General features: G+C 38.6%; 207 protein-coding genes, 1 tRNA gene and 1 pseudogene (1 of these 209 cut by a window edge). 131 read left to right on the top strand and 78 right to left on the bottom strand.

From position 1 onward, the window contains the following. The 3 genes from L0668_RS09350 to L0668_RS09340 all read right to left on the bottom strand — a co-directional run. A protein-coding gene (locus L0668_RS09350) for a sensor histidine kinase (protein ID WP_235312017.1) crosses the window boundary here: on the bottom strand, positions 1-325 show its beginning. Its footprint begins 1,109 nt before the window's first position; only the first 325 of its 1,434 coding nucleotides appear in the window; the start codon lies at positions 323-325; its stop codon lies beyond the left edge, outside the window. A gap of 189 nt (positions 326-514) precedes the next feature. Then, positions 515-1,243, bottom strand: a complete 729-nt coding sequence (locus tag L0668_RS09345) for a 16S rRNA (uracil(1498)-N(3))-methyltransferase (RefSeq protein ID WP_235312016.1) — start codon at positions 1,241-1,243, stop codon at positions 515-517. A gap of 106 nt (positions 1,244-1,349) precedes the next feature. After that, positions 1,350-1,523: a hypothetical protein gene (locus L0668_RS09340; RefSeq protein ID WP_235312015.1), complete on the bottom strand. Its 174-nt coding sequence runs from the start codon at positions 1,521-1,523 to the stop codon at positions 1,350-1,352. 389 nt (positions 1,524-1,912) lie between these two features. Between L0668_RS09340 and L0668_RS09335 the strand changes: the two genes are divergently transcribed. Further along, entirely contained in the window at positions 1,913-2,743 is an 831-nt protein-coding gene (locus L0668_RS09335) for a mechanosensitive ion channel family protein (RefSeq protein WP_235312014.1), read from the top strand. 84 nt (positions 2,744-2,827) lie between these two features. Here L0668_RS09335 and L0668_RS09330 read toward each other — a convergent pair whose 3' ends face one another. After that, positions 2,828-3,628, bottom strand: a complete 801-nt coding sequence (locus L0668_RS09330) for a M48 family metallopeptidase (RefSeq protein WP_235312013.1) — start codon at positions 3,626-3,628, stop codon at positions 2,828-2,830. Positions 3,629-3,754: 126 nt separating this feature from the next. Here L0668_RS09330 and L0668_RS09325 point away from each other — a divergent pair, with 126 nt between their 5' ends. After that, positions 3,755-4,231 (top strand): hypothetical protein, encoded by a 477-nt coding sequence (locus tag L0668_RS09325; RefSeq protein ID WP_235312011.1) that lies wholly within the window; start codon positions 3,755-3,757, stop codon positions 4,229-4,231. Between the two features lie 79 nt (positions 4,232-4,310). Here the strand turns inward: L0668_RS09325 and metK are convergent, their stop codons facing one another. Beyond that, positions 4,311-5,456 (bottom strand): methionine adenosyltransferase, encoded by a 1,146-nt coding sequence (metK, locus tag L0668_RS09320; protein ID WP_235312009.1) that lies wholly within the window; start codon positions 5,454-5,456, stop codon positions 4,311-4,313. A 275-nt stretch (positions 5,457-5,731) separates the two neighbouring features. Here metK and tkt point away from each other — a divergent pair, with 275 nt between their 5' ends. The 7 genes from tkt (at position 5,732) to L0668_RS09285 (ending at position 13,518) form a co-directional block, all read left to right on the top strand. Beyond that, the gene (tkt, locus tag L0668_RS09315) at positions 5,732-7,723 is read left to right on the top strand and encodes a transketolase (RefSeq protein ID WP_235312008.1); all 1,992 of its coding nucleotides are present in this window, start codon (positions 5,732-5,734) and stop codon (positions 7,721-7,723) included. Positions 7,724-7,859: 136 nt separating this feature from the next. Next, entirely contained in the window at positions 7,860-8,894 is a 1,035-nt protein-coding gene (gene epd / locus L0668_RS09310; RefSeq protein ID WP_235312006.1) for an erythrose-4-phosphate dehydrogenase, read from the top strand. A 41-nt stretch (positions 8,895-8,935) separates the two neighbouring features. Beyond that, positions 8,936-10,099, top strand: coding sequence for a phosphoglycerate kinase (locus L0668_RS09305; protein ID WP_235312004.1), 1,164 nt, complete (start codon positions 8,936-8,938; stop codon positions 10,097-10,099). 305 nt (positions 10,100-10,404) lie between these two features. After that, on the top strand, positions 10,405-11,304 hold the full coding sequence (locus L0668_RS09300; RefSeq protein ID WP_235312002.1) for a fructose bisphosphate aldolase: 900 nt from the start codon (positions 10,405-10,407) through the stop codon (positions 11,302-11,304). A 137-nt stretch (positions 11,305-11,441) separates the two neighbouring features. Beyond that, positions 11,442-11,780 (top strand): hypothetical protein, encoded by a 339-nt coding sequence (locus tag L0668_RS09295; protein ID WP_235312001.1) that lies wholly within the window; start codon positions 11,442-11,444, stop codon positions 11,778-11,780. Positions 11,781-11,872: 92 nt separating this feature from the next. Further along, positions 11,873-12,367, top strand: coding sequence for a GNAT family N-acetyltransferase (locus tag L0668_RS09290; protein WP_235311999.1), 495 nt, complete (start codon positions 11,873-11,875; stop codon positions 12,365-12,367). A 290-nt stretch (positions 12,368-12,657) separates the two neighbouring features. Beyond that, positions 12,658-13,518 carry a transporter substrate-binding domain-containing protein gene (locus L0668_RS09285; protein WP_235311998.1) on the top strand — a complete coding sequence of 287 codons (861 nt, stop codon included), beginning with the start codon at positions 12,658-12,660 and terminating at the stop codon, positions 13,516-13,518. 71 nt (positions 13,519-13,589) lie between these two features. On the opposite strand, the gene L0668_RS09280 is transcribed toward L0668_RS09285, so the two are convergent. The 4 genes from L0668_RS09280 to L0668_RS09265 form a co-directional block, all read right to left on the bottom strand. After that, complete coding sequence (locus L0668_RS09280) at positions 13,590-14,615, bottom strand: GGDEF domain-containing protein (protein WP_235311997.1); 1,026 nt, start codon at positions 14,613-14,615, stop codon at positions 13,590-13,592. 97 nt (positions 14,616-14,712) lie between these two features. Beyond that, positions 14,713-16,242, bottom strand: coding sequence for an exopolyphosphatase (ppx, locus tag L0668_RS09275; protein ID WP_235311996.1), 1,530 nt, complete (start codon positions 16,240-16,242; stop codon positions 14,713-14,715). Positions 16,243-16,244: 2 nt separating this feature from the next. After that, positions 16,245-18,317 carry a polyphosphate kinase 1 gene (gene ppk1 / locus L0668_RS09270; protein WP_235311995.1) on the bottom strand — a complete coding sequence of 691 codons (2,073 nt, stop codon included), beginning with the start codon at positions 18,315-18,317 and terminating at the stop codon, positions 16,245-16,247. A gap of 268 nt (positions 18,318-18,585) precedes the next feature. After that, positions 18,586-19,089 (bottom strand): glycine cleavage system transcriptional repressor, encoded by a 504-nt coding sequence (locus L0668_RS09265; protein ID WP_235311994.1) that lies wholly within the window; start codon positions 19,087-19,089, stop codon positions 18,586-18,588. Between the two features lie 319 nt (positions 19,090-19,408). Between L0668_RS09265 and L0668_RS09260 the strand changes: the two genes are divergently transcribed. The 4 genes from L0668_RS09260 to L0668_RS09245 all read left to right on the top strand — a co-directional run bounded on the left by L0668_RS09260 (position 19,409) and on the right by L0668_RS09245 (position 26,262). Continuing rightward, complete coding sequence (locus L0668_RS09260) at positions 19,409-20,086, top strand: TIGR00153 family protein (protein WP_235311992.1); 678 nt, start codon at positions 19,409-19,411, stop codon at positions 20,084-20,086. Between the two features lie 12 nt (positions 20,087-20,098). Beyond that, complete coding sequence (locus tag L0668_RS09255) at positions 20,099-21,367, top strand: inorganic phosphate transporter (RefSeq protein WP_235311990.1); 1,269 nt, start codon at positions 20,099-20,101, stop codon at positions 21,365-21,367. Between the two features lie 550 nt (positions 21,368-21,917). Further along, positions 21,918-23,513 (top strand): beta-helix domain-containing protein, encoded by a 1,596-nt coding sequence (locus tag L0668_RS09250; RefSeq protein WP_235311988.1) that lies wholly within the window; start codon positions 21,918-21,920, stop codon positions 23,511-23,513. A gap of 79 nt (positions 23,514-23,592) precedes the next feature. After that, entirely contained in the window at positions 23,593-26,262 is a 2,670-nt protein-coding gene (locus L0668_RS09245; RefSeq protein WP_235311986.1) for a TonB-dependent receptor plug domain-containing protein, read from the top strand. Positions 26,263-26,322: 60 nt separating this feature from the next. On the opposite strand, the gene L0668_RS09240 is transcribed toward L0668_RS09245, so the two are convergent. Continuing rightward, the gene (locus tag L0668_RS09240) at positions 26,323-26,775 is read right to left on the bottom strand and encodes a hypothetical protein (RefSeq protein WP_235311984.1); all 453 of its coding nucleotides are present in this window, start codon (positions 26,773-26,775) and stop codon (positions 26,323-26,325) included. 554 nt (positions 26,776-27,329) lie between these two features. Here L0668_RS09240 and L0668_RS09235 point away from each other — a divergent pair. The 5 genes from L0668_RS09235 (at position 27,330) to L0668_RS09215 (ending at position 29,969) form a co-directional block, all read left to right on the top strand. Next, a complete protein-coding gene (locus L0668_RS09235) occupies positions 27,330-27,845 on the top strand; it encodes a BrnT family toxin (RefSeq protein ID WP_235311982.1) in 516 nt (171 codons plus the stop codon). A gap of 2 nt (positions 27,846-27,847) precedes the next feature. Then, positions 27,848-28,066, top strand: coding sequence for a BrnA antitoxin family protein (locus L0668_RS09230; RefSeq protein ID WP_235311980.1), 219 nt, complete (start codon positions 27,848-27,850; stop codon positions 28,064-28,066). A gap of 687 nt (positions 28,067-28,753) precedes the next feature. Beyond that, complete coding sequence (locus L0668_RS09225; RefSeq protein ID WP_235311979.1) at positions 28,754-29,269, top strand: hypothetical protein; 516 nt, start codon at positions 28,754-28,756, stop codon at positions 29,267-29,269. Between the two features lie 107 nt (positions 29,270-29,376). Next, positions 29,377-29,631, top strand: a complete 255-nt coding sequence (locus L0668_RS09220; RefSeq protein WP_235311978.1) for a type II toxin-antitoxin system HicA family toxin — start codon at positions 29,377-29,379, stop codon at positions 29,629-29,631. Then, a complete protein-coding gene (locus L0668_RS09215) occupies positions 29,628-29,969 on the top strand; it encodes a type II toxin-antitoxin system HicB family antitoxin (protein WP_235311977.1) in 342 nt (113 codons plus the stop codon). Before L0668_RS09220 ends, L0668_RS09215 begins: the two co-directional genes overlap by 4 nt. Before the next feature lie 457 nt (positions 29,970-30,426). Here the strand turns inward: L0668_RS09215 and L0668_RS09210 are convergent, their stop codons facing one another. Continuing rightward, a complete protein-coding gene (locus tag L0668_RS09210; protein WP_235311976.1) occupies positions 30,427-31,818 on the bottom strand; it encodes an IgA Peptidase M64 in 1,392 nt (463 codons plus the stop codon). A gap of 230 nt (positions 31,819-32,048) precedes the next feature. Here L0668_RS09210 and L0668_RS09205 point away from each other — a divergent pair, with 230 nt between their 5' ends. From L0668_RS09205 to L0668_RS09105, 21 genes are all read left to right on the top strand, one after another. Next, positions 32,049-32,504, top strand: a complete 456-nt coding sequence (locus L0668_RS09205; protein WP_235311975.1) for a GNAT family N-acetyltransferase — start codon at positions 32,049-32,051, stop codon at positions 32,502-32,504. 372 nt (positions 32,505-32,876) lie between these two features. Then, complete coding sequence (locus L0668_RS09200; RefSeq protein ID WP_235311974.1) at positions 32,877-33,662, top strand: DUF3450 domain-containing protein; 786 nt, start codon at positions 32,877-32,879, stop codon at positions 33,660-33,662. A 12-nt stretch (positions 33,663-33,674) separates the two neighbouring features. Next, complete coding sequence (locus L0668_RS09195) at positions 33,675-35,060, top strand: MotA/TolQ/ExbB proton channel family protein (protein WP_235311972.1); 1,386 nt, start codon at positions 33,675-33,677, stop codon at positions 35,058-35,060. An 8-nt stretch (positions 35,061-35,068) separates the two neighbouring features. Next, positions 35,069-35,593 carry a MotA/TolQ/ExbB proton channel family protein gene (locus L0668_RS09190; protein WP_235311971.1) on the top strand — a complete coding sequence of 175 codons (525 nt, stop codon included), beginning with the start codon at positions 35,069-35,071 and terminating at the stop codon, positions 35,591-35,593. A 32-nt stretch (positions 35,594-35,625) separates the two neighbouring features. Further along, positions 35,626-36,033 carry an ExbD/TolR family protein gene (locus L0668_RS09185; RefSeq protein ID WP_235311970.1) on the top strand — a complete coding sequence of 136 codons (408 nt, stop codon included), beginning with the start codon at positions 35,626-35,628 and terminating at the stop codon, positions 36,031-36,033. A 32-nt stretch (positions 36,034-36,065) separates the two neighbouring features. Beyond that, on the top strand, positions 36,066-36,674 hold the full coding sequence (locus tag L0668_RS09180) for an energy transducer TonB (protein ID WP_235312320.1): 609 nt from the start codon (positions 36,066-36,068) through the stop codon (positions 36,672-36,674). A 127-nt stretch (positions 36,675-36,801) separates the two neighbouring features. Next, positions 36,802-38,064, top strand: a complete 1,263-nt coding sequence (locus tag L0668_RS09175) for a tetratricopeptide repeat protein (RefSeq protein WP_235312319.1) — start codon at positions 36,802-36,804, stop codon at positions 38,062-38,064. A gap of 588 nt (positions 38,065-38,652) precedes the next feature. Next, positions 38,653-39,564 (top strand): porin, encoded by a 912-nt coding sequence (locus tag L0668_RS09170; RefSeq protein WP_235311969.1) that lies wholly within the window; start codon positions 38,653-38,655, stop codon positions 39,562-39,564. A 148-nt stretch (positions 39,565-39,712) separates the two neighbouring features. Further along, positions 39,713-41,350: a methyl-accepting chemotaxis protein gene (locus L0668_RS09165; RefSeq protein WP_235311968.1), complete on the top strand. Its 1,638-nt coding sequence runs from the start codon at positions 39,713-39,715 to the stop codon at positions 41,348-41,350. Between the two features lie 117 nt (positions 41,351-41,467). Next, positions 41,468-42,379, top strand: a complete 912-nt coding sequence (locus L0668_RS09160; protein ID WP_235311967.1) for a hydrogen peroxide-inducible genes activator — start codon at positions 41,468-41,470, stop codon at positions 42,377-42,379. Positions 42,380-42,481: 102 nt separating this feature from the next. Continuing rightward, positions 42,482-43,024: an RNA polymerase sigma factor gene (locus tag L0668_RS09155; protein ID WP_235311965.1), complete on the top strand. Its 543-nt coding sequence runs from the start codon at positions 42,482-42,484 to the stop codon at positions 43,022-43,024. Beyond that, the gene (locus L0668_RS09150) at positions 43,017-43,739 is read left to right on the top strand and encodes a hypothetical protein (RefSeq protein ID WP_235311963.1); all 723 of its coding nucleotides are present in this window, start codon (positions 43,017-43,019) and stop codon (positions 43,737-43,739) included. The genes L0668_RS09155 and L0668_RS09150 overlap by 8 nt, the downstream gene beginning before the upstream one ends. A gap of 13 nt (positions 43,740-43,752) precedes the next feature. Next, positions 43,753-44,706, top strand: a complete 954-nt coding sequence (locus L0668_RS09145) for a hypothetical protein (RefSeq protein ID WP_235311961.1) — start codon at positions 43,753-43,755, stop codon at positions 44,704-44,706. 154 nt (positions 44,707-44,860) lie between these two features. Then, positions 44,861-45,985 carry a beta-ketoacyl-ACP synthase III gene (locus L0668_RS09140; protein ID WP_235311959.1) on the top strand — a complete coding sequence of 375 codons (1,125 nt, stop codon included), beginning with the start codon at positions 44,861-44,863 and terminating at the stop codon, positions 45,983-45,985. A 39-nt stretch (positions 45,986-46,024) separates the two neighbouring features. Beyond that, positions 46,025-48,043: an XrtA/PEP-CTERM system histidine kinase PrsK gene (gene prsK, locus L0668_RS09135; RefSeq protein ID WP_235311958.1), complete on the top strand. Its 2,019-nt coding sequence runs from the start codon at positions 46,025-46,027 to the stop codon at positions 48,041-48,043. 26 nt (positions 48,044-48,069) lie between these two features. Next, entirely contained in the window at positions 48,070-49,428 is a 1,359-nt protein-coding gene (prsR, locus tag L0668_RS09130; protein ID WP_235311956.1) for a PEP-CTERM-box response regulator transcription factor, read from the top strand. Positions 49,429-49,567: 139 nt separating this feature from the next. Then, entirely contained in the window at positions 49,568-51,361 is a 1,794-nt protein-coding gene (locus L0668_RS09125; RefSeq protein ID WP_349815635.1) for an Lcl C-terminal domain-containing protein, read from the top strand. Then, positions 51,358-51,864 (top strand): Lcl C-terminal domain-containing protein, encoded by a 507-nt coding sequence (locus tag L0668_RS09120; RefSeq protein ID WP_235311954.1) that lies wholly within the window; start codon positions 51,358-51,360, stop codon positions 51,862-51,864. Before L0668_RS09125 ends, L0668_RS09120 begins: the two co-directional genes overlap by 4 nt. Before the next feature lie 99 nt (positions 51,865-51,963). Further along, positions 51,964-52,740: a YggN family protein gene (locus L0668_RS09115; RefSeq protein ID WP_235311952.1), complete on the top strand. Its 777-nt coding sequence runs from the start codon at positions 51,964-51,966 to the stop codon at positions 52,738-52,740. Between the two features lie 180 nt (positions 52,741-52,920). Continuing rightward, positions 52,921-54,006 (top strand): 6-phosphofructokinase, encoded by a 1,086-nt coding sequence (locus L0668_RS09110; protein WP_235311950.1) that lies wholly within the window; start codon positions 52,921-52,923, stop codon positions 54,004-54,006. Between the two features lie 13 nt (positions 54,007-54,019). After that, positions 54,020-54,763: a DNA alkylation repair protein gene (locus L0668_RS09105; RefSeq protein ID WP_235311947.1), complete on the top strand. Its 744-nt coding sequence runs from the start codon at positions 54,020-54,022 to the stop codon at positions 54,761-54,763. A 91-nt stretch (positions 54,764-54,854) separates the two neighbouring features. On the opposite strand, the gene L0668_RS09100 is transcribed toward L0668_RS09105, so the two are convergent. From L0668_RS09100 to srmB, 5 genes are all read right to left on the bottom strand, one after another. Beyond that, positions 54,855-55,988, bottom strand: coding sequence for an SMP-30/gluconolactonase/LRE family protein (locus tag L0668_RS09100; protein ID WP_235311946.1), 1,134 nt, complete (start codon positions 55,986-55,988; stop codon positions 54,855-54,857). A 177-nt stretch (positions 55,989-56,165) separates the two neighbouring features. Next, complete coding sequence (locus tag L0668_RS09095) at positions 56,166-57,320, bottom strand: hypothetical protein (protein ID WP_235311945.1); 1,155 nt, start codon at positions 57,318-57,320, stop codon at positions 56,166-56,168. A gap of 293 nt (positions 57,321-57,613) precedes the next feature. Next, positions 57,614-58,807: a radical SAM family heme chaperone HemW gene (gene hemW, locus L0668_RS09090; RefSeq protein WP_235311944.1), complete on the bottom strand. Its 1,194-nt coding sequence runs from the start codon at positions 58,805-58,807 to the stop codon at positions 57,614-57,616. A 3-nt stretch (positions 58,808-58,810) separates the two neighbouring features. Further along, entirely contained in the window at positions 58,811-59,467 is a 657-nt protein-coding gene (gene rdgB, locus L0668_RS09085) for an RdgB/HAM1 family non-canonical purine NTP pyrophosphatase (RefSeq protein ID WP_235311942.1), read from the bottom strand. Continuing rightward, positions 59,467-60,726 (bottom strand): ATP-dependent RNA helicase SrmB, encoded by a 1,260-nt coding sequence (srmB, locus tag L0668_RS09080; RefSeq protein WP_235311940.1) that lies wholly within the window; start codon positions 60,724-60,726, stop codon positions 59,467-59,469. Before srmB ends, rdgB begins: the two co-directional genes overlap by 1 nt. A 655-nt stretch (positions 60,727-61,381) precedes the next feature. Between srmB and L0668_RS09070 the strand changes: the two are divergent. Beyond that, a pseudogene (locus L0668_RS09070) lies at positions 61,382-61,840 on the top strand (lysoplasmalogenase); the annotation flags it as partial. A 50-nt stretch (positions 61,841-61,890) separates the two neighbouring features. On the opposite strand, the gene L0668_RS09065 reads toward L0668_RS09070, so the two are convergent. Continuing rightward, complete coding sequence (locus L0668_RS09065; RefSeq protein WP_235312315.1) at positions 61,891-62,244, bottom strand: RidA family protein; 354 nt, start codon at positions 62,242-62,244, stop codon at positions 61,891-61,893. A gap of 133 nt (positions 62,245-62,377) precedes the next feature. Between L0668_RS09065 and L0668_RS09060 the strand changes: the two genes are divergently transcribed. Beyond that, positions 62,378-63,745 carry an MATE family efflux transporter gene (locus tag L0668_RS09060; RefSeq protein ID WP_235311935.1) on the top strand — a complete coding sequence of 456 codons (1,368 nt, stop codon included), beginning with the start codon at positions 62,378-62,380 and terminating at the stop codon, positions 63,743-63,745. A gap of 111 nt (positions 63,746-63,856) precedes the next feature. Here the strand turns inward: L0668_RS09060 and L0668_RS09055 are convergent, their stop codons facing one another. Then, a complete protein-coding gene (locus tag L0668_RS09055) occupies positions 63,857-64,879 on the bottom strand; it encodes a LacI family DNA-binding transcriptional regulator (RefSeq protein ID WP_235311934.1) in 1,023 nt (340 codons plus the stop codon). 158 nt (positions 64,880-65,037) lie between these two features. Here L0668_RS09055 and L0668_RS09050 point away from each other — a divergent pair, with 158 nt between their 5' ends. Genes L0668_RS09050 through L0668_RS09040 form a run of 3 tightly spaced genes read left to right on the top strand, consistent with a single transcriptional unit; the run spans position 65,038 to position 66,980 of the window. Continuing rightward, entirely contained in the window at positions 65,038-65,472 is a 435-nt protein-coding gene (locus tag L0668_RS09050; protein WP_235311933.1) for an NIPSNAP family protein, read from the top strand. A 15-nt stretch (positions 65,473-65,487) separates the two neighbouring features. Next, positions 65,488-66,222 carry a substrate-binding periplasmic protein gene (locus tag L0668_RS09045; protein ID WP_235311932.1) on the top strand — a complete coding sequence of 245 codons (735 nt, stop codon included), beginning with the start codon at positions 65,488-65,490 and terminating at the stop codon, positions 66,220-66,222. 17 nt (positions 66,223-66,239) lie between these two features. Continuing rightward, positions 66,240-66,980 carry a substrate-binding periplasmic protein gene (locus tag L0668_RS09040; RefSeq protein ID WP_235311931.1) on the top strand — a complete coding sequence of 247 codons (741 nt, stop codon included), beginning with the start codon at positions 66,240-66,242 and terminating at the stop codon, positions 66,978-66,980. Between the two features lie 21 nt (positions 66,981-67,001). Here L0668_RS09040 and L0668_RS09035 read toward each other — a convergent pair whose 3' ends face one another. The 9 genes from L0668_RS09035 to tsaA all read right to left on the bottom strand — a co-directional run bounded on the left by L0668_RS09035 (position 67,002) and on the right by tsaA (position 78,875). Beyond that, positions 67,002-70,106, bottom strand: coding sequence for an efflux RND transporter permease subunit (locus L0668_RS09035; RefSeq protein WP_235311930.1), 3,105 nt, complete (start codon positions 70,104-70,106; stop codon positions 67,002-67,004). A gap of 13 nt (positions 70,107-70,119) precedes the next feature. Continuing rightward, a complete protein-coding gene (locus L0668_RS09030; RefSeq protein ID WP_235311929.1) occupies positions 70,120-71,226 on the bottom strand; it encodes an efflux RND transporter periplasmic adaptor subunit in 1,107 nt (368 codons plus the stop codon). A 9-nt stretch (positions 71,227-71,235) separates the two neighbouring features. Then, positions 71,236-71,961 (bottom strand): TetR/AcrR family transcriptional regulator, encoded by a 726-nt coding sequence (locus L0668_RS09025; RefSeq protein ID WP_235311928.1) that lies wholly within the window; start codon positions 71,959-71,961, stop codon positions 71,236-71,238. A 160-nt stretch (positions 71,962-72,121) separates the two neighbouring features. Continuing rightward, entirely contained in the window at positions 72,122-72,493 is a 372-nt protein-coding gene (locus L0668_RS09020) for a response regulator (RefSeq protein WP_235311927.1), read from the bottom strand. Between the two features lie 164 nt (positions 72,494-72,657). Beyond that, positions 72,658-74,133 carry a sensor histidine kinase gene (locus L0668_RS09015; RefSeq protein WP_235311926.1) on the bottom strand — a complete coding sequence of 492 codons (1,476 nt, stop codon included), beginning with the start codon at positions 74,131-74,133 and terminating at the stop codon, positions 72,658-72,660. A gap of 77 nt (positions 74,134-74,210) precedes the next feature. Further along, positions 74,211-75,341, bottom strand: a complete 1,131-nt coding sequence (locus tag L0668_RS09010) for a patatin-like phospholipase family protein (RefSeq protein WP_235311924.1) — start codon at positions 75,339-75,341, stop codon at positions 74,211-74,213. 11 nt (positions 75,342-75,352) lie between these two features. Continuing rightward, the gene (locus L0668_RS09005) at positions 75,353-76,192 is read right to left on the bottom strand and encodes an MBL fold metallo-hydrolase (protein WP_235311922.1); all 840 of its coding nucleotides are present in this window, start codon (positions 76,190-76,192) and stop codon (positions 75,353-75,355) included. Positions 76,193-76,367: 175 nt separating this feature from the next. Beyond that, entirely contained in the window at positions 76,368-78,083 is a 1,716-nt protein-coding gene (locus L0668_RS09000) for a proline--tRNA ligase (protein WP_235311920.1), read from the bottom strand. Positions 78,084-78,170: 87 nt separating this feature from the next. After that, complete coding sequence (gene tsaA, locus L0668_RS08995) at positions 78,171-78,875, bottom strand: tRNA (N6-threonylcarbamoyladenosine(37)-N6)-methyltransferase TrmO (protein WP_235311918.1); 705 nt, start codon at positions 78,873-78,875, stop codon at positions 78,171-78,173. A 173-nt stretch (positions 78,876-79,048) separates the two neighbouring features. Here tsaA and serB point away from each other — a divergent pair, with 173 nt between their 5' ends. Then, the gene (gene serB, locus L0668_RS08990) at positions 79,049-80,104 is read left to right on the top strand and encodes a phosphoserine phosphatase SerB (RefSeq protein WP_235311916.1); all 1,056 of its coding nucleotides are present in this window, start codon (positions 79,049-79,051) and stop codon (positions 80,102-80,104) included. A gap of 208 nt (positions 80,105-80,312) precedes the next feature. On the opposite strand, the gene L0668_RS08985 is transcribed toward serB, so the two are convergent. Together L0668_RS08985 and L0668_RS08980 are read right to left on the bottom strand one after the other, a co-directional pair. Further along, positions 80,313-80,909, bottom strand: coding sequence for a chromate transporter (locus L0668_RS08985; RefSeq protein ID WP_235311914.1), 597 nt, complete (start codon positions 80,907-80,909; stop codon positions 80,313-80,315). Between the two features lie 354 nt (positions 80,910-81,263). Next, complete coding sequence (locus tag L0668_RS08980) at positions 81,264-83,783, bottom strand: PilZ domain-containing protein (protein ID WP_235311912.1); 2,520 nt, start codon at positions 83,781-83,783, stop codon at positions 81,264-81,266. 174 nt (positions 83,784-83,957) lie between these two features. On the opposite strand from L0668_RS08980, the gene radA reads away from it, so the two are divergent. Together radA and L0668_RS08970 are read left to right on the top strand one after the other, a co-directional pair. After that, a complete protein-coding gene (gene radA, locus L0668_RS08975) occupies positions 83,958-85,322 on the top strand; it encodes a DNA repair protein RadA (RefSeq protein ID WP_235311910.1) in 1,365 nt (454 codons plus the stop codon). 78 nt (positions 85,323-85,400) lie between these two features. Then, complete coding sequence (locus tag L0668_RS08970; RefSeq protein ID WP_235311908.1) at positions 85,401-86,234, top strand: substrate-binding periplasmic protein; 834 nt, start codon at positions 85,401-85,403, stop codon at positions 86,232-86,234. A 119-nt stretch (positions 86,235-86,353) separates the two neighbouring features. On the opposite strand, the gene ettA is transcribed toward L0668_RS08970, so the two are convergent. After that, a complete protein-coding gene (ettA, locus tag L0668_RS08965) occupies positions 86,354-88,021 on the bottom strand; it encodes an energy-dependent translational throttle protein EttA (RefSeq protein ID WP_235311906.1) in 1,668 nt (555 codons plus the stop codon). Between the two features lie 197 nt (positions 88,022-88,218). Here ettA and L0668_RS08960 point away from each other — a divergent pair, with 197 nt between their 5' ends. The 11 genes from L0668_RS08960 (at position 88,219) to L0668_RS08910 (ending at position 98,402) form a co-directional block, all read left to right on the top strand. After that, positions 88,219-89,214, top strand: a complete 996-nt coding sequence (locus tag L0668_RS08960; RefSeq protein WP_235311904.1) for a Gfo/Idh/MocA family protein — start codon at positions 88,219-88,221, stop codon at positions 89,212-89,214. 142 nt (positions 89,215-89,356) lie between these two features. After that, on the top strand, positions 89,357-90,613 hold the full coding sequence (gene glyA, locus L0668_RS08955) for a serine hydroxymethyltransferase (RefSeq protein ID WP_235311903.1): 1,257 nt from the start codon (positions 89,357-89,359) through the stop codon (positions 90,611-90,613). A 138-nt stretch (positions 90,614-90,751) separates the two neighbouring features. Next, entirely contained in the window at positions 90,752-91,201 is a 450-nt protein-coding gene (nrdR, locus tag L0668_RS08950) for a transcriptional regulator NrdR (RefSeq protein ID WP_235311901.1), read from the top strand. Between the two features lie 34 nt (positions 91,202-91,235). After that, positions 91,236-92,411: a bifunctional diaminohydroxyphosphoribosylaminopyrimidine deaminase/5-amino-6-(5-phosphoribosylamino)uracil reductase RibD gene (gene ribD, locus L0668_RS08945; protein ID WP_235311900.1), complete on the top strand. Its 1,176-nt coding sequence runs from the start codon at positions 91,236-91,238 to the stop codon at positions 92,409-92,411. Between the two features lie 52 nt (positions 92,412-92,463). Further along, positions 92,464-93,135, top strand: coding sequence for a riboflavin synthase (locus L0668_RS08940; RefSeq protein WP_235311899.1), 672 nt, complete (start codon positions 92,464-92,466; stop codon positions 93,133-93,135). Between the two features lie 52 nt (positions 93,136-93,187). Next, positions 93,188-94,288, top strand: a complete 1,101-nt coding sequence (gene ribBA / locus L0668_RS08935) for a bifunctional 3,4-dihydroxy-2-butanone-4-phosphate synthase/GTP cyclohydrolase II (RefSeq protein WP_235311898.1) — start codon at positions 93,188-93,190, stop codon at positions 94,286-94,288. A gap of 108 nt (positions 94,289-94,396) precedes the next feature. Further along, positions 94,397-94,873, top strand: a complete 477-nt coding sequence (ribH, locus tag L0668_RS08930; protein ID WP_235311897.1) for a 6,7-dimethyl-8-ribityllumazine synthase — start codon at positions 94,397-94,399, stop codon at positions 94,871-94,873. Further along, complete coding sequence (nusB, locus tag L0668_RS08925) at positions 94,874-95,299, top strand: transcription antitermination factor NusB (RefSeq protein ID WP_235311896.1); 426 nt, start codon at positions 94,874-94,876, stop codon at positions 95,297-95,299. Between the two features lie 109 nt (positions 95,300-95,408). After that, complete coding sequence (thiL, locus tag L0668_RS08920; RefSeq protein WP_235311895.1) at positions 95,409-96,386, top strand: thiamine-phosphate kinase; 978 nt, start codon at positions 95,409-95,411, stop codon at positions 96,384-96,386. Positions 96,387-96,395: 9 nt separating this feature from the next. Then, positions 96,396-96,878 (top strand): phosphatidylglycerophosphatase A family protein, encoded by a 483-nt coding sequence (locus L0668_RS08915; protein WP_235311894.1) that lies wholly within the window; start codon positions 96,396-96,398, stop codon positions 96,876-96,878. A 216-nt stretch (positions 96,879-97,094) separates the two neighbouring features. After that, the gene (locus L0668_RS08910) at positions 97,095-98,402 is read left to right on the top strand and encodes a gluconate:H+ symporter (RefSeq protein WP_235311892.1); all 1,308 of its coding nucleotides are present in this window, start codon (positions 97,095-97,097) and stop codon (positions 98,400-98,402) included. 70 nt (positions 98,403-98,472) lie between these two features. On the opposite strand, the gene L0668_RS08905 is transcribed toward L0668_RS08910, so the two are convergent. Continuing rightward, positions 98,473-98,940, bottom strand: a complete 468-nt coding sequence (locus tag L0668_RS08905) for an Lrp/AsnC family transcriptional regulator (protein ID WP_235311890.1) — start codon at positions 98,938-98,940, stop codon at positions 98,473-98,475. A gap of 155 nt (positions 98,941-99,095) precedes the next feature. Between L0668_RS08905 and leuA the strand changes: the two genes are divergently transcribed. Both leuA and L0668_RS08895 read left to right on the top strand, forming a co-directional pair. Then, positions 99,096-100,778, top strand: coding sequence for a 2-isopropylmalate synthase (gene leuA / locus L0668_RS08900; RefSeq protein ID WP_235311888.1), 1,683 nt, complete (start codon positions 99,096-99,098; stop codon positions 100,776-100,778). 127 nt (positions 100,779-100,905) lie between these two features. Continuing rightward, entirely contained in the window at positions 100,906-101,271 is a 366-nt protein-coding gene (locus L0668_RS08895; RefSeq protein ID WP_235311886.1) for a hypothetical protein, read from the top strand. Positions 101,272-101,362: 91 nt separating this feature from the next. Here the strand turns inward: L0668_RS08895 and L0668_RS08890 are convergent, their stop codons facing one another. The 5 genes from L0668_RS08890 to L0668_RS08870 all read right to left on the bottom strand — a co-directional run bounded on the left by L0668_RS08890 (position 101,363) and on the right by L0668_RS08870 (position 104,835). Then, positions 101,363-102,088, bottom strand: coding sequence for an SDR family NAD(P)-dependent oxidoreductase (locus tag L0668_RS08890; protein WP_235311884.1), 726 nt, complete (start codon positions 102,086-102,088; stop codon positions 101,363-101,365). After that, positions 102,051-102,476, bottom strand: coding sequence for a thiol-disulfide oxidoreductase DCC family protein (locus L0668_RS08885; protein WP_235311882.1), 426 nt, complete (start codon positions 102,474-102,476; stop codon positions 102,051-102,053). Before L0668_RS08885 ends, L0668_RS08890 begins: the two co-directional genes overlap by 38 nt. A gap of 19 nt (positions 102,477-102,495) precedes the next feature. Continuing rightward, the gene (locus L0668_RS08880; RefSeq protein WP_235311880.1) at positions 102,496-102,918 is read right to left on the bottom strand and encodes a DUF3429 domain-containing protein; all 423 of its coding nucleotides are present in this window, start codon (positions 102,916-102,918) and stop codon (positions 102,496-102,498) included. A 77-nt stretch (positions 102,919-102,995) separates the two neighbouring features. Beyond that, positions 102,996-103,631 (bottom strand): flavin reductase family protein, encoded by a 636-nt coding sequence (locus tag L0668_RS08875; RefSeq protein WP_235312313.1) that lies wholly within the window; start codon positions 103,629-103,631, stop codon positions 102,996-102,998. A 316-nt stretch (positions 103,632-103,947) separates the two neighbouring features. Then, on the bottom strand, positions 103,948-104,835 hold the full coding sequence (locus L0668_RS08870) for a DMT family transporter (RefSeq protein ID WP_235311878.1): 888 nt from the start codon (positions 104,833-104,835) through the stop codon (positions 103,948-103,950). 478 nt (positions 104,836-105,313) lie between these two features. Here L0668_RS08870 and L0668_RS08865 point away from each other — a divergent pair, with 478 nt between their 5' ends. Next, positions 105,314-107,026 carry a sulfatase-like hydrolase/transferase gene (locus L0668_RS08865; protein WP_235311876.1) on the top strand — a complete coding sequence of 571 codons (1,713 nt, stop codon included), beginning with the start codon at positions 105,314-105,316 and terminating at the stop codon, positions 107,024-107,026. A gap of 31 nt (positions 107,027-107,057) precedes the next feature. Here the strand turns inward: L0668_RS08865 and dxs are convergent, their stop codons facing one another. The 3 genes from dxs to xseB all read right to left on the bottom strand — a co-directional run bounded on the left by dxs (position 107,058) and on the right by xseB (position 110,109). Further along, entirely contained in the window at positions 107,058-108,920 is a 1,863-nt protein-coding gene (gene dxs, locus L0668_RS08860) for a 1-deoxy-D-xylulose-5-phosphate synthase (RefSeq protein ID WP_235311874.1), read from the bottom strand. A 62-nt stretch (positions 108,921-108,982) separates the two neighbouring features. Then, complete coding sequence (gene ispA / locus L0668_RS08855; protein ID WP_235311872.1) at positions 108,983-109,867, bottom strand: (2E,6E)-farnesyl diphosphate synthase; 885 nt, start codon at positions 109,865-109,867, stop codon at positions 108,983-108,985. Next, the gene (gene xseB, locus L0668_RS08850) at positions 109,867-110,109 is read right to left on the bottom strand and encodes an exodeoxyribonuclease VII small subunit (protein ID WP_235311871.1); all 243 of its coding nucleotides are present in this window, start codon (positions 110,107-110,109) and stop codon (positions 109,867-109,869) included. Before xseB ends, ispA begins: the two co-directional genes overlap by 1 nt. Before the next feature lie 283 nt (positions 110,110-110,392). On the opposite strand from xseB, the gene gloA2 reads away from it, so the two are divergent. After that, positions 110,393-110,785, top strand: coding sequence for an SMU1112c/YaeR family gloxylase I-like metalloprotein (gene gloA2, locus L0668_RS08845; protein ID WP_235311869.1), 393 nt, complete (start codon positions 110,393-110,395; stop codon positions 110,783-110,785). A 428-nt stretch (positions 110,786-111,213) separates the two neighbouring features. Here gloA2 and L0668_RS08840 read toward each other — a convergent pair whose 3' ends face one another. Then, positions 111,214-111,906 (bottom strand): YceH family protein, encoded by a 693-nt coding sequence (locus L0668_RS08840; RefSeq protein ID WP_235312311.1) that lies wholly within the window; start codon positions 111,904-111,906, stop codon positions 111,214-111,216. A gap of 227 nt (positions 111,907-112,133) precedes the next feature. On the opposite strand from L0668_RS08840, the gene L0668_RS08835 reads away from it, so the two are divergent. The 5 genes from L0668_RS08835 (at position 112,134) to L0668_RS08815 (ending at position 117,408) form a co-directional block, all read left to right on the top strand. Continuing rightward, positions 112,134-113,066: a family 16 glycosylhydrolase gene (locus L0668_RS08835; protein ID WP_235311867.1), complete on the top strand. Its 933-nt coding sequence runs from the start codon at positions 112,134-112,136 to the stop codon at positions 113,064-113,066. 63 nt (positions 113,067-113,129) lie between these two features. Then, a complete protein-coding gene (locus L0668_RS08830) occupies positions 113,130-114,986 on the top strand; it encodes a DUF5060 domain-containing protein (protein ID WP_235311865.1) in 1,857 nt (618 codons plus the stop codon). Positions 114,987-115,201: 215 nt separating this feature from the next. Then, positions 115,202-115,576 carry an MbcA/ParS/Xre antitoxin family protein gene (locus L0668_RS08825; protein WP_235311864.1) on the top strand — a complete coding sequence of 125 codons (375 nt, stop codon included), beginning with the start codon at positions 115,202-115,204 and terminating at the stop codon, positions 115,574-115,576. A gap of 44 nt (positions 115,577-115,620) precedes the next feature. Next, the gene (locus L0668_RS08820; protein WP_235311863.1) at positions 115,621-116,370 is read left to right on the top strand and encodes an RES family NAD+ phosphorylase; all 750 of its coding nucleotides are present in this window, start codon (positions 115,621-115,623) and stop codon (positions 116,368-116,370) included. A 105-nt stretch (positions 116,371-116,475) separates the two neighbouring features. Further along, positions 116,476-117,408 (top strand): WYL domain-containing protein, encoded by a 933-nt coding sequence (locus L0668_RS08815; RefSeq protein ID WP_235311862.1) that lies wholly within the window; start codon positions 116,476-116,478, stop codon positions 117,406-117,408. Here the strand turns inward: L0668_RS08815 and L0668_RS08810 are convergent. Beyond that, the gene (locus L0668_RS08810; protein ID WP_235311861.1) at positions 117,400-117,954 is read right to left on the bottom strand and encodes an AAA family ATPase; all 555 of its coding nucleotides are present in this window, start codon (positions 117,952-117,954) and stop codon (positions 117,400-117,402) included. The two genes, L0668_RS08815 and L0668_RS08810, sit on opposite strands and share 9 nt — an antisense overlap. A gap of 129 nt (positions 117,955-118,083) precedes the next feature. On the opposite strand from L0668_RS08810, the gene L0668_RS08805 reads away from it, so the two are divergent. The 4 genes from L0668_RS08805 (at position 118,084) to L0668_RS08790 (ending at position 122,017) form a co-directional block, all read left to right on the top strand. Beyond that, entirely contained in the window at positions 118,084-120,888 is a 2,805-nt protein-coding gene (locus L0668_RS08805) for a bifunctional aconitate hydratase 2/2-methylisocitrate dehydratase (RefSeq protein WP_235311860.1), read from the top strand. Positions 120,889-121,044: 156 nt separating this feature from the next. Continuing rightward, on the top strand, positions 121,045-121,275 hold the full coding sequence (locus tag L0668_RS08800; protein ID WP_235311859.1) for a hypothetical protein: 231 nt from the start codon (positions 121,045-121,047) through the stop codon (positions 121,273-121,275). Between the two features lie 12 nt (positions 121,276-121,287). After that, complete coding sequence (locus L0668_RS08795) at positions 121,288-121,548, top strand: hypothetical protein (protein WP_235311856.1); 261 nt, start codon at positions 121,288-121,290, stop codon at positions 121,546-121,548. A 19-nt stretch (positions 121,549-121,567) separates the two neighbouring features. Next, positions 121,568-122,017, top strand: a complete 450-nt coding sequence (locus L0668_RS08790; RefSeq protein ID WP_235311855.1) for a DUF192 domain-containing protein — start codon at positions 121,568-121,570, stop codon at positions 122,015-122,017. Positions 122,018-122,188: 171 nt separating this feature from the next. Here L0668_RS08790 and queC read toward each other — a convergent pair whose 3' ends face one another. Next, a complete protein-coding gene (queC, locus tag L0668_RS08785; protein ID WP_235311853.1) occupies positions 122,189-122,848 on the bottom strand; it encodes a 7-cyano-7-deazaguanine synthase QueC in 660 nt (219 codons plus the stop codon). A gap of 117 nt (positions 122,849-122,965) precedes the next feature. Here queC and queE point away from each other — a divergent pair, with 117 nt between their 5' ends. Both queE and L0668_RS08775 read left to right on the top strand, forming a co-directional pair. Then, positions 122,966-123,640 (top strand): 7-carboxy-7-deazaguanine synthase QueE, encoded by a 675-nt coding sequence (gene queE, locus L0668_RS08780; RefSeq protein ID WP_235311851.1) that lies wholly within the window; start codon positions 122,966-122,968, stop codon positions 123,638-123,640. A gap of 34 nt (positions 123,641-123,674) precedes the next feature. Further along, positions 123,675-124,547 (top strand): type 2 periplasmic-binding domain-containing protein, encoded by an 873-nt coding sequence (locus L0668_RS08775; RefSeq protein ID WP_235311850.1) that lies wholly within the window; start codon positions 123,675-123,677, stop codon positions 124,545-124,547. A 23-nt stretch (positions 124,548-124,570) separates the two neighbouring features. On the opposite strand, the gene L0668_RS08770 is transcribed toward L0668_RS08775, so the two are convergent. The 4 genes from L0668_RS08770 to L0668_RS08755 form a co-directional block, all read right to left on the bottom strand. Beyond that, positions 124,571-125,884, bottom strand: coding sequence for a GGDEF domain-containing protein (locus L0668_RS08770; RefSeq protein ID WP_235311849.1), 1,314 nt, complete (start codon positions 125,882-125,884; stop codon positions 124,571-124,573). A 280-nt stretch (positions 125,885-126,164) separates the two neighbouring features. Further along, positions 126,165-129,506: a bifunctional amidotransferase subunit GatB/aspartate--tRNA ligase AspS gene (gene gatB/aspS / locus L0668_RS08765; protein ID WP_235311848.1), complete on the bottom strand. Its 3,342-nt coding sequence runs from the start codon at positions 129,504-129,506 to the stop codon at positions 126,165-126,167. Beyond that, complete coding sequence (locus L0668_RS08760; protein WP_235311847.1) at positions 129,506-130,927, bottom strand: amidase family protein; 1,422 nt, start codon at positions 130,925-130,927, stop codon at positions 129,506-129,508. The genes gatB/aspS and L0668_RS08760 overlap by 1 nt, the downstream gene beginning before the upstream one ends. A gap of 3 nt (positions 130,928-130,930) precedes the next feature. After that, positions 130,931-131,200 carry a hypothetical protein gene (locus L0668_RS08755; RefSeq protein WP_235311846.1) on the bottom strand — a complete coding sequence of 90 codons (270 nt, stop codon included), beginning with the start codon at positions 131,198-131,200 and terminating at the stop codon, positions 130,931-130,933. Positions 131,201-132,118: 918 nt separating this feature from the next. Here L0668_RS08755 and L0668_RS08750 point away from each other — a divergent pair. The 7 genes from L0668_RS08750 (at position 132,119) to L0668_RS08720 (ending at position 139,935) form a co-directional block, all read left to right on the top strand. Next, positions 132,119-133,828, top strand: coding sequence for an ATP-dependent nuclease (locus L0668_RS08750; RefSeq protein WP_235311845.1), 1,710 nt, complete (start codon positions 132,119-132,121; stop codon positions 133,826-133,828). Beyond that, a complete protein-coding gene (locus L0668_RS08745; protein WP_235311843.1) occupies positions 133,825-135,237 on the top strand; it encodes a UvrD-helicase domain-containing protein in 1,413 nt (470 codons plus the stop codon). The genes L0668_RS08750 and L0668_RS08745 overlap by 4 nt, the downstream gene beginning before the upstream one ends. Positions 135,238-135,912: 675 nt before the next feature. Further along, on the top strand, positions 135,913-136,155 hold the full coding sequence (locus tag L0668_RS08740) for a YlcI/YnfO family protein (protein ID WP_235311841.1): 243 nt from the start codon (positions 135,913-135,915) through the stop codon (positions 136,153-136,155). Next, positions 136,155-136,436, top strand: coding sequence for a type II toxin-antitoxin system RelE family toxin (locus L0668_RS08735; RefSeq protein WP_235311839.1), 282 nt, complete (start codon positions 136,155-136,157; stop codon positions 136,434-136,436). The genes L0668_RS08740 and L0668_RS08735 overlap by 1 nt, the downstream gene beginning before the upstream one ends. Before the next feature lie 1,030 nt (positions 136,437-137,466). Continuing rightward, the gene (locus L0668_RS08730) at positions 137,467-138,015 is read left to right on the top strand and encodes a cytochrome b (protein WP_235311838.1); all 549 of its coding nucleotides are present in this window, start codon (positions 137,467-137,469) and stop codon (positions 138,013-138,015) included. Between the two features lie 70 nt (positions 138,016-138,085). Beyond that, positions 138,086-138,652, top strand: a complete 567-nt coding sequence (locus tag L0668_RS08725) for a YceI family protein (RefSeq protein ID WP_235311837.1) — start codon at positions 138,086-138,088, stop codon at positions 138,650-138,652. A 749-nt stretch (positions 138,653-139,401) separates the two neighbouring features. Continuing rightward, positions 139,402-139,935: a prepilin-type N-terminal cleavage/methylation domain-containing protein gene (locus L0668_RS08720; protein WP_235311836.1), complete on the top strand. Its 534-nt coding sequence runs from the start codon at positions 139,402-139,404 to the stop codon at positions 139,933-139,935. Positions 139,936-140,784: 849 nt separating this feature from the next. Here L0668_RS08720 and L0668_RS08715 read toward each other — a convergent pair. Then, positions 140,785-141,027, bottom strand: a complete 243-nt coding sequence (locus tag L0668_RS08715) for a zinc-binding metallopeptidase family protein (protein WP_370659891.1) — start codon at positions 141,025-141,027, stop codon at positions 140,785-140,787. A 699-nt stretch (positions 141,028-141,726) separates the two neighbouring features. Here L0668_RS08715 and L0668_RS08710 point away from each other — a divergent pair. Then, entirely contained in the window at positions 141,727-142,812 is a 1,086-nt protein-coding gene (locus tag L0668_RS08710) for a glycosyltransferase family 2 protein (protein WP_235311835.1), read from the top strand. Positions 142,813-143,232: 420 nt separating this feature from the next. Here the strand turns inward: L0668_RS08710 and L0668_RS08705 are convergent, their stop codons facing one another. After that, positions 143,233-144,288: a hypothetical protein gene (locus L0668_RS08705; RefSeq protein WP_235311834.1), complete on the bottom strand. Its 1,056-nt coding sequence runs from the start codon at positions 144,286-144,288 to the stop codon at positions 143,233-143,235. A gap of 137 nt (positions 144,289-144,425) precedes the next feature. Next, positions 144,426-146,072, bottom strand: coding sequence for a M28 family metallopeptidase (locus L0668_RS08700; protein WP_235311833.1), 1,647 nt, complete (start codon positions 146,070-146,072; stop codon positions 144,426-144,428). Positions 146,073-146,160: 88 nt separating this feature from the next. On the opposite strand from L0668_RS08700, the gene L0668_RS08695 reads away from it, so the two are divergent. After that, positions 146,161-146,994 carry a DUF3025 domain-containing protein gene (locus tag L0668_RS08695; protein WP_235311832.1) on the top strand — a complete coding sequence of 278 codons (834 nt, stop codon included), beginning with the start codon at positions 146,161-146,163 and terminating at the stop codon, positions 146,992-146,994. On the opposite strand, the gene L0668_RS08690 is transcribed toward L0668_RS08695, so the two are convergent. Beyond that, positions 146,987-147,694 (bottom strand): YIP1 family protein, encoded by a 708-nt coding sequence (locus tag L0668_RS08690; RefSeq protein WP_235311830.1) that lies wholly within the window; start codon positions 147,692-147,694, stop codon positions 146,987-146,989. The two genes, L0668_RS08695 and L0668_RS08690, sit on opposite strands and share 8 nt — an antisense overlap. A gap of 179 nt (positions 147,695-147,873) precedes the next feature. On the opposite strand from L0668_RS08690, the gene L0668_RS08685 reads away from it, so the two are divergent. Both L0668_RS08685 and L0668_RS08680 read left to right on the top strand, forming a co-directional pair. Further along, positions 147,874-148,683, top strand: coding sequence for an ABC transporter ATP-binding protein (locus tag L0668_RS08685; RefSeq protein ID WP_235311827.1), 810 nt, complete (start codon positions 147,874-147,876; stop codon positions 148,681-148,683). After that, positions 148,674-149,867 carry an ABC transporter permease gene (locus L0668_RS08680; RefSeq protein ID WP_235311825.1) on the top strand — a complete coding sequence of 398 codons (1,194 nt, stop codon included), beginning with the start codon at positions 148,674-148,676 and terminating at the stop codon, positions 149,865-149,867. Before L0668_RS08685 ends, L0668_RS08680 begins: the two co-directional genes overlap by 10 nt. Positions 149,868-150,106: 239 nt before the next feature. Here L0668_RS08680 and L0668_RS08675 read toward each other — a convergent pair whose 3' ends face one another. Next, entirely contained in the window at positions 150,107-150,997 is an 891-nt protein-coding gene (locus L0668_RS08675; RefSeq protein WP_235311823.1) for a GGDEF domain-containing protein, read from the bottom strand. 120 nt (positions 150,998-151,117) lie between these two features. Here L0668_RS08675 and L0668_RS08670 point away from each other — a divergent pair, with 120 nt between their 5' ends. Beyond that, positions 151,118-153,091, top strand: coding sequence for a monovalent cation:proton antiporter family protein (locus L0668_RS08670; RefSeq protein ID WP_235311821.1), 1,974 nt, complete (start codon positions 151,118-151,120; stop codon positions 153,089-153,091). Positions 153,092-153,247: 156 nt separating this feature from the next. Here the strand turns inward: L0668_RS08670 and L0668_RS08665 are convergent, their stop codons facing one another. From L0668_RS08665 to L0668_RS08645, 5 genes are all read right to left on the bottom strand, one after another. Next, entirely contained in the window at positions 153,248-153,523 is a 276-nt protein-coding gene (locus tag L0668_RS08665) for a VF530 family protein (RefSeq protein WP_235311819.1), read from the bottom strand. A gap of 1 nt (position 153,524) precedes the next feature. Continuing rightward, complete coding sequence (locus tag L0668_RS08660) at positions 153,525-154,454, bottom strand: SAM hydrolase/SAM-dependent halogenase family protein (RefSeq protein ID WP_235311817.1); 930 nt, start codon at positions 154,452-154,454, stop codon at positions 153,525-153,527. A gap of 173 nt (positions 154,455-154,627) precedes the next feature. Further along, a complete protein-coding gene (locus tag L0668_RS08655) occupies positions 154,628-155,461 on the bottom strand; it encodes an ERAP1-like C-terminal domain-containing protein (RefSeq protein WP_235311816.1) in 834 nt (277 codons plus the stop codon). Positions 155,462-155,472: 11 nt separating this feature from the next. Next, positions 155,473-157,233: a M1 family metallopeptidase gene (locus L0668_RS08650; RefSeq protein ID WP_235311815.1), complete on the bottom strand. Its 1,761-nt coding sequence runs from the start codon at positions 157,231-157,233 to the stop codon at positions 155,473-155,475. A gap of 228 nt (positions 157,234-157,461) precedes the next feature. Then, positions 157,462-158,043 (bottom strand): Fe-Mn family superoxide dismutase, encoded by a 582-nt coding sequence (locus L0668_RS08645; RefSeq protein WP_235311814.1) that lies wholly within the window; start codon positions 158,041-158,043, stop codon positions 157,462-157,464. Positions 158,044-158,275: 232 nt separating this feature from the next. On the opposite strand from L0668_RS08645, the gene L0668_RS08640 reads away from it, so the two are divergent. Continuing rightward, on the top strand, positions 158,276-158,614 hold the full coding sequence (locus L0668_RS08640; RefSeq protein ID WP_235311813.1) for a Grx4 family monothiol glutaredoxin: 339 nt from the start codon (positions 158,276-158,278) through the stop codon (positions 158,612-158,614). 114 nt (positions 158,615-158,728) lie between these two features. Here the strand turns inward: L0668_RS08640 and L0668_RS08635 are convergent, their stop codons facing one another. Together L0668_RS08635 and L0668_RS08630 are read right to left on the bottom strand one after the other, a co-directional pair. Then, on the bottom strand, positions 158,729-159,481 hold the full coding sequence (locus L0668_RS08635; RefSeq protein WP_235311812.1) for a hypothetical protein: 753 nt from the start codon (positions 159,479-159,481) through the stop codon (positions 158,729-158,731). 210 nt (positions 159,482-159,691) lie between these two features. Next, positions 159,692-161,677 carry a metallophosphoesterase family protein gene (locus L0668_RS08630; protein WP_235311811.1) on the bottom strand — a complete coding sequence of 662 codons (1,986 nt, stop codon included), beginning with the start codon at positions 161,675-161,677 and terminating at the stop codon, positions 159,692-159,694. Positions 161,678-162,077: 400 nt separating this feature from the next. Between L0668_RS08630 and L0668_RS08625 the strand changes: the two genes are divergently transcribed. Next, the gene (locus L0668_RS08625) at positions 162,078-162,305 is read left to right on the top strand and encodes a class I SAM-dependent methyltransferase (RefSeq protein ID WP_235311810.1); all 228 of its coding nucleotides are present in this window, start codon (positions 162,078-162,080) and stop codon (positions 162,303-162,305) included. A gap of 293 nt (positions 162,306-162,598) precedes the next feature. Next, a complete protein-coding gene (locus tag L0668_RS08620) occupies positions 162,599-163,696 on the top strand; it encodes a metalloprotease (protein ID WP_235311809.1) in 1,098 nt (365 codons plus the stop codon). Positions 163,697-164,147: 451 nt separating this feature from the next. On the opposite strand, the gene L0668_RS08615 is transcribed toward L0668_RS08620, so the two are convergent. Continuing rightward, a tRNA-Arg gene (locus L0668_RS08615) sits at positions 164,148-164,222 on the bottom strand. Between the two features lie 47 nt (positions 164,223-164,269). Beyond that, positions 164,270-165,427, bottom strand: a complete 1,158-nt coding sequence (locus tag L0668_RS08610) for a flagella assembly protein FlgT (RefSeq protein WP_235311808.1) — start codon at positions 165,425-165,427, stop codon at positions 164,270-164,272. A 299-nt stretch (positions 165,428-165,726) separates the two neighbouring features. Here L0668_RS08610 and L0668_RS08605 point away from each other — a divergent pair, with 299 nt between their 5' ends. After that, on the top strand, positions 165,727-166,173 hold the full coding sequence (locus L0668_RS08605) for an LPP20 family lipoprotein (protein WP_235312310.1): 447 nt from the start codon (positions 165,727-165,729) through the stop codon (positions 166,171-166,173). Positions 166,174-166,275: 102 nt separating this feature from the next. Here the strand turns inward: L0668_RS08605 and flgN are convergent, their stop codons facing one another. The 3 genes from flgN to flgA form a co-directional block, all read right to left on the bottom strand. Further along, entirely contained in the window at positions 166,276-166,704 is a 429-nt protein-coding gene (gene flgN / locus L0668_RS08600) for a flagellar export chaperone FlgN (protein WP_235311807.1), read from the bottom strand. Positions 166,705-166,746: 42 nt separating this feature from the next. After that, entirely contained in the window at positions 166,747-167,079 is a 333-nt protein-coding gene (flgM, locus tag L0668_RS08595; RefSeq protein WP_235311806.1) for a flagellar biosynthesis anti-sigma factor FlgM, read from the bottom strand. 113 nt (positions 167,080-167,192) lie between these two features. Then, a complete protein-coding gene (gene flgA, locus L0668_RS08590; protein WP_235311804.1) occupies positions 167,193-167,903 on the bottom strand; it encodes a flagellar basal body P-ring formation chaperone FlgA in 711 nt (236 codons plus the stop codon). A gap of 192 nt (positions 167,904-168,095) precedes the next feature. Here flgA and L0668_RS08585 point away from each other — a divergent pair, with 192 nt between their 5' ends. The 13 genes from L0668_RS08585 (at position 168,096) to flgL (ending at position 181,132) form a co-directional block, all read left to right on the top strand. After that, the gene (locus tag L0668_RS08585; RefSeq protein ID WP_235311801.1) at positions 168,096-169,022 is read left to right on the top strand and encodes a chemotaxis protein CheV; all 927 of its coding nucleotides are present in this window, start codon (positions 168,096-168,098) and stop codon (positions 169,020-169,022) included. An 85-nt stretch (positions 169,023-169,107) separates the two neighbouring features. Then, positions 169,108-169,938 carry a CheR family methyltransferase gene (locus L0668_RS08580; RefSeq protein ID WP_235312308.1) on the top strand — a complete coding sequence of 277 codons (831 nt, stop codon included), beginning with the start codon at positions 169,108-169,110 and terminating at the stop codon, positions 169,936-169,938. A 76-nt stretch (positions 169,939-170,014) separates the two neighbouring features. Further along, the gene (flgB, locus tag L0668_RS08575) at positions 170,015-170,416 is read left to right on the top strand and encodes a flagellar basal body rod protein FlgB (protein WP_235311798.1); all 402 of its coding nucleotides are present in this window, start codon (positions 170,015-170,017) and stop codon (positions 170,414-170,416) included. Beyond that, a complete protein-coding gene (gene flgC, locus L0668_RS08570) occupies positions 170,416-170,838 on the top strand; it encodes a flagellar basal body rod protein FlgC (protein WP_235311796.1) in 423 nt (140 codons plus the stop codon). The genes flgB and flgC overlap by 1 nt, the downstream gene beginning before the upstream one ends. 40 nt (positions 170,839-170,878) lie before the next feature. After that, positions 170,879-171,562 (top strand): flagellar hook assembly protein FlgD, encoded by a 684-nt coding sequence (gene flgD / locus L0668_RS08565; RefSeq protein ID WP_235311795.1) that lies wholly within the window; start codon positions 170,879-170,881, stop codon positions 171,560-171,562. 14 nt (positions 171,563-171,576) lie between these two features. Next, entirely contained in the window at positions 171,577-173,013 is a 1,437-nt protein-coding gene (gene flgE / locus L0668_RS08560; protein WP_235311794.1) for a flagellar hook protein FlgE, read from the top strand. A gap of 249 nt (positions 173,014-173,262) precedes the next feature. Next, positions 173,263-174,006 (top strand): flagellar basal body rod protein FlgF, encoded by a 744-nt coding sequence (locus L0668_RS08555; RefSeq protein ID WP_235311793.1) that lies wholly within the window; start codon positions 173,263-173,265, stop codon positions 174,004-174,006. Positions 174,007-174,052: 46 nt separating this feature from the next. Next, positions 174,053-174,841 carry a flagellar basal-body rod protein FlgG gene (flgG, locus tag L0668_RS08550; protein WP_235311790.1) on the top strand — a complete coding sequence of 263 codons (789 nt, stop codon included), beginning with the start codon at positions 174,053-174,055 and terminating at the stop codon, positions 174,839-174,841. Positions 174,842-174,902: 61 nt separating this feature from the next. Next, positions 174,903-175,583, top strand: a complete 681-nt coding sequence (gene flgH / locus L0668_RS08545) for a flagellar basal body L-ring protein FlgH (protein WP_268820292.1) — start codon at positions 174,903-174,905, stop codon at positions 175,581-175,583. Between the two features lie 9 nt (positions 175,584-175,592). Beyond that, a complete protein-coding gene (locus L0668_RS08540; protein WP_235311784.1) occupies positions 175,593-176,705 on the top strand; it encodes a flagellar basal body P-ring protein FlgI in 1,113 nt (370 codons plus the stop codon). An 8-nt stretch (positions 176,706-176,713) separates the two neighbouring features. Further along, a complete protein-coding gene (flgJ, locus tag L0668_RS08535; RefSeq protein WP_235311780.1) occupies positions 176,714-177,682 on the top strand; it encodes a flagellar assembly peptidoglycan hydrolase FlgJ in 969 nt (322 codons plus the stop codon). A gap of 36 nt (positions 177,683-177,718) precedes the next feature. After that, a complete protein-coding gene (locus tag L0668_RS08530; protein WP_235311778.1) occupies positions 177,719-179,884 on the top strand; it encodes a FlgK family flagellar hook-associated protein in 2,166 nt (721 codons plus the stop codon). Positions 179,885-179,905: 21 nt separating this feature from the next. Beyond that, on the top strand, positions 179,906-181,132 hold the full coding sequence (flgL, locus tag L0668_RS08525; RefSeq protein ID WP_235311776.1) for a flagellar hook-associated protein FlgL: 1,227 nt from the start codon (positions 179,906-179,908) through the stop codon (positions 181,130-181,132). Between the two features lie 15 nt (positions 181,133-181,147). Here the strand turns inward: flgL and L0668_RS08520 are convergent, their stop codons facing one another. Further along, positions 181,148-182,116, bottom strand: coding sequence for a hypothetical protein (locus tag L0668_RS08520; RefSeq protein WP_235311774.1), 969 nt, complete (start codon positions 182,114-182,116; stop codon positions 181,148-181,150). A 257-nt stretch (positions 182,117-182,373) separates the two neighbouring features. Between L0668_RS08520 and L0668_RS08515 the strand changes: the two genes are divergently transcribed. The 27 genes from L0668_RS08515 (at position 182,374) to L0668_RS08385 (ending at position 212,558) form a co-directional block, all read left to right on the top strand. Continuing rightward, a complete protein-coding gene (locus L0668_RS08515) occupies positions 182,374-183,198 on the top strand; it encodes a flagellin N-terminal helical domain-containing protein (RefSeq protein ID WP_235311773.1) in 825 nt (274 codons plus the stop codon). Positions 183,199-183,619: 421 nt separating this feature from the next. Continuing rightward, entirely contained in the window at positions 183,620-184,444 is an 825-nt protein-coding gene (locus L0668_RS08510; protein ID WP_235311771.1) for a flagellin N-terminal helical domain-containing protein, read from the top strand. 530 nt (positions 184,445-184,974) lie between these two features. Then, positions 184,975-185,799, top strand: a complete 825-nt coding sequence (locus tag L0668_RS08505; protein WP_235311769.1) for a flagellin N-terminal helical domain-containing protein — start codon at positions 184,975-184,977, stop codon at positions 185,797-185,799. Between the two features lie 1,215 nt (positions 185,800-187,014). Beyond that, positions 187,015-187,839, top strand: a complete 825-nt coding sequence (locus L0668_RS08500) for a flagellin N-terminal helical domain-containing protein (RefSeq protein WP_235311767.1) — start codon at positions 187,015-187,017, stop codon at positions 187,837-187,839. Between the two features lie 90 nt (positions 187,840-187,929). Beyond that, a complete protein-coding gene (locus tag L0668_RS08495) occupies positions 187,930-188,346 on the top strand; it encodes a flagellar protein FlaG (protein WP_235311766.1) in 417 nt (138 codons plus the stop codon). Positions 188,347-188,419: 73 nt separating this feature from the next. Further along, the gene (gene fliD / locus L0668_RS08490; RefSeq protein WP_235311765.1) at positions 188,420-189,913 is read left to right on the top strand and encodes a flagellar filament capping protein FliD; all 1,494 of its coding nucleotides are present in this window, start codon (positions 188,420-188,422) and stop codon (positions 189,911-189,913) included. Positions 189,914-189,948: 35 nt separating this feature from the next. Beyond that, a complete protein-coding gene (fliS, locus tag L0668_RS08485; protein ID WP_235311764.1) occupies positions 189,949-190,380 on the top strand; it encodes a flagellar export chaperone FliS in 432 nt (143 codons plus the stop codon). Beyond that, complete coding sequence (locus tag L0668_RS08480; protein ID WP_235311763.1) at positions 190,377-190,685, top strand: hypothetical protein; 309 nt, start codon at positions 190,377-190,379, stop codon at positions 190,683-190,685. The genes fliS and L0668_RS08480 overlap by 4 nt, the downstream gene beginning before the upstream one ends. 76 nt (positions 190,686-190,761) lie before the next feature. Further along, positions 190,762-191,760, top strand: coding sequence for a UDP-N-acetylglucosamine 4,6-dehydratase (inverting) (gene pseB / locus L0668_RS08475; RefSeq protein ID WP_235311762.1), 999 nt, complete (start codon positions 190,762-190,764; stop codon positions 191,758-191,760). Positions 191,761-191,786: 26 nt separating this feature from the next. Beyond that, positions 191,787-192,944 (top strand): UDP-4-amino-4,6-dideoxy-N-acetyl-beta-L-altrosamine transaminase, encoded by a 1,158-nt coding sequence (gene pseC, locus L0668_RS08470; RefSeq protein ID WP_235311761.1) that lies wholly within the window; start codon positions 191,787-191,789, stop codon positions 192,942-192,944. Continuing rightward, positions 192,941-193,639 (top strand): pseudaminic acid cytidylyltransferase, encoded by a 699-nt coding sequence (gene pseF, locus L0668_RS08465; protein ID WP_235311759.1) that lies wholly within the window; start codon positions 192,941-192,943, stop codon positions 193,637-193,639. The genes pseC and pseF overlap by 4 nt, the downstream gene beginning before the upstream one ends. Beyond that, positions 193,632-194,708, top strand: coding sequence for a glycosyltransferase family 9 protein (locus L0668_RS08460; protein WP_235311757.1), 1,077 nt, complete (start codon positions 193,632-193,634; stop codon positions 194,706-194,708). Before pseF ends, L0668_RS08460 begins: the two co-directional genes overlap by 8 nt. Beyond that, entirely contained in the window at positions 194,701-195,783 is a 1,083-nt protein-coding gene (gene pseI, locus L0668_RS08455) for a pseudaminic acid synthase (protein WP_235311755.1), read from the top strand. The genes L0668_RS08460 and pseI overlap by 8 nt, the downstream gene beginning before the upstream one ends. Then, positions 195,776-196,870 (top strand): UDP-2,4-diacetamido-2,4,6-trideoxy-beta-L-altropyranose hydrolase, encoded by a 1,095-nt coding sequence (gene pseG, locus L0668_RS08450; RefSeq protein WP_235311753.1) that lies wholly within the window; start codon positions 195,776-195,778, stop codon positions 196,868-196,870. The genes pseI and pseG overlap by 8 nt, the downstream gene beginning before the upstream one ends. Next, positions 196,867-197,472, top strand: a complete 606-nt coding sequence (gene pseH / locus L0668_RS08445; protein ID WP_235311752.1) for a UDP-4-amino-4,6-dideoxy-N-acetyl-beta-L-altrosamine N-acetyltransferase — start codon at positions 196,867-196,869, stop codon at positions 197,470-197,472. The genes pseG and pseH overlap by 4 nt, the downstream gene beginning before the upstream one ends. Positions 197,473-197,480: 8 nt before the next feature. Continuing rightward, positions 197,481-197,735, top strand: a complete 255-nt coding sequence (locus L0668_RS08440; protein ID WP_235311751.1) for an acyl carrier protein — start codon at positions 197,481-197,483, stop codon at positions 197,733-197,735. A gap of 7 nt (positions 197,736-197,742) precedes the next feature. Further along, the gene (locus L0668_RS08435) at positions 197,743-199,092 is read left to right on the top strand and encodes an AMP-binding protein (RefSeq protein WP_235311750.1); all 1,350 of its coding nucleotides are present in this window, start codon (positions 197,743-197,745) and stop codon (positions 199,090-199,092) included. Between the two features lie 19 nt (positions 199,093-199,111). Further along, the gene (locus tag L0668_RS08430) at positions 199,112-199,837 is read left to right on the top strand and encodes an SDR family NAD(P)-dependent oxidoreductase (RefSeq protein WP_235311749.1); all 726 of its coding nucleotides are present in this window, start codon (positions 199,112-199,114) and stop codon (positions 199,835-199,837) included. Between the two features lie 313 nt (positions 199,838-200,150). Further along, on the top strand, positions 200,151-201,452 hold the full coding sequence (gene aepX, locus L0668_RS08425) for a phosphoenolpyruvate mutase (protein WP_235311748.1): 1,302 nt from the start codon (positions 200,151-200,153) through the stop codon (positions 201,450-201,452). After that, positions 201,449-202,594, top strand: a complete 1,146-nt coding sequence (gene aepY, locus L0668_RS08420; protein WP_235311747.1) for a phosphonopyruvate decarboxylase — start codon at positions 201,449-201,451, stop codon at positions 202,592-202,594. The genes aepX and aepY overlap by 4 nt, the downstream gene beginning before the upstream one ends. Then, positions 202,594-203,688: a phosphonoacetaldehyde reductase gene (locus tag L0668_RS08415; protein WP_235311746.1), complete on the top strand. Its 1,095-nt coding sequence runs from the start codon at positions 202,594-202,596 to the stop codon at positions 203,686-203,688. Before aepY ends, L0668_RS08415 begins: the two co-directional genes overlap by 1 nt. Next, on the top strand, positions 203,685-204,599 hold the full coding sequence (locus tag L0668_RS08410) for a nucleoside-diphosphate sugar epimerase/dehydratase (protein ID WP_235311745.1): 915 nt from the start codon (positions 203,685-203,687) through the stop codon (positions 204,597-204,599). Before L0668_RS08415 ends, L0668_RS08410 begins: the two co-directional genes overlap by 4 nt. Then, positions 204,583-205,815: a capsular polysaccharide export protein, LipB/KpsS family gene (locus L0668_RS08405; RefSeq protein ID WP_235311743.1), complete on the top strand. Its 1,233-nt coding sequence runs from the start codon at positions 204,583-204,585 to the stop codon at positions 205,813-205,815. The genes L0668_RS08410 and L0668_RS08405 overlap by 17 nt, the downstream gene beginning before the upstream one ends. Before the next feature lie 4 nt (positions 205,816-205,819). Next, on the top strand, positions 205,820-207,046 hold the full coding sequence (locus L0668_RS08400; protein WP_235311742.1) for a glycosyltransferase: 1,227 nt from the start codon (positions 205,820-205,822) through the stop codon (positions 207,044-207,046). Positions 207,047-207,110: 64 nt separating this feature from the next. After that, complete coding sequence (locus tag L0668_RS08395; protein WP_235311740.1) at positions 207,111-207,890, top strand: class I SAM-dependent methyltransferase; 780 nt, start codon at positions 207,111-207,113, stop codon at positions 207,888-207,890. Positions 207,891-207,982: 92 nt separating this feature from the next. After that, entirely contained in the window at positions 207,983-211,558 is a 3,576-nt protein-coding gene (locus L0668_RS08390; protein ID WP_235311738.1) for a motility associated factor glycosyltransferase family protein, read from the top strand. 49 nt (positions 211,559-211,607) lie between these two features. After that, positions 211,608-212,558 (top strand): glycosyltransferase, encoded by a 951-nt coding sequence (locus L0668_RS08385; protein ID WP_235311737.1) that lies wholly within the window; start codon positions 211,608-211,610, stop codon positions 212,556-212,558. Between the two features lie 65 nt (positions 212,559-212,623). On the opposite strand, the gene L0668_RS08380 is transcribed toward L0668_RS08385, so the two are convergent. The 14 genes from L0668_RS08380 to L0668_RS08315 form a co-directional block, all read right to left on the bottom strand. Continuing rightward, the gene (locus L0668_RS08380) at positions 212,624-213,211 is read right to left on the bottom strand and encodes a class I SAM-dependent methyltransferase (protein WP_235311735.1); all 588 of its coding nucleotides are present in this window, start codon (positions 213,209-213,211) and stop codon (positions 212,624-212,626) included. Between the two features lie 49 nt (positions 213,212-213,260). Beyond that, positions 213,261-215,120, bottom strand: a complete 1,860-nt coding sequence (locus tag L0668_RS08375) for a hypothetical protein (protein WP_235311734.1) — start codon at positions 215,118-215,120, stop codon at positions 213,261-213,263. Continuing rightward, positions 215,117-215,851: a phosphocholine cytidylyltransferase family protein gene (locus L0668_RS08370; RefSeq protein WP_235311733.1), complete on the bottom strand. Its 735-nt coding sequence runs from the start codon at positions 215,849-215,851 to the stop codon at positions 215,117-215,119. Before L0668_RS08370 ends, L0668_RS08375 begins: the two co-directional genes overlap by 4 nt. Next, positions 215,844-216,464 carry a gamma-glutamyl-gamma-aminobutyrate hydrolase family protein gene (locus tag L0668_RS08365; RefSeq protein ID WP_235311732.1) on the bottom strand — a complete coding sequence of 207 codons (621 nt, stop codon included), beginning with the start codon at positions 216,462-216,464 and terminating at the stop codon, positions 215,844-215,846. The genes L0668_RS08370 and L0668_RS08365 overlap by 8 nt, the downstream gene beginning before the upstream one ends. 20 nt (positions 216,465-216,484) lie before the next feature. Beyond that, entirely contained in the window at positions 216,485-218,818 is a 2,334-nt protein-coding gene (locus tag L0668_RS08360; protein ID WP_235311731.1) for a PEP/pyruvate-binding domain-containing protein, read from the bottom strand. A 1-nt stretch (position 218,819) separates the two neighbouring features. Further along, the gene (locus tag L0668_RS08355; RefSeq protein WP_235311730.1) at positions 218,820-219,599 is read right to left on the bottom strand and encodes a class I SAM-dependent methyltransferase; all 780 of its coding nucleotides are present in this window, start codon (positions 219,597-219,599) and stop codon (positions 218,820-218,822) included. A 16-nt stretch (positions 219,600-219,615) separates the two neighbouring features. Then, positions 219,616-220,128, bottom strand: coding sequence for an adenylyl-sulfate kinase (locus L0668_RS08350; protein ID WP_235311729.1), 513 nt, complete (start codon positions 220,126-220,128; stop codon positions 219,616-219,618). Further along, positions 220,118-221,143 (bottom strand): hypothetical protein, encoded by a 1,026-nt coding sequence (locus tag L0668_RS08345; protein ID WP_235311727.1) that lies wholly within the window; start codon positions 221,141-221,143, stop codon positions 220,118-220,120. The genes L0668_RS08350 and L0668_RS08345 overlap by 11 nt, the downstream gene beginning before the upstream one ends. After that, a complete protein-coding gene (locus tag L0668_RS08340; protein WP_235311726.1) occupies positions 221,140-222,378 on the bottom strand; it encodes an aminotransferase class III-fold pyridoxal phosphate-dependent enzyme in 1,239 nt (412 codons plus the stop codon). The genes L0668_RS08345 and L0668_RS08340 overlap by 4 nt, the downstream gene beginning before the upstream one ends. After that, the gene (locus L0668_RS08335; protein WP_235311725.1) at positions 222,378-223,367 is read right to left on the bottom strand and encodes a class I SAM-dependent methyltransferase; all 990 of its coding nucleotides are present in this window, start codon (positions 223,365-223,367) and stop codon (positions 222,378-222,380) included. The genes L0668_RS08340 and L0668_RS08335 overlap by 1 nt, the downstream gene beginning before the upstream one ends. Positions 223,368-223,378: 11 nt before the next feature. Beyond that, on the bottom strand, positions 223,379-224,239 hold the full coding sequence (locus L0668_RS08330; RefSeq protein ID WP_235311724.1) for a radical SAM/SPASM domain-containing protein: 861 nt from the start codon (positions 224,237-224,239) through the stop codon (positions 223,379-223,381). 11 nt (positions 224,240-224,250) lie between these two features. Further along, entirely contained in the window at positions 224,251-224,925 is a 675-nt protein-coding gene (locus L0668_RS08325) for a class I SAM-dependent methyltransferase (RefSeq protein ID WP_235311723.1), read from the bottom strand. Positions 224,926-225,255: 330 nt separating this feature from the next. Further along, entirely contained in the window at positions 225,256-227,121 is a 1,866-nt protein-coding gene (locus L0668_RS08320) for a carbamoyltransferase family protein (RefSeq protein WP_235311722.1), read from the bottom strand. Continuing rightward, a complete protein-coding gene (locus tag L0668_RS08315) occupies positions 227,081-228,148 on the bottom strand; it encodes an SGNH/GDSL hydrolase family protein (RefSeq protein WP_235311721.1) in 1,068 nt (355 codons plus the stop codon). Before L0668_RS08315 ends, L0668_RS08320 begins: the two co-directional genes overlap by 41 nt. 240 nt (positions 228,149-228,388) lie before the next feature. On the opposite strand from L0668_RS08315, the gene L0668_RS08310 reads away from it, so the two are divergent. After that, positions 228,389-229,192 carry a flagellin N-terminal helical domain-containing protein gene (locus L0668_RS08310; protein WP_235311718.1) on the top strand — a complete coding sequence of 268 codons (804 nt, stop codon included), beginning with the start codon at positions 228,389-228,391 and terminating at the stop codon, positions 229,190-229,192. A gap of 192 nt (positions 229,193-229,384) precedes the next feature. Next, entirely contained in the window at positions 229,385-230,614 is a 1,230-nt protein-coding gene (locus tag L0668_RS08305) for a sigma-54 dependent transcriptional regulator (protein ID WP_235311716.1), read from the top strand. Positions 230,615-230,686 lie beyond the last annotated feature (72 nt).

Raw genomic sequence — 230,686 nt, 5'->3', positions numbered from 1 at the left:
TATTGAGTAAATTTTTAGTTATTTCAGTTGTTTTACTGTTCAACATCTTGTGTACAAAGTTGGTCACAAAATTTGTATGTGTGCGATTAGATTTATTAATTACATTAAAGCGACTTTCTGAGGAATTAAACGATAAAACCTGACAATGACAACTGCCTAATACATTTTCTAGGCAATCCGAAATGCTGATTAAACTGGTACTTAAGGAGCCTGAGTTGAGTAGATTTTCCATTGCATTAGCTCGAATATCGTCTAATAAACGTTGCGAGGCTAAGGCCATGTTTCTGTGATTTTTTTCAGTCGAAACTAATTGTAATGATTGCATAGTATTTATAATTATTATTAGAGCGATCTATAAACGCTTAGACTGATAAGAACAGTTAATTTTTAATACAAATCAGTCGCTGCGTATGTTTAAGGTTTTAGTATTAGCAAGTTAAACACTTGTACATCAACACTAAACTAAGGCTCTAAACTACCACATATGAATAAAATGTAAAATATTCACAATTACTTAAAGGTCGCCATGAATCGCTTGCAGAGCTGTTATTGCGCTAATAGCAGCGGTTTCCGTGCGTAACACTCTAGGGCCTAGTTGTACTGTGTAAAAGCCACTTTGTTCGGTTTGGTATATTTCTTGGTCGGTAAATCCACCTTCAGGGCCAATTAATAATCTGGCACCAGTTGGGGGGATTGATACATGCCTAAATGCTTGTTCTGCTCTTGGATGCAAAGTTAAACGAATTTGGTTGGTGGATAAATTAATCCAATCATTGAAAGGAGTAGGGAAGTGTATTTGGGGCAAGACATTACGCCCACATTGCTCACAAGCAGAAATAGCTACCTTTTGCCATTGTTCATGTTTTTTTTGCCACCTTTGTTGATTAAGTTTTATACCGCAGCGTTCGGTTATAAGTGGTGTGATTTCGCTAACCCCCAGTTCAACAGATTTTTGGATCACCCAGTCCATTCTATCACCTCTTGACACGCCTTGGCCTAAGTGAATATTTAAGGGAGACTCAATACTAATGGACAACTTTGCATCTATAGTTGCGACCACTTTACGTTTTGAAACCTCTGATAGATGTGCGCTGTATTCATTACCGTCACCATTAAACAATACTACAGCTTGTTGTTCTTTGACTCTTAATACATTAGCTAAATGATTGGTGGCTTCTGCGGTTAATGTTATTTGACTGTCAACACTAAGCGGTTGGGGGTGGAAGATTCTACTGGTACGCATCAATATCACTCTAAAATTTTTTAGAATAATATCAGCAGATAAACATAAATTATATAAAGAGAGATAAGTAAAACGGTCGTTCCACGACCGTTTTACTTATAAGTTTTTAGCTTGCTTCACTAGGATTAGACATACTAATTTGTTGTGAGGTGCCCACCCGATTCTCGACTAAGGTGTTACCCTGTCTACGAGCATACTTAGTGTTCTTGCCAGTTTCTCTAGAAAGAGAAAAAGCTAAAAGAACCACTACTGCGATAATTAATAAATATACTAATAACATTTTCAATTCCTTTAAAAATATTAGTCAACCTTGGATAGGTTGCACTTATATTAACACTAAAATACTTATACTCAAATTTACAATTGTATAAATATAAATCAATGCGCTGAAATTAACATTAGGTTGTGACATTTATATTACTTTTTATGAGTATTTGATAAAAAAAATGTAGTCACTTTTGACTATTGTCTAATTGATTTAATTTTCAGAAGCTTTAACTTGTACGCAGTTTTTTATGGACTGCTTTTTGACTTTACATAATTGTTAGGCCCTATAAACTGTTCTTGTTTTGTTAAATTGGTTGCTTGAATTGCAGCAGTAAACACTACTCAAGACCCATATAAATAGTAGTAAACTTAATTTGGTTGTTTCATATAATGGAGAAAAAAATGTTTGAATTAGATGCGGAAAAGGTAACTCAATTAGTTGATACCTATGCTATTCCATGGGGTATTAATATCTTAATGGCAGTGGTTATTTATTTTGTGGGTAAAATCATTGTAGGTGTAGTGGTTAATTTATTTGGTAAGTTACTACAACGCTCAAAATATGACGACATGCTGGTAGATTTTTTAAAAGCTATAGTCAATGCACTATTGATGTTATTTGTGATAGTGGCATCTCTAGATCAATTAGGCGTTGATACTACTTCGTTAGTGGCAATTTTAGGTGCGGCAGGTTTAGCCATAGGTTTATCTCTACAAGGCTCATTACAAAATTTTGCTGCAGGCGTAATGCTACTGGTATTTAGACCTTTTAAAGCCGGAGATTTTGTAGAAGCGGGTGGTGCTGCAGGTGTAGTGAAAAGTATTAGTATATTCACTACAATCATGACCACGGGTGACAATAAAGAAGTGATTATACCAAATGGCTCTATATATGGTGGAAACATAACTAATTATTCAGCTAAAGAAACACGCCGTGTGGATATGGTTGTGGGTATTGGTTACGACAGTGACTTGAAAAGGGCTAAAGAAGTACTACAAGAAATTGCAGATGCCGATGAGCGTATCTTGAAAGAGCCTGCTGTGACTATTGCTGTGTCTGAATTAGCTGACAGTAGTGTTAATTTTGTAGTTAGACCTTGGGCCAAAACGGCTGATTTTTGGGCTGTTAAGTTTGCTTTTACTGAAGCGGTTAAATTACGCTTCGATCAAGAAGGTATCGCTATTCCGTTCCCACAAATGGATGTGCATGTGCATAAAGACTCTGAAAAATAATTTTCTGAGTGGTTACTTATTTATGCCAATTGGTTTAAAAAATGCCGTGCTAATTGTTTAGCGCGGCATTTTTTTGTTTGTGTTTTATCGTTTACAACTAGGTCTATCAGTTGAGTTTTTATAGATATTTGTAGCAGATGGCATATTTTCGTTTAAGGTTTTAATTCGAGTGGTGGGTAAAGGGTGTGTAGATAACCATTCTGGTTGACGCTTTCCGCCAGCGGCTTTATCCATGTTTTGCCACAATTTACTTGCTTGTTGCGGCTGAAACCCAGCTTTAGCCATTAATTCTAATCCAATTAAATCCGCTTCAGTTTCGTGAGTTCTGCCGAAGGGTAATTGAAAGCCAACTTGCACCCCTAACCCGAGTCCCGCCATGATCATATTACTACTGGCAATTTGTTTGGCTTCGAGCAACTGGTTGGTGGTTTCCATTCCTATACCTATTAGGGTGTTACTCGACATCCTCTCATTACCATGTTCAGCAATCACATGGCCTACTTCGTGGCCGATTACCGCCGCCAGTTGATGCTGATTTTCAGCTACGTCTAAAAGTCCTGTATAAACCCCTATTTTTCCGCCAGGTAAAGCAAAGGCATTGACTTGTGGCTCATCAAAGACAACTAATTCCCAATTACCACTAAACACAGATTTAGGTACGTGTTTGGTGATTGCATCAGCCACACATTGTACAAAGTTATTCGAGACTCCTTTAGTGGAAACCTTCTGCTGAGCCTTCATACCATCAAAAGCTTGTTCACCCATTCCGGCTAGTTGTGAGCTTGAATAAAGTTTTAATTGATTACGGCCTAAAGGTGACTTAGCACAAGACACTAAAAGAATTAAGCTAGATAGCGCAATAAGGGTTACTTTTTTGTTTAGCATAAATATAACTCTAAGTTCGAATGAATTTGGATCATACCTTGATCTATACTGAGCGTTAAGCTTGGGTTCAGTCAAATTCAGCTATTTTCTTTTTTATAGCAGCATCGATAACTTTTGGACGTTATTATGAACAGATTATTTTCTAAATTACTTATTTTGATTAACGTTTTGGTTTTAGGTGCTTGCGCTAATTCGGCACATGTTGATCATCAAGCCAAAAATCAATTTGTTACTGAGTTTTATGCCTTAGTAGAAGACGTGCATAAAGTTAAATTTAAGTCTTATGCAGGTGAAGCAGCCGCGGTAGGGGCTGTTGATGGTGCACTTAGTAACATACATGGAGATAGTGACGACATGTTAGCAGGGGCTATTATTGGTGGAATATTCGGCGGCTTATTAACGGCCATTTTTGAAGGTGATACAACAGGATATGAATATCAGTTATCCGCTATAGATGGGGATATAGTGAATGTTATTGTAGATGATAAAGAAGCACACCAAGGACAATGTGTAAAAGTGCGGGTGGCTGGGGATGTTCGTTTATCTTTGCGTCCTATGTCGCAGTGTGACAGGGCAGCGCGTGAGTTTGAAGGTTTCGAGTAACTTTTTAAACCGATCAATCTCAATCCAATAAAAAAGCCTCTTGCGAGGCTTTCAAATATTTCAAACATTTAGTTGTAGATTAAATACTGGCTTTTAAACGCTCAGCAACATCTGTTTTTTCCCAAGGAAATTCTTCACGGCCAAAATGACCATAAGCAGCTGTAGGCTGATAGATAGGGCGCTCTAAATCTAACATTTGAATTAAGCCGTGTGGTCTTAGCTCAAAGTGTTCACGAATAAGTTTTATTAATTTTTCTTCCGAAACTTTACTCGTACCAAAGGTGTCAACATTGATGGACGTTGGTTCTGCTACCCCAATGGCATAAGACACTTGAATCTCACATTTGTCAGCCAATCCGGCAGCTACTATGTTTTTAGCTACGTATCGTCCAGCGTAAGCAGCTGATCTATCTACTTTTGATGGATCTTTACCAGAGAAAGCTCCACCACCATGGCGAGCCATACCACCATAAGTATCAACAATAATCTTACGACCGGTCAAACCACAATCACCCACTGGTCCACCGATTACAAATCGACCTGTTGGATTGATAAAGTACTTAGTTTTGGCGGTTAACCACTCTGCTGGTACTACAGGTTTGATAATTTCTTCCATCACCGCTTCGCGCAAATCAGCAGTGCTAATAGAATCACAATGTTGTGTGGATAATACGATTGCATCTATGCCTACAGGTTTACCATCTTCATAAACAAAAGTAACTTGGCTTTTGGCATCAGGACGTAACCAGCTTAATCTGCCATTTTTGCGCACTTCAGCCTGACGTTTGACTAATCTATGAGAATAAGTGATAGGTGCAGGCATTAACACGTCGGTTTCATTACTAGCATAACCAAACATTAAACCTTGGTCACCGGCACCTTGTTCTTCTGGAGAAGAGCGGTCAACACCTTGGTTAATATCGGGAGACTGTTTACCAATTGCATTTAATACTGCACAAGAATCTGCATCAAAACCCATTTCAGAATTAACATAACCAATATCTCTTACGGTTTTACGGGTGATTTCTTCAATATCAACCCAAGCAGAGGTGGTCACTTCGCCGCCCACCAATACCATGCCTGTTTTAACAAATGTTTCGCAAGCCACACGTGCTTTAGGATCTTGCTCAAGTATTGCGTCAAGTACCGCATCTGATATTTGATCGGCTATTTTATCTGGATGTCCTTCAGAAACAGATTCAGAAGTAAAAAGATGTGCTGTCATAGGGCTGCCTTAATTAATGCTGATATAGAGAACTATTATGTCGGCCATTCTAGCAATTTATTGAGAAAATACCAGTCTTTACTTCTAGACGTCTAAATGGCTGTAACTTATTTAGACTAAGTTGTGAATAAAAGTCATATAGAAATAGCCTTTCGTAAGCGTTTTAAGATTGCAGTTAGTCTTCGGCTATAACAGAATAGACGGCTATTTTGGTAAGTGTAGTTATCCTAAGGGTTAAATACCTTGCTTATCCTATGAATTAGTCAGGAGACAACATGCCTTCACGTCGAGACCTCGCCAACGCAATCCGTGCTTTAAGTATGGATGCTGTTCAAAAAGCCAAATCTGGTCACCCAGGTGCACCAATGGGAATGGCTGATATAGCTCAAGTTTTATGGACAGATTTTTTAAATCATAACCCGACCAACCCAGAGTGGGCTAACCGAGATCGTTTTGTATTATCAAATGGTCACGGTTCAATGTTGATTTATTCGTTGTTGCATTTGTCAGGATATGCCTTACCAATTGAGGAATTAGCTCAATTTAGACAACTACATTCTAAAACCCCTGGTCACCCAGAATATGGTTACACAGCAGGTGTTGAAACTACGACTGGTCCTCTAGGCCAAGGTATTTGTAATGCAGTAGGTATGGCCATAGCTGAAAAAACCTTAGCCGCTCAATTTAACAAGCCAGGTCATGAAATAGTTGACCATTACACTTACAGCTTTTTAGGTGACGGTTGTTTGATGGAAGGTGTTTCTCATGAAGCATGTTCTTTAGCCGGCACTTTGGGCTTAGGTAAGCTAGTGGCATTTTGGGATGACAACGGTATTTCTATCGATGGTGAAGTAGAAGGTTGGTTCACTGACGATACTCCAGCTCGTTTTGAAGCTTACGGTTGGCATGTCATTGCTGATGTAGATGGTCATGATGCTGACGCCATTGCTGCTGCAATCGCGCAAGCGAAAGCCGTAACCGACAAACCAACCATGATCTGCTGTAAAACAATCATTGGTTTTGGCTCACCAAATAAATCGGGTAGCCATGATTGTCACGGTGCACCATTAGGTGATGAAGAAATCGCTGCAGCTCGTGAATTCTTAAACTGGCCACATGCACCGTTTGAAATCCCAGCTGATGTATATGCAGGGTGGGATGCTAAAGAAGCTGGTTCGTCTAAAGAACAAGAGTGGAACGCTAAGTTTGATGCGTATGCCGCAGCATTCCCAGCTGAAGCGGCTGAATACAAACGTCGTATAGCGGGTGATTTACCTGCTGATTTCTCAGCTAAAGCTGACGCATTTATTCAAGAATGCCAAGACAAAGCAGAAAACGTAGCAAGTCGTAAAGCGTCACAAAATTCAATTGAAGCTTTTGCTAGTATTTTACCTGAAGTGATTGGTGGCTCTGCTGATTTGGCTGGCTCTAACCTAACATTATGGTCAGGTGCCAAAGGTTTAACCGCTGAAGATGCAAGTGGCAACTATATTTTCTATGGTGTACGTGAATTTGGTATGACTGCCATTATGAATGGTATTGGTTTACACGGTGGATTCCGTCCATACGGCGCAACTTTCTTAATGTTTATGGAATATGCCCGTAACGCACTTAGAATGTCTGCTTTAATGGGTATTCCAAATATTCAAGTTTATACTCATGACTCAATTGGTCAAGGCGAAGATGGTCCAACTCACCAGCCTATCGAACAAGTGGCTAACTTGCGTCTTACTCCAAATATGGATACATGGCGCCCATGTGATGCAGCTGAAACAGCCACTGCATGGAAATTCGCTCTAGAGCGTAAAGATGGTCCTTCATCGTTAGTATTTAGTCGTCAAGGTTTACCTGCACAAGCTCGTGATGCAGCTCAAGTTAAAGCCATTGCTCGTGGTGGTTATATCCTTAAAGACACAGCTGGTACGCCAGATGTGATCATTATTGCCACTGGTTCTGAAGTGGGTATTAGTGTTGAAGCTGCTGAACAGCTTGCTACTCAAGGTATTGCTGCTCGCGTAGTATCTATGCCTTGTACTAGTGTGTTTGATAAGCAAGATGCAGATTATAAAGAATCTGTATTGCCATCAAGCATCACAAAACGTGTTGCAGTAGAAGCGGCTCATGTTGATTACTGGTACAAATATGTTGGCTTTAATGGCGCGATTGTGGGTATGTCTACCTTTGGCGAATCTGCACCAGGTGGCGCATTGCTTAAACATTTCGGCATTACTGCTGATGCCGTGGTTGAAGCGGCTAAAGGCTTATAAAAGCGCATAAAGTTGAGGTTTTGAGAGTGAGATAACTTTCGATTACCACAAACTAAAGATAGAATAGGGCGCTTTTTAGCGCCCTTTGTTTTACAAACAAATAAACGTCCGTTATTTTCAAGTCAATTAGGAAGTTATGATCCGTATCGCAATAAATGGTTTTGGTCGTATTGGCAGAAATGTCCTTCGTGCGCTTTATGAAAGTGGTCAGAATCAATTTATCAAAGTGGTGGCGATTAATGAATTAGCCTCTGCTGAAGGCATTGCCCATCTTTTAAAGTACGATACCGCTCACGGACGCTTTTCTTCCTCGGTAAATTTAAAGCCACTTAATGCGAGTAATCATTACTTAAATGTTGACGAGGATGATATTGCCTTGTTGCATTGCCCTGAGATAAAAGATCTTGATTGGCAGCAATATAATGTAGATATAGTGTTGGAATGTACTGGTAAATTTGGCGAACGTAAGTGGGGGCAAGCGCATTTAGACCAAGGCGCAAAGCAAGTATTATTTGCTGAGCCTGCTAGTCCTGATGTGGATGCCACTATTATTTACGGGATCAACGATCACATTTTGACAGCCGAGCACAAGATTGTATCTAATGGTTCGTGCACAACTAATTGTATCGTACCTATTATTCAAACCTTAGATCAGGCGTTTGGGGTAAATAGCGGGACTATCACTACTATTCATTCGTCCATGCATGACCAACAAGTGATTGATGCTTATCATCCAGATTTAAGACGAACCCGTGCCGCTAGTCAGTCTATTATCCCTGTCGATACCAAACTCGCAGCGGGGATTGAGCGTATTTTACCGCAATTCGCTGGAAAATTTGAAGCCATAGCGGTGCGCGTACCCACTATTAATGTGACGGCTATGGACTTAAGTGTCACCTTAAACTCAGATACTAACGTGGCTGGGGTTAACCAAGCATTAAAAGCCGCTAAGTTGGGAAGCTTAAATGGTTTACTCGATTACACTGAGATACCTTTGGTTTCCTGTGATTTTAATCATGATCCCCATTCTTGTATTGTAGATGGCACACAAACTCGGGTCAGCCATAGACACTTGGTAAAAACTTTAGTTTGGTGTGATAACGAGTGGGGGTTTGCCAATCGAATGTTAGACACCTGCCGCGCAATGTATCGCGGCTATCATGCCGAATAAACAATTGAACAATTTTTATAAATTATTATTAAGGATAAATTATGTCAGTAATTAACATGTCAGAATTGGATTTAGCCGGCAAACGCGTGCTAATCCGCGAAGATTTAAATGTGCCAGTTAAAGATGGCGCGGTCACTTCTGATGCCCGTATTCGTGCTTCTTTACCTACTATTCAGGCTGCTGTTGCAGCGGGTGCTAAAGTGATGGTGATGTCACATTTAGGTCGCCCAATTGAAGGTGAATATGCGGAAGAATTTTCTTTGTTGCCGGTAGTTAAGTACCTACAAGACAATACCGATTTAACTGTACGTTTAGAAAAAGACTACCTTGCTGGCGTTGAAGTCAATGCCGGTGAAGTGGTTGTGTTAGAAAATGTGCGTTTTAATAAAGGTGAAAAGAAAGACGACGAAACCTTAGCCAAACAATATGCGGCATTATGTGATGTTTACGTAATGGATGCATTTGGTACTGCTCATCGTGCCCAAGCGTCAACTCATGGTGTAGGTGTTCATGCGCCTATTGCTTGTGCTGGCCCTCTATTAGCCGGTGAATTAGCCGCTTTGGGTAAAGCTCTTAATAACCCACAAAGACCTTTAGTAGCCATTGTGGGTGGCTCAAAAGTATCGACCAAATTAACTGTGCTAGATGCCTTATCAAAAATTGCAGACCAGTTAGTTGTAGGTGGTGGCATATCCAATACTTTCGTGGCAGCACGTGGAAACAATGTTGGTTTGTCTTTGTATGAAAAAGATTTGATCCCAGAAGCACAGCGTTTAATGGAAGCCTTAGATATTCCAGAAACAGTAGATGTGCGCACCGGCAAAAACTTCTCCGATCAAGAGCCTGCGGTAATTAAAGCGGCTAATGAAGTACAAGACGATGAAGAAATTATGGATTACGGCCCGAAAACAGCTGAAAATGTAGCGGCTATTTTACGCAATGCCAAAACCATTTTATGGAACGGCCCATGCGGTGTATTTGAATTCGATAATTTTTCAAAAGGTACTGAAGTGGTAGCGCGAGCCATTGCCGAGAGTGATGCTTTCTCAATAGCTGGCGGCGGCGATACTTTGGCTGCAATTGATAAGTGGGGATTAGAAGATCAAATTTCTTATATCTCAACAGGTGGTGGTGCCTTTTTAGAATTTGTTGAAGGTAAAGTGTTACCTGCAGTGGCTATGCTTGAAGCTCGCGCTGCGAAGTAAAAGAAAGAATTACGAAAATAACAAATGGTTAAGCGAATATCGCTTAACCAATTAAAATATTCTATGGGTATCAGACGTTAGATCTTAGCCCTGTAAAGAATCAAATAATAAGAAGAGTTTAAGCTCTCAAAATTTGGAACAGTGAACCCTACATGCTGCTTTTTATTAGGTAGGCCTTCGGCTATCTAAACTAAAATATCCTGTCTGATTTTCTGCTCCTTTTTATCTCTATAACCCTACAAAGTCGAAGTAATACCTAAAATGGTATAGCAATCGGCTACAGCACCTTTTAAGGAGTGTTGCTTATGAACTCACAAGCGCAGTTAGATATGCTTGCAAAAATAAAGAACAAAAATGGTTTTATAGCCGCATTAGATCAAAGTGGAGGTAGCACACCTAAAGCCCTTGCGGTATACGGTATAGCAGAATCTGAATATCAAAATAATGAAGAAATGTTTACTAAGGTACACGAAATGCGTACCCGTATTATCACTTCGCCATATTTTGACGGTGACAGAACCTTAGGTGCCATTTTATTTGAAAACACCTTAGACCGGGACATTGCCGGTCAACCGTCGGCTAAATATTTATGGAATGTGAAAAACATCATTCCATTTTTAAAAGTCGACAAAGGGCTAGAGCCTGAAAAAGATGGGGTGCAACTAATGAAACCCATCGCCAATTTAGCTGAATTATTAGCTAAAGCGAATACACAAAATGTATTTGGTACTAAGATGCGATCCGTCATTAAACAGGCAAATGCATTTGGTATTGAAGCCAATATTGCTCAGCAGTTTGCAGTAGGTAAACAAATTTTAGCGGCTGGACTTATGCCGATTTTGGAGCCTGAATTAGATATTCACTGTCCTGAAAAAGCCAAAGCTGAAGTGATGCTCAAGGAATCGATTCTTCAGCATCTTGCAAATTTGGACGAAGGCGTACAAATCATGTTAAAGCTCACTTTACCGGATGAAGCCAATTTCTACGCTGATTTGGTTAAACATCCAAAAGTACTTAAAGTGGTGTCTTTGTCTGGTGGTTATTCACAGGCCGAAGCAAACTTTAAATTAGTCCAAAATAACGGTGTGATCGCCAGTTATTCTCGCGCTTTGTCACAGGGTTTAAACGCTAAACAAGCTGATTCAGAGTTTAATTCAATCTTAAATGTTTCAATTGAAAACATTTACACAGCCTCAAAGAGTTAGCTTGGTTTATTTAACTGTCGGGCCTAATTAATGTCCGACAGTTTTTATTTTGAACTGAACTATTTATTTTTAATGGTTTGTTTTTAATTGGTATATTATTCTAATGGTACTAAGTTGAAGGAGTGAGGTTCGAATAAATGGGATTAAGTTTACCTTTACCGCTTTATAAAAAATTAACCGTTACATTTCGAGTCGAGCCTGGGTGCTTGGGTCCAGATGGAGCTGATCACATTGACGGCTTTTGTAAATATGCGAAAAAAGCGGTGGCTAAATTAGATTCAGATTTTGTTCGTTGGGTGATCACTCCAAGATATGACAAATCATTGCCAGAAACAGAATACAAAACTAATAATAAAAAACTTGATCATGACAAAGCTGAAAAGTACTTACGAGTATTCGATAAAGAGTTAGATGATTTTGAAGAACATTTACAAGACAAGTTATCTGTATTGATCGATGAATACTTAGGTCGATAAATTTAGCTTTAATTGTTTACTGTTTCTCTTTAAAACAATTCAGTTTATTACACAAAAACTTAATAATGTACTCCCTGATTAAGGTCTAATGTATGCAAATACGAGAAGCTCATGAGAGTGACTTTGAGGGAATATGGTGTATTTTTCAAGGTGTTGCCGCTGCGGGTGAAACTTACGCTTATGATCGCAGTACTAACAGGTCACAAGCAATAAAGTTGTGGTGTGAAGCTCCCAGAAAAACTTATGTAGCTGTGCAAGATAATCAAGTATTAGCTACTTATTACTTAAAAAACAATCAAGCAGGCCCTGGTAATCATGTGTGTAACTGCGGGTATATGGTCGCACCTGAGGCTAGAGGTAAGGGCTTAGCTACTTTACTATGTGAACATTCAGAAAAAATTGCGGTTGAATTGGGTTACTCAGCCATGCAGTTTAATTTTGTTGCGGCGTCTAACGTCGGAGCAATTAGATTGTGGCATAAATCAGGTTTTGAAACAGTAGGCCGGCTACCTAAAGCTTTTAATCATCCTAAACTAGGTCTAGTGGACGCATTAGTTATGTATAAATGGTTCGCTGAGGAAAATTAACTTTGTACTATAATTGAACATTCCAAGTGACTAGACGGGATTGCCAGAAAAAGGAGAGCTAAGCAATAAATACGTCAGTTAACTCGGTAAAAACAGACGATTTATGAGCGTACAATGAAAATTTGGTATTTATAGGTGAGTTCCTTAGTATTAGATTGACTAAAGAAGGCTATGGTTGGTGTTTAATAAATTCAACTTTTTTATATTTTTTATTGATACATTAAATTTATGGATCTCTTTCCTTGTAGACAATGGTAATTAAAATTAGATGCACCTTAATTTTGTTGCTAATGCTTGTTTCCAAAGTAGCTACTAGCGCACCTCTTATTGTTAAATTCCATCAACACAGTAGCGATGTCAATCATCCTGTTCGACATTACTATACTGAGCTACTGAATTTAGCTTTAACCAATACAGTCGCAGAATATGGTGAATTTGAACTGAGTCCGCGTATGTTTATCTCTTCTCAGCAGCGTTCGTTAATGCTCTTACAGGAGGGGGATTTTGTCGACGTGCACTGGACAATGACAAGTGCTCAACGTGAAGAACAACTTCAAGCAGTTTATATTCCATTATTGAAAGGTTTAATGGGTTATAGAGTCTTATTAATCAAAAAAGAACAACAAGAAAAAATAAAAAAAGTGAGTAATTTTGACGACCTTAAAAAACTGTCTCTAGGACAAGGTATAGGTTGGCCCGATTCCACTATATTGAAAGCGAATGATTTAAACGTAATCTTAGCTAACTCTCAAAGTTTGCACGAAATGTTGGTTAAAGAACGGTTTGATGCGTTTCCACGGGCAGTTACCGAAGCATGGCGAGAGTTAGATTTTGACGAATCACTAACAGTCGATTGTTGCCTATTATTACAATATATTTCACCTGTGTATTTTTTTGTTAAAAAAGACAATCAATTGCTGGCTGAGCGATTAACTAAAGGCCTTGAACTTGCAATTGATAACGGTAGTTTTGATGAGTTGTTTTTTAAATATCGTGCTCCGCAGGCCATGTTTGACTTGGTAAATTTTGCAAATAGAAAAAGGATTTACCTAAAAAATCCAGCTTTGAGTGCTAATACTAAACGATTACTGCAACAATCTAACCTATGGTTTTTCCCTGAAGATATTAAAAATATTTTGCAAAAACAGTAAACATAGAAAGCCAAAATTTCCCTATGCTTATGGCGTATACGGTCTTAACTGCTATCAGCAGAAGACTAGGGTTATAATATTGCTTCAACCCTGTCTCGCCCAGAGTCTTTGGCTTTGTATAGCGCTTTGTCTGCTCTTTCAATAATGCTGATTAAATTGTCTGTCGGACTTCTTTGGGTGATGCCAAATGAAGCCGTTACAGGGTTGATTTTATCTCCGGTACGTTTATTGGTATAAGGGGTTGAAGATAATTTTAATCGTATTTTTTCTGAAAGTTCTTTCGCTTGGTTTAGACTGAAATTAGGACAAAATAAAGCAAATTCTTCACCGCCCAATCTAATGGCAATGACGGGATCATCACATTCTTTTTCAAGTAGTTGGCCTACAAATTTTAGGATTTGATCACCTAATACATGACCGTGAGTGTCATTGAAATTTTTGAATTTATCGATATCCATGATGATTAATGCCAACTGTTCGCCTTCATCATCAATAAATGAATGGTAAACCGACTCTAAAACGCGTCTATTACATAAACCTGTGAGCGGGTCGGTATTAGCTTCACGCTTGCTTTTTTCAAGTTCATTCTTTAGAGAGTTGATTTCACTTTGTGCAGAAGACAGTTGGCCTTGAAATTCTTGGTTCGCGTTGCATATTGCTGAGGCATTTTCATTAAGGGCATTTAGTACTGCGGATACATCTTCATTTACTTCCAATGTTTCAATGGTGTTCACATTTTCGATTAATGCTTTAGAAAATCCATCGGTTTGTTTGGCCGTTATGTCCAAAGAATCTGACAAATTATCAACAAGCTTTAATATTGCCTTTTGAAAAGTATCTAGCTCTTTTTCATCGTTCTCTTTATCTATTTGGCTGATATGCTGAATAAACAAGGTTTGTGCTATTGCTGGTGGACAGGTTTGGTAACGCTCAATAACTTGTTCTAGTTCTTTATTCAGTTGGGGAAAAGATTTGGAATAATAGCTATACCATAAAGTATAGTTGAGCGGATCGGGCACTATATTGTGCTTCATCATAGTTGGAACAGCTTGACGTAGATAATCTGCAGCTTGGCTAGAGTTTTCAGAAAATATCATTTATGGATTTTTTTCATCCTTGAGTAATGTATGTTTTTTATAACTGAGTCTATTTTGATTCAATTTTTAACTAGATATATGCGAGTTTGTATCGGTTCTATTCGTATTCTAAAGTAAGTTCTATTTCCTGTATGTATTTACTTTCACTTTCTATATCGGCACTAAATATTGGCTTTTTACTTAACCAGTTTTCAGGAAATTGTATATATAATTGACTGTTATTTGCCTTGAGTAGTATGTCTGGCAAAATGTCATCTTGGCGTTTTATGTTCAGTAATACACCTAAGCGTAATAAAGTTACCAATTTATACACATCAGCTTGTTGAAAATTAGTAAACTCGGGTATTTCACTCAACTTTATTTTTTTACGGTGAAATCTAGCTAATACTGCTAACAGATTTTGTTGTTCTTGGCTAAAACCCGGTAAATCAATATTTTGTAAAATATAACATGAATGTCGCTGAATGCCTCGGGTGTTAATTTGCAAACCCACTTCGTGCAATAGGCAAGACCAGCCGAGTAAGTTTTTTAATTCAGAATTTTCAATTCCCCATGACTTTTTGACTTGTTGGTATAACCCCATAGTAGTAGTTAATACTCGTTTAGCATGGGCTACATCTACGTCATATCTAATGGCTAAACTCTCGGCACTGCGCTCCCGAATATCCAGATGTTGTAAATTATCTTCCATTTCATAAAGCACACCTTCACGTAAAGCTGCACTCGATAATTCCATTTCAGTTATTTTTAGACTTTTAAATATGCCAATTAATATAGCAAGTCCGGCAGCAAAAACAGGTTTGCGGTCTTCACTTAAACCGTCTAAAGCTAGATGTTCACTATTACCAGCGGCGCAACATAGCTCCATTAAGGTGTATAAGTCACTGAGTGACACTTTATTTTCGCGGTTATTTCCATCTAAATGGGAAGCAAGTTCAATAATGACCTTGATTGTACCTGAGGTACCAATACACGCTTGCCAGCCAATATTTTTGTATTTTTTATCGATTAGTTCTAAAGCTTGTTGGGCTGCGGTGACGGCTTTTTCAAAGGCTTTGCGTTTGAGTTCCCCTTGTTTAAAAAACTTATTAGTAAAACTCACACAGCCCATTTGCACACTGCGTAAAATATGGGTTTCAAATCCCTCACCGATAATAAATTCGGTTGAGCCACCCCCAATATCGATAACTAACCTATTACCCTCTACATGATTGGTATGAGCGACTCCTTGATATATTAGGCGTGCTTCTTCAACACCGGAAATAATTTCAATTGGAAAGGGGAAAACTTTTTTGGCAGCTTTAATAAATTCTTTAGCGTTAGTCGCTTTGCGTAAAGCGTGGGTGGCAACTACCCGCACATATTCTGGCTCAAAACCTTGTAAACTTTCAGACACCACTTTTAATGCATCTAACCCCCGCTGCATGGCTTCAGGAGAAAGACTGCCGTCTTTATCTAGTCCATCAGCCAGACGTACTTTAGGTTTAAGTCTATGTAATATTTGAACTGAATCAGCAACTATCCTGGCCACCACCAAATGAAAGCTATTTGAGCCAATATCTAACGCAGCTACTTGACTACTTTTTCGCTCTTCAACGCTTTCAAAGGCGGATTTTACACTGGGCATAGTTATCCTTTTTCGTTTGATTTTATATATTTGTACGTTTCTACTTGTGAGCGCAAGTGTTTTCGGTTGCCACGGCGTACATATTTATTCGTTTGTTCTTTGTCTATCACTCTGGCTTTCAAGGTATCTTTAAATTGTAAGTCGATAATGTCCAGAATTTTTTTCTTTAAATCAGCATCATAAATTGGACAACCTACTTCAATTCTAAAGTCCATGTTACGAGTCATCCAGTCAGCTGAGGAAATAAACATTTTTTGTTCGCCAGCACTTTCAAATATCATCACTCTTGGGTGTTCTAAAAACCTATCCACTACACTGATAATACTGATATTTTCACTGAGTCCTTTAACTCCAGGTACTAATGAACACATACCTCGAATAATCGCTTTAATTTTAACTCCGGCTTGACTGGCTTTGTACAGGTCATCAATTAAGGCTTTATCATCCAAGTTGTTGATTTTTATTATAATGCCTGCTTTTAAGCCTTCTTTAGCATTTTGAATTTCTTGTCTAATTAATAACTGTATTTTTGTGCGAGTATTTAATGGTGAAACTTGCAGGTGCTGAAATTTCTGCCTTTTATAGGGTTGTAGAATAAAGCTAAATACGTTTTCGGCTTCTTTAGCAATTTCTTGATTACGGGTGAACAAGCTAAAATCAGTATAAATTTTGGCGGTTTTTTCATTGAAGTTACCCGTGCCCAAATGTGCGTAGCGTACTAATTCACCTTTTTCTTCACGAGTGACTAAACAAAGTTTGCTATGGATTTTTAAGCTAGGCATACCAAATACCACTTTTACACCCGCATCTGTTAGTTTTTTAGCCCATTCAATATTGTTCTCTTCATCAAATCTAGCGCGCAATTCAATGACCACTGTGACTTTTTTACCATTATCAACTGCATCAATTAAAGAACTAATTACTCTTGATTGGCTTGCTACTCGGTAAATATTTAAACGAATATGTTTTACGCTTGGGTCAAAAGCTGCCTGTCGAATGAATTCAGTCACATGTAAAAACTTATGATACGGGTAATACAACAATATGTCTTTGGCTGTAATTGCATCAAACACAGTGTCGTAATCGGTAAAGTCTTTACTGGTCATAGCCGGTAATTTGGGATTCTCTAAGTAACTCCGACCGATATTAGGAAAGCCAATAAAGTCCTTAAAGTTACGATAAGAACCACTTGCAATTAAGCTGTCATAGGAAGATATTTTAAGACGTTTTTTCAGATCTTTTAAGGCGGAGTCTGGCATTCGGCTGTCGTAAACCACTCTGACAGGTTCAGCAATTAATCGTTGTTTCATACTCTCCGACATCTTTTCCATGTAACTTTCATCAATTTCGTCATTAATGGAATATTCGGAATCTCGGGTCATCTTAAAAGAGTAAGCTTCAAGTTTTTCAAACTCAATAAATCCTTTAAAAATACTTTCTAGGTTGAGGCGGATGATATCGTCTAACAATATGATGTATTTTTTCTTACGGCTTTTTTCTGGAGGAATAACCACAAATCGAGAAAGGCTATGGCTGGGTACTTCCACCACAGCGTATGCATCGGCCTTGTCAGTCCGTTGGATCCGAATATAAAGATAGGTTGTGGAGTCATTTAAACGTGATAAAAGTTTGACCTTTTTATTCAACAAAACTGGCGCTATATGGCATAAGATTTTGCTTTTGAAATAATTTTTCAACCAATCAGTGTGATATTGATTGAGATCTTCCTCGCCCAATAAAAATATATTGTACCGTGCTAAACCTTTAATCACCTCTTTATGACTGGTATCAAATTCGTCAGTCATAATTAACACTTTTTGTTGAATTTTCTCCATCAAGAGTTTGGTTTGTTCGGCTAGCTCCGTTTTACCTTCATTTATATAGATATAAATCAGTCGTTTAACGTCTGCTACCCTTACCCGATAAAACTCATCCATATTATTTGAATAAATGCCTAAAAAACGAATACGTTCAATAATTGGATTAGAGGGATCTTTGGCTTCTTGTAAAACTCTATGGTTAAAAGCTAACCAGCTTAGTTCTCGTGGATAATAAATTGTCGGTAGCTCAGGCATTGGGGGCTCTTATAATAACTGCACAAAACGAAGCATGTTCTACTATCAATGTGACAAAATTATGAATCTATATTAGTTCAAATATGTAATCTACGAGCAAAGGTATTCAAGTTTGGTGCCAGTAAACTTTCGACTTCCTTCTAAAGTTATAATCTAGTGAGGAGCTTTTTACAATACTCCCCACTTTGAATGATATCTATACAGTTTAAGTCAAATAGCTCCTAATAAATGTTTAACCAGAGTAATTTTAAGGTGACTATATTGAATTTTATTGTATTTCTATATCAACCATTAAATCGTTGGCCACAGACTCTAAGCTTTCACGTAAGTCTTCTAGGTCGAAGTCATTCGATACAGTAATTATGCTTGTTGCTGTAAATAAGATCCCTCCCCAGTTTGGTGCACTTTGGCAGCTAGAATCAAATTTTAAAATGTTTAAATTAAATTGATTCAGGGTGTTTGTGAGCTCTTGCACTATGCCTTTTCGATCATTGCCGGTTATTTCAATTTTTGCGGTTTGTCGATCTTCATCGTTAGATTCTTCTGCCGCTAACAAATGAATTTTTAAGTGGGGATGCTGAGAAAAAATATTGAGCAAATCAGGATGTTTTTCAACTGGTAAATCTATTTGTACAAAACCCGCAAAATGGCCTGCCATATGAGACAGGTTGCTACCTAGCCAGTTACCCCCTAAATCATAAACGGTTTGTGCTAGGTCATTAATTAAGCCTGGTTTATCTTGTCCTACTAAGGTAAATATCATGGGTTTCATAAAAGTGTCACATTTCTGTAATAAAGTGTTGCGCGTAGTTGTTGTAGCCTAATGTATATTTGCTTAAATGTAAGTGTTAGTTTGCAAGTTACTAACAAACTAGTAAAAAATATGTTGGATGAATTTTAACTAAAAGTTAAGTCATTCATAGAGATTTTAAGGGGGAATCCCCACACATGCCATTAAGTAGTATTGAATATACTCAATGTGGCTCGCACAAACCATGCTTGATTTGTAAAAGTTATTTATAAATTATTTTAAAAATAACCTTTATAAATCGACTATGGTTATTGATGTTTTAACATTGAAGAGAAAAATTATGCCAATGAATTCATTTTTGGGCGTGTTTGCAAAATCACCTCTAAAACCATTAGAAGATCATATCAACTTGGTTCATAAATCAAGCCAAGGTTTATTACCTTTTTTTGAAGCTGTGTATGCGCAAGATTGGAAAGTCGCACAAGAGACGCAACGTAAAATTTCAATGCTTGAAAAAGAAGCAGACGAAATTAAGCGTGAATTACGTCTTAGTTTGCCGGTTGGTATTTTTATGCCAATCCAACGTCAAGACGTTTTAGATTTATTAACTCAGCAAGACAAAATAGCGAATAAAGCTAAAGATATCTCTGGTCGTATATTGGGGCGCCAGTTAGTTATTCCATCTGAGTTACAAGAACCTTTTATGCAATATTTAAAGCGTTGTTTAGATGCCACAAATCAAGCTAAAAAAGTAATTAATGAATTAGATGATTTGTTAGAAACAGGTTTTAGAGGCCGTGAGTTACGAGTAGTTGAAGATATGATCGAACGGTTAGATGAAATTGAAGATGATACAGACGCGCTACAGATAGGCCTGCGTCGTGACTTACTTGCACTTGAAAAGGATCTCAACCCTGTAGATGTTATGTTTTTATATAGCATTATCGAATGGGTCGGCGAATTAGCCGATATTTCTGAAAGAGTCGGTTCACGACTTGAATTAATGTTAGCTAATTAAGAGATCCTAATAATGGAAATTATTAATAATTACGGTTTTGTATTGATCCTAGTCGCTGCTGCGGTAGGTTTTTTAATGGCATGGGGTATTGGTGCCAATGATGTTGCAAATGCTATGGGGACCTCTGTAGGTTCAAAAGCACTGACTATTAAACAAGCTATTTTGATCGCTATGGTATTCGAATTTGCCGGGGCGTATTTAGCCGGTGGTGAGGTAACCTCTACCATTCGTAAAGGTATTATCGATGCTGCATACTTTACTAACACTCCAGAGCTCTTGGTTTACGGTATGATATCTGCGTTATTGGCTGCTGGCTTGTGGTTAGCTTTTGCATCTTACTTAGGTTGGCCAGTATCGACTACTCACTCAATAGTGGGGGCAATTGTAGGTTTTGCTGCTGTAGGTGTGAGTGCTGATGCTGTTGAATGGGGCAAGGTCGGCGGCATTGTAGGAAGTTGGATTATTACTCCTGCTATATCCGGATTTATTGCTTTTTTAATCTTCCAGTCAGCTCAAAAACTGATTTTTGATACTGATAAACCTTTTGCTAACGCAAAACGCTACGTACCTTTTTATATGGGATTAGCTGGTTTTGTGATGGCCTTAGTGACTATCAAAAAAGGTCTAAAACACGTTGGTTTAGATATTCCAGCAGATCAAGGTTATTTCATCGCTATTGCTATCGCCATATTGGTGGGAATTATAGGTCGCTTATTTGTATCGCGTATTAAGCTAGATGAAAATGCTCAAAAAGATATGCAGTTTGCTAACGTTGAAAAAGTATTTGCTGTACTTATGATAGTCACCGCTTGTTGTATGGCCTTTGCTCATGGCTCTAACGATGTGGCAAACGCAATTGGTCCATTAGCCGCAGTTGTGAGTATTGTGGAAAGTGGCGGTGAGATTGGTAAAAAAGCGGCGCTAGTGTGGTGGATATTACCACTAGGTGGTATCGGTATTGTCGCTGGTTTAGCTTTATTTGGCCATCGTGTAATCGCCACAATCGGTAAAGGTATAACTCACTTAACCCCAAGTCGTGGTTTTGCAGCTGAGTTAGCTGCTGCTTGTACGGTTGTAATTGCTTCTGGTACTGGTTTACCTATCTCAACTACACAAACATTAGTTGGTGCTGTGTTAGGTGTAGGCATGGCACGTGGTATTGCTGCACTTAACTTAGGTGTGGTACGTAATATCGTTGTGTCTTGGGTGATAACTTTGCCTGCAGGTGCAGGTTTATCAATCATGTTCTACTTTATGATTAAAGGCATTTTTGCTCCTTAATCGAATGCTAGTTTAATCACTTAGCTCATAATAATTTAAAACCCCACTAGCAATGGCATTGCTAGTGGGGTTTTGTTTTTTAGGACTTTTAAAAGTTGATTTATACCAATCCACCTTAATATGTGATCACTCAGAATGCATCCAGCGGATTTTGATTAAGGCGTCGCTGTGCAGTAATGGTTGTTCCCTTTCAAATAGCGAGAACCAGCTTTTTTAAAAAGATAGGCGCAAAACCCGCTGGGGCATTCCTTTCAGGCGAGTTTTAAAAGAGTTTATTCTGTGTTGCATGACCTCGAAATAGAATTAGGTGATTTTAATAAAAAGCTATCAATCATGCGCCTTGACTAAACGCTTTTAAACTCTCGCTGAGTGACTACCTATTAATGGCGGATTGGTATTGTAAAGCAGGTGAATTTTATAAACTACTGTTTATAAAATCGATTATTAAACTTTTGTGACAATTTTATGATGTAACAAAACTGTCATGCTCCTTAGTTAATCTCTCTCGCGTTTTCATAAATAACAAATTTACTCGCATTTGGAGAGACTGATGGAACTTAAGAACATTTTTAAAGCTAGTGCAATCGTTACGGCATTAACTCTTGCTGGTTGTGGCGGTGATATCAATATCACCCCTACCGTTAATGACACTAGTGTTAACAACAGTAACAACACTACAACTACAAATAATGAAGGTAATAACAATGGCGGTGGTGTAGAGCCAGATGTTAATCCTTGTGCTTCATATGACGCTGATGGCGCAACTGTTCAAGGTGAGTTCACTGGCGGTAACTGTGAATATAGTAAAGACTTCGTTAGTCCAGCATCTCCATTGGCGAGTGATATTGAGTTGGTTAAATTAGATAACGGTGGCGTTCATTACTTTAAAAGTTCTTTAGTTGTTGGTGAAAACTGTAACACTTCAGATAGCTGTACTCTTATTGTAGATGGTCCAACTGTTGAAATTGAAGCTGGTGCTACTTTGGCATTTGACGATGCTTCATCTCGCGTACAAATCAACCGTGGTGCTAACATTGAAGCTGTTGGTACTTACAGTAACCCAATTACTTTCACTTCAGCCAATGCCATTGCAAGTTTAAAAGTATCTGATGCTCAACCTCAAGATTGGGGCGGTATTATGATTGATGGTTTCGGTATCACAGACCAATGTTCAGATGCTGAACGTGATGCGGTTACATGTAACGCTGAGAGTGAAGGCGCTGTGACCTATTATGGTGGTAGTGATAACACTGATAACAGTGGTACATTAAAATTCGTTAAAATTCATTACGCTGGCGGTTTACCAGCTGGTGCAGAAGAAGGTAACGACTTAAACTCTCTTAGTCTTTTTGCTGTTGGCTCAGGAACTACAATTGATTATATCGACATCTATGCAGGTTATGATGACGGTATCGAATTATTTGGTGGTGCTGTAAACCTTAAGCACATAGTAGTGACAGATACCCAAGATGACAGTATTGATATTGATGCTGGTTGGAAAGGTAATGCTCAATTTATTCTTGTTAAGCACGGCTCAGTCGTAAATGCTGCTGGTAACACTGTGCACATGGGGAATGGTGGTTTTGAATCTGACGGAACTAAAGTTAAAGATAACAACGTTGCTCCTTCTGCTCCTCAAATTGCCAACGTAACTGTATTAACCACAGATGAAATTTCAGTACGTGATGGTAAGTCTTCAGTTGCTATTAAGTTAGACGATTTCATTTCAGCGACTTGGTACAACACGCTTTTAGTTAAAACTACGGCTACTCAAAGTTACTGTTTCGAAAACTCATCTGATGCTGAACAAGTTGTTGTTGATGGAGACGTATCTATGATGAACTCAGTTGCGGCATGTGCGGTTTTAGGTAAGTCAGAGACAGTTGGAAGTACAACCTTCACGAACTGGTTAACTGACAATGCTGACGCCAATAACACAGTGTTAGGTGGTGATGCTGACGTATTAGCCGCTAACGGTTTTGCTACTATCGCAGATTTAAAAGTTCCTTATGATGTGACAACAATTGATGCTGGCTTTTTTGAAAGTGTAGACTTTATTGGTGCTGTAAGCCCTACTGATACTTCAAGCGACTGGTACGACTGGGCAAAAGATGCCTATGATAATGCCATTGCAAACGAACAATAAGTCGTTTAGTTGACAGATGTTTAGGCGTACTAGTTGTCTAGTTACGCCTTTTTTGTTCATTTTGAGTGTGGGATAAATCATGAAGACTCAATACAGCGCGAGTAAAATCTCGTTAGCGGTTGCATTAGGCCTTGTTACTGGTTCTCTACAAGCCCAACAACAAGATAATACAATCGATGAGGTGGTTACCACTGGTAGTCGCCTTCAAGGGACTGCAGCTGCGGTTATCGCTGAGCGAAAAAACCAAGCATTCGTGGCGGACATTTTAGGTTCTGATCAGATTGCTAGGACAGGTGATAGCGACGCTGCCTCGGCACTACGCCGTGTAACTGGATTAACTTTAGTTGACGGTAAATTTATATACGTACGTGGTTTAGGTGAGCGTTATTCTAGTGCCCGGCTTAATGGAGCTAGCATTCCTAGCCCAGATTTAACCCGTAACGTTATTCCATTGGATATCTTTCCAACCAATGTAATTGAAAGCCTAGCTGTGCAGAAAGCGTTTTCGCCTAATATGCCCGCAGCATTTGGTGGTGGTAGCGTAGACATACGCACTAAATCACTGCCTTCAGAATTTGTTGCAGGCATTCAACTAGGAATTGAAGGGAATTCGAATAATTCAGGTGGTTTTACATATAGTAAAAATGATAGTGGCCTACCTGATGATTTAGAAAGTGGGATTGTTCATTATCGCGGTGACTTTTCTTTTCGTAATATTATTGAAAAGCATAGTTTAACTGATAACGATAATGCATCAGCATTTCAACAAGCTTTTACAGCAAACCAAGGTTTGTTAAAGAGTTTGCCACGTAATATGGCTTTAACAGATGAATCGTTATCACCTAATATGTCTTTTCAAGGTGGTCTTGGTAATTCGTACGAGGAAGATTGGCTAGGCGGTACATTCGGCTTTTTAGCATCAGTCGCTTATGATAATAAATGGAATTATACAGAGCGTACCAACGCAGTTGTAAGTGCTGATAAAACAGATGATTGTGCAACATCATTTACCACTGCTGAGGATGTAAATAATACTTGTTATGACAGTATTACTGATTCGAAAGTGACCACAGAAAACGAACGGATCAATGGATTACTCACTTTGGGTTATCGCCTTGATACTCATGAGGTTAGCTATAGTAAAATCTACATTCAAGATAATGAAGATGAAACTGAAATTGGTATTAACCAAAACCCTAGTCAAGGAACAACTATCGCCGTCGATAATGAAGCCGATAGACAACATCAATTTACGTTTGAAGAGCGAGAGTTAGAAATAGATCAGTTTAAGGGGCAACACACCTTTTTAGATTGGTGGGGACTAGGCGCAGATTGGCAATATACTGAATCTGAAGTTCATACCGATATCCCATTAGATGTAACCTATAATTTCTCTGATAGTTATCTAAATAATGAGTATCAAGATAGTGTTATTAATGGTGGTAATGGTAACGCAAACTATCAATTTATTGAAATGCGTGACTTCATGAAGTCTTGGGGGGGGAATTTCAATTTACCCTTTAGTACTGGCAAGTTTGATATTGAACTAAAAACGGGTTGGGATTATTCAGATCGAGCGCGTTATTACACCACATCTAGCTTTTTCGTGAATAATAATGGTGCCGGTGTAACAGTGAATGAAGGTATTGACGGCGTATTAGGTTTGAGTGCATTTTTAACCGATGACTTTATTGATAACAATGAAGTATGGGTTTCATTCAATGAACCTGAAGCGCCTGAAGCTGACGATTATTTAGCTGCGCAAAAAGTTCAGGCTGGTTACGGATCATTCGACATTTTTTACGACAATACTTGGCGTATGAGTGGTGGTTTACGTTATGAATCATTTCAGCAAGTAACCTTAGAATCTTCAAGTTTGATTTTTAGTCGTGAAGATATTGAAAACTTCTACAGCCAAGAACGTATTCAAGATCGTACGATTAATGAAGATGACATATATCCAGCATTGAGTCTTACTTATATTGGTGGTGATGATTATCAGGTACGTTTGGGATACGGTGAAACGGTTGTTCGTCCTGATTTAAGGGAAGTTGTGCCTGTTGGTTATTTTGACCCATTAACAGATATTCGTACCACTGGTAGCTTATCATTGGCATCAAGCCAATTGAAAAACTACGATGCTCGTTATGAATTGTATGGAGACAATGGTGATAACTTAGCCTTATCTTTGTTCTATAAGGATATTGCAAACCCCATCGAAACCGTATTAGCTGTTGGTGACTCAAGTTATACTGCAACATTTACCAATGGTACTTCAGCTGAGTTATATGGTGTAGAAGCAGAATGGTTATATGATTTAACTAGTTTTGCAGACGGATTCTTTACCTCAGGTAATTTAACGTTAAGTGACTCGGAAGTAATTATTGAGGCGGCTGACGCGGGTAACTTAACCAATAAAGTTAAACGTATGAATGGGCACTCTAAATACGTAGTCAACTTGCAGTTAAACTATGATTCTGCAAATGGTGAGCATAGTGGTTCATTAGTTTACAACGTATTTGGTGAACGTATACTTGCTTCTGGTATCGGTGGACGTGGTGACGCTTATGAACAGCCATTCCATTCTTTAGATGCTATCTATACTTGGTACCCTGATTTTAATACTAAAGTTAAATTCAAAATGAAAAACTTACTAGGCAAAGACCAAGAAGTACTTCAATCAGGTGTTGCAGTTAGAACACGTGAAATTGGTACAACTTTTGGTGTTAGTTATAGTTACGAGTTTTAATTTTAATATTTGACTCAAAAAAGAGCCGCAATTGCGGCTCTTTTGATCAATACATAAATTTTAAATATTTTCACAAACCCAGCGGGTTCTTGGTTCTAATCTAGTTCCCGACTCTTCAACATAGCCGTTTACATTTTTGCCTTCTCTCCACCAATAATCGCATGCATAACCATTTACGTTAGTAGTACCATTCCAATCGTGAGACATCCACCTTGTGCCACAGGATGGGGCGCTTCCTTCGGCTGTTAAAACCTTGGTGATAGTTTTATCTTTCTCTAAGGAAACTTGCCTTTGATATTGTGCTGGGCATCCGACAGTGCCTGTAGGGTAATTATTATAATTAGGAATACCGAAGTACTCTAAGTTAGCTTCATACTCACATTCAACTACATATACTTCGACTTCGTATGTTTCATAAAAACAATTTTGTTCTGGAGCTGCATTCGCTACAAATACTGTAGCTAAAGCAACTGACACTGACAATAGTGAATTTTTGATTATATTGTAAATCATTAGTAATCCTTGTTTAACCTTAAATTTAAATCCGAAATTTATGCTATCAATATATAGCTAGGTAAATTTAATATCCTAATGTGAACTTTAAATGTCGGTTAGGTTAATTATTTACTCCAATAGCGAGCTCTGATAATTAGAACTGATTCCTAAGTATTACCTTGGACCTAACTTATAAAGTTATGCACTTACTTGATCAACAAAAAGAAATTGAATTTGAAGATGTGTAGTTACGCTCTTCAATTAAAGGCACTAAGTTGAGTTTGTCTGTTAAATACGACTTTTAATTTTTTGTAAGTTTTGTAGATTTTGTAGAGATAAGAATGGAAAGAGTCGCTGAACGCGGCTCTTTTTTGTTTTAAATACTTATTCACTACGTTCACCGCCATCCCTAGCTTTTTTGATACAGCATCCCTGCTGTACCAGTTACTTCTTTTCAAACGACAAAATAAGTAACCAAGAAAGTCTCTGCTCCCACCAAACTCCAGAACCATAAAATAATTGACTTCGATGTTGAGACGGCAATAAGCCGTTCCCAGCTATAAAGGATTGCCTTGTCCGAGCATCCTTGCTCGGACACTCAACAAGCCAATTATTTAATGGGGAATTTGGATTCGCGAAAAAATCAAAAGCATGGCTTCGCCACTAAGAAAAAGCAGAATGTTAGCCTGTCATTCTGGTGGTTCCTGTTAACTACATACAGGAATGACGAGAGCCGGAATCGGTTTGTTTTAGCAAGGCTTGGCGACTTTGACAAATCTTTGTGGTGTACATACAATGTACATATGATTAAGTTCGAATGGAATGCGGCTAAAGCTGCGGCAAACATTAAAAAACATGGAGTTTCTTTTGAAGAAGCCAAATCTGTGTTTTTTGATGAGTTTGCGCTGCAGTTCTTTGATCGAGAGAGTTCCAATACCGAAGATCGTTTTTTGATGCTGGGTATGAGCAATCAAACTAATTTGTTACTGGTTTGTCATTGTGAGCGTGATGATGGAAATGTAATCAGAGTTATATCAGCAAGAAAAGCCACAAAGAACGAGAGTAAAAATTATCAGCGAGGGCATTAATTATGAAAGATGAATATGATTTATCAGTAATGGAGTCGCGTAAAAACCCTTACGCCAGTAAATTGAAAAAATCCGTGACTATGCGTCTTGGTGAAGATGTGATTGCCTACTTTAAAAACATGGCTGAAGAGTCAGGTGTTCCATATCAGAGTCTTATTAATTTATATTTACGTGATTGCGTGGCGACTCATAAAAAAATAGATATTAATTGGCGAACGTAAGGTGTCGTCATCAGACGGGGCTTTAAAGCATGTGCTACGCACACTTCATTCACTTCGTTCAGCCATCTCGGTAACTGCTCCTGCGTTACTCTACCTTCCGCCATCCTTGGCGGTCGCATGCGTTTTTGATACAGCATCCTTGCTGCACCAGTTACTTCTTTTATGTAATACATCCATGTATTTCCCCCTTCGGGCCAGCTAAAGCAGTTCCATTTTAATCCCGTAAAAATTGGTCAACGACAAAATAAGTAACCAAGAAAGTCTCTGCTTCTACCAAATTCCAGAACCATAAAATAATTGACTTCGATGCTGAGAGGGCAATAAGCCGCTCCCAGCTATAAAGGATTGCCTTGTCCGAGCGTCCTTGCTCGGACACTCAACAAGCCAACTATTTTATGGGGAATTTTGAGTCGCGGGGAAATCAAAAGCATGGCTGCGCCACAAAGGCAAAAGAAGGGAAGTATAGAACCTGACGCTGCTGCTTTTTGCCTAGCTTAAACAGGTATGTATTTAATCCGACCCTAGCTTTCCTCAAATGAGATAATAAAAAACTCTTCTTTGCGAATGTGTAAGAGTATGAAAAGATAGAAAAATTAAATATATGGGAATAAAAAGGGGCAGCTCCAATTTCGGAGTTAACCCGACTTCCGACTAATAACTGTTAGGATCACTTGGAGTTATTGCACAATGTCAGCCAATGAAAAAAGGGATGTACTTATTCACTTTGATGAAGATGGGGAAGAGATAATCTTCTACACGGTTGATTCGGCGTCTACTGAAACAATTAGAAAAAGTGAGTTCGACGGTGCCCGAACTGAAATTGAGTGGTTTCAAGATAAAATTCCGGATGAAGCAGAAAAAGATTTGGGATCAATGATTTTTTCCTTAATAGATGCATTTTCCGCCAAGAAAGTAATGATTCGTGATTATAAAGCACTCAGTGATACTGCTCACCAAGAATACATTGCCGATCTTGAGCGTGAATCAGAGAACAATTCAGCCGAAGCAAAATATTATCTTTTTATCGATTTTCACGCTCGTGCACTAAAAGAGTGTGACCTTGGGTGTTTGAATAAAGCAGAGTCATTGTTACGATTATCGGCTGATCTAGGCTACCAGGAAGCTGAAGCTCGATTGAACAGCGACTGGGAGTTGATGAAAGGCGCAGTGCTGAGGAGAATAAAGCGTAGTAATAAATCCTAACAATCACAGCCAAGGCGACGCCAAAGAGCGGCGCGCTTACTGTAGGCGTTATAGCTCATCCATAGCTCTCGCTTGACGGTACTACAATATAGTACTACGATCGCTTCATGAAGAAAAAGCATCAAAAAACACTCGCACTTATTTTTGCTAGGCCTGTAAGTGGAAATGTAAAATGGAAAGACATTGAGTTGTTGTTTATTGAACTAGGTGCGGAAATAGTTGAGGGTGAAGGTTCTCGTATTGGTGTGAGGCTGTTTGGTGAGCGCAGAGTGTTTCATTGTCCGCACCCATCACCTGATACGGATAAAGGTGCTGTGAGTAGTATTCGACGTTGGTTTGAGATGAATGAGGTGAAACCATGAAAAATGTTATGAAAATTGATGGTTATGATGCTGTTATTAATTATGATCCTGAAATTGAAATGTTTCGGGGAGAATTTACTAATTTGAATGGAGGCGCAGATTTTTATGCTTCTGATATTAAGGGGTTGCATAAAGAAGGTCAGCTATCACTAAATATGTTCCTTGAAATGTGCAGTGAAGATGGCGTGAACCCTAGAAAAAATTACTCAGGTAAATTCAATGTTCGCATTAGCCCAGAACTGCATGAAAGCCTAGTTCTCAAAGCTTCAGCAACAGGGAAAAGTATTAATCAGATTGTTGTCGAATCTATATCAAATACCGTTGTGAGTGAGCTATAAAATCAAGGAGTCCTAGTCGCTGAAGGGATTCACTTTCATGGTGTTCGGGACATACTAAAATAAATGGGCAATCCAAATGAATGTTCACTAGTCTGTTAAATTTTTTTTCTAAATGGCAACGCCATGCTTTTGATTTTTTCGCGACTGAAACTTTCCCTAAAAAAAACTGTCCTTGTCGAATGTCCAAATAGGGACATTTGGGCAAGGGCATCTTTTATAGCATGGATGCGACTTATGCCCGTTTCGACTTTGAAGGATAGGGTTTTTTAGGTCAGGAAAGTTTGTGGAGCACGGGCCTTTTTGCATACTTTTTGCGGCTGTTGGTAAAAAGTCTGTCGAGCCTCAGGGATGAGGTTTGAAAATCCGCAATGGATTGCGGTACGCGAAGCGTATATCTTTTAGGTGAGCGTAGCTCATGCCCTGTATGCGAAGCACATATAATGGCGTAGCCATTAAATTATTCACTTGAATACAATTCAATCACATCAACAATGGCTTGTTGGCACACATTGCAAAAATCATCAGTGCGGGTAAACATAATGCAGTTTAACTCACTGCGATAAAAGCCTTTGGCCGAATAGTTTGCCCCTTCAAACGCGCCGATTACATGGTTAAACTCGGCTTTAGAAAACATGCCTTCCACAACCCCCTGATTTTGTTTGAATAATCTTTCCATTTCGCTTTCTGGTTTATTGGCTTTACGCAATTGGCTACGGGTTTGTTGATATTCATGGGTGTGTTTTTCATATGCTTGTTTGGGCCAAGGGGTGGGCAAGGGAGTGTGTGTGTTCACTTTTTCATGCCATTTTAATGTTTCGCCATCTAATAAGGCCGTTACATTTGGCTCATAAGGTTCAATGATATTGGTTGGTTTAGCGTAGGCAACTGAAGCCGCATAGTATTCATCGGCAAGCCCGGCAAAGTGATGGCCAAACTCATGAATAAACAGATAATCTGCCCACTTATTATTGGCAGCTGCGGTTGAAAATAAACCGTAAATACCGCCACCGCCATAGGTGTCATTGTTTACGATAATTTCAACAAAGTCGTAGGGAGCGGATGAGGCAATACGTCGAAAATTGCGGTTGTCATTGGTTAACACATAACGCTCAGAGCCAAAAGCATCATAAGTCACACCTAGTGCGCTATCACGATAAGTTTTCGTTGATGGCCGTGAAACGCCGCTCTTATTAGTAAGCGGGGCTAAAGCCCATACGTTGAAGTTTTTTCTGTTTTCCTTGAATGGGCTGGTGGCAAATAATGCTTCACTAAGCGCTTTTGCTGAGGCTTTAAATTTAGCTAGTTCTGCTGCCGTATAACCATCACCCAAAATAAGCAAATCGACTTTATGTTTTGGATCGCCATTTTGCTCAATGGCAATAAGTTGTTCACTGTATGCTGCTGATTCTCTGTGGTTTAAGTAATGATTTGGATCGATCTCTGTGCTCCATACCTTTTGAAATTGATGATTTGTATCACGTTTTTCAATTTCAATAATGACTTCGTCCTCTGGCATAGGAAATCGCAATGATTCATGGAATGTTCGTTTTATTTTGTTAGCTTCTGCGGTGGTTTCCCATTCTCCATAAATAGAGCTATAACTGCGGGTAAACAACAATTCTTGGGACATTTTGTTTTTCACAATAAAGCGGTACTTACCACGATTTAGATTATCGAAAACTTGTGAGTTTGGACCAGGCCAAGCTAATGGTTCAACTACTACCCTGTCTAATGAGAAAACTTCTTGTTGACTATCGCCGGTGTGATAGTAATCAAGCCGCAAGGTTTGTACCTTGGCAGAAGCGCTGAAAGATAATACTAATGCTAAAAACCTAATGATATTTTTCATTGTTCCCCTAAAAAACAGCAAAGCCTATTAAAAACTTTAACAGAGGCACCTTGCATAAGGAACCTACTGGCTCAGGTTAATTAAGTCTGCATGGCCTTAGCCTTGAAGAGTAATCTTTTTGATAGGATTTTTTGACTACAATGCAGATGAATTATGTTTCAATGCGTCAAGTTTGCTTTAACCTCAACCTGAAAAGGTGTTAAAGCGCAATGTCAGTCTTGAGGCAAAGTATGATAATAAAACTTGAAAATTCTAATGAAATCGTTGCGAATCAAATTTATTCTGTTTTTCAAAACTCGTATAAAGTTGAAGCTCAGCTTATTGATGTTGCTAAGTTCCCACCTCTGTCACGTAGTGCCAACAATATAGCTAATTCAAAAACTGAGTTTTATGGTTTTAGTGATAATTATACTCTTGCAGCAGTTATTGAAATAGAAATAGATAAAAAACAATTAGATATTCATAGTTTAACTGTTGATCCAAAGTACTTTAGACAGGGGATAGCAGACAAGTTGATAAACTATGTTCTTAAAACCTTCGACATCTCAATTGCGATTGTAGAAACCGCTACGGTAAATAAACCTGCAATTAATTTGTATGAGAAGCATGGTTTTCTCGAATTTAAAAGGTGGACTCCGTCCCATGGTATTGAAAAGCTAGCTATGTTGGTTGAATTGGTGGCCTAACCAGTTAATTTGTGACCTTGACCTTTCAAGTTTTGTATTTCCCCTATTCTGAGTTCAGCTGTTGTAAAAAACAAATCAGTGAACCTAATCCCAGTGACATAGTTATGTCTTAATAGCTTAGTTTGAATAATAGCCCCATCAAATATCATATTTTTGTCATATAACTGCAATCTTATTGGTGTTTAATTGTTCTTTTAGGTATGTCAATTCAATATCTCTAAATGACTGGCAAACATAGTGTTTTTAAATAATTGTAGTCGCGTCATTTTACTGTCACATACTTGTAATATTTCTGTCACACAAAGTGCTTATCCTGCTCGCAGTTTTGAATTATCAGTAAACCACTGATGGACAATATTTAGGGTTTGAAGCATGAAACAACTAACAAAGTTTCCTGATACATTAAAGAAAGTATCAGCTGCATTAATAACAATATTTGCAGCGACAAACAGTCTAGCTCAGGAAGGAAAGTTCCTAGAGCCGGCGGTTAATAAAGCTACTGAAATCAACCAGTCAGCGGTGAAATCTCAAGAAAAGATCAATAAAATCACCGACCAAATTGGTGACAAGTTGCAGCAGTTTAAAGCTATTAATAAAGAAACTACAGGCTTGGACGTCTACAACGGTCAATTAGCCAAACAAATCGACAACCAAATGCAAGAAATGGCTGACTTAAATGCAGCTATTGACGATGTTAGTGTTATCGAACGTCAAATCACTCCACTTATGATGCGAATGATCACTGGGCTTGAACAGTTTGTGAGCTTAGATGTGCCGTTTTTGCCTAAAGAAAGGGCTAAGCGTGTAGAAGATTTAAAAAACATGATGGATAGAGCAGATATCGCGCCTTCTGAAAAGTTTCGGCGTGTGATGGAAGCTTACCAAGTTGAAATGGATTACGGACGCACTTTAGAAGCTTACAGTGGCCTACATACAATTGATGGTCAAGAGCGTGATGTGGACTTTTTAAGAGTAGGGCGTACTGCACTTATTTATCAAACACGTGATGCAAGTTTGCAGGGTTCTTGGAATAAGAAAGCCGGCGAGTGGCAAGCATTACCTTCTAGTTACCGCACACAAGTGACTAAAGGTTTGCGTATGGCCAAGAAACAACTCGCTCCAGACCTATTAATGCTACCTGTAGCCATGACAGATTAAGGCCTGATTAAAATGAAATTTTTAAATAAAAACTTATTATTAGTTTGTTTGTTAAGTGTAGTCACAGGCTTTGCATCTGCTAAAGAAGATACCGCTCTTGATTTAGATGCCTTGTTAAAACAATTAGAGCAAGGTCAGTTTGAGCAAAATAAACAAAATGCTCAACGTGAAATGGAATTTGCACAAAAACGTTCTGAGCAAGATGCCATGCTTAGTCAAGCTAAATCAACTCGTAATCAAGCATTAGCTCTATCTGAAAAGTTAGAAACTCAGTTTGAAGAGAACGAATTTAAATTAGCTGATTTAAACGAAGCCATGAACAAACGTTTAGGTTCGTTAAAAGAGTTGTTTGGTGTGTTGCAGCAAGTGTCTGGTGATACCAAAAGTAAATTCCAAAACTCAATTATTTCGGCACAAATACCTGGTCGTGCTGAATTTTTAGATAACTTAGCTCAGTCAATGGGTGCCAGTTCTAAACTAGCATCTATCGAAGAAATTGAACGTGTCTGGTTTGAAATGCAACGTGAAATGACAGAATCAGGCAAGGTGACTACATTCACCACAGACGTAATTGAAGCTGGCGGTAATAAAGTCAGTAAAGAAGTGTTACGTGTGGGGCCGTTTGCTCTAGCCGCTGAAGGAAAATACCTAGATTACAATGGTACGACAGGCTCTGTAGCTGAATTAATTCGTCAGCCTGCTGGTCGTTACGGTGACAGTGCAGCGGCTTTACAACAGTCTTCAGGGGATTTAGTTGAGTTTGGTTTAGACCCAACAGGCGGTTCAATTCTTAAGTTGTTGGTGCAAGCTCCAAGTTTGAAAGAGCGCGTTGAACAAGGTGGAACGGTGGGTTACATCATCTTGTCTGTAGGTGCTGTTGGTCTACTTATCGCACTTTGGAGATTCATAGTGCTAGGCATAGAAGGCGCTAAAGTTAATCGTCAATTAAAGTCGAGCACTTTTAAAACTAATAACTCACTAGGCCGCGTCATGAAAGCTCGTGACGATTACCCGGAAGCTGATACAGAAGCGCTTGAGTTACACCTTACCGAAGCTATTTTAGGTGAAGTACCTAAATTAGGACGCTTCTTACAGATTATTAAAGTGATGTCTGTTGTGGCTCCGCTTATGGGCTTACTTGGTACGGTTTCGGGCATGATTAACACTTTCCAAGCGATTACCTTATTTGGTACAGGTGACCCGAAATTGATGGCTGGTGGTATTTCAACAGCACTTGTTACCACAGTACTTGGCTTGGTTGTAGCTATCCCAATGACCTTACTTTATGCCATGTTGAATACTCGTAGCAAAAACATAGTGTATGTGTTGCAAGAACAAGCAGCCGGTGTGATTGCTGAGCGTGCCGAAGCGCAAAATTCTAGTAAAGCTAAAGCGTAAACAAAGCCATGATTGAAATTCTAGAAACCATTCGAGATTTTACCGAAACCGGTGGGCAAGTCCTACTGGTTATCGGAGCACTCATTTTTGTGATGTGGTTGATGATTTTAGAAAGAGCTATGTATGTGTTTGTAACGCACAAGCAATACAAAAAGAACGTCATTGCTAAATGGAACGCCAGAGCTGAACGCTCTTCTTGGAATGCTGAGCAAGTACGTCAAGCCATGATTTCTAGAGTGTCACTTAAGTTAGGGGCCGGTATTCCTATTATTCAATCATTGGTTGCTTTGTGTCCTTTGTTAGGTTTGATGGGCACAGTTACCGGCATGATTGAAGTATTTGACGTAATGGCTATTTCAGGTTCGGGTAATGCTCGCTCAATGGCATCGGGGGTATCTAAAGCAACTATCCCCACTATGGCTGGCATGGTAGGCGCGCTGTCTGGTGTTTTTGCCTCAAGTTGGTTGTCACGTACCACTAAATCAGAACGAGCAAAATTAGAAGACGCGTTAATGATGGAACGCCACATTTAACCGGCTCAATTGAGAAAGAATAAGAGAAATTTATGAAACAACATTTTCAAAACATGATGGATGACGAAGAAGCAGCAATTGATATGACACCTATGTTAGACGTAGTGTTTATTATGCTGATCTTCTTTATCGTGACGGCTTCGTTTGTGAAAGAAGCAGGGATTGATGTAAATCGCCCTGAAGCGGCTACGGCTGTTAAGAAAGATCGCGCTAACATTTTAGTGGCTATCAGTGACAAAGGCGAAATTTGGATCAATAAACGTAAAATCGATGTGCGCGCTGTACAAGCCAATATTGAACGTTTATATGCTGAAAACCCTCAAGGTACTGTGGTTATTCAAGCTGATAAAAAAGCCACAACTGATGTGTTAATTAAAGTGATGGATGCTTCACGCGCAGCAGGCATTTTAGATGTCTCGATAGCAGCACAAGAGCCTTAGGTCCCTTTATGTCCAAGACTATGCCTCAGACAATATCAAGACTAACTATTGCCATCCTACTAGCGGGTATTGTTACCTTAGGATTGTTTTTCTTAATGCAATCGTTAATTCAAAGTGGTGGCAGTGCCCTGACAGACGCACCTAAAGGCAGTGTCTTAGATTTTGTACGTGTTAAGAAAGAAGAAGCAATACAGAAAAAAGATCGCAAACCTAAAAAGCCACCTAAGCCTAAAGAGCCGCCACCAGATATGGCTCCTCCACAAATGGATTCACCTAGTCCTGATAATGCTACTGCGGGTATGGATTTTGGTGCTGATGTGGCAGCTGATGTGTCTTTAGATGGTGGATTAGCCTTAGATTCAGGTGATGGTGAGTATTTGCCAATTGTGCGAGTTGCCGCTGTTTATCCAAGACGTGCCTTGCAGCGAGGTATTGAAGGATATGTAGATGTGACTTTTACCGTATCTAAACTTGGCTCGGTAAAAGATCCAAAAGTATTACAAGCATCACCAGAAGGTATTTTTGAGCAAGCGGCGTTAGACGCCACACTTAAATATAAATATAAACCACGCGTTGTGAATGGCGAAGCCATGGAAGTTTCCGGTGTTGAAGTGCGCGTGACATTCGAAATTGGAGGCTAGGGCCGTGATCAAACAAAAAATGGCTAATAAAAGAGTGACTAATACCATGTTAACAAAATCAAGGCTTAAACAATTAGCGAGCTCATTAACAAAAACAGTGGTAATAACCGGGCTTGTGTTTGGTGGAATGCAAGTGACTGTGGTCAATGCCGTTGAAGAAGATACAGCAAAAGTAGAACGTAAAACTAAACGTGTACCGACTTTACGTTCAAAAGTTTATGACCAATTATCTCGTGCCCAAGGATTAGCCGATGCAGATAAACAAGCCGAAGCTTTTGAAGTATTAGATACGGTAAAAGACAAAGCCAGTTCGATGAACAGTTACGAATTGGCCATGATGTATAACTTTTATGGCTTTATTTATTACGAAGCTGAAAATTATGACAAAGCAATAGAAGCTTTTGAAAACGTTGTGCAACAGCAACCAATCCCTGAATCTTTTGAGCAAGCTACTTTGTTTAGTTTAGCCCAGTTACATATGATGCGTGGCAACTATGACAAAACTATTGAGAAGACCGAAAAATGGGAAGAAATTCAGCTAGCCTTATATCCGAATAAAGCAATCCCAGCTAAAAACTTGGTATTAAAAGCTCAAGCTATGTATCAAAAACAAGATTATGCAGCTGCGTCTGGTTATATTAATGAAGCAATAGAGCAAGTTGAAACTACTGATTTAGGTTTTCAAGTAGAAGAGCAGTGGTATGTACTACAGCGGGCTGCTTACTATGAACTAAAACAACCTGAACAAGTTAAAAATGTTTTATTAAAGTTAGTTAAAAAGTTTGAAGCAGCAAAATATTGGATCCAATTAGCCGGTATGTACGGTGAGTTAGGCATGGAAGATAAACAGCTAGCGACCATGGAGATTGCCCAGCAGAAAGGTTTTGTGATGACGGGTTCTGATATGTTTAATTTAGCGCAGCTTTATTATTATCATCAAATACCTTACAAAGCGGCTGAGTTAATGGAAAAAGCCATAGACCAAGGTAAGTTGGCTGAAGATGAAAGAAACTTGTCTTTCTTGGCCCAGTCTTGGAATTTTGCTAAAGAAACTGAAAAAGCCATACCAGTAATGTTAGCTGCCGCTAAGTTATCTGAAAATGGCGAATTATTTGCGCAACTTGGGCAGATGTACCTAAACATGGATAAGTGGCAACAAGCCATTGAATCTTCACAACAAGCTTTAGAAAAAGGTGGGTTACGTAATCAAGGCATGGCCCATCTAGTCATAGGTATGGCTAAGTTTAATCGTGGTGATTTTAATGATGCGTTGACTGAACTAGCCAAGGCTCAAGAATACGACGGTAGCCGTGGCATGGCCACTCAGTGGAAGAAATTTGTAGAGGGTGAAATGAAACAATATGACACCTTTGCTTCGGTAAGTAGTTAATTCCCATTTTACCCAAATTTGAGTTGTCTAAAGATTTAATATTCCAACAAAGCTACCTAAGGTAGCTTTTTTTATACCTGAAAATCAATCAGTCAGCTGTAAAATTATACCAATTACAGTAAATAATTAATCACTCAGCGAGAGTTTAAAAGAGCTTAAACAAGGCGCATGACTGACAGCTCTTTATTAAAAGAAACTAGTGCTCTTTCAAAGTTATGGAACGCAGTGTAAGCTCTTTTAAAATTCGCCTGAAAGGAGTGCCCCAGCGGGTTTTGTCCATTTCTTTTTAAAAAGAGTCGGTTCTCACTATTTGAAAGGGAACAACCATTACGGCATAGTGGCGCCTCAATCAAAATCCGCTGGATGTACTCTGAGTGGTCAATTATTTACTGTAATTGGTATTAATCATATCTCAGATAATTTTCTATAGTTTCTTACACTTAGTTAATACTAAATTTTATACTTGTTTATAAAATTTAATACCTAATAAATAATAAAAGTGACATAAAAGTGTCATAATTAGTCAAATTTCTTAAATGCTGCATATACTTTCCATGTTGATGCAACTTAAATAGGTTTAATTTAATTATGAAACTAACTCCATCTTTAATTGCAATATGCACTGTTACTAGCTTGTCATCTTTTTCAGCACTAGCCGGCCCAATCCAGGTTTACGGTAAAGTTAATATATCTGCTCAAATGACCGACGACGGCCAAGGCAGCTTTTCAGAGCTAAAAAGTAATGCCTCACGGTTTGGCGCTAAAGGTGATATGGATTTAGACAATGGGTTGAATGTTTTTTATCAAGTGGAATGGGGGGTTGATTTAACCGATGCTTCAGGAAGCGATAATATTACATCTCGTGAGCAATATTTGGGTTTGAAAGGTGATTTTGGTACTGTGATTATAGGCCGTAAAGATAGTGCTTTAAAGAGTCTTACTGCCCCGGTAGATGCCATGAATAATTACGAAGCTGACTTTAAAGGGCTATGGAAGGGTGAAAACAGGTTAAGCGATTCAGTAAGTTATTATAGTCCTTCAATACAAGGTTTTACGGTAGAGCTAAATTACGCAGTTGAAGACAGCAAAGAAGGTGAAGATAGTTTAACTAGCGGTGTTTATTATGGTGACAAAAAGTTAAAAAAATCTAACTGGTTTGCTGGTGTTGCCATGGATTCTGATGTGAAAGGCTATGATGTACAGCGAGTTGTTGCCCAAACAAAGCTTGGCTCTTGGGTGCTTGGTGTTGTGGCTCATACTCAAGAGAGCGTGGCTACCGGAGACAGTGACTCTGGCCTTGCGTTAAGTTCTCAATACTCAATAAATGCGTGGAAATTAAAAGCTCAATATCAAAGCCTAGAAGACGACAATAGTTTTAGTTTAGGTGCCGATTACAAATTAGGAAAAGCTACCAAAGCCTTCGCTTTTTATACATCGAGAAGTTTGGAGCAAAGTGAAGATCAATCTTGGTTAGCGTTAGGGCTCGAACATAAATTCTAATCCCTATTAGTTATCACGCCAAATTTTATAAAGCCATTAAGGAGTTCTTCCCTAATGGTTTTTTTGTCATTTAGTTTTGGTTAACCTTGCCGATTACGACATTAATAGCTTTAATTATTGTATTAAAATGCAGTAAAAGGAATGATAAATGTTTGATTTTATTTCTAGTAACCTACGTGCCAAACTCTTCGCATTATTTGGTGTAGCGTTACTTTTGATAATAGCTTCCGTAGGATTTGGCATACGTTCATTATCAGGTGTGATTGATGAATATGCCAATGCTGTAGAAACGGATATTAGTTATGCATCTGAGTTAGCGGCTTTAAATGTTGATTTTAAAATTCAGGTGCAGGAGTGGAAAAACACCTTAATTAGAGGGAAAGACCTCGAACAAAGGGAAAAGTATTGGGGCCGATTTAATGCCCGAGCGGATAAAATAAAAGCCAATTACAAACAACTCCTAAGTCACTTAGATAAATCTAGTCCTGGATACAATGATTTAGCTGCATTTGCTGAGAGTTACCCACCTATGGTTGAAGCTTACCGTACTGGTTATCAAGCTTTTGTGGATGCAAATTTTGATATTGCAGTAGGTGATAAAGCGGTATCAGGGATCGACCGAGAGCCCAGTAAGCGGTTAACTGATGCGGTAGATAAAATTGATAATGCTGTTATGAAACTCAAAGCGTCCATCGCAGAAAACTCGGCTTTTGCCACAACCTTTACCACAGTTTTATTATTGTTATCAATTGTCATCAGTTCGATTGGATTATATTGGTTTATTACTAAAAGTATTCTTGATCCTTTGAACAAGGTGACCGGTGCATCAAGCTTGATTGCTGAAGGTGACTTTAGTAGTAACATTGATGTTAAAAGTAATGACCAAGTTGGCCAATTGGCTACAAACTTTCGCAGAATTCAAAATGATTTAAGTCACATGATAGGTGAAATTATTTCTGAGTTAACTCAATTACGTGAACTATCTATTAAGTTGTTTGATGCTTTTGAAAACGTCAAACAGAGTGTTGGTAAGCAAGTCGAAACCACCACATCTGTCTCAGGTAATATGAGTGACATGGCCAGTTTAGGCGAGTCTATCGTTATTTCAGTTGCTCAGGCTAATGAGTTTGTTAATAGTTCTTCTGAGCAAACAAGTAGTGGTTTAAAGATGTTTGAAGAAAACGTGCAAACCAGCCAAAGTATGTTGGATGCAACCCACTCGGCGTCTGAAATTATTGTGAATTTGAAGCAAGATTCAGATGATATCGGCAGTGTGGTGAGTGTGATTAATGGCATTGCCGAACAAACAAACTTATTAGCCTTAAATGCAGCTATTGAAGCGGCAAGAGCGGGTGAATCAGGGCGAGGTTTTGCTGTTGTAGCAGACGAAGTACGCAGCTTAGCAACTAAAACTCAGGAGTCTACAGAACAAATATCTCGCAATATTCATAAATTACAGCAAGCCGCAGACTCAGCCGTAAACGCTATGACTGAGGGTAAAGATAAAGCAACTACGAGTGTTGAGCAGATTAAACAGTCTCAACAGTTTATGCAGAATTTTGCTCAAGTGTTTGGTGAAATTGCCAAATTAAATGCTCAAGTTGATGAGGCTGTGAGCAAACAGAATGGTCAAAGTGCTACGGTTAATCATGGCTTGAGTGAAATTTCAAAATTAAGTATTGCTTCACAAAATAGTGCTGAAAGTATGGGCGAGGCATCGTCTATGCTAGTTAAAGTGTTAGATAACATTAATCAAGCAACCCAACGTTTTAAACTGAAACAATAGTAAACTGAAACAATAGTGCAGTCAGTTTTTCTTTAAAAAATACTATACTAATTAAAACCTGTACTAATTAAAAAAAGCGATTTAAGGTGTAAGTCTTAATCGCTTTTTTTATTGCTTATGAAATTACCCAATTTAAAACATTTACACTATTTAGTTGCTTTATATCAAGAACAACATTTCGTTAAAGCGGCTCAACACTGTCATGTTAGTCAATCAACCCTTAGTACTGCCATACAAAATATCGAAGAGCAATTTGGTGCTCAGCTACTTGAACGTGAGCATAAAACCTTTGTGTTTACTCCACTTGGCATAGAATTAGTTGTACGCAGTAAAGCCTTATTAGCCGAAGCTCATGAATTTGTGGATTTTGCCCAAAGTGCCGGTGACTGGCAAGGAGGCAAATTGAAAATAGGGGTGATCCCCACTATTGCCCCTTTTATGTTTGCTGGCATGATAAAACAAGTGTCCACTCATCTACCTAAAGTGCATTTAGAATTACAAGAAGACACAACTGCAAATTTATTGACCCAATTAAACGAAGGAGCTGTTGATCTATTGATTTTAGCTCTCCCTATGGCCACCCCCGGCTGTAAACAACTGGTAATAGGCCATGACCCTTTTCACTTAATAGCCCATAGTGATTTATTAAAATCATTACCTACTCCCTTAGAAATGTCGTCATTACCTAAACAAAGTATCTTTTTATTACATCAAGAACATTGTATGACGGGCCATGCGGTAAGTGCATGTGGGTTACAGCATTCTGAACAAATAAGTTCCTTAGCTGCCAGCAGTTTGTATACCCTTATTCAACTCGCTGACAGTAAATTGGGTTTTACTTTTATGCCAGAGCTGGCTATTCAAAGTCAGATATTGTCGGCTACGGCTTTACAATCTTTGCCATCTGAAGCATCCGCTTATAGAGAGATAGGTCTAGTGTGGCGAAACGGTACCACTCGGGTTAGGTTATTTCGATATTTAGCTGAACTTTTTGCTCCTCTTACACCCATCCCTACCTTTGCAAAATAAGTGGAAGAAAACTTTTTTTAATTAATTTAAAAATAAACAAACTATTTTTAACCAAGCTTCGACTTAGCTACTAAGTATTATTTAATTAGGAATTTTTAAGCAGTGTTTGAAAAAAGCGATGAACAGCTAATTGTAAAAGCATTGCAGGGCAATAAAAAAGCTTGGTTAGATCTGCTTAAACGATACGAAAAACAAATATATAACTATGGCATGCGTATGACGGGCAAAAATGAAGATGCCCTTGATTTAATGCAAGAAGTGTTTATTTCGGTGTTTCGAAATTTAGCAAGCTTTAGAAGTGATGGGAGTTTTAGGAGTTGGTTATTCCGTATCGCACATTTTCGTTGTATTGAGTTTTATCGTCGAAAAAGACCCATGCAAGGTTTAGAAGATGAACCTGAGCTGGTGTGTGCCAATCCTAGTGTTGATGAAAACCTCAGTACAGCTCAAGAAAACAAACAATTGATTGTGGCAATGCAGCAATTGCCTTTAGCCCAAAAGTCAGTGGTTGAGTTGAAGTTTTTTGGACAATTTACTTTTGAAGAAATTGCTCACCAAATGGGAACTTCTGTGAACACGGCTAAATCCCGTTTATATGTTGCCTTAGATAAGTTGAAAATTTTAATGGAGGTTGAATATGCCTAATTCTAAATTAGCAAACCCCGAGAAGAGTCCCCCAAATAACTCTGAAATGAGTAATGGCGAAAGTAATGATGTTAGCAATGAGACCTTACTCGGATTGTGGTTGGATGATGACCTGAACGAAAAACAAAGGCAAGAATTTGAACAAAGATGTATTTCTGACTTGAGTTTCTCACAACAAGTAGAAACGGCCAATGTTTTGAATATGCAGGCTAATTCATATCAGGATAGCGCTGTTCCTAACTGGGATCGGGCAGCAAGTTTTACTCAAACAGAAAAGCCTAAATGGTGGCAGTGGCAGGGTTTACCTAGTTTGTCTTTAGCTATGTCTGTATTTGCCGTGGTAATGGTACTCACAGGAGTAAACATCAAGGTTAAAGATGGAGCGATGGCAGTGAGTTTGTCTAATCAAACCAATATGCAAGAAATTGATCGTTTGGTAGCGAGTAAGTTAGCTGAATATACCAACCATCAGCAGCAAGTATTGAATGAATATGCTTTGTCTATGCAGCAGCAGCAATTAGATACCAGCACTCAATTGACCGAGTATTTATTAACTGCAAGTCGCCAAGAGAGACGTGAAGATTTTGCTGAGTTAATAAAATATGTGAATGAACAGCGTAGTGATGATCAAAATTTTTATGCCCGTCAACTTAATAAATTACAACAAGATATTTATGCCACACCCGAACCATTGAGTGTTGGCAATATTAAATAATAGAGGTACACCCATGAATAAATTCGTAAAAAAAGCCTGTGTTGCATTAGCTGTTGGTTGTTTATTTATTGCACCTTTGCAAGCTAAAGCTAGCCAAGGCAAGCAGGATATTGCTGAAATTAGAGAAGAAGTCAGCATAATGTTGAATATTCTGCAGGCCACACTTAAGCAACGTAATGATGCCAGTAATATCCAATTTAGAGCTGATGCAGCCACCTATTTGGCTGGGCAAGGAGTAGTATTTAATATTGATACAGGGCGCCATAGAGGACACTTTTTTGGTCTGGATTTAGGGGGCATATTGAGTCAAATACCTAATACTCCTGCGGTACCTAAAGTCTTCCATGATTCTGAAAATCATATAGAGATTGATATTAATGAAGGCGAAATTGAAAGAATGGTAAAGTCTTATATGGGGCGTGACGATGATTATGTAGAAGATTCCCAAGACAGAATACGTGAAATCGCAGAACAAGAAAGAGAGCTTGCTTGGCAAAAAAGAGAGGTAGAACGTGCGCGCCGCGACTTAGATTTTCAAAAGCGGAGTACGGATAATGAAAGTCGTAAAGAGATTACTGAAGAATTAGCTAAGTTAGATAAAAAGGTAGAGAAATTAGCTAAAAAAACCGAAGAATTAAAAGAATATAAGCTGGAAATGACCAGTGAATATAAAAAAGAACTGGCTAAACGCCAAGCAGCTAAAAATAAAATATACAGCCAGTCGTTAGCTTTATTTGAAGAAAAAGTAGGTAAGGTACTGTGTCGTTATGGTGCTGGATTTAAAAGCTTACCAGAAAATGAAAACATATCCTTTGTGTTATCTGATTTTATGCAAGCAGACGATGATAGTACTTTTCAAACTCATGATAAGGTTTACGTATTTAATCAACAAGATGTATTGGAATGTGTTACTGGCAAACTTGATCAAAATGAATTATTGAGTAAAACCAATACTTATTTGTTCTAGTGTTTTTACCAAAAGCACATGATGCAAATTTAAAGTCAGAAAATTATTTACCTAAGTTAATAATATGCTGACTTTTTTGTTTTTTACAAAATGACATTTAGTGGACAAACCGATACTCTAGAGATGGTTTAGATTGAATAGAGTAAAGCTTAGTATGTCATCTGCAGTAGTCATTAGTGGTTCGGGGTTATGGACCCCAAGTTATAGCGTTTCAAATCAAGAGTTGGTAACGGCTTATAATGCCTATGCTGAGCAATTTAATTTTGATAACAAAACCCAAATTGGTAGTGGTGAAATATTAGCCAAACCAATGTCGAGTGCCGAATTTATTGAAAAGGCGTCGGGAATTAAAAGCCGTTATACCTACATCAAAGACGGCATTCTAGATACCAATAGAATGCGTCCGAATATTCCCCCGCGGGCTGACGATAGTTTATCTGATCAAGCTGAAATGGCCATTTATGCGGCTAAATCAGCGTTGCAATCTGCCAATAAAACGGCTGATGATATTGATGTGGTGATAGTGGCATGTGCTTATACACAGCGTTCTTATCCGGCTATTGCAATTGAAGTGCAAGGTGCGCTGGGCATTAAAGGTTTTGCTTTTGATATGTTAGTGGCCTGTTCTGCCGCAACCTTTGCCCTGCATAGAGCATATGAAATGGTTGCCGCAGGTACCGCTAAATCTGTATTAGTGGTGAACCCTGAGCTTACTTCTCCGCAAGTTAATTATTGTGATCGTGACAGTCACTTTATTTTTGGCGATGTGGCCACTGCTATGGTGGTTGAAAACAAAGAATCGGTAAGGTCAGAACATGCTTTTGAAATACTCAGTACCAAAGCCGTGACTCAATACTCAAATAATATTCGCTCAAATTTTGGTTACGTGAGTCGTGCAAATGATTCTGATCCATTTGCCGCAGATAAATTATTTCATCAAGCTGGACGTAAAGTGTTTAAAGAAGTGTGCCCTATGGCGGTCGAGCATATTGAAGAGCACTTAACTCGTCATCAATTAAGTTCCAGTGATGTTAGTCGCTGGTGGTTGCACCAGGCTAACATTAATATGAATACCTTAATTACCCGCAAGTTATTAGGCCGTGAGGCGTCGAAACAAGAGGCTCCAATTGTGCTCGATACATACGCTAATACAGCGTCTGCCGGATCGATTATCGCATTTAATTTGTATCATCAAGATATGCGACAAGGGGAACATGGTTTGTTATGTTCTTTTGGTGCAGGTTATTCTATTGGCAGTTTAGTGTTAAGAAAAATTTAGGCCCTCAGATAAAAAAGGGATAAATCAAAGGGCTTTATTATGATCACTACTATTGGTTATGCAATATGTGCGATAGGTTATACGTTCTTATTGTTATTGTTATGTACTGTACGTAAAGCAGGGTTAGCGAAGTATTTATTAATATTTGCAACGGGCGCTACTTGTTTGTGGGCTGTCGCGCCTTTTTTTATGTCCTCTATGTCCATAGAGAAACTATTATTATTCGATAATATTAAAAATGTGTTTTGGTTGTTATTTTTAGCTTCATGTTTAAAAGGACATTTCAAAACGATTGTCGATGTATTAGCCAGACTAGATACTTGGCTAATATTAGCCCTACCTATAGTTGGTCTAGTGTTATTGGCTATCGGTGTGCATGACAGGCAATTGCAGTTTTTAATTCAGACTATTATTGCCCTAGAAGTCTTGGTGTTATTAGAAGTCATCTACCGCCAGTCTGGTGAAAACGCTTGGGCATTTAAACCCTTGATTTTGTATTTGGCTGCGACCAGTATTTTTGAATTTGTTACATTCACTAATGCCTTGATGGTGGAGTACATCCACCCTAGTTATATTATCGCTAGAGGATATGTTTACACTGCCTTTATTCCTTTTTTAATTTTAGCCATTCGCCGAGTGAAAACTTGGGGTGTCGAAATTTATATCTCACGAGAAGTTGTCATGCATAGCACCTTGCTTATGGTGGCAGGTGTTTATTTGCTGGTGATGGCTCTGATGGGCTACGTGGTGCAATATTTAGGCGGTGAATGGAGCACTGCCATTCAGATTGTCTTAGTAGCATTGTCACTAACCTTGTTGGCCACTTTATTTTTATCTTTAAGTTTTAGAACCAAAATAAAGGTTTTTATTACTAAGCATTTTTTTGCTAATCAATTTGACTATCGTCAGGAATGGTTGAAGTTAACCACTTGTTTAGATGAAGGTGATGTAAGCAATAATGTTTACGCCACCGGATTAAAAGGTTTTATTCAGGCTTTTGAATATAAAACAGGTCAATTTATTAAATTAAACAATGGCACACTAGAGCTGTTAGCACACATAGATAAATCAGAGGTTAGTTCAAATGAACAAAAAGTGTTGTTTGAATTCTGCGACTTTTTTCAAGATAAAAATTGGATCATAGACGTTGACGAGTTGCGCGTTAAACCTTTTATGTATGAAGGCTTAAAGGTAAACCATGCTTTGCTAAATGACGTATGTTTCCAGTTAGTTATTCCCATCTACAAAGAAGAAGTGTTTTGGGGCATGGTGACTATGCAAGGTGATGATAACACCAATAAAAAGCTTAATTGGGAATTAAGAGATTATTTAACCGTAGTGACTGCGCAAATTTCGAATTTCATTTTCCATCATCAAGCCGCTCAGGAACTTGCGGAAAATGCACAGTTTTCAGCTTTTACTCGAATGTCGGCTTTTGTGGTGCACGACTTAAAAAATGTCTTAGCACAAATAGATTTGATTTTATGTAACGCTGAACAACATAAAGATAACCCTGAATTTATTGCAGATACCTTTGAAACCTTGCATCATACTAAAGCACGTATGGATAAAATGTTAAGGCAATTGACTGAAAAAAATGTCGCTCCTCAAGGTACTGATTCTTTAGTTAACGCATCCAAATGTATTACTCAGGTTGTTGAACAAAGATGTGCTTCATACTTACCTAAGCCAAGTATTGAAGTGTTAGATGAAATGCCGGTAGTATTAGAGGTAGATAAATTTAGTAATGTTATTTATCACTTAGTGAGCAACGCTCAACAAGCTACAAATGATGATGGTAGTGTGAATATTTCCATCGAAAAAACCATTGATGAGAAGTTTGTCCTGGTCAAAATACAGGATAATGGTACGGGTATGAGTGAAGACTTTATTCGTACTCGACTGTTTAAACCTTTTGATACCACAAAGGGTAATGCAGGCATGGGCATTGGGGCCTATGATGCCAAAGCTTATATGGAAAAAATTGGTGGGCAGCTACTGGTCGAGAGTGAATTGAATGTTGGCAGTACTTTTACATTACGTATTCCCACAAATTAAAATTAAGAATAAAAAAGGTTTTTTAAATGGATAAGATTTTAGTCGTGGATGACGATTTAGGCATTCAAAAGCAGCTTAAATGGAGTTTTACTGGTTATGAAGTCATTTTTGCAGAGGATAGAGCATCAACTATCGCTCAGTTAAGGCGGCATGAACCTAAAGTGGTTACCTTAGATTTAGGGTTGCCACCGGATCCCACCAATGCCAGTGAAGGTTTAGCGACTCTGGAAGAAATTTTAGCCTTAGCACCACAAACCAAAGTAATAGTGGTAACCGGAAACAATGATAAAAAAAATGCCTTAAAAGCCATTAATTTAGGTGCCTATGACTTTTATCAAAAACCCATTGACTCAGACACCATCCAAATTTTAGTTAGTCGTGCCATTAACTTATTTGATCTAGAAAAGGAAAACCGCCATTTAGCAGCTGTTGCGCCATCTATGGATCGGATCTTAGGCCAAAGTGAAGGTATTTTAGTCGCCAGTCGAAAAGCAGAACGTATAGCGCAAACCGATATTAGTACTTTATTATTGGGGGAAAGTGGAACCGGTAAAGAAGTATTCGCTCGCAGTATTCACGAACATAGCTTGCGTAAAGATAAACCTTTTGTGGCAATTAACTGTGCTTCTATTCCTGAAAATTTATTAGAAAGTGAATTATTTGGATATGAAAAAGGAGCCTTTACCGGCGCGAATAAAACCACGCCAGGTAAAATTGAATCCGCTCAAAATGGTACCTTATTTTTAGATGAAATTGGCGATATGCCTATTGGCTTGCAAGCTAAAATGTTGCGCTTTTTGCAAGAGCGGGTGATTGAGCGAGTAGGCGGGCGTAATGAAATCCCTGTCGATATTCGGGTCATTTGTGCAACACACAGAGATGTGTCGGCTATGGTTGCTGACGAAACCTTTCGTGAAGATTTGTTTTACCGTGTGGGTGAAATTAGTATTATGATCCCGCCCTTGCGTGAACGTGATAATGACGTGATTTTGTTAGCGAAAACCTTTTTAGCGCAATACAACGAAGAATTTAAAACTAAGATAAAGGGCTTCAGCGATTCAGCAATTTTGGCCATGCAACAACATAAATGGCCAGGCAACATTCGAGAACTACAAAATAAGCTTAAATCAGCGGTGATCATGGCTGAAGGAAACCAGATCCAAGCAGATGATCTGAGTTTGATGGTGAAAGACGCAGAACCATCTTTGACCACATTAAACTTACGTGAAGTCAGAGAGCATGCAGAAAGTCGTGCCATACGTAATGCTTACTTGGTATCGGAGAAGAACATGTCAAAAACAGCTGAATTGTTAGGTGTCACTCGACCTACCTTATATGCCCTAATTGATAAGTATCATTTGGACGACATCAAAACTGGAGTGTAATCTTAAAAGTTTTATGTTTTGTTATTTAAACTAACCCAAATCGTTATATTTGGCTTTTTTTATTTGATGGATTTGCTATAGGCTGATTTGATTTTTAAACTTGCCGTTGAGAATTATATCCTTTTAATTGTGGTATCAAGTGCTTGGTATAGTTAGTGCATACCAAACTTTATATTTATTAACCGTACTTGGTTTCGCTTACCCAATTATGAAGATTATTAAAAATACTTTTCCTAGCACTTTTACTATCCTTGGCCTATTCAGTTTATTGATTGTGGCTTGTTCTGGCGGCTCGTTGGAGAGTGATACCGATCAAGTGCAGGACAAAGTATTAGTAAATGCAGGCCCAGATAAAACCGTAAATGAAGAGTCAGTTATTACACTTAATGCCCAAGCTTCTGGGCAATCAAGTAGTTTAACCTACCGATGGACTGTGACACCTAATTTAACGATTACTCATGCCGACACTAGTAATGGTGTAGCCACGGCTATCGCTCCAACCACGTCCGAATCACTAGTTTATACCTTTACAGCAGTGGTTATTGACGCAGATGGAAACCGCGGTACAGATCAAGTGGTTTATACTGTAGCGCCAATTAATACTTTACCTATAGCTGTAATAAGTGTTCCTCAATTTACTGGTTTAGCCATTAATCAGTTTCCTGCAGGAGAAACTATTATACTAGACGCTAGTCGTAGTTTAGACCCGGATGCTACGGCAAATACAGTCCCAATCGCTGGATACTCATGGCAACAAATAGCCGGAGAGCCTGTTTTGTCAGGCATTAGTACCCAAGGTGACAACTTGTTGTTTACCACCCCTATTTTAATTGATGAAAATACTATCACTATTGCTTTAACCGTGACCGACCAAGAAGGTGCTGAGCATACTGAAAGTGTGGATTTGTTGATCCAAAGTGCCAGTCAAACTCTACCTAAAGTAAAAGCCGGGGTGGATCATGAAGTATTTTCTGGTGAATCGATAAACTTATATGGCCAAGCCTCGACAAATGTCAGCTCGTCTAACCCGCTTAGCTCGTTATGGTTAAATGACTCAGACACCTCTCCAGTTATCAGTAATGACACCAGTTTACAAACTTATGCCATCGCGCCACAGGTTTTACAGGAAGAACAAATAACATTCACTTTGCAAGTACGTGATTTATTGGGCAATCAGGTTGAAGATAATTTAACTGTGACAGTTAAACCACTGCCGTTACAACCCATTAATGATACTGGGGTTTATCAACAGGCGTCGAATACACAAGTATTAACCAATCGCAGTCATGTAGGCGATTACCCAGGACAAGATGGCCAAAGAGGGCAAGATGTTATTCATGCTAATAATATGTCGGCTAAAGCCGGTCGGGGAGAGCAGGGATTCGACTTTACTAAGCTTGATGATGTAGGAGATGAAGTTGATGATCCTTCCCAAGACTGGAGTTGTGTGCGTGATAATATTACCGGCTTGATTTGGGAGGTGAAATCAGCAGCGATTTCAGCAAACTTATACAGCAATGATCATACTTATACCTGGTATCAAGATGCAAATAACGGAGAGTTTGACGGGGATGTTAGCGGTACGGTTGCTAGTTGTGGTTTAGCTCTGTGTAACACCACTGAATATGTGGCAGAGGTAAATACACAAGGTTTATGTAATTTCAGAGATTGGCGCTTACCTACACACGAAGAGTTGTTGTCTATTGTACATTTTGGCCAACAAACAGCCCCCTTAATTGATCAAACCTATTTTCCCTATACCACAGACATGTTAACTCCGCCTGTTTGGTATTGGACCCAAGATTCGAGTGCAGATGGTATTGCAACTAATGGCGCGCATAACGCTTGGGCAATTGATTTTGCGACCGGTAACGATAATTTTTTAAATAAATTTACCGCGGCAAATATACGCTTAGTAAGGGCAGGGCGATGAGATATTTTTGTATATTGAGTTTAATTTGGTCTTTCGCTGCAATCAGTCAAACTTGTTTATCGGATTTCGATACAGAAATTCATGCAGAAGAATTTATTGATAATGGTGATGGTACAGCAACCAATGCTGTTTTAGGATTAACCTGGATGCGTTGTAGTTTGGGTCAAACTTGGGATGCTGATAATCAAGCTTGTGTTGGCGATGCCAGTGAACTAACTTGGCAACAAGCGCTTAAAGAGGCACATGGCTTGGTTTACGCCGATAAATCCGGTTGGCGTGTACCAAATGTAAAAGAGTTATCCAGCTTAACTGAGCGCCATTGTGTACGTCCGGCAATTAATGAAATATTTTTCCCGAATACACCGTCTGACGATTTTTGGACATCCACACCCTCTGTGGTTGATCCCCAAAGAGCTTGGGTTATTGCGTTTTTTAATAGCAGCAATTCTATTAAAGATAAGAATCTATTTGTTTTCACCCGTTTAGTCAGAACGGCAGATTAACTTATGTTTTGCAGGTCTTAACTGATCCTTTATTGATTTATTTGTAATTGACGGCACACTTGGCTTATCTTTTTATATAAATCACATCTTTGAGGTGTCATGCGCATTGCACTGCTGTTTTTAGTATTTGTTAGCACATCGGTTTTAGCTGGCTCACAATGTGATGTGTCACTTAACTATGGTGTAGTGGTTAGCCCAGAACAAATACGTGTGTTAGGTAAAGGTGGGCGCACGGTTTATCAAGTAAATGGCAGCAAACAGTTATTTGTGCAAGGCAATTGGATAGAGTTAGATCAAGAGCAAGAGTATAAGTTGAGTCAGTTGTCATTAGGCATTCATAAGGTGGTACCTAAAATGGTTTTACTGGCAAATGAAGGGGTGGAATTAGCGGTTGAAACCATTGAAAAAGTATATGGAGGCCTAGTTAAAGATCAAGAAAGCCAGGATGAATTACAAAAATCTTTAAAGCGGGTAAAAACCAGTGTCAAAGAAAAATTTATCCGTGCTAATGACAACTTTTATATGGGCCCAGGGCGCTTGGAACAAGTGGATGAGTTAGTTGACCAAGAGCTAGAAGAACAAATAGAACAAGCTATTAGTACTTCAGTGGGTGGTGTGTTGTCAGCAATTGGTGGTTTAGTCGCTAACGAAAAAAGCACCGAAGATAAAATACAAGCCATAGCTAACCAACTTGAAAGTGTTGGTGAAAACATCGAACAATCCATTGGCCCCAAAGCGGAGATGTTAAAACACAAAGCTAAATGGTTTTGTAATAAATTCCGCGAATTAGACGCTATTGAAGAAGAATTAAAATCTTCAATAGCAGCGCTAAAACCTTACGACGTATTATCTACAGGCAGTGAGTGGCAGCCATAATACCATTCTAGGTAAATAATTGATTGTTCAGCGAGAGTTTAAAAGGGCTTAAACAAGGCGCATTCTGAGAGACTACTTATTTACCTAAAATGGTATAAGCTATTGATTGAAAACAAACTTTGAAATTTACCCAGTACCAACTATCCTCAGGTCAGACTAATTGATAATAGGAATATTTTAGTGAGTAAATCAGGTTTACGTGTTGGAATATTAACCTCTGGTGGTGATTGTTCAGGGTTAAATGCAGTGATTCGTTCAGTTGCTAAAAGTTTAATGCTGAATCAAGAAGCCACTATTATTGGCATCAAAGATGGATTTCTAGGCTTGATCGAGCAAAGAGCGACTCCCCTTACTTATCAAGATTGCAGTGGGATCTTATCTTCTGGTGGCACAATTCTAGGCACCTGTAACAACGCCAATCCATTTAATTATAATGGTCAAGATGTCTCTGCATCAGTTGTAGAGTATTACCACAAACTGGATTTACATGCTCTTGTGGTAATAGGTGGAGACGGTTCTTTATCTGTGAGTCATTTACTTTCAAAACTAGGTATGAACATAGTGGGTGTGCCAAAAACCATAGACAATGATTTATGGGGCACCGACCGTACTTTTGGTTTTGACACTGCAACCACAGTGGTGACTGATGCCTTAGACAGATTGCAAACTACCGGCCAATCCCATAAAAGATTAATGATCCTAGAAACTATGGGGCGATATGCTGGTTGGATTGCTTTGCATGGCGGCATGGCTGGTGGCGCTGATGTCATCCTGTTACCTGAATTTCCCTATGATATAGATGAGGTCGCACGAGCCTGTGAAAAACGCATGTGCGAGAAACATTATTCTATTTTAGTAGTGGCCGAAGGCGCAAAGCCTAAAAACGGCGAGTTAACTGTGCGCGAGCGAGTATGTACTAGCCATGATCCACTTAGGTTAGGCGGCATTGCCGAGGCACTTAAACAACAGCTGGCGGTTAAACTTGATGCTGAAATTCGGGCCACCACTTTAGGGCATATTCAAAGGGGAGGTAGCCCTTCGTCTTTTGATCGTGTTTTTGCAACGAATTTAGGCTGTTATGCCGCATCACTAGTGGCACAAAATAAATTTGGATTAGTGGCTGTGATACAAAATAATCAAATGACCAGTTTACCCTTAGAAAAAGTCGCTAATAAAACTAGATTAGTGACCACCGACGACCAAACATTTATAAGCGCTCGAGCTTTAGGTGTGAGTTTTGGTGTAGTCGGTGACAATTTTAAATAAGGCATATTAACCTTTGCCAACTCAGCACGTATTAAAGCTAAAGCAGCACCTAGTTGAGGTTAGTACGCCCGAAAAAGCCCAATCAGCAAAACGCTATTTTCCCTATGGCATCAATTGTATTGGTGCCAATGCCGCTGATATCAAACACATTATTAAGCAGTTTCATCTGGAGAACGCCACGCTTAGTGCAGAGCAAGCGTTAGCTATTACCGAAGCATTACTTAAACAAGCTGAATATAGTGAAGAAGTCATGCTTGCATACGGGCTTATCACTAAGTTTGTTAAAAAACACTATGACGACAGTTTATTAGATAGGTTTAAGTTTTGGTTAGAACACTACGCCAATAACTGGGCTTTAGTTGACGACTTGTGTATGAAAACCTTATTTCAATTTTTAATGGCACGGCCTCACTTAATTGAGCAAACTCAAAAGTGGGCATATTCTGACGTGTCATGGTGTAGGCGTGCCAGTAACGTGGCTTGGGTTAAATTTATTCATCGCAAAATAGGCAAAACTGTCTATCAACTCGATAAAAAACTGGTGTTTAAAAACTGTGATTTATTACTAGAGGATAAAGACGAATTTGTACAAAAAAGTGTGGGTTGGTTACTCAAAGTAACCGCAGTGCATCATCAAGACGATGTGTTGCTTTATCTCGAAAAGAATCATCAATCCATGCCTAGAGCGACGATTCGATATGCTTTAGAAAAAGTGCCTAAACCCACGAGAGAGCAGTTTATGCGAGATTATCGGTGAATTGTATTGTTATTGGCGGAAGCTGAAGAGTAGTCGGGCAGAATAACAAATGTTATTCTGCCCCGATTTTTTAGCCAACTCACTATTGAGGTTATTTAAGCGCCACGCTTAATAAGTAGCCATCTGAAGCGATATACAAGGTTTTTTCGTCAGCGGTTAAGGTACAGTTGCCGTTCTTTTGTGTGGTGCGAATTTTGGCTAATACTTCAGCATCCGGGGTTAACAACCAAACACCACCAGGTGCTGTGGCAAAAATAAGACCTGACGAATGAACAGCCATACCGTCAAAATTACCTTGTTCACCTGGCAAGTCTATTAGGTGAGTACCATTCACTAACATACGTTTATTACTGACCAAACCATTTTCATCTAGATCATAAGCATGAATACCTGCGTTATTGAATTGTTTACGCCCATCAGATACAGCTACATAAAGTGTTTTTTCGTCTGGCGATAGTCCAATACCATTTGGAAAAGTCAGTTCGTCGTCTAATAAAGTGGGAGTGCCGTCAGGATCGATGCGATACACGCCTTGGAAGTCTAGTTCTTTTTTGGGATCGGTAAGCATTTTCTTTAAACCATAAGGAGGATCAGTAATAAACATCGAGCCACTGCTATGCAGCACCACATCATTTGGGCTATTAAAACGTTTACCTTGGTAGTGGGATTGCACAGTTTCATATTCAGGTTTGGGATTGAGTACATCAGCTGTCATTCTGCCAACTCGTCGATCACCTACTTGCATCACAATTAATTTGCCATCTTTATCTAACAACAGGCCATTAGAGCCCTTGATGTAATCGTCAGGATAAAAGTTGTTTGACCCAGACGGGGTTAAATAAACTGAAGTGCCTTCACCTGGCTTAAATTTATATACCGTATTTTGGGGCACATCTGAAAATAGTAAAAATTTACCTTTATCTACCCAAAGCGGGCCTTCCATCCAGTTAAAATTATTGGCTTCAATTTTGATTTCGAGATCTTTATCTAAAAATTGGTAAGCTTTGTCGGATATAAACTCTATGTGCCCGATAGAACTGCCCACGGGCAACATTTTTTTGCCATCGTATTGATTGATTAGGGGAGTGTTTTTTGCAGATACACTTTTTTCTGGTGCGATATTCTCGAGCTTAGTTTGATGGTTGTCTTTATTGCAGCCACTAACCCCCACCAGACTTACTAGAAGTGATGTGAGCAATATTCTATTTTTAATATTTATGTTCATTTTTATTAAGCACACTTATTATTTAAGAAATAAATTTATTTAGAAAACAAATTCTACTCCTTATAGCATGATTATTAAACTATTGAATATTATTTTTGATTTTTTATGTGTAATTCTGCGGGGCTTTAGTTGGATGCATTATTTATGACTTAATTCTACATTTGGTCGATGCAGGTTTTAACTAAACCGAACAGACGGCGATATGTCAATTTCTGACCTTTGCTGGTGTGTTTGTGTACGGAACAAAAAGAGTATTCCAACCATAAACAACAATAAGGTAGGCGGACTTGGCACCTTTATTTGTTCTTTATGAGAAGCAAAGTACATATTGTTTACTGAATCATCCTCGAAACTAAGATCGAAATCGAAACCTAGACCAAAATCACTGATTGATGTCATTGGCGAACTGTAAAAACTGTTGGTAAAGTTCGGCGATAAACTCGGCGATAGATATGAGCCATCTCGGGTGTCGATGGTTTGTTGAAGATCAAAGTCAACCAAACTTCCAAGAAATAAATCATGCCCTAAGCCACCGTTTCCTGACATTGGACTGAGACTCATATCGCCGTTATAAACACCTAGATCCCATTCTCCTATATCAACACTCTGCCCAGCCACTTCTAGAGTTCCTAACGGACCAACGCCGGTAAGAAAACCATAAAACTGAGGGTCAATCATTTCATTGGTATCACCATCAAACACAAAACGAAATTCAGTATCAGTAAACGTGTGTTGCAAGGTAGCATTTGCAGTAAAGCCAAATTCATAACGTATGGCTGAATTTGTATTACCTGCTGGGCGCTCTGTTGCAAAGTACATATTATTTATTGAATCATCCTCGAAACTAATATCGAAATCGAAATCTAGACCAAAATCACTGAGTGAAGTCAATGGAGAACTGTAAAAACTGTTGGTAAAGTTCGGCGATAAGCTTGGCGATAGATATGAGTCATCTCGGGTGTCGATGGTTTGTTGAAAATCAAAGTCAACCAAACTTCCCAAAAATAAATCATGCCCTAAGCCACCGTTTCCTGACATTGGACTGAGACTCATATCGCCGTTATAAACACCTAGATCCCATTCTCCTATATCAACACTCTGCCCAGCCACTTCTAGAGTTCCTAACGGACCAACGCCGGTAAGAAAACCATAAAACTGAGGGTCAATCATTTCATTGGTATCACCATCAAACACAAAACGAAATTCAGTATCAGTAAACGTGTGTTGCAAGGTAGCATCCGCAGTAAAGCCAAACTCATAGTTGATAGGCTCAGCTCGAAGATTTGTCGAACATATTGATAATACTAAAAAAAGAAACAAGAACTTGAACATGACATTTTCCCTAATGAATGTTTAAAAAGGCGCTTAAATAAATGAAGTATATATTTTATTATTTCGCATGTTAGCTATCTGTACACATTCTGTACAGAGTAAATTTAACTAACTTCTAAGAACTGAAAAATAATAACGGGGGTGGACAAGTAGAAACTAATTCATCTAATGTCCGTTTTTCGCTAAATCAGTCATTCAGAAAGTAAGGATATATGCTGACTGATACCTACATTATGACAAAGTCGCTTAGTAATTAGACCGACAAAATCCCTTAGTAATCACACTCGTACAAGCTAAACCATCATTTCTAGTAGGGTATTTAGGTAGCGTCTACCTAATGAGGTGACTTGCCAGTGCTCTGACGTTTCTACGAGTAAACCTTTTGATATGGCGGTTTGTAAATTAGCGAGTGTGTTTGGATCTAACTCTAAGCCGGTAAAGTCCTGGTAACCAGATTTAGGGCATGGTTCTACTAATCGAAAGCGGTTCATAAAAAACTCAAAGGGTAATTCGTCTTTGGCGACTATTTTAGACTCGCTTAAATAAGGGCGTGTTAAGTCCATGTAACCTTTTGGGTGTTTGACTTTGACAGTACGGATAATTTGGTTTTTGTTTTTATCAATCGAGTCAATCTGAGTGATTTTACCGTGAGCGCCACAACCTATGCCTAAATAGTCACCAAAACGCCAATAGTTGAGGTTGTGTTGGCATTGAAAGCCAGACTGGCTATAAGCTGATATTTCGTATTGCTCGTATCCAGCAGCACGCAACAACTCATCGCCTTTTTCTTGGATATCCCATAACAAATCATCCTCGGGTAATTTAGGTGGTTTGGAATGAAATTGGGTATTCGGCTCTATGGTTAACTGATACCAAGATAAGTGGGGCGGTGCTTGTTGTATGCCTTGTTTCAAATCAAACAGTGCATCTTGCAATGACTGATTTGGCAAGCCATGCATTAAGTCTAAATTAAAACTGTTTAAGCCAATTTGCTGGGCTGTAGCCGCCGCAGCTTTAGCTTGGCAGTCGTCATGGATACGGCCAAGTTTAGCCAGTTTGTCAGTTTGAAAACTTTGTACACCTATCGATAAACGATTGATACCTGCTGTGACATAGTCTGCAAACTTTTGACGCTCAAAAGTACCTGGGTTGGCCTCCATGGTAATTTCGGCATCATCAGTTAAATTGACTCTTTGTTTGACACCAGCTAATAAGGTTTTTATAGCACCAGCTGAAAACAAACTAGGGGTGCCGCCACCAATAAAAATGGAATGAATTGGCCGATTGTGAACTAAGTGACTATCTTGCGTTAGGTCATCTAATAAGTGACTGACGTATTCAGATTCGGGTAATACCTGCTGTTTTTGCCCATGAGAATTAAAGTCACAATACGGACATTTTTGTACACACCAAGGAATATGAATGTATAACGCCAGAGGTGGTGTTTTTAACTGTGTTTGAGTATTTGATTGTTGCTTTGAAGACAAAAGTTAACCGGATATGTTTTGTAATTGATCAGCTATTTGTGCTTTTAGTTTTACTTTTAGTTGCATTAGGGCTTGGCCTCTGTGACTCAAGGCATTTTTTTGCTCGCGACTAAGTTGTGCAGAACTACAGTTTTTATCCGCTACCCAAAATACTGGATCATAACCAAAACCGTTTTCACCAAACTGTTTTGTGCTGATTTCTCCCTGCCATTCACCTTGGCAGATGATGGGGGTTGGGTCGTCTGCATGGCGCATAAAGACTAACACACATAAAAAACGTGCTTGGCGTTTGTTTACAGGTACATCTGCCATTTCAACTAATAATTTATCGATATTAGTTTGGTCAGTGGCCTTGTCGTCTATTGTCGTGTCTTCGGAATATCGTGCTGAGTAGACTCCAGGTGCGCCACCTAATGCATCTACCGCTAAACCAGAATCATCGGCAATGGCCGGTAAGCCAGTCGCAAGAGATGCATGACGAGCTTTTATAATGGCATTTTCAACAAAGGTTGTGCCTGTTTCAGCTACTTCACTTACTGCAAACTCACTTTGCGCAATCACTTGTATACCCAAGTCAGACAACATTGCCCCTAGCTCTTTTACTTTGCCTTGGTTGCCTGTAGCCAGTACCACTTTTTCCAAGTTTTCAGTAACAGCCATTAGGCTTTTTTACCTCTGCCTTTTTTCTTCTTCTTTTTGGCGCTAGCGGTTCTTTTGGCCTTTAACGCGGCTTTTTTGGTTTTAGTGCTGATTTTTTTCTTAGTTGGTGGCTTGGCTTCTTTATTTTGTGGACGAAGTTCAGCGATCACGCGACGTTTAAGCCCTTGTTCTGTGTATCGTTCGATTTTCGGTACTATGGCAATGTCATGAGCTTCTACTAAAGAAATGGCTGTGCCTTTATTACCCGCACGGCCTGTGCGGCCAATTCTGTGTACGTACACATCAGCGGTGCGTGGCATATCGTAATTGATCACATGGCTGATGTTGTCAACGTCAATACCGCGAGCGGCTACGTCTGTGGCCACTAATATTTTTACTTCGCCAGTACGAAAACGCTCCATTGCGGCGTTACGTTTATCTTGAGGCATTTCGCCTTGTAACCAACCACAAGGAATATCCGCTGAGTTTAATTGGCCAACTAAGGTGGCGAGACGTTCGCGAGTTTTCACAAACACTATGGCGGTTTCTACTTGGTTTTGCAGAATGTGGATCAATAAGGCCAATTTATGATTGGCGTTATCAGCTAGGTGGATCCATTGGTGGATCACGCCTTTTTCTTTGCGACTAGACTCAGCTTCAAGCTCAACAGGTTCGTTTAACAATTCATCTGAAAAACGCGCAATGCCTGAACCTTCTAGAGTGGCAGAAAACAACATAGTTTGTTTACGCCATCTGGCTTCGCCAGCTATTTGATTCACTATGGCTGAAAAACCCATGTCTAACATACGGTCAGCTTCGTCTAAAATTAAACACTCAATGTCGCGGCAATCAAAACTTTCTGTTTCGATATGTTCGAATAATCGCCCAGGGGTAGCCACTAAAATATCTAAGTTTTTTTCTAATAAATCACGATCTGTACCGTAATTAATACCACCCGTGATCACGCCACAGTTAATATGAGGTAAGTATTTACACAGGGCTTTGGCTTGTTCAAAAATTTGTAACGCTAACTCTCGGGTAGGCGTTAAAATTAATATGCGCGTGGCACCCGGTTGACGTCTTGGGTAATCTAATAAAAACTGGCAAGCAGGTAATAAAAACGCTGCGGTTTTTCCTGTACCAGTAGGAGCTGAAGCTAGTATATCTTTACCTGCCATGGCTTCTGGGATCACCAGTGATTGAATACTTGTGGGGGTTTTATAACCCATATCCACCACTGCGTGGATCAAATCATCATCTAATTCTAACTGTTCGAACATGTAAACTGCCTAAGGCTTTAAATTGGGACTCACTTAATGAGGGTGGATTATAAAGTAGTTACAGGTTAATTGCTTAAATAATATAAACAGATTACGGTTGGCTGATGTTTATTACTGTATTTGATTTATGACTAAAATCACGCGAATTTCCTTTGCTGTTTTTTCTTTTGGTTACCTAGCTAGTTTACCTTTAGATTTGCCTTTGTCGGGCTTGTTGAAAATATTACCTATTCTCACTTTAGCAATTGCGGTAGCTATTCGAGTCGAATCGCCTAAGCGACACTTTTTTAGGGGCTGTTGATCTTTGGTGTATGTTTTTGCAGCGAGTTGTGCGGTATTTATACAATGAAGCACGAGTGTGATGTAGTTGTTCTACCTGAATGAGTGATGAAGCAGTAGAAATACCGCACAAACGCTGTCCGAAGGATTCTGCCTAAACGCTTTTTACTCTTTGTTCGCAACATCCATGTCGCTCACCTGCAAGCAGGCCAGCTAAAGCTGTTCAAAAATATTCCTGATATTTTTTGTGTTGCTGCTTTTTGACTTAGTCCGCCGCTTCTAAGTAAGTAGCGGCTTTAAACCAGCGCCGCGATTAAAAAGCGTTTAGTTTGACCAAAATTGATACACCAAAGATCAACAGCCCCTAGTCGCTTTATTTTTCAGTGCTTGTGGGGATCTGTTGCTAAATGTTGATCAATTTATATTTGGCGTTGCCGCGTTTTTATTTGCTCAACTTAGTTATGGGTTTTTATTTTTACGAGACTGGCAGGGGATTAGTCATAGATGGCCGTTAAGCGCTGTTTTGTTAGTATATTTACTTGGTGTGTTGTGGATGTTATTGCCAGAACTTGGCGGCTTTATGTTACCTGTTTTAGCTTATATCCTTGCTATAGGCTTTATGGGATTTGCAGCCATTCAATCTAACCACAGTCTTCATTGGTCTGTCTTAGAGGCATTAATACTTATTCTATCTGATTCGTTAATTGCTTTTGATAAGTTCTTACAGCCTATTCCTAATGTCAGTTATGGCGTGATGGTTACATATTATTTAGCGCAATGGATGTTAATTGAGGGCTTTACTAAACCAAGGGTTAATAAACAAAGTAAAGAGTAGAAACGCCAAAGACTAAATTTTATCTATGGCGTTTTGTAATGCATCTTAAGTTACTTTTGTGCAGCTATCACTGATATTTCAACTAACAATTCTGGTCTTGCCATAGATGCTTGCACGCAAGCTCTAGCTGGAGCATGGCCTGCGGGTACCCAGTCATCCCACACTTGGTTCATGGCTTTAAAGTCGGCCATATCTTTAATGTAAATAGTAGCCGACAATATATGTTCTCTGTCACTTCCGGCATCAATTAATAAGCCATCAACCTTGTCTAACATGGTTTGAGTTTGTTCGGTTATATCTTTGCTCGCATCAGCAGCTACTTGGCCACACAGGTAAACAGTACCTTGATGGATCACAATTCGGCTCATACGTGGTTTGGTTTCTTTACGTTGGATATCAGTCACAATAATATTTTTATTAAATAATGAATTTGACTGAATGATATCATTAGGGATGAGAATCAGTCCTTGTGGAAAAGGCATTATTTATAATTTTGCGAAGCAACAGCATGTTATTTATTTGGAGTAACGAGTAACAGTGAATACCGATAACAAATTTTTACATGGTTCATTACCTGCCGTGTTTTTAAAAACCGCAGCGCCTATTATTTTTATGATGTTAGTTAATGGCTCTTTTTCCTTAGTGGATGCCTATTTTTTAGGGACATTTGTAGGAGCCAATGCGCTGGTTGCAGTGACATCTATGTTTCCGGTTTTTATTTTTTTAATCGCCATGTCGACTTTAGTCTCAAGTGGCTTTTCCAGTGTGATGGCGAGATTATTAGGTGCACAAAAGGTTAGTGATGCTAAAGATGCGTTTGCCCAAGCCATTACTTTGTCTTTGGTAGTAGCGGGTGTCTTGATCCTATTGTTTTTTATCATTGGTGAACCATTAACCTTAGCCCTAAATAATGCTGATATACATTTAGCTCAGATGAGTTATCTATATGTTTTTATTATGATTATTGGCTCTCCTCTTATGTTTGTCCTGACCATTAACAGTGATAGTTTACGCTGTGAAGGCCACATTCCGATTATGGCGAGCGCATCCTTAATGTCTGTGCTGTTAAATGGGCTGTTTAATTATGTATTAATCGTGCATATGGAGTTGGGAGTCGCAGGTTCTGCTCTGGGCACAATATTGGCCCAGCTATGCTCTATGCTGTTGATCATCTGGTTTAGAAGCCGTAAGTCGAGTTTGGTGGAACTGAAGTTTTTACATTTCAGCCGGTCTAGAAAACATTGGAAAGAGTTTTTAGCCATTGGAGCACCGTCTAGTTTAACTCACCTAGGTTTTGCTTTGTCTTCAGGAGCGATATTTTACAATTTACAAATTTGGGGGCAGGGCAGTTACGCCGATACCGTTGGGGCGTATGGCATTTTAACCCGGCTAATGACTTTTATTTATCTGCCTATTTTAGGTTTAAGCCTAGGTTTTCAAACCATAGTGGGGAATAACCTTGGTGCCAAGCAATATGCTCGAGTGAATGCCAGTATTAAAATCGCACTAGGTGCGGCTTTTGTGTATAGCCTAGGCTGGCAGTTGGTGATCTATTTTTATCATCATAAACTTGGCGGTTTATTTGTGGATGATTTGGGCATTATTCAAGAGGTCAGCCGCATATCACCAGCAGCTACCATGGCATTGTTTATTTTAGGGCCTATGTTAATTATCACTATGTATTTTCAAGCTATCGGCGATGCTAAGCGGGCTGGTTTATTAAGTATGGCTAAAACCTATGCGTTTTTATTGCCTTTGTTGTTTATTATGCCATTTGGATTTGCTGAATGGGGTATATGGTACGCAGGGCCAGTGGCAGAGGTTTTAGGCTTGTTATTAACCTTTATAGTTTTATTTCATAGGCAGCAGTCTGCAAATTATAAATTTGGCTTGTTTAAAACTTAGTGGCAATAGATAACTGTGTAATTGGTATTAATATAATCTTACTGCATGGTGGGCCGAATGGTATAACTTATCAATAAGCTATACTTAGCCATACTGTGACAGATTAACTAATTAACGACTACAAGATTCTCTAACAATTAATTTAGCCGGAATTAGGCCTGAATCAATCTCTTGATTATGGATTTTTTTAATTAAAGACTCGACTAAAATATCGGCGGCTAGTTTAGTGTTTTGCTGCATAGTAGTGAGTTTTGGCGACGTTAGGTGGGCCACTGAAATATCATCAAATCCAGCTAATGCTACTTGTTCAGGCACTTTAATTTTCTTATCTTGAAAAGCGGTTAATGCGCCTACTGCAATCATGTCTGAAGCACAAAATATCGCGTCAGGTAATTCGCTTTGGGCTAATAATTGATTTGCCGCTGCGTAACCAGAACCTTCAGTGGAAATAGCGTCAATCTGGTTGTTTGGATTGACAGTTAAATTTACTTCTTTTACTGCTTGGCAATGTCCTTTGTAGCGTTCAAAAAACTCCGGGCAATGTTCGTCTGCACCACCTAAAAAAGCAAAGGACTTATGACCTTGTTTAATTAAGTGCTGGGTCATGTCGTAACCCCCTTTAAAATTATCACAACCAAAGGAGATCCCAGTTTGACCTTTTTCAATAGAGCCATAACGTACAAAGTGTGTTTCTTGTTCGGATAGTTGTTTTAGTTTCGCTTCATAGTCTACGTAGTCACCGTAGCCTAATAAAATTAAGCCATCTGCTTTTGATGCATCTTCATAGTCAGCATGCCAATCTTCACTAAGTTGTTGAAATGATACGAGTAGATCATAACCATTTTTTGCTGCAGCACGAGTAATACAACCTAACATTGAAAGAAAGAATGGGTTAATCATTGAATCATCTGAAGTGGGATCTTCAAATAATAATAAGGCTAGGGTACCTGTGTGTTGTGAGCGTAAATTACTGGCATTTTTATCTACCTTGTAATTTAGTTCCTTAGCAAGAGCTTGCACTTTTTTGCGGGTTTCTTCATTGACTAAAGGGCTATTACGTAACGCTCTAGAGACGGTAGATTGTGATACTCCCGCTTGATAAGCTATGTCTAACGAAGTTGCTTTGGTTTTCACAAAGTTAAGCTCTTTATTGAAGTGATAAAAATGCTACCACAACTCATGCTTTGGTGGAAACAAGTTCAGCATTCTGGTGTTAAATTGTAGTAATTATTTTACTTTGGGGTAGTATTTAAAGCACTGATGATTAAGTTTTTTTTCACAAGGATAATATTTTGACTAACTCAAAAAAAGTATTTGTCGTTTACCTTTTATCTAGTCTGTTTGGGGTTTTCTCTCTTATAGTAAATGCTGCGCATCATGGCGAAGATAAAACCTCAAACAAGGTATATGAAATGCGTACCTATTACGCTCATGAAGGAAAGCTCGAAGCTTTAAAATCTCGCTTTCGTGATCACACCGATGGTATTTTTAATCGTCTTGGTATGAAGTCTATTGCTTATTGGGTGCCAACCTCGGAGCCAGGGTCGAAGAATACTTTAATTTATATTCTTGAACACAAAAGTGAAGCTGAAGCCAAAAAAAATTGGCAAATATTTATTAAAGATCCCCAGTGGGTGAAAGCTTATAAAGCTTCTATCGTCGATGGCCCTTTGGTTGAGAAAATAGATGTGGTGTTTATGCAAACAACCGACTTTTCAGCATTATAGAAGTAAAGGCGCTAAGTGTTAAATCGATTACTGATTTGTATCCTACATCTATTCGGCTGTTTTAGCGCAATTAGTGCAGAAAAGATAATTATTGGTACAAGTGTTAATAAGCCTCCCTATGTGATCCAACAAACTAATTCTGGCTTTGAGTTAGAACTTCTTGAAAATGTTTTTCAACTAATGGGCAAGCAGGTTGAATTTCGTTATATGGATTATGGTAATGGTAGTGCGGATCGGTTATTTGAAAAGTTTCAATTAGATGCGTTAACGGGTGTTAATTATCGTATGTTCCTTGACACTAGTTTGCTTTCAGATGTTTATGTTGAATACCAGAATGTGGCTATTTCACTGGCCGACAATAATTTTCATATCAACACAGTTTCAGACTTAGCTCGCTATTCTATTGTAAGTTTTCCATTAGCTGCAAAAGCACTCGGAGAGGAATTTTCAAAGGTAGTTGATGCCAGCCCACTATTTATCAAAATGTTAGAGCAGAAAAAACAACCAGAAATGTTGATACGTAATCGCGTCGAAGTATTAGTTATGGACAAACAAATTTTTAAATATTATCTCGAGCAAACACAATGGAATAATGCTTTAGATAAAGTAAAGTTTCATCAGGTATTTCCGACTAATCATTTTCGTGTGGCCTTTAAGGAAATAAAATATGTAGCAGCATTTAATCGAGCTCTGCAAACATTTTTATCGTCAACTGATTATTCACGGCTTAAGGATAAGTATAACTTTTAATGGTGATATTTAAGTTTATGGGACGTTTTTTGTTTTTACTGTTTATTGGTATATCAGGATTTGCTCAGGCAGGTGGATCCTTAACAATTTTAGCGGGTATTAATAAACCTCCTTATGTTGACCAAAAACAAGACATGGGTTTTGAAATTGAGTTAGTCAGAAGTATAGTCAATAAAATGGGAGATTCTGTCGCTTTTAATTATGTGAATTATGGACGAGCCTCAAAATTATTAAATATGCCAGGCGTCGATGGCGTTATGAGCACAAATAATAAAGTGTTCTTAGATCCTGACGTTTTAACTGATCCCTATATTAATTATCATAATGTGGCTATTTCTCTAACTAAAAACAATTTACAGATTGATAAAATAGAAGATTTAGCAAATTATAGTATTGTCAGTTTTCAACTTGCCGACAAAGTGTTAGGTAAAGCCTTCGAAGTTGCGACAACTAAAAGCCCTCTATACATCCAAGTAACCCGTCAAGTTAAACAACCTGAAATGTTGTTTAGGGAGAGAGGCCAGACTTTAGTGATGGATGAACAAATATTCTATTACATGTTGAGTATATCTAAATGGGCAAGCAAAAAGCATGAGGTTAGGATCCACCGGATCTTTCCGGTGAATCGCTACTCAATTGCTTTCAAAGATAAACGTAATGTTGCTAAATTTAATGACGCATTAAAGCGTGTTGTAGCTTCAACTGAATATTCCCTACTATTGCAAAAATACGACTTTAATCGAGCCGGCCAATTTTAATAGTAAATGTTGTCTGTGACCTTATACCGACTTTAATTGTGGCGTTTGGCTCTCGGGTTCGGCTGCTTCCAATTCATCATAATCTTTAATTGGTTTATGGGTTTGAGCAAACATCATGTAAACATTTGGTAAAATATATAGAGTAAAAATAGTACCTAACAACATACCTGCCACTAAGATTAAACCAATACTATTTCGCGCTTCAGCTCCCGCTCCTGTAACTAACATTAACGGGAAATGTCCAAGCACAGTGGCAGCTGTAGTCATTAATATTGGCCGCAGTCTAGAGGTAGCTGCACCTGTAATGGCATCGAGTTTATTTTTACCATCGAGTTGTAATTCTTTGGCAAACTCAACAATTAAAATACCATTTTTGGCCACCAAACCTACTAAGGTTATCAGGCCTATTTGCGAGTAAATATTAACTGTAGTTAATCCCAAAAATGGGAACAACATAGCACCGGCTAACGCTAAAGGTACCGAACCCAGTAACACTACAAGTGGATCACGCAAACTATTAAATTGAATGGCTAACACAAAATAAACAAAGATTAATGCCACTCCAAGAATACCCACAAGACTATTGCCGCCCTTACGAATTTGTCGAGATTCGCCGGCGTAATCGATATTGTAGTAATCAGGCATAATCTCTCGGGCTATGTCTTCTAAAGCGGTTAGTGCTTGATCTTTTGTACTTGATGGTAAAATTCCCCCATAGATCTTAAATGAGTTCTGTTGAGTAAATCTGGTTAGGGCTCTAGGGGCTGTGATTTTCTCAAGTTTAGCAATCGCAGATAATGGAATTAATTCGCCGCTAGGCGTAGTTAACTGTAAATCAAGCAGTGCATCCGGAGTATTACGATCTTGGCCCTTGACCATAGGAATGACTCTATAAGCCCGTCCATCTAAGTTAAACCGGTTGACGTAGTTGCCTGATAGTAACATAGACATTTGGTTGTTAACTTCACTTAAGTTTAAACCTAAGTCAGCTACGCGCTCCCTATCTAAAACTAACCTTGCTTGAGGTAAATCTATTTTTAAATCTGAATCGGCAAACATGAAATGTCCACTTTCAAAGGCTGCTCCAACTATTTTATTAGCATACTCAATCATTTCTTCCGGAGAATCAGTGGAAGTAATGATTAATTCAACATCGAAGTTCCCAGCTGTAGGTAAAGGAGGAGGTAGGACAGGTAAGGCTCTAATACCAGGAATAGCAGCAACACTGCCGTAGACCTCGCCAATTTTGTCAGCCGTACTAAAGGAGCGTTCATTACTGGGTACAAAGTCCACGCCACCAAATCCGCCAGTTGGCATAACAATTTGCCACATTTCTTCACCACCTTCGATGGATAATAGATTTTCTACAATCTGATTCATGTTGGCATCGGTATAGGCTAATGAAGACTCTGGTGGTGATTGAGCAATAATAATTATAGTACTTTGATCTTCAGTAGGGGCTAGTTCCTTTTTAGATTCTAAGTAAAATGGAATAGTAAGAAGGCTAACAAAAATAGCTGCAACAATGAGTTGCGCACGCCAAGCTAAAGCAAACTGGAGTTGTTTGGCGTAGATATTTTCTAATTTAGTAAATTGGCGATTAACCCATTGAGTGGTTTTACTTTCTTTTCCACCTTCAGGCGATAAATAAGCACTCATGATAGGTGATAACGTTAACGCTACCACCCCAGAAAATAGCACGGCGATTGCGAGGGTAAATACAAACTCTTTAAATAACATGCCGGTTAAACCTGACATAAAACCAATGGGGGCATAAACCGCCGCTAGGGTGATAGTCATACCAATTATGGGGGTAAGTAATTGCCTTGAACTTTTAAGTGCTGCGGGGATCCGGCCCATTCCTTCTCGCATATATTTAGCCACATTTTCAACAACGACAATTGCATCATCCACCACTAATCCAACTGATAATACTATGGCTAATATAGTGAGTAGATTTAACGAAAAGCCCATTAGTGACATAGTGGCTAGGGCGCCTAAAATCGAAATTGGGATAGTGATTAAAGGGACTATGGCACTTCTAAATGAGCCCATAAGCATAAGAATAACTATACCAACTAAAATAACTGTTTCACCCAAGGTGGTGAATATCTCTCTGATCGCATCACGCATGTATAAAGTGGCGTCATAAGCCATGCTAATTTCAGTGTTGCCCTTCAACGTTGGGTTTATTTTGGCAACTTGTTTATATAACTCGTCACCAATATCCATTTCATTTGCACCTGGAAGAGGCCATACAGAAATATATATAGATTCACGAGTATTAAATTTTGCGTTGAGTTCACCTTCTGATTCAGCTAGTTCAACCTCAGCAATATCGCCAATAGTGATGCTACTGCCATCAATATTTTTAATCACCAAGCGAGTGAAATCCTCCTCGGTTTTCATTAAGGTATTGGCGATTAAGTCAATTCGTTGTTTATCATTTTTACTTTGGCCTATGGTTGCGGCGACATTATTAGTGATGAGGGCATTTCTCACATCCAGTGAGCTTAAATTAAATGCAGCAAGTTTGATCGGGTCAATCCAAATGCGCATGGCAGGTGAGCGTCCACCTTCAAGGCCTACCTTTTGTACCCCTTTGATGGTGGATAAAATCGGGTTGACTTGATTGGTTAAATAATCAGTGAGCTGTTCGCGGGACATATCTTGTGAGTTCACATCTAAGTAAAAACTAGCGTGAGGTCTATCTGCCCGTTTTACGGATACTGCAGGATCTTCTGCCCCTTGTGGTAACTCAAATTTAATTTGGCCTAAACGTGTAGATAATTCGGCTAAAGCTAAGGTACTGTTTTGATTAAGTTCAAGAAATAGTGTGACAGTACTGCTACCGGCAACAGAACTAGATTCTATATAGTCAATTCCCGGCACAGAAGAGGCTGCGCGCTCAATGGGTTCAGTCACGAAACCTTGGATCTCTTTAGCAGAAGCCCCTACGTAAAAGGTCCGTATTTCGATAGAAGAACTTTCAATTTGTGGATATTGTAAAATAGGTAATTTTGTCGCAGCTAATAACCCGACAAGCACAATGACCATAGATAAGATTATGGCCAAAACGGGTTTGGTGACAAACATGTCCATAAAACTTTTTTTCATATGTTGCATATTAAAATCCAGTTTATTCGGCAGCTTGGTCTAAAGCGGCTTTAGGGTTAAAAGTAACTAACATGTCGGGTCTTAACTTAAATGCACCTATGCTAACGATAAGATCATTCATCACCAAACCAGAGGTAACTACAGTATCTGATCCATGTTCACCACCTAATTCGATTTCACGTCTTTGAGCACGGTAATTTTTATTGTCTTTAGCAGGAGTCAATAAGTACACATAGTTAGCAAATTGGTCACGCATTATGGCTGAAGTTGGTATTTTTAATGCTTCTTGAGGCTCAGTGGTTGGCGCTAATACACTTACCACTGTGCCGGGTTTAAGCAATTGTTGGTTATTGTCAATTTGCGCTCTAAAGGTCAAACTTCGGGCGGCTTTATTCAGCAAGGTATTTTGTGCCACGATTTTACCTTTGATACTTTGTTCAGAGTGAGGACTTTGGATCAATACATCGCTATTTTTATTAATATTGGCGAATTGTTGAGGCAGTTTGAAGTCAACCCATATTTTTTGGTCAATCCCTACTAAAGTATTTATTTCACTATTGGCTGATAGATATTGTCCCACTTCTAATGTATGTAACCCTGTGATTGCATTAAATGGTGCTTTAATAGTTTTTTTATTTATTAAGCTGTTAATTGCCTGTACTTCGGCTTGGCGAATAGTGACTTGTATCCGAGCTTTGTCGTAATTGTCTTGGCTGACAATCTTTTGTTGATACAACTGTTTATTGCGGCGTAATTCAATTTCAGCTAGCTCTAAACTTGCTTTTGCATTAGCTAAACGGGCTTGTTCTTCACTGGTATCAAGTTGCACCAGTGTTTGACCCTGAGTGACTTCTCCACCCGATGGCAAATTAAGTGTAATAATAGAACCTTCTAATTCGTTACGCAGAGTAATCGTCCTGGTAGCTACAACTTCACCTAAGGCTTTGGTTTTTGGTGACCAAATAGTTGAACTAACTTGTATGGCTTCAACCATCTCAGGTAGCTCTGGTGGTGTTTGCCCCACAGATGCATTGCTTTGTCCTTGATTTATATAAAATAAAATAACGGCAATGGTTCCACATGTTACAAGTGTTATACCCCAGCGGGTGAATTGACTAGTATTTTTCATGGTTTATCCTTAACGTAAATCTAATGTTTTTAATGCTGAGATCGCTCTATGAATACCTTCATCCGTTAACGGAGATTGCCAATCATAAGCGTTAATATAATTTTTAATGGTTTGAATTTGTAAGCTAGTGTGATCGAGTAATTCACTATCAGGTGTAATGTGTCCAAATAAGTGTTTACCACGTAGTTGATTACTTACATGAATAAAACCCACTGATATTGCCCATAAGCCTAAACTAAATTTATTGGCATAATCTTGCTCACCGTTTGGAATTCGTAACTCTTTTGTTGCTAATGCTTGATTAATATAAGCACTACATTGAGCATCGACGTTAGTGTCTGCGGAATGAAATCTATGTTTCCATGCTTCAGAGCAGCGGCTTAATATGGCATCGTTTGTGATCAACATCTCTAAATGTGAGGCAAAAGGAAATAAGTTAGCTTTAGATTTATCCGTTAAAATCATAGCGATATAGCGCTCTGGTGTAGTGAGCTCCAGTTGATAGATGGCCGCAAAATGTTTTTGTGTTTGTTTTAAGTTAGCTGTCGCTAAAGCTAACAATACGTCTTCTTTGGATTGTACGTGTTTATATACCGAGCCCATAGACATGCCCGCATATTTCGCAATGTCAGACATTTTAAAGCCAAGCAAAGAGGTCTCTTCAATGGCAGTTATAGCTGCATTAAGTATCAATTCTTCTTGTTGTTCTGTGGTAAAGCGTTGTGCTGGAGCCATAGTTGAGTATTTAAAACCTTTGGTTTTATATAAGAATAATAATATTCGAATAACATTCGAACATAATTATCCTTATGTTACGGAAGATGTCAATTGAGGACCTAAATTAAGTGTAACGGGCGGTTACATTTGGCAATATTTGCTAGAAACTGATTGAGTGCTAAGAGGATAATAAATCATTTAAATCGGAAACTTCAAAAGGTTTAGTGATATATTTTTTGACACAAGTAAACTTTAAACATTGGTCTTTATCACTTTGTTGAAAAGAAGAGGTCAGAATAGCTATTGAGGTTTTTTCAATGTTACTTGCTGTATATTCTTTTAAAAATTCATGGCCATTCATTCGAGGCATATTTATGTCTAGTAAAATTACCACAGGTTGTCTTGGCAAAATAGTTAATACTTCAAGGGCTTCTTGTCCGTCAAATGCTTGTAATACATCAATATTTTCATCAAACTTTTTAATCATATATTTTGCAATATATTGATCAATTTCACTGTCTTCGATAATTAATATTGGAGAATTTTTCATCTGATACAACCTTTAATAAACAGAATTTCTTAATCTAATGTTTTAAGTTTAGCAGCGATTAAATTAACTTTGAGAAAAATATGTACCAATTTGACGGCAATTTCAATTTATCTTTTTTAAGCTAATAAGTAACTAAGTTAATCAGTAGCTATGTATTTAAAGGACTATCTAACAGGTAAGGTAAATATAAATGTACAACCGTTATCGTTGTCTTTAAAGTAAATTTCTCCCCCGAGCACGTCGACACTCTTTTTCATCATGTACAAACCTAACCCAGAACCAAAAGCTGTTTTGGGGTGAAAACGTTTAAACATTTGGAACAGTTGGGCTTGTTGATTTTTGGGTATGCCTAAACCATTGTCACTGATTTTTAAGGTGAAATTATTACAATCTAAGTAGGTTGAAATATTAATGAAGGAATTTTCTTTATTTAAATCTTGGTATTTCACCGCATTGGACAATAGATTTTCAATAATTAGCATCATACGGTTCTTTTTTGACCATAAAGTTGAGTCAAACTTCATGCTTAAATCTATATTTAAGCGTTCAAAATTATCCATATGCTTGAGCTTAGTGAGTGTATCGACAATTAATGACTCAATATTTATTTCTTCCAACTCTTCAGATTCATTTTTAGCTTGAGTAAGGGTTAAAATATCTTTTACTAAGCTTTCTAATTGTCGCAGTGACTTTTGAATGAGGGCTGAACTCATTAAGGCTTTTTCCTTATCGTCAACTCGAATCGACTCTTCTACTATGTCTAAAAGTCTGATGGATGACACTAAGGGAGAGCGCAGGTCGTGGGAAGTGCGATAGGAAAATTCTTCCAGCTCGGCATTAGCTTGGCGTATTTCTTCTTCGGCGTTTTTTCTGTCGGTTATGTCGCGCACAATACCACTATATAATTTTCGACCATGCACGTGCACTTCACTGACTGATAAATCAAGCGGAAATATATCGCCATTTTTGCGTCGTCCCTCAACCTGACGACCAGTGCCTATGATCCGTTTTTCACCGGTATTATGATAGTTGGATAAATAACTATCATGTTCTCGGTGGTAAGGATTGGGCATTAATATTTTTACATTTTGCTCAATGACTTCGTTAGCCCGATAGCCAAATATTGTTTCACAAGCTTTATTGAAGGTTTCAATTCTACCACCTTGGTCTATGGTGATTAGCCCGTCAACAGTATTGTCTACAATGGCTTGAAGTTTGGCTTGATTCTCCTTTAACGCTTGTTCTGCAGATATGCGATCTGATATATCTCGAATGGTGCCAACAAACATAGTTTCACCATCTATGTCCATTTCATTGACACCTAACTCCATGGCAAACACACTTCCGTCTTTACGTTGTGCTTCGACTTCTCGGCCTTTACCGATAATTTGTTTGTCGCCGGTAGAAAAATAGTTGCTTAAATATCCATCATGGCCACTATGGTATGGCTCAGGCATAAGCATTTTTACATTTTGGCCTATGACTTCTTCTGGGCTGTAGCCAAATATCCGCACTGCAGATGGATTGAAACTTTGGATTAGCCCTCGATTATTGATTGTAATAATACCGTCAATAACAGTGTTGAGTACGGCTTCAAGCCTTGATGAGTGTGCGTTACTACTTTTAGGAGATGCCGACATTCTAGTGTAATTTCCGCTAGTCTAATTTTAAAGGCGTATGTTCAGTATAGTTGAAAGGTCAGACTGTCAATGTATAGTTAAATCGACAAAAATGTACGTAGCTCCTCTTGTCGGGCTAAGCCATCTTTTAGCCCTAAATCAATTAATTCTCGGCAAAACTCTTTTTCGAAGAGTAAATAACTAAGCAAACTCGTATCTGCTTTGTCATGTAAACCTAACATACGCAATAAAATTTTTATGCCTGCTGGCATTCTATAAAAGTGTTTTGCGGCCATTTCATTAAAATTAACGCTGGGGTTTACCACTAAACAATCTATGGTTTTTAGGTCGGTTAATTGCCTTTGTTTGTGGGTCATATGAGCAATGGTATTGTTGATCCGCTCTAAACGTTCTAGGTCAGACTTGAGTGTATCGGCAAATATGGTATCCAATAAGTGCCCTGCTATGGCAATGCTACTGGGAAAGCGATTCATATCGGTAAAACGTGAAACACGTTCTGGTTGCTCTACACCAATAACTAATATTTTTTCGGCTCCCAAGTGAATAGCCGGGCTTAAAGGTGATAATTGATGAACAGATCCGTCGCCTAAAAACTCACCTAATAATTTTACCGGCGGAAACAACATAGGAATAGCAGAAGACGCAATAAGATGCTCAGAGTTTAACGTACAGGCTATGCCTCGCCTTTGTTCTCTTTGCCATGGTTTTATGTCACTTTGACCTTGATAAAAACTAATGGAGTCATGGCTGGTATAGCTGGATGCATTAATACTTATTGCTTTTAGATATCCTCGTGCCACGTTATTATCGATGCGATTGAAATCTATATGACTACGTATCAATTTTCGCAATGGCTGATTGTTTAATAAACTCGATGGATTTTTTTGATTTTGTTCACTTAAAAAGCTACTTAAAAAGTTGCTGGATAAATGTTTGAATACGTCTCGAATACCGCTATCGTAGACTTGGCGAGTATGGAAGTTTTTCCACACCCATTCGAGCTTCCTTAAACCTAAATGATAACAAGATGCATAACATGCTAGGCCTGTAGCGTTAATAGCGCCGGCTGAGTTGCCGCAAACGATAGGGAAGGGGATACCTTGATTTCGAGGTAAAAAAGTAGCTATCGCTTTAAGTACGCCTAACTGATAGGCCGCTCGTGCGCCACCACCAGACAGCAATAATGCATATTGATTTCGTTCAGACAAACATACTTCCTTTATAGGGTTTTACTGAGCCCTTCGGCTGCTGCAAATAACTCTAAATCAGAGCCACCTACTTCAATTACAAATTGGCAATGACTTTCAATTGCAGCAATTTCATCATCGGTTCGAATATGATCATGGCTGTACAAAGCCATGCGTTTGGCTCGACTTGCCATGGCTAACTTAACGGCTTCTTCTGCTACTGAATGCCCCCAGCCTGATTTGGCCGGCATATCTTCAATCATATATTGTGCATCATGAATGATTAAATCAGCATCTTTGCAAAATTCCACCCAATCTAAAAAGTCGGTATTCTTTTTATAGGGAGGATAAAGTTCGTTATCCGTCACATAAACCACTTTTTTACCCTCGGCTTGGATAGAAAATGCGCTACCTCCTCCAGGATGATTCATGGTTAATCGTGTGATTTTTGCCTCACCTATTTGCCAACTATCAATACTTTCTGCTAGTGAAACAATTTGAATGTTTGACGGTAAGGTCTTGTAATCAACAGGAAATACGCTGCCACTCATTTGTTTTAAAATGGCATCTTTCTCATCAAAGCTTATTTGGCCAGGGGTGATAAAAATATTTCTGTCTGGCTGGTAAATAGGGGCAAAGAAGGGAAAACCTTGAATATGATCCCAATGATTGTGAGTGAGTAATAAATGAATATCATTACTTTGTTTAATGAGCTTTTGACCGAGGTTTTTAATACCTGTACCAGCATCTAAAATCAAATCGGTACCATCTTCTAGGCAAACGTGAGTACATGCAGTGTTACCACCATATTTGACAAACTCAGGCCCAGGAGCAGGACAAGAACCACGTACACCGTAAAAGGTTATCTGCATTTATTATCTCGTTACTAGCTTGTTCGCTTTCTCGGAAAAGTCTTTACCAATCCATGAGTATAAACTCTACCATCAAAGAGTATCAGAATTAAGTATAAACTTATTTGTTTAGGTATGTGATTTTTATAGGTATAAAAAAAGCGCCTTTCGGCGCTTTTCATGTACTCATTTATATCTATAACTTACTGATAAAATTAAATAATTGGTCAATTTCAATCAGCGTTTTTTCGCCTGTGCGACGGTTTTTATATTCAACTTTGTTGTCATCTAAATTACGCTCACCAATCACAATGGTGTGGGGTATGCCAATTAATTCCATATCGTTAAACATTACACCAGGGCGCTCTTTTCTATCGTCAAATAATACATCAATACCAGCGACAGTTAGTTGAGAATAAAAGGATTCCGCTACTTCTTGAATACGATGAGATTTATGCATATTCATAGGAATTAACGCCACTTTAAATGGAGCAATGGCCTCTGGCCATATAATGCCGTATTTATCGTGGTTTTGTTCAATTGCGGCAGCTACAATTCTTGATACTCCGATACCATAACAACCCATAGTTAAGGTTTTATGTTTACCATTTTCATCTAATACGCCACAGTTCATTGCCTGTGAGTATTTGTCACCAAGTTGGAATATATGGCCTACTTCAATACCACGTTTTATTTCTAGGGTACCTTTTCCATCTGGAGATTGATCGCCAGCCACTACGGTTCGAATATCTGCAACCTCAAATTCAGTCGCATCTTTGGCCCAGTTACAGCCAGTAAAGTGGAAGCCGGTTTCATTTGCGCCACAAATAAAATCAGCTATTTGGGCGGCAAATGCATCAACTACAATCGGAATATTTAAGCCTATAGGGCCAATAGATCCAATAGTGCAATTAAGTTCATCTTGGATTTGCTGCTCAGTTGCCATAGTTAAGGGCGAAGCTACACCAGCTAGTTTTTCAGCTTTTACTTGGTTAACTTGATGATCGCCCCGCACAACTAAAGCGATTAAGCCTTGTTTACCGGCTTCATCAGCCTCTGCTAACACAATTAAGGTTTTAACGGTTTGCTCACTTGATACCTTAAGATAGCTTGATACTTCTTCGATAGAGTTTTGATCAGGCGTGGCTACTTTTTCAATGCTTTGACTACCTACTGGGCATTCGCCAGTGGGGGCAAGTGCAGTAGCCATTTCAGTGTTGGCGGCATAGTCTGACTCATTAGAAAAGGCGATGTCATCTTCACCAGATTCCGCCAATACATGAAATTCATGAGAAGCACTTCCACCAATAGATCCTGTGTCAGCAATTACAGGGCGGTAATCTAATCCCATACGTTCAAAGATATTGCAGTATGCTTGGAACATATTTTGATAAGTATCTTCTAGGCTAGACTGATCCATGTGAAATGAATAGGCGTCTTTCATGGTGAATTCACGGCCACGCATAATGCCGAATCTTGGACGAACCTCATCACGGAATTTTGTTTGTACTTGGTAAACGTTTAAAGGTAGTTGTTTGTAACTACTCACTTCGTTCTTAACTAATGCAGTAACCACTTCTTCGTGAGTTGGGCCTAAAACAAAATCTCGTGAATGACGATCTTTAATACGTAATAATTCAGGGCCGTATTCTTCCCATCTTCCTGACTCTTCCCATAAATCAGCCGGTTGCACAACTGGCATTAATATTTCGATAGAGCCAGCTTTATTCATTTCATCACGAACTATGTTGGCTACTTTATTTAATACTCGCAAACCGGTAGGCAACCAAGTATATAGGCCTGATGCTAGTTTTCTAACCATACCCGCACGTAACATTAGCTGGTGACTAATTACTTCAGCATCGGCTGGGGTTTCTTTTTGCGTAGATAATAAATATTGGCTAGTGCGCATGGATAATACAGTCTCAAGTGTAGGTGAAAAATCGGCGGCTATTCTAACAGTAGCTTTAGCAGGGCTAAAGGGTTATTCGCTCTGTAATTAGTTTATTTTCTCAACTGAAAATACAATGTTCTTATTTTCAACCACTCGCCATTGAATATTGAAGTTATAAAGTGTCATGCCGTATTGTTTATCTGGGTTTTCAGTGGATTGGTAAGCGGGTCGGGGATCTTGGCTAAGTACCTCAGTAATCAAGGTGGTTAAATTGACAGATTGGACATTGGCATTAAGTAGTTGTTTAGCCGCATCATACGTAAAATCAACTTCCATCAATTTAGGTGCTTGGTGAGCAAAGCCGCCAATTGCATTATCAATTTTGTCTGCATAAGGAATGTAAGGTTTAATGTCTATAATTGGCGTGCCGTCTAATAAGTCCATACCGCGCACAGTTAAACTTAATTGTTTGTTTTTATGTTGCCAGTCAACTAATTCCACTACAGACATACCAATATTGTTTGGTCTAAAGGTGCTTCGTGTAGCAAATACCCCTTGTTTAGTATTGCCACCTAATCGAGGAGGGCGAACTAATGGCGAATGTCCCTTTTCAGCAGTTTGGTGAAAGTGAAATAACAACCAAAGGTGGCTAAATTCTTCAATACCGCGTAAATAATTAGGATCACTAAAATCACTATTAAATACTACTTTTCCAAGGGCACTAGGTACTAAGCCCGGTTGCCTGGGAATAGCAAACTTTTGTTTGTATGGTGTGTGTATTTTTCCAATTTCAGTTACTTGAATCGACATAAAACTTTTACTTTATGGTTTGGCGAAAAACAAAAGGTATCTTTACTGATAAATAATCATGGTTCAACATTTACTGCGATTGGTATAAGCATATATTTGTTTAAATCGGCATTAGCAATCACTAAAGGCATTCGATACCATTTAGCTAATTAGATTATAAGGTATCAAATAACGTGTCAGATATTGCAATTACCAATGAACAACTTCAATCTCATCTGTTTTTAAAAAATTTAGCAGAAAATGAAGAAGTAGTGGGTTTTCAGCTAACTGGGAATGTCCTCAAAAAGGTTGAGTTATCAAGTCATAATTCTGCAAGCTTACAAACTTTGGTGATCTTTACTGAAGGTTTACAATTGGCTCAGTTACTACAAGTTCAAACTGAACTAAGTGCTTACTTAAATGTTGAGTATTTTTATGTGGTAAAAGTTGTTGGTGTTGCTGGCTTTGCGATTGGAGCAAAAGTAACGGTTAATCATGTTTCGCTTAATAATGTTTCGCACAATAAAACAGCCGACTTAAAGTTACGCTTAGTTGAATTGGCTGAGCTGTTGAGTCTTGAAGTTTGTTTGCTTGGAAAAGCGCCAAGTCTAGATGAACCTGGTTTGTTGTTGATGGATATGGACAGCACCGTCATTGCAGTGGAATGTATTGATGAAATCGCAGCTTTAGCTGGAGTAGGTGAGCAAGTTGCCAGTGTCACCGCTCAGGCTATGCAAGGTAAATTAGACTTTGCCGAAAGTTTACGTACCCGAGTGGCTTGTTTAAAAAATGCCGACGAAAGTATCATTCAACAAGTTCGTTTGGCTTTGCCGCTTATGCCGGGTATTGCTAATTTGGTAGCTGTGCTAAAACAACATAATTGGAAATTAGCTATAGCTTCGGGCGGTTTTACTTATTTTGCTGATTTTTTGGCTGAGCGTTTAGAGTTAGATGCTGCTGTAGCTAATCAATTAGGTATTTTTGAAGGAAAGCTAACAGGTGAAGTTACTGGTCGCATTATAGATGCACAGGTAAAAGCAGAAACCTTAGTGGAACTTGCAAAGAAATGGGCTATTCCCCAGTCTCAAACCATTGCCATGGGAGATGGCGCTAATGACTTAGTTATGATGAATGCCGCTGCCTTAGGTGTGGCTTTTCATGCAAAACCCATAGTTCGCCAACAAGCTGATGTGTCCATTAGTAGAGGGGCAATGGATGCCTTAATTTGGATGTTAGCCGCTGGGCAATAATTGCTTCAGGTAATAAGATCGTCCTTATAACATTGCAGAAATGAAAGGCTAAAAAATACTAATGGAACGATAAACGAAAATATTCTGCGTTCCATTATTCATTTATCAGCGAATGCTTTGTGTAAGAATATATCTTGTTGATCTAATCATTACTCAAAGCTAGCCAATTATTAACTTCGATCTGAGTTTTTTTACTTTAATCATTAAGTTATTTAGTAAAAACAATCAATGACGTCATGTGTGGGTACTCCTGATAAACCCAGGGGCTTCCCGGAGAAAAAGTACTAGCCTCTAACGAAAATACATTAACTGGCAACTTAGGCATGAAGTACATTTGATGGGGAGGAAACGAAATCAACTTTTTAGCATCTTCAAGATAAGCCTTATTATTTTGCGACATCATATACACTAAAGCTCCATTTTTTGCCGAAGGTAATGTATTCATTTCGAACTTCTTAGTAATTTCATCCATCACTTGCTTTGTACTGGCTCCTGAATAAAGACGTTCCATATGGTATTCAAGTGTGGGCAATACTGATTCAATTGCTGGTTTATTTAAACAAGCCGGCTCAAAACGTCCGTGTGGATTGCGTATGACCAAACATGTAAACTTGTTATTACCTTCTTTTATTGTTTGAAATTTTCCGTCACGAAACATAAGGAATGACGCGGAATCAGTAATGTGATTTGGCGCTGCTTCACTGGCATAAATAATCTCTTGTTTTTCTTCGTCAGTCATAGCCAGAGCCCTAACTGCCACTAGAGCAATACTAAGTATCCATATAGTTTGAAAAACCTTTTTCATTTCATGTTCCTCTCGTAGATCCGTTTAATTGACGTATTTAATACTCGCTTAATACAAACCCTTACTACCAGGTTAACTAATTCAGTGTTTAATGCTCTATGGGTGACATCTGTCTGAAACTACCCTGAGCACATGTCCTAGTTGGTATGGTAGAGGTTAGAAGCTTGAAATAGGAAGAGTAGTCCACAACCTTGTCTTAAGCAATTTGCTGTACTAGCCAAGGTTAATAATGGAGTATTCTGAAAAATAGAGGCCCCCAGTCTAAATAGAATAATATTGGAATAATAATAAAATAATAGTTTATCCAGAATTCAGCTTAGCTCTATTTTTCTTGAGTATGTAAGAGACGATGGCTTAAGCCTTAAGAATTTGTTCTATGCCTATTTGTTTGATTTTATGTGTTTTAGGTATTTTATGGTTATTTTCTATAACCTTGTTATCAAAATTAAATCGTTTAAGTACTTCATCAGTGACATCTACAATATCGCCAATTGCACTCACGCTCCACAATTGTTCTTCTAAACCTTTGGCCTTATGCATAGCGTAAATACTGACGTAGTTTAATTCTGATTGCATGGTCTCAAAATCAGGTCTACCAGTGCGGGCTAGAAATAGTTTGATGGCAATAAATTGGCCATGTTGTAGTGCTGTACTAATAAACTGTCTGCGTTGTTCTTGTTTGGTGAACTGTGTTGAATAATAACTCAGTATCGCTTCGCCAATGTCTTTTTTACTAGGATCAAAGGCAATAAATAGTTCTTTCACTACCGGTTTACTATTAGGTTTAATATTCGCTAAGGTATGTGGAATAAAATCATGGCGAATTTTTGCATTTCTAAATAATGGATATAAATTACACTCATTATCGCCTGCTTGAAATTTTAATAAGCTTGAAATACGATTTGATTTTGCCCATGTGGCCCCTGCGTCTGGAACAAACTCTAAATCGTCTTTACGCAAAAATATTGCAAAATTGAGCACATTTTGTGAATAAATATTTCTTAGGGCTTCACCAATTCCTGGTACTTCTTCTTCATCTCTATAGGCTTTTAATTTTGAGCGATTAGCTTTAATTAATGCTTCGAAAAAGCGTCTGGCGGTATTATTTTCTTCGGTTACAAAGTTTTGTAAATGGATAACGTAACCATCTTTGGAAGTTTGTTTAACTATATAAGGTAAGTCAGACAAATCATATTTACTCGTCACTGTTTGTAATTGGGGGAAACTCAAACTGACCTTAGTTAAGTTATCACGGATAAATATTTTTGTAAGCTCTACTTTGAGTCCTTTAGTGGATATGTCCTCAGTGTGTCCTTCGAACACAAAATCACCTACATTTAATTTCACTGCTGTACGCAATAAAAAGCGGGTTTCTCGTCTTTGGTTAAAATATTTAAAGCGGTATACTGTGACTATTGCGGGAGGTTTGTTTCGCGGATGACCAAATACTTTTAACTGAGGAAGTTGATCTCTAGATATCTTATGTTGTTGATAGTGTTCGGTGCTTAACTCGTCTGTAATATTAGTTAATACTGCAATGTAAGTTAAATTTTTAAGTCGAGACATTAACCTTGGCGAAGGTTTTTGATTTTGACGTTTAACAGACTCATTAATTGAATTTGAAATAGATAATGGACGGTAACTTTGTTCAGGAGCCATTTTTGTTAGTTGTAATTTGTATACACGCCAACTGGCTTTACGAGAACCATAACCCAAAAAAAGTTTTTTTAGCTGAGGTTTTTGGTCAAGTTCATCATGGGTTGCTGAGTAAAAATATACTTTTTCATTTTTGATGTGATTGAATACAAAAACAAATAACTCTTGGTTCCCTATAGGTAGAGCTAATGCTTGTTTAATTCGCTCTTCGGTTAATATATAACCTATTTTTAAATCTTGAATTTCGTTCGCCCAATATTGAATTTCTTCTCGATTACTATCATTTGCTAAGGCGTACCTAGGGGTAAAACTATCTCCTACCTTATCTATGAATACGGGAATAGATGTAAAATTGGGGATATAATATTGTTCATAAGCTTTATTTTGAATGGCGTTAATGGTGTTTTCTAAATTCACCTTATAGCGACGTTTGTTACCGTGAATAAATTGCTTCAAAAATTTATCAAATGGTAGATTTGGATTTTCATCTATACGTTGTAAGTTTAGGCGTTGTGCGTCTTTTATTTGTTCGATACTACCAATTGAGTACAAAATCCCCTGACGTTTATTTAAAGAGTACTCTTTTTCTAAACCTCGAAACTGTATGGTTAGTCTTTCGCCTACTTTAAAAAGATGTTCTTTACTGGCTTTTACTTTTAAGCCGTTGACTGAAATATCTATGGTATTGGCTTGTAAACTTTTGTTTAGCGCTGTGAAAATCTCAATGTTGACCGAATAATTCATTCGTTCTTCTTCACGCTGGGAAAAGTTACCAAACTTAATCAAGGGGGCAATAAAACTTTCAGGTTTGACTTCAACCGGTTTTTTTAAATTTTTCTTTTTCTGCGCTGCCAGTTGTTCTTTTTTATGAATAACGCGGTAATTGTTATCTGTATTCGTACTTGCTTCGTATACACCTATGGTGTACTCACCAAAAATCCGCAATTGACGTTCAAATGTTTCAATCGCGACATCATCTAAAAAGTGCTGTTTGTTTTCATGTTCATAGAGACGACATTTGCCGTTTACTAAGCCCCTTAAATCGATTAATCGGGTGCAGGGGCGGGCTAAACGTTTTAGCTCCATTTTGAGTAGGAAACGTTTTTGTTTAGGAATAGATGAAGCTACCTGACTCAACACCTGATTAAATTCAGGTTCGTTGATCATTGGCTTAAGCTCTTCGATTATGTCTTTGTATTCTTCTAAATCTTGGCTCATATCACCTGAAATATATGTGTTGGAAGGAGCTTAAGTACTCCAAATTTTATAGGGTGTTTTTTTGTTATCGGCAATAAAGTACAAAACTGTGATCTATAAACTCTACAGTAAGGTAAAATACGATAATCTATAAGGGTTTATCAACCTTAAAATTAAATTTATAAGAATTGAAATATGGCTAAACGTAAAACAGCATATGTGTGCGCGGATTGTGGCGCTGAATATCCTAGATGGCAAGGTCAATGTGGGGATTGCCAAGCTTGGAATACTGTCACCGAATTTGTAGTGGCAGCGGCTAGCTCAAGCAGTCGCCAAGGTGGTGGTTATTCAGGCCAAACTCAGGCCAAAGTAGAAACTTTACAAGATATTGATTTAACAGCTTTACCAAGGTTTGCTTCAGGTTTTAAAGAACTCGATCGTGTGTTGGGTGGTGGAATTGTGCCTGGGTCAGCAATGTTAATTGGTGGTTCTCCAGGCGCAGGTAAAAGCACTATGTTATTACAAGTGATGTGTCAAATGGCTGTGGGTAAAAGCGCTTTGTATGTCACAGGGGAAGAGTCGTTACAACAAGTGGCCATGCGCGCAGAACGTTTGGGGTTAGCAAAAGACAAATTAAAATTGTTAGCCGAAACTAACGTCGACATTATTTGTGATTTAGCCTTAAAAAATAAACCAGAACTCATGGTGATTGACTCCATTCAAGTGATGCAGGTGTCAGATGTACAGTCAGCCCCAGGTAGTGTGTCCCAAGTGCGAGAAAGTGCAGCCTATTTAACCCGTTTTGCTAAACAAAACCATATTGCCATGTTTTTAGTGGGGCATGTGACTAAAGATGGGAGTTTAGCTGGGCCCAAAGTGTTGGAGCACTGTATTGACTGCTCTATGATGTTAGAAGGAGAGAGCGATAGCCGATACCGTACACTGAGAAGTCAAAAAAATAGATTTGGTGCGGTAAATGAATTAGGTGTATTTGCCATGACGGAAAAAGGCCTAAAAGAAGTCAATAACCCTTCCGCAATATTTCTCAGTCGAGGAGAAGATGCTTCTCCAGGTTCAGTAGTTATGGTGACTTGGGAAGGAACACGAGCTCTATTAGTTGAGATCCAAGCCTTAGTGGATTATTCACAAACCGCCAATCCGCGCCGGATCGCCGTAGGATTAGACCAAAATCGCTTGTCCATGTTATTGGCTGTTATGCATAGGCACGGCAATGTGCAAATGAACGATCAAGATGTATTTGCCAATGTGGTAGGCGGGGTAAAAGTTACTGAGACAGGTGCAGATTTAGCTGTGTTATTGTCTATGGTATCCAGTTTTAAAAACTTTGCTTTGTCAAAAGATCTAATTGTATTTGGTGAGGTAGGGTTGGCAGGAGAAATTCGGCCAGTCACCAATGGTATCGAACGCTTAGTCGAAGCCGCAAAACATGGCTTTAAAAAGGCCATAGTGCCATACGCAAATATGCCCAAACAAAAAATTCCGAATATGCAAGTAATTGGGGTAAAAAGGTTGACCGAGGCACTAGAAGCTATCGACTAAAGTTTAATGGTTAATAATGTCGATACTATACATAGTGGGAGTGGTTACATTTTTTGTTAACACTCAAGGGAATTTTATTTGCCTTCAAAATATTTCATACTGATATTAACCTTATTCGGCCCCTTCTCATTACATGCAAAATCTGTAATTTTTTGCATTGAAGAGATTGACTATCTTCCCTATATATCGTTACAAGATCATAAAAATAACAAAGTTGACGGTTTATTAATTAAAGTTGTTAAGCAAGCTTCGTTAAAAGTAGGTATTCAAGCTAAATTCACTCGTCAACCTTGGTTGAGGTGTCAAGCTATGGTCAAAAATGGACAAGTGCAAAGTTTGATGGCCATGATAAAAAATACCGATAGAGAAAAATTTTTCGCCTTTCCCAAAGATGTATTTTATATCCAACAAGTGGAATATCCAATTATCGTAAAACGTAATGGAGTGTTCGATGATAATAACCAATTAAAGCCAAATTTTTTCGATGAAAATCAATTGTTTGATCCTCAACTTTATAAAAAACATAACTACTTAGGGTTAGATGCTCCTTTAGGGTATATCAGTTATCAATATTTAGCAGCGAATAAAATTTTGCCCCCATTTCATACTAGTTTAGCCACTGGCTTGAATTTAGTTGTGCATGAAAAGTTAGATGGCTATGTGGTAGAGCGATTAATTGCACATCATGAAATACTAAAAGCAGGTTTAACTAAACAGCTAACAGTAACGCAAGGTATAGTGATGAAAAGTTATTGGTACGTGCCTTTTAATAAAGAATTTTATAAGCGAAATAGGAATAAAGTTAATAGATTTTGGCAAGTAGTGTCTGATTTAGGATCTCAAGTTTTGACTGATTTTTCTGAGACAAAAGTGATTATTGATACAGGTTTGTTAAAGACTCAGGGACAATAATCTGCGGTTGTTTAAAGGTTATGTTGCAAGAACAAGTTAACATAGACCTAGAATAAGGTCCCTAGAAGACATTGCAATGCCTCTTAGGGAACCAGATTGCTTCTTAATTAGGGCTCAGCTTACTTACTAATTTTTTTATACTTCAACCTATGAGGCTCTATTACGTCGGTTCCGTAGGTGTCTTTTAACCACGCGGCGTATTCGGTGTAGTTGCCATCAAAGAAGTTGATTTTACCTTCGTCGCGGTAATCCATGATGTGGGTGGCTATTCTATCTAAGAACCACCTGTCATGTGAAATCACCATGGCACAACCTGGGAATTCCAATAGGGCGTTTTCTAAGGCGCGCAGGGTTTCAACGTCCAAGTCATTGGTAGGCTCATCCAGTAATAATACGTTGCCGCCAGCTTTTAATAACTTAGCTAAATGCACACGGTTACGTTCACCACCAGACAAGTCTTTAATAAACTTTTGTTGGTCAGAGCCTTTAAAGTTAAAACGACCACAATAGGCACGACTATTTAGTTCAAAGTTACCTATACGGATAATATCTGAATCGTCAGAAATCTCTTTATAAACAGTGTTGTTGCCATCCATATGGTCACGGAATTGATCAACACTGGCTAATTGTACGGTTTTACCTATGTCGATTGTTCCCGCGTCAGCTTGTTCTTGGCCGGTTAACATTCTGAACAAAGTCGATTTACCCGCACCGTTAGGACCAATAATACCGACTATGGCTCCTTTGGGCATTTTGAAGTTTAAATCATCGATTAATAATCTATCACCATAAGATTTTTGTAATCCACTGACTTCAAATACTTTATCACCCAGCCTTTCCCCTGGTGGGATGAATAACTCACTGGTTTCATTACGCTTTTGGTAATCGCCAGTATTGAGCTCTTCAAAGCGCGCCATACGGGCTTTGCTTTTTGACTGGCGTCCTTTGGCGTTTGAGCGAACCCATTCTAATTCGGTTTTGATTGATTTTTGACGAGCACTTTCAGTTTTTTCTTCTTGCTCTAGACGGGCATCTTTTTGCTCTAACCAAGAAGAGTAGTTACCTTCCCAAGGAATGCCTTGACCACGGTCTAGCTCTAAGATCCAACCTGCGACATTATCTAGGAAATATCTATCATGGGTAATAGCTACCACTGTGCCTTCGTAATCGTGTAAGAAGCGCTCTAACCAAGCCACTGATTCTGCATCCAAGTGGTTAGTGGGTTCGTCGAGTAATAACATTTCTGGTTTTTCCAGAAGTAATTTACAAAGGGCTACACGTCTGCGTTCACCACCAGATAACTTGCTTACATCCGCATCCCAAGGTGGCAAGCGTAAAGCATCCGCTGCGCGCTCTAAAGCGTTATCTAAGTTGTGGCCGTCTTTTGATTGGATGATAGCTTCAAGTTCACCTTGTTCTTTGGCAAGTGCATCAAAGTCAGCGCCTTCTTCAGCGTATTCAGCATACACTTCTTCAATACGTTTAAGGGCATGAACCACATCTTGTACGGCTTCTTCAATATTGCCTCGTACGTCTTTTGTTTCATCTAGTTGCGGCTCTTGTGGTAAATAACCAATTTTCAAACCCGCTTGCGGAATAGCTTCACCTTCAATGTCTGTATCTAATCCCGCCATTATTTTTAATAAGGTAGATTTACCAGAACCATTCAAACCTAATACGCCAATTTTAGCGCCTGGGAAAAAGCTTAAAGAAATGTTTTTGAGGATATGTTTACCAGGTGGAACTACTTTTCCTACCCGCAACATGCTGTATACGTATTGAGCCATTTTGATTCTCTAATGAAATTTTTGTTAGTTTAATTCACCTAAGAGCTAGGTAAAAGCGATTGTGAACTTTAGTTTAAGTAATCTTGTCATTATCTAAGTGAATTTTACGAAATTTGTTTAATTCATAAAAAGTTAATGCGGTTAAGATCTTGCTCACGTAATATTTATTGTTACCACTTAGTTAATTATGAGTAGATATGAAAATAATAAATTGGGGAATTGTAGGGCCAGGCAATATAGCTAATACTTTTGCTAAAGCCATGCAACAATCTAAACGAGCTAGGCTAGCGGCAGTGGCTAGTCGGTCTGCAGAGCGTGGGCAAGCATTTGCCAAAGAGTACGATATTCCAGCTGTTTATGATAACTATCAAGCTTTGGCTGAAGATCCAAAGATCGATGTTATCTATATTGCCACTCCTCATAGTTTTCATTATCCCCAAGCTAAATTATGCCTAGAGGCGGGTAAAAATGTGTTATTGGAAAAGCCTTCCACTATTAATGCCAAGCAAATTCAAATTCTGACAGAGTTAGCTAAGCAACAAAATGTGTTTTTTCAAGAGGCTATTTGGAGCCGCTTTATGCCATGCCTGGCCAAAGTTAAACAAAAAATTGCTGATGGTGTGATTGGTGATATTCAATATATAACCTCAACTATTGGTTTTGCCTTTCAGCATAGAGACACAAACCGTTTGTATGATCCAAAATTAGGTGGTGGGGCTTTGTTAGATTTGGGCTTGTATCCTATTGCTTTAAGCCAAGCTATTTTGGGTGAAGAGCCAAGTGTTATTCAAGCTATGGGCAATGTGAGCGAGAAACAGGTTGATGAAACCACTATTGTGAACATGCAATATCCATCAGGACGCTACTCTCAATTTACTTGCTCAGCGTCTGGCCATTGTCCAAACTCCATGACAATAGTGGGCACAGACGGCAATATCGTTTTACCGGCCATGTTTTGGGATACCGACCAAGCACAAGTATTTGATTTAGAAGGTTTAGTCGAAACAATTGATTTCCCCCATGCTGTCAATGGTTTTGAATATCAGATTGAAGAGTCGATGCGCTGTATTGATGCAGGCAAACATTATAGTGACTTGATGACTCACGATGAAAGTATTGGAATAATCAAAATAATGGATCAAGTTCGCAGCCAAATTGGTTTGCAATTTTGCGCTGAAATTGAAGCAATTTAATAACTGTAATTAATATTAGGCATTGGTTACAACTTTTGGTTGTTTCTCATGCCCTAATTACTGTATACAAATTCGTAAAAATCACTAAAATGTGCGCTGTTTAATTTTCCTATTTTTTATACCCTGATTTTGAGGATACGTAATGCTTACACGTGATATGAATATTGCTGATTTCGACCCAGAATTGTATCAAGCAATTCAAAATGAGAACCAACGTCAGGAGCATCATATTGAATTGATCGCCTCTGAAAACTATTGCAGCCCACGTGTGTTAGAAGCTCAAGGCTCTCAGTTAACCAATAAATATGCTGAAGGTTATCCTCATAAACGTTATTACGGCGGTTGTGAATATGTTGATATTGCAGAAGATTTAGCTATCGAACGTGCTAAACAGTTGTTTGGTGCAGATTACGCAAACGTGCAACCTCATGCTGGTTCACAAGCTAACTCGGCTGTATTTATGGCCTTATTAAATGCTGGTGACACTGTTTTAGGTATGAGCCTAGCACACGGTGGTCACTTAACTCATGGTGCTTCAGTTAGCTTTTCTGGTAAAACTTATAATGCTGTGCAATATGGATTACACCCAGAAACGGGCGAAATCGATATGGCTCAAGTTGAAGCGTTAGCGTTAGAACATAAACCAAAAATGATTATCGGTGGTTTCTCTGCTTATTCAGGCATAGTTGATTGGCAAAAATTCCGTGAAATAGCTGATAAAGTAGGCGCTTATTTGTTAGTGGATATGGCTCACGTAGCCGGTTTGGTTGCGGCGGGTGTTTATCCTAGCCCAATGGCTCATGCTCACGTAGTGACTACTACTACTCACAAAACTCTTGCTGGCCCTCGTGGTGGTTTGATTTTATCTGCTTGTGGTGACGAAGCTATTTATAAAAAGTTAAATAGTGCGGTATTCCCTGGAGGCCAAGGTGGTCCTTTATGTCACGTTATTGCTGCTAAAGCAGTCGCCTTTAAAGAAGCGCTACAACCAGAGTTTAAGGTTTACCAACAACAAGTAGTTAAAAACGCTCAAGCAATGGTTGCTGTTATTCAAGAGCGTGGTCACAAGGTTGTATCTGGCGGAACTGACAATCACTTGTTCTTATTAGATTTGATTGGTAAAGAGTACACAGGTAAAGATGCTGATGCCGCTTTAGGTGCAGCAAACATTACGGTAAACAAAAACTCTGTACCGAATGATCCTCGTTCACCATTTGTAACCAGTGGTTTACGTATTGGTTCGCCTGCAATCACTCGTCGTGGTTTCAAAGAAGAGCAAGCTAAACAAGTGGCTAACTGGATCTGTGACGTATTAGATAATATAGACGATGCATCTGTTATCGAAAAAGTGAAAGCTGAAGTGGTGACACTTTGTGAAGCTTTTCCCGTTTATGCCTAATTAAACATTAGCAAAATTAAGCGTTAGTAAATAAACAGTTAAAAAGCCGGCCTAGTGTCGGTTTTTTGTTTCTGTTGTATGCCTAGCGGCATATTTTTGTTAATTTAGCGGAATTATCCATTTTCAATAGAAGTCGCTATGTATTGTCCATTTTGTTCTGTGCAAGAAACTAAAGTTATTGACTCTCGATTGGTTGCCGATGGTAGCCAGGTTAGGCGCAGACGCGAGTGCACATTATGTAAAGAACGTTTTACTACTTTTGAAATGGCTGAACTTGTGATGCCTAGGATCGTAAAGCGAGATGGATCTCGTGAGCCTTTTAACGAAGATAAATTGCGGGCTGGGTTACAACGAGCCTTGGAGAAACGTCCGGTAAGTACTGAACAAGTTGAAGAATGTGTTAGCCGGCTTAAATCTTCTTTGAGAGCCACGGGCGAGCGTGAGGTCAGCAGTGAATCTTTAGGTAATTTGATTATGGATGCCTTAAAAGAGTTAGACAAAGTGGCTTACGTGCGATTTGCCTCTGTGTATCGATCTTTCGAAGATATTCGTGAGTTTGGTGAAGAAATTGCTCGTTTAGGTGATTAAACATTAATATTCAATTGATTGGTTTTATATTTCAGTGACTGAGTTTTCAAAATTAGATCATGAGTACATGGCTCGTGCTATTCAGTTAGCCAAGCGTGGGCAATATACCACTTCACCGAACCCCAATGTGGGCTGTGTAATTGTTGATAAGCAAGGGAAAATTGTGGGTGAAGGCTGGCATCAGAAAGCTGGTACCCCTCATGCTGAAGTACATGCTTTAAATAATGCCTTAAAAAAGACCCAAGCTAGTGATTTACCTAGTGGAGCAACGGCTTACGTCACATTAGAACCCTGCAGTCATCAAGGGCGAACGCCACCTTGTGCTGATGCTTTGATCAAATCTAAGGTGAGCCGAGTAGTGGCCGCTATGGTTGATCCAAATCCTTTAGTAGCCGGCAAAGGTTTAGCTAAACTTAAAGCTGCGGGTATTGAAACTCAGTCTGGTTTGTTACAAGTCAGCGCCGAAAAAATAAATCGTGGTTTTATCAAACGTATGCAAACGGGCAAACCTTGGGTCACCGTTAAGTTAGCGGCTAGTTTAGATGGAAAAACGGCACTCAACAATGGCTTAAGTCAATGGATAACTGGCCCTTTGGCAAGACAAGACGTACAAAGGCATAGAGCCAAAAGTTGCGCTATTTTATCTGGTTCTGGCACGGTTATGGCTGATGACCCATCGCTAAACGTTAGATATTCGGAACTAAATATATCAACTGATGAGCTAAAACTTGAAGATTTACGCCAGCCCTTACGGATCATTTTAGATGGTCGTAATCAATTGCCGACAAACTTAAAATTACTTCAAGCAGCAAGTCACAATCAGGCTGGAGACGTCTTACTTATAAACGGTCAAATGAGTCAATGTGATTTCCCTGAACATGTTAGCCAGTGGCAAGCGCCTTTGGTTAATGTTGATGGCACTAGCGGTAGTAAGTTGGACTTACATGCCGTGATGACTAAACTCGGTGGCAAACAAATTAATCATATTTGGGTGGAAGCTGGGGCTAAGTTAGCCGGGGCTCTATTACAAAATAAATTAATCGACGAATTGATTTTATATCAAGCGCCCAAATTAATAGGGGGCGATGGGCAAAATTTATTTGATACAATTGCCATTCAATCTATGCAAGATCTAACCGAGTTAACCTGGACAGATGTGCGACATATTGGACCTGATCTTAAAATGACAGCGCTAATTAATCGTGATTAAACTGAACCATAATTTAAACAAAATTAACTGAAAGTAGAGTATCTACATAAATATGTTTACCGGAATTATTGAAGATGTGGGCGTAATACAAAGTTTAACGCCAACAGGTGAAGACATTAGATTGTCTATTAAAACCAATAAGTTAGATATGTCAGACGTAAAGTTAGGCGACAGTATCGCCAATAACGGTGTGTGTTTAACCGTAGTGGCTATGACCGCCAATAGTTTTAGCGCCGATGTATCCCATGAAACCATTAAACGCACTGGCTTTGCGAGTTACCAAGCGGGTAGTAAAGTTAATTTAGAAAAAGCCATGCAAGCCAATGGTCGACTAGGTGGTCATATTGTTAGTGGCCATGTGGATGGTGTGGGTGAAGTCTTATCTGTCAATAATGTAGGGCGTTACGTAGAAATTTGGCTAAAAGCGCCAGATGACTTGGCCAAATATTTGGCTGAAAAAGGTTCGATTACCGTTGATGGTGTGAGTCTAACAGTGAATCAGGTAAATGGTGCTAAACTACTATTAACTCTAATCCCCCATAGCCTACAAGAAACCATTATTGGTTTATATAAAATGGGAACTAAAGTGAATTTAGAAGTGGATGTCATCGCTCGTTACCTTGAAAGGCTAATGTTGGGAGATAAGGCTGCATTACCAAATGATGATAAGCAAGGCCAAGATATCAGTATGGCTTTTTTAGCTGAAAACGGATATTTGAAATAATCGACTGAGTGGTAACAACTCAAATTTACGCGTCAACCAAGAATAGTGAACTATGTTATTAAATAGCAGTGAAGAAATAATTGAAGATATTCGCCAAGGAAAAATGGTGATTTTAATGGATGACGAAGATCGTGAAAACGAAGGCGATCTTATTATGGCTGCTGAGCATGTGACTCCAGAAGCCATTAATTTCATGGTGACACACGCTAGAGGTTTAGTCTGTTTACCTATGACAGAAGAACGTTGCAAAATGTTAAATTTGCCGCTTATGGTGGATAACAATGGCGCTGCTTTTTCGACAAACTTTACCGTTTCAATTGAAGCGGCAGAAGGTGTGACAACAGGGATTTCAGCTGCGGATAGAGCAAAAACAGTATTAGCCGCTGTGGGTAAAAATGCTCAAGCAAAAGACATAGTGCAACCTGGGCATATTTTCCCGCTTATCGCAAAAGAAGGCGGTGTACTTAATAGAGCGGGGCACACAGAGGCGGGAGTCGACTTACCTCGTTTAGCTGGTTGTGAACCGGCTTCTGTTATTGTCGAAATTTTAAATGAAGATGGCAGCATGGCTAGACGGCCAGAGTTAGAACAGTTCGCTGCTAAGCATGATTTAAAAATAGGTACTATTGCCGATTTAATCGAATACAGAAACTTAAACGAAACCACAATTGAAAAAGTCTCTACTTGTAAATTACCTACTGAGTTTGGTGAATTTGATTTAGTCACGTTTAAAGATGTGATTGATAACCAAGTACATTTTGCTATGTGTAAAGGTGAAATAAATGGTGAAACACCCACTTTGGTGCGAGTGCATTTACAAAATACCTTTAGTGATTTATTAGGCTCTCAACGTTCAATCTCTCGCAGTATGGGCCTGCCTGAAGGGATCAAATATATTGCAGAGCATGGCGGCGTATTAGTTTTGTTAGGTAAAGACGAAGACTTGTTATCCCAAGTGAAAATGTTTGAAGCTGAAGACCAAGGTGAAAAACCAGTCACAGCAGCTTGGCAAGGATCCTCCAGAACCATAGGAGTGGGGAGCCAAATATTGGCGAGTTTGGGCATTAAAAAAATGCGCTTATTGAGTAAACCTAAAAAATATCATGCGTTATCTGGATATGGTTTAGAAGTAGTAGAGTACGTTGAAATTTAGTTCTGTAGATTACTTCTCACGAAGGATCAAGCAAAGCAAAAATATCACAATATTTTGAGTTCTGGTTGTGCTAAACTGCGCGCCGATTTTTCTAGTAAGGTTTTTTAGATGAACATTATTGAAGGTAACATTCGCGCTACGGGTAAAAAGTTCGCACTTGTAGTAGCTAGATTTAACAGTTTTGTAGTTGAAAGCTTAGTTGACGGTGCTCTTGACGCTTTGGAAAGACACGGTGAAGTGAATGAGCAAGACATTACTTTAGTACGTGTTCCAGGTGCATATGAATTACCAATTGCGGCTAAAAAATTAGCTGAGAAAAATAAATACGATGCCATTATTGCTTTAGGTGCTGTCATCCGTGGTGGTACGCCACACTTTGATTTTGTTGCTGGCGAATGTAATAAAGGTCTTGCCCAAGTCTCTTTAGAGTATGGTATTCCTGTTTCTTTTGGTGTGATCACCACTGACAGCATTGAGCAAGCGATTGAACGTTCTGGTACAAAAGCGGGCAACAAAGGTGCAGAAGCAGCAGTTGGCGCATTAGAAATGGTCAATGTATTGGCTAATATTGAAGGGGCAGAGTAGGTGAAACCTAAAGCTCGCCATCTAGCCAGAGAATTAGCGGTACAAGCTGTTTATTCATGGCAAATGACTAAAAACCCTGTTGAACAAATAGAGTTGAGTATAGTTACCAGTAATAATATGCAAAAAGTAGACAGTGAATACTTTTTAGAATTATTAAGGTCGGTGGTTAAAGATCACGAAGAACTAGACAAAAAAATCAAACCTTATCTAGGCCGTTTACCAGAAGAACTTGATCCAGTAGAAAACGCTATTTTACGTATCGCTACTTATGAATTGGTTGCTAGAATCGATGTGCCCTATAAAGTGGTGATTAATGAAGCGATAGAATTAGCCAAATCGTTCGGAGCTGACGAAAGTCACAAGTTTGTAAATGGTGTATTGGATAAAGCCATTAAGACCCTTCGCAAAGATGAAATAGGTAGATAAGTATAAATTACTTATGAGGGCGGGTAATATGTATTACCCGATCACCCGTCTAGTTTATTATTCGGCCAAAACTCGGCCATTAACTGGTCAATATTAGGTCATCATTTCAGTGAAAGAATTTAATCTTATTGAACACTTTTTTAAACAGAAGAGTGGTACACGTAAAGATGTAGTGATTGGCATAGGTGATGATGCCGCGGTTACCCACATTCCTCAGGGCCAGGCACTGGTTACCACCACAGATACTTTATTAAGTGGTGTACATTTTTTACCAAATGCCAGCCCTCACTCTATTGCTCAAAAAGCGGTTGCTGTTAATTTGAGCGATTTAGCGGCTATGGGAGCTGAGCCTGCATGGATTAGCTTATCCCTTAGCGCGCCTGATGTTGATGAAGAATGGCTGACTGAATTTTCCCGAGGTTTACAAGATCAAATTGAGTATTATTCTATTCAATTGATTGGAGGCGACACAGTTCAAGGGCCATTAGCGATCACTATCACCGCCCAAGGATTTGTGCCATACGAACAGGCTATCACCCGTAGTGGTGCCAAACCCGGTGATTTGGTATATGTGACAGGCACCTTGGGTGATGCAGGACTCGGTTTAGCAATTGCTAAAAACGAAGTCGATCAGGTTATCGAAAAACCTTTGAGCCAAGTCAACCGAGACTTTTTACTCAAACGATTAAATTATCCTACTCCAAGATTATTAACTGGTACCCAACTAAGACGTATTGCTAATTCGTGTATCGATTTATCTGATGGACTGATTTCTGATATCAAACATATTTTAAAAATGTCAGCTTGTGGTGCTACTTTAGATTTAGAAAAACTACCTTTATCTCAAGCCTTAGTGAATTCAGTGGATGAAGAAACGGCTTTAAAGTATGCCTTGAGTGCTGGGGATGATTACGAATTATTATTTACAGTAAGTGAAGAACAAAAAGGCAACCTAGAAACTACATTGGCAAGTGCCAATATTCAGGTGACTTGTATTGGCCATTTAAATGGTAATGTAGGTAATTTAGAGCTGAAAAAAAATAACCTGCCTTATCAAAATAACGTGCAGGGTTACCAACACTTTTAGAGATCTGTAATGGATAAACATATACGTCAACGTGTGAGTATGTACAACCCTATCCATTTTTTGGCTTTGGGTTTCGGTAGTGGTTTAGCCCCTAAAGCTCCGGGTACATTCGGCACACTGGCTGCATTTCCTTTAGTTGTTTTATTATCTGTTTATTCGAGCCTTGTTACTTATCTAGTTATCACGCTCATAGTTTGTATCACTGGTATCTGGATCTGTGAAAAAGCGGCCAAAGATATGCTAGTGCATGACGATTCATCCATAGTCTGGGACGAAATTGCCGGCATGTTGATTACTATGATTGCTGTTCCCCTAAGTTGGCAAACTCTTGTGGCCGGATTCATCTTGTTTCGCTTTTTCGACATACTAAAACCTTGGCCAATTAGTTATTTAGACAAACAAGTACATGGAGGTTTTGGTATTATGATCGATGATGTATTAGCCGGAGTATTTGCCCTAATTTGTTTGCATCTAGGTTTGTACTTCATTTAAAGCCCTTTAATTACATCCTTCACATTTATATCCCTTTTATTTATACCAGTTCTTTTATACCAGTCTGACCAGCAAGCTTAGTGTCATTTTCTAGCAGTTAAGAATGTACAATTTCCCTAAGCTTATGTATCTTGTTACTTTTATGTTAAGAAATCGTTTTCATCATTAGTTCAATGATCAAACGAAAAACAATAATAAAAGTACTTGGAGGTACTCGTGGCGATAGTTTCAGTTGGTATAGCAATACTCATACTTATCTTGTTAGTAACATGGGCCAAGCTCAATCCCTTTTTAGCTTTTTTAGTCACCTCAGTCATTGCCGCGATTATGTTGGATGTGCCGATTGAGGCCATTCCATCCATAATTGAAAAAGGCATGGGCGGACTATTAGGTGCTCTTACTGTGATTATTTGTTTAGGCGCTATGTTCGGCAAGCTCATTTCTGAAAGTGGTGCTGCCCAACAAATTAGTCGCAGCTTAATGTCCTTGTTTGGTGACAAATATATTACTTGGGCCTTGATGTTTACCGGTTTTATTGTGGGCATCCCTTTATTTTATAACGTGGGGTTTGTGTTATTAATTCCGCTGGTATTTTCTGTTGCTTATCAAACTAAATTACCTGCAGTGTATCTAGGTATTCCGTTATTGGCAGCATTGTCTGTGACCCATGGGTTTTTACCACCTCATCCGTCACCAACCGCTTTAGTACCGCAGTTTGGTGCAGATTTAGGTTTAACCCTAGTTTACGGCTTAATCGTGGCATTACCTACTATGGCTTTAGCTGGTCCCATATTCGCCAAAACTTTAAAAAACATTGATAGCCAACCAATCGACACATTCAAACCCGCTGATTTAAAAGACGAAGAATTACCCAGCGTATTTAACAGTTTTGCTACCAGTTTATTACCCGTTATTTTAATTGCTGGTACCACAGCGTTACCTTATGTAGTGGCAGACAGTAACTCTGCATTTATACAGTTTATTGGTAATCCTATGGTGGTCATGATGATTGCTTTAGCAGTGGCCACTGTAACTTTAGGTTTATCCCGCAAGATGCAAATAACCAAAATTATGGATGATTATAGTGATGCCATTAAAGACATAGCTGTGATTTTATTGGTGATAGCTGGAGCTGGTGCACTAAAGCAAGTCTTTGTGACCAGTGGGGTGAGCTCTGAGATCGGTGATGCATTGCAAAGTATAGATTTGAACCCATTAATTCTAGCTTGGCTAATCGCTACAATTATTCGTATTTGTTTAGGCTCTGCCACAGTGGCAGGCCTAACTGCTGCAGGCATAGTTGCGCCATTAGTATTAACTACAGACGTTAATCCAAATCTCATGGTGTTAGCGATTGGTGCGGGCAGTTTAATGTGCTCACACGTAAACGACTCTGGCTTTTGGATGTTTAAAGGCTATTTTAACTTGAGCCTTAAAGACACCTTTAAATCATGGACTTTGATGGAAACTATGGTGGGTGTGATTGGTATTATATCTGTGTTGATCCTCGACCAGTTTGTATAATAAATATTGAAGGGGCATTTAAGTGGCTCACTTTATTGATTAAGTTACTAGTAAGCTTATTAATCGCCCATTAATTTGAAATCGGCAATGCCGTGGTATTGATCGGAGACTTCAATACAAAGGACGAATGCACACCGCTTACCCCTTCAATTGGGGTGAGCTTGTTCAATAAAAACTGCTGAAAATCATCCATATCTTTGACTATCACTTTAAGTAAATAATCAGCCGATTGACCAGTGACCAAGTGGCATTCTAATACTTCTGAAAACTCTGCTATTTTTGCTTCAAAATGACTAAATCTATCTGGTGTGTGTTTGTCCATACTAATTTGCATAAAACAGATTAAGGTTAAACCGAGTTTTCTAGCATTCAGTATGGTTACATATCCCTCAATTAGGCCAGATTCTTCTAGTTGTTTGACACGACGTAAACAGGGTGACGGCGATAAGTTAATTGCCTCCGCTAACTCTTGGTTTGAGAGTTTTCCTCGTTGCTGAATAATCTCTAAAATATGCTTGTCGTATCTATCTAATTTCATTATTTAATTTATTTTAGATATTTAATTTCACATTATGGTAAATCTTAGCAATATTGTTGTCCATAATTAATATCACATACTTATATTCGCAATTTATCCCTAGGACTTGTTCGCTATTCTTTATACATCCAACTAGATAGTGTTCGAGGCGTAGAATGATCAGTAATCCAGCAAGCAAATATCAAGCTTTCAAGGGTGTTAAGTTAACCCAAAGGCAATGGCCAAGTAATCAAATAACTAAGGCGCCTATTTGGATGAGCACTGATCTACGTGATGGCAATCAAGCGTTAATAGATCCTATGTCAATTGAGACTAAATTACGTTTTTTTAAACATTTAGTGGCGATTGGTTTTAAACAAATTGAAGTCGGCTTTCCTTCAGCTTCCGACATCGATTTTAAGTTTGTGCGTTTGTTAATTGAAGAAAATCACATTCCTGATGATGTGACTATCGAGGTATTAACCCAGGCTAGATACGAGTTAATTGAGCGCACAGTAGAAAGTTTGCGTGGAACAAAACAAGCTATTTTGCATATGTACAATCCACTTGCTCCAGCTTTTCGAGAAATAGTCTACAAAACCGATAAAGCCGGTGTTAAAAACATAGCCACTCAAGGTACAAAGTGGGTGAAAGAGTTAACAGCTAAAGCACCAGAAGTGAATTGGACTTATCAATATTCGCCAGAGGTGTTTTCTAGTACTGAGTTACGCTTTGCAAAAGAAGTATGTGATGCGGTAGTCAACATTTGGCAACCCAGTCGTGACAACAAGATCATCATTAATTTACCAGCTACTGTAGAAATGAATACTCCTAATACTTATGCAGATCAAATCGAATGGATGCATACCCATTTAAAGCAGCGTCAACATATTATATTAAGTGTGCATCCCCATAATGACAGAGGCACAGCCGTCGCAGCGGCAGAGTTAGCCTTAATGGCCGGTGCAGATCGCGTTGAAGGCTGTTTGTTTGGAAATGGAGAGCGAACTGGCAATGTAGATATAGTGACCTTAGCCATGAACATGTACACCCAAGGAGTGCATCCTGAGTTGGATTTTTCCAATATCGACTCTGTACGTATGTTGGTAGAAGAATGTAATCAATTGCCAATACACCCTCGTCATCCTTACGCTGGAGAATTAGTCTTTACCGCTTTTTCTGGCTCCCACCAAGATGCGATTAAAAAAGGGTTAGCTGTGCAAGATAAACAAGCTCTATGGCAAGTGCCTTATTTACCGATTGATCCGGCAGATTTGGGCAGAAGTTATGAGTCTGTCGTGCGAGTGAATAGTCAGTCAGGTAAGGGAGGTGTGGCATTCTTGTTAGCTCGTGAAGCAGGTTTAGAATTGCCTCGTAAATTACAAATTGAATTTAGTAAGATAGTGCAAACCCACAACGATAATACTGGAAAAGAAGCTAGTGCGGCGGCGATTATAGATTTGTTTGAACAGCAGTACTTTAACCAAAGTGGGCCATTTGAATTTATTAAAAGCCAAATTTCTACTTTGGTTGGCGGAAAACAATCTGTAGATATTCAATTTAAACAATATGGTACAACTCACAAAATTAATGGAGTTGGCAACGGGCCTATAGACGCCGCGGTGAATGCCATTCAATCATTTACTAAACAAACTATTGAGTTAGTAGATTTTCACGAACATGCCTTGGGCAGTGGTTCTGGTGTTATCGCTGTGTGTTATTTAGAGTTGAAAGCTCAAAATAATATGAGTGAATTTGCAGTAGCTAAAGATAGCAATAGCATGACGGCCGCAATAAAAGCGCTATTTAATGGGATAAATAGACAATGGGTGGAGCCTGTTATGCAAAAACAGGCCTAGATTTTTGGTCAAAATTAATGGCGAAAATAGACGTCCTAATGAAACTTTTATTGTATAGTTCTTATAAGATTTTTTATGGCTAAAATTTATGCATGGTGCTTTTAAAATAAAAGTTGAGAGTCGAGTCGTGATTATTGACATTATAGGTCAATGGTCTGAACAAACAGCTTTAGATTTTGAAAAAGAACTCCATCAAAAAACCTCTCATTTAGCGGGTAGTAAATATGCACATATAGTTTCCTTTGAAGATTGGGAACTCAGCACGCCAAAAGTTGAGTCAATAGCCCAGCGTGTTATTTCCTGGTCGGAACGCCAAGGCATGTGTATTGTAGCTGAAGTATATAGTAACAATGTATTAAAGGAGTATTTGCTTGATAAAGCGGTAGAGGAGAAGGTCAAACAAAAGTTAATAATACGTCGTTTCAGCAATAAAAGCGAAGCTGAAATTTGGGTGGCTGAGGCAAGCTTAGGCTTAAATCACTCAGCAAACTAATATGAACTTTATGTAAATAGAAACCTACTTTACAGTCTCAAGAAACAGCCGCTACTAACACAAAAATATTATGTTTTTTATAGAAAGGAGCTCACCACTCTACTTTATTTCCTTGCCAATCAATAAAGCTTGCTTCACCATCAACCTCTGCTTTATCAACTATATCTAATAACTTCTGAGCAACAAAATCAGCAGTGAAAAGTTTACTTGCCGGTACATTTTTTTGAAAAGGTTTTGATAACTGACTATCGGTTGTGCCTGGATGAAATGAAATCACCTTTACGTTTTTAGCGCGTCTTTTAAACTCTATGCTTACGTTTTTTAACAGCATATTTAGTGCTGCTTTTGATGCGCGGTAACTGTACCAGCCACCTAAACGATTATCTGAGATACTGCCTACACGGGCGCTAAATACTACCAGCTTACAAGGTGCTTTGTGCGTTATAAGTGGGGTTAATTTTTGTATCCATAACATAGGTGTGAAAGCGTTAGTGAGCATGACATCTTGTAATGACGATAATGAGATATCTTCGAGGCGTTTTTCAGGGGTAATCGTATTATTGTGTAGTAAGCCATTGCATATATAAACCGAGCTTAAGGGAGCCTCTATTGCCTCTTGAATAGTGTCAACAGCATTCTCAATTGAGCTTTGTGTATAATCCATGACAGTCGTTTGCAAAACGTTGTCAAACGGTAATATTTGCTCAGTTCTACTGACCAATATAAGTTGTGTATGTGGTTGCTGTTGGAGTTGATTAGCTAATGCTTTGGCAATAGCGCTACTTGCTCCGATTATGAGTATGCTTTGAAGAAACATCGCAGGCTCCTGTTTTGCATTCAGGTATTGAAATATTGAATATGCGAGCAAATAAATGAGAGATTTTATGTCGGTGTTTTGCTATGCCTAAGTATACAAAATGTGCCATTGTTTTAACGACAGGCCAATTTAAAGGGGCAACCCAAAAGCCTTTTCCTACTAACGTCCAAGCTCGGTGGGTTACCGCTAAACCTAATAACAAATTACCTTTATACTCTCCGTGTAATATTTGCATTGCTTGATGAAAGTTAATATGGGGATAGTGCACATCAAAATTTTCTTGATGTAAATCTATTAGGCTAATCGCATTGTCTTTATCATTCGCTTTCAGATGGTTCATTTCGGCGCTACAAAGTGGACAGCGGCTATCGTAAAATATTTTTAACATAAATACACCCAGTTGGTTATTAAGTGTTAATCCATAAGACAGAGGCTAAAATATGGAAAAGCAGTACAGTAATGGTTAAACGAAAACGCATATTGAGATATTTTTTATGCGTTTCACTAAGCTTGGTGGCACAACTTTTTTTAACTTCATAAAAATAGAGTAACCAATAATTAGCTGACAACACGGCTAAAGCCATATACTCCGGTAACAATAAAGCACTAAATGCTAATAAACTCACAGTGTTACTAACGATTAACTTTTGTTTATTAAGCTCGGTTTCAGCTCGCCATAGGGTCCCAGCCATAAAGCTTAAAATTATGGCGCTGTAGGCAATAAAAGGCATATTTTTATCTATATTCAAAGGGGCGGCTTGAATGCTAAAAACCAAAGTAGCGATAAAGGGCAGTAAACCTAAATAACCTAACCATTGCCATATTTTCATTATGCACCGCCTTTTTTAATGCTTTTTGTACAAAACTTTTATACAAAACCCTTATACAAGATCTTTATAAAAGAGCTCTACAGAAAATCGTTTTCAATTGGCTCGCCATTAATGTTAATCACACTTGGCTTTTGGTTTGGTTTTGCATACTGCAAGCGTGAAAGTCTGTTGGTGGTGTGATAGCTGTCTAAGCCTGATACCGTAATCGTATTTAATGCTTCAATATCAAGATAACCGTCTGTAGTGATGGCACTGTTATCACATATTATTTGAGTAATTTCGCCAATAACGAATTGTGTATTATTAGAGGTAATATCAATTACCTCTTTAAGTTTTAATCCATATTTAACCTTGCTTTCTTTCACGAAAGGGGCTGTGCAATCTGGCATGAAATCAGGCGTGAGTGATGTTTGTGTAAACTCACTTGCAGACTTTTCGTAGCGAGCAGAAGTTTGATGTGCATCGAGGTAAATACCGCTATGGATTTGGTTAATAGTGTATTGACCTGTATCAAGAATATTTCGCAGAGTATGCCGTTCAACACTATCTGGCCTAGAAATTAAACCTATAAGTGCGGGAGAAGACCCTAAATGTATCACTGAGCTAAATATCGCTAGGTTAGTTTGCCCATGTCTATCCGCAGTACCCACTAAGTTTGCGCTTTTAAAACCTGATAATGAATTCACTAATTTCGCACGGTAGCGATCTGGCATATCTACCAATTCTTGTTTAGTAATTTTTTGCACGATAACCACTTGTACTCTTTTATGTGGTTTGTTTATACGTATTAAATTTCAAGTTTGATCAATTGAATAGTTAGAAAAATGGATAGAGTAATAAACAAAATTACCTTCAACGTTCTACAACGCTTTGTGGTAGTTGGGCTAGAGCCACCTTAACCAGAGGTAAGTTAGTCTTCGGATTTTGGTACTTTTTTAATATTTACATTTTTTAATAGTAAATAGAGCTAATTTTGATTGTGGTTTAACCCTCTCAACTAATTGGCTGGGAGGGTTAAAAAACTAAAGCTTAATTTTGCAACACCACTTTTGGTTTTCGAATACGTTGTTGATACAAAGCCAATCCAAAGATAATGGCGCTGGCACCTATGACTACATTTAATGTAATGGCTTCGTTGTTTAACCCGTTGCCTAATAGAATGGCGAAAACTGGTGTCATCATGGTAATTAATGACACTGAGCTGGTAGTGAGTTTTTGCAACACATAGAAGTAGCAAATAAACCCTATCAGTGAACCAAACACACCCAAATACACTATGGACATCAAAGACTTAACACTCCATGTTTCTGTAGGTAAGGTGCCATCCATAATTAACCATGTCATTAGGTATAAAGGTGTGGCGATAAGCATAGACCCCACCATAGTGGCCGCTGGATGGATCTGGATCCTAACCGTTTTAATGAGCACTGCGCTGAAACTAAAACTCACTACGCCGAAAGCTATTAGCAACATGCCTATCCAAGCATTATCTGCCACATTTACCTTGTCTGAAAATACTATGCACATACCTATTACAGAAATACTAATAGCGAGCCATTTTCGAATACCCATTTTAGGCTCGTCTAATAACTTATAGGCTAATACACCTGTGACTATGGGCGACATGCCAAATGCCAATGACATCATGCCTGTAGAGATATAAGCTGCGGCTAAGTATGAGGCAAACATACCGCCAAATAGACCAATAGATGAATAGGCGTATAGTTTAAAAGCTTGACCATCTAGCGGTAGTTTAATTCGCCAAAATCGTAATAAAACTGAGCCCAAGACTAGTGCTATTGCCATTCTAAGAAACCCGGCCATACTCGGATGAACAGACTCACTACTCCAAGCCAATCCTAGTGGGGTAGTTGACCAAACCAGAACAACGGTTAGGTAGGCAATCGCGACTTTCATGATGTAACTCCTTCTTTTTGTTTAAAAACTTAGGCTAAAACTTTCCATAAGCTAAGCAATTTAGTCTCGTTTTTATCAATTCTTATTTATTGGGGAAGGACAGAAAGATAAAAGCCGCAGACTGAATGCTGCGGCTTTTTGAGATATTTATTATTTACTACATCAAACCACAGCGTTTTTCGCCATACAAACCGGTGCAGGCCAGCGGACGATAACTGCCAGACTTAACATGGGTTTCGAAATTTGATGTGGTTTATTTAGTATCATTTTATTAATTTAACTTTTTTAGAGTTGGAGCCTGCTGGTTCATGTGTTTTACCAAGCTCATATATTTTACTAATGAGTAGGTAGATTACGGCAATAACCAAATAAGTCAATTACAAAACTACTCTAAAATTATCGTCTGACTTTATGGATATATTTAGATATACTCACGTCAACATTGTTAATTGTTGACATTTGTTGTGCGGATCTAAGAATGAAAAACTTCAACTTTACTCTTTTTACACTCATCGCTTGTTTATGCTGTTTTATGGTTCAAGCAAAGGATAAACGTCCAAATATTATTTTTATATTATCTGATGATGCGGGTTATACAGATCTAGGTAGTTTTGGTGGTGAAATTGACACACCAAACTTAGATCAAATGGCCAAACAAGGCATGCGCTTTAGTTCTTTTTACAGCAACGCGCGATGCAGTCCTACCAGGGCATCTTTGTTAACTGGTGTTGATGCTGCACATGTTGGTTTTGGTGGAGGCGTAGTAGGAGATTGGGTGCGTGAATTACCTTTTAAGGCGCATCGAGGCAGATTACCGTATGAACAACCTCTGATCTCTGAATTGTTGGCTGATAATGGTTATCAAACTATGATGGTAGGTAAGTGGCACCTTGGTGGGAGTTACGTTAAAGATGGCCCACAAAGTCTTATCGAACAATGGCGCAGTACGCACCCACCTAGTATGCAATTAACGCCTGAAGAAATGCAGGCAGACTATTTAGCCCTGCCGCCACAGCGCGGGTTTCAACAAAGTTTTGTGTTTCACGGAGCCCAAGGAAACTTGTTTTATACCCCAACTGATAGGCACCTTTATTATGAAGGAAATCAAAAAGCTACGCTGAAATATGATTATCATTACAATATGCATGCTTATGCAAAAAGTGAATTCGAGAAAAAGCACTACGCAGCTAATCACGGCAAACAAGGTAAAGCCTTTTATGCCACTGATGGTATGACAGACAGAGCTGTTGATATGATCCAACAAGCGACTAAAAAGTCACAGCCTTTCTTCATGTATATGGCATATCGAGCACCTCACAAACCTTTACAAGCGCCTGAAGAGTTAGTGCAAAAATATTTAAAACGTTATCAAAACCTACAGCAAATTGCTGATGAGCGACATAAACATAGTATTGAACAAGGTTTGTTTCCCCAGCAAGCCAATACAGATATCAAGAACCACTTGTGGAAAAACGCATCTGACGAAAAAGTACAAGCATTTCGTTTACAGTCTGCCGTACACGCTGCCATGATGGAAAAACTAGATGAGAATGTTGGAAAACTCATCGCTAGCCTGAAACAAACTGGTGAGTATGAGAATACGCTAATTGTATATATGTCAGATAATGGCGCGGCGTCTCACATTGGCGATTTAATGAATGTGCCTTTCAAAGGTGTAAAAGCCTTGTTATGGGAAGGTGGTGCCAGAGCCCATGCTATTGCTACTTGGCCTGGTGTGATTAAAGAAAATACTATTAATGATGATGTTATTTGGGTGGGAGATTGGATGCCTACCTTGTTAGAAGTCACCAAGACTCAGTTCCCCACGTTTTTTAGAGAAAGTAGCCCTAAACCTTTAGATGGTCGTAGTGTGTTAGCTTCGCTAAAGGGTGACAAAATTCAGCCCCCAGAAACTCTATTTTTTAATGACAAAGGCCAGCAAAGTGTGATTTATCAGGGCCGCTGGAAACTGTTAAGTGAGCCAGGTTGGTATTTACAAACCTTAGCTAAACCAGGCATAAACTATGAATTATACGATTTATTCAATGATCCAGGCGAAACTAACAATTTGGCTAAAAAAAAGCCAGAGCTGGTGAAAAAACTAGATAAATTGAGTCAAGAATGGAAACAAAAGAATCAAATAGTTGATTACGCTGACATCATTAAAATTAAACCTCAAGATCCTTTTTAGCAGGATCTTGGATCTTTATTATTTTAAGAAACTAGTTATAAAACGCAGATATCTTAGCTGAGATCCCGGCGGCATCTAAACCTAATTCGGCATACATTTCTTGTTGAGTACCCTGCATAATAAACTCGTCTGGTAGGCCTAACTGGATGAGTTTACTGGTGTGTTTAGAAGACATTAAATATTCGGCGACCGCACTTCCTGCACCACCCATAATTGCCCCATCTTCAATACTGACAAATAACTCATGGTCTGCTGCCAGACTATCAATAATTTGCGTATCTAGCGGTTTAACAAAACGCATATCAATAACTGTTGCGTCTAACTCTTCGGCTGCTTGTTGTGCATAAGGTAGTAAAATACCAAAATTTAAGATGGCGACTTTTTTACCTTGTCTGATAGAACGGCTTTTACCTATGGTTAATTCTGACATCTCGGCGGTGGGTGTGACACCAGTAGCAGAGCCTCTTGGATAACGCACAGCTGCCGGTTTGTTTAGCTTGTGGCCTGTGTACAACATTTGACGACATTCATTTTCATCTGCTGGTGCCATAATCACCATATTAGGTATACAGCGTAAAAATGGAATATCAAATGCACCTTGGTGAGTGGGGCCGTCTGCTCCGACTAATCCCGCTCTGTCTATAGCAAACAAAACTGGCAGTTCTTGTAAGGCGACATCATGTATTAATTGATCGTATGCACGTTGTAAGAAAGTTGAATAAATAGCCACTACCGTATTTAAGCCTTCTTTGGCAAGCCCTGCGGCAAAAGTCACAGCATGTTGTTCGGCAATCGCCACATCAAAATATTGCTCTGGAAACTGCTGTGAAAACTTCACCATACCTGAGCCTTCTCGCATAGCTGGCGTAATAGCCATTAATTTGGGATCTTGTTTAGCCATGTTACACAACCACTCGCCAAATACAGCAGAAAAGGTGGGGTTGCTAGGCGGAGCTTTAGGTAAACTTTGGTCTGCGGGATTAAACTTAGGCACAGCATGAAACTTGATTGGATCTTGTTCTGCCGACTCGTAACCTTTGCCTTTCTTGGTGACAACGTGAAGAATTTGTGGACCCTTAATATTGCGCATATTTCGCAGGGTATCCACCACACCATTTACATCATGACCGTCAATTGGGCCTATGTACTTAAAGCCTAATTCTTCAAATATAGTACCTGGTACTACCATGCCTTTTATGTGTTCTTCAGCGCGGCTGGCAAATTCTTTAATGGGAGGCACGTTACTGAGTAATTTTTTGCTGCCGTCTCGAATTGAGTTGAAAAAGTTGCCAGTCAATAAACGCGCAAGATGGCTGTTGAGTGCGCCCACATTTTCTGAAATAGACATTTCATTGTCATTTAAAATGACTAACATGTCTTTGCTAATATCGCCGCCGTGATTAAGGGCTTCAAATGCCATGCCTGCGGTCATAGCACCATCACCAATTACCGCAACCACCTTACGGCCTAAAGCTTCTTTTTCAGCCGCAACTGCCATACCTAAGGCAGCACTAATTGAGGTAGATGAATGACCTACAGCAAAGGTATCAAATTCACTTTCTTTCGGCCAAGGGAAGGGATGTAAACCACCTTTTTGACGAATACTTTGCATGCGCTCACGTCTACCTGTGAGTATTTTATGGGGATAAGCTTGGTGCCCAACGTCCCATAATAAGCGGTCAAAAGGTGTGTTATAAACGTAATGCAAGGCAACAGTTAGCTCGACTGTGCCTAAACCTGAAGCAAAATGACCACTACTTTTACTCACACTGGTCAACAAGTATTGACGTAATTCAGTTGCCAGTTGTTGCAACTTTTCTTTAGGCAGTTCTCTTAATTGTTCTGGGGTGTCGGCCAAAGCTAGAGTGGGATAATGGGCAATATCTAGGGTCATTAAATTGTTTCTAAATTCATTATTAATTTATTCGGTTGCACCCAAGCCCAGATTCAACTGATCTAGTAAGTACGGTGGATCACAAAATCGGTAAAAGATTGCAATATCTGGGTATTGTAAGGCAAAGCGCGCAAAGCTTGAAGTGCTTGTTGATGAAGTTCTTCAAGATAAGTTTGTGCCTCGGCTAATCCTAACATAGCCGGGTAAGTGCTTTTGTTTTGTTCTTGGTCTGAACCTTGTGGTTTACCTAAGGTTTTTGAATCGCTAGTCACATCTAATATATCGTCTTGGACTTGAAACGCTAAACCAATAGTTTGGGCAAACTTTAACAAATATTGTTTGTTTTGCTCCGAGATGTCAGCTGCCAAGGCAATCGCCATTTCAACACAAGCGATTAATAACGCGCCAGTTTTTTTACTGTGAAGAGACTCTAGTTGCTGCTGACTGATTTGTTTATCCGTTGCAGCAAGATCCATCGCTTGACCGCCACACATGCCATGAAAACCAGAAGCTTTACTAAGAATTTTGACTAACTCAATTCGTTTGTTTTCTTGACTCATTGAATAATCACATAAAATTTCAAAGGCTAAGGTTTGTAATGCATCGCCGGCTAAAATGGCGGTTGCTTCATCAAACTTAATATGACAAGTGGGGTGTCCTCGCCGTAACTCGTCATCATCCATAGCAGGTAAATCATCATGAATAAGTGAATAGGCATGAATAGCTTCAATTGCCATAGCAGGACCATTTAAGTCTTCAGCAGAAACGCCTAACATTTCACCTGCGGCATAGACTAAAAATGGGCGCATTCTTTTACCGCCTATCAATAAAGCGTACAACATGGCTTGTTTTAATGATTCTGCGTGATCAGGCAAAGAGTTGATTTGCTGGGTTAAATTTGAATCAACTCTATTTTTTATGGCTTGCTGGTATTGGACTAAATTCACTAGTTATTTGACTCAAATACATCCAAAGTTTGTTGACCATTTTGACTGGTCAATATTTGCACTTTTTGTTCGGCGTCTTTTAACTGTTTTTGACTATGTCGAGCCAATTGAATGCCTCGCTCAAAACTCTTAAGTGCGTCTTCTAATGGGAGTTCCCCTTGTTCCATTTTGGTGACTAACTCTTCTAACTCTTGCATTGATTGTTCAAAAGTTAAGGATTCTGCTTTTTTTCTACTTGTCATATCAATTTTAGCCTGTTACCAGTTGGCAGGCACCATACCTGAGCTGAAAAAATCGGTCAAATAATTAATAACATTCTGTTACTTATTTGTGTCAACTTGGGTCTTAAAGCTCTTGTTTGAATAACGCCTGTTTATCCTAGTTAATATTCAACAATAAAGAACTAAAAGCTAACTACTGAATAAAAGCCGAATGGTATGGTATAGATACCTAAAATATGGGGAAATGTTGAATTAACTTTAGGTCTGATTGATAAAAGCTTTAAAGACCACAAGGATCACTAGTTTGCTAAAATCTATTCATCATGCAGCCATTATTTGTTCAGATTATAAAAAATCTAAGGATTTTTATACTTCAATTCTTGGGTTAGAAGTGATTGCTGAGAATTATCGACAAGAGCGTGATTCTTTTAAACTCGATTTGAAATTACCTTATGGCGGTCAAATTGAATTGTTCTCTTTCCCTAATTCGCCAGCAAGACCAAGTTTTCCAGAAGCTTTAGGGTTAAGGCATTTGGCATTTGTTGTGGAGTCTGTTGAATCAGTAAAGGATTATCTTTTGTCAAAAGGTATTGATGTAGAACCCATCAGAGTTGATGAATATACAAATAAAAAATTCACCTTTTTTCAGGATCCTGATGGTCTTCCTCTGGAGCTGTATGAACAAGCTGATGGTTAAAAGAGTTGGCCTTGTTAATCGACTAAACGCCTAGCTTGTCAATAAAATTAGGGCAGTATGATGAAAAAGGGAATTCAATTTTTACATTTTGCTGTGGCTATTGTTGTTACATGTTTTATCTCTATGTTTCTCTTTTCGGTATTTAACTACAATGTTTTTGGTGAAGATGCATATAACCCTGTGTATGCATTTATTCAAATTGCAGTTTATCTAGTGGTTTTTAAATTGGTTTATAAGCAGACTACATTTCTGTTTAATAAAAATACGAAATAAGATCCTTAGTGTCGAAGCCATGGGTTTGATTTTCTTACGATTATAAATTCCCCATTGAATAATTGGCTTGTCAGATGGCCAGGTATGGACATCTGACAAGCCAATCTATAGCTGGGAGCGACTTATTGCCGTTCTTAAAGAGCGTTGCTTTTACATTACTCAGACAATATATCTACTATTTCTTTAAGTTCTGCTAACTGACTGGTTAAGTCTGCCACTTGTTGTTCTAGTGCAGAGATGCGACTCATAGCGTCACTATCTAATGAGCTTTCAGCTGAGGCCGCTGGTTGATTGAGACTTGGTGAAAAAGTTTGGGCACTAGCTGCGGCAACTTCTACTTCACCACTAAACAAGTGAGCATAACGTGAGTCTCGTTTACCTGGTTCTCTTTCTAGTTTCACCACCAAACACTCATCGTTTAGCTTGGTCAATTGCTGCAGAGCTTGCTCAACCGCTTCAACGTTAGCAAACTCAGCTAAACGGTTAGTACGGGTTCTTAACTCGCCGGGTGTTTGCGGACCTCTGAGTAACATTACACAGATAATGGCGAGTTGTTGGCGATTAAACTTTAAGTCACTGAATTCAGTATTACAGAATCTATGTTTGTACTTAACTACGCGACTTCCCACGCCTGTGTATTCAAGTATCAGTTTTTTGTCGGTTAGCTCATCTAAAATAGTTTGTACCTCTGATTCAGTAAAACTAACAACAGGATCTCGGTTACTTTTTTGGTTGCAGCCTAAGGTTAAGCTATTTAAAGAGAGAGGATATTGGTCTGGCGTGGTGATTTCTTTTTCAAGTAATACACCTATCACACGAGCTTGTTCTGGGGTAAGTTGGATTAAGATAATGATTTCCTTACATTCTAGGTTTTACCTTTTAAATAGTAATACTGATCTCTCTAAACTTCATTGCCTTTAATTAGGTTTTTTATATTGTCAGTAAAATGCATCTTAATTAATCATACTATTTGGTTTAAATATACATTTTGCAGTTTGTATATGATTGATTTTTGGTTGGGAATGAGCGTATTATTGTTAACAATGTTTAATTTTTGGGTTGGATAAGTGAATTTATGTGGCGTTTTGGTATGTGTTTGGGTGCTTTATGGATTTTATCTAGTTGTTCTTACTCCGGTATAAATCATACAAATGGGTTAGGTTGGCAAGATGTATCCTTACCTGAAAATATTAATTCTACAGCTAAATGGGAATTAATTGACGAGGTTAGTGATAACTTTAACTATGTTGGCAAAACCGCAGAGTTTTATGACAAATGGCATGACAATCATATTCGCGGGTGGAAAGGGCCAGGTGCCACTTATTTTAGTGCGCAGCACAGTGCATTAGAAAATGGCTTGTTAGTGTTATCGGCGAGTGCAGTGCCTGAGCCTCAACAGGGTAAGCCGGCAGATTATGGTGGTTTTAAATCTAAAAAAACGATTTACACTGGTTTTGTTACCGCTAAAAGGAATATTGAATATCCAATCTTTGTAGAAGCGAGTATGAAAATATCTAGCTTGGCATTGGCCAGTAATTTTTGGATGTTAAGTGATGATGATAAATACGAAATCGATGTCACTGAAACCTATGGCGACACAGATTACAACGCTAAACAAATGTCGACCAATTACCATATATTTAAGCGAGATCCAGGCACAAATGACTATTTAGAAGATTATGGGCATAAAGCCAAACATTATCAAACTCCAGACAAAGCGCTGTTAAATAAAGACTTTCATCGATTTGGTTTTTATTGGAAAAGCCCTAAACACATGGAGTTTTATCTTGATGGAAAACTTGTTCGAGTGTTATCCACTGAAACTGATTTGACCGATCCTGATGGGCATTTTTTTGATAGGCCATTGCGGATTATTTTTGATATGGAAGACCACGTTTGGCGTGCCAAGAAAGGTATTACACCTAGTTTAGAGCAGCTAGATGACCCGAGTAAAAACAAAATGTATGTAGATTGGACAAGGGCATACCGTCCAGTTTCATCGAACTAGAAAGTTAATTTTTAAAGTTTTTTTTGCAAAGCTTTTTTTCAAAGCTAATTTGAGGACATTGAAATGAATGATATTAAGCAAAGAATAATAAAATCCCTCAGCTTATTTTTACTGGTTACTGCGACTAGTAATGTATTAGCTGATACCAAGATTCAGCTGACAGGCGAACTGCAAAAGTGGCATGCAATTTCTCTGACTTTTGATGGCCCCGAGACGCCAGAAGACGCTGAATATAACCCTTTTGTAAACTATAGGCTGAACGTAGAATTTACGCATAAAACTTCTGGTAAAAGTTACACTGTGCCCGGGTATTTTGCTGCCGACGGTGACGCTGCCAATACCGGAGCAACAGCTGGAAATAAATGGCGGGTGAATTTTTCAGCTGATGAACTAGGTACATGGGACTGGCGAGCCACCTTTAGAAAAGGCAGATTTGTTGCGGTATCTAACAAGGACTTAACTGGGGCGGCAGCTGGCTTTATGGATAATCAAACCGGCAGTTTTGAGATAAAAGCCACGGATAAGTCGTATCCAGATTTTCGTCAGCGTGGACGTTTAGAATATATCAATCAACCTTATTTACGTTTTGCCCAAACCGGTGAATATTTTATAAAAGCGGGTCCTGATGCCCCTGAAAATTTGCTTTCTTATGTTGATTTTGATGGGACTTTTCATAACGATGGGCATAAAGATGAGTTAGTCAAAACTTGGCAAGCTCATGAAAAAGACTGGAATAAAGGCGATCCTACCTGGCAAAAAGGTAAAGGTAAGGCGTTAATTGGTGCATTAAATTATTTATCTGAAAAAGGCATGAACTCCATTTCTTTTTTGACCTTAAACATTATTGGTGATGATCAAAATGTATTCCCTTATGTAGATTACGATACCTTAGATCGTATGGACATATCTAAGTTAGCTCAGTGGAATATTGTGTTTACTCACGCCCAGAAAAAGGGCCTATTCTTACACTTCAAAACCGCTGAGGTAGAAAACCAAGGTTTGTTAGATAACGGCGGATTAGGCTTGCAACGTCAATTGTATTACCGTGAATTAATTGCGCGTTTTGGCCATCACTTAGCTTTAAATTGGAATATGGGTGAAGAAAATGGTGAATGGGTACCTAATCATAAATCTATGCCTCAATCGACCATTCAACGTTTAGCAATGGCTAAGTACTTCCATAATAATGACCCTTATAATCATCATGTGGTGATCCATAATGGCAATGACTACAGTGATTTAACTGGCAACGACAGTTATTACACTGGCGCTTCGGTGCAAACCAGCCGCAAAGACTTTAGTCAAGTACATGGTGCGGTAAAACGTTTACGTGAATGGCCTTTAATTAATGGTAGACCTTTTGCGGTATCTGTTGATGAACCAGGTGATGCCCAAAATAGTTTGGTACCGGATAGTGTTGATCCTAAACATGATAACGCCCGAAAAAATGGTTTATGGGGAGCACTTACCGCAGGCGCTTGGGGCACAGAATGGTATTTTGGCTATGCACACCCTCATTCAGATTTAACTGCTCAAGATTGGCGCTCTCGTGATTTGTTTTGGGATCAAGCTAAATATGCTTTAGATTTTTTCAAAATAGCAGGCGTGCCATATCATAAAGGCAAAAACCTAGATAACTTGTCAAATGGCCACTGGGTATTAGGTGAAGAAGGCCAGTTTTACATAGTGTTTGTAAAAGACGCCTCAAAAGAAGCTAAATTGAATATTTATTTCGGCAAAGCGGATTATTCAGTGCAGTGGTACAACCCAAGATTAGGTGGAGAATTACAAACAGGTACGGTTAAAAAAGTCACGGTAACGCAAAATCGTACCAGTTATAAAAAGTATGAGCGTCACGATTTAGGCGCGCCACCATCTGACAAAAACCAAGATTGGGTAGTATTGGTAAAACGTAAATGACAATTCTTATATCCTAAAATGGTATTTTTTCGTTAGCCATTTCATTATCAAACCCGCTAAAGTTAATGTGTTTAGCGGGTTTTTTATGGATGATACTAGGTATGTTTATTGTTGTGATAATTGTAACTATTGATGTGTTTTAGTGACAAATGTATCATTGTTGGTTATTATTGAGTTGATAGTGAAATTTACATGATTCAATAATGAGGTGGTCAATGAGTGCGTTAGCTAAATCGACTATTCAGCCAAATAAAGGCACTGTTTTATTAAAAGCATTTAATAACGCTTGTGCTGAGTTGAGTGTCAGTAAAACCGTGTCTTGTAAAATCATTGGTTTGAATAGGGCTACCTTGTCTCGTAAAGAAAACACAGGGATCTCACCTGACTCTAAATCGGCTGAGCTATGTTTGCATTTTATTCGATTATATCGTTCGTTGTTTGCGATCTCTGGTGGGGATAAAAGTTTTATGCGTCATTGGTTTACTAGTCCTAATAGTGCCTTGGGTGGCAAGCCCTCTGAGTTAGTACATTCTGTAATTGGGCTAATTCAAGTTAATGAATACCTAGATGCCATGCGCGGAAAAATTTAGCTTTTGGTTTTTAGTCTTAATACTAATCATGGATGGATGCTAGCTTGACTAATTTTAAACAAGAATATGTACAAAGCTCGTGCCCTGTTACTTACAAAAAACACATTAACCGTTTGATTGAAACCCAAGAGATAGCTGCAACTACTAGTTTAGTGGATGATCTTGATGAGCAGTTTGTGTTAGAACAAATGTTAGATGAAGTTAAACCTCAGTATCGTCCCGGTACCGAGCATATGCATTATTTACTCAAAACCCCTTTTCGTTATCCTCCTTTAAAATATGGCTCTCGTTTTGGCACGCGTACCTTACCAAGTTTTTTTTATGCTGGAGAAGGTTTGCATGGCACCTTAGGTGAAGTGGCTTATTACCGGTTTGTGTTTTTGCAGCATATGCAAATTCCTTATACGCAGGCCATTCGTTCACAACATATGTCGTTCAGGGTAGAAGTTGCTACTCAAGAGTGCGCTGACCTTACTTTAACTAACTTTGAGCCACTCAAAGAAAGGCTGACCAGTGTAAATAATTATGATTATTGCCAAAAGGCCGGACATTGGCTGGTGGATGACCAAGGCATACAGGTTATTCGGTATCACTCGGCGCGAATTCTAGGAGCAGTTAACGTGGCCATTGCCCAACCTATTGCACTTGTATCTACCGAGCCAGAGCAGTGCCAAAATTGGCTGTGTTTAACTCAAGTAGACAAAGTCAGTTTTACCTCTGTTGGGAATACTTCTCCGGTTACATTTTACCGAGAAGATTTTTTATGCGACGGAGAGTTACCTATACCAGCTTAGAAAATAGCAATTAGGATTTTATTTGAAAAGATCTAATCAAAATGATTGTATTGGTGTTTAAACTGGTTTAATCTTTTTGCATCGAATCATTATGAGTTTATCTAAATGTCTGTACAATCCTCTGTTCATCCGACTAATCAATCAATAATAACCCAAGCTTTGTCTGAGCTAACCCACGCACAAAAAGATCGTTTAGCTTTTATCGATTTTAGTTTGCAGTACTTTGGACATGTTGCCCGTACTGATTTGATCCAAAGGTTTAAAACTGGCTTAGCAGCAAGTACTCGCGATTTTAGTGCTTATAAGGAGATCGCCCCAGACAACTTAATCTTAAAACATCAAACCAAGAGTTATCACAGAACGGATAGTTTTCACCCTGTGTTTAACCATGATCCAGAAGTGATCTTAACCTCGTTAAGTCGCGGTTTTGGCAATGGTATTTCTACAGGTGTACAACCATCGGAACAATGTTTTGATGCGGTGCGATTAATTCACCCTGAGCCAGCCATTATTGCTGGGATCATGCGTGCTATTCATAACAAGAAAGCTATTATATGTGGTTATGTGTCTGTATCGTCAGGTGAGTCTGTACGGGCTTTAGTGCCTCATTCTATTGTGAATAATGGCCATCGTTGGCATGTGCGAGCCTATGATCGCAAAAATAATAGCTTTAGAGATTTTGTGTGTACAAGGTTTACGCATGTTGAAGTAATGCCTGAAGAAATACACGCTCACGAAGGCGCACATTATGACCAACAGTGGCAACAAATCGTTGAATTGGTATTGATCCCACACCCCAGTATTAAACAGCCCAAAGCCATTGAAATGGATTATGCCATGCAAGATGGTAAATTGGTTTTACAGTTAAGAGCGGCTGTTGCAGCTTATGTTTTACGTCAATGGCAGGTTGATTGTTCAGCTGGGCATAAGGTGAATAGTCAAGGTTTTCACTCGGCTTTAGCTCACGGCTGTCAGTTGGCTTTAGCTAATCACAGTGTGCTTGAACAAATTGATAGTGCTGGTTTGTTATTAACTTAAAATTGGTACACCTAGTCGCTTGGTGCGTTCTAAGTTGGTTTTTTGGCTAATCTCGAGTATGCATAATAGGTTATGCCTTGACAATCTATCCAGTAGGTAACTGACTTCTTGATTGGCGTATCTGTCGTGGGTATCTTTTATATCAGTGCGTTTGCCAAATAAAGCATCAGCTTCGTCGAAAAATAATATCCAGTTATTTGTTGCGGCTTGTGCGACTAATTTTGCTAAGTTTTTTTCAGTTTCACCTATGTACTGCTCGACAAAAGCAGCACAATCGATAACACATATTGTGGGCTCAAACTTTTCGTGTTTGAGCTCTCGCGCTATATAGTTAAGCACTAATCCAATATCACTTTGTGAAAAATTACTCAGTACCATTTGAGTAGTTAGCTGTTTTCTACTTTTCGCTATAACATCTTCCAATTGACTGTGTGCTTCATCTTTTAAAGATAAGTCGTATTTCACATCCGCGGGTTTAGTTAAAAGATGCAAAGGTTTTATATAAGCTTGCTGGTACTCACTAAATGTTTGTCGGTAAATTTTCATGGGTATATAACTCAAATAAATAATGGTAATTACTTTAAATGATGAATAATCATCTAAAAATCAGGTAAACTATGCGCAAATTTGACCCTGCTAATTATAATGTTATTAGCTATTGCCCAAGAGGTTTATATGAGTTTATTTTTAGAGTACATCGAAGAAATTGCAAGTCGTAAAAAAGATCTAGGATTGGCACCTAAGCCAATCGATAGCGCTGACTTATTAGCTGAGATCATTGAGCAAATTAAAGATACAGCTCACGCTCACCGTGCTGATTCACTTAACTTCTTTATTTACAATACTTTACCAGGCACCACTAGTGCTGCTGGTGTGAAAGCTAAATTTTTAAAAGAAATCATTTTAGGCCAAGAAGTCGTTGCAGAAATTTCTGTAGAATTTGCCTTTGAATTACTTTCTCATATGAAAGGTGGTGCTTCAATCGAAGTGTTACTAGACCTAGCATTAAGTGAAGACGCTACATTAAGTGCCCAAGCATCAGATGTATTAAAAACCCAAGTATTTTTATATGACGCTGATACATCTCGTCTTGAAGCGGCGTATAAAGCAGGCAATGCTGTAGCAAAAGATATTTTAGAAAGTTACGCAAAAGCTGAATTTTTCACAAAGTTACCTGATGTGGCTGAAGAAATTGAAGTGGTGACTTATATTGCTGGTGAAGGCGACATCTCAACAGATTTGTTATCTCCGGGTCATCAAGCTCACTCTCGTGCAGACCGTGAGTTACATGGTAAATGTATGATTACTCCTGAAGCTCAGGAAGAAATTAAAGCGCTACAAGCTAAACATCCTAAAGCCAAAGTAATGCTCATTGCTGAAAAAGGTACTATGGGTGTGGGTTCTTCACGCATGTCAGGGGTGAATAACGTGGCATTGTGGGCCGGTAAACAAGCAAGTCCTTACGTCCCCTTTATTAACATCGCTCCGGTTGTTGCCGGTACAAATGGTATATCTCCAATTTTCCTAACAACAGTAGATGTAACCGGCGGTATTGGTCTTGATCTTAAAAACTGGGTTAAGAAAGTTGACGCTAATGGCAAAACGGTGGTTGATGAAAATGGCGATGCAGTATTAGAAGAAGCGTATTCTGTTGCCACTGGTACAGTGTTGACTATCAACACTAAACAGAAAAAATTGTATAACGGTGATAAAGAGTTAGTTGATGTTTCATCAGCATTTACTCCACAAAAAATGGAGTTTATGAAAGCCGGAGGTTCTTATGCAGTGGTATTTGGTAAAAAATTACAAACTTTCGCAGCTGAAGCTTTAGGCGTTGCTGCACCAGCGGTATATGCCCTTGCGAAAGAAACCTCAATTGCAGGTCAAGGTTTAACTGCCGTTGAAAAAATCTTTAATAATAATGCTGTAGGTGTAACCTCTAAAAGTGCTTTACATGCTGGATCTGACGTACGTGTTAGAGTCAATATTGTGGGTTCACAAGACACCACAGGCCCTATGACCTGCCAAGAGTTAGAAGCTATGGCGGCATCGACTATTTCTCCATTAGTTGATGGTGCTTATCAATCAGGCTGTCATACTGCTTCTGTATGGGACAGTAAAGCTAAAGCTAATATTCCTAAACTTATGAGTTTTATGAATGCCTTTGGTTTAATCACAGCTCGTGATCCAAAAGGTAAATATCACGCCATGACTGACGTTATTCACAAGGTATTGAATGACATTACAGTGGATGATCGCGCGATTATCATAGGTGGTGACTCTCATACTCGTATGTCTAAAGGTGTCGCCTTTGGTGCTGACTCAGGCACAGTGGCATTAGCACTGGCTACAGGTGAAGCGGCTATGCCAATTCCAGAGTCAGTAAAAGTCACCTTTAAAGGTGAAATGAAAGACTACATGGATTTTCGTGATGTGGTGCATGCAACACAAGCCCAAATGCTTAAGCAATTTGGTGGCGAAAACGTGTTCCAAGGCCGAGTAATTGAAGTGCATATTGGTACTTTGTTAGCTGACCAAGCTTTTACCTTCACCGATTGGTCTGCAGAGATGAAAGCTAAAGCGTCAATCTGTATCTCTGAAGATGAGACCTTAATTGGTTCATTAGAAATCGCTAAGAGCCGTATCCAAATCATGATCGATAAAGGTATGGAAAACCAAGCGAAAACCTTGCAAGGTTTAATCGATATTGCTAACAAGCGTATTGAAGGCATCAAGTCAGGTACAACACCTGCGTTAACGCCAGACAACAATGCTAAATATTATGCAGAAGTGGTGATTGATTTAGATCAAATCGATCAGCCTATGATTGCTGATCCTGATGTTAATAACGAAGATGTGTCTAAGCGTTATACCCATGACGTAATCCGCCCTGTATCTTATTACGCTGATAAGCCAGTTGATTTAGGTTTTGTGGGTTCTTGTATGGTGCACAAAGGTGATATGCAAATTATCGCGCAAATGTTCCGTAACATTGAAAAACAAAACGGTAAAATTGAATTTAAAGCGCCATTAGTTGTGGCTCCACCCACTTACAATATTGTTGATGAGCTTAAAGCTGAAGGCGATTGGGATATCTTGAAGAAGTACTCAGGCTTTGAGTTTGATGATGCTAATCCAAAAGATGCTGCCCGTACTAAATACGACAACATCATGTATTTAGAACGTCCAGGCTGTAACTTATGTATGGGTAACCAAGAAAAAGCAGAACCTGGTGATACAGTAATTGCTACATCAACTCGTTTGTTCCAAGGCCGAGTTGTTGCCGATTCAGCTGAGAAAAAAGGTGAATCATTATTAGGTTCAACACCGTTAGTGGTACTTTCAACTATGTTGGGTCGTTTCCCTTCTATGGATGAATACAAAGCTGCGGTAGATGGTATTAACCTAACGGACTTTGCTCCACCTACGCATGCGTTAACCTCAGAGCCTGCAGCTGTAAGAATTGCTGATCCTAGCTAGTTTTATCTAAGTATAAGTTAGTCAATTTGATAAGCCGAAATAGCGAAATCTATTTCGGCTTTTTTTATTTAAAATTCAAGCCTTGAACTTTTGGGTAATTTATCTCTCTGATAATGAAACTATTACGCCTTTGTAAAATAAAATGAGTGATATTTGATGAAAAGATTAATTGCGGTAGGTATGGCATTATTGAGTATGACTTTGCTGAGTTGTACAACTAAACAAGCTCAACATTTTGTGGGAGCCGCTATTGCAGACGGTGCAGACACCCAAGTTCGTTATAGTGCTTCTCAATGTCGAACATTACGTATGCAATGTGTACAGGGAGATTTTCAAGAGTGGGAAACCAGTGAAAAAGAAATGGGCTGCTCCTGTAAAAAATTATAAGGAAATAAAATTATGAAACTTATTTTGCTAGTTGTTACTTGTGGACTGGTTGCTTGCGCATCTCCGGAATCTGGTCCATACAAAGTACAGGCTATGCCACCTCATATAGAACATCGATATGATCCTATTCAATGCAGTGCATTAGCACATCAGTGTCAAAATGGAAGTTATCAAGAGTGGGAAAAACCAAACAAACAACAAGGAAACAGACAAAAAGAAGGTGGTTACCAAGTTAGGTTACCAGAACCAGCAGGTTGCAGTTGCCAGAATTAACCGTAAGTGTGAGTAGTAAATGAATATTAAGAATTCTTTAGGTGTGTTAAAAGTTGTTGTTTTATCACTTTTAGTTTTTACAGCGGCGGCTGAAACCAAGCCTGAGGTAAGGTTTTCAAAGGTCGAAGTAATTGTAAACAAACAGACTTACCCACTAGAGTATGCTGTTACCCATGTACAACGAGCGCAGGGATTAATGCATCGAGAGTTTATGTGTGAAACCTGCGGTATGTTGTTTAACTTTCAAAATACTCGTCAAGTGAACATGTGGATGAAAAACACCTTAATCCCATTAGATGTAGCCTTTATCCGAGCCGATGGGTTTATTGTAAATATCGAAGCTATGCAGCCTAGAGTACTTAAAACCACTAGTTCTGCTGGTGATGTACTTTATGCATGGGAGATGAACCAAGGTTGGTTTGCTAAAAATGGTATTGGGGTAGGGGATACTGTATCGGTTAAGGAGTAACCAGCTCTTTTTTATGTGTTATGCACATTAAGTATTCACTACGTTCACTTTATGCCTCGCACCGAGACTATTCACTACGGTCAACGCCATAAAGTGTCGTCCATTAATGCTTGATGTGCGAAGCAGAATCTTACTACGCGCAGCGCATGCTTAATCTTTTAAAATTAAAGATTAACTCTCATACGCTAATGGGTCAGTTACTTGATTCTTTTCAAAGGCTTCTAGACGTTCTTGGCAGGCGCCACATTTTCCGCAGGCTTTTTCTCGGCCATTGTAACAAGTCCAAGTTTTTGCATAGTCTAAGTTCATTTTAAGGCCAGCGGTTAAAATGTCGATTTTACTGACGTTTAAATAGGGTGTAACTATTTCAACAGCTTCATAATTGGCGATAGCGCACACGTCATTCATTTTATGTACAAATTCTGGACGACAGTCAGGATATATGGCGTGATCACCTGAGTGAGCCCCGTAATAAACTTTATTGGCTTCAAGGGAGACTGCGTATCCTACAGCCATTGAAAGCAAAATCATGTTTCGATTGGGCACCACTGTGGTTTTCATGCTTTCTTCAGCATAGTGGCCTTCAGCCACATCTATGTCAGAGGTGAGTGACGATCCACCAATTAGTTGATTAATAGCAGAAATATCCACGATTTTATGGTGCACACCTAATTCTTGGCAGGCGCGACTGGCGTAATCTAATTCTTTTTTATGGCGTTGCCCATAATCAAAAGACAGGGCGAATATCTCGTAACCCTGTTTAACAGCTAAGTTCAGAACAGTAAACGAGTCCATTCCACCAGAAAAAATTACTACTACCTTTTGTGCCATTTAGTTTGCTTCTCTATAATCAAGCTGTTTAATGGTAATGTTAAGTGATCTAAGGGAAAATTCCTATCTTGATAACTATTTTGAATCCGTTTTTGGATGTATTAATAAGGTGTATTTTTGAGTTCTTATAAAATTAATGAAGTATTTGAGTCGTTGCAAGGTGAGGGCAGTTATACAGGTTTACCTTCTATTTTTGTGCGTTTGCAAGGCTGTCCAGTGGGATGTCCTTGGTGTGATACTCAACATACTTGGACGGTTGATCCTGCTTTTGAAAAAAGTAGTGAATCGGTGATGGCTGAAACTCAGGAGTCTAAGACTTGGTTTGAGCACACGACCGAACAGTTGTTAGCTTTGTTTAAAAGTAATGGCTACGTAGCCAAACATATAGTGATTACAGGTGGTGAACCTTGTTTGTATGATCTAAATCCGATTACAAGTGAGTTACTTGATAAGGGATATTCGGTGCAAATTGAGACCAGTGGAACCTATGAGATCTTAGCGCATCCAGATACATGGGTAACTGTATCACCTAAGGTAAACATGCCAGGTGGTAAACAGGTTTTAAAAAGTGCCATGCTCCGGGCCAATGAAATAAAACACCCTATTGCTATGCAAAAACACATTGATGAATTAGATTCAGTCTTGTCGTTATTGGGTGATAAACCCAAGCCTAATATTTATTTGCAGCCCATTAGCCAACAAAAAAGGGCCACGGATCTTGCAATCAAGACCTGTATAGCGCGTAATTGGCGATTATCACTACAAACTCATAAGTTTATTGGTATTGAATAAAATAGTAACTGGTTAACGAATTAAGGAGCAGAGTATGAAAGGTAAACTAATTTGTTACTTAATGAGTGGCTTGATATTGATTTTTTCCTGTGCAGAAGCGATGTCAGCATCTTGGCAGATCACCTATCCTAGAACTATTTCAGATGAAGACAAAAGTACAGAATACCCTTTAAAAGTTTTGGCGCTAGCTCTTGAGCAAACAGGCGTGAATTATCAATTAACTCCGTCCGAAAAATACTATTCACAAGGTAAAAATTTAAGCCGTTTAAAAGACAACCGAGAAATAAATGTTGTTTGGAGTATGACTGATAATCAAAGGGAAAAAGACCTGTTACCTATTCGTATCCCCATTTATAAAGGATTAATTGGTTGGAGGATGTTTCTCATCCGCGAAGATATGGCAGAGCGTTTTAAATATATTCAAAATTTAGATCATTTACTTAAGTTAATCCCGATCCAAGGGAGTGATTGGCCTGATACTAAAATCCTACAAGCCAATAGTTTTGATGTGGTTACCAATATTAATCATAGTGCTTTAGCCAATATGTTATCTAATGCCCAAGGGGACTTTTTTCCGCGCTCTATACTTGAAATATGGGATGAATTAGCGTCGTTAAAAACTAAAAACAAACTCGTCATACAGGATAGCTTAGGCTTGCGCTATCCTGCTGCTATGTATTTTTTTGTAAATAATAAAAATAGACCTTTAGCTCATTTGATTAATACAGGCCTAGAAAAAGCCATAGAAAATGGTCAGTTTGATAAGTTGTTTAATCAAACTTATCGCTCTTATATTGAAAAATCCAAGCTTAAAAAGCGTAAGTTTTATCAACTGAAAAATAGTTTTTTACCTCCTCTCACTCCTATCGATAGAAAAGAGCTGTGGTTTAATCCGGGGGGATTTTAGAGAAGACAGATGTTTTGAATTCTTTAGCCATATTTATTAAAAAAGTTTGGTGTGACTACACAGCAATTACGCCCTTTATTTTTCGCCTTGTATAACGCCTCATCTGCTGCTTTGAAACTTGATTCGAATTGTTCTGTTGGTTGCATCATGGACATACCAAAGCTGGCGGTGACAGAGAAGTCCTGAAGAAATTCCAATTGAGTGATTTCAATTCGTAACTTTTCGGCTAGGGAAAATAATGCCGGACTTTCCGTATTAGGACACAAAATAACAAACTCTTCTCCTCCCCATCTTGCTACTAGATCTGTTTGTCGTGTTGAATTGTTTAACAGCAGTCCCACAGAACAAAGCACTTCGTCACCAATATTGTGTCCCCATTTATCGTTGATACGTTTAAAAAAGTCTATATCTAGAATGATCAGTCCAATTTGAGTGGTGGCTGAATTTTCTAACAGTATTTGCAAGTGATTCTGCAAGCCATACCTATTTAAGGTTTGAGTTAACGCATCAGTGATTGATAGGTTTTTATAGGTATCTGACTTTTGCTTTAACTCTTGGGCGTAATTTGTCATCTCAGCTAAACGAATTTTTTCTTGTTTATTGCGTTTATATAACTTGTTGAGCTGATAGACGACTCTGAGCACAATACCAGTTAACCACAAGGATAGAATACCTAAGTACCAATGCTCTTTTTCAATATAATCTCCGCTTAATGAAATATTATTAATTTGAAAAGTATGTTCACCTAACGGCGACTTTTCATCAAAATCGATACCTAATTCTGTGACATGATTTAAGTTTATTCTTGCATGATGTTTAGGCACATCAAACTCACTCACCCACCAGTCGGCTAAATGCAATTCATTAAAGTCGTAGACCAAAGGTTTATTAAAATCTACTTTACGAATGGTTGTGGTGATAAATTGTGCGCTATTGAACTCATTAATATCACTCACAGCAGGGTCAAAGCTACGTAAATAAATACGAATATAATTTGCTGGTCCTTGGTAGTTAACGTCAAAGTTGATAGTTTGATATTGGCTTAAGTTGAGACCAATGTGCCATTGACTTATGTCATTGTTGAAGTACTGCCCAAAATTACAAGATGGGATTTTTGCTCCTTTTTTCATATTGCAATACCACATTGAATGGTCTGGTTTTAACCATTTAGCTTGGCTATTTCCGTTTGTTTCTTTATCTACTAGGCTAAAAGTTGGGAACGCTGAATTTGGTAGTAAAAATAACTCACGTTTAGGGATCAGCGGATAACTTAATAGCGCAATAATTGTCAGGCTTACTGCTGCTAAATAAAGTAAATTAGTTAATTTAGAGTTCAAATATTTACTTCCTTAAAAAGGCAGCCACTTTGACTAATTCTGAGTGTAAATCATCCTTATGGGTAGAAAGTTTTCGTCCTTGTCTAAAATACAATTATTGATGAATTAATTTTTTTAATTGTCTGATGAGCTTAGTGGCTAGGTTTTTGAAAATCAAATTTAGCGTTACGAGTGAATGAGAAGGTAAACTTATGTTTTAAATAAAAAAACCAGAGCAAGGGCTCTGGTTTTTATTTTTGCTTTTGTTATTAATTAAACGAAACTAAATCAATTCAAATTATTATTGCTTTTTGATCACTTTAACGTTCATTTCTTCGACTTTTTTGTCTGATAAAAGTGATGGCGCGTTAAACAGTAAGTCTTCGCTGCTGCCTGTTTTCGGGAACACCATCACTTCACGGATCGAGTTTTTCTTACCTAACAACATCATTAAGCGATCAATACCCCAGGCAATGCCGCCGTGTGGTGGTGCGCCATAATGGAAGGCTTTATACAAAGTGCCTACGCTTTTCAGCATGTCTTCTTTGTTGTATCCCATGTTTTTATAAGTAGCTTCTAAAATCTCAGGTTTATGAGCACGGACAGAACCACCACCAATTTCGTAACCATTTAGCACCAAGTCATATTGCTGGGCGATGATAGTGCCGATTTCGTCTTCTTTGCCGTTCATGTGTTTTTCTACGTCGGCAATAGCTGGCATTGAGAATGGATTGTGGGTAAAGGTCCATCTGTCATCATCGGTCTTCTCAAACATAGGGAAGTCCACAACCCAAGCAGGTCTAAGCTCTTTGGGGTCGATTAACTTAAGCATTTTACCCAGCTCTTGACGAACAACATCTAATGCCTTGTTTGCCACTTCATAACTAGCAGCCGAGAAAAACACTACATCGCCAACCTGGGCGCCACTTGCGGCAATAATTTTTGCAGCAATGTCTTCACCCAAAAACTTAATGATAGGTGACTGCAGGTCGTTTTCGTTGACAAATATATAGGCAAGTCCACCTAGGCCGTTTTGCTGAGCAAGGGCCGTAAGGTTTTCGATTTGCCCTTTGGATAAACGTTTACGGCCTTGTTCTTCAGCCGACACTTTAATACATTTAACGATACCGCCTTGTTCAATAGGCTTGCTGAATACTTGGAAGCTAGTATCTTTAACAATATTTGTGATGTCTTGCATTTGTAAACCAAAACGCAAATCTGGGCGGTCACAACCGTATTTATCCATAGCATCTTTGTAGGTGATGACTGCAAAGTCATGCAACTTCCATTTCTTGCCATAAATTTTTCTGACTATCGTATTAAACATCTTAGTGTTTAAGTCGATGATATCTTGCATGCTGGCATAGGCCATTTCGATATCTAACTGGGTGAACTCCGGTTGACGGTCTCCCCTTGAATCTTCGTCTCTGAAACAGCGAGCTACTTGGAAGTACTTCTCGTAACCACTGACCATAATCATTTGTTTAAACTGTTGCGGAGCCTGAGGCAAGGTATAAAAAGCACCGGCTTCTTTACGGCTAGGCACAATAAACTCACGAGCCCCTTCATCGGTTCCAGCACTTAAGATAGGGGTTTCCATTTCTAAGAAGCCGTCTTCATCAAGCATGTCTCTAATCAGTTTGATTACCTTGTGACGGTCAATAATGACTTTGCGCACTTCTTTGTTTCTGTGATCTAGATACTTGTGTTGAAAACGAATGTTTTCACTGGTTTTTGTGGCTCTGGCGATTTCAAAAGGCAAACTTCTAGAAAGGTTTAAAATCTCGAGCTTAGTGGTTTCTAGCTCAAGGGTACCGGTTCTTAATCCTGGGTTGCAATCGTCTTCTCTACGCTTGATTACGGTACCGGTGGCAGCAATCACAGACTCGGCTTTTAGAGTAACCAACTCATCGAAATTAGCGAAACTCTCGCGACTCAAGCGTACTTGGAATATTTGGTAGCTAGAATCACGTAAATCGATAAACATTAAGTCGCCGTGATCGCGCACGCTGGCTACCCAACCGGACAGGGTGACTTCCTGAGCAATGGATGCTTCTGATAATTCAGAGATTTTATGAGTACGATAGTGTTCTTTAACAATAAGTGGGGTTTCGGGTAGAACTTCTTCTACTTGTTTGACACTTTGCTTCTCGCCATTTTTAACCGTGGTTGGTGTACTGGCTGTTGCTGCAGTATCACTGCTGCCTGAGGCATTAACTGCCTTTAATATACCTTCACGGATGACTTTACCCGATGCACCTTTACCAATAATGGCAATGACTTTGCCAACCAGTATGCCCGCTTTACCTTGGTTACCGGCTTTTATGTCGGAGGCAATAGCTGCATTTTGTGCTAAAACCGTATTGATGGCATCGGTAATTTTATCTTCTGAGATGCTGTTTTCTTGGAAGTACTTTTTATATTCAAAGCTGGCGTCTTTTAGATATTCACTCACCGCTTTTTGCACCAATACCGAGTTAACTTTGCCGTCTTTGAATTGAGCAAAAATATCGGTAAGCACTGCGGTGTCATGAATGTTTTTGTAGTCGTCAGCTGGGATAACATTCACTAACGTACGAGCTATAAACAAAGGATCTTTTAGGACATTATTGATATCCATAAAGGTTTTTGCACGCACAGCTTCGGCGGTAAAAAACTTAGCATCTTGGGGAACTACGCCGCCTTCGATCAAGATAGACTCAATGGCAAAAGGTAAGGTCTCTACATCCACTTCAATTGCGTCGACTACCTGTGAAATATCTACAAATGGCAAATCAGGCTCTGAGATAAAGCGGTAATCTGCTTCAAACTCTTTTTTACGCATGGTTTTGGTTTGTTTTAGATCTTCATCCCATAACACTGTGGTTTGGTCAGGGCGAAAAACATCATGCTCAATGTAATAGTTAAGCTGCTTTTCAACTTCTTCTTTTAAGGATTCAACCATAAACTTAAAGGAGTTTAAGTTTTTGATTTCGGTACGTGGATTAAGGTCTGTGGTATTTCTTTTACGTAAAGAAACCGACACATCTGACTTAAATTCGCCTTTTTCAAGGTTGGCTTCAGATATACCAATGCTTTGCACTATGCGCTGAATATACTGAGCATAGGTAGAGGCATCTTCGATATTGCGCATACAAGGATCGGTGACTATCTCAATAAGCGGCACGCCGGCTTTATTGAAATCAACCAAAGACACGTCGCGCTCGTGCATCATCTTGGCGGCATCTTCTTCAATATGCACTTGGGTTAAACTCACACTAAATTGTGAACCATCTTTGCGAAAACAAGAAATATCACCATCAGGTATGATGGGGTTATGAAACTGAGTAATCTGGATGTTTTTCGGGTTATCCGGGTACTCGTAGTGTTTACGATCCCAAGAAGTCACAGGGTTACTGAAAGTAGACTTCACCGCTTTACCAAAATATATGGCTTTGGTAATGGCTTCTTTGTTAAGTGCTGGTAACACACCCATTTGTCCAGTACACACAGAGCAAATATTCTGATTAGGTGTATCTGACTCTTCATTTGCACAAGCGCAAAACAACTTAGTTTTGGTGTTTAATCGCACATGGGTTTCAAGACCAATAACTAGTTCAAGGTCGTGTTTGTCGAGTAAATCGTTTAAATAATCCAAATCCATTATAATGTTTCTTCTAGCAAGTGAGCAAACTGTAAAACCCGTTCATCTTCGGTTTTAGCTGCTGTAATTTGAATACCTGTTGCAGTACCTTTTGGTACCGTGAGTGTGGGTAATTGACCCAGGCTGAATCCGACCGTGAAGGCATCAGATAAATACATAGCCAAGGGGTCTTTCAGACTGTCGCCTACTTTAGGTGGTAAACCTGGTGTGACCGGCGATAGTACAATATCCACATCTTGGAAAAAACCCTCGAAATCAGCTGAGATTTTGTCTCGTATGGCCAAACTCTTCAGATATATTTCATCAGAAAAACCTTGAGACAAAACTTGGTTGCCGCCGACTATCCTGCGTTTACTTTCTTCTGAAAAATTTTCAGAGCGAGTCACGGCATAACTTTCGATTAGGTTTTCTGCGTTAATGCGATTGCCATAATTGGTGCCATCAAGACGGGAAAGGTTAGAGGCTGTCTCTGCCATGGCCAGAATATAGTAGGTTGAAACTAAGGTGTCGGCATCTAAGAAATCTAACGCCTTGACCTGAATACCTTTGGCTTTTAATTTTTCAAGAGAATCCATAAAGTCAGCTTTTATTGTCGGATCCATCGCATCGTTTTCCAGTAGGTTTTTAAAATAACCCACAGCTTTAATACCGCTAGCGTTTTCTAAGGTTGTTTCGTCGATCTGGCTAGAATCATAAGTAGTTTGGTCTTTTATATCTTTACCACTTATGGTGTTTAACACAATGCGGATATCTTCAACGGATTTGGCTAAGGGGCCAACACAATCGGTTGACGATGCATAAGCCATTAAACCATAGCGAGAAATTCGACCATAGGTAGGTTTTAAACCATATACGCCATTATATCCCGCAGGTTGACGAACCGAGCCACCCGTGTCGCCGCCAATAGAAAACACAGTGTAATCTTTAGCTACATTGACTGCCGAACCACCACTAGAGCCACCTGCCACTAACGTCTCGTCTTGGGCATTTTTGACTGCACCAAAAATAGTATTTTCGTTAGACGAACCATGACCAAAACTATCACAGTTTTCTTTAACAATAGGAATAGCGCCAGCGTCTAACAGTTTTTGAATTGCACTGGCGGTATAGGCTGATTTGTATTGCTTTAGAAAATCTGAACTGGCAGTGGTATAGGTACCTTGCAACATAAATACGTCTTTTACACCAAAAGGAATACCTTCAAGTAATCCAATGTTTTCACCCTTAGCAATTTTTGCATCTACTGCTTGGGCAAGCTCAAGGGCATAGGTATCTAATAAAGCATTCACACTGCCGTTAGAATTTTGCTTAAGCAAGTCGAGTTTTTGTTGAACCAAATCGACACAGCTAATGTGTTTGCTGACTAATTGTTGATGAATATGTTTTATTTGAGATTGCGTGTGCTTTATTTGAGATTGCATATTTTAGGCTTCTATTACTTTTGCCACGACTAAATAGCCATTTTTTTCTTTAGGAAAGTTTTCAACTATCAATTGTTTTTCGAGTTCGCTTGATCCAACAACCAAATCTTCTCTGAGGCTTTCTACCGACACAGCACTTTTATTGCTGTTATTTACTGAATCACCGGTAGACAAATTAGCCTTGTTAATTACCTCAAACAATTTGTTTATTGCCTCTGAAGGCGTTGCGCCTTTAATACTCGACAAAACATCGACAGTCATGACTTTATTCATTGTTAATTATTTACCTTGTGTGGCATTTGGGTGCTAAAAGCACATTCAGCTATCCAAAAAAAACCTTCCGAATTTGGAAGGTTTTTATTTTTAATATTGAGAAACCTTCCGAACCTAATAGTTAAGATTATTACCATTCCAATTATTATTTTGCGCGTTGTTTGTCATTGAAATATGTTCTTAGGTACGTGTAAGGTTAAATTGCGAGGGAGTATACACTAATTCTTACGCTAACTTTAGAGTTTTTTAATGGCTGTTTTTACTATGCGTGACTTCGTCACTTACTGTGCTTCGCACGCTGTTTATTTATGCGCTGCGCTTATTATTCACTTCGTTCACGGGGCATTCGCTTTGCTCACCGCAATCCATTGCGGGTTTGATAAAGCATCCCTGCTTCACCAGTTACTTCTTTTATGAAATACATCCATATATTTCACCCTTCGGGCCGCACTAAAGTGCGTTCCATATTTATCCAGTAAATATTGGTCAAACGATAAAAGAAGTAACCAAGAAAGTCTCTGCTCCGATCAAATTCCTAATCCATTAAATACTTGGCTTTGATGTTGAGACGGCAATAAGCCGCTCCCAGCTATAAAAGATTGCCTTGTCCGAGCGTCCTTGCTCGGACACTCAACAAGCCAATGATTTGATGGGGAATTTGTAGTCGCGGGTAAATCAAAAGCATGGCGTTGCAGTAAAGCTAAATGCAGGATTTCAAAGAACCTTACCCTATTGGTTCTCAGGATTTCAAAGAACCTGACCCTATTGGTTCTCAGGATTTCAAAGAACCTGACCCTATTGGTTCTGACCCTATTGGTTCCAGAAACACTATTTTTTTCGTCTAAGTTTGTTTTAGCCTTCCTTGTTTACTGTTACCTTTGTGAACAGGATTACAAGCAAGAAATACATGGAATATAAATGTACATTCGTACCGTCGAAATTAAAAACTATCGAGCATTCAAAAACTTTGAAATACAACTTTCACCACTCAGTCTTATTATCGGTGAAAACGAAGCTGGCAAAACCAACCTGTTCGACGCACTTGCCTTGCCACTCAACAGCAACGACATTAGCTTCAATAATAAACGTCTCTCAATATCGGATATCAACCGTGAAGCAATCAAAGACTTTTACCAAGTTATCATTAACGGAAAGGAAGATGATGAAATAAAAGCTTTGATTCCAAATGTTCGAGTTGAGATTGAGTTCACTGAACCAAAGAACATTATTGAAGAAGGAGTAATTGGTAAGTGGATAATTGGTGAAGAAGCCAAAGATAGCTATAAGATTCGCTACGACTTCAGACCCAAAGATGTAGATCAATTTGTTAAAACTGCCAAGGAGCTACTCGAAGGCATCAAGGATATAAAAGATACTCGCTGGTTCAACCTACCAATAGAACTGTACGACTACGACGTAACGATAAGCAATAATGGGTTAAAGGTTAGCTATTCTGATCTAAGGCTTATAGCCATCAACTTTATCAATGCTGAACGTGACGATTTTGCCGAGAGCAACACACAGAAATCAAACAACATTCTGACCAAAATGCTGATTTCTTCCCTCGAGGATTCTGATAAAGCCAAAATTAACAGCGCGTACACTTCTTTTTTTGATGCAATCGAAACCACCGAGACATTCACAAAAATCGTTGCACCTGCTCCCGACTTCGAGAACTTCTTCGACGAGATTGTTGATAAGCTTGAATGTATCCCGAACCTGCCTAATTTAAAAAGTATCCTATCAAACATCACTTTGAAGTCTGGTGAAAGTTATCTGTATCAGCGTGGTCTAGGGTATCGTAACCTAGTGTACATCTACCTATTATTTGAATTCTTCAGCGGCAATAAGAATGCACTCAACCTCTGCTGTATCGAAGAGCCTGAAGCACACCTAAGTGTCAATAACCTCCGCTTCGCAACTGATTTCATATATAAAAGCACACAAAAAGGCGGCTCATCTCTACAAACATTAATTAGCTCTCATAGTCCACAGGTCATCAATAAACTCGAGCTAACCAACGTGATCGTCCTATCTGGAAATAATGCCATCCACCTAACTGATAGTAAGAAATATCTCACTAATTACCTTCGTAAGCGACCTAACTTCGACATTCTAAAACTACTACTGAGTAATAAGACTGTACTCGTTGAAGGCACTACCGAAGAAATGCTGATTAACGCTATTCTCTATCGTAATAACGAAAATGTTAGCAGTCTTGAAGTGATTTCTATTGAGCAAACTGGCTTCACAACTTTCATGGACGTTTGGCTGCAAGTCAACAAAGGCAATATTAAGAAGAAGTTAAGCATAATTCGAGATTATGATGACAATGATTCAACCAAAGACAAACATCAAAAATACGATACCGAAAACGACAATATTCGAGTAAGAACCACTACGAAATATACGCTCGAAGATGATCTTGCAGAAGTTGATGGAAACCTTGACCGCTTGAACAAACTTTTCAATAAAAAGTACAAAACTTCTGGTGAAATGGCAGAGTTCCTGAAAAAAAGCAAAGCCGACAGAATGCTTAGGATAGCTGACTCCATCCTAGAGGAAGGGAACAAAGATCCGATTAAGTTACCAAAGCACATTCAAGAAGCCTTGGATTTCATGGCATGATTGAAGTTCAAATAGCTGGAGCTGGCGCAGGTAAGACTCATGGCCTTGCTAAAAAAATTGTCGCGCACTACGACTCAACATCGTATAGGAAGATCTTTGCGATCACTTATACCAATAATGCCAAGCAAAACATCTCTCAAGCTATTATAAATCAACTAGGATACTTGCCAGATAATATCGTAGTTTGCACAGTTCACACGTTTCTATTGAATGAGATAATTTACCCTTACTCTCCTTTCGTCTTAAATGAAGTACACACCACTTCTTCACAATGCAAAACGTTCTCAAACTTTCCTCCTAGCAAGTCTGCTGAGAAAAAACAAAGAGAAGCCAAGAGCACCATTTCAAGGCTTAAGAAAATTGGGGTAATACATGTCGATGAAACATATGCTGCGGCATGGAGAGTTGTCGATGAAAACTATTCAAAACACAACAGCCAGAAAAAGAAATCTAAAGTTAGGAAAGTTCATAGACTGATAAGCAGTGCGATCGACAAAATATTCCTTGATGAAGCTCAGGACCTTGATAAAACCGCTCTTAAGGCTTTTCAGACAATCGGCGAGATTTCAGCTGACATTTATATGGTAGGTGATCCCAAACAAGCAATTGATTACCCAAAAGATTTCAAAGGGTGGTTAGCTACAAACAAAGCCAACGAAAAAGTTAAAGTGCTACCGAATATTAAGACGTCGCGTAGGGTTCCACAGAGAATCCTAGATCTATCAAATACTTTCTGTCCAAAAGGCCAAGATCAGGTCAGCTTGTCTGAAGTTGAAGGGCGCTTAACATACATTACTACAGAAAATGACCATTACGATGCTGTACTTAGCAACTACATTGAGAATGGAAGTTTAGTTAGTATCTTGAGAAAAGAAGGTAATTACTCAACCAAACAAGCAGGATTATTACCCGAGTTTGACCCTGAGGTAGAAGAGCTACTTACAGTGAAATTTCCCGAATACGAAGATGGGGTGGTCACATATTCATTACAGCGTTTCTTTGCCTCTCTTTTATCTAAGAATGATAATAACGGTTCAATTCGTAAATTTCTTGCCAAGCTGGAAATTCCGTATGACAAAGAGTTGTTCAAACAGCTTTGCCGATCAGCTGAGCAATACAGCGCATCCAAGGATAATTCGGCCAAGTACAGAGTAAGTAGCATCCACCGCACTAAGGGCTTAGAGGCTAAGGTATGTGTCTTAATCTTAACGCCAGCAATTTTCAAATGCTTAATGCAGGATTCTGTAACCAAGTTCAACAAGACTTGGAATATTGTTTACGTAGCATTAACGAGAGCTGAGTCAGAGCTTATTGTTGCAGTAGACATGGATTTACTTGGCGACAAATATAACCATGATGACATTGTTAGGAGCCTTGAGTCTATTGGGTTTGAAGCTCTTAAAAACTAAGGGCGGAATAAAGCTAAATTAAAGTAAAATTAAAGAGCCATCCATGTTTATTTTTATTTTAACTAAGTTTAATTATAACAATGAGTTAGTGAGTTTTTTGTCGATTTAAATGTCGGGTGGGGATTAAATTCTAGTGCTTTCTAGCTACTACTTTACTCAGGCATATTCTGCTATTATCTTCGCTTGTTTTGTCTTTTCCTCCGTGGTCTCTGTGGTTCAGTGTTTCTAGCGGCGAAGCCGTGCTTTTGCCCTTAGCTATTTAACGAACCTGTGGGGTCAGGTTCGTTGAAATATCTGCAATAAACAAAAAAATTAAAAAGCCATCCACGTTTATTTTTATTTTGGCTAAATCTAATTATAACAATTAGTTACTGAACTTTTGTCGATTTAAATATCGGGTGGGATTAGATTCTAGTGCTTTCTATCCACTGCTTTACTCAGGCATATTCTGCTTTTATCAGTGCTTTTTTTGTCTTTTCCTCTGTGGTCTCAGTGTTCTCTGTGGTTCAATATTTTTAGTGGCGAAGCTGTGTTTCTTCACTTAGTTATCTAACGCAAAATGGGGGGAGGCATTGTATTTTCAACTCCCAAGTACAGAGTCAGGGTTGATGCACTTGTTAGTTTTTGCATTCGGATGTATTCTAGTTGTATGTTCTATAAATTGAGAATTAATCCATGTCAAAGACTGTAACGTTAAGATTAAGTGAAGATACCTATGCAAAATTTAGGGCTTTTGCGCAGAGCGATAACCGGAGCCTTTCAAATTTCATTGAAACCTCAGCGCTGAGATATATTTCAGAGTATGAGTACGTTGATGAATTTGAAATGACTGAAATAGATAATAATGATGAATTGCAAAAAAGTTTAAAACGAGCGCTAAGTGATGCAAAAAATAGAAATGGTAAGCTTGTTGACTAATGTACAATTTATTTGAAACTGATGAATATATAAAAAGCATCAACAAGCTCCAAAAGCGCGATAAAGCATTAGTCCACAGTAAACTAAGGGATTATGTTTATCCGCAAATTAAATCAGAGCCTCACTTTGGTATAAACATCAAAAAGCTAAAAGGATACACCCCCAATACTTGGCGATACAGGATTGGGAATTTTAGAGTGTTTTATACAATTGATGAAGATGACAGGCTGGTGCTTTTGTTAATTGTTGAAAATAGAGACAAGGCTTACAGAAAAAATTAACATGTTTATAAAGAGCCATCCATGTTAATTTTTATTTTAGCTAAATCTAATTATAACAATTGGTTAGTGAGTTTTTTGTCGATTTAAATGTCGGGTGGATATTAAATTTTAGTGCTTTCTATCTACTACTTAACTCAGCCATATTTTGCTTTTATCAGCGCTTATTTTGTTTTTTCCTCCGTGGTCTCTGTGCCCTCTGTGGTAAATAGCTTTTAGTCTTTTAAGGTTTGTCACTATGGATCCCTGCTAAGATTATGTAGGGATGACGGGGATTGGGGGATTAAATTCTAGTGCTTTCTACCTACAGCTTTACTCAGCCATATTTTGCTTTTATCAGCGCTTATTTTGTTTTTTCCTCCGTGGTCTCTGTGCCCTCTGTGGTAAATAGCTTTTAGTCTTTTAAGGTTTGTCACTATGGATCCCTGCTAAGAGTATGTAGGGATGACGGGGATTGGGGGATTAAATTCTAGTGCTTTCTACCTACAGCTTTACTCAGCCAATATTCTGCTTTTATCTGCACTTTTCCTTAGTGTTCTCTGTGACCTCTGTGGTAAATAGCTTTTAGTCTTTTAAGGTTTGTCACTATGGATCCCTGCTAAGAGCAGGCAGGGATGACGGGGATTGGGGGGGAAATTCTAGTGCTTTCTACCTATAGCTTTACTCAGCCATATTCTGCTTTTATCAGTGTTTGTTTTGTCTTTTCCTCTGTGATCTCTGCGCCCTCTTTGGTTCAATATTTTTAGCGGCCAAGCCGTGCTTTTTCTCTTAGTTATCTAATGCAAAATGGGGGCAGAGTAAATTTTTCTACTATTTTCATTTTGTTCCAAAACCTCAGCTCTAGGTCTTTTAAATTTAACCGGTCGCACTACTTTACTTAGTCACGTAAATAAATATCTAACCACTCACGAGCTAGAAATGAGGGGGGGAGTAAAGCATCAAATATTTTGAACAAACTGTTCAAATCTTACATATTTATTCCTACACAATTGCATGTAAACTCATTGCAACTTAAATACAAACAGGAACTAGCATGCTTAAAAATTCAAACAATCAATTTGGATTAATAAGTAAATTGGTGCATTGGATAAGCGCTTTGATGCTATTAACATTATTCGCAGTAGGATTTTGGATGGTGGATTTATCGTATTATAGTGAGTGGTACCGAGTCGCTCCTTATTACCATAAAGCGTTCGGACTACTTCTGTTTGCTTTGACTTTATTCAGAATAACTTGGAAGTTTGCAACGCCGCAGCCTGACACTATCGCCAAAAGCAGTACTGAAAGAACGTTTGCTCGTTTAGGTCATATAGCATTATACATTGCCATGTTAGTAATAATGATGAGTGGTTACTTAATCTCAACTGCGGATGGTAGAGGAATTGAACTTTTTTCAATTGTTACCATACCTTCTATGGGAGAACTTATTCCTAATCAAGAAGACGTTGCTGGTGTAATCCATGAATATGCTGCTTACACCATTATGGTTTTAATAGTCGGCCATATTACGGCGGCATTAAAGCATCATTTTATCGACAAAGACGAAACTCTTACTCGAATGACAAAAACACCTCGTTCATAAATACATTAACCCTAAATATAACCTCTAATATTTAACTACTTAAATTTAACCTACATATAAGGACAGAAAAATGAGAAAACTTACAATAACTTTATTAGCAACCTTTGCTATAGCCGCAAGTACATTATCAAACGCCGCTGAATACGTGGTAGATGTAAAAGGCGCACACGCATTTATCAATTTTAAAGCGAGTCACTTAGGCTATAGCTGGTTAACAGGCCGCTTTAACAAATTTGATGGTAGCTTTACGTACGACGATAAAAACCCTTCAGCATCAAAGATCACAGTCAATATCGATCCTGCCAGTATCGACAGTAATCACGCAGAGCGCGACAAACACTTACGAAGCGATGACTTTTTATCCGTTGATAAATTCCCAGAGTCTAAATTTGTAAGCACAAAGATCGTAGATAAGGGCGATAAGAAACTTGAAGTAGTAGGTAATTTCACACTACATGGGGTAACACGTTCTATTGTTATCGATGCAGTAAAAGTTGGAGAAGGTAAAGATCCTTGGAATGGTTACCGTGCAGGTTTCACAGGTACCACAACTATCAACGTTGCAGACTACGATTTCAAAAATGCTTGGGTAGGCAATATTGAGCTAGAATTACACATCGAAGGTATTCGCCAGTAATTCAATTAACACTTAATAAACGAACAAGGGCGTCAACCGGAAACCTTGTTCGTTATATTTGAGTTTAGATGATAAGAGGGGCCGCTCAATTAATTCATTCGGTAGTAATACCATATATGGTGTAAGAGACAAGGTTAGGTAAATTAATCAAACCCATAATCGAACAGATAGTTTATGGGAAGGGCGTTATAAATCTACATTAGTGGATACTGAAAAATACTTACCGTTAGTCGTCATATAGTACTTAGTTCAGTAAGAGCGAATATGGTTCAACACCAAATAGAATGCCCTTGGAGTCGTTATTACGCTAATCCCGCCTAGACAAAAAAATTAAACGAATAACTGCTCACCCTCTTTACCTGTAGCTAGGTAAAACTAACGTTGAGCGAAAAGCTTATTACTAAGTACTGTTCAAACATCATATTCCTGATTTGTCATTAGAGAAAATAACAGACGCAACGAACAAAGCTTGGCCGTTAGGCAGTGAGCAGTTTCGACAATAAATTGAAGCCCAAGCAGGTAGACGAGTATCACCTATGATGAGAGGTGGAGATAGAAAACTTAAGGTTTATAGGGTCCTCTGAAGCCTCACTTTCTTAATTTACTTTGTTATCGATTGATATCCTAAAGTATATTTATAATTAAATCCTTGTTTGATTGTTCTTGTTATCTTCAATAGGTATGCTTTGTAAGGATTAGTTCAAGTTACTAAGTATTGCCCAATCATAATTCCGTTGTAAAGAGAGAAAATGAACAAAATACCGACTTCACACATTACTACCCATAGTGGGTTCACTTTGATCGAGTTGATTATTGTCATTGTTATTCTGGGCATTTTAGCGGTAACCGCCGCTCCTAAATTTATTGATGTAAGCAGTGAAGCTAATATTTCAGTATTGAAATCAATGGGGGGAAGCATAGATTCTGCTAGCCAATTGGTATATGCCAAAGCAGTTATTCAAGGAGTACAAAACGCAGAATTGAGTAACGTGGATTTGGACGGTGATGGGATTACCGATATCGAAACTCGGTATGGCTATCCCAGCGGCTCTCGCAGTGATGGCGTGTCAAAAGCCATGGGTGGTAATTTTGATACTGAGTGGATTTGGTCAACAAATTACGGGCGAACTATATTTTATTTAACCATGGCATCTTTTACTTGGACATCTGGCGAATATGTTAATCAAGTTCCCATCGTAGCGACCAATTGTTATTTGATTTACAACATGGCAGTGGATGTGAATACACCTCCAAGTATTGAGTATATTACTTCTGGTTGTTAAATCTGAATAGAATACGTAGGTACTGGTCTTGTATTTTTTAATTACTTCTACTTAAACCTATGTATCTTAGAAAAATTAAGTAGCCATCCATGTTTATTTTTATTTTGGCTAAGTCTAATTATAACAATTAGTTAGTGAAGTTGTTGTCTATGTAAATGACGGATGGTGATTAAATTCTAGTGCTTTCTACTCACTGCTTTACTCGGCCATAGTCTGCTTTTACCTGCGCTTGTTTTGTCTTTTCCTCTGCGGTCACAGCGCCCTCTGTGGTTCAATGTTTTTAGCGGCGAAGCCATGCTTTTTCCTTAGCTATTTAACGCAACGTGGAACCAGGTCTTGCTTTTTGCAACTCACAAGTACAGAGGTAGGATTGATGCGCCTGTTAGTTTTCGTATTCGGATGTATTCTATTTGTGTTCCATAAATTGAGAATTAAGCCATGTCAAAGACGGTAACGTTAAGATTAAGTGAAGGTATATATGCAAAATTTAGGGCTTTTGCGCAAAGCGATAACCGTAGCCTTTCACATATCATTGAAACCTCAGCCCTGAGATATATTTCAGAGTATTTTATACAATTGACGAAGATGACAAGCTGGTGCTTTTGTTAATTGTTTAAAATAGAGACAATGCTTACAGAAAAAACTAGCTTGTTTATAAAGAGCAAATCGTTCTACTTATTAACTAAATGAGTTCTGGATGACAGTTTTCCTAAGCTGTCTTTTAATAATTTCATTGAGAGCGTTGCAGTTGCCTATTAATTAGTTGGCTGTTACGGATAGTTCGCTCTTTAACTTGAAGAACTGACTATCCCGCATTTGTTTATCTATAACCTTTGACAAAAACTATTGTTACCTTGGTCTTTGAAACTCACTGATTTTAGCCCATTTAGGCCAGTCATTTGAATTGACTAGGTTGTAGCTCACATCAAATAATAATTGTGCGTCTTGTTGAATGCCCGTCAGATCCCATTTTTCACGGAACTTATCGCTGCGGCAGTAGTATCCAGCCTCTGGTTTGCCTTCTTGCACTATATGTCTATTTTGTACTTTTGCGGCTTTAGTTAAGTAGCTTTCGAGCTCAGATTTGTCCATGCCCCTATCGGGCCATCCGGCAAGCCAATTACTTACTGGCTAATTTGTAGTCGAAGGTAAATCAAAAGCATGGCTTCGCCATCCAATAAGGTTATTTAAAGTTCGGCTCTGCCGATATTTTGGACTCATCAAGCAGCATGATTTTATGAAGGGTGGATTGTTGATATTAGGATGTTAATTGGTAATTATAACAATCTAAATATTTGGTCCTTCTTACTACTTTTGTAATTTGTATTAAAGTCTAGCCCTAGTGGTGTTAAAAAGCAGTTGCATATTTTGGGCTGGTAAAGCTAAATGTGACGTGAACACAATATTATAAATAGTGAATAATTGCTTAAAAGGTGATTTTGACGCGGTTACTCATCAACCATTGCACAGCGTTAAAGACAAAAATATTCTAGTTGATGGCAGTATTGAGGAATATAAGTGTCATAGCTTTAAAGCGAGGTTTTTATCCAATATGATATGGATAGGCACATTTGTTCACCAACGCACTTTTTTGACGAGTATTGGAATAAATTAGATATGAAATTTGGTAACTACCTCAGAGTTGATGATGAAATAAAAAAAGAAATATGATTGAGATCAAAAGTGGGGGCAATATTGGGGTAATTCAACTTGAGATAAACTGTATTGTTACAAAAAGTACAATGTATTAAACCGTTTTTATAGGTTTTAAAATTAAGTGAAAAATACTGTATGAAAATCGAAAAACCTAGAATTCTTCTTGCAGGTATTGCAAAAAATGAAGCTGCCTATTTACCTGAGTGGATATACCACCATTTAAATATTGGCATAGACAGTGTGTTGGTGTATGTCAACAATACCGATGACAACTCTGTATCCTTATTAAACAAGTTGGGGGATACATTACCGGTTAAATACAAAGTTGTAGACGGAATAGAGAATGATCAACGAGAAGAGTTGTTAAGTCGGATTAATAAAGATTTTTTGAATTATACGCCGTTACAGTCAAAAAGTTATGCTGATATATATATTGCCACCTCAGCTGACGAATTTGACTATATTTTGTATTTAGATATTGATGAGTTTTTATTGTTAGATCAGGATTTATTAGCTTTAGCTGAAAATGGAATGTTCGAACATTCAGTGATTAGCTTTCAGTGGTTTGCTACTAGTGGTGACAAGTTGCCCTTTTCGTGTTTACACGCAGATATGATGGGGGAATTTGATAAATTTACAAAATATATGATTAGAACCGGTCAAGAAGATGCAAAGTTTCACTCTTGTCACATCGGTCGTATGAAAGATGATCGTGTTCACTTCCATTCAGAGGGCATTGTACTTCATAGAGTTGTTCGCTCTAAAGAGGAGTATTTGGCTTTAATTGCCCGGTCAAATCCTACTGTCAATAATTTATCAAATGGTTTTAAACTAAATCGAAGAGGATGGACTAGTAAAGGTTCCGATTGTATTCCATCGATTTATAGAAAACAGTTAGACGATTATCAGGGGAAGTTTGAACAGTTTTGTAGTAATACTAACATCGAAGCAGAACTTAAAATTGCGCAAGAGAATGTATCACGAAGAGCAAAAGCCGTAACAGAGCTGATTTCTGCCCTAAATCAACAAAATTCGGAACTTGGAAAAGTCTTAGCTGGGACTGGGATAAGCCATTTTAGTTTTAAACGTTGGTTAAGGGCGGAAATAAAAAACCGCATCGTTAGGTTGTTGTTTCCAAGTTTGGTTTTATCACATGTTCCTTTATTGGCGTTCATTAAAATAAAGTTGGGGGTAGAGAAAAATAATAAGTTCTTTGATTAGAAGTATGGCACGTTTTATTTTTCGTCACGAATTTTAGTCGGTATGAACTAGATTAGAGGTGTTTGAGCAAAGTTTCGACTTTGTCCACACTTGGTATTAATGGATGCAGGGTGTGCCGACCAATGTTTAACACCAAGTGTTCACAGTCAGTGGCATAGTAAAAGTATTTTTGAACTTCAGTGATTAAAGCAGGTTATTGTTCGTTATCTACTAGTCCCTGTGCCACTAAAATTCGGCTTTGATTGTAATTAATATACAATACCTAATGGTTGTGATGGCTCATCACCGCATAGGCCCATAGTTGGATAGCAAAGTTGGTAATATCGTCTGCTACCTGCCAATTTTGAATAAAGTATTTATGTGTTCTTTGGCTAGGTTTTATAGGTGATTGTCTTTAAAGTTCTATGGGTTAAATTATAACTAGATTAAATTTGATGGTGTGAGTTCAGCTACTCGCAAAGTCGAATCTTGGTAGCATGTAACAGCTAGCTCTTTTCCTTTGATGTCAAGCCCATGAGGTAATTCATAACCATCTATAGTTTGTATTAGTGACATAATACCAGATTGATCTACTTTAAGAACATCGACTCTGTCTAAGTATTGGTTGGCCGCATATATGCAGCCATTTGGTCCGGCTTTAGTGGAATCTATATGCCCATTACCTTTCCATATTCTTTTTATAATTGGGGGGGCCTCGTAGATATTTTTGGGTAACTCATATATATAAGCTGTGGCGAACATTGTATTTTTAGGACTATTTTTAGTTAGCTTAACGTTACCTTTAGCAATATGGTCCGTTCGAGCAAAGACAACAGCATATTTTCCAACAAAAGAAATATCTTGGCATTGTTGATCAGTACTAAACTCATGTATTACTTTGTTTTTTTTCATATCATAAATTTGGTGGCATTTGTTATTACCACCACAATAAGCCAGCCATAATAAAGAATCATAGTTAGGGATAAATCTGACCCCATGTAAATTTTTGAAACTATTATGATTTATTTCACGTATGAATTTTATTTTATGATCTATAACTTCATAATGGCTGACGGAGCCTTGATAGAAATTTGACACCACAAATTCGTTTTTTCTTACATCAATTAAATCAGTTTGAACAGGCATTCCGTCAGAGGTTATGGTTGGGTGACTATCTAATATATTTAACTTTTCTCCAATTATTTCAGAGTAATATGACGTTTTCTCATTAAAGTCACAGCATATAACATGAGTCGAATTTATAAAACCTACAGATGTTAACCCACTATTTCTAGGGCGATCTTTGACTGTTGCGTAATGGATATTTTTAGGCAACGGAAATTGGAATACTTTAGATGAAACAGAGAGTTTTAGTTGACTCTCAATCTCATCTCTACAGTCATCTATTGGGATACCTTTTAAATGTAGATACGACTCTACTTTCATTTTAAGGTTCCGAATACGGCCTATTAATTTAGCTGAAAGTGTTTTGTTCATTAAATTCTACTTAATTAAAGATTTAATATCCCTAGACTTTCAAATCACGAGAACCCTGTCAAATTCTATATTTTAAGAAATAGAGCATTAAATCATTTAATTGGAGTTTATGTTCCTATCTTTATTATTGTTTTTGATTATTTTATTCGTTGAAACTCACTGGTTTCGGCCCACTTTGGCCATTCGTTTGAATTGACTATGTCGTAGCCTACTTCAAATAATAATTGCGCGTCTTCTTGAATGCCTGATAGGTCCCATTTTTCGCGATACTGATCACATACTTGGTGGTAACAACCTGTGATGATCACATTGGTGCGTTTGCGATAATCCGCTGTGGCTGCATCAATAGGTTCAGTCCCGCCTTTTGCGTACAGAGCAGGTACGCCTTTTTTGGCAAAGTTAAAATGATCGCTACGGTAGTAATATCCAGCTTCTGGTTTGCTTTCTTGCACTAAATATCTTTTTTGCGCTTTTGCGGCTTTAGTTAAGTAGCTTTCGAGCTCAGATTTGCCCATACCCACTACTGCAACATCTTTGGTTCTGCCTAGTACATTCATGGCGTCCATATTGATATTGGCTACCGTTTTTTCCAGAGGAATAATCGGGTGTTCGGTGTAATACTTTGAGCCTAACAAACCTTGTTCTTCAGCTGTGACGATTAAAAATGTAGCAGAGCGTTTAGGTTTTATGTTCAATTGTGAATAAGCTTTAGCCACGGCTAAGCTAGAGGCAACACCCGTGGCATTGTCGTGGGCTCCATTGTAGATTTGATCGCCTTCTATGTTTTCATCCTTACCTAAGTGATCCCAGTGAGCTGTATAAATTAGGTGTTCATCTGCAGCTGTGGTGCCTGGTAGTGTGGCCACAAAGTTGTAGCTGGTGGACTTTTTAAAGCTGTTATTTATGGTGACTGAAGCTTTTAACCCAATAGTTTTATGGTAGTTGGCCAGCATGGCATTTTGTTTTTCTGCTTGAAAATCTAGGCCTACGTCTGCGAAAATTTTAGTGGCGCTTTCTAGGGTTAACCAACCTTCAACTGCCACCTTGTCGGCGTTGCCATTTTCTGTGACTAGGCCATATTGTGCACCACTCCAACTATTCGCCACTACAGACCAACCGTAAGATGCTGGTTTTGTTTCATGTACAATTAACGCAGCAGCCGCACCTTGACGACTGGCTTCTTCGTATTTGTATGTCCAACGGCCATAATAGGTCATGGTTTTACCTTGGAATAAGCCACTTTCTGGGTTTTCAAAACCTGGATCATTCACCAAGATCACTACCGTTTTACCTTTAACATCTAAATCTGCGTAGTCGTTCCAACCATATTCTGGGGCATTCACCCCATAACCCACAAAGACCAGTTCGGAGTCTTTTAATTCAATTTGCTTTTGCTCACGCTTAGTTGATGCCATCATGTGTTCTTTATAAACAAATGTATTATCACCTATGGTCATGACCATATTCGGATCTGCTGTCATTTCTACCAGTTCAACGGGTTGCAAAAATCTATCACCATTGCCAGGTTGGAAACCCAATTGAGTAAACTCTTTGGTTAAATAATCTAAGGTTTTTTCTTCACCTATTGTGGTAGGTAACCTGCCTTCAAACTCGTCAGACGCGAGGGTTTTGATATGGCGTTTTAGATCTTCAGTATTAATATTTTGATACACCTGAGAAAAATTATCAGTCACTGCTATTTGTGATTCTTTTTTATCTTGGCAGGCTGTGAATAAAGTCACTAGACAAATACTGAGGGTAAAAAGTGTAGCGCGAGTTTTCATTGATTTACTCTTGTGGATAGAAATAATGGCTTCATTATAATGACTTCAAATCATCTATTTAAATCGTTTTTGTTGGAGTTGCCAGTATATGTGTGAAAAGTGGCATAAAGAATATTCAAATCAATTAGATATGTTACACATACGGCAACTAGAGAGCTTGTTTTCATTAACTCAATTTGATGATTGGCCGAATGCTGTTGGACTCAATCAATTAAATTTAGCCGCTTGCACACAAAACTTGCCTGAGTTTGTATGTCAGTCACAAATTGAAGAGCCAGATCTGTATTATGAACAAATTATATTTCAAAAAAATATTGTACCTACAAGACCCAATAGCTGGCATGATTTATTTAATGGTTTGATCTGGTTACAATTTCCGAAAACGAAAAGGTTACTCAATCAGCTGCATGTGCAAGATATTGAGCAGTTTGGTCTCTCTCCTCGCACCTTACAACGTAATAATTTAACCCATTTTGATGAATGTGGGGTGATCATTACTTATGAAAAATCAGTTAATAATCAAGAGTTAATATCGCAACTAAGTGAGCATCAATGGCACCAGGTTTTTGTAAAAAATAGAGGTTTATGGGGTAAACAATTAAATGCTTATATGTTTGGTCATGCAAATTTAGAGATGTTACTTGCGCCATTTATTGGTTTAACCGGCAAATGGTTGGCGATAGAAGTTGAGACAGGTTTTCACGAATTAGCCTATCAGCAACAGTTGTTATTACTCGATGATTTATTGCTAAAACAAATTATTGAGCAGAAGCTATTTTTACAAAATAAGCCGTTATTTCCATTACCTTTATTGGGCATTCCAGAGGTTTGGAATGCCAATAAGGATCCTGAATTTTACGCAAATACAGACTACTTTAGGCCAAAACCTAAACCTAGAACTTTGTCTGGCGGGCTTAACTGACTAGTAAAATAGCGGCCCAAATTCCCCATATGAGCACAAAAGGCGCACAGGCAATAAGATAGGTTCTATTATTAGGTAATTGTGTCCATTGACTTAAACCAACGGCAATTAAGTACATCACCCAAATTGACTCTAAACGAATGGCTTGAGTTAAGGAAAACCAAGCTGAATCCATTTCTATTCCTAAAATAAAAGCTAAAGACGTTGGACCTAATGCCGCAGGAGAGAGCTGATTATCAGACGCTAAAAGTACAATAGCCATAGTAATAAGGCTTATCACTACAGTTGGCATGCTCACCCACCAAGTAAAACCGTACCAATCGGTGAATCCTTGTACACATTCCTCGTCTGATTTTGTGGCGTAGTTTAGATAAACAGCGAGAACCGCATTAGAGATGATGCTTGAAAAAACCACGCCGATAACACTTACCCATAGAATTTGAGTTTGTTGCATGGCTTGGCGCATCATATCCAGCTCTGCCGGGCTTAAATCACCGGCAGAGGTTTCAATCACCATATTTCGATACCAGTCAAAATCAATAAAATTAAAGTAATAATAAATAGGTAAAGTAGACACAAAAGATACCAGCAAAAAAGGTAACCATGACCAATTGTGGGTTTTGGCTATGGTGGCAAATACCCGATTGGGTTTGGTAAATGTATCCTGCATGGCTTGAATCGGGTTGGAGACTAGTTCCATCAATATTTCCTAATAACTATGTGTAGTGAATGTAATCATTGCAATTTGCGTATTGTTACACATTAACTACAAATAATTAATGTAATAAATATATGATTGTTAAGACTAATACTGTATTACGTTAAATAAATGTGCAGAATAGGTGCTGCCTAATTAAAAGGGCCTAATAGGAAAACGGAATGATAGAAATAAAACAATTGGCAAAAAAGTTTGCTGTGGAAAATCCTAAAAAGTTAAGTGAGCAGGAGAAAAAAGACCCAAGACTCAAAGGGCGTTTTTTTCATTCAGTGAAAGATGTGTCTTTTAGTTGTAATAAGGGGCAAGTATTAGGTTTGTTAGGCCCTAACGGCGCAGGTAAAACTACCACTTTAAGGATGTTATCTACTGCTTTAAAGCCTGATGCCGGTAGTGTGATGATTGGTGGTGAAAATGTACTAGAAAACCCAATTATCGCTAGGCGTAAAATTGGATTTTTGTCAGGTACAACAGGCTTGTATGGCCGCTTAACCGGTCGTGAAAATATCCACTACTTTGCTCAATTACATGGTATGCAAGCTGAGGCAATTGAAAATAAAATTCAGGAATTAGCTGACTTATTAGATATGCACAGCTTTTTAGATAGGCGTTCAGAGAATTTCTCTACTGGTATGAAACAAAAAACAGCCATTGCTCGCGCTGTTGTTCACGACCCAGAACTGGTTATTTTAGATGAGCCAACAACTGGGCTGGACATTATGGCGGCACAAACAGTATTGGACTTTATTCAAGGCTTAAAACAAAAAGGCACGCCGGTTATTTTCTCCACTCATCATTTAGATGAAGTACAAGAGTTATGTGAAAAAGTCGTGGTGATTGATCAAGGTATTAGTAAGTTTGATGGCGATATCGCGGCGTTTAAGGCCATGGCTGATAACTCATTAAATCGTTCATTTATGTCGATTATCAATCAATCAAAGCAGGGTGAACAAGGAGAAGTATCATGTGGTTAGTCTTTTCAAAGGAATTAAAAGAATTATTGCGTGATCGTAAAACCCTATTTTTTATGATTGCATTACCATTACTTATTTTTCCAATTATTTTTGGTATTGCCGGTTTTGTTGGCAAACAAGCTATAGATAAAGCCGAAACGAAAGTACTTAAATACGCTTTAGTAGGCGGGCAATATGCGCCTGAAATCGTGAAAGATTTGCAGCAACCCGACAAGTTTGAGCAGGTTGAGATCTCTGCTGATGCTGATTTTAAAAGTATTATTCGTGCAGGTACTGCGGATTTTGTGCTGGTTATTCCTGATAATTATTCCAGTGACGTGTTAACTAATGGGCAGGCCAATCTAGAATTACATTTTAATGATGCGGGTTTAAATTTAGTTTATCGCAGAGTAAACGAAATAGTGAAAAGTCAGTCTGATCAATTTAAGCAAACTGCTTTTAGTACCTTGGGTTTAGATGAAGGTCAGCAAAAAGCATTAATTAAACCTATTGTTTTAGAAAAGGTAAACACTGCCGACACTCGCGAAAACTGGGGTGAAAAAATCGGGGGCATGTTGCCTTATCTGTTATTTATTTTGTGTTTACAAGGTGCCATGATGCCGGCGGCGGATATAGGCGCGGGCGAAAAAGAGCGAGGGACTTTGGAAACCTTACTGATTTCACCGATAGACAGAAACAAAATAGTATTTGGTAAATTTTTAACCATAGGGTTTGCCGGCACCATGACTGCATTAATTACGGTTGCCAGTATGGCCATATGGGGATTTGTTATAAGCCAAGGCATGGCGGTTAAATTTGTAGCTGATTTTATGGCGCAAATTGGTGTGATGGATTTTGTATTGATCTTTTTAATGTTAGTGCCAGTGGTAGCCATTTTTGCCTCTGCATTGTTGAGTATTTCCATCTATGCTAAAAGCTTTAAAGAGGCCCAAAGTTATATGGGGCCCATGATGATATTTGTAATCATTCCTATTATGTTGGCACTTTTACCTGGTGTGGAATTAAAAGGTGGTTGGGCTTGGGTGCCTATCACCAACGTATCTTTAGCTATGAAAGAACTAGTTAAAGGTACAATGGATTACTTTCAGCTTTTCGCAATATTTGGCTCAACCGTAGTCATCGCAGGAGCGTTTTTTGCCTTTAGTATTTATTGGTTCAATAAAGAGAAAGTGCTGTTTAGATAATATCCTTTTAATCCACACAAAAAAGCCATGACTTGATCATGGCTTTGTTTTCTTAGGTTGTCTTGAAAATGTATAATACCAATCGGCATAAATAATTGGCCAGTCAGTGAGATTTTAAAAGGGCTTAAACAAGGCGCATTCTGAGTGACTACTTATTTATGCCGATTGGTATAAGGCAATTGATTGCCGTTTGAGCTGCAAACTTTAACCTAGCGACTTGATTGCTCTTATAGAAAAAGTTAGGCCGCTTTAATACAGTTTTTTCCCGTCCGTTTAGCGCGATACAAGGCCTCGTCAGCTCGAGAAAACATGGATAATTGGTTATCATTGTCTTGATAGGTGGCAGTACCTATACTACAAGATATATTGTGAGTTTTAAGTAAAGGTGTGGCTTCAATAGCATGCCTGATCCGTTCAGCGATTAATCCGTTAATACGACTGTCTGCTTCTGGCAACAAACAACAAAACTCATCGCCGCCAAAGCGAAAGGCAAAGTCAGAATCTCGTAGGCAATTTTGGATGGTTTTAGCGCAGGTTACTAATACTTTGTCACCTTCTTGATGGCCGTGAGTGTCATTAACCTGTTTAAAGTTGTCCATATCTAATACTAGCAAACCAAATGGAGCGTTGTGGCGCTCTGATTGACTGATTACTCTTACAATTGCTTCTTCGTAACTCGCTCTATTTCCTAAAGAAGTTAGAAAATCTTTCATGGCAAATTGTTTTACTTTTTGAAAATCTAAAGCGTTTTTTAGCGGGTAAGAAAAATTAACATGCATTTGTTGTAAAATTTGCCAACTTCTTAAAGACATCTGCTCTGGGAAGCTATAAATTATAGTCGCTAAGTGTAAGTTTGACTCCATACATTTAAGTGACTTTTGATGTGAATTTTTTACTTGCTCACCTAGCTCCAACATATTGTCTTGGTACTGGATTTTTAAACCGGACAGCTGTAGGGTAGTTTTTAATTGCTGAAAATATAATTCAGCCAATTCTGATAGTTCGATAGTAGTAAGCAATTTTTGAATAAATTGGTTGAGTTCTAGCTGAGTCATTCCTTGAGTGGTTTGCTCAAGCGGGAAATAGCTGTTACTTAGCTCTTCTTGATAAAACTGATTAAGCTGTTCCAATTTATTCTCCTGCCAAAAAAATGGCGAATTGCTGTACTTTGGTAATGATTAGCAAGAACTCAGCAAATATTGTGCCTAGTCAATAATCTGAATAACTCTAGATAGGATTGATCCCCAGTTATGCATGGAAATTTAGGAAATATTCTAATCTTGATGTCAGTTGCGGTAGTGGCAGTGTGGCTATTTAAACGTATCAATTTGCCACCTATCTTGGCCTACTTATTTTGTGGAATCCTAGCTGGCCCAGATATTTTAGCTTTATTCGAACATCCTGAAGATATGCAAAACTTTGCTGAATTAGGCATAGTTTTTTTGTTGTTTTCTCTCGGCCTAGAATTCTCTTTACCTAAAATGTTAGCTATGCGCCATTTAGTGTTTGGTGTGGGTTTGGGACAAATGGTGATCACTACCTTAGTCTTTACTGGATTAGCCTTGTTAGTTGGTTTTGAGCAAAAAGCGGCATTGGTAGTGGGCGGAATGGTCGCCTTGTCTTCTACCGCAATTGTGATCAAACAAACCAGCGATTTGGGTATTTTGAATACACCCAGAGCGCAAATAGCGGTTAGTATTTTATTACTTCAAGATCTAGCAGTTGTACCTCTATTGATATTGGTTCCTTTGCTGTCAGCTGATTCAGAACAAAGTCTAGCTTTGGCTATCTCTTTTGCCTTTTTAAAAGGCCTAATAGTAGTGGGCATTTTAATGTCTGTAGGCAAATGGGTACTACCTAAGGTGTTTAGTGAAGTCGCTCGTACTCGAACTGATGAGCTGTTTGTTTTAACCACTATTATGGTGGCCTTAATGGCCGCTGGTTTAGCATTTTCTTTTGGTTTGTCTATGGCCTTAGGTGCATTTTTAGCCGGTATGATGTTAGGTGAAAGCCAATATAAACATCAATTAGAGGCAGACATTCGTCCTTTTAGAGACATTCTTATGGGCTTGTTTTTTATAACTATAGGTATGCGCTTAGAGCCTCATAACTTGCCTGCTCAAATTCATTGGGCGCTACTGGGCTTAGCTTGCATAGTGGTATTAAAAGTATGCATTATTCGTATATCAGCCCTTATATTTCACTTAGATAAAAAAGATGCATGGGCAGCGGGATTAAAGCTTTGCCAAATGGGAGAGTTTAGTTTTGTATTGGCGGCATTAGCTGTTGACCATCAAATTTTAACCTCGCAACAGGGCTCTTTGTTATTAACTATTGGTGTGATGAGTATGGCGATTACGCCCTGGTTAGTAGATAAAAGCCCTGAATTTGCCAAGATAATTAGTCGCGAAAAAGAATTGGATGTAGCAGGTTTGAAACAGGTTCCTGATAACGCTAAGGAGATGTCAGACCATGTGCTCATTTTTGGTTTTGGGCGGGTAGGGCAGTCGGTAAGTCGATTATTAAAAACAGAGGCTATCCCATATAAGGTAGTAGATGCCGATCCTGTGCGGGTACAAGAAAGCCAAAGTGCTGGTGAGCCTGTTTATTTTGGTGATGTGAAACAAAAAGATATTTTACGAGCCGTTGGCATAGACAAAGCAAAGATGGTGTTGATTACCTTTGACCAACATGAGAAGGCCAAAAGTGTGATTGAATTGGTGTCTAGTCTTTATCCTAATCTACCTATAGTTGTGCGGACCCGCAAAGATTATCGTATGGAAGAATTATTGGACTCTGGTGCCACACAAGTTGTCCCAGAGATACTCGAAGGTAGCCTAATGTTAGTCACGCAGGTTTTACAGTTATCGGGCGTACCTATGTCGCGGATTCTGAAACGAGTGCGCAAGGAAAGAAAAGGCCATTACGGAAACATGCATGGTTTCTTCCCTGGCGAGACTACTGAGTTAGATTATGTGAAGCAAGATAAGTTAGAGTTTATGCATGCGGTAATCTTGACCTCAGATGCATTTGCGGTAGGTAAGTCTCTACAAGAATTAGATATCGCAGCTATGAAAGTGAGTTTAAGAGGGTTAAGGCGAGATAACAATGAGTTACCTGATCCTGAACAAGGTACAATACTTCAAGCGGGAGATGTATTAGTCATTGCAGGTAAGCCTAGACGAGTAGAAAGTGCCGAAAGGTTACTACTTGAAGGCCATTAATACTTTAGGTTGTGATGTGCTAGACTAATTTGCATTAAACATTAAATAGTTTATAGTGTGAATTATTGACCTAGTAGACAATAAAACGCTAGGCAGGGAAATAAAAAGGGCGAACATTAGTTCGCCCTTTTTACATATTAGGGATCAGATATAGTCTTACTTTTTAATATCGGGCCACACAAACTTTTCACCTGGTTCTGATTGGTTTGGCTGAACTTGACTCTCACTAATGTAAAGTTGCTCTACTTTTTCTCTGGCCCAAGGGGTTTTGCGTAAAAACTTTAAACTAGATTTGATTGAAGGATCTTTGGTAAAACAGTTTATTTTTACTTTTTCACCTAAAGCCTCCCAACCCAACTTGCCTTCTAAAAACTCGACAATTTGTTGCAAAGTGACGCCATGTAAAGGATCGTTTTTTTCAGATTGATGCATATTATTTCGCTCTGATTTCAATGCGCCAGTCACCGCCGGCACTAATTTTAAATTTATCGGCAAAGTTATCTTGGTTCAACGCTAGGGCTAGGTTTTCAAGGCTATTTACATATAACAAAGGTTCACCTTCGTTTACCCCAGCAAATGAACGTTCGAAAGTAATGGCTTTTAACAGAACCGTTTTACCTGCTTGGGTAACGGTGACACTAAATGGTTTAGTGTAAAGCTCACTATAACTTTTTACCTTACTCAATTTGAGTAATAGCGCCATAGGTACATTGGTCCATACGTTGCCATAAGCTGGATCTAAAATAGGTATACCACCGATTAAGGTTTTACCTTCAATTCTGGCGGTTTCATGTTGAATATTTAAAACTTGATCCGGCAATTTGGGGCCAACTTTTTCAAATAAAATTTTATTCGCTGCTAGTCTAGCACCAGTGTAGGCGTATACGTCTCGGCCATGAAAAGTATGGGAAGCTTCACTGTCTTTTAGGCGATTGACTTTTTCGTCTATTTCTCTAACTTCAGCAATGCCTAATCGTTTGGCGACTAAAGTTAATGTGCCGTTATCTGGGGTGACAAAATAATGATTGGTTTTAGTTTTTAATACCACTGATTTGCGATCGCTTCCCACACCTGGATCAACCACAGACACAAACACAGTATGTTCTGGCCAAAAGTCAGCTACTGCGTCTAAGCGGTACGCTCCTTCCCAAATGTTATAAGCAGGGATGTCGTGAGTGAGATCTTCAACTTTTAAGTTTTTATCCACACCTAAAGCGACGCCATGCATGGCTGATACGGCTTGATCTCGCAAGCCAAAATCAGATTGAAAAACCACTATTCCATTACCTACAGCTAGTACTATTTGTGTGCCAAATAAAACATATATGGCAGTTGTAACAAATAAGGTTTTGAAAGTTTTCATTAAATATTCTTACTAGTATTTTGAGGAAAGTAAGTTCTATTATGAACCTTAGAAACTCTTTTTTTAACTAAAATATAGGATTAATAGGCTTTGAAAGAAAAAGCACCAACTCCTTTCAAGCTAATAGCGATGGATTTGCCATTAGTTTGAAAGGAAGCTAGTTATAAAAAGAACTATTTTATTGCGGATTGAATATATTGTGTGAAGCTTGCTTGGTTGGTTGATTTAAGCGATACGCATTGATTTGCGGCGTTCATGGCTACCTCAAAGCTGCGCTCCATGCCTTCAAAATCAGCTTTTTTGTCTGTATAAAAGGCAGTCGCCAACTTGATATTGTCTGTGTGACAAGACTGAGATAAATATTCAGGCATGCTAGCTAAATGGTAAGCGGGCAATTTTTTGGATAGCGCGTTAAAGTTGTCATCAAGCCAAGTGTAAAACATAGTTAAATCATCTTGGCTGGCAATGGCGTTTCTAACCATAGTAATGGTATTGGCTGGGCCGACATTTTCTGTTAGAGCAAAATTTAAGGTTTTAGCCACGTCTGCTGGTGTTTTAAATTTCATGGCACTACGTAGAGTACCGCGAACACTAGCATCAGAATTACTCATGTATAAAGCCTGCATTTTTGTAAACCAATCATCGGTACTAAACTTAGCTAGATTACTTAGCGCTTGAATCGCCATATTCCTTGGAATACTTTGTTGATCAGCCAAATACTGATTAGCTAAACTTAAGCTAATTTTTTGGATCTCTGGTGTATTACTATATTTTGCTAACAAACCATATACAGCGGCCCGAAGGCGACTGACTGTCACCGAATCATCAGCTTGTTCATCAACTCCTAAACGCTTAAACCAAGGGCTGAGTTTTAGTGACACATACTCTGCGAACAAGTGTTCGTTACTCTCGTCAACTAGATATACTAAGCTATTAAGGGTGCCTACAACTGCATTGCCAACAAGAGGGTCGGTGTCATCCACTAACACATTTAGTATGGACATCATTTGGGGTAACGCTAACTCACCTGCGGAAATTGGGGTAACGCTAACTCACCTGCGGAAAATAGAGCTTCTGCATTATACAATAATGACTTTTTCTCACGTACATTAAGTACTGAAATATCTGCAAGTAAACTTTCTAACTGAGCCGGTGTGGTTTTCCAACGCATATAGCCCATGGCGTTATCGTTTGGAAATATCCAATCTGCTTCAGCCAATTCTTGAATATTTGACTTTTGTTGCTTTAAGAAAAGATTTTTTCTAGAGATTTTACCATTCTTTTTATAGGTAAGGGCCAGTGGCACAACCCATGTTTGCTCTTTAACATCAGCACCTTGTAAGTGATAACGAGTCTGGCTAATGTCACCATTACTGGAAAATTCTACTAATGGATAACTAGGTTGTTCTAAGTAGGTTTTCATCATAGCGGGCACATCAAAATCAGCTACCGATGATAATACTTGCCATAAATCATCGGCAGTGGTGTTACCCCAGGCATGTTTTTGCATATAAGTTTGAATGGCTTGTTGAAATGGCTTTTCACCCACCAAGGACTCTATTAATTGTAAAATAGATTCACCTTTGCTGTAGTTTAAGCCTAAGCCGTCCATCACATCGGGTTGGTCACGTACAATTTTTTTGACTGGTTTAACAGTGGGGTTGGCGTCTGCGCCAAACGCTCTTTCTTGCACTAAGTTCATTTTATATTGCTGTTCCGGATATAAGTCCATCATTACTTTAGACGCCATCCAAGAGGCGAAAGCTTCGTTTAACCATAAATCATCCCACCAAGCCATAGTAACTAGATTTCCGTACCACATATGAGCCAACTCGTGTGCAATGACCATAAGGGGAGTGCGTTGTTCAGCAAGTCGAGGGTTTTCGTCTAATAGCAATAAACTACTACGGTAAGTCACTAGGCCAACATTTTCCATGGCACCAAAGGTAAAGTTAGGTACAGCGACAAAATCTAGTTTTTCGTAGGGGAAAGGTTGGCCAAAATATTCTTCTAAATTTTGCAATATGCCAGCCGTGTGTTTCGCCGGAAAAGTTGTACGATGAGCTTGACCTTTGGGCGTGTAAATTCTTCCAGGTACTTTTAAGTTGGGTATCTCTATCGAGTCAAGTTCACCCACAGCTAAGGCCACTAAATAAGTAGGCATAGGTTTTGTTTTATTAAAGACAACAGTTTGCCAGCCATCTTTAATAGTTCGACTTTTCACCAAGGTATTAGATAAAACAGTGTGTTTTTCAGGGGAACTAATGGTCATCTGATAAGGAATTTTAAACGAAGGTTCATCAAAACTAGGAAAGGCTTGTCTGGCATACATATCTTCAAACTGAGTAAAAATATAATTGTGGCCTTCAAACTTTGTCAAATACATGCCATCAGAGGTGGAGTTATATTTTCCACTAAATTTAATGTGCAACTTATAACGATTAGGTGCAATAACTTGCTCAGCGGTGGCATGCTGAATATTGTATTTATGCGAAGTCACAGTAAGCGGGATAGTGTTGTTTGTAGCTATTAAATGCGCAGACTGTATATCTAAACCCAATTGATAAAACTCAACAACTTTAGTTTTTTTGGTTACATCTATGGTGATAGTGGTTTCACCACTATAGTTAATTTCATCAGGATCAATTGTTAAGGTTATCTGCTGAAAGCTAGGTTTTACAAAAGGCGTGAGCCTATATTTAATTTCTTCACTAAAGGCGTTGACTGCAAAGGTCAGGCTCAATAATAGTACCGTTGTGAGGCGGATAGATTTGAACATAATAATTTCCCGGGATTTTACATTTTATAATTTTATTTGTGGCGATTGGTGTGATATCTGGTTGTACCAGAGGTCATTAACCGACGAACATTATGCTAAATTAGAATAAAAGCAAATAGATACTTGTAAATAAGTACGTCAATAGTGTGTAACGTAAACTATACAAATACCAAATCGGAGGCAAAAAAAAGCCCTGTTAATTAACAGGGCTTTTAAAAATAGGTGTTATTAAGCGAAGTTTGCTGAAGCAAATTCCCAGTTAACTAGTGCCCAGAAACCTTCTAAGTATTTAGGACGAAGATTACGGTAGTCAATGTAATAAGCGTGTTCCCATAAATCTACTGTTAGTAGTGGGGTTAAGCTGTCATCAGTAAGAGGTGTTGCAGCGTTGCTAGTGTTAACAATGTCTAAACTGCCGTCAGCTGTTTTAACTAACCAAGTCCAGCTTGAACCAAAGTTATTTACTGCTTTGTCATTTAAAGCCACTTTGAAGTCTGCAAAAGAACCCCATTTAGCGTTAATTGCGTCAGCAAGTGCGCCAGTTGGGTCACCGCCGCCATTCGGGCTTAGGCTGTTCCAGTAAAAAGTATGGTTCCAGATTTGTGCTGCGTTATTAAATACGCCGCCTTCAGAGTTCTTAACGATTTCTTCTAGGCTTTTGTTAGCCATGTCAGTACCGTCAACTAAACCATTTAATTTAGTTACATAAGTAGCGTGATGTTTGCCGTAGTGATATTCCAAAGTCTCAGCTGAGATATGTGGTTCTAGAGCGTTCTTTTCATAAGGAAGTGCTGGTAATTCAAAAGCCATGATATTTCTCCATTAGATAGTTTATGAGTGTCACTATTCGAAACGATTTAAATGCTAGTACTTTATTAAGCAATGTAAAAGTACTCGTTTGTTATTTATTAAAATTTTTCGAACATGAGGTAATAAGTTGTGACAAAACTCCATTTTTCAAGGTGAAAATTGGAATTGACACTTGAAAAAGTTAAACTAGTCGCCAGATCAGCAACAATTCAAAATTGATATGAGAGCCACTATGGAAACAATTGATAAAATTAAGCAACAAATTGAAGAGAATCCTATTTTGTTATACATGAAAGGGTCTCCTAAGTTACCTAATTGTGGTTTTTCTTCACAGGCTTCACAAGCATTAATGCAATGTGGTGAGCAATTCGCTTATGTGGATATTTTGCAAAACCCAGATATTCGTGCTGAACTTCCAAAATATGCCAATTGGCCGACTTTTCCGCAGTTGTGGGTAGACGGTGAGTTAATTGGTGGCTGTGACATTATTATGGAAATGGCTCAGCAAGGTGAATTGCAAGAAGTAATAAAAGAGTCTGTAGCTAAACGTGCCGGAGATGCTGCTGAATAGTTTTATTTAGTTAGTAATTCTATTGCTAAAAATTCAGAAAAAAATAGAGCGTAATTCGCTCTATTTTTTTGTCTGTGTTTTATAGAAGGTTAAGCTGCCTTTACAATATTACTGCTAAAGTGCAGGCTTGGATGAAAGAGCAGATGCTGGTTGAGTACTTTTCTCTGTTGCCTTAATTCTCATTTCCAAATCATCGATTCGATTGGTTTGATTATTATTTGCCAAAGCGGTTGAAATTAACTTTTCTCGTAAACTAGCTAGTTGTTGTTCTATTTCAGCATCACCTGAACTAATTTGAGTTAATTGCTGCTGAACCTGTTTAATAATACTAGCGTGGTTGACTAATTGCTCTTTGGCTAAACTTATCTGCGTATCGTTTTCAGCATAGTTGCCAGATAAGGCTTTAAGGGCTTTATCGTTATTGGCGGTCAGTGTTGCCACTGATTTTTCCAAAGCTTTGATGTCAGCTTGGTTGCGCCTCCAAGCTGAAGCCCAAAGTTTGTCCATTTGATCCCATAACTCTTTTGTCTTAGCACTAAGCTCTTTAACTTTAACACCAAGAGCGACCGTGGATTGATCCATTTCTTCGCCAGTGGCTGATAATCTGTTTTCTAACTCAGATATGCGAGTCTGAGCTTGTTGTAATACCTTGTATTGTTCTGAAGACCAATAAACACCAGCGCCAATTGTTGCGCTAAACAAAAGTAAAAATACAAACCAAGAAGGTCCTTTGGCGGGGGCACTAGGCTCTTCAGGTTCAGATCCTTTTTTACCAGTTTTTTTACTGGCTCGTGTTCGTTGGAAAGATTCTAGATCGTCTCGTTCAAGTGTGATCTTGGGCATGTCATCAAAAGGGTCGTTGGCCATTCTATCTTTTACTAACTATTGGGAATTTATGCCTTTGATTATACATAGCTAATTAAATAATGGGATAGCGGAATGAGCTTCAAATTAAAAAATGAATTATAAAGTAAGTTTTTAAGTAAATTAGAAAAAAAACCTAGGCTGCTAAAAAGCTACCAGCCTAGGTATTTTAAGGGTGTTAAGCCTGTTGACTTTAAACCAACTAAAGGCCAGTTAAAGGTTGATCAAAGCTAGCTCTGTATCTGCATTAAGCACGACCCACCAACGGTTGCCAAATGTACTGTCGTAACCCACTAGTGGCACGTCACTACAACTTGCGTCTCGGGTTGGGGCTTGGGTTAAATAACTTTCGTTCCACGGGCTATCCACTACACATTCGGCTGGGGCAATGGCTACCCATTCGTTACCTTTGCTAGCTAGAGTAACTGTTGCAGCATCTATGGTTTCTGGTGCGGTAAAGCTTACAGCAAAGGTATCGGCCACGGCAGAGCTGATGTCCCACGATTTAGTCGCGCTGGTGGGTAGTTTTATAGGTTGCTTTTCCGAACCATCGGTTTGCGACAAGGCTAAACCTGCGTCGACTTCAATGTCTTTTACTACCCCGTAATCATCTTGATAAGTACCAGTTTGGTTTTGAGTGCCACTAATAATTAAAATGTCTGACGCGGTGTTATGCGCAGGAGTCCAGCTAAGAGCCACATGCTCTTTTAGATCGATAGTAGTTTCGGGAATGATCATTTCGTCATTCTCGTAATCAGGTATAACCCGAGCGGCACTGTTTAAGTTGGGCGACCAGCGTTCGTGGTATTGATACAACCACTGAAAGGCCAAACGCACTAAGTCGTTTAGGGTTTCGGCGCGGCTAAAACCAGGAGTGATACCCATGTCTCGGGTACGGGTGTCGGTGCGGTTAAATGTATTGTTTTCGCCGCCTATTAAACTGGCATAAGTGCCATCATCGGCAAAACAATCGTTAGAGATGTATTCAGGCGACAACACTAAAACCGGTCGTGTGTCGGCTAATATGGAGCTGGGATAGACCACGGTTTCGCAGCGGTTAGTGGTGCGTGAAAACTTATCCATCATTTGCCAATTGGCGTCAAATGCTTGGTCGTCAGCGTTTGACTTAGCGGTATGCTCGGCAAAGTAAGACTGATAATCAACGCGATCTTGGTTAAACGTTAGTAGCGACGAGTTAACATCATAATGCGTAGAGCCACTGCTCAAGGTGGCATTTTTTTGGGATACTATCATTTGTACTAAATCGCGCTCACCAAAGCGAAACTCATAACCTTTGTAAGAAGCATTACCTGCCATGATTTGGGTGTAAGTATTCATTTTATAATTGCCACCAGTTGGCGTAGAACTTGATGGTAAAGTGGTTAATGCCGTTTGTGAACTAATCAAAGAACGTTGATATTGATGCTCGTGGCCCTGTACATAAATCACATCTCGCGAGGCAAAAAAGTCACGAATTTTGGGTTGTACATCGTAAACCCAAGCATCATCTTTGGTACCGTCAACAATTTGCTCGCGGGTTTGACCATACTTAGCACCAATTAAGCCATCGTGACTGGCCACCACTATATGTTCAACTTGGTCTTCGTTTTCGAGTACCACTTGTTTGATCCAGTCAAAAGCAATGGGTAAATTGTAATAGGCTAAACCAATTACCAGCACATTTTCCCGTATCACATAATAGTTCACCCACTCATAACCGGGCATGTGCACGGCATCTTCTGGAATGAAGTTTTTCATATTCTCAATCCAGTTATAGGTATAAGCATAACTGGTTTCGTGATTACCCATTACCGGTAAAAACTCAATACCTTGTTCGCTGTAACTGTCGGCAACCGAGCGCCATTCGGCAAACTCTAGCTCTGACCCGCCATCGGTTAAATCACCAAGTGCAATAATCATATCTACCCCGGCTGCTGCTTGGTGCTCTAACACCTCAGCCATAGGATGCATTGCCACATGTGCTTGGCCTTGTGCATCGCTACCACCTTGAGTGTCGGGTAATAAGCCAATTTTAAATTCACTGTAAACTACAGGTTCTGGTGGAGTCGTGTCATCAGGCTCTGGTTCAACCACTTCTTCCACCACGTTAGTAACATAAGTTTTATCCCCCTCACATCCAGCTAACGCTCCTAATAACGTTAGTGAAATAATGGTTTTTGTAAAAATTGACCGTGACATTTTTGTTTCCTATTTTTTAGTTAGTTTGAACAAACCTAGATTGACTTGTAGAAAACATTTTAAAAATAAAACACTGCATTTTGATGGCAAAAATATGACGATTAAATGATCAATAATTACGAAGGTATAGTGCTAAATATATGAATTCATTGCTATTGTGTGCAAATTTTATTAGGAATTTTTTATGGGTGTTAAGTGCTAAGCTGTTGAAACTATTATTCAATAATGGTTTTTTTTGTAATTATCATAGATATTACTCTAAGGCTGGTGATGCCTTTTAGGTTCTGAATTATTCCCGTGTTGCGTATTTTAAAGGATTAACTTGTCTAACGATTATTACAACAATCAAGTACGTGAGATAGCGTCGCAGTATTTGGCTCTCTAATTTAATGATGTGCATATGGTTTGGTCTCATCATTTAGATGTAGTTCTACAACAGCCAAATGTGAACACTCTTGATGTTGGCGCTGGGGTAGGTAGAGACGCGAGTTATCTTGCCACTAAGCTTGCTATTGGTAATAAATGTGAAAATAACTCGAGTGTGTATGCGGTTGAACCAGCGATTGAAATACTAAAAGTTAAAGAAGTAATAAAGATGTCAAAACTAAACCCGCTGGTTGATAGGTAATTAATCATGTCCAACATCATCGAAATCCAACTCCAAATGAAACAAGGCGCTACAGCCGGTTATCTTTGCTTGGCTTATAATCTTAAAAATATGTTATCAAACGACAACGAGCGGACTTTGAAGGCTGCATTAAAAAGTGGTTGTTTGGCAAGTTAGGATAGCCTTGTGCTGGTCAAACCTTATGTTTGAGTATCAGTCCTTTTCTACATTTATTCTCAATAAACCTTGTTCATTTCAAATAAATAGGAATAATCGCCCTAGGGTTTTTGTGTTGAGTTATGTGAGTTTGAACAGTGCAGTTATTAGAAGTAGAGTGTTTGGGTAAGTCCCTAAAATTAGAAGGGTCTATGGCGGGTTGGCAGCAGCTTTTTTGGGGCGATCAATGTGTGTCGCAAATTGACGCAACTGCTAGTGCTAACCAAAGTGATGACAGTAACCCTTTTGTTCATCAATTTTCATTGCAAAGCGAGCAGGGCGAAATACGTGTTGAATTAAGTGGTTCGTTGCAATGGCAGCCTTTTGATCTGAAATTCAAGTTGCTGGCGAATGATGAATTGGTTGATGAAAACAGCCTAGTTGAAAAAGACATAGAACAAAGGCAAGTAGACCCAGGCAAAAAGCAACCGATAAAGTTTAGTTTTATCGGTATGGCCGGACTGGGTTTAAAGTTGTTAAAGAGCGCTAAGGTGATAAAGGTGTTGTTTGCGGCGGGCAGTTTAGCCGCTTATAGCTGGCTGTTTTCTATCGAGTTTGCCATTGCGCTCATCCTTTGTTTGGTGTTCCATGAATATGGTCATATTAAGGCCATGAAGTACTTTGGCTTAAAAACCAAAGGTATTTACCTTATTCCTTTTGTGGGTGGTTTAGCCCTTAGCGACGAAAAAATTAATACCCGTTGGCAAGATATTGTTATATCTATTATGGGGCCGTTTTTTGGCTTGATATTGTCTGTGGCTTGTTTAGTGGGATACTGGATCACCGATTTAGAAATACTGGCAGGCTTGGCGGTATTTAATGCTTTGTTGAACTTATTTAATATGTTGCCGGTATTGCCTTTAGATGGTGGCCACGTACTAAAAAGTATCGCGTTTTCGATTAACTCGCGGGTGGGCATTATCGCTTGTGCCTTAGGCGCGGCATTAGGTGTGTATATTAGTTATCAGTTTGGTTTAGCCTTGTTAGGGTTTTTACTGGCCATTGGTAGCGTAGAAATTTTCTTTGAATACAAACGCAGGCACTTGAGTGATTTATTGCCTCTTAATCGTTATGCGCAAGTTGTGTCTATTATTTGGTACGTGCTGACGATTGGCGGCCTAAGCGCGATTATTTGGCTGGTGGGCCAAACCGATAACGATGCTTTGTCTCTACCGCTAAAAATATTGAATAGTTAAGTTATCTTCTTTCCTCTGGGGAGAGGGAAGGTGCGTTCTTTTAGAAAGTAAAACTACGACCTTTATACTAATCCGCATTACTAATTGCCCACTCAGAATGTGCCCAGCGTTTTTTTGATTAAGGCATCGCTGTGCATGTAATGGTGGTTCCCTTTCAAATAGCGAGAACTCGCTCTTTTTAACAAAGATTGGCGCAATACCCGTTGGGGCATTCCTTTTAAACTCTCGCTGAGTGATCACTTATTAACGTGGGATGGTATGACTCATTTGAGCCGAGTGTATATCGAGTATTACAATAAATTTGGTTATTACATATGTATCAATACCAATAGAGATAAAAATCAGTGTATTTGGATTAACTTGTGAAAATATACTATTTGGCCTGACGGTTTCTAAAAACATTGTGGACGTAGGTGCAGGTCAACCATAATTAAATGGTGATACTGTTAAATGGCGTCCCCACCTGGAATCGAACCAAGATCTAAGCCTTAGGAGGGCCTTGTTTTATCCATTAAACTACGGGGACTTCATTTTGAGCTGCATTATGGCTTAGCCTACAAGTGATTGAAACCTCTATCGTCTGGCAACAAAGTCGTTTGGTTGAATATTCGCCAATGGCGCGCCATTTTCAGAAATTAAAATAGCATTATTAGCAAACACAGTTTTTACCAAAACCTTCTCAGGGTGCAGATAAAATTGTTTAAATGCCTGATTATTGTCATCGTAAACCTGATTAACTTGAAATAAAGTTAACTTGTCACCTGCTTTTACGCCATTGTGTTTGCCGATATTAATAGTGATTTGCTCACTGGCCACATTTATTACTCTGCCGTAAGCAGGAAGACAACTAATAGAGTCGTCAATTTTGTCATTTAAATCTTGCAGTAGTTTTTGGCTGGCTATGCCAAAATCACTTTCCCAAAAGGTTAGGTTATCTGCGTTGATATCTTGATGTAAATCAAACCCCCAAGGAGCGGTAAACTCGAGCTGATCTTGAAAAATCAATTCCCCTGATACGCCATCAACAAGTGATACAGCAAGAGCTAAATTTCGATTATTCTGAGCCTGCTCCCAAAATTTCAGGCTAGAAGATTGTTCCGATGTCACCCCAAACTTGGTGACTTCACCAAATAATACAAATTGTGCGTGTGTTTTTTTAGCTAAGTTGAAGGCACTGGATTTCAATTGACTGTTATCTGGAGCTAAATAGTAGGGCTCTAACTGGGAGATAGTTGAGTACTTGGCAGAACTACGTGATCCTAGTTGTAGTTGTTGAGCTAATATCTTGCCAAAATCGTACATATTGCCAACTGAGGCTTGTTGACGATTTCTAAGTTGATACCAAGTAGTAGTGACATTTTTTTTATAATCAGATGCATTGCAGGCTATGGACTGGGGAAATATATCCACTCGCACAGACACCGTCACTATGTCTCCATGATAGATTTCGTCTATCAATTCGATATTACCCACTTCTCCAGAACTCACAACTTCAAATTTGTCATCTTGTAATAAGCCATTTGCCATGTGTTGCACACTTTTTACTGAGGCTCCCGCAAACATCAAGGCTTGTTTGATTGCTTCTTGGGTGGCTTGTTGTCTGGCAATTGCCTTATTACCATCGTGGATCACTGCTTGACCTGTGGCGTCAAACCATATGCCAAATGCAGATTGACAACAAATTAGTAGCCAAATACTGATTAGAAATTTTGATAATTTTAACCAAGTCATTTCAAATGCCTTTTTTAATAAACGATAGATGAGCGGTGATTGAAGTTTGGCTATGTGTCAAATAGTCAAATAAACTCATTTTTTAGATAGGTTAAGCACAAAGCGTACCTGCTTTTCTGTTTCTTTTTAGTTAAAAAATACTGAGTAAAGGGAATAAAAATTTTTGGGTATGAATATTGCTATTCATTAACTCATAGTTGGACTTGTTGAACCTAAGGTTTGATGACTTAAGTTAATAGATAATCAGGATTAACACTGTGAAAGAACAAAAAGTAGCGAAGTTTAAATTAGTCACTAGGATGCTTGTTGCCTCATTGGTGATATGTTTTGCCGGTTGTTCTAGTATGTTTGATAAACATATTGAGTGGGAAACCCTTGAACCAGAGACTTTCCCAGTGATTTCAGCAATTGGTTATGCACCTATTTCGGAACAAAAAGGTAATAGCCAAGCAGGTAAGATGTTAATGGCATTAAAAGCTTCGAAGTTAGATGCATATCGAGAACTAACGGAGCAAGTATATGGCCAAAAAGTTGACGGTGGTCAATCATTATCTAGTTTAGTGCTTGAAGATACTCGTTTAGACAGCACTGTTCAAGGTGTCATCCGCGGGGCAAAAGTGATTAAAAGTTACCCAGTAGGTGAAGATACTTATGCCACTGAGCTAGAGTTAGATTTTAAATTGGTTAATGATATTTACCTGTCAACCGCTCGGCCTAGACAGGTAAAAAAAGTTCATTATTATTGAGTTAACGAGGAATCGAGCGCTGAGCTAAAAAGACGTGATATTGCTAGCCTGATTGATATTCTTTTTGTAGCTTGTAGCTTGTAGCTAGAAGGCTCGTAGCTCCTAAGCACTTATTCCACCACCTGAACTGCCACCTTTCGTTCTGCCACTTTTATCATAAGTCATAGATTCTTTAGCTCGAGACTCAAGTAATAAGTTTCTTAAGTGCTCTAAGCGCAATTGTCCTTGTTCGATAGCGGTTTGATTGATTTGGGTTCGAAATTGGCATTGAGCCACCATTTCTTTGGCTTGATCAAATAAGCCAACTATTTCAGGGCTATTTTGTAGTTCTGGGGCAGATTGGGTGTAGAGCTTTTCAATTACCGAGTCTTGTTGTTGTATTGAATCGAGTAGACTTTCTTTGGTTTTAAGCAGATTAATTAAAGATTCTGCATCTCGGCTACTGATTAAATGAAGTTCGGTTTCTAAGGTTTGTTGTAGTTCTTGTAAAGAATTATGTTGATCTATTATTGCTTTTTTTAATTCAGACATAAAAAGGTACCAGAGTGAATGACAGCGTACATTATGCTGTCATTACGCCTTAGTACCAAATATTTCTGACTCTAATGCAGATATTTTTTTCGCTAAAGATTCGGCATTGATTTGATATTCGCCATTTTGGATAGCTTTTTTCAATTTATCGACCTTTTCCTGATTAACAGGCGCTTCAGAGCCTTTCTTCTGAACTTGGCTTAATTGCTGAGCAGAAGAGGTTAAAGACACTGAATCTTGGCGAACAGCAGTAGCCGCAGTTTTCTGAGTGCTAGCTTGCTGAGCACTATTATTCTGTGCTTGCTGCTGTTGGTTCAGCTTCTGATTATCAATTGGGGTTTTAACACCACCATTGTTTACATTATTAATAGACATAATAAAAACTCACTACTTTATTTACCCTCACCTATTTATCGACCTAGTTTACTAAAACTTTAACAAATATTTGAATAACTCTAATCAAGTAATGTATCGCTTTGAAATACAAACTAAATATTCACTTCAACTTGGCCTGTGTCTGCTACTTTAGCCTTAATTCTCTTGCTAGAACGACTATTTTTAACACTTATTGTATCGCCCATATTACCATCTTCTAAAGCAATTCCCGAAGTTTTTACATGCATGACTTCTGAAACAGCAGAAATTGTTACACTATCCCCCTTGCATACATAACATAAGTTACTTGGTGAAATCGGTCTACCGGCGGGCACACGGCGTTTTATTCGGGTACCGACTATTTCATCAATATCGCTAAAAGTCGTGCTTCTGAGGCGCTTAGTATCCATTTGAATAATGCGTAAATTGCTTTCTGTTAATAGAGTTCCCGGGCTGACTGCACTAGCTAAAACAACCACAGGTTGGATTTCAGTCGCTTTTATGACCAAAAACATATACCAATTATTTTCATTACATTGGGCTTTAACTGTGATGTTTGATTGGTTAATTGATTCATTATTCACACTAAAATTTAACTTTGAATGACAAACGGGAATTTTTATTCTATCGTCGATTGGCATAGCGTTAACTTTAATTGTTTTATGTGACTCGGCAGTGAGTTTAGTCGCAATATAGTTTTCCGCTTGGGCGATTAATTGTTGTTTGGCTAAATGAATGTCTGTTTCGGCCGCTATAACGTTAATAGTTAGGCCGAAGAACATGGCTAATTTTACTACTACTTGATAATAATATGATTTTTTCATGTTCACTTGTGGTTAACTTGTCTATGCTAAGGGCTACAAATTTAAATGTATTGATAAGTGTCAATATACAGTCACTTATCAATAGCGGTTTTTAATTTAAATTAAAAATATGAATAAATTCATACTTTTAATTTAAATTATAGTTAGGTTAAGCAAAAGCTGCGCCGCTTTTGATTCTTATTGGAGTGTTACATGTCTGAAATTCTTAACTCAGTTAACCAACGAACTCAACTTGTTGGTGAAAACAGATTGGAATTGTTGCTTTTTAAACTTAACTCCAAGCAGCGATTTGGAATTAACGTGTTTAAAGTAAGGGAAGTGTTGCAATGCCCACCTTTAACATCCATGCCAAAGTTAAACGCCTTAGTGAGGGGCATTGCTCATATTCGTGGCCAGACGATTTCGGTTATCGATATGAGTTTAGCCACAGGCGGCAGAAAAATTGAAGATTTGTCTACTGCTTTTATTATCATTGCCGAATACAACAGTTCAGTTCAAGGTTTTTTGGTAGGCTCAGTAGAACGTATAATTAATACCAACTGGGCTTCTATTATGCCACCTCCCAAAGGTAGTGGTAGAGCAAGTTATTTAACGGCTGTTACTGAAATTGAAAATGAACTAATTGAAATTTTAGATGTAGAAAAAATCCTAAATGAAATATCACCAGTTAACACTGATTTGAGTGCAGACTTTGAAACGACAATTGATACCAGTGAAGATAAAACAGAAAAAATTATCTTCATAGCAGATGATTCCTCTGTGGCTAGAAATCAGGTTAAAAAGGCGCTTTCTGCTTTAGGTTTAAATATTGAATTAGCCAAAAATGGGTTAGAGGCCCTAGAAAGGTTAAAAGAAATTGCCGCAGAAACGGGAGACGTCACTGATAAAGTGGGGGTGTTGGTTTCAGATATAGAAATGCCAGAAATGGATGGTTATACCTTAACTGCCGAAATTAGAAATACGCCGGAGTTGAAAAAATTGCATGTTATTTTACATACTTCTCTAAGTGGTGTGTTTAACCAGGCTATGGTGCAAAAAGTGGGAGCTGATGATTTTATCGCTAAATTCCACCCTGATGAACTAGCTTCTTCAGTACAAAAGTGGTTTGGTAATGATTAAATTTTTACTGTAAATTTTGTAACGTTTAAAGAATGGAAAGTAGCACTTTTCTTAATGCTTAATGATTAGAGAATGATAAGTGGCGATGGACGAAATTGGGTTACGGCAGTATCAATTGTTTTGTCAGTTTATTGAGCAAGCCTGCGGTATTGTATTGGGTGAAAATAAACAATATTTAGTGCGCAGTAGGCTTTCTCCATTGGTTAAATCAACTGAAGGTGCTACTTTTAACAGTTTTATTGATTCAGTGGTGCAAGGTGATCAAAAGGCCCGCTTAGCTTCTATAGAAGTGATGACCACCAACGAAACCTTATGGTTTCGAGATAGTTACCCTTTTAAATTGTTAGAAAAAGAAATTTTTCCTAAACTCGTTCAGCAATCTAATTCAAATATGCCTATTAAGGTTTGGAGCGCAGCTTGTTCTTCTGGGCAAGAAGCTTATTCCATAGGCATGACTTGGTTAAGTTTTAAAAAAAACAATAACATATCAAAAAGATTGGAAATTGTTGGAACTGACATCTCTACCGAAATGTTACAACACTGTCAAAAAGCTGAATATGATCAGTTGTCAATATCACGGGGACTACCCAGCCAATTTCAAAAAGATTATTTTGAGCAGATAGAAAATAATAAACTAAGGGTCAAACCTGAGCTTAAAGGTTTGGCTAGTTTTAAACCGTTTAACTTATTGGCTAACTACGGTCCTTTGGGGCAATTTAATATTGTGTTTTGTCGCAACGTGTTAATTTATTTTTCGCCACAGGTGAAAAAACAAATACTGCAAAAGATTGCCGCTTGCCTGCAAGAAGGTGGCATATTGTTTTTAGGGGCTTCGGAATCTATCTCTGACTTGAGTGATGAGTTTACTATGATACGAGGTAGCTTAGGCTTGTATTACCAGAAAAAACCTCACTAATCTTCCTAAAATTCATTAAAAATCTCTCATTGGCATAACCTTTGCTTTTAATTCCTCAACACGAGGAGATATACATATGGCGATTAGCTTAGATAAATTGATGGGATTCCATCACAAAGCACTACAAGTTCGTACTGAGCGGATGGAAGTAATTGCTGGAAACCTAGCTAACGCAGACACTCCCGGCTATAAAGCAAGAGATATAGACTTTCAAAAAGTCATGCAAAGTGCGCAATACGCACGTGATCATAATTTAACACGTACCAATGAAAATCATATAAAAGGTTCAATGAAAGGCATAGGCGAATTGCAATATCGAACGACTCATCAACCGGATACTGGGGATGGTAATAATGTCGACGTGCAGATTGAGCGAAACACCTTTTTAGATAACGGATTACGTTATCAGGCCGGAATGGAATTTTTAAATGGAAAAATTACAGGTATGAAAAAAGCACTCAAAGGAGGGCAAGGTTAATGAGCTTATTTAATGTAATGGATATTGCTAGTACAGGCATGAGCGCACAAAGTGTGCGTTTAAACACGACAGCCAGTAACGTAGCTAATGCAAGCAGTGTGAGCAGTAGTTATGACGCCACTTATAAAGCCCGACATCCTGTATTTGCAGCTGCTCTACAAAATGCTTCACAAGACAAAGGTGATGGAGTAGGTGTCAACGTATTGGGTATTGTTGAAAGTCAAAAACCCTTACAAATTGAATATAGCCCAGGTCATCCAATGGCTGATGAAAATGGTTATATCTACAAACCTAATGTGAACATAGTGGAAGAAATGGCGGACATGATGTCAGCGTCCAAGGCTTATGAAACTAATGTGCAAGTGGCTGATACAACTAAACGAATTTTTAGACGTGTACTTAGATTAGGCCAAGGCCAGTAAGTAAGAGTTAAAAATAAGCGATCGAGTTAGAGGAAATATTGTGGATACGGTAAATAACGGTTTAAACAGTAAGTTATATTGGCAAGAAGAAACAGTGCCAGTGGCTGATGATAGTAACCAAAAACTATCACAAGAAGACTTCTTCTCATTGCTAACTGAGCAGCTCGCCAATCAAGATCCAACAAAGCCGGTTGATAATGACCAAATGGTGGCGCAGATGACAAGTTTCACCATGGCCGATGGTATCGAGCAGTTGAATAGTAAATTTTCTGATTTTGCTACATCAATGACCTCAAATCAGGCTTTACAAGCATCTAGCCTAATTGGCCAGCAAGTCTTGTTGCAAGGTGATGTTGGGTATGTTGGTGCTGCAGGGCAAAGTGTGTCTGGTGTGGTGATTAATCAAGAAACAGTACAAGAGCTTGAAATTACCATTCAAACAGAAGCAGGTGAAATTGTTAGAACAATCAATGCAGGAACACAAGCGGCAGGAAATATAGAATTTAGTTGGGACGGCACAGATAAACACGGCAATCAAATGCCGCCCGGCAATTATGTGATACAAGCGCAAGGTAAAGTGGCTGGGGAGTCTCAAATCATCCCCACAGCTGTTAACCGACATGTAGACAGTGTCAGTTTAGCGGCAAGCAGCCAAGGTATAATTCTTAATTTGAATGGTAATGTCAGTGTCACACTTGACGATGTGATTCAAATCGGTGGTTAACAGGAGAAAAAAGTATGTCTTTTAATATTGCACTTAGTGGTGTTTCTGCCGCTCAAAAAGACCTAGACACAACAGCAAATAACATTGCTAACGTGAATACGGTTGGTTTTAAAGAATCTCGTGCAGAGTTTGGTGATGTTTATGCCCAGTCACTGTTAGCTAGTGGTAAAACAAAGGTTGGTGATGGTGTTGTTACTCAAGAAGTGGCCCAACAGTTTTCTCAAGGAAGTCTACAGTTCACCAACAATGCCTTAGATTTAGCCATTACTGGCAATGGTTTCTTTGGTACCGTACCTGACCTAGATTCAAGAGATTTTTCCTTTACTCGTGCTGGCCAGTTTAAACTCAATTCTGAAAACTTTGTGGTTAACTCTAATGGTGATCATTTATTAGGTTTTCCAGTGAACTCTGATGGCAGTTCGTCTTCTGTTGCATTAAGTACGACTGTGCCCGTGCGTATTCCTGATTCATCTGGTTCTCCTACTCCCACTTCTGAAGTTAAGTTAAAAATGAACTTACCAGCTGGTGCGGATGCAAAAGATCTTGCTTTATTTGATCCTCAAGACCCTCTGACTTACAACGCAGCGACTTCTGTTACCGTGTTTGATACTTTAGGTGATAGTCATGTCATGACTTATTACTTTGTGAAAGATGCCGCAGCGGCTGCAGCTACGCCCAAGAGAAACGAATGGGTCTCGGTTACCTATATGGATGACCAACCATTAGACGTGGCGGATACCGCAACTGGTCTGAGACCCGCCGCGGGTAATGCGACTGCAGCAAGTGCTCCAGCAACTACCAATAACTTTCTAGGTGGCACTTCGTTAGGCGCGGCAAATGCTGTGGCGGGATATCGAATGTTCTTCTCCAGTGGCGGTGATTTTAATGGAATGCAAGACTCTCAAGGTGCCGCTACTGCCTTGGGTGATGTGACTTCAGTACAAATTGGAGGAGGGATTTTAACTAACGGTTCTGATCCTGCACAAACAATTACTACCAACTTTAATTTAGATCTCACGAATGCAACGGCTAATGAACCCACACAATTTGCATCTAACTTTGAAGTCACCTCGTTAGAACAAGATGGTTTGGCTGTTGGTCGATTAACAGGCATTGAGATTGGCCCTGATGGCTTAGTGCGCGCGACCTATTCTAATGGTACCTCTGAGCCTATCGTGCGAGTAGCACTGATTCGATTTGCCAATGATCAAGGTCTAAATCAACAAAGTGGGACTACTTGGCAAGAAAGTATTTTGTCCGGTGAAGCCTTAGCAGGTGAAGCTACCACAGGTACCTATGGCGATATCAATTCTTCATCACTTGAACAAGCTAATGTCAATTTAACCACTGAATTAATCGACATGATTATTGCCCAACGGAACTTCCAAGCTAACTCAAGAGCTTTAGAGATTAACAATCAGTTAAATCAAACTGTATTGAATATTCGTTAAAACCTAATTTAATAGCACTTCAAAGGCTGCCTAAACGCAGCCTTTTTTATGTAAGAAGTTACGATCTGTCGAGCTACGAGTTTCTAGCAAAAACAGAAACGTTTAATTAAAGTTAATTAATATTCTTTTCACAGCTCGAAGGCTCGTCATGCCTAGCTGCTTTTCTTCTAGTCACTAGCCGCTGCTTATTTTCATGGCATCTTAATTGCATTTACATTAACTAAGTATAATTAATGTCAAGAATCAGTCATGGATAAGTTGCTTTATATTGCTGCAAGTGGTGCCAAACAAGATTTACTTGGCACCTCAGTTCGAGCTAATAATTTAGCCAATACTCAAACTATAGGTTTTAAAGCCTTGTTGGAACAAACCCGTGCTATGCCTGCTTATGGCGAAGGGTTACCTACGAGAGTATTCTCCATGACCGAAAGCCCTGTTAATAATTACGCGGGCGGCGCTATGGTAAAAACAGATCGGGAATTAGATTTGGCCATACAAGGTGAAGGTTGGTTTTCGGTTCAAGATGCCAATGGAAATGAAGCCTATAGCCGTAATGGCAGCATGCAGTTAGGTGCCAACGGTGAATTAAAAGATTCTTACGGAAATACTGTGATCGGTGATTTTGGTCCAGTATTTTTGCCAATCCCACTTTCTAATATTGATATTGCTTCTGACGGAACTATATCGGTTCGCCCTCAAGGCGCCCCTGAAACAGTATTAGAAGAGATAGGCACCTTAAAGTTAGTGAATCCAGACGTTAAAAATATGGTTCGAGGTGACGACGGTTTGTTCCGCTTAAAAAGTGGCGACCAAGCGCAAGTTGATCCCTTGGTCAGTATTCGTAATGGCGTGTTAGAAGGCAGTAATGTTAACCCTGTTGAAGAAATGGTTAGCATGATCAGTTTGCAAAGACATTATGAAATGCAAGTTAAGTTAATGAAAAAAGCTGAATCACTCGATCAACGTGGTAATCAGTTGCTCAGAATTATTTAAATGAAATGTATATGTATCCAATATTCGTTATTTTTAGGAGGCTTTCATGCACCCAGCACTGTGGATAAGTAAAACGGGCCTAGATGCGGCTCAGACCGATGTGGCAGTGATATCAAATAATTTGGCCAATGCTAGTACAGTTGGCTTTAAAAAAGATCGCGCCATTTTTGAAGATCTCTTGTATCAAAATATTAATCAACCAGGTGGTCGTTCCTCTGCAGATACTGAATTGCCTTCGGGCTTGATGTTAGGTGCGGGTAGTAAGGTGGTTGCTACGCAAAAATCTCATACGCAAGGCAATATGTTAACCACTGAAAATTCATTGGACATGTTGGTTCAAGGTCGTGGTTTTTTTGAAGTACTCCAGCCTGATGGTTCCTTAGCTTATACCCGAAATGGTCAATTTACTTTGAATGACCAAGGCCAGTTGGTAACACCAGGTGCAGGTTTTTTATTACAACCTGTCATCACAGTACCAGAAGACGCGCAGCAAATTACTATCTCTCAAGATGGTGAAGTGTCAGCGTCTATTCGAGGCCAAGCAGAGCCTGCGGTTTTAGGCCAAATTAATGTATCTGATTTTATCAATGCCACAGGCTTACAGCCAATTGGGCAAAATATGTACGTTGAAACTGCGGTAAGTGGCGCGCCTTTGCAAGGTGTACCTGGATTACAGGGGTTAGGCACAATAGTGCAAGGCGCCCTTGAAACATCGAATGTGAATGTAACCGAAGAATTAGTAAATTTGATCGAAAGCCAACGTTTATACGAAATGAACTCAAAAGTGATTTCGTCAGTGGATCAAATGTTAGGGCAGGTTATCCAACAACTATAGTGAGAAAATAATCGTGTTAGTAATGATAGTGGGTCGATTAGTTAATTGTCGTGTGAGTTTTTTGAAGGCATTCATATTAAGCCAGGTCATGCTTTTGTCTCTTGGTTGCCAGTCTACTTCTGTGAAAGCTCCGCTGCCTAACGATCCTTTCTATGCGCCTATACTACCAGAGATGCCACGGCAAAAGATTGCCCAAGACGGCTCAATATTTCAGGTGGACATGGCCAATAGTCTTTATTCTGATGTAAAAGCTAGAAGAGTGGGCGACATTATTACTGTTACCTTGCGTGAAAGCACCCAAGCGACTAAATCTGTGGGCACCTCTCGAACGAAATCTTCGGAAGTTGAAGTGAATCCTATTGTTGGTTTAGGTGGAAATGTTTTAAATATTGGTAATGAGTCTATCCAGTTAGGCATGGATTCATCTAAAGACTTCTCTGGGGACTCATCTGCCAATCAAAGCAACAACTTGTTCGGCAGCATTTCTGTCACAGTTGTACAAGTGTTACCTAATCAAAATTTATTGGTACGTGGCGAAAAATGGTTAACCTTAAATAACGGTGACGAATACATTCGTTTAACTGGGGTAGTACGTCCAGCAGATGTTAGTCCAGCCAATGAAATCACTTCGACCAAAATAGCCAATGCACGCATTCAATATAGCGGTACAGGCGATTTTGCTTCCACTCAAAAAGAGGGCTGGTTAAGTGGCTTTTTCTCATCTGAATATTGGCCTTTTTAGGAGGACTATATGAAAACACTAATTAGTCTATTGGTACTTTGTAGTTTAGTTGGGGCGCCGTTTGGTCATGCCCAAAGGATCAAAGATCTAGCATCTGTGCAAGGAGTAAGAAGTAATCAATTAGTCGGTTATGGCTTAGTGGTTGGTTTGCCTGGTACTGGCGAACAAAGCCCATTTACTGAACAAAGTTTTCGCACTATGTTGTCTAATTTTGGTATCAGCCTAGCCAGTGGGCTTAAACCTAAAATTAAAAATGTAGCTGCTGTTGCAGTACACGCCGAATTACCCCCTTTTATTAAGCCAGGGCAAACTATTGATGTAACTGTGTCATCTATTGGCGAAGCAGCAAGTTTACAAGGCGGAACCTTAATTCAAACGTTTTTAAAGGGTTTAGATGGCAATATCTATGCGGTAGCGCAGGGCAGTTTAGTGGTTAGTGGTTTTGGCGCTGAAGGCGGAGACGGTTCAAAAATAGTGATTAACACACCAACTGTGGGTCGTATAGCTAATGGTGCATTGGTTGAACGAGCGGTAAAAAGTGGTTTTATGCAAGAAGACTACTTAACTTTAAACCTTAAATATCCAGATTTTTCTACCGCTAAAATATTGGCCGATACCATTAATAGTCGATTAGGCGCAGATCCCGACAAAGGTTATACCATAGCCACACCAATAGATGCGGCATCGGTTAGAGTGACCGCGCCAAGAGAAGTGGGGCAAAGGGTAGGCTTTTTAGCGACCTTAGAAAATTTTGAATTTACTCCAGCAAAAGCCGCTGCTCGGGTGGTGATTAACAGTCGTACGGGCACCATAGTGATTGGCCAAGATGTACGTTTGTTGCCTGCTGCCATTACCCATGGTGGACTAACTGTCACCATAGCTGAAAACCAAACTGTGACCCAGCCTAATGCGTTAGCGGATGGTGAAACAGTGGTTACGACTCAATCAATTGTGGATGTGAATTTAGACGATACACGTTTGTTTAAATTTGACCCAGGTGTGACTTTAGATCAATTAGTCAGAGCGGTTAACGAAGTCGGGGCTGCTCCAGGTGATTTGATGGCGATCTTAGAAGCATTACGTGAAGCCGGAGCGCTGCAAGGCGAGCTGGTCGTTATCTAAGGTTTATGATGGAAAACTCAATCAATACTCAAGGCCAACTGGAGCTTTCTAGAAATGCCAATGACATTCAAGGTTTAGATGTCCTGCGTCAGGCTGCCAAAAATGGTGATAAAAAGGCCCTAGAAGAAGCGGCCAAACAATTTGAAGGTATCTTTGTACAAATGATGCTTAAGTCTATGCGTAAAGCGCAAGACGTGATGGCAGATAAAGATAGTCCATTTAACTCTGAACAAGTGAAATTTTATCGTGATATGCACGATAAGCAGTTATCTAATGATTTATCAGATAATGGCAGTATAGGTTTAGCTGACATTATAGTGCGTCAATTGGGGCAGTTAGGTGATGGCTATATGCCAGCCAGTGCCACTCGTAGTGACGGTAATTTGTCTAGTTTAAGGCAATCGAGTTTAAATCGTGATGCTATTAAAAGTACCGAAGCTGCCCAACAACAAATTTTGTCGAAAAATGAAATTAATACGTTTTCGTCTTTTAAGTCTGCCGCTTTTACTGATGAACAATCTTTTATTGAGCAGCTTTATCCTGCAGCCCAACAAGCAGCACAGGAGCTTGGTATCGATCCCAAGGCACTTCTAGCCCAGGCTGCTTTAGAAACAGGTTGGGGCAAACATATGATCCACACCTCTGATGGCCAAAACTCCCACAATTTATTTGGTATCAAAGCTGATCGCCGTTGGCAGGGTGATAGAGCTATGGTGGATACCTTAGAAGTTGAAAAAGGTGTGGCTAAATCTCACAAGGCACCTTTTAGAGTGTATGAAAATTTTACGGACTCTATGCAAGATTACGTCAAGTTTGTGCAACAAAACCCAAGATATGAAAAGGCGATGAGTCAAAGCAAGGAATCACAAGGTTATTTCTCTGAGTTACAAAAGGCTGGATATGCCACAGATCCGAAATATGCCGAAAAAGTGATAGCTGTGCTCGAAGGTAAACAGTTCCGGAAATATTTACCATGATTATCAATTTTTTAGTTTGTCAGTGGGAGAATCTATATGATCCCAACTAAGAATGATCTGTCTAGAAACGCCAGTTTATTTTCTATTGCCCGCAGTGGCGTAGATGCCAGCAACCAATTACTTCGTACTACAGGTCATAATATTGCGAATGTCAATACTGAAGGTTATGTGCGCGAAAGAACGACTTTTCAAAGTCAAGCTACGGGTGGGGTAGGTCAAGGTTCCACAGAGCGTATCATTAATACTTTTGCGCAAAATCAATTAAGAAGAGATACCACCTTACACAGCGAATTTGAAACCTATCATCAAAAAACCTCGGTTTTGGATAATGTGTTTGCTAGTGAATCCAACAGTATTTCTAAAAGTATGAGCCGATTTTTTGGTTCTATGCAAACCTCGGCAGATGACCCCACTAGTATTGCAGCGCGGCAGTTAGTGTTAGGCGAGGCCCAATCTTTGATGGGGCAGATAAGTACGGTTACTGGTTTTCTGCGTGAGAAAGAACAAGAATTAAATATTGAAGTTACCACTAACATCAATAAAGTGAATAGTCTAATTACCTCTATAGGTGAATTAAACGAAGCGATCAGAATCAATCAATCTAACAATATATTCGATGAGCCAGGCACCTTAAAGAACCAACGAGATAACGCCATTTTAGAGCTGTCTAGCCTGTTATCGATTGAAACAAGAGTGGACCCAACAGATACTGGTGGATTGTTAGTTAATCTTACGTCAGGTGAATCTTTAGTTTTGCAAGATGGTTCACTTAATTTATTTGAGGTTAATAATGATGCGGACCAAAATTATAAATCTTTAAGGTTATCCAGTAGCGGCAAACCTACCACACTTAATTTAAAAGAAACTAATTTAGGCGGTACTATTGGTGGCCTATTTCGGTATCGAGATGAGGTATTAGAAACTAGCCGCCGTGAATTGGGACAAATCGCTTTAGCGGTAACAGAGTCGTTAAATACTCAAAATAGATTAGGTATGGATTTTGATGGCCAGTTGGGTAGTAATATCTTCACACTGCCTGATATTACCGGGTTAGAACATCCAGATAATGTAGGTACAGTTGGTGTAGTCACGGGGCGTATTACTCAAGGTGCGGCTGGACAAATTACCAGTGCCGATTATGAGGTGACAGTAAATAGTATTACCCCAGGGGCGCCACCTACACTTGATGTGACAGTCGCTGCAATTAATCCTGATGGTTCGGCAGTATTGGATGTAAATGGCAATCCAATTAGTCAAAATTATCCGGTTTTAGAAGCTGCTGGTGGTACATTTACCCCAGTTATTGGTGGTTTAGAATTAGAGTTTTCCGCAGGAGCAGCATACACAGCGGGTGATAAATATATTTTACAGCCCACTAAAAATTCAGCCGATCGTATCGAAGTGACCATGACTCGGCCAGAAGATTTAGCCCTAGCGTCACCAATTCATGCCGAAGGTGATATCAATAACTTGGGGGATGCCAAGGTGATATCCACTAAAGTAACGAATACTTTTATTGATAATACTTTTGCCGATTCAAGAGCATCTGGGTTTAATAATGCTGGTGGTATTCATGGCCCTGGAGCCTCACCTACAGGTGGTGGTGGCGTGGGAGCACCTGCCGAAATTTTGTTTACTGCAGCCGATACCTATCAAGTATTGGACAGTGCAGGCAGTGTGATTGCTACAGTGACAGGTACCACTGATTTCAACAATATGCTGGCGCAGGCTGAAGCATCAGGTGCAGGTCCAGCTTGGCCAGCAGCGTTTTCTGCATTAGACGATTACCCTGGGTATGATTTATCTATCCAAGGAGTACCTAAAGCGGGCGATAGTTTTAGTATTAGTTTCAACACCGATGGACTAAACGACAATAGAAATGCTTTGGTGTTGTCTGATTTGCAAAATCAGAACATTATGCAACTTAATAATAGTGGCTCAGGGGAGCCGGTTAGCTTTCACGAAGCATACGCAAACACGGTTAGTGACATAGGGCAAAAGTCAGCCAGTGCTAATATTTCATTACAAGCGGCAGAAGCCTTAAAAACGCAATCTAAAGATTGGTTTGATTCAGTTTCTGGTGTGAGCTTAGATGAAGAAGCGGCAAATCTGGTGAGATTTCAGCAATCATACTCAGCAGCGGCAAGGTTATTAGGTACAGCGCAAGATTTGTTCAATACAATTCTTGGTGTAGTTAGATAAGGATCTTAGAAAGGTTTTATTATGCGAATTTCTACTGGACAATTATACGATCGTAGTGTGCAGGCTGTATTGGAAAATCAAGGTGATTTATCGGATATTCAGCAACAACTGTCTTCAGGTAAAAAGTTGTTACGTCCTTCGGATGATCCGGTTGGTGCAGCGCAGGTGATACGTTTAACCGAAGAAATTGATCTGATTGCTCAATATAAAAAAAATAGCAACTTGTTAACTAACAGTTTAGAGCAAGAAGAAACCGTACTAAAAAGTATAGATACAGCTATGAACCGTGCTCGTGTGTTGATGGTGCAGTCAGGCAACGGCATAGTGGGAAAACAAGACCGAGTAGCAATTGGCATTGAAATTGGTCAAATTCGCGATCAAATATTTGATTTAATGAATAGCCAAAATGCTAACGGTGAGTATATTTTTGCCGGCTTTAAATCCGCCTCTCCAGCATTTTCTTATAATCCTAGCGCGACTGGAAATAAGTATAATTTTGAAGGGGATTCCGGGGAAAATAAAGTTCAAATATCAAATACCGTAAAGGTGCAAATGAACAACTCTGGTAAAGATGTATTTGAAGATGTGCTGGCTCGCTCAAAAGCCACAATTAGTGGTTCGGTAGGTGTGACGTCTGCACGTTTAGATATTAAACAACAATCTAAATTTGACCAGTTTCATACTGCCAACTTTGATGCAGTTACACCCGCAAACAATCAATTTCGGGTCACTATCTTGTCTGCTACTCAAGCCCAAATTAGTAATGTGGGTACAGGTGCTATCTTGGATACAGTGAGTTTTTCTAGTGGTACACCATTTTTATTCAATGGGTTGGAAATAGATATTGAGGGTACCGCAGGTAACACCATGGACTTTCAGCTCGAAACGCCTAAAAAACAAAATATTGCTGAAACCCTCAATAATTTTGTGACAGCTTTAAATGACGGAACTTTGTCAGATGGTGGATTTCAAGAAGCCTTAGAAGATGCTTTAGCTGGCGCTGATAATGCTTTAGTAGGGGTGGCCAATGGTATTTCTGAAATTGGTGGCCGGGCTAATATTACCGATGCCGTGTTTGCTTCCAACTTGGATTTGGAAATAGCCAATAAATCAGCCCGTTCAAATATCGAAGAAGTTGATTATGCAGAAGCGGTTTCTGAACTGAGTCGTCAAGAAGCAGCGTTAACCGCAGCCCAAGCAACCTTTAGTAAAGTAACAGGTGTGTCCTTATTTGATTTTATTCGCTAGTTTTTCTGAAATCTCTTATAAAAATTGGCTTACATTAAGCTTACTAAGATAAACATTGGTTTTATTACTTTCGTGAGACGAGTAATAACTTACATAAAGCGAGCCATTTTTTAACACTAAGCCAGGGTAACTATTGTCTCCGGACGAAGGTAAAATGGTATGTAATTTTAAGAGTTTACTGACTACATTTAGTTTATTGGCTTTTAAAGTATCAATATTTAGGCTAAGTAAGCCTGTAACTAATTGTTTTCCTTGAACTACTCTACCAGCAATAAGTAAGGTGTTTTCATTTATTTTCAGCATTGCCGGCCCACCTATATAGGCCTTTAAATCTGTCCATTGCCATTTTTTATAGGGGAAATGACTCACCCCTAGTTGTGCAGAATAAGTATCAGCATCTCTTCTAACCAAAGCGAAAGCTGTGTTATTTATAAATACTAAATCACTTTCATTTGGATAACCTTTATTATGCTTGGCTAAACTTAATACCGAAGGCTGGTGTAGATGAAAACTTCTTTTGGGATGGCCTTTGTACAAGTTAATAGCGTTGGCACGCCTGTTATAGGCAAAACCATAAGCCATATCGTTAAGCCATTTAACACGCCACAACCACCAACCTTTATCTGCAAATTCAGTATTAGAGGACCAACTTTTCCCGGTTTGCGATACCCAGCAAAGATTACGAGTGGATAACGTTTTATTATTGATATCGGTTAATCTAGCGTAGGCGATTAGCAGTAAATTGCCTTTTGGAGTAATGCTGAGCTTGGGATCTCTTAAGTCTGTATTGGGTTCACTTAATTTTAAGCTGCCAATTTGTTTGCCAGATAAATCTGAGGTGACAATTCTTATACTACCATCTGCACTCACATGATTTTTAGCTTCGCGATAACAACAAAATAATTGTTCTTTAAATTCACATAAGTCGGTAAAAGCATTGTGAATTCCCTTATCCCCTATTTTTTTTGTCCAATTTATGTGCATTTTTCAATCTTTTTTTCAAATCTTAACTTATTGAAACTCAAGTAAATAATAAATTCAATAGGGCAAAACTCTGCCGCTTTTTAAGAATAAAGGCAATTTTTGTTAAAGGGATTTTTAAATAGGTCGATAAATTTTCTGAGAGAGCCAGTAATGATGAATTTTATAAATTGAAAGTCATCATTCTATTAGTGTTATTTAACCAATCGAACATAAGTTCGATCGCCAGCATCGCTGGACTGAGAGTGTAGGAGAACCCCATGGGTTTATACGTAAATACCAATGTTTCATCGTTGAACGCGCAGCGTCAGTTGTTCGATTCAGCCACATCTTTAAATACTTCATTTGAACGTTTGTCTTCAGGCTTCCGTATCAACCGTGCGGCCGATGACGCTGCAGGTTTGCAGATCACTGACAGATTAACCACTCAAGTACAAGGTCTTAATCAGGCCGCTCGTAATGCCAATGACGCTATTTCATTGACCCAAACCGCTGAAGGCGCGTTAGGTGAGGTGACAAATGCCTTACAGCGTATTCGTACTTTAGCGGTACAATCACAAAACGGTATCAACTCATCTGCAGACCGTACCGCGCTGCAAAAAGAAGTGACCGCCCTTAAAAATGAAATCAGCCGTATTGCTTCTGATTCTCAATTTGCTGATTTAGATATTTTGCAAGGTACTTTTTCTGCAAAATTCCTAGTAGGTGCAAATGGTGGACAAACTATAAGTGTTAACATCTCTAGAACGGGCGGTTTCGGTGCATCTGGTTTAGGTGTGGGTGAAACTACTGTTGCCACAGTAGAAGGCGCTTCTGCTGCATTAGCATCGGTTTCTGAAGCTATATCAACAATAGGTGGAGTACGTGCTGATTTAGGTGCATTACAAAACCGTTTTCAGTCGACTATTCGTAACTTGACCAATATTTCTGAGAATGTTGCTGGTGCAAGATCTCGTATCAAAGATACTGACTTTGCTTCTGAAACTGCAGAATTAACCCGTAATCAGATTGTTCAGCAGGCCAGTTTGACTGTACTAAGTCAGGCTAACCAGCGTCCACAATCGGCTCTATCTTTACTAGGTTAATAATATTTTGATTAGCTTTAGATTTTTAAAGCTAATCGATGTTTGAAACCTAGGTTTCGAGACCCTTCATCTGTTTAGGGCTTAGGGGCCAGGAGGTAGTGAACCAGGTAACAAGTATTGAGCAGGTGAGTGTTTCGCTCACACTCTCTTTAAAAAGAGCCCAAAACCGGATTTTATCCGGTTTTTCTCGTTGCCTAAGTAATTGAAATACAAGTGTATTTAAAATTAGTGTGTTTTTTCACTAAAGGATTTCTCCTGCCTGAACGATAAGAATACATAGACGTTACGCAACTAATAAAACTAATAAGCGAACGACTAAACAGAGATCGAATAATAATAAAAGCAAGATCCTGTTACCGCAGAGGCAGCTAATAATAAAACCAGCCCAGCGGATGTTAATCAAATCGTTAGGAGAAAGAAAATGGGTTTATTCGTTAACACGAATGTCTCGTCGTTGAATGCTACTCGTCAGTTATTCAACTCAGGCAGCAATTTAAGTACTGCATTCGAAAGATTGTCATCTGGTTTTAGGATCAATGGCGCTAAAGATGACGCTGCAGGTTTACAAATATCTAACCGTTTAACCACTCAGGTTTTAGGTCTCAATCAAGCCGTTCGAAACGCCAATGACGCCATTTCATTGTCTCAGACAATAGAAGGCGCATTAGCTGAAACCACTACTGCATTGCAAAGAATACGTGTTTTGGCGGTACAAGCACAAAACGGTATCAATGGATCTGCTGATAGGGTGGCGCTACAAAAAGAAGTAACCGCACTTAAAGATGAAATTAGTCGTATTGCCTCAACCTCTCAATTTGGTGGAGTAAATATTTTAGATGGAGCCTATTCTTCTGCGTTTCTAGTTGGGGCAAATGCCGGCCAGACTATTAGCGTTAACGTATCTAGAGTCGGTGGGTTTGGCGCTTCCGGTTTGCAAGTTGCTGACGTAACTGTGGCAAATGTAGCAGGTGCATCTGCGGCTATGACACTAGTATCTGATGCAATATCTATTATTGATGCTAAACGAGCTGATTTAGGTGCGTTACAGAATCGATTCCAATCTACCATACGTAATTTAAGTAGCATCTCTGAGAATGTTTCAGCGGCAAGAAGCCGTATACGTGATACTGATTTTGCCGTCGAAACGGCAGAGTTGACCCGTTGGCAGATAGTACAACAAGCTAGTACCACTGTACTTGGTCAAGCGAATCAAAGACCGCAAGCGGCGTTATCACTATTACAATAATATTTAAAAGAAGAATTAAGATGAAAAATAAAGTTGAGCATATGCGGGGGCAGGCTGCAACGAGAAGTAGAGGATATAGGTTTAGTTAACAAGTAGATTAAACCAAAAAGAAAACGGTCGAATTGCAAAATGTGGGGGCAGGCTGCAACCGACCGAGGATACTTTCATTATTAAGTGTTATTTACAAACTTTGAGCGTAATCAGAGTGAGTTTTACTATGATTTAATCATTTAAGCCGAGGCTTTTTTGTTTAAATCGCTAACAGACAGAAGAGACGCCAGGAGGTAGTGAGGTATTGAGGTTAGGCCATCAATCCTGTCTGTCAGCTCGAGCTTACGCTCACACTTTTTTGCTTTGTAGAGTGCTTCAAACACTGAACAAAATGCTAACCAGGGTACCAGCTAGCAATTAACTTAAAGCATGTTATGTGCCAACACGCAGATAACCTTGTCAATATTAATTTTAGCAACACCAATAAACGCTGACATTACAAATAAAAATATAAGTCAGTGCATGGTTAGGAGAGAAAAATGGGTTTATTCGTAAATACAAACGTATCGTCGTTAAATGCTTCTAGACAGCTATTTAACTCGGGCGGAAATTTAAGCACTGCATTTGAACGTTTGTCTTCTGGTTTTAGGATCAATGGGGCAAAAGATGATGCGGCAGGATTACAGATTTCAAACAGGTTAACTACTCAGGTGTTAGGTTTGAATCAAGCGGTTCGAAATGCTAATGATGCAATTTCATTGTCGCAAACTATTGAAGGTGCGCTGGGTGAGACCACAACGGCTCTGCAAAGGATACGAGTGTTAGCAGTTCAGGCGCAAAACGGGATTAATGGCTCATCAGATAGAACGGCACTGCAAAAAGAAGTGACTGCTTTGAAAAACGAGATCAGCCGGATAGCGTCCACTACCCAGTTTGGTGGTGTGGATGTGTTAACAGGCGGATATTCATCTCGATTTTTAGTGGGCGCTAATGCAGGACAGTTTATTAGTGTCAACGTATCTCGTGTCGGTGGATATGGGTCTTCAGGTTTGAATGTCGCGGATGTGACAGTTGGCAATGTTGAAGGGGCATCTCGTGCGATGACTGCAATTTCAGAGGCCATATCTATTATCGATGCCAAACGTGCGGATTTAGGTGCATTACAAAATAGGTTTCAGTCAACTATTCGAAATTTGTCGAATATATCTGAAAACGTATCAGCGGCAAGAAGTCGTATCCGAGATACTGATTTTGCCGTAGAAACGGCAGAGTTAACCCGTTGGCAAATTGTACAACAGGCCAGTACCACTGTATTGAGCCAAGCTAATCAAAGACCTCAAGCAGCTTTATCTCTATTAGGATAAAACTGAAGGTAATGACTGAGGTCAATGAAAAGTCGTAAGAGAAAACAAGAGGGTAGGAACTGAGAGGCCGACCTGAGTAACACAAAGGAATGTGTTACTAATTGCCATAGGAGGGCACTATTTTTCCGCTTTGCCGGATTTTTATAGAGGCGCTTTTTATAGAAGCGCACTTTATATAAGGCGAAGATGGATAACCAGTTTGCTCCAACTCCTAACGTGAGCAAGTTGGTCGGGTAATATCAATTGGTATTTACCCGGCCTTTTTTAAGGCCAACATGTTATTCTTTTAGAAAATAGAAAATAGAAAATAGAAAATAGAAAATAGAAAATAGAAAATAGAAAATAGAATGGAAAACGTCGACCAACAGAACTGAGAGTGTAGAAGTTTGGTTGAGAGGCCAGTATTCATCTCTAATTCTGTCAGTCGACTGAAACAGTATAAACTCGTTGACTGCTATTACACAAATTGATTGGGCTAAAGCCTTAAACAATTAAACTACTAGGTAGTTTTTAAACAAAACAAGATTCTGATTTAATTCATCTATACTGATAGCAGTGATGAATTAAAACGTCGACTAATAGGACTGAGAGTGTAGAAGTTTGGTTGAGAGGCCAGTATTCATCTCTAATCCCACCAGTCGACAGAAACCTTCTTTGCTCCATCTCCTAACGTGAGCAAGTTGGTCGGGTGTTCTCATTTTGTGAGAGCCCCGGCCTTTTTTCTTTACATAATTGCATTTGAATGCAGGTTATGTATCTGACAAACATAAAGCATACAGTATGCCAACTTTTCACATTGTTATAATGTTTAGGTGCAATACAGTTTTACGAGCCACCCTAAATATTGATTGTCTTATTCAACATTAAAACCTCTAATATCGTGTCCCTTTAGATATATAAATTAAGTATTTTTAAAATTTACTAAAGCTCGTTTTATTTTATCTGATTGATTTTATTTAGTATTTCATTTCATCTCTCTGTTTTAGTTAAAAAGTTTAAAAAAATATCAAAAAAAAATTAAAGTTGTTTTAGAAGGGGTCGATAACTTTAGTTGAGGGGTAGTTTAACTAACTACTTTTATTATTAATCTGAGTAGAGGTACTCGGTTTTTGATATTTTGAGGTAATGCTAAGGGGAGGCCCATAGCATTTAAATTGAGGCAAACTTACTGTTACTTGGTCTTTAACGGCAAGCAGTGAGTTTTCAGGAGGTTTTATGGGTTTATATGTAAATACAAATGTGTCTTCTTTGAATGCTCAGCGCCAGCTGTCTGGTTCAGGTCAAGCACTTAGTACATCATTTGAACGTTTGTCATCAGGTTTTAGAATTAACCGAGCTGCAGATGATGCGGCTGGTCTACAAATCTCAGATCGTTTAACTACTCAGGTTCAAGGTTTAAATCAAGCAGTTCGAAACGCTAATGATGCTATTTCATTAACACAAACTGCTGAAGGTGCGTTAGGCGAGGTGACTAACTCTTTACAACGTATTCGTACTTTGGCTGTACAATCGCAAAACGGTATTAACTCTTCTGCAGATAGAACATCATTGCAGAAAGAAGTGACAGCACTTAAAAATGAAATCAGCCGTATTGCATCAGATACACAGTTTGCTGATTTGGATATTTTACAAGGTGGTTTTTCTGCTAAATTCTTAGTAGGTGCAAACGGTGGCCAAACTATCAGTGTGAATATTTCACGTTCAGGTGGTTATGGTGCGTCAGGCTTATCATTAGGCGATACAACAGTTGCGACTATTGCCGGAGCATCGGCTGCTTTAACTGCTGTAACTAATGCTATATCTACTATCGGTAGTGCGCGAGCTGATTTAGGTGCTTTGCAAAACCGCTTCCAATCAACTATTCGTAACTTAACTAATATTTCGGAAAACGTAGCAGGTGCACGTTCACGTATCAGAGATACTGATTTTGCCAGTGAAACAGCGGAATTGACTCGTAATCAAATCGTTCAGCAGGCTTCATTGTCAGTGTTAAGCCAAGCAAACCAAAGACCTCAATCGGCTTTGTCATTGCTTGGATAGTCATTTGATTAGGTAAATATTCAAGTGAAAATGTGCTAAATGGCCGGCTATGTATGTAGTTGGCCATTTGTTGTTATTTAGAGGTGATTTATGAAAATTGATTCTCAAAGTATTGGCCAAGATTTTGCTTCTGTAGGAATAGAGAAAGAACTTGTTCAACAACAAACGAATAAATCTGTTGCCGAAATAGATAAAGTAGAACAATTGTCTAAAGGAAACTCTTCTTCAGCCGAAAAAGAAGAAAGAGAATTAGGGAAAGTTTCGCCTGAACAAATTGATAATGCAGTATCGGAAATAAGTGAATTTGTTCAGGCTAGTAATAGACAACTGAATTTTTCCATAGATGAAGATAGTAAAAAGCAAATTGTAAAAGTGACAGACACTGAGTCCGGTGAAGTCATTAGGCAAATCCCTTCAGAAGAAATTTTACAGTTGTCAGATAGGTTAAGAGATTTACATACGGATGTTGGTGCGGCAGTAGGTTTGTTATTTAATAAACAAGTGTAGTTAGGCAATTAAACTAATATTAAAGTAGAAAAAGCTAGATCTTTGTCTTTCTTTAAGATTATTGAGGTGTTTTATGTCAATTCAGTCATTAGGTGTAGGGTCTGGTTTAGACCTTGAAGGGCTAGTTACGCAGCTGCTAGAAGCTGAACGTAAGCCTAAAACTGATCGTATTGATAAAAGAGAAGAAGAAGTTGAAGCCGAAATTTCTGGTTTAGGCCAACTAAAATCTAAACTCGATGATTTCCAGGAAACCCTTGATGAATTGCGCACTGAAGCCAATCTTAAAGGTCGTGAACCTACTATCGATAATCCTACTGAAGGGATTGAACCTTTTACTGCTGAAGCTTCAAATAGTGCTGTAGAAGCAGACTATCAGATTGCGGTGACTCAACTGGCAAGTGGTAGTCGCATTCAAACTGCTGACGCAGTTGATGGTGGTTTTGCTGCCACAACTGATTCAATATTATCAACTGGTAATGGCCCAGGTTCATTAAGCTTTAAAGCGCCTAAAGAAGATGGGGGAGGCGGAGTTGACTCCTTCACTATTGCTATAACCGATACTATGAGTTTGCAAGATCTTAGCTCGGCAATTAATGCTAATAGTGACAACTTTGGTGTGACCTCTAGTATTGTTTCCACAGGTACTGTCGATGGTGGGGTAAAATTAGTTTTTACCTCTAACCGCACTGGTGACGGTAATGATCTGGTTATTGTTAACGATAGTGATATTGCCGAATTAGATCGCTTATCAACCGTGCGTTCAGATGAAGTGACCACGACAGCTAATAACCTTTCTCCAGTTGTACCAGCGCAAAATGCTAAGGCTACGATTGATGGTATTAAGGTTGAAAGCTCAACTAATGAATTTGAAAATGTCATTGAGAATGTAGAATTTAATGTTACTGAGTTATCTGAACTTGAAGCAGATGGTGTCACCTTTAGAACCTCAAAGTTAAGTATAGGTTTTGATAGTGAAGGGGTAGAAAAAACTATTCGTGATTTTGTCGACAACTTTAACAATCTTAATTCAGAGATAAAACGTTTAACTAAATATGGTACGTCCGACCTAGAAGAAGATGGAGCCTTTGCTGGTGACTCAATGATCCGTGGTATTCAATCTGGTCTCAACAGCATAATGTTTTCTGCGGTCGAATCTTCAGAGTTAGGTGGATTATTCCAGTTAGGTATTGAGTTTAATGAAGACGGTGATTTAGAAATTGGCTCCTATGATAAGTTTGGGTTTGGAAGTGGTGAAGACCGTTTGAAAAATGCTTTGGCTGATAGTTTTGACGAAATAGCATCGTTATTTACTGATGAAACTAATGGTGTTGCTGTAAACCTTTACGACTTTGTTGATGAATATACCTCATATAGTGGTTTAATTAAGTCTCGTGAAAATGCGGCTAAAGATGTAAAAGATCAGCTGTTAGATGATAGAGAGCAGCTTGAACTAAGACTCATGAACACTGAACAGATTTTACGAGATAAGTATTTAAACCTAGATCTTACAGTGTCTAAACTAAATCAAACTGGATCAGCTTTATTTGCTGCTCTAGGTAGTGCTTAACTTAATTTTATATTGGATTGTGACGGAGAAGTAGTATGGCCTTAAAAGGTATCAATGCTTATAAAAAAGGTAATCTTAAACAAGATATATCCCAAGCTGACCCGCATCGCTTAACCTTGTTGTTAATGCAAGGCGCGTTAGATAAGTTGGCCTATACCAAGGGTTGTATTGAGCGTAAAGATTTTGCCGGAAAGTCAGAAAATTTATCTCGAGCATCTGCTATTTTGATGAATCTACGAGACACTTTAGATTTGTCTACTGAAGGTGAAGTCGCGGGTAACCTATTTGACTTATATGAATATATGTTGCAACGGTTAATTGATGCTAATGTGCAGAATAGCTTGAAGATTATTGACGAAGTGATTAGTCTACTTTCACCGATTAAAGCGGCTTGGTTACAAATACCAGAGTCGGCTAAACAAGAGGCTTACGAAATGCAGAGGCAGAAACGTCAAGCGGCAGTTTGAAGAACTTAGTATTAGACCACCTATATACCCCATCTTCTTTAAAAGAAATTAATCAGGATCTCTTGGCTCTTTTAGCCAAACCAGATCCTGATGAATCCGAATTTTTGCAACTAGCTACTAAACGTGATGAATTTATTCAACAGTACTTGGATGAAGTATATGGCGATGCAAGACAAAATTTTATAAAAGCTGAAATAGAAGTTAATGGCCTATTAGTTGCAGGGGCTAATCAACTATTTAAAGCGTCATTAAATCAACTATCAGGTTTAGTTCGTGGCCGCAAGGCGGTAAAAAAGTATAAATAATTGATTTATATATTAAAAATAAACCTGCTACTATGCGCTTATCATATTCTGTAAAAATGAATAACTGAGGTTGGTTATGTTCAACGATAAATCAATTCTAATAACAGGTGGAACAGGCTCTTTTGGTAAATGTTTTACTGCATACTTATTAAAACATTATTCTCCTAAAAAAGTCATAATCTATTCTCGAGATGAACTTAAACAGTTTGAAATGCAGCAAGATTTTGATGCTCCAGCCATGCGCTATTTTATTGGTGATGTGCGGGATAAAGAAAGACTTAAGTCGGCCATGCGTGAAGTCGATTATGTGGTACATGCCGCCGCGTTAAAGCAAGTTCCAGCTGCCGAATATAACCCCAATGAATGTATTAAAACCAATATTAATGGTGCGCAAAACGTAATAGATGCTGCTATTCATGCGGATGTTAGACGAGTGATTGCCCTATCTACCGATAAAGCGGCTAATCCGGTTAATTTATACGGTGCAACTAAACTTGCTTCAGATAAGTTATTTGTGGCGGCGAATAACATCGCTGGCGCTAAAGGCCCTAGGTTTGCGGTGGTTCGATATGGCAATGTGGTAGGTTCCAGAGGTTCAGTAGTGCCTTTTTACCATAAGTTGCTAGAGCAAGGCACTAAGGTGTTACCGGTTACCCATGAAGAAATGACTCGCTTTTGGATCACTTTAGATGAAGGCGTAGAGTTTGTTATTCAGAACTTCCAACGTATGCAAGGTGGTGAAATATTTGTCCCCAAGATCCCATCCATTCGTATTTTAGATTTAGTTGAGTCAATTAGTGGTAAACGTGAATATAAACTAGTGGGCATACGTCCTGGCGAAAAACTACATGAAGTGATGGTGCCTGAAGAAATGGCTCATCATTCCTTAGAATTTGATGACCATTATGTGATAACTCCAGCGATTAAATTTTTTGATAAGAATATTAATTATAAAAAGAATAAATTGGGAGAGTTGGGTGAAGAGGTGGCAGATAAATTTGAATACCACTCCGGGACTAATCCACATTTTTTGACAGTTGAAGAGTTAAAACAACTTGATAAAGAAACCCTTTAGACAATTAACAAGTAGCTGACCCCACTATGCTTCCTTACGGTAAACATTCAGTTGATGAAGATGACGTAGATGCAGTGATTGATGTGTTACGTAATCAGTTTTTGACTCAAGGGGCGATAGTTCCTCAATTTGAAACCGCACTTTGTGAATATACGCATAGTCAATATGCGGTAGCGGTAAATAGTGGCACTTCTGGATTACATATAGCCTGCTTAGCTGCTGGTGTTGGGCAGAATGATTTGGTTTGGACTGTTCCTAATACCTTCGTTGCCTCGGCCAATTGTGCATTGTATTGCGGAGCGAAAATTGACTTTGTGGATATTGATAAGACTACACGTAACATTGATCTCGCTCAATTGGCGCAAAAATTATTATTAGCTAAGCAACAAAATAATTTACCTAAAGTTCTTATCCTGGTGCATTTTTCTGGTTTAAGTTGTGACATGCAGACTATCCAAAAATTAACCCTAAAATATGGTGTGTTGTTGATTGAAGACGCTGCTCATGCTTTGGGGGGGAATTACAAAAACACCAAGATTGGATGCTGCAAATATTCAGATATGACAGTGCTTAGTTTTCATCCCGTTAAATCCATTACCTCAGCAGAAGGTGGTGCGGTGTTAACTAATAATCAAAGTTTACAGCAAAAGTTAGTCTTATTTGCTAAACATGGCGTGACACGTGATCCAAGTCAGATGTCTGGTGACAGTCATGGGCCTTGGTATTATCAGCAAGTTGAGCTGGGTTACAATTATCGTATGAGTGATATTCATGCAGCTTTAGGTTTATCTCAACTTAAAAAGATTGATAACTTTATTAGTAAACGACGAGAACTTGCGGCTAAGTATGATCAAGCACTAGCTGATTTGCCCTTACTTTTACCTCAAATAAGTGAGTTACAAAACAGCGCTTGGCATTTATATATGATTGAGCTTAAAACCCATTCACGTAAGGATGTTTTCCAAAAGCTTCACGAAAAAAACATTGGGGTAAATGTGCATTACATTCCCATCCATTTACAACCTTATTATCAAAATTTAGGCTTTAAGCAAGGAGACTTCCCTGTGGCCGAAACGTTTTATAATCATGCTCTCACACTACCTTTATTTCCAGATATGACAGCGCAGCAACAAGCACAAGTAATTCAAGCTTTGCGTGAAGTGTTAGAAGAGGACGTAAAGTGAATTTAGCGGTGATCCCTGCAAGGGGCGGAAGTAAAAGGATACCAGGCAAGAATATTAAAATGTTTGCCGGCAAACCTTTAATCGCTTATTCGATTCAGGCTGCCTTAGACAGTGGTGAATTTGAAAAAGTATTGGTGTCTACTGACAGTGAAGATGTGGCTCAGATTGCCAAAGAATACGGTGCCGAGGTGCCGTTTTATAGACCTGCAGATTTATCTAATGATTATGTGGGGACTATGCCGGTTACTCGGCATGCGATTGAGTATTGTAAACAGAATTTTTTTGAACCTGAGTTTTGTTGTTGTATTTATGCTACCGCGCCATTTTTAACCGCCGAGTCGTTAAAAATGGGAATTGAAAAACTTAGGAAAGATAAAAGCAAAAAATTTGCATTTTCAGTGACCAGTTTTCCATTTCCGGTGCAAAGAGCATTGAAGCAGGTAGATACAGGTATTGCACCTATGTATCCGGAGTTTATTGGTAAACGCTCTCAAGATTTAGCTGAGGCTTTCCATGATGCCGGGCAATTTTATTGGGGCACACAAGATGCCTACTTAAAAAATGATAAAGTATTTGCACCTCATAGCATTCCGGTCATTTTACCTCGCCATTTAGTGCAAGATATTGATACTCCTGAGGATTGGCAAAGAGCTGAACTCATGTACAAAGCTTATGTAAAGGAAAAAAATGAATAATCCAGTCGTAGACAACTCTGCAAAAAAAGACAAAATTTTAATTATTCGGATGTTGGCCTCAGCAGACGTTTGTGCCATAGGTTTACCAGCGGTGCGCTTTTTTCAACAGCAAGTGCCTGAAGCCGAAATTCATTTATTAACTTTTGGTGAAGTGGCTAAAGTGATAACCGCAGCAGAGCCAAACATTCACTTACATACTTTGAGTGCAGACCAATGGCCAGATAACTTTTATCAAGCAATGGAATCCTTTTTGGGTTTGGCTGAAGATATTATTGGCGAAGAATATTCGCAAATAATTAACCTTGATACTGCTTTTATGCCCTGTTTTTTAGCTCGATTTTTACAAGATGCTGGAGAGCCTGTCACAGGCAACTTTTTGAGTATGTCTATTCAAACTTTATTGGGCAAGGTAGAGAAGCAAACGTTAGAAGCGGATTATGTGAATAATACCAGTACTTATTTAGATAGCACATTTAGAGGCATGTACAAATGGATGACCCCTTGGTGGCAGTCACCGAATTTGCCTGACGGAGGGTATCCAGAGTTTTATCTGAATCAGTGTTGTGATTTGAATATTAAAGAAATACAGCAAAAAATTAAGCTGGCAGCAGATAAACGATTAGCCCAAAAAGCCAAATCACAAAAAGTCATAGGTTTAAGTCTAGAAAACTCTGAAGATGGGGGGCAGTTCCCGTATACACTGGAATTGAAAAAGTCATTACAGCAGCAAGGTTATGAAGTTTGGCTTGCGTCTGAAAGTCAAAACAACCCTAAAACCCTGCTTAAAATGTTGGCGGCTAGTGATTTGTTGGTATGCCGTGCAAATGGCGATAGGTGGTACGCACAAGCTGTAGATTGTCCTGTGATGTTAATTACAGGCGCTAGTGAGCCAGCCATACTTATGCCAGATTTTGCTACAGAACAGGTAGAGCCATGTCCTAAACATGCAGTGCAATATACTGAAATGATCACAGAAGCTTTAACTTGTAATTGTGATAAACCTGAAGATTTAACTGAAAGTATTGATTCGATTTTTGAACACTTAGCAGAAGAACAAACCAATGGCTGATATCAATCTTGGTGAGACTTCTATTGGTGATATTTCTCTTGATGGAAGGTTAATAGGGCCAAAACATCCACCTTTCATTATTGCTGAGTTAAGTGGTAATCATAATCAAGATTTAAGTCTAGCCATGTCTATGATAGATGAAGCCGCCAAAGCAGGCGCTCATGCAGTAAAACTGCAAACCTTTACCGCTGACAGTATGACCTTAGATGTTAATACCCCAGATTTTGTGATCCAAGAACAAGATAGTTTGTGGTTTGGGCAGTCGTTACACGCTTTATATAAAAAGGCTGCTACCCCTTATGAATGGCATAAGCCGTTATTTGATAAAGCTAAGTCATTAGGCATGTTAGCTTTTAGTTCACCTTTTGATGAAGACGCAGTGGATTTTTTGGATGAGCTGGGCGTGCCATGTTTTAAGATTGCTTCTTTCGAGTTAACCGATACCCCACTTATTCGAAAAGCCGCGTCTAAAAATAAACCCCTTATTATGTCAACGGGCATGGCAAGTTTGGCAGAGATTGAGCTTGCAGTAAAAACCGCTCGGGATCAGGGATGTGAAGATATCATTTTACTTAAATGCACTAGCACTTACCCCGCCCAAGCAACCAACACAAATTTGGCCACTATTCCCAATATGCAGCGGGCCTTTAATTGCCAAGTGGGGTTGTCTGACCATACTGCTGGTGTAGGCGTATCAATCGCTGCTGTGGCTATGGGGGCCACTGTGATTGAAAAACATTTTGTACTTGATAGGGATGCTGGTGGGGTCGATGCGGCTTTTTCATTAGAGCCTGTTGAGTTAACTAATTTAGTTATAGAAACTAAAAGAGCACATCAAGCTTTAGGGCAAGTGAAATACGGCGGCTCTCAATCTGAAGAGCAATCTAAACAATATCGACGTTCGATTTATGTCAGTGAAGATATACCCGCAGGCCAATCGTTAAGTTCACAAAACCTTAAGATAGTGCGCCCAGCTTTTGGTCTTGCGCCTAAAAACTGGGATGGGGTAATGGGTAAAGTGGCAAAACAATCGCTAACTAAAGGCACACCTTTAGACTGGTCAATGTTTGAGTAACACTATAATGCGCATTGTGTTTCGAGTGGAAGGAAATCTTAAGATTGGTTTAGGCCACATGATGCGCTGTTTAGCTTTGGCTCAAGGATTAACTCGTGAGGGGCATCAAGTTAAATTTATCACCTCGCAAGCCTCACAAGAGTTTTGTCAAAAGCGCAACGATTGGGTAGGTAAATGCATCCTTATTGAAGATATGCCACTTAAACAAGAAGCACAGTGGCTCAAAGCTCAATGCGAAAATCTAGCCGCAGACTGGTTGATCCTTGATGGGTATCAGTTTGATCAAACATACCGGCAAATATTGAGCGCTAATAGGTTTAAATTTGCTGTATTTGATGACTTAAATGACAGTGGTCAATTGCATGCTGATTTGGTGATAAACGGCGCAAACAATGCTCAGCAACTTAATTATTTAAAATCCGAGCCGAAAGCCAAGTTAGCCATAGGCAGCGCCTATCAAGTGTTGAGGCAAGAGTTTCTAGATTTAGATAGAGAAAACTGGTCACAACGTAAAACCTTAACCTTAATGTTTGGTGGCAGTGATACGTATAATTTAACTTTACCAGTATTACAAAATCTTATTCAGTCTAACCTGACTCTGCCTATTGTTGTCGTTACAGGGGCTGCTTACTCTCAGTTAAATAAATTATCTGAGGTGATCCAAGACGCTCAGCAAGACATAAGCCACATACATGATTGCCAAAATATGGCGGAAATTTTACTTGATACAAAACTGGCAGTTTCTGCAGCTGGAGGCAGTCAATTTGAATTGTTGGCTTGTGCCACACCTGCAATATTGGTAGTGGTAGCCAAAAACCAGATCACAGCTACGCAACACGCCTTAACTCAAGCTTGGTGCCAGGTGATTAACAATCAAGTAAATAATGACCACGAGTTAACTGACCAAGAGATAACTGACCAAGAGTTAACTGAACAGCAGATATCCGAACAAGTCATTAGCTTGTGGCAACAAACTGAATTACTGCATACTATGCACAGCAAAGCACTTGAATTACCTGTACCAGACGGTGCAAAAAACATAGTGAATCTAATGTTTAATCAGCAAAGCCAGAGTGTTGATACATGAGTAAAGTCGGTTTACCCACCCACGAATTTAAACCCTTAACTCAAGAGCTGTTAAATCTTGTATGGCAGTGGCGTAATAGTCCAAGAATTCAGTGCAATATGCACAACAATGCACCTGTTAAATGGCAAGACCATCTAAACTGGTTTGATTCATTACAAGGTGATAATACACGAGCATTTTATGTTTTATGGCAAAATAATAGGCCGATTGGGGTGCTCAATTTTTCGAGATTAAATACACCCACACCTGAGTGGGGCTGTTATTTAGGTGAAACTAATGTGTGGCCTGGAAGTGGTATTATTTTAGAAGTTGCTGCATTAGATTTTGCGGCAAATTTCTGTCACTCTACTCATGGTCGTCAAACATTCAGCCATTTATTAGCTCAAGTGTTGTCGTTTAATCATGCCGCAAATAAAATGCACAAAATATTTGAATATGCCCAAGTTGGCCAAAAACCGGGTGGTATACGTGATGGCCAAGAGTTTGAGGTATTAGATTACAGTTACGAGCTGAGAGCGTGGCAAAACAAGCGAGATAAGATACTTGCAAAGTTACCCAAAAATATCGGTTTAGCAGCGCAGCAGATCCAATTTTTAGAGTAGGAATACCTTTGAACTTAGAACAAAAAATTAAACAAGCGATGCAAGAGGTTGCAGAATTGGGAGATTGCCAACTAGTCGAGCCAATTCAGCCTAATACCTTATTGTTGGAATCGGGGTTAGATTCATTAGGTTATGCCATGTTAGTGGCTCAACTTGAAGAAGACTTAGGTATTGACCCTTTTACTGAGTTGGCCATAGAGATCTACCCTAGTACTTTTGCGGAGTTTTTAGCCATTTATCAACAATGCCTGAACACGCAATAAATTTGCTATGGCTAGCCTGTTAGAACAGTTAAATTCACAAGTTAACCTAGGGCATATTGTTCTAGCTGATAGACAGTTTTCGCTGGGGAAATTACAAAAACGAGCCCTAGAGATTCGCCAACAATTTCCTCACTTTGCTAAGCAATCGATTGCCATTAGTTATACAGAGCTAATTGATTTCGTCACGGCTTTAATGGCCTTTGACGGTTGGTGTCAGGCAATATACTTGTGCCCACCTAATGTATCACCTAAAAACATATTACCCGCAAACATAGATGAGTTGGTTTTATGGCCCATTGCGGAACCTACTTCAGGTCTTAACCCTAACCCTGATTTAGCTAGTCGATTGCAACATAACGCATCTGACACTAACCAACAGCTAGAGCAAGCAACAAACTGGTATTTGGCCACGTCTGGTACAACAGGGGAGCCAAAGTGGTGTGCTCACACATTTTTATCTTTAACATCATCAACTAAATATAGTGAAAAACTACTGGGTTTGCGCTGGGCATTGTTGTATCAAGCTTTTAGGTTTGCGGGCTTACAAGTGGTGTTGCAGGCTCTGTTAAGTGGCGCTGATTTGGTAGATGTCACAGCGGGTGAACCTTTAGCCCAAGTTAAGTTATTACAAGATAAACATGTATCGGCTATGTCAGGAACCCCTAGCTTATGGCGCCAACTTCTGATGACCAATAAGTTAGCAAAGGTACCGCTTAGGCACATCACGTTAGGCGGTGAAATTGCCGATCAAGCCATTCTAAACCAGTTAAGCAAAATGTTTCCGCAAGCTAAAATACGCCACATCTATGCCTCAACCGAAGCGGGAGTTGGATTTGTGGTGGCCGATGGGCAAGCCGGATTCCCGCGCGCTTGGTTAAACTCAACTGAGTTAGCCGTTAGCTTAAAAATATCGGCACAAGAGCACTTGTTGATTAAAAGCAAACACCAGTTCAAACAAACTTCAGTTGCTGAATACGACGCCCAAGGTTATATGGATACCCAAGATAGGGTGCAAATAAAAGACCAACGTGTTTTATTTTTAGGTCGAGCCACTGGTGTGATTAATGTGGGTGGCAATAAAGTGTACCCCGAAAAAGTAGAACAAGTTTTATTACAAGTAGATGAAATAAAGCAAGCTAGAGTGTATGCAAAGAAGAACCCTGTAATGGGGGCGTTAGTCGTGGCAGAAGTGGTACTTTCCGCTGAAATCGAGACTATGCAGTTTACTGAGATAAAAAAACAAGTCTTAAAAACATGTAAAAATCAATTGCAACGTTTTGAAATACCTACCAAAATCCATATTGTTAAAGATATTGCTAATAACCCTAGTGGCAAACTAAATAGGACATCAAATTGAAAGTGAAACGAGAAGTAGCATGACTGATTATGTGATTGTCACGGGTGCCAGCAAAGGTTTAGGTTTAGCTATTTGCCAACAGGCAGCTGCCCAAGGTTATGGAATTATCGCTTTGGCTAGAAGCTGTTCAGAACAGTTATCGTCATTACAACAAACGTACCCTGAACGAGTGCATTATTATGCGGCGGATTTAGCGGATTTAAATAATTTGTCAGTATTATGTAAAACCTTGATAAAACAACATGGGCGCCCCTATGCATTAATTAACAATGCAGCAGCAGGGCATGATGGAGTATTAGCGACTATGCCGAACTCTGCCATTGAACATTTAATGCAGTTAAATATTCAAGCTCCAATCTTATTGAGTAAATATTTAGTACGTTCAATGATGTTGAATCGAAAGGGGCGGATTATCAATATATCTTCAATTATTGCTAAAACAGGTTTTAATGGTTTGAGTGTCTACGCAGCCAGTAAAGCCGCGCTAGAGGGGTTTACTAAATCACTCGCTCGCGAGGTAGGTAAAGCAGGGATCACAGTGAATTGTGTGGCTCCAGGTTATATGCAGACGGATATGACTAGTAGCTTACAAGGCGACAAATTAGATAGCATCAAAAGGCGTAGTCCTTTAGGTCAATTAGCAACAGTCAACGATGCCGCTAATATGGTGATCTACTTACTAAGTGAGCAAGCCGGATCGATTACCGGTGCCACTATGACAGTAGATGCCGGTAGTACAGCGTAATTCGATATTAAGTTTTTCAAAAATCAACTCAATAATTTTACCTAGCTAAGTACTTATTTCTATTAATAAAATTTAGTATTTCAGTACTGGCTCGTATATTGTATTAGTTATAGTCAATGTCGAAATTTTGACATGGTTTGTGTAATTGAATTTTTAAACTAGGTATTTACGATTAAAGATAAAAACTAAATAGTCGATAATAAAGACAGCCCAAAGTGTCTTTAAAACAGCTGAGTTTTTTGAGTTGTTTATATAATTAAATGTCATGTTGAAGAGTCAACATGCAGCCGTATTTGATGGATAATAAAATTTTATGAGTAAAACAGTATACGTAGGAATGAGCGCAGATTTAGTTCACCCAGGCCACTTAAACATAATTAAAAAAGCCGCTGAACTAGGAGACGTGACCATTGGTCTATTGACCGACCAAGCTATAGCTAGTTATAAACGTGTGCCTTTTATGACCTTTGAGCAAAGGTTGCAAGTAATTGAAAATATTAAAGGTGTGACTAGGGTTGTGCCTCAAACTACATTAGATTATGTGCCCAACCTTGAACAATATAAGCCTGATTATGTGGTGCATGGAGATGACTGGCAACAAGGTGTGCAGAAAAATGTTCGCCAGAGTGTGATTGATTGTTTAGCCCAGTGGGATGGTAAATTGGTAGAAGTGCCTTATACCCAAGGGATCTCTTCTTCAGCATTACATAAAGCAATGAAAGAAATAGGGACCACACCACAGATTAGATTGAAGTCACTTAAGCGCTTGTTATCTGCTAAACCTTTGTTACGTTTCTTAGATTTACACAATGCCCTTTCGGGTTTGATCATCGAAAACACCCGAGTGGAAACCGCTAATGGTGCTCAAGAATTCGATGGTATGTGGGGCAGCAGCCTGACTGATTCAACTGCCAAGGGCAAACCTGATATTGAAGCCGTAGATGTATCTTCGCGCATGAACACTTTAAATGAAGTATTGGAAGTCACCACTAAACCGATAATTTATGATGGCGATACAGGCGGTAAAACTGAACATTTTGTTTTTACTGTGAAAACACTAGAACGTCTAGGTGTGTCTGCGGTGATCATCGAAGATAAAACCGGCTTAAAGAAAAACTCTCTGTTTGGTACAGATGTGGCACAAACTCAAGACAGTATTGAAGGGTTTAGTGCCAAAATTAAAGCGGGTAAACTGGCGCAAGCCACAGATGATTTTATGATTATCGCTAGAATTGAAAGCTTAATTTTAGGTCAAGGTATTGACCATGCCTTAGAACGAGCCAAGGCGTTCTTGGACGCTGGCGCTGATGGAATTATGATCCACAGCCGTGAAAAAACACCGAACGAAATATTTGAATTCTGTGATCGCTACGCTGATTTCGAAAATAAGAAAACTTTAGTGGTAGTGCCTTCGAGTTATAACAGTGTTTATGAGTCAGAATTGGCCGCTAAAGGTGTGAATATTGTGATTTACGCTAATCAATTATTACGCAGTGCTTACCCTGCAATGGTGAATACTGCCACCTCTATTTTAGAGCACGGGCGTTCAGCTGAAGTGGATAGCAGTATGATGCCAATAAAACAAATACTAGAATTGATCCCCGGTGGAAAATGATGATAGCTCCCGCTGACTTTTGCAAAGTGCTTGAAAAGTTTGGAATTGATTTTTACACAGGTGTGCCAGATTCATTACTAAAAAACTTATGTGCCTACATTGACGGTTATTATTCGGCCCAGCAACATATTATCGCTGCCAATGAAGGCAACGCTGTTGCCCTTGCTATGGGCCGTTATATGGGAAGTGGTGTTCCTGCTGTTGTGTATATGCAAAACTCTGGTCTCGGCAATGCGATTAATCCGTTGACCTCTTTAGCTGATCCTCAAGTTTATAGCATTCCAATGTTGCTGATAATAGGTTGGCGTGGGGAGCCAGGCGTAAAAGACGAACCTCAACATGTTAAACAGGGTTTGATCACAGAGAAACAACTGGATATTTTAGATATTCCTTACCTTGTCTTAGACAGTGTTACGGATGTGAAAAATTCAGTATTACCCCTTTTAAATACCATGACTAAGCAGAATAGACCTGTAGCCATATTGGTAAAAAAAGACACGTTTTTAAATGCAAGTAATAAGGTTGAGTCTAAACCCAAACCTGCGAGTGAATTAAAAAGAGAAGATGCCCTATCTGTTTTACTAGATGTGTTTGACGAGCAAGATGTGGTTGTGTCAACAACGGGTAAAACCTCCCGTGAAGTATTTGAATTAAGAAAAAGTCGCCATCAAGTTGCATCTGATTTTTTAACTGTGGGTGGAATGGGCCATACCTCATCCATAGCCATGGGCCTGGCATTAGGTGCACCACATAAAAGAGTGATTGCGATTGATGGTGATGGTTCAATGCTGATGCATATGGGCGCTTTACCCATTATTGGTTGTCATGATGTAAAAAATTTAGTGCATATTGTGCTTAACAATGAATGTCATGAATCCGTAGGTGGTCAGCCAACTGTAGCCGGAAAAATCAATATTAAAGAGATCGCATTCGCCAGTGGGTACAGCAATTATTTATTGGCAAGTCATACCGATGAAATTGTGACTAAGTGGCAGGAATTGAGCGCTGAACCAGGACCTATTTTATTTGAAATAAAAATAGCTAAAGGAGCGAGAAAAGACTTAGGGCGGCCAACGTCAAGCCCCATCGAAAACAAACAAGCCTTCATGCGACATATCAAGCAAGGCGAGGGTGATATCTAATGCCTCAACTTGTGGCTTATTCAAGCGAGGTTAATATTGTTGAAAGTAACGATTATTTAATTGATCTCGCTAGGTTAATCCAAGGCGGCAATATTTTGTTGGTCACCAGTTCGGGTTTTACTAAACGGGGAGCCGTGAGTAAAGTCATAGAGTTATTTGGTAAAAATAGAGTCATGGTTTTTGATCAAGTGACTCCCAACCCTGAAAAAGTATTTTTGCAATCGAGTTACCAAGCTTTGCTGCTAGACAATACAACCAATGTCGTGGCATTAGGAGGCGGCAGTGTAATTGACACCGCTAAAGTGTTTAGTGCATTACTTAGTTTCCCAGAGCAATCTCTCGATGCTTTATTGAGCCAAAAAGCGTTAGTCAGTAAAGTTAATTTAATTGCAATTCCCACCACAGCAGGAACAGGTGCGGAAGTCACACCCTTTGCTACAGTTTGGGAAAGTGAAACCAATACAAAACACTCACTATCTGGCATCAAACCTAGTGCGGCAGTTTTAGACGCTAACTTAACCTTAACCTTACCTTATTACGAAACCCTTTATCCAGCTCTGGATGCTTTGTCTCATGCACTTGAATCCTTGTGGAATAAACATAGAACGCTAAAAAGTCAACAAGCGGCGATATCAGCGATCGAGCTGATTTGTGATAATTTACCAATAGTCCTTAAAGAGCCTCAAAACTTAAGCGCTAGACAAAATTTACTCAAAGCAGCAACCCAAGCGGGTTTAGCCATATCCACTACCAAAACCGCTCTTGCCCATGCGATTTCTTATCCACTAACTTTAAAATACGCTGTACCCCATGGCTTAGCGTGTAGCTTTTCTTTGTTATCACTTTTGAACATAGTAGGGAATGAAAAGCTAAACCTCTCGATTAACCTATCAAATAAAGTAAAAAATCTATTAAATTCATTGGGTTTGCAGAACGAACTTTCTAAATTTGTGGGCTGGCAAACCTTAGTCAATAACTTTGAATACCAACTAGACCCCAGTCGTGCAGGCAATTTTATTGAACCAGTTGACGAATATTTCATTAAACGCGTATTTGCCCAAGTAAATACAGGTTCAAGTGAGGTCAGTGCATGAAAGAGCGTACCTTATTGTTTGGTGCTGGCGATGGTGCAAGGCAGTATCTTGTCAATAACATAGCTAACCATAACTTAATTGGTTTTGTTGATAATGATGAAGCTAAACAAGGTACACAGTTCGAAGGGGCGCCTATATACGCCCCCTCTGAATTGAAAAATATAGAATTTGATAAAATTGTGATCACCACACAATGGGCATTGGAAGTTCAGAAACAACTTTTAGAAGAGCTGCATATTGAACCGCAAAAGGTTGTATTGCCGGAAAAAAATCAACTTAAAAAACTAACGCCATTTTCCAACCAAAAAAGCCTAAATTTGGCTAGAGAAATAGTCACAGGGTTAAGCTCCTTAGCCATTCAAAGGTCGGTTTCACTATCCGTCGATTTTGGGACCTTGTTAGGTATTGTTAGAGATAATGACATTATTCCTTGGGATGATGATATTGATTTTTCGGCACCATTATCCAGCCAGCATGAAGTAGAGTTACTATGTAGTGATTTTATTAAGCGCCACTCTTCTGTGTTAGCTTGGAGTCTTGAAAAATTATCAAATAAAAATGGCCTGGTGGCAGGGCTGCTCATTAAATTTTCAGATAAAAGTGGCTCTTATAGTGAATTCACTACGTCGATTTGTTTTCGGGAATTTAAAGATGGTAACGCCTTGCATATGCCTAGTTTAGGTATGTGGTTTGCTCCACAAAAACATTTTGAACAACTAGATATCATTGAGTGGCAAGGTCAAAAAATTCAAGTGCCAAACGATTATAAAGATTATCTTAGTTTTCAATATGGCGACTGGAATACACCCAAGAAAAACATTCAGCTTAGTGATTACGCTAATTTAAATTCAGTTAGTATTAGTGAAATCAAAGAGGCGGGTTTTAAGTCTGAATATGTCAGCTGCGAATGATTTTATGTTAGATAAATCTGTAGAAGGTTTATTAAAAAAGCTTAAGCCAGTTGCACTGGATGCCCTTGCTCAACAGCAATTCATGTTGTTTGGTAGTGGTGGATTTGCCAATGGGATCATTGAGAGATTCGGTGCAAATATAACAAAAAGAATTGAATATCCAGCGGCTTTGGAAAAAATACACAGCCAACCACTCACTCACAACTGGTGCGCGCCAAAAGATGCCAGTGGCACAGTAGTGATAGGCACAGGAAATGGTAACTACCAATACAATCAACTATGTGCTTTAGTTGAAAATCACAATATTCAGGAGGTCTTGCTGGTAGATCCTTATTTAGATTTAAGGAATATTGGTAAAGCGCCACCGCAAGACTGCATCTTATTGTTAGAACATGCCGATGGTGTGGTACGTCATGCAAATCATCTTAAATCCCTTAAGTTGTATTTTAAGTCAAAAGGACTGACGGTTGTATCTGTGTGCCCTCTAACATTGTTTTATTATGTTCAATATTGGAATTGTAGATATGTATTGATTTTTAATGGTCAAAGACCGCTTTACGATATTGCTAAGTCAGTATTTTCCAATAGAAAACTCACCTATGTTGAATATGGGTTCTTCCCGCAAAAAAATTATTATTATTTGGATAAAAAAGGCGTTAACCATCAATCTAGTTTAATGCATGACGATTTAACTTGGGTAACATCAAGCCATATTGAAAAGTTGGAACTAGTTAAAAAGCAATTTTTAAACGGGTTTGAGCATAAGAGTAAAGATTATGTATTAGTACCTTTGCAAGTTCCTGATGATGTCAACATTATGAATTGCAGTCGGTTCACCAATGGTATGCAAGAGTTTATTGATTACATTATTGATTATTATCCTAAAGACGAAAAAATAGTGTTTAAAGCACACCCTAAAGATCCGCATAGACATTCATATGATTATCGAGGCTATCCAGTTTCTGATAAAAATTTTATTAGCCTATTGGAAAACGCTAAACGTGTGCACGGCATTACTTCGAGTACTTTGTATGAAGCAGCATTAGCCGGTGTGGAAATTGTGACTGAGGGCATTTCAATTCTATCGAAACATAGTCATCAATTAGAACGGCTATTTGCCGCCATGGTGGATAGGCAAGTTAAAATCAATGAGCTTGAACCTGCATATTGGGTTAGAAATTACAGTAATATCGACTGCATGCATGAAGAAGTCTAAGACTGTGGATACGTCTGCAGCTATTCAGTTCTCTGTCATTATTCCAGTATATAATCGAATTGCGCCCCTAAAACGGGCACTGGAATCAGTGCTAAATCAACGAGTGAATGACTATGAGATTATTATTATTGATGATGGCTCAGAACCGAATACCCAACACCAAATTTCTAAACTAATTAACGATCTCCCAGAATCTAACAGGCCGTTACTACTGCGCCACCAAAGTAATTGTAATGGTGCAACTGCACGCAATACAGGGATAAAAGCGGCAAGAGGTGAATATATAGCTTTTTTAGATTCTGATGATCAGTGGCACGAAGATAAATTAACAGAAGTGTCGTTAGCGATCTCTCTTCACTCAAAGCCAAATCTTATTTATCACCAATATACAAATGTAACATTGGGCAAGCGAGCAAAAGCCATACCTGAATATGGTAAAAAAAATGGCACGTCTGTTGCTGAATATATGTTTGTAGAAAATCACAAAGTGGGAATTCAAACTAGCACTATTACAGTTAAAAGAGAAATTGCGCTGACGTGTCTATTTAACGAGACCCTAAATGGACATCAAGATTGGGATTTTATTCTTCGAATAGGCAAGCTTACGGATGATTTTCATTTCATACCAAAAAGTCTCTGTAATCGACATTTAGCTAGTGGTGACAATGTTTCTGGTGGTCTAAGTTTTAGTTTTTCTAGGCGTTTTTTAAAGGAATATGTAGATTATTTTCCATATACAGCCAAGCTTTGTTTTATATCAAGAGTGTTACTTAGAAAATCCCTTAACGAGAATAAATTTTCTAATTTACTTGTAAATATCGATTTTTGGTTTGCCGTATTGTACGACTGTAAAGTAGCCTGGAATACAATAAAAACTCATCGAATTGCTGGAAAACGTGTTTCAAAAAGGCTTATTCATTTGGCCAAAGTTTTGCATAATAAAAATATTAATAAGGTCATTATTTATGGTGCCAATAACTATGCAAAGGAAATAATTGGTTTTTTAAAAAATACCACGGTAGTGGGAGTGATTGATTCAAATTCGGCTAAAGAAAATAGCAAAATTGAAGGTGTGTCTGTTACTTTACCTGAAGAGAGATTAAGAGAAATAGAAGGTGGTGACGAGGAACGTATTTGGATTATTTTAGCTACAGACAAATATATGAAAGAAATGACAAAAACAGTAGTACAAAACAATGCGTCTTTAACAAATCGAATTGTTTGTTTTTAGAGTGCAAGTTGCTCAGCAACAAAAATTGAATGGTTGAGTGGGTTTAGCAATATAGGAGTGCTTTTTGGATCTTGCTAGAGAGTTTCGAAGATTTAAGCGTTGGACTAAAGTTTGGGGAATTAAACATACTTGCCCATTTTGTCATCGCCCATTGTCTCGTTTTATACCAGCGGGTTTAGATGTACCTGTTCTTTACGATAAACAGGTAGTTGGCGGTGGGTTACGTGAAAGTGCAAGGTGTTATATTTGTGGCTCTATGGATAGGGAACGTTTAGTTTTTCTATACTTAAAGCACCATTCCAATATGTTCAAACAGCATAATAAAGTGTTACACATTGCGCCAGAGCCAGTATTAATGAATTGTTTTAGGCAATGCAAAAACCTATTTTATTTAACCGCGGATTTAAAGTCCCCACGTGCCGATGTTAAGTTAGATTTAACCGCGTTACCATTTCAAGATGATACTTTTGATTTTGTTATTGTTAATCATGTGTTCGAACATATTCCAGATGATAATCTAGCAATGACTGAAGTGTTAAGAGTGTTAAAAAAGCATACTGGTAAAGCCATTTTACAGGTTCCTATTTCGTTAAATCTTGAGAGAACATTTGAAGACTCAAAGGTTACTACAGATGAAGGTCGACTAGAGGTGTTTGGTCAAGAAGATCACGTTAGGATCTACGGACAGGACTATAAGCAAAAGTTAGAAAGTGCCGGTTTTTCAGTAGATGTTTTTGATTGGAATATAGATGACAAACATTTCTCGAATAACAATAAATATGGATTAATTAAAGAAGAAAAGTTATTTGTTGGTTCTAAAATAAATTCGATGAAACTGGGTTAGATAAAAGAGTTAATAACTATTGATCTGCAGCTCCTAAATATTGGATTTAAAAAACTCAATTTTGAATTAAAGGTAACGTTAGTATTTAAATTATGCTTAAAGATATCCGTTTTCACATAGAAAAAGACGAACTGAAACAAGCTGAAATCGAGGCTGCACATGCTGCGAATTTAGAACGAACATTAAGACAAAATGTGAATGCATTTCAACGTCACATTCCTAGTGTTGTACCTATAATTTCTAATACTTCGACTAGTAGTATCTCTGTTGTTTGTAATAAACATGGTGAATTGAATATTGTTGATTTTGGCATTGGTAGAGTGCTTTATGGCCAACACCCGAAGCACGAGATCCACCAACAGTATAAAAGTTTTTGCGAGCGGGCTCCTTACGCAGATTTTTCTCAGCAAACAAAAGTGCTGAACGATAGTGCTGCTACAATAGAATTAAAAAAGTTACCTGCCTACCACCAATTTACCAAGCAAACTAGTTTTCCAGATTCAGCTAAATTGGTCATCGTATTAGGTTTGGGGTTAGGTCATCACATTGTTGACTTGATCGACAATCATAATATTGAACATTTAGTTATCTATGAGCCAGAAATTCAATATGCGAAATGTTCTGCAATGACCATTGAGTGGCAAAAGATATTAGAAAAAGCTAAACGTCAGAACACCGGCCTATATTTTCAATTTGGCAAAGATGGTCGTGATCTATTAAGTGATATTAATGAGCTTAGAGAACACGTTTTAGTTGAAGGGGCCTATTTATACCAACATTACAATCATCCAATTTTTAATGCGATATCCCAACAACTTTTATCTACGAGTTGGGATGAACTAACTGACAAGGGATTTTCTTTTAATCAGTTTAATAAAGCGGGATCCTATTGCCCCGTATGGAGTGAGTCTGTAGATGTTGATGTTTATTCTGACGTAGATATTAACGCCGACGTGTTCCAAGGAAACTTGGCTGCATTTGAAAAATATTTTCCTGATATTTATAAAGAGTTTAAATCATATAAACCTAAACATTGGTTGCCAGTTGTCCATGAAAACGGTGAAGTGAACTTAATAATAATGGACCGTTTAGTGCCTTTGCATGGTAAAAGTCCCGTTAATGAAAGTCAGGGAAATTTTAATGGGTTTAAACAGTACCCAAATAAAGATGGGTTAATATTTGGATATCATGGTAATAAATTACGTGACTATTTACATTATCGATTTGTCGCTAAGTCAGAAACACTGTTAGATGAATTTGAAGAAGATGTTGGTGAGTTACCTGAAACAATAAAGTCGATAATTTTATTTGGGTTAGGTTGTGGTTATCAATTAGATAATTTAATGAACCAACATACTGTTGAGAAATTGTTTATATGTGAGCCAAATAGAGACTTTTTTTACGCTTCGTTATTCGCCATTGATTGGAGTGAAATTCTAGAAAAAATTGATAAAAGTGAATCACGGATTTACCTAAACATTGGTGACGACGGATCCAATTTGTTTAGAGATTTGCTAAACCAGTTCTATTCTATCGGGCCCTATATATTAAGTAATACCTATTTTTACCAGTGTTATTATAATGACTCGTTAAACGAAGCTATTTCTCAGCTTAGAGAACAATTACAAGTTGTAATTTCAATGGGGGAATATTTCGATCATGCTCGGTATGGTATTACTCATACTAAGGAAGCATTGTTACAGGGGTATCACTTTTTAAAGAGCTCGCCGAGCCAGTATTTGACTTACGATGATCAGCAAGTCCCTGTATTTATTGTTGGCAATGGTCCATCAGTTGATCACGCAATTAATGCTATTAAAGAGAATCAAAATAAAGCCATTATTGTTTCTTGTGGGACGGCTCTTCAGGTTCTTTATAAACACGGTATTGTCCCAGATTTTCATGCTGAAATTGAACAAAATAGAGCGACGTTTGATTGGGCTTCTAGGATTAAAAATCCTGAATATTTGAAACAAATTAATTTGTTGTCGTGTAATGGCATACACCCTGATACCTGCAAATTATACAAGGATGTTTATATAGCTTTCAAAACAGGGGAGTCTTCTAGTGTTTCGAGTCTAGCCGTATTGGGGGAATCAAATTATGAATCCTTGGCTTTTGCTTTTCCTACGGTTGCCAATTTTGCGCTAAATCTTTTTACTAAAATTGGGTGCCAACAAATATACTTAATTGGCATTGATTTGGGATTTGTTAAAAAGGGAGAGCACCACTCAAAATCATCAGGCTATTACTCTGAAGGTGGCAAACAGCTTTATGATTATGATGCTAAAGGTAATACTTCATTGCAGGTGCCAGGTAATTTCAGAAAAACTGTTTTTACCAAATATGAATTTAAAGTTTCCAAAGTTATTCTTGAACAAACCTTAGCCGAGTGCTCTGCGGTTGAGTGTTATAACCTTGCAGATGGTGCTCTTATTAAAGGAGCAATTCCTCTTGCCGTAGACAATATTTTATTAACTACAGATGAATCAGCTAAAACACAGTTCTTAGATAGTAAAAGTAAAGCCTATGCTGATGTACAAGAAGAAGAGTTTAGGCAATTGTATGACTCAAAATTTACTGTAGAACAATTAACTAAAGATATTGATAATTTTGAGAAAATTATTAAGCGCGATGTCACTACAATGGAGGATGCTTTTCAAGTTATTGAGGATCAGCGAAAAGCAATATTTGAGTCCTATAAAAGTGGCAAAAGTTTGTTGTTTTATTTGTTCTATGGAACATTAAACTATGCCAATGCCTTGTTATCTAAAATAATTTACGCTTCTTCAGATCACGAAAAAGTACTAGCTCGATTTAATGACGCCAAAGAAATGTGGAGCGAATCATTTGAGTTAATGGCAAAAGATTGGACCGAACAAGCATCTAATTTGGACCGATGTTCTAGTTTGGCTGTTTATCGAATTAACTCTAGAACCATAGAATTACTCAGTCGAGAAAAGTTGGCAATATACTTTCACGATACGGACACATTAGATTATTTTAGTAAAATGTTACAAAGAGGGGAGGTCGAACATAGTTTGTTAGACGATATCTCCACTCTGTCAGTGGCTGATATGGAAGCTGTTAATAGCAGTTCTAAAATATTACTATTTGTTGATTTAGGCAAAAAATGTGACATTGAAAGTGTTATGTCTTTTTGCTGTGCATTTCCCAATAAAAGGGTCATCGTAACCAGTCATACCTTTGATGCTAGTTTAGATGTAACATCTCTTTTAGCATATGATAATGCCAGTCTGCAGTTACTTTGGCCTAATCAAACTCAGTTTTCACAATCTAACAGTGATACCTGCTTTATGTATTCAGCTGCTGCTAGTGATCTTATTTTCTTTATTTGGGCATTAGCGTCTGATGTAGACATTAAATTGCATGTGCCTCGTATTAAAATGGCTGGTGAGGGAACTAACTTGTGTGCCAAACATGAAAAAACCTGGCAAGCAATGCGCGGGATATTTAATCAAGTTAAATTAGATTGGTTTGCTTCTGCTCATATGTTGCATGGCAGAGTTGCAAGTGAAAAGACAAGTATTGTTGATATTCAGTATGTTCGTTCCAACAAATTGCTAATAGAACCTGAATTGAGAGATTTAGTATATGGGACTATGACTAACGCAGAGGTTTTAGCTAAATCTCGAACTAAAAATTAAATCAAATTTGAATTTGGTAATTTAAGCCTAGTAGGTAAATATCGACTAAATGATCAACCTTACAATTGCAGTGTGTACCTATAATCGAAGCGAATTTCTTGAAATTTGTTTGCAACACCTTTTACCTCAAACGAAAGGTATTGAGTCTTTGCGCATTTTAATTGTTGATAACAATTCAAATGATACTACTCGAGAAGTAGTTCAAAACCTGCAAACAGAGTATAAAACTTTAGAATATTCACTTTGTACCATTCAAGGTTTAAGTCATGCTCGAAATCATGCCTTAAGCCAATGTGATTCAGTGTGGTTGAGTTTTTTGGATGATGATGCATACCCTGTAGATAATTGGTTAGAGACTAATATTAAACTTATCAATTCAGGTAGTTATGATGCGTTTGGTGGATTATATTTACCTTGGTACTTTGTTGGAAAAAAGGATTGGTTTCTAGAAACATATGAAACCAATAGTTCTTTTATGCCGGTTGTAGAAGAAAAACAGCTGGCGCCAAGCGATCCTTATTTTTCAGGTGGAAACTGTACTTTTAATGTATCGCTACTGAAAAGTGTGGGGGGGTTTTCTCCTTTATTAGGCATGAACGGAAATTCAATGGGCTATGGGGAAGAAGTGGCAGCTCAAAGAGCTCTTGCCATTAAAGGTGCTAGATTAGGTTTTAGTCGTAACCTTATTATTTATCATTATGTGCCGATGCACAAACAAACTGTAACTTGGGCATGGCGAAGAGCTTACAATATTGGTCGAGACTTTTGGTTTATTTGGGATAAACCGGTAACCAAGAAAAACTTTCGATTCTATATCACAAAAAAAGTTAAAAAGTCCTATAAACAACTAAAAGTGAGTATTAATAATGTTTACGAAACAAATTCTGATTATGGAATGAAAAATTTATTCTATGACCTATCAACATGGGCTGGGGTTTTAGGGCTAATTATAGGTGCCAGTGAAAGATATTCCCGAGATAAAAAACAAGCAGTCGAATAGCTATTATTCGACTTTCCTTACATGCATATTTCTTATGAGAATTAAACGCCTAATAGGTGCTAGGATTAGCCCCAATTTAACTCTTCAATATCACCATCAAAGCCTTGGTAATTGTACCCATCGGGTAACCAGTCCGCTAGATCGGCAATATGTATTGTATCTGGCTGGATATCGTCCCGCTCAATAATAACGGTAATGTTATATCCATACTTTTTAACCTTGGCGTTACGACAATTGAAACCTGCTAAAACTAAGTTATATAACAATAAGCCTCCGTTCCAAAGCGTAACATGCCCATTTACTATGTTATGTTTCAAGGGCGGAACTGTAATAGCAACCAGTGAATTTGGCTTCATTACGTTTTTTAAGTTTGTTAAAAATTCTATTGGATTGTATTGATGCTCCAAGCAATGGCAACACCAAATTAGATCATACTCAAATTCTTTACCGGTTAAATCTTCAACTTTTTTATTTATATATGTGATCTCTTGAGGAATTTCTGCGCCTGAGTCGTAGGGATCGACAGCTGTGACGGTTTTTCCACCTGTTTGAAATGCTTTAGATTGATCAAAATGGCCTCCGCAGCCTACATCAACCACAGATTCAAAGGAAAAGTCTTTTAGTAATTTTTCAATTGCTTTATCACCGCGCATTAGAACTCACTTTTGGATTATGTTTATAAATATCACTATTACTTATCGTTCAATTTACTATTTTAATTAATTTGTTTTTGTTAATGCCCAAATCTAACAGTCGATTATGGATCACGTCATAAGCAGTTGGCGACACAATTAGAATTGATTCTTCATTTTGAAACTCTTTTATATCCGAAATTTGTATTTGGTCTAAAAAGTCGTTTTTAGGCGTAGAAGTATAAATTTTGTCTGGTAATGGCAGATTATGAAATTGAATGTATGTAATTAAGTTTCTGGTTGAATCTCCGTCCCCAAAAAAGCTATAAGACTGTTTACTCACTATTTCAGTTAATAGATCAAGCTGCCAATATTTACATATAGCTAAGTAATTAAGCACAATTTCAGTCGTATAATCAGAGTTGAATTTTCGCGTCCAATTGATCAAAGATATAAATACTCTATTATCAATACTAGTCATCAACTCTTTTGCTATTTTTTGGCTTACTTCTCTTTCACCTAATTGTACGAGCAGGTCTAGCGCTTTTCGTCTAAATAATTCGGATGGTGAATCTATTTCATTATATTTCTTTTTTGTAATACGAGTTAACTCGGACACCTGCTTTGCAGGTATAACGACTGCATTTTTTTCTGCAGTTAATAACATTAACGATGTAACACTGAAGAATGAGCTGGGTTGTATATGGTCTTCTGCGCGTATGACAAAAAGAATTAGTCGCTCTTCTTTACCATGCAGTAGACTTTTAGGAAGCTTTTTTAAATAGTAATTCAGATAATCAGTAATGATATAAGAGTTTCCGTGCTGCTTGGCAGTGTTAGCAACATGATCTACCAACTCTAGTAGGCTATTCAGAGCTTTTGGTAAATTGAAGGTATTTGGATTTAATGTGTACTCATAAACATCTTTATTCATTGATGTTTGGCTAAAGCAGTAATAGCCTATTACTTGTTTTATTCTATCAAGACTATGGCCAACAAAATCAATACTTGACTGGCGAGAGTTTAATATTCTATTTGTAGCAGGGTCTTGGTTTATTGCCTCAATTCCAAGTGTTAAAAAAGAAGAATTCTGAATCGAATAACCTATATCCCGTTTATTAATTCTGGCAGAAATATGTGGCTCAATAAATAGTACCGGTTTTTCAGTAGAGTAAGCATATGTATAGGCTGTTGTTGCGTCTTTTCGCCCAAAAAACACCATGTACTTGGATGTGGCAAAGGTGCTGATATAAGAACCTTGACTAACTCTAAATCGCTCATTGCTAGAAAATTTATTAATTAACTCTTTGAACGAAGTTTTATTTAAGTCTCTTGGAAAAGGCCGTAAAACAATATTGTCTTTTGTTTGTTGTAGCAGGGTAGATAAACATATATCTAGTTGCTCGAACACATGGTAGTGAATGTCGTCAACATCAGTTAAGCAGACAATTATTGTGTCTTTAATTTGCTGCTGTTTACAGGCATGCCAACATCTGTCGAATTTAGGGTAACCTATTGCACCAATGAGTAGTTTTTTACTGTTATCGATTTGAATTAAGTTTTGAAAAGCGTCTGCTTTAACTTTCACCGTAGGCTGATACGTTGCACACATGATCAAGTCGGCTTGACGTAAGGTATTTGAGTTAGGGATAAATACACTCTCACCATACCCAGCATGGTGAAATGTGGCTAGTTTGAACGCTTGGTTATTTACGTAATCCAATAAATCAGCGGTAGTCCATACATAATCATGTTGACAACTGTGTAGTTTTTCTTTGGTAATTAAGATGGTTTTATAAGGAAACTCGGGTAACTCTTTCGGACTCCCAAGGGAAACTAAGTTGGGAAATTCTTGATGTAAATGATTCGCAACAGTTATGAAATAGTCTTGCAGGTAGGCTTGTTCAAAATAAAGTAAAAGTTTTTTCATTGTTGACTAATTTCTGAAAAAAATTGCTCTGCTACTATTTTGTCCGAAGGTGAGTCTACTTCAAACCACCACGACGAAATGGCAACCGTTCTTACTTCAATTCCAGCCGAAATTAAACGCTTCAATAAACCAGTCATATCCAACTTGTTAACCTCGTCTTCTGTATAACTTGAGATATGTTTTGCTATTTTTTTCCATCCTTCAGGAGTCGTTTTTATTAAGCCCATAAACTGGCCTTGTATATTGTTAATATCGTTAGTAGTTGCCCCTATTTCTATTAGTCGATTGTTAATTTGTAGAAATGTTTCAGCGTCTGAAAGTGGATCATCAAATCTTTGTTGCCAAAGCTTTAACCAATTCGGGTCGTAGGAAATAACCAAATCTGAGCGTTCTGAAGTTAACAAATCAACGACTTCTTTTGGGTAAATGATATCTGAGTAACTGATAATGCAATCGTATTTCTCCAACCAAGTATGAGCTTTGGTAAGAGATCTGACCATATTACTTGAAGCCCAGCTTTGATTGTGAAAATAATGATTAGGGTATTTAAAACACTCTTTTTTATAACCAGTAATAATCCCAATCTCATCAATATCAGAAGTATTCAATGCCTCTAGCTGCCATTCTACTAAGCATTTGTTGTCAATAGTTGTAAAACATTTTGGTGTATCATCAGTTAGAGCACCCATTCTGCTTCCGCGACCGGCGGCAAGTATTAAACCTTTATGCAATGGTATTCATCCTTTGAAAGAGTTGTTGAAATAATTGAATATTTTCTTTAACAAATGGCTTGTCACGTTCTGGGTGCCACATTATTCCCATTATTGGGGCTGAGTTGTGTTCAATGCATTTAATTACAGAGTCTTCACTCGTAACTAATACCTCAAAATTTTTTGGGGGGGCTGACACTTGAAAATTGTGATAAGAATTAACTTTAGATAGGTGTTTAATTGTTTTGCTCAGCCTACTTTCAGATTTGTGTACTATTTTCAACGATTCTGTCACATGTCCTTCACAGGCTCGTAAGGCAGAACCAAAATAATGGGAAATAAATTGCATGCCTCTGCATACGCCAAGTACGGGTAAATCTTTATCTAACGCATGCTGCAAGAGTATATTTTCACACTCATCTCTATTTTTATCTAATAAACCATCGCTCGCAACGTTGTTTCCACCTGTTAACAACAGGCCATCAAAATTAACTTCAGCACATATCATTTTTATAAGTGTAAGGTTATTTGGCACTATGATAGGTTGTAAGTTGCAGGCTAATAAAAACGATAACCAGCGTTGATCAATCCCATCTCTTATTTCTGCATAAGACGGGTTTGTATCGGCTCTCATGGATACGGCTATCTTGAGCATTATTTTAACGCTGTCACTGTTTTGTTCGCGCAATCGATATTTAAACGTTTTGCGTTGGACCAGGTATTATATAGGGCTTCACCAGCCCCCACTATGGCTGGAATTCCTAATTCGCAAGCTCTTATAGCCATATGAGAGTTAGCACCACCATACATGGTAATAAATCCTGAAATTTTATGTAAAAATATCCAGTCAAATCCGGGATCCGCATTGGGGATCATTAAGATGTTGCCTTGAAATTTTGATTTATCTTGCTCAATATCAATGACTGATCCCGATGTACTCCCTAAGGTAATGTAATTGGGTTCACTTTTAGGTCGTGTAAACTGTTTGACCTGATTTGAGGACGTAATTAACGCTGGTAACTGTAGGCAACATAAATCTTTAAAAGTTGTTCTGCCATTTTCAATACTTCTTTTTAATACCGGAGTGTTTTCTTCGCTACATGAGTAAAATTGCTTTACGACTTGTATGTCAGCATAAGACATATCGTCTTTACTTATACCAAGGCTCTCTCCCCAATTAGACAGTAAGGATAAAATATCGGAGAGACTTTTGGTAAATACAAATTTGCCATATTCTCGGCCTTTAATTGCCCCCCACAAAAAGTCGAATAGTTCGTCAATATTTTCACTATAGCCTATTTTATTGAGGTCTTGCTTAAGCCTCTGCTCAATACTAAATACATTTTGAGCTAGCGTTGAATGCGTCATTTCAAGCACATCTTCTTTAATGTCGTTAAAATATTGCTCGGGTGCTTCATCATAACGTTTGGTTAAAATGTCGTATGCACCAGGTCTGAGATGACCATATTTTTTTAAAAACTGTGATTTGCCTAAAACTTTATAGTCCTTAGACATTTCTGAACTTACAGTTTCTTTTGTACTCAGTATTAAGTCGTATTCTTTGGCATCAATTAAATTCATTCCGACAAATGATTTTAAAATTTGAATGGCTATAAATCCAGCTCTAGCTAATCCGGCAAATGGCAAGGTGCCGTAACGTTTACAGTCTTCTAATAACCAATAAATTTTTTCAATATCACTCAATTCACTGTTGTTAATGGCTGCTTGACGGTGTTTTAGCTTCTCAATTTTTGCAAGATCTTTTATCCATAGCGCACTTTTTGAATAAATAATTTTGTCTGTTATGGTTTTTAATGAAGCTTTAATACTGGCGATATCAGCATCAGAAAAGTCATACTCTTTTAGGTAGGCCAGTCGCTCACTAATATCTGGTGTATAACAAGAATGTATAATTTCGAATTCAACCTTGTCATGATAATTAGGATTATCGCGTAATTTTCCTAAGTAAACTTCAACTAACTTTTCTGCTAGCGGTTCATCTAGATCAGCTGGAATAAAAGAGTTAAAACTAACTCTTACATCTACGTATGGAGAGCCGTTCAAGTTAACTAATAATGGAAAGCTGCGTAAATTTCGATATCCATAATTATGTCGCTGATAGGCCCAGATGTTATCTGTAATAAGTTCTCTATACAAAGAAAAGGAAAGAGGGCGAGGACGAACGCCAATCATTTCCGCTGGATTCCAATCAGGCATAATGCCAAATATACCTTTTTTACCTAGTAAATAAGGATGGCTATTTGACAACCTAGCAACGGTACTTTCTATATTGGAAAGTACTTCACTTTGTTTTTGCAAAGAAATGTTATTTGTAGAATTTTTTACCAATGGACGAACCTGTAAAAGTATAAGTTCGTTTTCACGTGTAATAGCAAACTCAATGTCTATAGAGTCATAGTTAAAGGTCTGTTCTAATTCGTCAATGAGCTTGATTATAGAGCGAAAAGTCGGATGGCTTGTTAAGTTTTTGTCTTTGCTTTGGTAATAGGTTTTTAAGTTGTTACTGCTACCATCTGTAACAGTATCAAGCCGGCCTGATTCTTCGTCGTAGTTGATTATATAGTAATGGCCAGCACTGTTGGGATCTCGACTAAATGCAACGCCACTCATAGCTACATCACTAAGCATGGGTTGTACGAATACACCGTTGTGCGGGTGGAACTGGTCAAAACTATTGAATACTTTTGAGATAGCTTGTTCTATTTCGAAATGACTTTTTACATCCGCAATTGATAGATACTTCCCCGCCATAGAGTTATCAATGCCATCTTCATTTTCGGCACTACTTCTGACTATGACAGTATCGTTAATCCAGTGGGGGAGCCTGGTTAAGTTTGCTAATTTTTGCTCTGCACTTTCCCATTCTATAGCCGTAATTGGCAGCTGCGGCATTATTTTTGCGCTGCGCAATTGTGTTTCTAAGTTCGCTAAGTTCAGTGCTTTAGAAGAGAAATTTAAAGTTTTCATGCTAAATTCGTTTGGCGACCCATGCTCTAGTCGTATAAGTGACATCCAAATAGTCCATGCCAGAAATTCTTTGCTCCACAAAACTCATAAACTCGGAAAACCTTTGCTCTCCTGCTTGTGCCCTTATGTCATTTACAGACCACCATACACCTAAATATTCTTCAGTAGACTGTTTAACCGAATGTTCCGCTGAAAGAAACACTACGTCATCGAAATAAGGACTGCTAGTTAACATATCGGTTAAATTTTCAGTTAATCCGGATCTGCCTGAGGATACTCTTTTTAACTCAGGAACCAACTCATATAGTTTTTGTTCAATTTCTACCAATATAGGGTTTCTTTCGATATGGCGAGGATTCCATAGAGCAACGAATCTGCCATTTGGACGCAGAATTCGGGAAAACTCCTTAGTGCCTTTTTCAAAATCAACCCAATGAAATGAAGAGGCCATTGTAAGTAGGTCAGCAGAGTTATCAGATAAGTCGATTGCTTCACCACTGCCTGCCATCCATTGTATAGGCAATTTTTCGGAATCCATTTTGCCAAATTTGCGCATGTCATCATTGGGCTCTATTGCAATTGTAGAGTTTGGCAACATTTCGCTGACCATTCTGGTCCAAATTCCAGTACCTGCACCAACATCAACAAAGTCAACTTCAGCCATTGGGGCCGGTAGCAACGAAATAATACAATCTAAAACACTTTGAGAATACGCAGGACGAAATTTTGAATAGTTATCAGCTAGACCTGTAAAATCGCCGCTTTTTTTATTTGTTGTCATAATTTGAATACTCTTTTTATAAATTGCAGCTCTTGATAATCATTTTGGCTATCGATGTTGCATCTAGTTGTGTGTCGTTGGTAATTCTAATATCTGGATTTTGGGGCGTTTCAGCCGCAATATTAATACCTACTACCTTGTCTAGTGTCCCATTTTGAGCACTTGAATATAATTGCCCTTGATCTCTTTTTTTTAGCGTTTCCATATCTACATCTAGATAAATCTCAATATAATTATTAATATTTTTTCTATTCCAATCATGTATTTCATGGAAAAGCGAAACTGTAGAAACAATGACATTATGCCCTTGATCTGAAATCATTTTAGCCAACCTAGAATATTGATATGACAGTTGTTTACGCTCCTCTATCGAATACCCCCCAGCTACCCCAAATACTCTGCGCATTTCATCTCCGTCTAATAATATTACTTGCTTACCATTGTGTTTTAGTTGCTCGCAAATTAACTTCGCTGTAGTAGTTTTCCCTGAGCCTGGCAAGCCTGTAATCCAAAGTACTTTAGGTGTCATGGTTTAATTTTTCCAAATCTTCGCCCACTTTTAGTGAGCTCAGTTCAACATAGTCAAAATGTTCACGTAACAAGGAGTTAGGTGAACATGTTGCAAAGTGTATGCCTAGTGGGCTGAAAATATTCTCATTAATAATTGTTAAATAATCGACTATGGTTAACGATTTATTGCTTGCTGTATGTTTTTTATCTGCAGTGGCATGCTTAGCTTTAGGGTCAGGATTAAAGTTACTAATTCTATAGTCGTCCTGAGTAGCAGCTTTAACATCATGAATTGCTTGGCGGTTTGCTTGCATTAGATCCCAAAAATATTGATTGTTATTCAAATCTACACCCAACAGATAAATTTTCTTATACCCAAGCTGATGGGCGAAATGCACTGTACAATCTAGATTCGAAGCATGATGAATGAGTGTTCCTGCTTTATTAAACCATCTTGTTAAAATGTGTCTGATTAATGGTACTGATGTGCTTTTAGGTACTGATGGCGAATATAGATAAAGGTTATTATTACTATCGTCTAAATCAACTGTATCTCTACGCAGAAGGTGGCGCATTTGCAAAAAGGCCATTTCGTTTTTACGCGATTCTTGACTTAATAAATGATCATTTAAACATGCCATTGATTTAGGAGATTGACCTAATTCAATCATATGAAACCTAGGGCAAAAATGATGAGCGTAAAAATAATTCACACCTATACTGTCGTGCTGATTAATGATTTGCCATTCATTTTCTGTTAAGTCGTTAATGCTAGCGCCACATCCTAATATAAAAATAGTGTCACTTTTACGTTTGATATTATTGAAATTAATTTTTTGACCAGGGAAATAAGGCACCTCCGAGTAGAACTTGTTCGCTAGGTATCTATCCCAATTGTAAAGAATCAACTGTTTGGTTTGTTCTGGCGGCAGGGCCCATAATTTGGCTAACAATACTGAATGCAGCTTTCTTAATTTGAAAAGTAACGGTGAATAGAAATTATAAAAAGGGGTTTTGAAATGAAGTTTTTTCATTTATGAGCTAACGCCTTTTGAGCACAATTCATTACGTGAGTAATCACTGTATCTAGAGTACTTTTAGTTTGAGTAGCAGGCATACAAACGATACCATTTGTTGGCCAGATAATACCTGCTTTCCATAGTTCTTCTCTAAATTTAGACTGAACATGTGCTGGGCATTCTAGTGCGTCTCGTTGTTTTCTATTTTGAATTGGCTTATTTGTAAAGTAAATGCGGCTAATAGATTGATAACCGTTGGCCATAAACGGAATGTCGAGTTTTTGGAATGTTTGATTAAGCGAATTACGAAAATAATCAGATAAGTCTGATATTCGAGCGTACACTTCGTCTGTTAATTTATTCAAAGTCGCCAATCCCGCAGCTGCGGATAAAGGGTTGGCAGAAAAAGTTCCTCCAGTTAGTATGCTTTTGGTCGGTTCTGCAAACGTATTATCATAAACAAACTGATTACAAGCGACTAACCCCATGGGTAAGCCTCCACCGAGAACTTTACCATAGGTCACAATATCAGCTTCAAGGTTAAACGCTTGGCTTGCGCCCCCCTTAGCGACACGAAACCCGGTGATTATTTCATCAAAAATAACCAGTATGCCCAATGATCGACAATGCTTAACTAATTTAGTTAAGTAATCTTTAATTGCGGGTTGAGGGTTAGACCCTTGGATCGGCTCTATGATAATAGCCGCAAGTTTGTCGGCATTTTCTTTAAGTGTAGGCCAAATGCTTTCATCGTTATAAGGCAAAAGTAATGAGTATTCTAACGCAGAGTCTGGGATACCAGCGTAGCTCCTAATTTTAGTTTCACCAAATCGTCCACCATCATCTAACAATGTCCACTCATTCATTCCGTGCCAGCCACCTTGAAAAGATGCGATATGCATTTTTCCAGTTGCGGCTCTGGCTAACCTGATGGCCCTTTGGGTTGCTTCACTACCCGTATTACAAAAGATATAATTACTTAAATTGTCTGGTAAAAATTCGCTAACCTTTTGACCTAGGGCTTGGATAACTGGGTTATTTTGTAAATATATAGGCGAGCATTTAGCTTGCTGCTCAATTGCTTTAACAATATCTTCATCAGCGTGGCCAAAAATAAGTGAACCAGCGCCCATAGTCATATCGATATAATTTTCACCATCTAAAGATGTCAGAGTATTTTTAACACCTTTGACAAATTGTTGATTAGACTGGTTATATCCACCATTTAATATTTTGAAAGACGTCTTCATTATGCTGGCTTTCTCGCGATCACGAATACATTACCAGCTGTGGTTGTGGTTGAGAGTAATTGAGCAAATTGTTGCTTGAAGTTTTCGTCTTGTAAGTGTGTTTTTAGGAAACTTCCCAAGTGCTCGTCATACTGATTTGAAGATTGGGTTAGCTTATCAATGTAACTTATGTCTAACGTGCCATTTGGAGTTTGCATTTCGCTGATGTTAAATCCATGTCGGTGCATTAATATTTCGATACTGTTTGGATTAAATAAATTGATATGCCCAGGTGGTAATAATTGAACGTGATCTTTTCCTGCTATTTGCCATTCAAAACTATGGGTATTAGGTGTTGAAAAGAACCAATAACCACCAGGTTTTAACAAAGAAAATACTTTTTGGGTAAATATATCGATATCTTCAATATGCTCAATTGTGTCCCACAAAGTAATCGCGTCATACTTTTCTTCAGAGGGAAGGTCTTGTAACCAATTATTATATAAATTAATTTCAGGGAAACGTTGCTTTAACCTTGTACAGGCATCGGCACTTGGTTCGCAACAATGAATTGATAGTTCAGTATTTGAACGTTTTAGTGCTTCGATGAATATGCCTATTGCACTGCCTATGTCCAGAAGAAGGCCTTGTTTTACATAGTTATGGATGACATTGATCCGGTGGCTAAAAATAGGGATACGGTTTTCAAATGAATCAGCAAAAAATTGATTTTCAAACTCTTTCATTGGTCCATTGTAATAGCTGGCTAGTTGTTCATGGCTGGGCATGGGATTGCAAAATATTTGTTCACAATCGTCACAACGGTCGAGTCTAAAACCAAACTTTTCAACGTGAAAGTTAATATTATTTGATTGACATATTGAACACTGGTTTAACACCGGATTAGGGTTATGCATTTCATGACACACTCGGGCTGACTGGTGCATCATTTCAGTCAGTTTTTTTTGTTTGGTTTGGGTATGAATTGCATCAAAAGTAATATTACTCATGTGTTTAACTGCTACTTAATAATTGGGCGCCAAATTTTGGCATGTTCGTGACCATGTAACGTTCCGTCAGTATTACAACCGCTACAAGGTGCACAGGCTCTAGAACCATTTAGTAGTTTTTTTCTGAATTGGTTGTAGTAACGAGATGTCCATACATCCATCAATGTTTGTGCATGTAAGTTGCCAAATTTAACTTTACGATTCCAATCTTGCATACATAATAAAACATCACCATTCCAATCAAGAGTGAGTGAATAGGCCGTATAATAACAGGGGTGTTTAACGTCTATGGGGGCTTGATCTCCTACGTTTATGGTACCTGCACGATTAGTTAATTTTAAACCAAAACTATCTTCTTCATTGTGCCACCGATCACGTAAAATATAGTGACTTTCATCTAATCCACAATTGGAAAATTTTTCATTGAATTTTGCTCTTTGCTCTGGACCATCGTACATACTGACGACAAAATAATCTAATCCAGCTTGGTGCAACTCAGTGATCTTTTTTTCTTTCAAAAAGTCTCCATTGGTGACAATCTCTAGTCGACATACATCTTTGAAAATAGAAACTAATTCGGTGAATTGTGGGTGCATCATGGGTTCGCCAAACCCCGAGAAAACAATAACCCCTTGATAGTTTAATTTTATTAAATCGTCGGCTATTTTTTGCGCTAAACCAAGATCCATATGTAGTTGCTGATTAGGGTATTCTTCTTCATGCACCCGAGGGCAAAATACACATTTTCTATTACAAAGTTCAGTTGGGTTAATATCGATCCAGCTAAACAAAGGTGTATCGTCGATTATTTGAACATCATCGATATAAACTGATTTTCTGCGTAAATTAGATTTTGTTGCTTCATTTAACATCTGTAACTCTCTTAATCAGTACCAGAACATGCATTATTTTCGATGATAAAAAGTCCATCTTGATTTCTAAATCCTTCATCATTAAATTCTGCGTGGGTTAATTTTGCATAACCTCTTACAGAACCAAAATATTGATAAGCTCCAGCGAAGCCATCAATGTATTCGTTGCCAAAACGTTGCTCTCTAGCAAAAGCGTTGCTAATGATGAGTTTGCCGTTGTTTTCTAGTAAATTTAGGCAGTTTTTTAAGACGTCATCTAACTGGGGTAATATGTACCACAACAGTTGATTTAGGATAACAACATCATATTTATCTTCGATTTTTAAATTGGGGGTGGTTATGTCGCGCATTGCAAAATTAAAGTTTGGAAATAATTCTTGGGCTTTCAGAATGGCAGATTCACTAATATCCCAACCTACATATTTTGCTGAGTGAATATTGGCAAAGTGCTCGCTTGCATACCCGAGCCCACAGCCGATCTCTAGAATATTATTAGCATTGGTTTTGTTTAGCCAAGCTGCAACGCGATCTCTAGACTGGATGTAATATTCTGCGGATTCGCCCTGGGCAGATTGATCCCAAGGATCTTTCTCCGATTGATAATATTCATCAAAATTTCCGACAAATTTCATTTTTCCACTTTCATCTTCGGTAAAAATAAAATCTTTTGAGACGTTATGGGTCATTCAACATCCTATGCTAGTTTAATTAAAAAACTATCTTAACTACCTATCGACCACTTAATGAAAAGTATTAATTGGTATATATTTTTTGTAGAAATACACTTGTGTTTGCCTCTACCAAAGAGTGTATGTATCTCCCTTTTTTACTTTTTTACGTTTTTTAAACCAAAGTGCCGCACATATAATCAAAATAACACCAATACCTAGGTAAACCATAATTAACTCCAATTACTATCTTGTTTAAGCGGCTTTTTATATAAACGCGCAATAATACCTACTGGAACGATGTAAAATAAATAGATAATTAGACTAAAAATATACAAAAGCACGTACTTAATCTTTTTCAAAAGAGTTGATGTATTCATCTATTTCTTCCTTATTCGAAGGGTTTTGTTCTTTTAATACTAAATAGTTACCAATCGCTAAGGCATCCATATGTGTTAATTTGAAACACTTTATAGCATCTTCTGGTGTGCAAACGATTGGCTCCCCTCTTATATTAAATGATGTATTAATGATTACTGCTGAATCGGTTATGGACTTAAATTTAGAAATCAAAGCGTGGTACTTGGGGTTGGTCTTTTTAGAAACGCTTTGTACTCTAGCCGTGTAATCAACGTGAGTTACGGCAGGAATGTCCGAGCGTACCTGATGAATATCAGATTCTATGTTAGGGGAAATTCCATCGTTTAAACACCTATCTTGGTTAACTGTCGCAACAAGCAACATATAAGGTGAGGGGCATTGTAGTTGAAAATAATGTTCTACATCTTCTTCTAAAACACTAGGGGCAAATGGCCTAAATGACTCTCTAAATTTAATTTTAAGATTCATTTGTTTTTGTAGATTTGGACTTTGCGCGTTGCCAATTATACTCCTATTTCCTAAGGCTCTTGGCCCAAACTCCATTCTTCCTTGAAACCATCCTATTACTTTATCGTTTTTTAATAAGGAGGCAGTTTGTTCAATTAACGTATCTGGCTTTAATTTTGTGAATGATAAGTCTAATTTGATCAGAGCTTTTTCAATATTTTCGTCAGAGAATTGAGGACCTAAATAACTGCCTTGCATGGAATCAGTGTTCTCGCGCTCAACAGTTCGAGGTTTGCAGGAATATACATGATGTAATGCCGCGCCTAGCGCAGTTCCGGCATCACCCGATGCTGGTTGTATCCATATCTTATCAAAGCCGCTTTCTTTAAGTAAACGACCATTGGCAACGCAGTTAAGTGCCACTCCTCCAGCCAAACATAGATTTTTGCTATTAGTCATAGTTTTGGCATATTGAGCAATTTTCAAAACTATTATTTCTGTTACATCCTGAATAGAAGAGGCTATATCTGCATATTCCTGGGTAAGTGGAGACTCGGACGTTCTAGCTGGTATACCTATTAATTTTTCGAGCTTTTCACCAAACATTCTCGGTTCATGGCAGAAATTGAAATACTCCATATTCAACTTTATAGATCCGTCAGCAAATATTTTTACTAATTTATCTTGGATTAAATCTTTATATTTAGGTTGGCCATAGGGAGCTAACCCCATTAATTTGTATTCGCCAGAATTTACCTTAAATCCACAAAATACTGTAAATACGGAATATAGTAAGCCTACTGAATCTGGAAATTCTAAGGTTTTCTTAATTTGAATATTTGAACCTTCACCATGAGCAATAGTGGTGGTTTCGATTTCACCCACTCCATCCATCGTGATAATGGCTGCATCTTCAAATGGAGAAGGGTAGAAAGCACTGGCTAAGTGTGAAGTATGATGATGTAAAAAAGTTAACTTAGCGGCAGCTTCTTTGCCTAATATTTTTGTTACGTTTCGTTTAATGAAGTGTTTTTGTAATAAATATTGAGGAAAAGTATCCATATACAAAAAAAAGCCTTTGAATACGTTTTTGATGTGGTTAGAAATGATGCGACTGAGCTTTAAGGTTGGGTTTTCGTAGTACACGATGCTATCAATTTGTGATAGTGAAATTTCAGCTTCCTCCAGACAATAATTTACAGCCTTAATTGGGAATGCTGCGTCATGTTTTATACGCGTAAACCTTTCTTCCTGAGCTGCTGCAATTATTTTATCGTCTTTAAGCAGAGCTGCCGCTGAGTCATGATAATAAGCTGAAATGCCAAGAGTATACATAAGCCGTTCCTTAACTTTTAGAATCGAAAATTTGTAGCTTGAACAATTCATCAGCAATATGGCTAGCAACTGTTATGCAGCCTTTATCAGTAAAATGAACTGAATCAAACATCATGTCTTCAGTTTTTGGGATTGCACTTTCTAAGTCGATTAAGGTGACGTTTAGCTCAGCAGCAACTTGTCTAATACAATTATTTAATGAATTAAAATATCCAGAGACTTTTTCATAAGATAATCCTTTTTCTTTCATCATGGTTTCTACATGTTCTCGAATAATATTGTCAGGGTTATCTTTCAAACGACTCGCTTGGGTCATTAATATAGGGTGAACATGCTTTAGACGGCAGGTAAATATAAAGAGATGCAAATTGTCAGTAAATTGCTTGAGGTAAGTTTTTTCATCTAATTTTGATGGTAGGTTTCTTACCTTTGCAAACTCATCATTTTTATTTTCAGTCAAACCTAATAAATCGCCTACTATACGCTTGAGCTTATTTATTTTTTTATTTAAGTAAACTTTCCGCATCATGCTACTTGGCATGGCATCCCATGCACTGCGAGCTAAAATTTTACGAGAAGGGGTATGCGCTTTCCAATAATCAGATTCATGGATCATTAACACTAAGTCATTAATATTGTGCATCATAACCACACAATTGGGCTTTAGGGGCAAAATTTTATTAATTAAAAGGTTGACACTTTGAGCTGTCGTATTTCCCCATACACCGGAATTGAAACAATTGATTTTGATTCCACTATTGCATCGTTTATTAAAGTCAGTCGCTACTCGTGTGGGCCACCTAACATCAGCATTATTCCAAATACATTCCGTTGTACTACCTCCTAAAAAATACACTTTCGCCGTAGTTTTTTTAGACTCTTTATTTAAACCAATAAATCCATTTTCGTCAGTTTGCATTGTAAAAAAAGTGTCATCTAGATGACCATTAGAATCTGCAACCTTATCAGCAGGTGGTTTTAATCTATAGTGTTTATTTGGTGGGTAATCCCTACATTGGATTTTCTGGTATCGACCTGGAGTAATGAGTCCCACAACCTCCAATATATTGTTTTTCAAAGTAATTCCAAATAAAAAATGGAGCGTATAAGTACTATATCGGTTTTAATAAATGAATGTTTAATGATTTTTATAATATTAACTCCGGACTAAATAAATGGTCATGTTCCAATAATTTCAGATCGTATATTTAGCTTTATATACATAGTTATTGATATAAATAATTAATGAAAAGAAAATGGTGTTTAAAAAATGACCGCTTGTCTGCTATTCTAAGCAAAGGTAGAGGAGGGTATTCCTATGATTAAAATTGATAATGGTTCAAATACGTCTTTGTTACAGCAGATCCAGAATAAACAAGAGTCTATTTTGGAAAAGCTATCTTCAGGCAAACGTATTAATAGTGCGGCTGATGGTGCTGCAGCTCAACAAATTATTGACCGCTTAACTTCGCAAGTAGAAGGCACACGTCAAGCTGTTTCAAATGCCTACGATGGCGTGTCTTTAGCCCAAGTGGCTGAAGGTGGATTGTCTGGAATTGGCGAAGATGTGAATCGTATTCGTGAATTATCGGTTCAGGCTGGTAATGGTATTTTAAGTGATTCTGATAGAAGTGCCATTCAAGCAGAAGTCAGCCAGTTACAAGAAAATATTTCTCAAACTATCGAACAAACCGAGTTTGGTGGTAAGTCATTGTTAGGCTCTGATGGAAATATCGATTTTCAAGTCGGTGCTAATGCAGGACAAAAGATTGGCGTGCAAACTCAAGACGTAGCGGCTGGTTTAAGTGACATTTTAAATGTTGACCTAAGTACCGCTCAAGGCGCTGAAGATGCATTAGTCGCTGCAGATAGTGCGGTTGAATTTGTTGGCAGCGCACGCGCTGATCTAGGTGCCACACAAAATCAATTTGAAAGTGCCGCCCGTAATTTGCAGCAAGCTGATGTAAATATTGCTGCTGCCAGAAGTCGAATTCAAGATACCGATTATGCCCAGGCTACATCTGAAAATGCTGCTGCGGGTATTTTGAGTGATACCAGTATTGCAGTACAAAATATTTCTAATCAACAAGCAGGGCAAGTACTTTCATTATTGAATGGATAGTTTGTAAATGACAGTTTGTTTTAATACAAAGAATTAAGAGTGGCTTGGCTGCTCTTTTTTTTGCTTAAATAAAATACGATTATATTCTTTTACTAAAATCCCTTTAAATTATTTTATTGCTATCCACTCTTTAATGGTTAAAATCGTATACATTACAGTTAATTATAACAACATCGAAATACTGGAGATGGGATGAGCAATGTTTTGATTATTAGTTCTGACGAAGTACGGGCCAATAATCTAAGTACTATTCTGGCCTTCTTAGGTGATGTTTGTATTAACGTGCCATTTTCATCAGCGATCTCCACCCTTCAAGAAAGACAAGATATCCAAGCAGTATTAATTGATGCTAGTAATCTGGATTTAGCTTCAGATATTAGCGAAAAATTTCCACAACAGCCTTTTGTATTTGTTGGTAATTTAGATGGTTTTGAACCTAAAGGTAATATAGTGGGTGTGGTGGATGAGCCTGTCACTTATCCGATTTTGACTCAAATGTTACATCGTTGCCAAGAATATATTCGTCATCAACCTAGTGCTAAAACCAGTGTACAAAATAAAACCCGATTATTCCGAAGTTTAGTGGGTAAAAGCAATCAAATTCAAAGTGTTAGGCATTTAATAGAACAAGTTGCTCCTACTGAGGCCAATGTTTTGGTGCTTGGCGAGTCAGGCACAGGTAAAGAGGTGATTGCTAGAAACGTTCATTTTTTGTCTAACCGCACAGACAGTATTTTTATCCCTGTGAACTGTGGTGCTATTCCTGGTGAATTGTTAGAAAGTGAATTGTTTGGTCACGAAAAAGGCGCATTTACTGGAGCTGTTGGAGCCAGAAAAGGTCGTTTCGAATTAGCAGAGGGCGGTACCTTATTTTTAGATGAAATTGGCGATATGCCACTGCAAATGCAAGTAAAGTTGCTGCGTGTGTTACAAGAACGTACTTATGAAAGGGTAGGTGGTACTAAACCTATTAAATGTAATGTGCGAGTCATTGCTGCTACCCATAGAAATTTAGAAGACATGATTGAACAAGGTCTGTTCAGAGAAGATTTGTATTATCGACTTAATGTGTTTCCTATTGAAAGCCCGGCATTACGTGAACGAAAAGAAGACATACCCTTATTACTGCAAGAATTAGTCTCTCGACTTGAAACTGAAAACTCTCAAATACGCTTTACCGAAAATGCCTTAACTTCACTTATGGAGCATAATTGGGCGGGGAATGTCAGAGAGTTGTCTAATTTGGTTGAGCGATTAATGATCTTATATCCCGATCGTTTAATTGATTTGGCTGACTTACCTAAAAAATACAAGCATATCGACGCTGAAACATACGAGCCCGATTATCCTGAAGAGTTGTTAGAGCGTGAGGCTATTAACGCTCTATTTGGCGATAATGCGGATAGTAGTGAAGAGGTGTAATGGTCTAATTATTCAAAACACATTGTTGGAGGTATCATAACCAAAACCAACGAGGTAATAATGAGTAAGAAA

It is taken from the genome of Paraglaciecola algarum, from assembly GCF_021532655.1.
In the GTDB taxonomy this organism is placed as follows: Bacteria; Pseudomonadota; Gammaproteobacteria; order Enterobacterales; family Alteromonadaceae; genus Paraglaciecola; species Paraglaciecola algarum.
Note: the sequence above shows the minus strand (reverse complement) of the source record. Positions and strands in the feature narration are given on the sequence as shown.

Excerpts from the sequence above, each read along its gene's own strand:
- L0668_RS09345 (WP_235312016.1), bottom strand. The coding sequence starts at position 1,243 with ATGCGTACCAGTAGAATCTTCCACCCCCAACCGCTTAGTGTTGACAGT.
- L0668_RS09340 (WP_235312015.1), bottom strand. The coding sequence starts at position 1,523 with ATGTTATTAGTATATTTATTAATTATCGCAGTAGTGGTTCTTTTAGCT.
- L0668_RS09335 (WP_235312014.1), top strand. The coding sequence starts at position 1,913 with ATGTTTGAATTAGATGCGGAAAAGGTAACTCAATTAGTTGATACCTAT.
- L0668_RS09330 (WP_235312013.1), bottom strand. The coding sequence starts at position 3,628 with ATGCTAAACAAAAAAGTAACCCTTATTGCGCTATCTAGCTTAATTCTT.
- L0668_RS09325 (WP_235312011.1), top strand. The coding sequence starts at position 3,755 with ATGAACAGATTATTTTCTAAATTACTTATTTTGATTAACGTTTTGGTT.
- metK (WP_235312009.1), bottom strand. The coding sequence starts at position 5,456 with ATGACAGCACATCTTTTTACTTCTGAATCTGTTTCTGAAGGACATCCA.
- tkt (WP_235312008.1), top strand. The coding sequence starts at position 5,732 with ATGCCTTCACGTCGAGACCTCGCCAACGCAATCCGTGCTTTAAGTATG.
- epd (WP_235312006.1), top strand. The coding sequence starts at position 7,860 with ATGATCCGTATCGCAATAAATGGTTTTGGTCGTATTGGCAGAAATGTC.
- L0668_RS09305 (WP_235312004.1), top strand. The coding sequence starts at position 8,936 with ATGTCAGTAATTAACATGTCAGAATTGGATTTAGCCGGCAAACGCGTG.
- L0668_RS09300 (WP_235312002.1), top strand. The coding sequence starts at position 10,405 with ATGAACTCACAAGCGCAGTTAGATATGCTTGCAAAAATAAAGAACAAA.
- L0668_RS09295 (WP_235312001.1), top strand. The coding sequence starts at position 11,442 with ATGGGATTAAGTTTACCTTTACCGCTTTATAAAAAATTAACCGTTACA.
- L0668_RS09290 (WP_235311999.1), top strand. The coding sequence starts at position 11,873 with ATGCAAATACGAGAAGCTCATGAGAGTGACTTTGAGGGAATATGGTGT.
- L0668_RS09285 (WP_235311998.1), top strand. The coding sequence starts at position 12,658 with ATGCTTGTTTCCAAAGTAGCTACTAGCGCACCTCTTATTGTTAAATTC.
- L0668_RS09280 (WP_235311997.1), bottom strand. The coding sequence starts at position 14,615 with ATGATATTTTCTGAAAACTCTAGCCAAGCTGCAGATTATCTACGTCAA.
- ppx (WP_235311996.1), bottom strand. The coding sequence starts at position 16,242 with ATGCCCAGTGTAAAATCCGCCTTTGAAAGCGTTGAAGAGCGAAAAAGT.
- ppk1 (WP_235311995.1), bottom strand. The coding sequence starts at position 18,317 with ATGCCTGAGCTACCGACAATTTATTATCCACGAGAACTAAGCTGGTTA.
- L0668_RS09265 (WP_235311994.1), bottom strand. The coding sequence starts at position 19,089 with ATGAAACCCATGATATTTACCTTAGTAGGACAAGATAAACCAGGCTTA.
- L0668_RS09260 (WP_235311992.1), top strand. The coding sequence starts at position 19,409 with ATGCCAATGAATTCATTTTTGGGCGTGTTTGCAAAATCACCTCTAAAA.
- L0668_RS09255 (WP_235311990.1), top strand. The coding sequence starts at position 20,099 with ATGGAAATTATTAATAATTACGGTTTTGTATTGATCCTAGTCGCTGCT.
- L0668_RS09250 (WP_235311988.1), top strand. The coding sequence starts at position 21,918 with ATGGAACTTAAGAACATTTTTAAAGCTAGTGCAATCGTTACGGCATTA.
- L0668_RS09245 (WP_235311986.1), top strand. The coding sequence starts at position 23,593 with ATGAAGACTCAATACAGCGCGAGTAAAATCTCGTTAGCGGTTGCATTA.
- L0668_RS09240 (WP_235311984.1), bottom strand. The coding sequence starts at position 26,775 with ATGATTTACAATATAATCAAAAATTCACTATTGTCAGTGTCAGTTGCT.
- L0668_RS09230 (WP_235311980.1), top strand. The coding sequence starts at position 27,848 with ATGAAAGATGAATATGATTTATCAGTAATGGAGTCGCGTAAAAACCCT.
- L0668_RS09225 (WP_235311979.1), top strand. The coding sequence starts at position 28,754 with ATGTCAGCCAATGAAAAAAGGGATGTACTTATTCACTTTGATGAAGAT.
- L0668_RS09220 (WP_235311978.1), top strand. The coding sequence starts at position 29,377 with ATGAAGAAAAAGCATCAAAAAACACTCGCACTTATTTTTGCTAGGCCT.
- L0668_RS09215 (WP_235311977.1), top strand. The coding sequence starts at position 29,628 with ATGAAAAATGTTATGAAAATTGATGGTTATGATGCTGTTATTAATTAT.
- L0668_RS09210 (WP_235311976.1), bottom strand. The coding sequence starts at position 31,818 with ATGAAAAATATCATTAGGTTTTTAGCATTAGTATTATCTTTCAGCGCT.
- L0668_RS09205 (WP_235311975.1), top strand. The coding sequence starts at position 32,049 with ATGATAATAAAACTTGAAAATTCTAATGAAATCGTTGCGAATCAAATT.
- L0668_RS09200 (WP_235311974.1), top strand. The coding sequence starts at position 32,877 with ATGAAACAACTAACAAAGTTTCCTGATACATTAAAGAAAGTATCAGCT.
- L0668_RS09195 (WP_235311972.1), top strand. The coding sequence starts at position 33,675 with ATGAAATTTTTAAATAAAAACTTATTATTAGTTTGTTTGTTAAGTGTA.
- L0668_RS09190 (WP_235311971.1), top strand. The coding sequence starts at position 35,069 with ATGATTGAAATTCTAGAAACCATTCGAGATTTTACCGAAACCGGTGGG.
- L0668_RS09185 (WP_235311970.1), top strand. The coding sequence starts at position 35,626 with ATGAAACAACATTTTCAAAACATGATGGATGACGAAGAAGCAGCAATT.
- L0668_RS09175 (WP_235312319.1), top strand. The coding sequence starts at position 36,802 with ATGCAAGTGACTGTGGTCAATGCCGTTGAAGAAGATACAGCAAAAGTA.
- L0668_RS09170 (WP_235311969.1), top strand. The coding sequence starts at position 38,653 with ATGAAACTAACTCCATCTTTAATTGCAATATGCACTGTTACTAGCTTG.
- L0668_RS09165 (WP_235311968.1), top strand. The coding sequence starts at position 39,713 with ATGTTTGATTTTATTTCTAGTAACCTACGTGCCAAACTCTTCGCATTA.
- L0668_RS09160 (WP_235311967.1), top strand. The coding sequence starts at position 41,468 with ATGAAATTACCCAATTTAAAACATTTACACTATTTAGTTGCTTTATAT.
- L0668_RS09150 (WP_235311963.1), top strand. The coding sequence starts at position 43,017 with ATGCCTAATTCTAAATTAGCAAACCCCGAGAAGAGTCCCCCAAATAAC.
- L0668_RS09145 (WP_235311961.1), top strand. The coding sequence starts at position 43,753 with ATGAATAAATTCGTAAAAAAAGCCTGTGTTGCATTAGCTGTTGGTTGT.
- L0668_RS09140 (WP_235311959.1), top strand. The coding sequence starts at position 44,861 with ATGTCATCTGCAGTAGTCATTAGTGGTTCGGGGTTATGGACCCCAAGT.
- prsK (WP_235311958.1), top strand. The coding sequence starts at position 46,025 with ATGATCACTACTATTGGTTATGCAATATGTGCGATAGGTTATACGTTC.
- prsR (WP_235311956.1), top strand. The coding sequence starts at position 48,070 with ATGGATAAGATTTTAGTCGTGGATGACGATTTAGGCATTCAAAAGCAG.
- L0668_RS09120 (WP_235311954.1), top strand. The coding sequence starts at position 51,358 with ATGAGATATTTTTGTATATTGAGTTTAATTTGGTCTTTCGCTGCAATC.
- L0668_RS09115 (WP_235311952.1), top strand. The coding sequence starts at position 51,964 with ATGCGCATTGCACTGCTGTTTTTAGTATTTGTTAGCACATCGGTTTTA.
- L0668_RS09100 (WP_235311946.1), bottom strand. The coding sequence starts at position 55,988 with ATGAACATAAATATTAAAAATAGAATATTGCTCACATCACTTCTAGTA.
- L0668_RS09095 (WP_235311945.1), bottom strand. The coding sequence starts at position 57,320 with ATGTTCAAGTTCTTGTTTCTTTTTTTAGTATTATCAATATGTTCGACA.
- rdgB (WP_235311942.1), bottom strand. The coding sequence starts at position 59,467 with ATGGCTGTTACTGAAAACTTGGAAAAAGTGGTACTGGCTACAGGCAAC.
- srmB (WP_235311940.1), bottom strand. The coding sequence starts at position 60,726 with ATGTTCGAACAGTTAGAATTAGATGATGATTTGATCCACGCAGTGGTG.
- L0668_RS09040 (WP_235311931.1), top strand. The coding sequence starts at position 66,240 with ATGGGACGTTTTTTGTTTTTACTGTTTATTGGTATATCAGGATTTGCT.
- L0668_RS09035 (WP_235311930.1), bottom strand. The coding sequence starts at position 70,106 with ATGCAACATATGAAAAAAAGTTTTATGGACATGTTTGTCACCAAACCC.
- L0668_RS09030 (WP_235311929.1), bottom strand. The coding sequence starts at position 71,226 with ATGAAAAATACTAGTCAATTCACCCGCTGGGGTATAACACTTGTAACA.
- L0668_RS09025 (WP_235311928.1), bottom strand. The coding sequence starts at position 71,961 with ATGGCTCCAGCACAACGCTTTACCACAGAACAACAAGAAGAATTGATA.
- L0668_RS09020 (WP_235311927.1), bottom strand. The coding sequence starts at position 72,493 with ATGAAAAATTCTCCAATATTAATTATCGAAGACAGTGAAATTGATCAA.
- L0668_RS09015 (WP_235311926.1), bottom strand. The coding sequence starts at position 74,133 with ATGTCGGCATCTCCTAAAAGTAGTAACGCACACTCATCAAGGCTTGAA.
- L0668_RS09005 (WP_235311922.1), bottom strand. The coding sequence starts at position 76,192 with ATGCAGATAACCTTTTACGGTGTACGTGGTTCTTGTCCTGCTCCTGGG.
- L0668_RS09000 (WP_235311920.1), bottom strand. The coding sequence starts at position 78,083 with ATGCGCACTAGCCAATATTTATTATCTACGCAAAAAGAAACCCCAGCC.
- tsaA (WP_235311918.1), bottom strand. The coding sequence starts at position 78,875 with ATGTCGATTCAAGTAACTGAAATTGGAAAAATACACACACCATACAAA.
- L0668_RS08985 (WP_235311914.1), bottom strand. The coding sequence starts at position 80,909 with ATGAAAAAGGTTTTTCAAACTATATGGATACTTAGTATTGCTCTAGTG.
- L0668_RS08980 (WP_235311912.1), bottom strand. The coding sequence starts at position 83,783 with ATGAGCCAAGATTTAGAAGAATACAAAGACATAATCGAAGAGCTTAAG.
- radA (WP_235311910.1), top strand. The coding sequence starts at position 83,958 with ATGGCTAAACGTAAAACAGCATATGTGTGCGCGGATTGTGGCGCTGAA.
- ettA (WP_235311906.1), bottom strand. The coding sequence starts at position 88,021 with ATGGCTCAATACGTATACAGCATGTTGCGGGTAGGAAAAGTAGTTCCA.
- L0668_RS08960 (WP_235311904.1), top strand. The coding sequence starts at position 88,219 with ATGAAAATAATAAATTGGGGAATTGTAGGGCCAGGCAATATAGCTAAT.
- glyA (WP_235311903.1), top strand. The coding sequence starts at position 89,357 with ATGCTTACACGTGATATGAATATTGCTGATTTCGACCCAGAATTGTAT.
- nrdR (WP_235311901.1), top strand. The coding sequence starts at position 90,752 with ATGTATTGTCCATTTTGTTCTGTGCAAGAAACTAAAGTTATTGACTCT.
- L0668_RS08940 (WP_235311899.1), top strand. The coding sequence starts at position 92,464 with ATGTTTACCGGAATTATTGAAGATGTGGGCGTAATACAAAGTTTAACG.
- ribBA (WP_235311898.1), top strand. The coding sequence starts at position 93,188 with ATGTTATTAAATAGCAGTGAAGAAATAATTGAAGATATTCGCCAAGGA.
- ribH (WP_235311897.1), top strand. The coding sequence starts at position 94,397 with ATGAACATTATTGAAGGTAACATTCGCGCTACGGGTAAAAAGTTCGCA.
- L0668_RS08915 (WP_235311894.1), top strand. The coding sequence starts at position 96,396 with ATGGATAAACATATACGTCAACGTGTGAGTATGTACAACCCTATCCAT.
- L0668_RS08905 (WP_235311890.1), bottom strand. The coding sequence starts at position 98,940 with ATGAAATTAGATAGATACGACAAGCATATTTTAGAGATTATTCAGCAA.
- leuA (WP_235311888.1), top strand. The coding sequence starts at position 99,096 with ATGATCAGTAATCCAGCAAGCAAATATCAAGCTTTCAAGGGTGTTAAG.
- L0668_RS08890 (WP_235311884.1), bottom strand. The coding sequence starts at position 102,088 with ATGTTTCTTCAAAGCATACTCATAATCGGAGCAAGTAGCGCTATTGCC.
- L0668_RS08885 (WP_235311882.1), bottom strand. The coding sequence starts at position 102,476 with ATGTTAAAAATATTTTACGATAGCCGCTGTCCACTTTGTAGCGCCGAA.
- L0668_RS08880 (WP_235311880.1), bottom strand. The coding sequence starts at position 102,918 with ATGAAAATATGGCAATGGTTAGGTTATTTAGGTTTACTGCCCTTTATC.
- L0668_RS08875 (WP_235312313.1), bottom strand. The coding sequence starts at position 103,631 with ATGCCAGATCGCTACCGTGCGAAATTAGTGAATTCATTATCAGGTTTT.
- L0668_RS08870 (WP_235311878.1), bottom strand. The coding sequence starts at position 104,835 with ATGAAAGTCGCGATTGCCTACCTAACCGTTGTTCTGGTTTGGTCAACT.
- L0668_RS08865 (WP_235311876.1), top strand. The coding sequence starts at position 105,314 with ATGAAAAACTTCAACTTTACTCTTTTTACACTCATCGCTTGTTTATGC.
- dxs (WP_235311874.1), bottom strand. The coding sequence starts at position 108,920 with ATGACCCTAGATATTGCCCATTATCCCACTCTAGCTTTGGCCGACACC.
- xseB (WP_235311871.1), bottom strand. The coding sequence starts at position 110,109 with ATGACAAGTAGAAAAAAAGCAGAATCCTTAACTTTTGAACAATCAATG.
- L0668_RS08835 (WP_235311867.1), top strand. The coding sequence starts at position 112,134 with ATGTGGCGTTTTGGTATGTGTTTGGGTGCTTTATGGATTTTATCTAGT.
- L0668_RS08830 (WP_235311865.1), top strand. The coding sequence starts at position 113,130 with ATGAATGATATTAAGCAAAGAATAATAAAATCCCTCAGCTTATTTTTA.
- L0668_RS08825 (WP_235311864.1), top strand. The coding sequence starts at position 115,202 with ATGAGTGCGTTAGCTAAATCGACTATTCAGCCAAATAAAGGCACTGTT.
- L0668_RS08815 (WP_235311862.1), top strand. The coding sequence starts at position 116,476 with ATGTCTGTACAATCCTCTGTTCATCCGACTAATCAATCAATAATAACC.
- L0668_RS08810 (WP_235311861.1), bottom strand. The coding sequence starts at position 117,954 with ATGAAAATTTACCGACAAACATTTAGTGAGTACCAGCAAGCTTATATA.
- L0668_RS08805 (WP_235311860.1), top strand. The coding sequence starts at position 118,084 with ATGAGTTTATTTTTAGAGTACATCGAAGAAATTGCAAGTCGTAAAAAA.
- L0668_RS08800 (WP_235311859.1), top strand. The coding sequence starts at position 121,045 with ATGAAAAGATTAATTGCGGTAGGTATGGCATTATTGAGTATGACTTTG.
- L0668_RS08795 (WP_235311856.1), top strand. The coding sequence starts at position 121,288 with ATGAAACTTATTTTGCTAGTTGTTACTTGTGGACTGGTTGCTTGCGCA.
- L0668_RS08790 (WP_235311855.1), top strand. The coding sequence starts at position 121,568 with ATGAATATTAAGAATTCTTTAGGTGTGTTAAAAGTTGTTGTTTTATCA.
- queC (WP_235311853.1), bottom strand. The coding sequence starts at position 122,848 with ATGGCACAAAAGGTAGTAGTAATTTTTTCTGGTGGAATGGACTCGTTT.
- L0668_RS08775 (WP_235311850.1), top strand. The coding sequence starts at position 123,675 with ATGAAAGGTAAACTAATTTGTTACTTAATGAGTGGCTTGATATTGATT.
- gatB/aspS (WP_235311848.1), bottom strand. The coding sequence starts at position 129,506 with ATGGATTTGGATTATTTAAACGATTTACTCGACAAACACGACCTTGAA.
- L0668_RS08760 (WP_235311847.1), bottom strand. The coding sequence starts at position 130,927 with ATGCAATCTCAAATAAAGCACACGCAATCTCAAATAAAACATATTCAT.
- L0668_RS08755 (WP_235311846.1), bottom strand. The coding sequence starts at position 131,200 with ATGAATAAAGTCATGACTGTCGATGTTTTGTCGAGTATTAAAGGCGCA.
- L0668_RS08750 (WP_235311845.1), top strand. The coding sequence starts at position 132,119 with ATGTACATTCGTACCGTCGAAATTAAAAACTATCGAGCATTCAAAAAC.
- L0668_RS08745 (WP_235311843.1), top strand. The coding sequence starts at position 133,825 with ATGATTGAAGTTCAAATAGCTGGAGCTGGCGCAGGTAAGACTCATGGC.
- L0668_RS08740 (WP_235311841.1), top strand. The coding sequence starts at position 135,913 with ATGTCAAAGACTGTAACGTTAAGATTAAGTGAAGATACCTATGCAAAA.
- L0668_RS08735 (WP_235311839.1), top strand. The coding sequence starts at position 136,155 with ATGTACAATTTATTTGAAACTGATGAATATATAAAAAGCATCAACAAG.
- L0668_RS08730 (WP_235311838.1), top strand. The coding sequence starts at position 137,467 with ATGCTTAAAAATTCAAACAATCAATTTGGATTAATAAGTAAATTGGTG.
- L0668_RS08725 (WP_235311837.1), top strand. The coding sequence starts at position 138,086 with ATGAGAAAACTTACAATAACTTTATTAGCAACCTTTGCTATAGCCGCA.
- L0668_RS08720 (WP_235311836.1), top strand. The coding sequence starts at position 139,402 with ATGAACAAAATACCGACTTCACACATTACTACCCATAGTGGGTTCACT.
- L0668_RS08715 (WP_370659891.1), bottom strand. The coding sequence starts at position 141,027 with ATGGACAAATCTGAGCTCGAAAGCTACTTAACTAAAGCCGCAAAAGTA.
- L0668_RS08710 (WP_235311835.1), top strand. The coding sequence starts at position 141,727 with ATGAAAATCGAAAAACCTAGAATTCTTCTTGCAGGTATTGCAAAAAAT.
- L0668_RS08705 (WP_235311834.1), bottom strand. The coding sequence starts at position 144,288 with ATGAACAAAACACTTTCAGCTAAATTAATAGGCCGTATTCGGAACCTT.
- L0668_RS08700 (WP_235311833.1), bottom strand. The coding sequence starts at position 146,072 with ATGAAAACTCGCGCTACACTTTTTACCCTCAGTATTTGTCTAGTGACT.
- L0668_RS08695 (WP_235311832.1), top strand. The coding sequence starts at position 146,161 with ATGTGTGAAAAGTGGCATAAAGAATATTCAAATCAATTAGATATGTTA.
- L0668_RS08690 (WP_235311830.1), bottom strand. The coding sequence starts at position 147,694 with ATGGAACTAGTCTCCAACCCGATTCAAGCCATGCAGGATACATTTACC.
- L0668_RS08685 (WP_235311827.1), top strand. The coding sequence starts at position 147,874 with ATGATAGAAATAAAACAATTGGCAAAAAAGTTTGCTGTGGAAAATCCT.
- L0668_RS08680 (WP_235311825.1), top strand. The coding sequence starts at position 148,674 with ATGTGGTTAGTCTTTTCAAAGGAATTAAAAGAATTATTGCGTGATCGT.
- L0668_RS08670 (WP_235311821.1), top strand. The coding sequence starts at position 151,118 with ATGCATGGAAATTTAGGAAATATTCTAATCTTGATGTCAGTTGCGGTA.
- L0668_RS08665 (WP_235311819.1), bottom strand. The coding sequence starts at position 153,523 with ATGCATCAATCTGAAAAAAACGATCCTTTACATGGCGTCACTTTGCAA.
- L0668_RS08660 (WP_235311817.1), bottom strand. The coding sequence starts at position 154,454 with ATGAAAACTTTCAAAACCTTATTTGTTACAACTGCCATATATGTTTTA.
- L0668_RS08655 (WP_235311816.1), bottom strand. The coding sequence starts at position 155,461 with ATGATGTCCATACTAAATGTGTTAGTGGATGACACCGACCCTCTTGTT.
- L0668_RS08650 (WP_235311815.1), bottom strand. The coding sequence starts at position 157,233 with ATGTTCAAATCTATCCGCCTCACAACGGTACTATTATTGAGCCTGACC.
- L0668_RS08645 (WP_235311814.1), bottom strand. The coding sequence starts at position 158,043 with ATGGCTTTTGAATTACCAGCACTTCCTTATGAAAAGAACGCTCTAGAA.
- L0668_RS08640 (WP_235311813.1), top strand. The coding sequence starts at position 158,276 with ATGGAAACAATTGATAAAATTAAGCAACAAATTGAAGAGAATCCTATT.
- L0668_RS08635 (WP_235311812.1), bottom strand. The coding sequence starts at position 159,481 with ATGGCCAACGACCCTTTTGATGACATGCCCAAGATCACACTTGAACGA.
- L0668_RS08630 (WP_235311811.1), bottom strand. The coding sequence starts at position 161,677 with ATGTCACGGTCAATTTTTACAAAAACCATTATTTCACTAACGTTATTA.
- L0668_RS08625 (WP_235311810.1), top strand. The coding sequence starts at position 162,078 with ATGGTTTGGTCTCATCATTTAGATGTAGTTCTACAACAGCCAAATGTG.
- L0668_RS08610 (WP_235311808.1), bottom strand. The coding sequence starts at position 165,427 with ATGACTTGGTTAAAATTATCAAAATTTCTAATCAGTATTTGGCTACTA.
- L0668_RS08605 (WP_235312310.1), top strand. The coding sequence starts at position 165,727 with ATGCTTGTTGCCTCATTGGTGATATGTTTTGCCGGTTGTTCTAGTATG.
- flgN (WP_235311807.1), bottom strand. The coding sequence starts at position 166,704 with ATGTCTGAATTAAAAAAAGCAATAATAGATCAACATAATTCTTTACAA.
- flgM (WP_235311806.1), bottom strand. The coding sequence starts at position 167,079 with ATGTCTATTAATAATGTAAACAATGGTGGTGTTAAAACCCCAATTGAT.
- flgA (WP_235311804.1), bottom strand. The coding sequence starts at position 167,903 with ATGAAAAAATCATATTATTATCAAGTAGTAGTAAAATTAGCCATGTTC.
- L0668_RS08585 (WP_235311801.1), top strand. The coding sequence starts at position 168,096 with ATGTCTGAAATTCTTAACTCAGTTAACCAACGAACTCAACTTGTTGGT.
- L0668_RS08580 (WP_235312308.1), top strand. The coding sequence starts at position 169,108 with ATGGACGAAATTGGGTTACGGCAGTATCAATTGTTTTGTCAGTTTATT.
- flgB (WP_235311798.1), top strand. The coding sequence starts at position 170,015 with ATGGCGATTAGCTTAGATAAATTGATGGGATTCCATCACAAAGCACTA.
- flgC (WP_235311796.1), top strand. The coding sequence starts at position 170,416 with ATGAGCTTATTTAATGTAATGGATATTGCTAGTACAGGCATGAGCGCA.
- flgE (WP_235311794.1), top strand. The coding sequence starts at position 171,577 with ATGTCTTTTAATATTGCACTTAGTGGTGTTTCTGCCGCTCAAAAAGAC.
- L0668_RS08555 (WP_235311793.1), top strand. The coding sequence starts at position 173,263 with ATGGATAAGTTGCTTTATATTGCTGCAAGTGGTGCCAAACAAGATTTA.
- flgG (WP_235311790.1), top strand. The coding sequence starts at position 174,053 with ATGCACCCAGCACTGTGGATAAGTAAAACGGGCCTAGATGCGGCTCAG.
- L0668_RS08540 (WP_235311784.1), top strand. The coding sequence starts at position 175,593 with ATGAAAACACTAATTAGTCTATTGGTACTTTGTAGTTTAGTTGGGGCG.
- flgJ (WP_235311780.1), top strand. The coding sequence starts at position 176,714 with ATGGAAAACTCAATCAATACTCAAGGCCAACTGGAGCTTTCTAGAAAT.
- L0668_RS08530 (WP_235311778.1), top strand. The coding sequence starts at position 177,719 with ATGATCCCAACTAAGAATGATCTGTCTAGAAACGCCAGTTTATTTTCT.
- flgL (WP_235311776.1), top strand. The coding sequence starts at position 179,906 with ATGCGAATTTCTACTGGACAATTATACGATCGTAGTGTGCAGGCTGTA.
- L0668_RS08520 (WP_235311774.1), bottom strand. The coding sequence starts at position 182,116 with ATGCACATAAATTGGACAAAAAAAATAGGGGATAAGGGAATTCACAAT.
- L0668_RS08515 (WP_235311773.1), top strand. The coding sequence starts at position 182,374 with ATGGGTTTATACGTAAATACCAATGTTTCATCGTTGAACGCGCAGCGT.
- L0668_RS08510 (WP_235311771.1), top strand. The coding sequence starts at position 183,620 with ATGGGTTTATTCGTTAACACGAATGTCTCGTCGTTGAATGCTACTCGT.
- L0668_RS08505 (WP_235311769.1), top strand. The coding sequence starts at position 184,975 with ATGGGTTTATTCGTAAATACAAACGTATCGTCGTTAAATGCTTCTAGA.
- L0668_RS08500 (WP_235311767.1), top strand. The coding sequence starts at position 187,015 with ATGGGTTTATATGTAAATACAAATGTGTCTTCTTTGAATGCTCAGCGC.
- L0668_RS08495 (WP_235311766.1), top strand. The coding sequence starts at position 187,930 with ATGAAAATTGATTCTCAAAGTATTGGCCAAGATTTTGCTTCTGTAGGA.
- fliD (WP_235311765.1), top strand. The coding sequence starts at position 188,420 with ATGTCAATTCAGTCATTAGGTGTAGGGTCTGGTTTAGACCTTGAAGGG.
- fliS (WP_235311764.1), top strand. The coding sequence starts at position 189,949 with ATGGCCTTAAAAGGTATCAATGCTTATAAAAAAGGTAATCTTAAACAA.
- pseB (WP_235311762.1), top strand. The coding sequence starts at position 190,762 with ATGTTCAACGATAAATCAATTCTAATAACAGGTGGAACAGGCTCTTTT.
- pseC (WP_235311761.1), top strand. The coding sequence starts at position 191,787 with ATGCTTCCTTACGGTAAACATTCAGTTGATGAAGATGACGTAGATGCA.
- L0668_RS08460 (WP_235311757.1), top strand. The coding sequence starts at position 193,632 with ATGAATAATCCAGTCGTAGACAACTCTGCAAAAAAAGACAAAATTTTA.
- pseI (WP_235311755.1), top strand. The coding sequence starts at position 194,701 with ATGGCTGATATCAATCTTGGTGAGACTTCTATTGGTGATATTTCTCTT.
- pseH (WP_235311752.1), top strand. The coding sequence starts at position 196,867 with ATGAGTAAAGTCGGTTTACCCACCCACGAATTTAAACCCTTAACTCAA.
- L0668_RS08435 (WP_235311750.1), top strand. The coding sequence starts at position 197,743 with ATGGCTAGCCTGTTAGAACAGTTAAATTCACAAGTTAACCTAGGGCAT.
- L0668_RS08430 (WP_235311749.1), top strand. The coding sequence starts at position 199,112 with ATGACTGATTATGTGATTGTCACGGGTGCCAGCAAAGGTTTAGGTTTA.
- aepX (WP_235311748.1), top strand. The coding sequence starts at position 200,151 with ATGAGTAAAACAGTATACGTAGGAATGAGCGCAGATTTAGTTCACCCA.
- aepY (WP_235311747.1), top strand. The coding sequence starts at position 201,449 with ATGATGATAGCTCCCGCTGACTTTTGCAAAGTGCTTGAAAAGTTTGGA.
- L0668_RS08415 (WP_235311746.1), top strand. The coding sequence starts at position 202,594 with ATGCCTCAACTTGTGGCTTATTCAAGCGAGGTTAATATTGTTGAAAGT.
- L0668_RS08410 (WP_235311745.1), top strand. The coding sequence starts at position 203,685 with ATGAAAGAGCGTACCTTATTGTTTGGTGCTGGCGATGGTGCAAGGCAG.
- L0668_RS08405 (WP_235311743.1), top strand. The coding sequence starts at position 204,583 with ATGTCAGCTGCGAATGATTTTATGTTAGATAAATCTGTAGAAGGTTTA.
- L0668_RS08390 (WP_235311738.1), top strand. The coding sequence starts at position 207,983 with ATGCTTAAAGATATCCGTTTTCACATAGAAAAAGACGAACTGAAACAA.
- L0668_RS08385 (WP_235311737.1), top strand. The coding sequence starts at position 211,608 with ATGATCAACCTTACAATTGCAGTGTGTACCTATAATCGAAGCGAATTT.
- L0668_RS08380 (WP_235311735.1), bottom strand. The coding sequence starts at position 213,211 with ATGCGCGGTGATAAAGCAATTGAAAAATTACTAAAAGACTTTTCCTTT.
- L0668_RS08375 (WP_235311734.1), bottom strand. The coding sequence starts at position 215,120 with ATGAAAAAACTTTTACTTTATTTTGAACAAGCCTACCTGCAAGACTAT.
- L0668_RS08365 (WP_235311732.1), bottom strand. The coding sequence starts at position 216,464 with ATGAGAGCCGATACAAACCCGTCTTATGCAGAAATAAGAGATGGGATT.
- L0668_RS08360 (WP_235311731.1), bottom strand. The coding sequence starts at position 218,818 with ATGAAAACTTTAAATTTCTCTTCTAAAGCACTGAACTTAGCGAACTTA.
- L0668_RS08355 (WP_235311730.1), bottom strand. The coding sequence starts at position 219,599 with ATGACAACAAATAAAAAAAGCGGCGATTTTACAGGTCTAGCTGATAAC.
- L0668_RS08350 (WP_235311729.1), bottom strand. The coding sequence starts at position 220,128 with ATGACACCTAAAGTACTTTGGATTACAGGCTTGCCAGGCTCAGGGAAA.
- L0668_RS08345 (WP_235311727.1), bottom strand. The coding sequence starts at position 221,143 with ATGAAAAAACTTCATTTCAAAACCCCTTTTTATAATTTCTATTCACCG.
- L0668_RS08340 (WP_235311726.1), bottom strand. The coding sequence starts at position 222,378 with ATGAAGACGTCTTTCAAAATATTAAATGGTGGATATAACCAGTCTAAT.
- L0668_RS08335 (WP_235311725.1), bottom strand. The coding sequence starts at position 223,367 with ATGAGTAATATTACTTTTGATGCAATTCATACCCAAACCAAACAAAAA.
- L0668_RS08330 (WP_235311724.1), bottom strand. The coding sequence starts at position 224,239 with ATGTTAAATGAAGCAACAAAATCTAATTTACGCAGAAAATCAGTTTAT.
- L0668_RS08325 (WP_235311723.1), bottom strand. The coding sequence starts at position 224,925 with ATGACCCATAACGTCTCAAAAGATTTTATTTTTACCGAAGATGAAAGT.
- L0668_RS08320 (WP_235311722.1), bottom strand. The coding sequence starts at position 227,121 with ATGAATTGTTCAAGCTACAAATTTTCGATTCTAAAAGTTAAGGAACGG.
- L0668_RS08310 (WP_235311718.1), top strand. The coding sequence starts at position 228,389 with ATGATTAAAATTGATAATGGTTCAAATACGTCTTTGTTACAGCAGATC.
- L0668_RS08305 (WP_235311716.1), top strand. The coding sequence starts at position 229,385 with ATGAGCAATGTTTTGATTATTAGTTCTGACGAAGTACGGGCCAATAAT.